Annotated in this window: 167 protein-coding genes and 3 tRNA genes (1 of these 170 cut by a window edge); 64 read left to right on the top strand and 106 right to left on the bottom strand. The window is 59.1% G+C overall.

What is annotated here, in order from left to right:
- Window positions 1–385 precede the first annotated feature (385 nt).
- From CFN46_RS06555 to CFN46_RS06595, 9 genes are all read right to left on the bottom strand, one after another.
- Window positions 386–2,290, bottom strand: coding sequence for a M48 family metalloprotease (locus CFN46_RS06555; protein WP_088743067.1), 1,905 nt, complete (start codon window positions 2,288–2,290; stop codon window positions 386–388).
- Window positions 2,291–2,330: 40 nt separating this feature from the next.
- A complete protein-coding gene (locus tag CFN46_RS06560) occupies window positions 2,331–2,924 on the bottom strand; it encodes a LemA family protein (protein ID WP_024952388.1) in 594 nt (197 codons plus the stop codon).
- Window positions 2,925–3,051: 127 nt separating this feature from the next.
- Window positions 3,052–4,626, bottom strand: a complete 1,575-nt coding sequence (locus CFN46_RS06565; RefSeq protein ID WP_088743068.1) for a bifunctional 2-methylcitrate dehydratase/aconitate hydratase — start codon at window positions 4,624–4,626, stop codon at window positions 3,052–3,054.
- Between the two features lie 151 nt (window positions 4,627–4,777).
- Complete coding sequence (prpF, locus tag CFN46_RS06570; RefSeq protein ID WP_088743069.1) at window positions 4,778–6,007, bottom strand: 2-methylaconitate cis-trans isomerase PrpF; 1,230 nt, start codon at window positions 6,005–6,007, stop codon at window positions 4,778–4,780.
- Complete coding sequence (gene acnD, locus CFN46_RS06575) at window positions 6,004–8,664, bottom strand: Fe/S-dependent 2-methylisocitrate dehydratase AcnD (RefSeq protein WP_024952391.1); 2,661 nt, start codon at window positions 8,662–8,664, stop codon at window positions 6,004–6,006. The genes prpF and acnD overlap by 4 nt, the downstream gene beginning before the upstream one ends.
- 125 nt (window positions 8,665–8,789) lie before the next feature.
- Window positions 8,790–9,929: a 2-methylcitrate synthase gene (gene prpC / locus CFN46_RS06580; RefSeq protein ID WP_024952392.1), complete on the bottom strand. Its 1,140-nt coding sequence runs from the start codon at window positions 9,927–9,929 to the stop codon at window positions 8,790–8,792.
- Between the two features lie 134 nt (window positions 9,930–10,063).
- Window positions 10,064–10,975 carry a methylisocitrate lyase gene (prpB, locus tag CFN46_RS06585; protein WP_024952393.1) on the bottom strand — a complete coding sequence of 304 codons (912 nt, stop codon included), beginning with the start codon at window positions 10,973–10,975 and terminating at the stop codon, window positions 10,064–10,066.
- A 65-nt stretch (window positions 10,976–11,040) separates the two neighbouring features.
- Entirely contained in the window at window positions 11,041–11,835 is a 795-nt protein-coding gene (locus tag CFN46_RS06590; RefSeq protein WP_024952394.1) for a GntR family transcriptional regulator, read from the bottom strand.
- 400 nt (window positions 11,836–12,235) lie between these two features.
- Complete coding sequence (locus tag CFN46_RS06595; RefSeq protein WP_088743070.1) at window positions 12,236–13,108, bottom strand: alpha/beta fold hydrolase; 873 nt, start codon at window positions 13,106–13,108, stop codon at window positions 12,236–12,238.
- 179 nt (window positions 13,109–13,287) lie between these two features.
- Between CFN46_RS06595 and pabB the strand changes: the two genes are divergently transcribed.
- Both pabB and CFN46_RS06605 read left to right on the top strand, forming a co-directional pair.
- Complete coding sequence (gene pabB, locus CFN46_RS06600; RefSeq protein ID WP_088743071.1) at window positions 13,288–14,739, top strand: aminodeoxychorismate synthase component I; 1,452 nt, start codon at window positions 13,288–13,290, stop codon at window positions 14,737–14,739.
- Window positions 14,740–14,965: 226 nt separating this feature from the next.
- Entirely contained in the window at window positions 14,966–15,592 is a 627-nt protein-coding gene (locus CFN46_RS06605; RefSeq protein WP_024952395.1) for a phosphoadenosine phosphosulfate reductase family protein, read from the top strand.
- A 139-nt stretch (window positions 15,593–15,731) separates the two neighbouring features.
- On the opposite strand, the gene cysB is transcribed toward CFN46_RS06605, so the two are convergent.
- Window positions 15,732–16,712, bottom strand: coding sequence for an HTH-type transcriptional regulator CysB (gene cysB, locus CFN46_RS06610; protein ID WP_088743072.1), 981 nt, complete (start codon window positions 16,710–16,712; stop codon window positions 15,732–15,734).
- Window positions 16,713–16,888: 176 nt separating this feature from the next.
- On the opposite strand from cysB, the gene CFN46_RS06615 reads away from it, so the two are divergent.
- On the top strand, window positions 16,889–17,665 hold the full coding sequence (locus tag CFN46_RS06615) for a sulfite exporter TauE/SafE family protein (RefSeq protein WP_035159999.1): 777 nt from the start codon (window positions 16,889–16,891) through the stop codon (window positions 17,663–17,665).
- Between the two features lie 261 nt (window positions 17,666–17,926).
- A complete protein-coding gene (gene trxA, locus CFN46_RS06620; protein ID WP_024952398.1) occupies window positions 17,927–18,250 on the top strand; it encodes a thioredoxin in 324 nt (107 codons plus the stop codon).
- A gap of 180 nt (window positions 18,251–18,430) precedes the next feature.
- Here trxA and CFN46_RS06625 read toward each other — a convergent pair whose 3' ends face one another.
- The 5 genes from CFN46_RS06625 to CFN46_RS06645 form a co-directional block, all read right to left on the bottom strand.
- The gene (locus CFN46_RS06625) at window positions 18,431–19,699 is read right to left on the bottom strand and encodes an AI-2E family transporter (protein WP_246116432.1); all 1,269 of its coding nucleotides are present in this window, start codon (window positions 19,697–19,699) and stop codon (window positions 18,431–18,433) included.
- 318 nt (window positions 19,700–20,017) lie between these two features.
- On the bottom strand, window positions 20,018–21,829 hold the full coding sequence (locus CFN46_RS06630) for an acyl-CoA dehydrogenase C-terminal domain-containing protein (protein ID WP_088743073.1): 1,812 nt from the start codon (window positions 21,827–21,829) through the stop codon (window positions 20,018–20,020).
- A 387-nt stretch (window positions 21,830–22,216) separates the two neighbouring features.
- Window positions 22,217–22,981 carry an SDR family NAD(P)-dependent oxidoreductase gene (locus CFN46_RS06635; protein WP_024952401.1) on the bottom strand — a complete coding sequence of 255 codons (765 nt, stop codon included), beginning with the start codon at window positions 22,979–22,981 and terminating at the stop codon, window positions 22,217–22,219.
- 58 nt (window positions 22,982–23,039) lie between these two features.
- On the bottom strand, window positions 23,040–24,788 hold the full coding sequence (locus CFN46_RS06640; RefSeq protein ID WP_088743074.1) for an AMP-binding protein: 1,749 nt from the start codon (window positions 24,786–24,788) through the stop codon (window positions 23,040–23,042).
- A gap of 196 nt (window positions 24,789–24,984) precedes the next feature.
- On the bottom strand, window positions 24,985–25,587 hold the full coding sequence (locus CFN46_RS06645; RefSeq protein WP_024952403.1) for a TetR/AcrR family transcriptional regulator: 603 nt from the start codon (window positions 25,585–25,587) through the stop codon (window positions 24,985–24,987).
- A 209-nt stretch (window positions 25,588–25,796) separates the two neighbouring features.
- Between CFN46_RS06645 and CFN46_RS06650 the strand changes: the two genes are divergently transcribed.
- Entirely contained in the window at window positions 25,797–27,002 is a 1,206-nt protein-coding gene (locus tag CFN46_RS06650) for an acetyl-CoA C-acyltransferase (protein ID WP_024952404.1), read from the top strand.
- A 149-nt stretch (window positions 27,003–27,151) separates the two neighbouring features.
- On the opposite strand, the gene pstB is transcribed toward CFN46_RS06650, so the two are convergent.
- The 5 genes from pstB to CFN46_RS06675 all read right to left on the bottom strand — a co-directional run bounded on the left by pstB (window position 27,152) and on the right by CFN46_RS06675 (window position 33,013).
- Entirely contained in the window at window positions 27,152–27,934 is a 783-nt protein-coding gene (pstB, locus tag CFN46_RS06655) for a phosphate ABC transporter ATP-binding protein PstB (RefSeq protein WP_024952405.1), read from the bottom strand.
- A gap of 132 nt (window positions 27,935–28,066) precedes the next feature.
- A complete protein-coding gene (gene pstA / locus CFN46_RS06660) occupies window positions 28,067–29,233 on the bottom strand; it encodes a phosphate ABC transporter permease PstA (RefSeq protein ID WP_024952406.1) in 1,167 nt (388 codons plus the stop codon).
- Window positions 29,234–29,247: 14 nt separating this feature from the next.
- Complete coding sequence (gene pstC, locus CFN46_RS06665; protein WP_024952407.1) at window positions 29,248–30,504, bottom strand: phosphate ABC transporter permease subunit PstC; 1,257 nt, start codon at window positions 30,502–30,504, stop codon at window positions 29,248–29,250.
- Window positions 30,505–30,632: 128 nt separating this feature from the next.
- Complete coding sequence (locus CFN46_RS06670) at window positions 30,633–31,649, bottom strand: substrate-binding domain-containing protein (RefSeq protein ID WP_024952408.1); 1,017 nt, start codon at window positions 31,647–31,649, stop codon at window positions 30,633–30,635.
- 146 nt (window positions 31,650–31,795) lie between these two features.
- Window positions 31,796–33,013 carry a Bcr/CflA family multidrug efflux MFS transporter gene (locus CFN46_RS06675; RefSeq protein ID WP_246116433.1) on the bottom strand — a complete coding sequence of 406 codons (1,218 nt, stop codon included), beginning with the start codon at window positions 33,011–33,013 and terminating at the stop codon, window positions 31,796–31,798.
- 300 nt (window positions 33,014–33,313) lie between these two features.
- Between CFN46_RS06675 and tal the strand changes: the two genes are divergently transcribed.
- A complete protein-coding gene (gene tal / locus CFN46_RS06680) occupies window positions 33,314–34,252 on the top strand; it encodes a transaldolase (RefSeq protein ID WP_088743076.1) in 939 nt (312 codons plus the stop codon).
- Between the two features lie 155 nt (window positions 34,253–34,407).
- Here tal and CFN46_RS06685 read toward each other — a convergent pair whose 3' ends face one another.
- From CFN46_RS06685 to CFN46_RS06710, 6 genes are all read right to left on the bottom strand, one after another.
- Window positions 34,408–34,950, bottom strand: a complete 543-nt coding sequence (locus CFN46_RS06685) for an STAS domain-containing protein (protein ID WP_088743077.1) — start codon at window positions 34,948–34,950, stop codon at window positions 34,408–34,410.
- On the bottom strand, window positions 34,943–36,094 hold the full coding sequence (locus CFN46_RS06690) for a PP2C family protein-serine/threonine phosphatase (RefSeq protein WP_088743078.1): 1,152 nt from the start codon (window positions 36,092–36,094) through the stop codon (window positions 34,943–34,945). The genes CFN46_RS06685 and CFN46_RS06690 overlap by 8 nt, the downstream gene beginning before the upstream one ends.
- Before the next feature lie 142 nt (window positions 36,095–36,236).
- The gene (locus CFN46_RS06695) at window positions 36,237–36,998 is read right to left on the bottom strand and encodes a VacJ family lipoprotein (RefSeq protein ID WP_088743079.1); all 762 of its coding nucleotides are present in this window, start codon (window positions 36,996–36,998) and stop codon (window positions 36,237–36,239) included.
- Window positions 36,999–37,179: 181 nt separating this feature from the next.
- Complete coding sequence (locus CFN46_RS06700; protein WP_088743080.1) at window positions 37,180–38,373, bottom strand: beta-ketoacyl-ACP synthase III; 1,194 nt, start codon at window positions 38,371–38,373, stop codon at window positions 37,180–37,182.
- Between the two features lie 376 nt (window positions 38,374–38,749).
- Window positions 38,750–42,934: an ATP-dependent RNA helicase HrpA gene (gene hrpA / locus CFN46_RS06705; RefSeq protein WP_088743081.1), complete on the bottom strand. Its 4,185-nt coding sequence runs from the start codon at window positions 42,932–42,934 to the stop codon at window positions 38,750–38,752.
- Between the two features lie 212 nt (window positions 42,935–43,146).
- Window positions 43,147–44,901, bottom strand: a complete 1,755-nt coding sequence (locus CFN46_RS06710) for an AMP-binding protein (protein WP_088743229.1) — start codon at window positions 44,899–44,901, stop codon at window positions 43,147–43,149.
- 503 nt (window positions 44,902–45,404) lie between these two features.
- Here CFN46_RS06710 and cysK point away from each other — a divergent pair.
- A complete protein-coding gene (cysK, locus tag CFN46_RS06715) occupies window positions 45,405–46,370 on the top strand; it encodes a cysteine synthase A (RefSeq protein ID WP_088743082.1) in 966 nt (321 codons plus the stop codon).
- Between the two features lie 123 nt (window positions 46,371–46,493).
- On the opposite strand, the gene CFN46_RS06720 is transcribed toward cysK, so the two are convergent.
- The 3 genes from CFN46_RS06720 to CFN46_RS06730 are packed head-to-tail and all read right to left on the bottom strand — an operon-like array spanning window position 46,494 to window position 49,977.
- The gene (locus CFN46_RS06720) at window positions 46,494–47,360 is read right to left on the bottom strand and encodes a class II glutamine amidotransferase (protein ID WP_088743083.1); all 867 of its coding nucleotides are present in this window, start codon (window positions 47,358–47,360) and stop codon (window positions 46,494–46,496) included.
- A complete protein-coding gene (locus CFN46_RS06725) occupies window positions 47,353–49,419 on the bottom strand; it encodes a vWA domain-containing protein (RefSeq protein WP_088743084.1) in 2,067 nt (688 codons plus the stop codon). The genes CFN46_RS06720 and CFN46_RS06725 overlap by 8 nt, the downstream gene beginning before the upstream one ends.
- Window positions 49,420–49,464: 45 nt before the next feature.
- Window positions 49,465–49,977: a hypothetical protein gene (locus tag CFN46_RS06730; protein WP_088743085.1), complete on the bottom strand. Its 513-nt coding sequence runs from the start codon at window positions 49,975–49,977 to the stop codon at window positions 49,465–49,467.
- Between the two features lie 328 nt (window positions 49,978–50,305).
- Here CFN46_RS06730 and CFN46_RS06735 point away from each other — a divergent pair, with 328 nt between their 5' ends.
- Entirely contained in the window at window positions 50,306–52,399 is a 2,094-nt protein-coding gene (locus tag CFN46_RS06735; protein WP_088743086.1) for a S9 family peptidase, read from the top strand.
- 195 nt (window positions 52,400–52,594) lie between these two features.
- Here CFN46_RS06735 and CFN46_RS06740 read toward each other — a convergent pair whose 3' ends face one another.
- From CFN46_RS06740 to CFN46_RS06755, 4 genes are all read right to left on the bottom strand, one after another.
- Window positions 52,595–54,121: a catalase gene (locus tag CFN46_RS06740; RefSeq protein WP_088743087.1), complete on the bottom strand. Its 1,527-nt coding sequence runs from the start codon at window positions 54,119–54,121 to the stop codon at window positions 52,595–52,597.
- 458 nt (window positions 54,122–54,579) lie between these two features.
- On the bottom strand, window positions 54,580–56,826 hold the full coding sequence (gene katE / locus CFN46_RS06745) for a catalase HPII (protein ID WP_088743088.1): 2,247 nt from the start codon (window positions 56,824–56,826) through the stop codon (window positions 54,580–54,582).
- A gap of 197 nt (window positions 56,827–57,023) precedes the next feature.
- Complete coding sequence (locus tag CFN46_RS06750) at window positions 57,024–57,269, bottom strand: GlsB/YeaQ/YmgE family stress response membrane protein (protein WP_088743089.1); 246 nt, start codon at window positions 57,267–57,269, stop codon at window positions 57,024–57,026.
- 97 nt (window positions 57,270–57,366) lie between these two features.
- On the bottom strand, window positions 57,367–57,990 hold the full coding sequence (locus tag CFN46_RS06755; RefSeq protein WP_339378982.1) for a DUF924 family protein: 624 nt from the start codon (window positions 57,988–57,990) through the stop codon (window positions 57,367–57,369).
- A gap of 248 nt (window positions 57,991–58,238) precedes the next feature.
- On the opposite strand from CFN46_RS06755, the gene CFN46_RS06760 reads away from it, so the two are divergent.
- The 7 genes from CFN46_RS06760 to CFN46_RS06790 all read left to right on the top strand — a co-directional run bounded on the left by CFN46_RS06760 (window position 58,239) and on the right by CFN46_RS06790 (window position 68,907).
- Window positions 58,239–59,921, top strand: coding sequence for an alkaline phosphatase (locus tag CFN46_RS06760; protein ID WP_369597141.1), 1,683 nt, complete (start codon window positions 58,239–58,241; stop codon window positions 59,919–59,921).
- Window positions 59,922–60,276: 355 nt separating this feature from the next.
- The gene (locus CFN46_RS06765; protein WP_088743091.1) at window positions 60,277–61,872 is read left to right on the top strand and encodes a solute:sodium symporter family transporter; all 1,596 of its coding nucleotides are present in this window, start codon (window positions 60,277–60,279) and stop codon (window positions 61,870–61,872) included.
- Window positions 61,873–62,310: 438 nt separating this feature from the next.
- A complete protein-coding gene (locus tag CFN46_RS06770) occupies window positions 62,311–63,903 on the top strand; it encodes a solute:sodium symporter family transporter (protein WP_088743092.1) in 1,593 nt (530 codons plus the stop codon).
- A 154-nt stretch (window positions 63,904–64,057) separates the two neighbouring features.
- Window positions 64,058–64,894 (top strand): DUF2927 domain-containing protein, encoded by an 837-nt coding sequence (locus CFN46_RS06775; protein WP_088743093.1) that lies wholly within the window; start codon window positions 64,058–64,060, stop codon window positions 64,892–64,894.
- Window positions 64,895–65,024: 130 nt separating this feature from the next.
- A complete protein-coding gene (locus CFN46_RS06780; RefSeq protein ID WP_088743231.1) occupies window positions 65,025–66,212 on the top strand; it encodes an MFS transporter in 1,188 nt (395 codons plus the stop codon).
- A 119-nt stretch (window positions 66,213–66,331) separates the two neighbouring features.
- Window positions 66,332–67,774, top strand: a complete 1,443-nt coding sequence (locus CFN46_RS06785) for a YcjX family protein (protein ID WP_088743232.1) — start codon at window positions 66,332–66,334, stop codon at window positions 67,772–67,774.
- The gene (locus CFN46_RS06790) at window positions 67,771–68,907 is read left to right on the top strand and encodes a TIGR01620 family protein (RefSeq protein WP_088743094.1); all 1,137 of its coding nucleotides are present in this window, start codon (window positions 67,771–67,773) and stop codon (window positions 68,905–68,907) included. Before CFN46_RS06785 ends, CFN46_RS06790 begins: the two co-directional genes overlap by 4 nt.
- A gap of 124 nt (window positions 68,908–69,031) precedes the next feature.
- Here CFN46_RS06790 and CFN46_RS06795 read toward each other — a convergent pair whose 3' ends face one another.
- Complete coding sequence (locus tag CFN46_RS06795) at window positions 69,032–70,192, bottom strand: oxidoreductase (protein ID WP_088743095.1); 1,161 nt, start codon at window positions 70,190–70,192, stop codon at window positions 69,032–69,034.
- A 299-nt stretch (window positions 70,193–70,491) separates the two neighbouring features.
- On the opposite strand from CFN46_RS06795, the gene CFN46_RS06800 reads away from it, so the two are divergent.
- The 7 genes from CFN46_RS06800 (at window position 70,492) to glpQ (ending at window position 78,737) form a co-directional block, all read left to right on the top strand.
- The gene (locus CFN46_RS06800) at window positions 70,492–71,157 is read left to right on the top strand and encodes an NAD(P)H-binding protein (protein WP_088743096.1); all 666 of its coding nucleotides are present in this window, start codon (window positions 70,492–70,494) and stop codon (window positions 71,155–71,157) included.
- A gap of 149 nt (window positions 71,158–71,306) precedes the next feature.
- Entirely contained in the window at window positions 71,307–73,253 is a 1,947-nt protein-coding gene (locus CFN46_RS06805; RefSeq protein WP_024952432.1) for an exoribonuclease II, read from the top strand.
- 335 nt (window positions 73,254–73,588) lie between these two features.
- Window positions 73,589–73,963, top strand: a complete 375-nt coding sequence (locus tag CFN46_RS06810; protein WP_024952433.1) for a hypothetical protein — start codon at window positions 73,589–73,591, stop codon at window positions 73,961–73,963.
- A 481-nt stretch (window positions 73,964–74,444) separates the two neighbouring features.
- Entirely contained in the window at window positions 74,445–75,569 is a 1,125-nt protein-coding gene (locus tag CFN46_RS06815; protein ID WP_024952434.1) for a glycosyltransferase family 1 protein, read from the top strand.
- On the top strand, window positions 75,562–76,398 hold the full coding sequence (locus CFN46_RS06820; protein ID WP_088743097.1) for a DUF2334 domain-containing protein: 837 nt from the start codon (window positions 75,562–75,564) through the stop codon (window positions 76,396–76,398). The genes CFN46_RS06815 and CFN46_RS06820 overlap by 8 nt, the downstream gene beginning before the upstream one ends.
- Before the next feature lie 54 nt (window positions 76,399–76,452).
- A complete protein-coding gene (locus tag CFN46_RS06825; RefSeq protein ID WP_088743098.1) occupies window positions 76,453–77,457 on the top strand; it encodes a lysylphosphatidylglycerol synthase transmembrane domain-containing protein in 1,005 nt (334 codons plus the stop codon).
- 134 nt (window positions 77,458–77,591) lie between these two features.
- Complete coding sequence (glpQ, locus tag CFN46_RS06830) at window positions 77,592–78,737, top strand: glycerophosphodiester phosphodiesterase (protein WP_217897788.1); 1,146 nt, start codon at window positions 77,592–77,594, stop codon at window positions 78,735–78,737.
- A 111-nt stretch (window positions 78,738–78,848) separates the two neighbouring features.
- On the opposite strand, the gene CFN46_RS06835 is transcribed toward glpQ, so the two are convergent.
- From CFN46_RS06835 to sdhC, 10 genes are all read right to left on the bottom strand, one after another.
- Complete coding sequence (locus CFN46_RS06835; RefSeq protein WP_024952438.1) at window positions 78,849–79,391, bottom strand: DUF302 domain-containing protein; 543 nt, start codon at window positions 79,389–79,391, stop codon at window positions 78,849–78,851.
- 219 nt (window positions 79,392–79,610) lie between these two features.
- Window positions 79,611–80,483, bottom strand: coding sequence for a succinate--CoA ligase subunit alpha (gene sucD, locus CFN46_RS06840; RefSeq protein WP_088743099.1), 873 nt, complete (start codon window positions 80,481–80,483; stop codon window positions 79,611–79,613).
- Entirely contained in the window at window positions 80,483–81,649 is a 1,167-nt protein-coding gene (gene sucC, locus CFN46_RS06845) for an ADP-forming succinate--CoA ligase subunit beta (RefSeq protein WP_088743100.1), read from the bottom strand. Before sucC ends, sucD begins: the two co-directional genes overlap by 1 nt.
- Window positions 81,650–81,756: 107 nt before the next feature.
- Window positions 81,757–83,196 (bottom strand): dihydrolipoyl dehydrogenase, encoded by a 1,440-nt coding sequence (gene lpdA / locus CFN46_RS06850; RefSeq protein ID WP_024952440.1) that lies wholly within the window; start codon window positions 83,194–83,196, stop codon window positions 81,757–81,759.
- Window positions 83,197–83,310: 114 nt separating this feature from the next.
- Complete coding sequence (gene odhB, locus CFN46_RS06855; protein ID WP_024952441.1) at window positions 83,311–84,894, bottom strand: 2-oxoglutarate dehydrogenase complex dihydrolipoyllysine-residue succinyltransferase; 1,584 nt, start codon at window positions 84,892–84,894, stop codon at window positions 83,311–83,313.
- Window positions 84,895–84,944: 50 nt separating this feature from the next.
- Window positions 84,945–87,779, bottom strand: coding sequence for a 2-oxoglutarate dehydrogenase E1 component (locus CFN46_RS06860; RefSeq protein ID WP_024952442.1), 2,835 nt, complete (start codon window positions 87,777–87,779; stop codon window positions 84,945–84,947).
- A gap of 228 nt (window positions 87,780–88,007) precedes the next feature.
- A complete protein-coding gene (locus tag CFN46_RS06865) occupies window positions 88,008–88,712 on the bottom strand; it encodes a succinate dehydrogenase iron-sulfur subunit (RefSeq protein WP_024952443.1) in 705 nt (234 codons plus the stop codon).
- A gap of 82 nt (window positions 88,713–88,794) precedes the next feature.
- Window positions 88,795–90,567: a succinate dehydrogenase flavoprotein subunit gene (gene sdhA, locus CFN46_RS06870; RefSeq protein WP_024952444.1), complete on the bottom strand. Its 1,773-nt coding sequence runs from the start codon at window positions 90,565–90,567 to the stop codon at window positions 88,795–88,797.
- A 3-nt stretch (window positions 90,568–90,570) separates the two neighbouring features.
- Window positions 90,571–90,918: a succinate dehydrogenase, hydrophobic membrane anchor protein gene (gene sdhD, locus CFN46_RS06875; protein ID WP_024952445.1), complete on the bottom strand. Its 348-nt coding sequence runs from the start codon at window positions 90,916–90,918 to the stop codon at window positions 90,571–90,573.
- Entirely contained in the window at window positions 90,912–91,289 is a 378-nt protein-coding gene (gene sdhC, locus CFN46_RS06880) for a succinate dehydrogenase, cytochrome b556 subunit (RefSeq protein WP_024952446.1), read from the bottom strand. Before sdhC ends, sdhD begins: the two co-directional genes overlap by 7 nt.
- 391 nt (window positions 91,290–91,680) lie before the next feature.
- Here sdhC and gltA point away from each other — a divergent pair, with 391 nt between their 5' ends.
- Both gltA and CFN46_RS06890 read left to right on the top strand, forming a co-directional pair.
- Entirely contained in the window at window positions 91,681–92,967 is a 1,287-nt protein-coding gene (gene gltA, locus CFN46_RS06885; RefSeq protein ID WP_024952447.1) for a citrate synthase, read from the top strand.
- Between the two features lie 194 nt (window positions 92,968–93,161).
- Window positions 93,162–94,049, top strand: coding sequence for an NAD(P)-dependent oxidoreductase (locus tag CFN46_RS06890; RefSeq protein WP_088743101.1), 888 nt, complete (start codon window positions 93,162–93,164; stop codon window positions 94,047–94,049).
- Between the two features lie 574 nt (window positions 94,050–94,623).
- On the opposite strand, the gene CFN46_RS06895 is transcribed toward CFN46_RS06890, so the two are convergent.
- From CFN46_RS06895 to gltX, 3 genes are all read right to left on the bottom strand, one after another.
- Window positions 94,624–94,699, bottom strand: a tRNA-Glu gene (locus tag CFN46_RS06895).
- An 18-nt stretch (window positions 94,700–94,717) separates the two neighbouring features.
- Window positions 94,718–94,793 (bottom strand) — tRNA-Ala (locus CFN46_RS06900).
- Window positions 94,794–94,931: 138 nt separating this feature from the next.
- Window positions 94,932–96,407 (bottom strand): glutamate--tRNA ligase, encoded by a 1,476-nt coding sequence (gene gltX, locus CFN46_RS06905; protein WP_024951905.1) that lies wholly within the window; start codon window positions 96,405–96,407, stop codon window positions 94,932–94,934.
- Window positions 96,408–96,659: 252 nt separating this feature from the next.
- Here gltX and cydD point away from each other — a divergent pair, with 252 nt between their 5' ends.
- The 3 genes from cydD to CFN46_RS06920 are packed head-to-tail and all read left to right on the top strand — an operon-like array spanning window position 96,660 to window position 101,275.
- Window positions 96,660–98,555 (top strand): thiol reductant ABC exporter subunit CydD, encoded by a 1,896-nt coding sequence (cydD, locus tag CFN46_RS06910; protein ID WP_088743102.1) that lies wholly within the window; start codon window positions 96,660–96,662, stop codon window positions 98,553–98,555.
- Window positions 98,552–100,399 (top strand): thiol reductant ABC exporter subunit CydC, encoded by a 1,848-nt coding sequence (gene cydC, locus CFN46_RS06915; RefSeq protein ID WP_088743103.1) that lies wholly within the window; start codon window positions 98,552–98,554, stop codon window positions 100,397–100,399. Before cydD ends, cydC begins: the two co-directional genes overlap by 4 nt.
- A 30-nt stretch (window positions 100,400–100,429) precedes the next feature.
- On the top strand, window positions 100,430–101,275 hold the full coding sequence (locus tag CFN46_RS06920) for an SDR family NAD(P)-dependent oxidoreductase (RefSeq protein WP_088743104.1): 846 nt from the start codon (window positions 100,430–100,432) through the stop codon (window positions 101,273–101,275).
- 37 nt (window positions 101,276–101,312) lie between these two features.
- Here the strand turns inward: CFN46_RS06920 and CFN46_RS06925 are convergent, their stop codons facing one another.
- The 3 genes from CFN46_RS06925 to CFN46_RS06935 form a co-directional block, all read right to left on the bottom strand.
- Complete coding sequence (locus CFN46_RS06925; RefSeq protein ID WP_024951909.1) at window positions 101,313–102,212, bottom strand: LysR family transcriptional regulator; 900 nt, start codon at window positions 102,210–102,212, stop codon at window positions 101,313–101,315.
- A gap of 475 nt (window positions 102,213–102,687) precedes the next feature.
- Entirely contained in the window at window positions 102,688–103,749 is a 1,062-nt protein-coding gene (corA, locus tag CFN46_RS06930; RefSeq protein WP_024951910.1) for a magnesium/cobalt transporter CorA, read from the bottom strand.
- Between the two features lie 830 nt (window positions 103,750–104,579).
- Window positions 104,580–105,134, bottom strand: a complete 555-nt coding sequence (locus tag CFN46_RS06935; protein ID WP_024951911.1) for a carboxymuconolactone decarboxylase family protein — start codon at window positions 105,132–105,134, stop codon at window positions 104,580–104,582.
- Window positions 105,135–105,521: 387 nt separating this feature from the next.
- On the opposite strand from CFN46_RS06935, the gene CFN46_RS06940 reads away from it, so the two are divergent.
- The 4 genes from CFN46_RS06940 to CFN46_RS06950 all read left to right on the top strand — a co-directional run bounded on the left by CFN46_RS06940 (window position 105,522) and on the right by CFN46_RS06950 (window position 109,097).
- Complete coding sequence (locus CFN46_RS06940) at window positions 105,522–106,130, top strand: TetR/AcrR family transcriptional regulator (RefSeq protein ID WP_088743106.1); 609 nt, start codon at window positions 105,522–105,524, stop codon at window positions 106,128–106,130.
- A gap of 95 nt (window positions 106,131–106,225) precedes the next feature.
- On the top strand, window positions 106,226–107,248 hold the full coding sequence (gene dusA, locus CFN46_RS06945) for a tRNA dihydrouridine(20/20a) synthase DusA (RefSeq protein ID WP_024951914.1): 1,023 nt from the start codon (window positions 106,226–106,228) through the stop codon (window positions 107,246–107,248).
- 455 nt (window positions 107,249–107,703) lie between these two features.
- The gene (locus tag CFN46_RS17645) at window positions 107,704–108,000 is read left to right on the top strand and encodes a hypothetical protein (protein ID WP_217897789.1); all 297 of its coding nucleotides are present in this window, start codon (window positions 107,704–107,706) and stop codon (window positions 107,998–108,000) included.
- Between the two features lie 2 nt (window positions 108,001–108,002).
- Window positions 108,003–109,097: a peptide MFS transporter gene (locus tag CFN46_RS06950; RefSeq protein WP_217897790.1), complete on the top strand. Its 1,095-nt coding sequence runs from the start codon at window positions 108,003–108,005 to the stop codon at window positions 109,095–109,097.
- An 85-nt stretch (window positions 109,098–109,182) separates the two neighbouring features.
- On the opposite strand, the gene CFN46_RS06955 is transcribed toward CFN46_RS06950, so the two are convergent.
- Window positions 109,183–110,208: a succinylglutamate desuccinylase/aspartoacylase family protein gene (locus CFN46_RS06955; RefSeq protein WP_024951916.1), complete on the bottom strand. Its 1,026-nt coding sequence runs from the start codon at window positions 110,206–110,208 to the stop codon at window positions 109,183–109,185.
- A 339-nt stretch (window positions 110,209–110,547) separates the two neighbouring features.
- Between CFN46_RS06955 and CFN46_RS06960 the strand changes: the two genes are divergently transcribed.
- The 4 genes from CFN46_RS06960 to CFN46_RS06975 all read left to right on the top strand — a co-directional run bounded on the left by CFN46_RS06960 (window position 110,548) and on the right by CFN46_RS06975 (window position 112,934).
- Window positions 110,548–111,318, top strand: coding sequence for a sulfite exporter TauE/SafE family protein (locus CFN46_RS06960; RefSeq protein WP_339378984.1), 771 nt, complete (start codon window positions 110,548–110,550; stop codon window positions 111,316–111,318).
- 53 nt (window positions 111,319–111,371) lie between these two features.
- Window positions 111,372–111,713, top strand: coding sequence for a DOPA 4,5-dioxygenase family protein (locus CFN46_RS06965; RefSeq protein ID WP_088743107.1), 342 nt, complete (start codon window positions 111,372–111,374; stop codon window positions 111,711–111,713).
- A gap of 87 nt (window positions 111,714–111,800) precedes the next feature.
- Window positions 111,801–112,316 carry a CreA family protein gene (locus CFN46_RS06970; protein WP_088743108.1) on the top strand — a complete coding sequence of 172 codons (516 nt, stop codon included), beginning with the start codon at window positions 111,801–111,803 and terminating at the stop codon, window positions 112,314–112,316.
- 126 nt (window positions 112,317–112,442) lie between these two features.
- The gene (locus CFN46_RS06975) at window positions 112,443–112,934 is read left to right on the top strand and encodes a pyridoxamine 5'-phosphate oxidase family protein (protein ID WP_024951920.1); all 492 of its coding nucleotides are present in this window, start codon (window positions 112,443–112,445) and stop codon (window positions 112,932–112,934) included.
- Window positions 112,935–113,035: 101 nt separating this feature from the next.
- Here the strand turns inward: CFN46_RS06975 and adhP are convergent, their stop codons facing one another.
- Both adhP and CFN46_RS06985 read right to left on the bottom strand, forming a co-directional pair.
- Window positions 113,036–114,064, bottom strand: a complete 1,029-nt coding sequence (gene adhP, locus CFN46_RS06980; protein ID WP_024950729.1) for an alcohol dehydrogenase AdhP — start codon at window positions 114,062–114,064, stop codon at window positions 113,036–113,038.
- A 149-nt stretch (window positions 114,065–114,213) separates the two neighbouring features.
- Window positions 114,214–115,734: an aldehyde dehydrogenase family protein gene (locus CFN46_RS06985; RefSeq protein WP_088743109.1), complete on the bottom strand. Its 1,521-nt coding sequence runs from the start codon at window positions 115,732–115,734 to the stop codon at window positions 114,214–114,216.
- A gap of 391 nt (window positions 115,735–116,125) precedes the next feature.
- On the opposite strand from CFN46_RS06985, the gene CFN46_RS06990 reads away from it, so the two are divergent.
- Window positions 116,126–116,941: a response regulator transcription factor gene (locus CFN46_RS06990; RefSeq protein WP_088743110.1), complete on the top strand. Its 816-nt coding sequence runs from the start codon at window positions 116,126–116,128 to the stop codon at window positions 116,939–116,941.
- 63 nt (window positions 116,942–117,004) lie between these two features.
- On the opposite strand, the gene CFN46_RS06995 is transcribed toward CFN46_RS06990, so the two are convergent.
- The 8 genes from CFN46_RS06995 to CFN46_RS07030 form a co-directional block, all read right to left on the bottom strand.
- Window positions 117,005–118,324, bottom strand: coding sequence for an Nramp family divalent metal transporter (locus CFN46_RS06995; RefSeq protein WP_246116435.1), 1,320 nt, complete (start codon window positions 118,322–118,324; stop codon window positions 117,005–117,007).
- Between the two features lie 157 nt (window positions 118,325–118,481).
- Window positions 118,482–119,975, bottom strand: coding sequence for a hybrid sensor histidine kinase/response regulator (locus CFN46_RS07000; RefSeq protein ID WP_088743111.1), 1,494 nt, complete (start codon window positions 119,973–119,975; stop codon window positions 118,482–118,484).
- On the bottom strand, window positions 119,968–121,194 hold the full coding sequence (nosP, locus tag CFN46_RS07005) for a nitric oxide-sensing protein NosP (RefSeq protein ID WP_024950734.1): 1,227 nt from the start codon (window positions 121,192–121,194) through the stop codon (window positions 119,968–119,970). The genes CFN46_RS07000 and nosP overlap by 8 nt, the downstream gene beginning before the upstream one ends.
- A gap of 106 nt (window positions 121,195–121,300) precedes the next feature.
- A complete protein-coding gene (gene recD, locus CFN46_RS07010) occupies window positions 121,301–123,463 on the bottom strand; it encodes an exodeoxyribonuclease V subunit alpha (protein ID WP_217897791.1) in 2,163 nt (720 codons plus the stop codon).
- Window positions 123,456–127,667 (bottom strand): exodeoxyribonuclease V subunit beta, encoded by a 4,212-nt coding sequence (recB, locus tag CFN46_RS07015; RefSeq protein WP_088743112.1) that lies wholly within the window; start codon window positions 127,665–127,667, stop codon window positions 123,456–123,458. Before recB ends, recD begins: the two co-directional genes overlap by 8 nt.
- Complete coding sequence (gene recC / locus CFN46_RS07020; protein ID WP_088743113.1) at window positions 127,664–131,758, bottom strand: exodeoxyribonuclease V subunit gamma; 4,095 nt, start codon at window positions 131,756–131,758, stop codon at window positions 127,664–127,666. The genes recB and recC overlap by 4 nt, the downstream gene beginning before the upstream one ends.
- 235 nt (window positions 131,759–131,993) lie before the next feature.
- A complete protein-coding gene (locus CFN46_RS07025) occupies window positions 131,994–133,337 on the bottom strand; it encodes an MFS transporter (protein ID WP_024950737.1) in 1,344 nt (447 codons plus the stop codon).
- 496 nt (window positions 133,338–133,833) lie between these two features.
- Window positions 133,834–134,253 carry a DUF1499 domain-containing protein gene (locus tag CFN46_RS07030; protein ID WP_024950738.1) on the bottom strand — a complete coding sequence of 140 codons (420 nt, stop codon included), beginning with the start codon at window positions 134,251–134,253 and terminating at the stop codon, window positions 133,834–133,836.
- Between the two features lie 346 nt (window positions 134,254–134,599).
- Here CFN46_RS07030 and CFN46_RS07035 point away from each other — a divergent pair, with 346 nt between their 5' ends.
- Together CFN46_RS07035 and CFN46_RS07040 are read left to right on the top strand one after the other, a co-directional pair.
- A complete protein-coding gene (locus CFN46_RS07035) occupies window positions 134,600–135,973 on the top strand; it encodes an exonuclease SbcCD subunit D C-terminal domain-containing protein (protein WP_024950739.1) in 1,374 nt (457 codons plus the stop codon).
- On the top strand, window positions 135,970–139,521 hold the full coding sequence (locus CFN46_RS07040; protein ID WP_088743114.1) for an AAA family ATPase: 3,552 nt from the start codon (window positions 135,970–135,972) through the stop codon (window positions 139,519–139,521). The genes CFN46_RS07035 and CFN46_RS07040 overlap by 4 nt, the downstream gene beginning before the upstream one ends.
- 43 nt (window positions 139,522–139,564) lie before the next feature.
- On the opposite strand, the gene nfi is transcribed toward CFN46_RS07040, so the two are convergent.
- The 3 genes from nfi to CFN46_RS07055 form a co-directional block, all read right to left on the bottom strand.
- The gene (nfi, locus tag CFN46_RS07045; protein WP_024950742.1) at window positions 139,565–140,320 is read right to left on the bottom strand and encodes a deoxyribonuclease V; all 756 of its coding nucleotides are present in this window, start codon (window positions 140,318–140,320) and stop codon (window positions 139,565–139,567) included.
- A gap of 5 nt (window positions 140,321–140,325) precedes the next feature.
- Window positions 140,326–140,895 (bottom strand): hypothetical protein, encoded by a 570-nt coding sequence (locus CFN46_RS07050; protein ID WP_088743115.1) that lies wholly within the window; start codon window positions 140,893–140,895, stop codon window positions 140,326–140,328.
- A 189-nt stretch (window positions 140,896–141,084) separates the two neighbouring features.
- On the bottom strand, window positions 141,085–142,803 hold the full coding sequence (locus CFN46_RS07055) for a DEAD/DEAH box helicase (RefSeq protein ID WP_088743116.1): 1,719 nt from the start codon (window positions 142,801–142,803) through the stop codon (window positions 141,085–141,087).
- 573 nt (window positions 142,804–143,376) lie between these two features.
- On the opposite strand from CFN46_RS07055, the gene CFN46_RS07060 reads away from it, so the two are divergent.
- Window positions 143,377–143,898, top strand: a complete 522-nt coding sequence (locus CFN46_RS07060) for a YaiI/YqxD family protein (protein ID WP_084487921.1) — start codon at window positions 143,377–143,379, stop codon at window positions 143,896–143,898.
- Window positions 143,899–143,938: 40 nt separating this feature from the next.
- On the opposite strand, the gene CFN46_RS07065 is transcribed toward CFN46_RS07060, so the two are convergent.
- Window positions 143,939–144,949, bottom strand: coding sequence for a glutathione S-transferase family protein (locus tag CFN46_RS07065; RefSeq protein WP_088743117.1), 1,011 nt, complete (start codon window positions 144,947–144,949; stop codon window positions 143,939–143,941).
- Window positions 144,950–145,013: 64 nt separating this feature from the next.
- A complete protein-coding gene (locus tag CFN46_RS07070) occupies window positions 145,014–145,916 on the bottom strand; it encodes a LysR family transcriptional regulator (protein ID WP_024950746.1) in 903 nt (300 codons plus the stop codon).
- Window positions 145,917–146,558: 642 nt separating this feature from the next.
- Here CFN46_RS07070 and CFN46_RS07075 point away from each other — a divergent pair.
- Window positions 146,559–148,061, top strand: coding sequence for a peptidoglycan DD-metalloendopeptidase family protein (locus tag CFN46_RS07075; protein WP_246116436.1), 1,503 nt, complete (start codon window positions 146,559–146,561; stop codon window positions 148,059–148,061).
- Between the two features lie 168 nt (window positions 148,062–148,229).
- Here the strand turns inward: CFN46_RS07075 and CFN46_RS07080 are convergent, their stop codons facing one another.
- From CFN46_RS07080 to CFN46_RS07090, 3 genes are all read right to left on the bottom strand, one after another.
- On the bottom strand, window positions 148,230–148,457 hold the full coding sequence (locus tag CFN46_RS07080) for a hypothetical protein (protein ID WP_024952013.1): 228 nt from the start codon (window positions 148,455–148,457) through the stop codon (window positions 148,230–148,232).
- A gap of 272 nt (window positions 148,458–148,729) precedes the next feature.
- The gene (locus CFN46_RS07085; RefSeq protein WP_024952014.1) at window positions 148,730–149,050 is read right to left on the bottom strand and encodes a hypothetical protein; all 321 of its coding nucleotides are present in this window, start codon (window positions 149,048–149,050) and stop codon (window positions 148,730–148,732) included.
- A gap of 512 nt (window positions 149,051–149,562) precedes the next feature.
- Window positions 149,563–149,793, bottom strand: a complete 231-nt coding sequence (locus tag CFN46_RS07090; RefSeq protein WP_141103641.1) for a hypothetical protein — start codon at window positions 149,791–149,793, stop codon at window positions 149,563–149,565.
- A gap of 523 nt (window positions 149,794–150,316) precedes the next feature.
- Between CFN46_RS07090 and CFN46_RS07095 the strand changes: the two genes are divergently transcribed.
- A complete protein-coding gene (locus tag CFN46_RS07095; RefSeq protein WP_024952016.1) occupies window positions 150,317–150,874 on the top strand; it encodes a PRC-barrel domain-containing protein in 558 nt (185 codons plus the stop codon).
- A 157-nt stretch (window positions 150,875–151,031) separates the two neighbouring features.
- Here CFN46_RS07095 and CFN46_RS07100 read toward each other — a convergent pair.
- A tRNA-Ile gene (locus CFN46_RS07100) sits at window positions 151,032–151,108 on the bottom strand.
- Window positions 151,109–151,450: 342 nt separating this feature from the next.
- Here CFN46_RS07100 and CFN46_RS07105 point away from each other — a divergent pair.
- From CFN46_RS07105 to fhuB, 9 genes are all read left to right on the top strand, one after another.
- Window positions 151,451–152,146, top strand: coding sequence for a hypothetical protein (locus CFN46_RS07105; RefSeq protein WP_024952017.1), 696 nt, complete (start codon window positions 151,451–151,453; stop codon window positions 152,144–152,146).
- Between the two features lie 211 nt (window positions 152,147–152,357).
- Window positions 152,358–154,490 carry a TonB-dependent siderophore receptor gene (locus CFN46_RS07110; protein ID WP_051510888.1) on the top strand — a complete coding sequence of 711 codons (2,133 nt, stop codon included), beginning with the start codon at window positions 152,358–152,360 and terminating at the stop codon, window positions 154,488–154,490.
- 361 nt (window positions 154,491–154,851) lie between these two features.
- The gene (locus CFN46_RS07120; RefSeq protein ID WP_254918427.1) at window positions 154,852–156,540 is read left to right on the top strand and encodes an aspartate aminotransferase family protein; all 1,689 of its coding nucleotides are present in this window, start codon (window positions 154,852–154,854) and stop codon (window positions 156,538–156,540) included.
- Window positions 156,533–158,089, top strand: a complete 1,557-nt coding sequence (locus tag CFN46_RS07125) for a lysine N(6)-hydroxylase/L-ornithine N(5)-oxygenase family protein (RefSeq protein ID WP_088743118.1) — start codon at window positions 156,533–156,535, stop codon at window positions 158,087–158,089. The genes CFN46_RS07120 and CFN46_RS07125 overlap by 8 nt, the downstream gene beginning before the upstream one ends.
- Window positions 158,086–160,779 carry a GNAT family N-acetyltransferase gene (locus CFN46_RS07130; RefSeq protein ID WP_217897792.1) on the top strand — a complete coding sequence of 898 codons (2,694 nt, stop codon included), beginning with the start codon at window positions 158,086–158,088 and terminating at the stop codon, window positions 160,777–160,779. The genes CFN46_RS07125 and CFN46_RS07130 overlap by 4 nt, the downstream gene beginning before the upstream one ends.
- 225 nt (window positions 160,780–161,004) lie before the next feature.
- A complete protein-coding gene (locus tag CFN46_RS07135) occupies window positions 161,005–161,577 on the top strand; it encodes an RNA polymerase sigma factor (RefSeq protein ID WP_024952022.1) in 573 nt (190 codons plus the stop codon).
- 85 nt (window positions 161,578–161,662) lie between these two features.
- Window positions 161,663–162,430 (top strand): ABC transporter ATP-binding protein, encoded by a 768-nt coding sequence (locus tag CFN46_RS07140; protein ID WP_088743119.1) that lies wholly within the window; start codon window positions 161,663–161,665, stop codon window positions 162,428–162,430.
- A complete protein-coding gene (locus CFN46_RS07145) occupies window positions 162,427–163,452 on the top strand; it encodes an iron-siderophore ABC transporter substrate-binding protein (protein ID WP_088743120.1) in 1,026 nt (341 codons plus the stop codon). The genes CFN46_RS07140 and CFN46_RS07145 overlap by 4 nt, the downstream gene beginning before the upstream one ends.
- On the top strand, window positions 163,439–165,577 hold the full coding sequence (fhuB, locus tag CFN46_RS07150; RefSeq protein WP_084488051.1) for a Fe(3+)-hydroxamate ABC transporter permease FhuB: 2,139 nt from the start codon (window positions 163,439–163,441) through the stop codon (window positions 165,575–165,577). The genes CFN46_RS07145 and fhuB overlap by 14 nt, the downstream gene beginning before the upstream one ends.
- Window positions 165,578–165,704: 127 nt before the next feature.
- Here the strand turns inward: fhuB and purU are convergent, their stop codons facing one another.
- The 6 genes from purU to glyA all read right to left on the bottom strand — a co-directional run bounded on the left by purU (window position 165,705) and on the right by glyA (window position 173,634).
- The gene (gene purU, locus CFN46_RS07155) at window positions 165,705–166,580 is read right to left on the bottom strand and encodes a formyltetrahydrofolate deformylase (RefSeq protein ID WP_035159734.1); all 876 of its coding nucleotides are present in this window, start codon (window positions 166,578–166,580) and stop codon (window positions 165,705–165,707) included.
- A 219-nt stretch (window positions 166,581–166,799) separates the two neighbouring features.
- Window positions 166,800–167,501, bottom strand: coding sequence for a sarcosine oxidase subunit gamma (locus CFN46_RS07160; protein ID WP_051510890.1), 702 nt, complete (start codon window positions 167,499–167,501; stop codon window positions 166,800–166,802).
- Window positions 167,494–170,589: a sarcosine oxidase subunit alpha family protein gene (locus CFN46_RS07165; RefSeq protein ID WP_088743121.1), complete on the bottom strand. Its 3,096-nt coding sequence runs from the start codon at window positions 170,587–170,589 to the stop codon at window positions 167,494–167,496. Before CFN46_RS07165 ends, CFN46_RS07160 begins: the two co-directional genes overlap by 8 nt.
- Window positions 170,586–170,954, bottom strand: coding sequence for a sarcosine oxidase subunit delta (locus CFN46_RS07170; RefSeq protein ID WP_024952028.1), 369 nt, complete (start codon window positions 170,952–170,954; stop codon window positions 170,586–170,588). Before CFN46_RS07170 ends, CFN46_RS07165 begins: the two co-directional genes overlap by 4 nt.
- A 25-nt stretch (window positions 170,955–170,979) precedes the next feature.
- Window positions 170,980–172,230, bottom strand: a complete 1,251-nt coding sequence (locus tag CFN46_RS07175) for a sarcosine oxidase subunit beta family protein (protein ID WP_088743122.1) — start codon at window positions 172,228–172,230, stop codon at window positions 170,980–170,982.
- A gap of 93 nt (window positions 172,231–172,323) precedes the next feature.
- Window positions 172,324–173,634 carry a serine hydroxymethyltransferase gene (glyA, locus tag CFN46_RS07180; RefSeq protein WP_024952030.1) on the bottom strand — a complete coding sequence of 437 codons (1,311 nt, stop codon included), beginning with the start codon at window positions 173,632–173,634 and terminating at the stop codon, window positions 172,324–172,326.
- Window positions 173,635–173,961: 327 nt separating this feature from the next.
- Here glyA and CFN46_RS07185 point away from each other — a divergent pair, with 327 nt between their 5' ends.
- Entirely contained in the window at window positions 173,962–174,852 is an 891-nt protein-coding gene (locus CFN46_RS07185) for an AEC family transporter (RefSeq protein ID WP_024952031.1), read from the top strand.
- A 564-nt stretch (window positions 174,853–175,416) separates the two neighbouring features.
- Here the strand turns inward: CFN46_RS07185 and nhaC are convergent.
- Window positions 175,417–176,946 (bottom strand): Na+/H+ antiporter NhaC, encoded by a 1,530-nt coding sequence (gene nhaC, locus CFN46_RS07190; RefSeq protein ID WP_254918428.1) that lies wholly within the window; start codon window positions 176,944–176,946, stop codon window positions 175,417–175,419.
- Between the two features lie 204 nt (window positions 176,947–177,150).
- Entirely contained in the window at window positions 177,151–178,251 is a 1,101-nt protein-coding gene (locus tag CFN46_RS07195; protein ID WP_088743238.1) for a hybrid-cluster NAD(P)-dependent oxidoreductase, read from the bottom strand.
- Between the two features lie 392 nt (window positions 178,252–178,643).
- Between CFN46_RS07195 and CFN46_RS07200 the strand changes: the two genes are divergently transcribed.
- On the top strand, window positions 178,644–179,927 hold the full coding sequence (locus CFN46_RS07200) for an aromatic ring-hydroxylating dioxygenase subunit alpha (RefSeq protein WP_024952033.1): 1,284 nt from the start codon (window positions 178,644–178,646) through the stop codon (window positions 179,925–179,927).
- A 92-nt stretch (window positions 179,928–180,019) separates the two neighbouring features.
- Here CFN46_RS07200 and cyoE read toward each other — a convergent pair whose 3' ends face one another.
- From cyoE to cyoA, 5 genes are read right to left on the bottom strand one after another with little or no spacing between them, the layout of a single operon-like run.
- Window positions 180,020–180,874, bottom strand: a complete 855-nt coding sequence (gene cyoE, locus CFN46_RS07205; RefSeq protein ID WP_035159735.1) for a heme o synthase — start codon at window positions 180,872–180,874, stop codon at window positions 180,020–180,022.
- Between the two features lie 13 nt (window positions 180,875–180,887).
- Entirely contained in the window at window positions 180,888–181,217 is a 330-nt protein-coding gene (cyoD, locus tag CFN46_RS07210; protein ID WP_024952034.1) for a cytochrome o ubiquinol oxidase subunit IV, read from the bottom strand.
- Window positions 181,214–181,840: a cytochrome o ubiquinol oxidase subunit III gene (gene cyoC, locus CFN46_RS07215; protein WP_024952035.1), complete on the bottom strand. Its 627-nt coding sequence runs from the start codon at window positions 181,838–181,840 to the stop codon at window positions 181,214–181,216. The genes cyoD and cyoC overlap by 4 nt, the downstream gene beginning before the upstream one ends.
- A 2-nt stretch (window positions 181,841–181,842) precedes the next feature.
- A complete protein-coding gene (cyoB, locus tag CFN46_RS07220) occupies window positions 181,843–183,852 on the bottom strand; it encodes a cytochrome o ubiquinol oxidase subunit I (protein WP_024952036.1) in 2,010 nt (669 codons plus the stop codon).
- 3 nt (window positions 183,853–183,855) lie between these two features.
- On the bottom strand, window positions 183,856–184,854 hold the full coding sequence (gene cyoA / locus CFN46_RS07225; RefSeq protein ID WP_024952037.1) for a ubiquinol oxidase subunit II: 999 nt from the start codon (window positions 184,852–184,854) through the stop codon (window positions 183,856–183,858).
- Between the two features lie 1,368 nt (window positions 184,855–186,222).
- Here cyoA and CFN46_RS07235 point away from each other — a divergent pair.
- On the top strand, window positions 186,223–186,858 hold the full coding sequence (locus CFN46_RS07235; protein WP_024952039.1) for a flavin reductase family protein: 636 nt from the start codon (window positions 186,223–186,225) through the stop codon (window positions 186,856–186,858).
- 180 nt (window positions 186,859–187,038) lie between these two features.
- Here the strand turns inward: CFN46_RS07235 and CFN46_RS07240 are convergent, their stop codons facing one another.
- From CFN46_RS07240 to CFN46_RS07250, 3 genes are all read right to left on the bottom strand, one after another.
- Window positions 187,039–187,278 carry a hypothetical protein gene (locus tag CFN46_RS07240; protein ID WP_024952040.1) on the bottom strand — a complete coding sequence of 80 codons (240 nt, stop codon included), beginning with the start codon at window positions 187,276–187,278 and terminating at the stop codon, window positions 187,039–187,041.
- A gap of 137 nt (window positions 187,279–187,415) precedes the next feature.
- The gene (locus CFN46_RS07245) at window positions 187,416–190,433 is read right to left on the bottom strand and encodes a molybdopterin-dependent oxidoreductase (RefSeq protein WP_088743239.1); all 3,018 of its coding nucleotides are present in this window, start codon (window positions 190,431–190,433) and stop codon (window positions 187,416–187,418) included.
- A gap of 2 nt (window positions 190,434–190,435) precedes the next feature.
- The gene (locus tag CFN46_RS07250; protein ID WP_088743124.1) at window positions 190,436–192,199 is read right to left on the bottom strand and encodes an NADH-ubiquinone oxidoreductase-F iron-sulfur binding region domain-containing protein; all 1,764 of its coding nucleotides are present in this window, start codon (window positions 192,197–192,199) and stop codon (window positions 190,436–190,438) included.
- Between the two features lie 392 nt (window positions 192,200–192,591).
- Between CFN46_RS07250 and CFN46_RS07255 the strand changes: the two genes are divergently transcribed.
- Window positions 192,592–194,166, top strand: coding sequence for a BCCT family transporter (locus CFN46_RS07255; RefSeq protein WP_088743125.1), 1,575 nt, complete (start codon window positions 192,592–192,594; stop codon window positions 194,164–194,166).
- A gap of 125 nt (window positions 194,167–194,291) precedes the next feature.
- Here CFN46_RS07255 and CFN46_RS07260 read toward each other — a convergent pair whose 3' ends face one another.
- Window positions 194,292–194,684: a DUF4168 domain-containing protein gene (locus CFN46_RS07260; protein ID WP_024952042.1), complete on the bottom strand. Its 393-nt coding sequence runs from the start codon at window positions 194,682–194,684 to the stop codon at window positions 194,292–194,294.
- Window positions 194,685–195,142: 458 nt separating this feature from the next.
- Here CFN46_RS07260 and CFN46_RS07265 point away from each other — a divergent pair, with 458 nt between their 5' ends.
- Entirely contained in the window at window positions 195,143–195,877 is a 735-nt protein-coding gene (locus CFN46_RS07265) for a DUF4174 domain-containing protein (protein WP_088743126.1), read from the top strand.
- Between the two features lie 139 nt (window positions 195,878–196,016).
- On the opposite strand, the gene CFN46_RS07270 is transcribed toward CFN46_RS07265, so the two are convergent.
- The 10 genes from CFN46_RS07270 to CFN46_RS07315 form a co-directional block, all read right to left on the bottom strand.
- Complete coding sequence (locus CFN46_RS07270; protein ID WP_088743127.1) at window positions 196,017–196,892, bottom strand: electron transfer flavoprotein subunit beta; 876 nt, start codon at window positions 196,890–196,892, stop codon at window positions 196,017–196,019.
- A gap of 47 nt (window positions 196,893–196,939) precedes the next feature.
- Window positions 196,940–198,406, bottom strand: coding sequence for an electron transfer flavoprotein subunit alpha/FixB family protein (locus CFN46_RS07275; RefSeq protein ID WP_088743128.1), 1,467 nt, complete (start codon window positions 198,404–198,406; stop codon window positions 196,940–196,942).
- Window positions 198,403–200,610: a (Fe-S)-binding protein gene (locus tag CFN46_RS07280; RefSeq protein WP_088743129.1), complete on the bottom strand. Its 2,208-nt coding sequence runs from the start codon at window positions 200,608–200,610 to the stop codon at window positions 198,403–198,405. Before CFN46_RS07280 ends, CFN46_RS07275 begins: the two co-directional genes overlap by 4 nt.
- Before the next feature lie 35 nt (window positions 200,611–200,645).
- Entirely contained in the window at window positions 200,646–202,724 is a 2,079-nt protein-coding gene (gene dgcA / locus CFN46_RS07285; protein WP_088743130.1) for a dimethylglycine demethylation protein DgcA, read from the bottom strand.
- A gap of 221 nt (window positions 202,725–202,945) precedes the next feature.
- The gene (locus tag CFN46_RS07290; RefSeq protein WP_024952047.1) at window positions 202,946–203,482 is read right to left on the bottom strand and encodes a DUF5943 domain-containing protein; all 537 of its coding nucleotides are present in this window, start codon (window positions 203,480–203,482) and stop codon (window positions 202,946–202,948) included.
- 94 nt (window positions 203,483–203,576) lie between these two features.
- Entirely contained in the window at window positions 203,577–204,590 is a 1,014-nt protein-coding gene (locus CFN46_RS07295; protein WP_051510892.1) for a dipeptidase, read from the bottom strand.
- 393 nt (window positions 204,591–204,983) lie between these two features.
- Entirely contained in the window at window positions 204,984–205,754 is a 771-nt protein-coding gene (gene mtgA, locus CFN46_RS07300) for a monofunctional biosynthetic peptidoglycan transglycosylase (protein WP_051510894.1), read from the bottom strand.
- A 373-nt stretch (window positions 205,755–206,127) separates the two neighbouring features.
- A complete protein-coding gene (locus CFN46_RS07305; RefSeq protein ID WP_088743240.1) occupies window positions 206,128–207,288 on the bottom strand; it encodes a GlxA family transcriptional regulator in 1,161 nt (386 codons plus the stop codon).
- 584 nt (window positions 207,289–207,872) lie between these two features.
- Window positions 207,873–208,736, bottom strand: coding sequence for an S-formylglutathione hydrolase (fghA, locus tag CFN46_RS07310; RefSeq protein ID WP_088743131.1), 864 nt, complete (start codon window positions 208,734–208,736; stop codon window positions 207,873–207,875).
- 59 nt (window positions 208,737–208,795) lie between these two features.
- The gene (locus CFN46_RS07315) at window positions 208,796–209,905 is read right to left on the bottom strand and encodes an S-(hydroxymethyl)glutathione dehydrogenase/class III alcohol dehydrogenase (protein ID WP_088743132.1); all 1,110 of its coding nucleotides are present in this window, start codon (window positions 209,903–209,905) and stop codon (window positions 208,796–208,798) included.
- A 169-nt stretch (window positions 209,906–210,074) separates the two neighbouring features.
- On the opposite strand from CFN46_RS07315, the gene CFN46_RS07320 reads away from it, so the two are divergent.
- The gene (locus CFN46_RS07320) at window positions 210,075–210,968 is read left to right on the top strand and encodes a LysR family transcriptional regulator (protein WP_024952053.1); all 894 of its coding nucleotides are present in this window, start codon (window positions 210,075–210,077) and stop codon (window positions 210,966–210,968) included.
- Window positions 210,969–211,090: 122 nt separating this feature from the next.
- Here CFN46_RS07320 and CFN46_RS07325 read toward each other — a convergent pair whose 3' ends face one another.
- The gene (locus CFN46_RS07325; protein ID WP_246116454.1) at window positions 211,091–212,560 is read right to left on the bottom strand and encodes an NCS1 family nucleobase:cation symporter-1; all 1,470 of its coding nucleotides are present in this window, start codon (window positions 212,558–212,560) and stop codon (window positions 211,091–211,093) included.
- Between the two features lie 760 nt (window positions 212,561–213,320).
- Between CFN46_RS07325 and CFN46_RS07330 the strand changes: the two genes are divergently transcribed.
- From CFN46_RS07330 to preA, 4 genes are all read left to right on the top strand, one after another.
- Complete coding sequence (locus CFN46_RS07330; RefSeq protein ID WP_024952055.1) at window positions 213,321–214,223, top strand: nitrilase-related carbon-nitrogen hydrolase; 903 nt, start codon at window positions 213,321–213,323, stop codon at window positions 214,221–214,223.
- Window positions 214,224–214,355: 132 nt separating this feature from the next.
- Complete coding sequence (hydA, locus tag CFN46_RS07335; RefSeq protein WP_088743133.1) at window positions 214,356–215,798, top strand: dihydropyrimidinase; 1,443 nt, start codon at window positions 214,356–214,358, stop codon at window positions 215,796–215,798.
- A 148-nt stretch (window positions 215,799–215,946) separates the two neighbouring features.
- A complete protein-coding gene (locus tag CFN46_RS07340) occupies window positions 215,947–217,320 on the top strand; it encodes an NAD(P)-dependent oxidoreductase (protein ID WP_254918429.1) in 1,374 nt (457 codons plus the stop codon).
- Window positions 217,320–218,684 (top strand): NAD-dependent dihydropyrimidine dehydrogenase subunit PreA, encoded by a 1,365-nt coding sequence (gene preA, locus CFN46_RS07345; protein ID WP_088743134.1) that lies wholly within the window; start codon window positions 217,320–217,322, stop codon window positions 218,682–218,684. The genes CFN46_RS07340 and preA overlap by 1 nt, the downstream gene beginning before the upstream one ends.
- A 142-nt stretch (window positions 218,685–218,826) precedes the next feature.
- Here the strand turns inward: preA and CFN46_RS07350 are convergent, their stop codons facing one another.
- The 3 genes from CFN46_RS07350 to CFN46_RS07360 all read right to left on the bottom strand — a co-directional run bounded on the left by CFN46_RS07350 (window position 218,827) and on the right by CFN46_RS07360 (window position 221,475).
- Window positions 218,827–219,447, bottom strand: a complete 621-nt coding sequence (locus CFN46_RS07350; protein WP_024952059.1) for a TetR/AcrR family transcriptional regulator — start codon at window positions 219,445–219,447, stop codon at window positions 218,827–218,829.
- A gap of 140 nt (window positions 219,448–219,587) precedes the next feature.
- Window positions 219,588–220,796 carry a CmpA/NrtA family ABC transporter substrate-binding protein gene (locus tag CFN46_RS07355; protein ID WP_088743135.1) on the bottom strand — a complete coding sequence of 403 codons (1,209 nt, stop codon included), beginning with the start codon at window positions 220,794–220,796 and terminating at the stop codon, window positions 219,588–219,590.
- A gap of 55 nt (window positions 220,797–220,851) precedes the next feature.
- The gene (locus CFN46_RS07360) at window positions 220,852–221,475 is read right to left on the bottom strand and encodes an ANTAR domain-containing response regulator (RefSeq protein WP_088743136.1); all 624 of its coding nucleotides are present in this window, start codon (window positions 221,473–221,475) and stop codon (window positions 220,852–220,854) included.
- 529 nt (window positions 221,476–222,004) lie between these two features.
- Here CFN46_RS07360 and CFN46_RS07365 point away from each other — a divergent pair.
- Entirely contained in the window at window positions 222,005–223,363 is a 1,359-nt protein-coding gene (locus tag CFN46_RS07365) for an MFS transporter (RefSeq protein ID WP_088743137.1), read from the top strand.
- A gap of 258 nt (window positions 223,364–223,621) precedes the next feature.
- Here the strand turns inward: CFN46_RS07365 and CFN46_RS17560 are convergent, their stop codons facing one another.
- From CFN46_RS17560 to CFN46_RS07380, 4 genes are all read right to left on the bottom strand, one after another.
- Window positions 223,622–223,789, bottom strand: a complete 168-nt coding sequence (locus tag CFN46_RS17560) for a hypothetical protein (RefSeq protein ID WP_169734518.1) — start codon at window positions 223,787–223,789, stop codon at window positions 223,622–223,624.
- 202 nt (window positions 223,790–223,991) lie between these two features.
- Complete coding sequence (locus tag CFN46_RS07370) at window positions 223,992–224,564, bottom strand: GNAT family N-acetyltransferase (protein WP_088743138.1); 573 nt, start codon at window positions 224,562–224,564, stop codon at window positions 223,992–223,994.
- 203 nt (window positions 224,565–224,767) lie between these two features.
- Window positions 224,768–226,168: an ATP-dependent RNA helicase DbpA gene (dbpA, locus tag CFN46_RS07375; protein WP_088743139.1), complete on the bottom strand. Its 1,401-nt coding sequence runs from the start codon at window positions 226,166–226,168 to the stop codon at window positions 224,768–224,770.
- Between the two features lie 263 nt (window positions 226,169–226,431).
- Complete coding sequence (locus CFN46_RS07380; protein WP_141103642.1) at window positions 226,432–226,644, bottom strand: hypothetical protein; 213 nt, start codon at window positions 226,642–226,644, stop codon at window positions 226,432–226,434.
- 465 nt (window positions 226,645–227,109) lie between these two features.
- On the opposite strand from CFN46_RS07380, the gene CFN46_RS07385 reads away from it, so the two are divergent.
- Window positions 227,110–228,597, top strand: coding sequence for a pyridine nucleotide-disulfide oxidoreductase (locus tag CFN46_RS07385; protein ID WP_176426431.1), 1,488 nt, complete (start codon window positions 227,110–227,112; stop codon window positions 228,595–228,597).
- Window positions 228,598–228,954: 357 nt separating this feature from the next.
- On the opposite strand, the gene CFN46_RS07390 is transcribed toward CFN46_RS07385, so the two are convergent.
- Window positions 228,955–229,395, bottom strand: coding sequence for a hypothetical protein (locus CFN46_RS07390; RefSeq protein ID WP_024952065.1), 441 nt, complete (start codon window positions 229,393–229,395; stop codon window positions 228,955–228,957).
- Between the two features lie 326 nt (window positions 229,396–229,721).
- Between CFN46_RS07390 and CFN46_RS07395 the strand changes: the two genes are divergently transcribed.
- Both CFN46_RS07395 and CFN46_RS07405 read left to right on the top strand, forming a co-directional pair.
- Window positions 229,722–230,144 (top strand): hypothetical protein, encoded by a 423-nt coding sequence (locus CFN46_RS07395; RefSeq protein ID WP_088743141.1) that lies wholly within the window; start codon window positions 229,722–229,724, stop codon window positions 230,142–230,144.
- 492 nt (window positions 230,145–230,636) lie between these two features.
- Window positions 230,637–230,686, top strand: partial view of a hypothetical protein gene (locus CFN46_RS07405; protein WP_024952067.1) — the 5' end (the start) only. It continues 265 nt past the right edge of the window; 50 of the gene's 315 nt are visible here — the first part of the coding sequence; its start codon is at window positions 230,637–230,639; its stop codon lies beyond the right edge, outside the window.

Below are 230,686 nucleotides of genomic sequence, written 5' to 3' on the forward strand. Positions count from 1 at the left end.
TGATCAAATTTTTAAAGAGCGTCGCTGTTAAGCGAGGAGGCATATTCTACCGGGAACGCTTGAGAAGTCAAGCACTTGGTGATGAGTCAGTCGACTGCCTCTAAGCATCATCAAGCAGTGAGGGGCGATGCCCGCTCACGTGTTCCGTAAGGTGTGCGGCGCATTCTAGCGAATCTACCGGGATTGTCAAGCGATGCATTTCGAAGAGACTTGAAAAACATCAATCAAAACAATCACCTGCACACCTCTTTCACCGCTGGTAACGCCATGCGTCCCCGGCAGCGGATGCGTACTTTACGCACCGGACCGGTTCAGCGCAAGGCCTTTTGAGAAGAAATGCCCTTTTACTTCAAGGCCTAATGACAACCAGCGCCTCAAGCGTCCATCAGACCTGTTTGCTGTCCACCGAATGCGGCACTGGCTGGGCATGCCAGCCGCCCCGTGAACGTGGCCTGATCACCAACGCAGCTTCCAGACGCGTTTCAGGCAGCTGCATCACCCGCGCCAGCAATGTCAACAAGGCTATCTCCTCATCCTCCACCTGCAGGTCGGCATGCACGACCTGAACAAGTGCTGCAAACCAGCGCTGCTTGTCCATAGGCCGCAGATGCGCAAGATGAGTGAGATAGCGGCAACGTAATGCTGGGTTAGCAATACCCGCTGCTGTGACCGAACACTCCAGTACCATGCCAAGCTCAGCCGTCGCCTCTTCAAAGGCTTCTTGCCGTAACGTCTCGTCATCCATCAGACCTACCATCAATCCAAGCCAATGCTGGCATGCTTCCCGACATTGATTCAGCCCCAGCGAATCGCTCTTGCGGTCTACCCTTGGGTCCAGCGATTCCATCAATAGCTGCCATAAGCACCAGCTAAAGAGATCATTGGGAGGTATTAGTGCCTTGAGCATTCGGTGCGCACGCTCATCCGCTTCGCGCCAACGTGGTAATAGCCGATTGAGCAAGGCGATCCACTCTCTTCTCGGCAAGGCCTCGAGGCGTACTCGGATTTCGCGTATCCGTTTGCCATCCAGCCACTCATGTTGACGCTCAAGTTCGGAAAACCACACGCCGCGTTGCTTAAGCTCCATCGGTGCGATCATGGCAACCACCAGCTGTGGACACAGAAAACGTGACAAAGTCAGATTCTCGAGCTCTCCACGAGTTTGCGCGAGCTTATCCATGAATGCCGCGCCGGCAACGCCTGCCAAGACACCGCCGAGCATCTCGGCCCCGATAGGGGCCTGCTGCTCGAAGGTATGTACCGGCTGTTGGCGCGCTGGTAGATAGTGGCTATCCCAGCGCGGCTCTAGTCGTCGAATACGCTCGTCCAGCGGCGGATGCGAATCAAACCAGCCCGTCAGCCAGGGAGGGCGTGTCTCGACAAAGAACAGGTGATTATAGGTCATGGCACGCGGGTGCTGGATTCGCCCCTGCCAGCCCATGCCGCCAATCCGCTTGAGCGCAGAGGCAATGCCATCCGGCAAGCGCGTCAAACGCACTGCACTCGCATCGGCGAGATATTCACGCGAACGGGCTACGCCTCGCTGCAGCAAGCGTCCAGCGAGCCCTCCCAAGCTGCCGAGCAGCCACAATGCTACGCCGAGTAGCATCAGCTTGCCCATGCCACCTTTCTTGTCTGAGCGAGAAGACCCCACACCCCCGACCAATATACCGATCCGGCCAGCCCCCATCAGGAAGCGACCCGCCTCGGAGAGAAACACCAACCCATGTACGGCACTCGCCAAGCGCAGATTAAGCCGGATGTCACCATTGGCAATATGCGCAAACTCGTGTGCGACCACACCTTGCAACTCATTGCGACTCAACTGCTCCAACGCACCGCGACTGAGTGCAATCACCGCATCATGCGGGCGATAACCTGCCGCGAAGGCATTGATCATTGCCTCATGAGGCAATACGAACAATTGAGGCGGCGGCAGATTGGCCGCAATCGCCATCTCCTCGACCACGTTCAAGGCGCGCCGCTGGGCAGCATCCTGTGTCTCAACATCTACCCGCTGACCACCAAGGCGCGCAGCGACTATTGCCCCACCCTGCTGCAAGCGGCGTAACTCACGCGCTGCGACAAAGGCGTTGCACAGAAAGATGACGCACGCGACTGGCAATACATATCCGTACGATGCTTCTGGTGGTTTACCGAGAAAGAGGCTGATGAAGTAATGCACAGCAGCACCAGCCCCAAGTGATACCGCCAGCGACATGATGACAAAGGCCAGCAGCAGTAACCGCGTTCGCCGTCGGGCACTGTCCTGCTCATGATAGAAGTTCATCCGTAATGGCTATCCGCTACGTCATGGAGTTGAGGCTGACTCATCCGAAACTGACGTCCGGTGCCTGACGAATCTTCACACTGTCATCAAAAGCCAGTAGTCCCGCATCAGTGCGATGCCCAAAGGTCGGCGCGAGAACGACTTGCGGAAAGCTTTGACGATAGACGTTGTAGTCAGTCACGGCATCGTTATAGGCCTGACGAGCAAAAGCCACGCGATTTTCAGTCGCAGTCAGCTCTTCCATCAAGTCACTCATGGTCTGATCCGCCTTGAGCTCAGGATAGGCCTCGACCACCACATCAAGCTTCCCGAGGCTAGCTGCCAGTCCTTGCTCAGCACCGGCAAGGCTCGCCAATTTATCCATGCTGCCAGGATGTGCGGCAGCAGCGTTCAGTGCTGCCATGGCTTTATTACGCGCATTGATAACGCCTTCGAGCGTCTCGCGTTCATGACTCAAATAGCCCTTTGCTGTCTCGACCAAGTTGGGAATCAGGTCATAACGACGCTTGAGCTGGACTTCAATCTGGGCAAAGGCATTTTCGAAACGCGCACGTAGACTGACCAGTTTGTTGTAGATGGCGATCACGTAAATGACGATCAGTGCGATACCGCCGAGCAGCAGGAATGTCTTCATGAGGAGTCCTTTATGTAATCCCTTGCATAGATGCCTTTCAGTGTACCCATGCCACGCCTTGGTACCAGCAGATTACATCGGAGAGCTCCAACGCAGCATCCTCACGAGCGCACTGATAGAGACAACCTCAACGTATCCAGTGATGCATGAAAAGATGCACTGGCATCGACTCTAGAGCAGCCTGATCACTGAAAAGTGTCTGCAGAAAATCGCAGCGCGCGGTAGGGAAACAGGTGGTCAGATTGGCTCGATATTTGGCTTCCAGCGGCGCCAGTGCTTCATCACGGCGCCGACGATGACCGAGTGGATATTCAACCACCACCTCATCGGTAGCAGTACCGTCAGAGAAGACTACCCGTAGAGCATTGGCGATTGAGCGCTTGTCAGGCTCCAGGTACTCGCGGCTATAACGTGGCGACTCACGGACTACCATTTTGTCTCGTAGCTGATCAATCTCTGGATGTGCGACATGAAAGTCATCTTCGTAGTGCTCAGCCGTCAGGGCACCAAAGATCAACGGCACGGCCACCATATATTGTAGACAGTGATCACGGTCTGCCGCATTGGCCAGTGCGCCCTGCTTGGAAATGATACGAATCGCTGACTCATGTGTGGTGATCTCGATACGCTCAATCTCATCGATCCGCTCACCCACCTCGGGGTGCAAGAGCACTGCTGCCTCGGCAGCTGTCTGAGCATGAAATTCAGCGGGGAAACTGACCTTGAACAGCACATTCTCCATCACGTAGCAGCCAAGGGGATGTGACAGACGCAAACGACGCTCACCTTCAGACTTGAGTGACAGATCGTGGTTGAGATGACTGAAGGATACGTCGTTGAAGCCCCACTGCGAGGCACTCAACGCTGCAGGAATCCCCATCTCACCGCGCAGAGCAATATCCGCCAGCCGCACACCGCGCGAGGTAGCATCACCCGCCGCCCAGCTCTTGCGCGACCCGGCATTCGGCGCATGACGATAAGTGCGCAAGCTCTGGCCATCGACGAAGGCATGCGAAAGCGCCGATAAAAGTTGCTCGCGATTGGCTCCCATCAAGCGAGCTGTTACGGCCGCCGTGGCAACCTTGACCAACAGTACGTGATCGAGCCCGACGCGATTGAAACTATTATCCAGCGCCAGCACGCCTTGAATCTCGTGCGCCATCACCATGCTTTCCAATACATCTTGCATCACCAGCGGCGGCTCACCTTCGGCGACACGTTGCTGAGACAAATGGTCGGCCACTGCCAGAATACCGCCTAGATTGTCAGACGGATGCCCCCACTCCGCCGCCAGCCAGGTATCGTTATAATCGAGCCAACGAATCAGGCAGCCGATATCCCACGCTGCCTTGACCGGGTCGAGACTCAGATTGGTGCCCGGAACACGCGCTCCATGCGGTACCTGCGTGCCAACGACCAACGGGCCTAGATGCTTGGTGCACTCGGGGAAACGCAATGCCAGAATGCCGCAACCCAGCGTATCCATTAGGCACAGTCGGGCAGTATCCATCGCTTCACGACTGGGCTTACCTTCCGTATCACCATTGCAGTAACTCAGCACGTAATCGGCGATCTGCTGCAGCTCAGGATCATAGCCCGGACGCTGGTTATCACTGGCCTGCGTACTATCGGAAGGAATCGTAGCATCGGAAGAAATCTTGGAAGGTGCATCAGAATGCGTGTCTGCCGATTTATTGCTCATGTCGGTGCTCTCCTATCGAGAATCGATCCATGTTTCTAACGCAGTATCGTTAGGAATATCTGTCTGATACAAAGACAAAAGACCGGCTCAGCTGCATATCCCATGCAGGGCCGGTCTTTTATTGTCACGCAGCGACCGCTAGCGCCGCAGACTAAAGCACCAGCGTTTCTGACGGCACCCGTATCCAACCTTCCATCAGAATGCGCGCGCTGCGGCTCATCACTGCTTCGCTTACCTGCCACTCACCCCGCTTACCCTCTCCTGGCATCCACTCGGCACTGGCACCTACCCGTAGAGTGCCGGAAGGATGGCCGAAGCACACCGAATCACGCGGTGCTCCTTCACTTCTTTCATGAGCATTGGCAGCCAGATTGACCAATGTTCCAGGTACAGCGGCAGCAGCTGCGATTGCGACCGCAGCAGTCCCCATCATGGCGTGGTGCAGCTTGCCCATCGACATAGCGCGGATCAGCACATCAATCTCACCTGACTTGATCTCACGGCCACTGGAGACCATGTGATCCGCCGGTGCTGCGACGAAGGCCACCTTAGGTGTGTGCTGACGAGTCGCGGCTTCCGCCAGATCATTGATGAGCCCCATATGGAGCGCACCATAGGCACGTAGCATTTCAAGGCGGGCCAATGCAGCAGCATCACCATTGATCGCGTCTTGAAGCTCAGTACCGCTGTAACCGAGATCTTCCGCACGCACGAAGATGGTCGGAATACCGGCGTTGATCAATGTTGCCTCGATACGGCCGCCAGCCACGACTGACTCCGGCACCTCCAGCACATCGATCACATTACCAGTGGGGAACATGCTGCCCTCACCCGCCGCAGGGTCACGGAAGGCGACTGCGACTTCTGCTGCGGGAAAGGTCACGCCGTCGAGTTCAAAATCACCCGTTTCCTGCACACACCCCTCATGCATCGGTACGCGTGCAATGATCGTCTTGCTGATATTGGCCTGCCAAATGCGGACTTCAGCGATACCGTCTTGCGGCAGCCGCTCAGCCGACACCAATCCCTTCTCGATGGCAAAGGGACCGACGGCAGCAGACAGGTTGCCGCAGTTGCCACTCCAATCGACAAAGGGCGAGTCGATGGAGACCTGTCCGAATAGATAGTCGACGTCGTGTCCAGGCTGCTCGCTCTTGCTGATGATGACCGTCTTGCTGGTACTGGAGGTAGCTCCCCCCATGCCATCAATCTGCTTGGCGTAAGGGTCAGGGCTGCCGATCACTCGCAGTAACAAGGCATCACGTACCGGGCCTGGCACTTGGGCGGCTTCTGGTAGCTCATCACGCAGGAAGAACACGCCCTTGCTCGTGCCGCCACGCAGGTAGGTCGCGGGGATTTTCAGTTGTGGCTGGCGACTCATGCGGAGACCTCCTCAGCATTTGTGCCCGTTGCCTCCGAGCTCAAGAAATCCTCCGCGAAACGCTGCAATACACCACCGGCAGAATAGATGGAGAGCTCCTCACGAGTATCGAGACGACAAGTGACCGGCACGCGCTCGACCTGACCTGCCTGCTCGCCCTGCGTACGCTCAATCAGCAGCGTCAGTGTCGCGCCGGGTATCGCCTCACCCTCGACGGCGTAAATCTCGCTACCGTCGAGCGCTAGCGTCTTACGGTTGGTATCCGCTTCAAACTGCAATGGCATCACACCCATACCCACGAGATTAGTACGGTGGATACGCTCAAACCCTTCAGCAACGATGGCCTCGACGCCCGCCAGTCGCACCCCCTTGGCTGCCCAGTCACGCGACGACCCCTGACCATAATCAGCACCAGCGACGATGATCAGTGGCTGTTTACGCTGCATGTAAGTTTCGATGGCCTCCCACATGCGCACAACCTTGCCTTCCGGCTCCAGGCGCGTCAGCGAGCCCTGCTGGATCTCGCGCTTGCCACCCCCGCCTTCCACCACGGCCATCTCATTGATTAGCTTGGGATTGGCAAAGGTCGCACGCTGGGCGGTGAGGTGATCACCACGGTGAGTCGCGTAGGAGTTGAAGTCTTCTTCCGGCAGTCCCATCGAGGTGAGGTACTCCCCCGCGGCACTACTGGCCATGATGGCGTTGGAGGGTGACAGGTGATCGGTGGTGATGTTGTCCCCCAACACCGCCAGCGCACGCATTCCCTTGAGAGTGGGCGCCGTTGCCAAATCACCTTCCCAATACGGCGGGCGGCGAATGTAGGTGCTCTGCGCACGCCAATCGTATAGAGGGCTGATGCCGGTTTCGCGATCGTCCTTGACCTCAAACATCGGGATATAGACCTGACGGAAGTGGTCCGGCTTGACGCTGGAACCGACGATGGCATCGATCTCTTCATCGCTGGGCCATAGATCCTTGAGCATGATCGGCGAGCCATCTGGCGCATATCCCAACGTATCTTTCTCGATATCGAAGCGGATAGTACCGGCGATGGCGTAGGCGACCACCAATGGCGGCGAGGCCAGGAAGGCCTGCTTGGCATACGGGTGAATACGGCCATCGAAGTTACGATTACCGGACAGCACTGCGGTCGTATAAAGATCACGCGCGACAACCTCTTTCTGGATGGCAGGGTCCAGCGCACCACTCATGCCGTTGCAGGTTGTGCAGGCGAAGCCGACGATGCCGAAGCCGAGTTGCTCGAGTTCCGTCAGCAGTTCCGCCTCTTCCAGATACAGCTGTACGGTTTTGGAGCCAGGTGCCAGCGAGGTCTTGACCCACGGCTTGCGTGTCAGACCCAGCGCATTGGCACGCCGCGCCAACAGCCCTGCGGCAATCACGTTGCGCGGATTGGAGGTATTGGTGCAGCTAGTGATAGCCGCGATGATCACGGCGCCATCCGGCATCAGATCGCGCCCCTCCTCATCCTGCTCATGCTCGATCACGCCCGAGATGCCACGCGCCGCCAGCTCGCTGGTCGGTACGCGACTATGCGGATTGGACGGACCCGCCAGCGTGCGCACCACCGAGGAGAGATCAAAACTCAGTTCGCGCTCATATTGAGCGTTGGTCAGCGCATCTGCCCACAGACCCGTTTCACGCGCATAACGCTCGACCAGTGCGATGTTTTCTGGCTCGCGGCCGGTCAACGTGAGGTAGTCCAGCGTCTGTTGATCGATATGGAACATCGCCGCTGTCGCGCCATACTCCGGCGTCATGTTGGAAATGGTGGCACGATCGCCCAAGGTCAGGTGTGCGGCCCCCTCACCGAAGAATTCCAGATAGGCGGAGACAACCTTCTCGGCGCGCAGGAATTCCGTCAATGCCAGCACGATATCGGTCGCGGTGATACCCGGCTGCGGGCGGCCCGTCAGACGCACACCGATGATATCCGGCAAGCGCATGTAGGAGGCACGCCCCAGCATCACGCTCTCGGCTTCCAGCCCACCCACTCCGACAGCTAATACACCCAATGCATCGACATGCGGCGTATGACTGTCGGTACCGACCAGCGTATCCGGGAAGGCCACCCCGTCGCGCGATTCGATTACCGGTGACATCCGCTCCAGATTGATTTGATGCATGATGCCGTTACCCGGCGGAATGATGTCGATGTTCTCAAAGGCCTGTCGCGTCCAATTGATGAAATGGAAACGATCCTCGTTGCGGCGATCTTCAATAGTACGGTTCTTCTCGAAGGCATCCGGATCAAAACCGGCATGTTCGACCGCCAGCGAGTGATCGACGATCAACTGGGTCGGCACCACCGGGTTGACCTTGGCAGGATCACCGCCCCGCTCAGCGATGGCGTCACGCAGACCAGCGAGATCGACCAGCGCGGTCTGTCCCAGGATGTCGTGACATACCACGCGGGCGGGATACCAAGGGAAGTCGAGATCTCGGCGGCGCTCGATGATCTGGATCAGGCTGTCACGCAGCTGCTCAGGCGGGCAACGACGCACCAGATTCTCGGCCAGCACACGCGAGGTGTAAGGCAGACCGTCATAGGCGCCAGGGGCAATATCTTCTACCGCGGCGCGCGTATCGAAATAGTCCAGCGCGGTGCCGGGCAGGGGCTTGCGATAGTCGGTATTCATGGGCATCCGGACTCATCAATCAGGCAATCGGTAGAAATCCTGTGCCCGCTACGGTCATGGCATCGGTCGAGATATCAATCGAACGCGGGCACAGGCAGGGCCAGGCAGTATGGGTAGACGATAAATCAGTCGCGCTGATCGATGGGCTGCCAATCACAATGCTCGGGGCCGGTATAATCGGCACTAGGGCGAATGATGCGATTGTTGGCACGCTGCTCGAAGACATGCGCCGCCCACCCTGTCAGGCGCGAGCAGACGAAGATCGGCGTGAACAACTTGGTGGGAATGCCCATGAAGTGATAGGCGCTGGCGTGGAAGAAATCGGCGTTGCAGAACAGCTTCTTCTCGCGCCACATCACAGACTCGACGCGCTCGGAGACGGCGTAGAGCTGCGTATCTCCTACATCATCCGCCAGCTTGCGTGACCACTCCTTGATGATGGCATTGCGCGGATCACGTTCACGATAGATGGCATGGCCAAAGCCCATGATCTTCTCGCGGCGCTCCAGCATGCCAAGAATCTCGCGCTCGGCCTCTTCCGGTGACCGCCAGGATTCAATCATCGCCATCGCTGCTTCGTTGGCACCGCCATGCAGCGGCCCACGCAACGAGCCGATCGCGGCTGTGACACAGGAATGCAGATCGGAAAGCGTCGAGGCGCAGACACGAGCGGTGAAAGTCGAGGCATTGAATTCATGCTCTGCGTAGAGAATCAGCGAGGTATTCATCACTGCGGCATGCAGCTCACTCGGCGCTTCCCCATGCAGTAGATGCAGGAAGTGCGCGCCGATGGAGTCATCATCAGTCTCGGTCTCAATGCGCACGCCATCGTGACTGAAGCGATACCAGTAATTGATGATCGACGGGAACACCGCCAACATCCGGTCCGCTTGATCCGCCTGCTCATCGAAGCTGGCCTCTGTTTCCAGGTTGCCGAGCATCGAACATCCGGTGCGCATCACATCCATCGGATGAGCGCTGGCCGGAATCTGCTCAAGCACCGCCTTCAGAGCATCCGGCAGGCCACGCAGACTCTTGAGACGCGCGATATAGGCAGCGAGCTCCTCACGATTGGGCAGCTTGCCCTTGAGCAGCAGATAGGCAACTTCTTCGAAGGCGGCGTTGTCCGCGAGGTCTTCCAGATCATAACCGCGATAACGCAGGCCAGATCCTGTCTGGCCCACGGTGCACAGAGCTGTCTCGCCGGCACTCTGGCCGCGCAGGCCAGCAGCAGCGGCGGAAGGCGTAGAGGTGTGATCAGACATGGCGTGATCTCCTTGGCAGTGACGTCATTGAGTTGTTCTTTTTCTTGTAGGGCATAAAGCGTTGCCCCCTGAGAGCAACATCAGGTAGCTCTGAGGGTAAGTAGCGTGGTGCAGCCGCGTGGAGCGAACGATAACTAGTCCTTGCGACTCTCGGCATCGAAGAGCGAATCCAATTTCTGCTCGAAGGTGTGGTAATCGAGAAAGTCATAAAGCTCCATGCGCGTCTGCATGGTCTCGACCACATCCTGCTGATCGCCCTTGTCGTGAATGTTCTGATATACCTTGAGCGCAGCGGCATTCATGGCACGGAAGGCAGACAGCGGATAAAGCACCATCCGGCAGCCGACATCGCCCAGCTCACGCTGATTGAATAGCGGTGTCGCACCGAATTCGGTGATGTTGGCCAGAATCGGCGCATCAACACCGTCACAGAAGGCGCGGTAATCCTCCAAGGTATGTACCGCCTCGGCGAAAATGGCGTCTGCCCCCGCTTCGACACAGGCATTGGCGCGTGCAACCGCAGCCTCAAGCCCTTCCTTCTGGAAGGCATCGGTACGCGCGATCAGATAGAAGTCGTCATCACGACGGGCATCGGCGGCAGCCTTGATGCGATCGACCATCTCCTGGCAGGAGACGATGGCCTTGTTGGGACGATGACCACAGCGCTTCTGAGCGACCTGGTCTTCCAGGTGTACTGCCGCGACACCCGCACGCTCCATCTCCTGGACCGTGCGGGCGATGTTGAAAGCGCCGCCCCACCCAGTATCGATATCGACCAGCAGCGGCAGCTCGCTGGCCGCAGTGATACGGCGCGCATCCTCCAGCACGTCATTCATGCTGGTCATGCCAAGATCCGGCAGACCATAGGAGGCATTGGCCACGCCACCACCAGACAAATAGATCGCCTTGTGGCCAACGCGCTCCGCCATGATCGCGGTATAAGCATTGATAGTGCCAACGATAGGCAGCGGACGATTAGCCTCAAGCGCGGCGCGAAAACGTGCGCCGGGGCTCTGCAAGGCGGTGGAACTCAGGTGGCGTGACATGACATCTCCCGGGCTAGGCCCATGTAAGTAGTGAAAGTGTTGGAATTATTAGCGCTAGAACCGGACTACTCTTCGCCCTGCTCTTCCTTGAGCGTGGCTGCATAACGCCGCGCCACGTTCTCGCGTGAAGCGCTGACATGGCGACGCATCAGCAGCTCCGCCAGTTCTTCATCGCCTGACTCGATGGCATCGACGATCCGATGGTGTTCGACGAATGCCTTGTGAGGACGTGAGCCACTGGCACTGAACTGGGTGCGATACATGCGCACCAGGTAGTAGAGGTCATCGCACAGAATCGTCATCAGCATGTGGTTATGGCTGCCGAGCACGATCTGATAGTGAAAATCGAGGTCCCCTTCCTTCTGGAAGTAGGCGGTGCCGGTCTTCAGGTCCGACTGCTGTTCGTGACTTTTGAGCACACTACGCAGGCGAGCAACTTCCTCCGTGGTCATATGCTTCGCAGCCAGTCGTGCGGCCATGCTTTCCAGCGCCTCGCGTACATCGAAGAGCTCCAACAGCTCGGTCATCGATAGCTTGACCACCCGCGCACCGACATGCGGCACACGCTCAATCAGCCGATGCACTTCCAGGCGGCGCATGGCTTCACGCAAGGGGCCACGCGAGATGCCATAGGCCTGCGCCAGCCCTGGCTCAGTGATCTTGCTGCCCGGTGCCAGCTCGCCTCGCACGATAGCGTCTTGCAGCTGATGAAAGACTCGCTCGGCTAGCGTGCGTACTTCCGGGGTCACTGCTGCCGGCAAGGGGGCTCCGCTGGCAGCGGCGCTACCGGCCAGTTCGGCAGTGGCGCCACGCGCCAAGCTTCGGGCTGCAGTGGCGTTGTGAAAAGCATCGGTGGTCATGGCAGTCAGGCAATCCGGCTAAGCAAGGGACAGGAATTAGCACAAGGATGTGTGAATCGTGACGACACACCATTGTCGACAATCATTCAATGACTGCCAGACTAGCCAGCCAGCTGAGATGGGTCAAGATACAATCCACCTTCACGTCTACACCTTTGGCGGTAGACGTGGATAACCACGTTCAATAAAACCTGATAAAACAACCCTCATACGCCTAACAGCGCAAAGACTTCATTCTTTCACCCTTTCCAGAAGCAGCGATATACCGTGGAATTACAGGCGAGAAAAAGCCCTGTCAGTGGACACTGACAGGGCTTTTTCAATAACGGTCTATGATGAGATATTCGATGACTTGTCGACAATCGTTCAGCACTGACTCACACAACCTCGCCGACGGCCTTCATTCAAAGCTAAGCTCAGCGCCGATGCGCCGCGGCTTCTGGAAAGGCAGAGAGTGATCAGTGCCAGGAATTTCCAGTGACTGCCAACCTGCATGACGTTCTGCCAACAGGCCGTGATACTCACGCAGGGTCTCGGGACTCTTGCCACCCACCATGCTGCGCACCTCGCCTCCTGCCGCCATGACATCTGCCAACAGGACATCGCGATCGATCTCGCGCACGGCATGGGTGACGCAATCCAGCGCATTGGCAAAGCCGAGGTGACGGTGCGCCAGCCGTGTCACCATCATGCGTTCAGCACGCGGATTGCGTGTGCGATGCGGTGAGATCAGGTCGAGGAACGCGGTGATACCCGCCTCGGGGCTAGCGGCTTCACGCATGGCATGCGCGGCCTCGGCATAACCTTCACGTACCTTGAGCATGGTGGAGTGGCATTCGCGTTCCAGCAGCGCAGGTTCCAGCAGACTGATATCGCCGATGCGCACGTCCGGGCGTTCATGACGCAGACGCTGGGCAAGGCGCATCGCCACCAGTCCACCGAAGCTATAACCGATCAGATCGAAGTGCGTGATGCGCTGTGTCTCAATCAGTGCCATCACGTCCTCTACCACCTGTTCGAGCGTGAAGGAAGGCTCTCCCCCTTCGAGCGCAACGGTCTGTCCCATGCCACGCAGATCAGGAATGATCAGCTCATCATGGGCAGTGAGATGTCCGATCAGCGGCGCCCAGGTCAGAGTGCCCGCTACGCCAGCGCCGTGCAGCATCAACAGCCGCCGCCCGCTCTGACTATCGCGACGTGTCAGACGCTGCCAGAAGATTTGCTGATCGGGGCGCGCGAGCAAATGTTGGTCATGTGAAAAATCAGGATGCATGCGATGACTCCAGCAATGCGGCGGACACGTTGAAGGGCAACGTGGCTCGGGAAACGGGCACCTTAATCAGCTGTCGCGCCCACGACAAGTCCGATGACTCCATACGAGCGAATCACACGCATGGGCGGACAAATGACGCCGGGATGCCTAGAATGCCCTGTCCGCCAACGGAAGCTGTCATGACCATCACGCTCGAAATCGTCGCCCTGCCTTACTCCATCGTCCCGGAGGATGAGGCCTCTACCCTTTCACGCTTTGCGCGCCTGCGCGCGCGGCCAGAAGCTGTGCTGCTTGATAGTGGCCAGCCTTCCAGTGCCGGAGGGCGTTTCGACATCATCAGTACTGACCCGATCGCCCTGCTGGAACAGGCCGAGCACGGCAGCAAGCTCAGTGGACCGCTACGCGCCTCGCTGAGCGATCTGGACAGGTTCAGTGCAGCGCTTGATCGTCTCGAGACCCTGCCGGTAATTGATGCCCAGCGCCAGCTGCTGTCGCTGTTGCCCCACTCGCTTTCCGGCGAGCAACTTGCGGCGCATGACCTCGCCTCGAGTGATCTGCCGTTCATCGCGGGCCTACTCGGTTATTGGAGCTACGATTTCGGGCGTGCATTGGAGCAGCTGCCGGTGGCGGCACAGGACGACATCCCACTACCCTGGGCCCGACTCGGGCTGTATGACTGGGCACTGATCTGTGACCACAAGCGCCAGCAAAGCTGGCTGGTTGCCACGCCACAGCGACGCAAGCAGGTGCTTGAATGGCTTGAGCATCCAGCGCCGAGCACAGAAGTCTTCGTGCTCAACACCCCCTTTACGCCGCGACTTGATCGCGAGGGCTATGGCGAACGCTTCCGTCAGGTCATGGACTATCTTCACGCGGGTGATTGCTACCAGATCAATCTGACGCAGCGTTTCACGGCGGCCTGTCACGGTGACAGCTGGGAGGCTTACTGCAAGCTGCGCCGCGCGACGCCGACGCCCTATGCCGGCTACCTGAGCTGGAAGGATACCCTAGGCGAGGAAATGGCCATCGTCTCCGTCTCGCCGGAACGCTTCGTTGAGGTAAATCATCGCGCCGTCGAGACCAAGCCCATCAAGGGCACGCGTCCGCGCGGCATGACGCCGGAAGAAGATGCGCACTTGGCGGCTGAACTGATGGCTAGCCCCAAGGACCGTGCTGAAAACGTGATGATCGTCGATCTGCTACGCAATGACCTCGGGCGTGTCTCCGCTCCCGGCAGTGTCAAGGTCCCCTCACTGTGTGCACTGGAAAGCTACGCCAACGTGCATCACTCGGTGAGCACCGTCACCAGCGAGCTGGCCGAAGGCTACGACGCTCTGGATCTGCTCGGTGCCGCCTTCCCCGGTGGCTCCATCACCGGTGCTCCCAAGGTACGCGCGATGCAGATCATCGAAGAACTGGAGCCAGTACGCCGTAGCGGCTACTGCGGTAGCCTCGGCTATCTGGATATCCGCGGCCATATGGATACCTCCATCGCGATCCGCACCGCCGTGATCGCCGAGGGCCACGTACACCTGTGGGGCGGCGGCGGCCTGGTCGCGGATTCCGAGGAAGAAGCCGAATATCGCGAGAGCCTGGCCAAGATCCAACGCCTGATGGATGTACTGGCATGATACCCACCAGTATCGGGAAGTTGTTATAAGTCTTATCCTCGGCCATAACTCAATGGCATATAACGATCGAACCAATTCGTATTGGGGAAGTGGTGCCTGCCTTTGATAGGGTAGGCGCATTCCCGCACGTCTCCTTGAGCGATATTCGCCTGCTGATGGTCGTCATGCACGCTGATCAGCCCTGCGTCCCGCTCCTTCGGACGTGCCTTCGTTCTGGAGCCTCATCATGTCCGATACTTTCGATCTTTCCCGTATCAATGCCGAGTTTGGCAATGATCCCGAAGCCCTAGCACGCTGGGCACTGTCATTGGACAAGCGCGCCATCTGCACCACCAACTTCCGTCCATTCGAGGCGGTGATCCTGCACATGGTCACGCGCTTTCGTCCCGACATTCCCATCGTGTGGATGGACAACGGCTACAACACCGATGCCACCTATCGTTTCGCCGATGAGGTGACGCGCAAGCTGAACTTGAACCGCATCATCTATCTGCCGCAGCGCACTCGCGCTCACCGTGAAGCCGTCGATGGCCTCACGCCGCATATCGATGATCCGCGTCACGAAGCCTTCACTCGTGAAGTGAAGCTCGAGCCCTTCGAACGTGCCCTGCGCGAACTGAATCCCGAGATGTGGTTCACCGCCGTACGTGCCAGCGATACTGCCTTCCGTGCTGGAATGCAGCCGGCCTCATTGAATGGCGATGGCCTGATCAAGGTCGCGCCAGTGCTCAACTGGTCTTCCAAGCAGATGCATGAGTATCTGGTCGCCCACGACCTGCCCAACGAGTTCGACTACGTTGATCCGACCAAGGCGGAAGATAACCGCGAATGTGGCCTGCACCTGGCACACTGATAGCGCTCATCAAACCCAGCTTGCGGCCTTCGTTGGAAACAAAAAGCCCGCCTCTTTCAGAGGCGGGCTTTTTCATGTGCGACTCACTCAGCAGGGATTTCACTTTCCATGCAGGCATGTTGATCCTCGGTCACGAGAATCAGCGTATCGGCAGCTCGATATCATGGAAAATCTCGTGCTCATGACGCGGGCCTGCTGCCAGTGCCGCCTCGACACGGTCACGCGTCAGGTGCGGTGCGAAGCGCTCGACGAACTCGAACATGTAGCTGCGCATGAAGGTACCGCGACGAATGCCGATCTTGGTGGTGGAGCTATCAAACAGATGCGTGGCATCCAACGCGACCAGGTCTTGATCAGCCACTTCATCCACCGCCATGTGCGCCACGATACCGATGCCCATGCCCAGACGAACATAGGTCTTGATCACATCGGCATCCGAGGCCGTCAGCACCACATTCGGGGTCAACCCTTGCGTCTTGAAGGCATCATCCAGCTGGCTACGCCCGGTGAAGCCGAAGGTGTAGGTGACCAACGGGTAATCCGCCAGGCACTCAAGCGTCAGGCCGCTGCCTTCAGAGACAGCCACCAGCGGATGGTCCTTCGGCACCAGAATACAGCGATTCCAGCGATAGCACGGCAGCAGGATGAGGTCGTTGAATAGCTCCAGCGACTCGGTGCAGATGGCGAAGTCCGCCTGCCCCTCGCTCACCATGCTGGCGATCTGCTTGGGCGTGCCCTGCTGCATGTGCAACGCAACATCTGGGTACTTGCGCGTGAAATCGGCGATCACCGGCGGCAAGGCATAACGCGCTTGGGTATGTGTCGTGGCAATCGACAGGCTACCGCGGCGGTCATCACTGTGCTCCTGCGCGACATGCTTGATGTTTTCCACTGTCCGCAACACCTGGCTTGCCAGCTCAACGATCGACTCACCCGCCGAGGTCACGCGCGTCAGATGCTTGCCGCTGCGTGCAAAGATCTCGACACCCAGCTCATCTTCCAGCAGGCGGATCTGTTTGGAGATCCCCGGCTGGGAGGTATAGAGGCTTTGCGCCGTGGCCGACACATTCAGATTGTGTCGGGTCACTTCCCAGATATAACGCAACTGCTGGAGTTTCATGCGGCATCACTCTCCTGAGAAGCCCCGTCGACGCAAGGCAGCGTGACAGTGGCCCAGACATGGCCGGCCACCTTGCTAAGATGATCGGGCGATAAAATCATGAATAATGATTCCTTTCGGGAATATACGCTCAAGAGTAGATTGGCGACAGTAACCTGACAAGGGGGTAGGTAGGGATGGAAGTCACACAACTGCTGCTATACGTGCTAGCAGGCGCCGGAGTAGGGTTCGCGGTCGGTGTCACTGGCGTTGGCGGCGGCTCGCTGATGACGCCTCTGCTACTGATGTTCGGCTTCCCGCCGCATGTCGCCGTCGGTACTGATTTGCTGTACGCCGCCATCACCAAGGCCGGTGGTGCCTGGGCACATCATCGCCAGGGCCACGTGGATTGGACCATCGCGCGGCGTCTGGCGATCGGCTCACTGCCGGCGGCGCTGTTGACCATCGCTGTGCTGCATACTTTCTTCACGGACCCGACCGCCTACGCCGGACTGATCAAAGGCATGTTGGGTGTGATGCTGATCTTGACGGCGACTGTCTTGCTGTTCAAGAAGCGACTGCTGGGTTTGATCAGCCCGGAAAGCTTCATCGTGCGTCATGCCGCGCCGCTGACCGTACTCTCCGGCATCGTGCTCGGCGTTTGCGTCACATTGTCGTCCGTCGGCGCAGGCGCCTTTGGTGCGGCCGTGTTGATCATGCTGTTCCCGCTGCTGACCACCGCCCGTATCGTCGGCACCGATATCGCGCATGCCGTGCCGTTGACGCTGGTCGCGGGTCTCGGGCACCTGTGGCTGGGCAATGTCGACTTCATATTGCTCGGCGCGTTGCTGATAGGCTCACTGCCGGCCATCAGCCTCGGTGCACGTTTGACACGTCATATGCCGGGCGGGCTGCTGCAAGGGCTGCTGACCACCCTGCTGCTGGTATTGGGGATTCGTTATGCCTTCTTCTGATCGCCCTGAGATGTTGCTCACTTAAGCGTTTGAGCGTGACGGCGCTGGCCTTTTATCACTGGCCAGCGCCGTTTTCGTTAGGTGGGATATTCCCTCAAACCAAGAAAACAGCTATAAAAACACATACGACCATAACCCTCTGCTATTGAGCCGATGGACAATGCCCATTTGTCAGTGATGGAAAGTGGCGCTACCATCGGGCACAGCCTGCATGTCCCGGCCTTGCCGCAGACAGCGAAACGAATCCCCTGGAGAAACAAGATGTCCAATCACGTCGATGTCACCGGCGCTAACTTCGAACAGGAAGTTCTTAACGCTGAAGCCCCGGTACTGCTGAAGTTCTGGGCACCGTGGTGTGGCCCGTGCAAGATGATGGCCCCGGTTGTCGAAGAAGTGGCCAACGAGCGAGGCGAAGGCCTGAAGATCGTCAACGTCAATGTCGATGACGCACCGGAAATTGCTGCCGAGCAAGGCGTGCGCGGCGTTCCGACCGTCATTCTCTTCAAGTCTGGCGCCAAGGTAGCATCACTGGTCGGCGCGCAGTCCAAGGGTCAGCTGAGCCAGTTCATCGAGCAGAACCTCTGATCAAATCTACTTGAATGCTTGAGGCTCGATCGAGCGATCAGGCTCAATAGATTGCGTGATGCAGGGCGTATTGACACACATGCTCCATCACGAAAAACCCCTGTCACGTACCACGTGACAGGGGTTTTTGCATGGTCGGCCGTAAACTGTCGACCCAGGCCTTCACTTCACTGCCTCATATCATTCCGTCATGTGCTGGCGCCGCCGGATACGTCTCACCGATGGCCCGAGTAGACGAGATACCCAGCGAGTACCGGGGTGGGAGTCGAACGCAATTTTCAACGTCATGGTAATCGGCACCGATAGCAGCATACCGACCGGCCCGAACACCCAACCCCACACGACCAGCGACAGAAAGGCTGCCAGTGTCGAAAGACCCAACGTGCGCCCCATCACTCGCGGTTCAATCATGTTGCCAAGAATGAAGTTGATTGCCATGTAGCAGCCCCCAAGCATCAGTGCCGTAACGGGCCCGCCTTCCGGCATCACTAGTGTCAGCAGCACGGCAGGAATGGCAGCCAATGCCGAGCCGATATTGGGGATATAGTTGAGACAGAACGCCAGCGTGGCCCACAGGAAAGCGAATTCGACCCCGAGCACCAGACAGCTGATGCCGACCAAGGCACCCGTGATCAGACTGATCAAGGTCTTGACCGCCAGGTAGCGGCGCAATGTCAGCGAGAACAATGTGAAACGTCTCAGGCTGACATGCGGGCTACGCAGCGTACTGACCAGCTTGTCACGCAACGACAATGCTTCGTAAAGCAGGAAGGTCGCTGTCAGCACAATAATGACGCTGGACGAAAGCAGCCCTCCCAACCCTGTCAGCAGATTCGGCACCCACTGGGTCAGTGACGCAGGGTCGATCAACTCACTGAAATGCGCCGGAGCGATGGAGAGACCATTGCTCGCCAACCATTCCAGAAAGCTCTGGTAGTGCGTGCGCAGGCTTTCCTCCAGCTTGGGCATTTCATCACTGAAGGCAGTAAAGCGGGACACCAGCAACGCCGCCAGAGAGGAAAACAGCACACAGACAGTCAGAATGACGATCGGCACCCCAAAACGCTGACCGATGCCATGCCGCGCAAGCCAGCGTACGGGGGCATCGCACACTGCCGCCACGAACACGGCCAGCAGCAGCGGTACAACAAGGTCCGCCGCCAGTTTCATGCCCCCAATGATGATGATCAGCGCGGCCAAACCAACCAATAGCGGATGAATTTCCAGTGCTTGTCGTACCGTCGGCCGGGCGATGGTTCGGCCAGAAAGCACGCGCGCTTCCTGCTGGCGCTCGTCCCTCGGCACCTCCATTCGCGTGGTTGCCTCCTCACTGGTCGTCCCCGCACTCAGCGCAGCCTGATCATTTGGCATCTGCCAGCTTTCCTCGCCATGAGAAGCCGTCGCCTCCCCTGCCACCTGCGGCGTCTCATGGATATCGTTCCTATGCATCCTGCCACCTGTGCTGTCATGCCCTGCTGCTCACTGCCCAATGCAGTACTGCGATGCGCTCATATTGGCCGCCTACGCGAGCCAAGCCAAGCCTTGTCACTCAATGATTGGTCAATGTCGCAGATAAAAAAAGGGAGACCGAAGTCTCCCCGAGAATACCGAGTCAGAGCGCACTGACTGGAGGCATGCATTCCGTAAAAACAGCGATTTCCTGCAACCTACTGTTTCTAATAAATAATAAATTCTTGCGAGCACCGATTCCCACCACAAGACATTTGACGATAGGCTCAGCGAACCTCTACAGCGTCTACGGAAAATCTATAGCTCGAAACCGCTGCCAAAACCTTCAACGGTTGGCGCCATCAGCGTCTCTCCACCAGCGCGAATCATGGCAGCATGGCCCTGAGTACGTGGCAGGATACGCTGGAAGTAGAAACGTGCAGTATCCAGCTTGGCCTGATAGAAAGTGGCATCACCTTCCCCAGCGGCAAGCGCAGCACTGGCTGTCGCTGCAGCACGCGCCCACAGATAACCCAGTGTCACGTAGCCTGCATACATCAGGTAATCGACACTTGCAGCACCGACCGCCTCACGATCTTGCATCGCACTCATGCCTACCGTCATGGTCAATTCGCCCCACTCGCGATTCAGTTCAGACAGCGGGCCAGCAAACTCGCTGCCTTCGCTGGCCTGGCAGAACTTGTGGATCTCTTTGGTGAAGACCTTCAGCGACTCGCCCTGACTCATCAGCACCTTGCGCCCGAGCAGATCCAACGCCTGAATACCGGTAGTGCCTTCATAGAGCAGTGTGATACGTGCATCACGCACGAACTGTTCCATCCCCCACTCTTGAATGAAGCCGTGCCCCCCGAAGACCTGCACACCGTGATTGGTGGCTTCGAAACCCGTTTCGGTCAGGAAGGCTTTGACGATGGGCGTCAGCAACCCCAACACGGTATCGGCTCGCGTCTTTTCTTCGCCATCCTCGAAGCTCTCGACGATGTCATTGAGCTGGGCGGCATACATCACCAGCATGCGACCACCTTCGGCAATCGACTTCTGGGTCAACAGCATACGGCGGACATCCGGATGCACGATGATCGGATCGGCGGCCTTTTCCGGTGCCTTGGCACCCGATAGCGCACGCATCTGCAGCCGGTCACGTGCATAAGCCAAGGCGTTCTGAAAACTGGCCTGTGCCAGTGCAACACCCTGAATACCCACGCCGAGACGCGCAGCATTCATCATGGTAAACATGCAGACCAGCCCCTTGTGAGGCGGGCCCACCAGATAGCCGGTTGCCGAATCAAAGTTCATCACGCAGGTAGAGTTACCGTGAATGCCCATCTTGTGCTCGATGGAACCACAGCTGACGCCATTACGTTCGCCCGCTTCACCACTGGCGTCCGGCAAGAACTTGGGTACCACGAATAATGAGATACCGCGCGAACCTTCCGGTGCATCCGGCAACTTGGCCAGCACCAGATGGACGATGTTTTCGGAAAGATCATGTTCACCGGCAGAGATGAATATTTTGGTGCCACTGATGGCGTAGCCACCGTTGTCATCCGTCTCATCCAGCGGCACGGCGCGGGTCTTGATCAGGCCAAGATCCGTGCCACAGTGAGGTTCCGTCAGACACATCGTACCGGTCCAGCGGCCCTCTACCAGCTTGGTGAGATAGGTGTTTTTGAGCGTCTCGCTACCATGATGCTTGAGCGCATCCATCGCGCCATGCGACAGACCCGGATACATGCCCCAGGACAGATTGGCTGACGCGACCATCTCAGACAGCACCATTGCCAGCGACGGTGGCAAGCCTTGTCCACCGTGCTCAGGCGCCGCCGCCAGACTCGGCCAGCCGCCCTCGACATATTGCTGGTAGGCCTCCTTGAAGCCGCTCGGCACCTTGACCTCACCACCTTCGAAGGTGCAGCCCTCACGATCACCGGACTGGTTAAGCGGTGTTAGCACTTCATTGGCGAAGCGTGCGCCCTCTTCGAGAATGGCGCTGACGATATCGTCACTCGCATCCTCACCGCCCGGCAGACGCGCGTAGTGAGACGGATAGTCGAGCAGTTCATTCATCACGAAGCGAATGTCGCGCAAGGGCGCCTGATAGTCCGGCATGCTGTTCTCCTTGAGCCGTCGCGACGCGGCGGCGCTGACCTGACGCAGACACTCATGTACACGTGAAGAATGCAGACGTGAATGGTGCGTATTTGAATGAGAGGGGCTGAACGGGATAGCAGCCATCATGTTCGCGCTGGGAAAGCATGACGCACCGCTATCAAACATGTGTTTGAAATTAGCCTCTCACTGAGTATCCAGTCAAGCAATCGTTTGATTCAAAGCCTGATACATTGGTGGCAGAAGCCGCTAGATGCGACAAACGGCAGACGAAAAAAAGCCCGACCGCAGTCGCGGTCGAGCAATATCTCCCCCAGAGATAAACCGTCCATCAATTCATCAATTCGGTGTCTTGCCTCTGTGCTTCTCGCACGACAGTGTCTGACATCAAGCCATGCGGATGCTGCCATCGAGGCGAATCACTTCACCATTGAGCATGGTATTGGTGATGATGTGTTCGGCCAGTTTGGCAAACTCATCGGGCCGTCCAAGGCGCTTGGGAAACGGTACCGCTTCACATAGCGCTTCGCGGGCCGGCTCTGGAATACCCGCCATCATCGGCGTCTCAAACACGCCTGGGGCAATGGCCATCACGCGAATACCGTGGCGTGCCAACTCACGTGCCATCGGCAATGTCATACCCACCACACCCGCTTTGGAGGCGCTGTAAGCACACTGACCCACCTGACCATCAAACGCCGCCACCGAAGCGGTATTGATGATCACCCCGCGCTCATTGTCTTCGCCTTCGGCCGCGTTACGCGCCATGCGGGCGGCAGCCAGACGCGCCACATTGAAGGTACCGATCAGGTTAATCGTGAGCGTGCGCTCAAAGCCTTCCAACGGTGCCGGCTCCCCCTCACGGTCGACTAGCTTGGCAACGCTGACCACTCCTGCACAATGAATGACGCCCTGCAGGCTGCCGAAGGTTTGCTCAGCGACATCTAGCGCTGCATCGACACTGGTACTGTCAGTAATATCGCAATGGCAGAATCGAGCGGAATCGCCAAGCGCATCAGCTTGGTCGCGTGCAGCCTCAGAGACATCTGCCAGCACCACCCGACCACCTGCCTCGACAAGACGAGCGGCGGTTGCAGCGCCAAGGCCAGACGCCGCGCCGGTGATCAAGAAGCAGTGATTGGCAATCTTCATGCAAAACTCTCCAAAACAAGGGATAAACAGTCAGTCCATTGACGAACATGAACCAGACTCAATCTTCACGTGCCTCGGCACGTAACAAGAAACGCTGAATCTTGCCCGAGGGTGTCTTGGGAAGACTATCGACGAAGGCCACTTCACGTGGGTAGCTGTGACCGGAAAGCCGTTGACGCACACTCTGACGAATTTCGTCAGCCAGTGTCTCACTGCCGACATGACCATCACGCAGCACCACGTAGGCTTTGATGATCTCGCCGCGGATATCATCCGGCTTGCCTACGGCTGCAGATTCAGCGACCGCAGGGTGTGCCAGAATCGCGTTCTCGACATCGGCTGGTCCAACGCGATAGCCCGCCGTCGTGATGATGTCATCATCACGCCCTGCAAAGGTGAAGCGGCCATCGGGCTCAGCCACCACTACGTCGCCGGTCAGGTAATAACCCTCGACGCAAGGCTGCTTCTCCTGCCAGGTGTAACCCGCGAAGAAGTGGGCGGGAGAACGTGCGATGTCTACCGCCAGCACACCAGGTTCACCCGGCGGCAGCTCACGATACTCGGCATCCAACACCGCCAGGCGATAGCCGGGCAGCGGGAAGCCGACGCTACCAACGACGATCTCATGTGCCAGTGCGTGATGATTACAGCAGGTCATGCCTGTCTCGGTCTGACCGTAATGATCCATCACCGTACAGCCCAGTTCGCGTTCGACCCACCCCACGACCTCGGTATTCAGCGGCTCGCCGGCAGAGCTAGCCACACGCAGATTCAGTCGTTCAAAAGCGCCTTCGCAGACGCCTGATGCCTTGAGCATGCGATAAGCCGTCGGCGCTGCGGCAAAGTTATCGATACGGTGGCGCTCCATGAAGGCCAGGCCGCCTTCTGCAGTAAACGGCGACTGCATAAAATAGGTCGTCGCACCAAGGAGTAACGGCCCAGTAATCGCGTAATAGAGCCCGTAAGCCCAGCCGGGGTCTGCCATGTTCCAGAAACGCTCATCGGGCCGCAGGTCAATCGCCAATCGCTGATAGAGCCAGAAGGCTGGCAGCGCATTCAGCGCGACGGCCACACCCTTGGGTTTGCCGACCGTGCCAGAGGTAAACATCTGCAGGAAAGGTGCATCGCTCGATAGCGGTACCGGCGGCTGCACCAGCGGCTCGCTTTGCACCAGGACCTGCCAGTCGAGATCGCCATCCTGCAGCGATTCATCTCTCCGACGCACACAGATAATCGACGGGTGACGCTCCAGCTCATTGAATTTGAACCGCTGAGCCGTCTCGGTAATCACCACTCTCGTCTCGGCACGCGCCAGACGATATTCAAGCGCGTCAGGTCCAAAGGCCGTGAATAGTGGCTGATAGACCGCCCCCAATCGCCAGGTCGCCGCCAGCGCTACCAGCAGCTCCGGCGTGCGTGACAACATGCAAGCCACTCGATCTCCCGGGACTACTCCTTGCGCCGCCAGCGCCGTGGCCATCCTGGCACTCAGGTCATCCAGTGCTGCATAACTCATCTCGCTGACGTTGCCCTGCTCGTCTTCGTGTACCAATGCAATCGACTCGCCCCGACCAGCACGCAGATGACGCCCGACACACGCCTCGAAGGCATTGCCGGTGAAGCGCTCAGGTTCTGGTTCAGACTCAAGTCCTGACGCCAACAGTTCACTGCGCAAGGCATCGATATCAAAGCTGGCCAGATACTCTTGCAGCGATTGATGAGGCGTCGGCTCGAAGGTAGCGTCTGTTGCAGAGGTAACATTGGCAGCGCGTGACGTGCGGTTTGTTGTTGTATCGCGTGTCGTCATGGCGGGACTGGCTCCTGGGTTGAACTCCTGGATTATGCATGGGAGATGAGCAGTACGAATGGTGTCACATGAATGTGTGGATATTGCTATCAGGACATATTTACAGTTAACGTAAACGTCAACTTAGCGACAAGCCAGACGCACGGCAAGCACTGGTTGACCTCACTGACCGAAAGTTGAAGGCGACGAGAAACACTCACTGCGGATGACACACGCTATCGATCAAGGCTTCAGCCAGTTCATCCGGCGAGCGTTCACCGTCTGCACGGTACCAACGCACGCTCCAGTTGAGCGCGCCCAGTACAAACTGCCGCAGTAACGAGGCATCACCACGCAGTAACCCGGTCGCGACGCCGTCTTCGATAGCGCTACGCCACAAGGCTTCATACTCATCGCGCTGCTGGACAAGATGCTCACGCGCCGGACCTTCAATGCGGCGCCATTCGTAAAGCGCGACGACATGCGCGTTACGGTCCGTCAGCAACGTGTCCAAGTGGGCACGCGCCAGCGCCAGCAGACGCAGATGCGCCTGTGCACGGGGAGTATCAGCGGCCAGGGAGTTATCGAGATTCGCCAGATGCTCATGGGCAATGGCCAGCGCGCTGAACATGCCCTCTTCGATCACGGCACACAGGATTTCTTGCTTGTCAGCGAAGTGATGAAACAGGCTGCCTGATTTGATGCCCATTTCCTGGGCCAACATACGCACGGTGGTGCGGTCGTATCCCTCCTCCACAAACAGGCGGGCGGCGATACGGACCAGCTCCTTGCGACGGGGTGAGGTGGTGGCTACATTCATCGTATAACTAGCGCTTGCTTGGTTTATGGGATTGAATGGATCAAAGCACAGCCGCGCAGTGATCACAACGCCATCACTGCCCACGCAACCGCTGCCGCCGCTCCTCTCGGGCTGGCCAGACAGCGTTGCATCAGTCATCCAATAACGGCTGCATCAGCCACAGACCCTTCTTCTGACAACCGCTTTGACAACAACAAATGGAGACCGCCATGTCTACTCTTTCTCCGGCCGTCAGCGCCGATGACATCGTCATTCTTGCGGGTGCCCGCACGCCAATGGGCGGCCTCAAGGGCTCACTCTCGAGCATGAGCGCCCCCGAGCTTGCCGCCGTGGCCATCAAGGCCGCCATCGAACGCGCCGGCTTGACGCCTGCCGATATCGACGAAGGCATCTTTGGGTGCGTGCTCCCCGCTGGCGTCAAGCAAGGGCCGGCACGACAGGCGATGCGCCAGGCCGGGGTGCCGGACAGCATCGGCGCCACCACCATCAACAAACTGTGCGGTTCCGGCATGAAAGCCACCATGCTGGCCCACGACCTGATCCGTGCCGGCACCAACCGCATCATGCTGGCTGGTGGTATGGAGTCGATGTCGAATGCTCCCCACCTACTGACGCAGGCACGTGGTGGCTATCGTCTCGGCCACGGCGAGCTGAAAGACCACATGTTCCTCGACGGCCTGGAAGATGCCGAGACCGGCAAGCTGATGGGCGTGTTCGCTCAGGAAGTGGCCGATGCGCGTCACTATGACCGCCAGCGCATGGACGACTTCGCGATTGAATCCCTCAAGCGTGCCATGGCCGCCATCGAGTCCGGTGACATCACGCCCGAAATCGCGCCGGTCACTGTCACCAGCCGCAAGGGCGATACTGTCGTCGAACGCGATGAGCAGCCCTTCCAGGCCAATATCGACAAGATCCCGACACTGCGCCCGGTATTTGCCAAGGACGGCACCATCACTGCCGCCAACGCCAGCTCCATCTCCGATGGCGCCTCAGCGCTGGTATTGACCAGCCGAGGCGAAGCAGACAGCCGTGGCCTGGCCATCAAGGCGCGTATTCTCGGCCACAGCACTCACTCCCAGCATCCCAGCGAGTTCACGCTGGCGCCCATCGGCGCCATCGATAGTCTGATGAAGAAACTCGACTGGACCACCGATGATGTCGACCTGTTCGAGATCAATGAAGCCTTCGCCGTCGTCACGCTGCTGGCGATGGATGCTCACAAGATTCCTCACGATAAGGTCAACGTCTTCGGCGGCGCCTGTGCCCAGGGGCATCCGGTCGGCTCGACTGGCTCACGTATCATCGTCACGCTGATCAATGCACTGGAACGTCGCGGCAAGACGCGCGGCATCGCGGCACTGTGTATCGGAGGCGGCGAGGCGACTGCCATTGCGGTCGAGCTGGTCAACTGAGTCTGGCCAACTGAGCCTGATTCGCTCCATCGCCCGAAAACACAGAAAGCCCGGATCATGGATCCGGGCTTTCTGGTTCATACCTAGCTGTTCATGCCTGACAGCTCATGCCTGGCGATGCATCACTCAAACAACAGACAAGCCACGGCTTAACCGTAACGGCCGGTGATGTAATCCTCGGCCTTCTTGGTATGCGGATTGGAGAACATCGTCTTGGTGTCGTTGTACTCGATCAGCTCCCCCATGTGGAAGAAGGCGGTGTAGTCGGCGACACGCGCCGCCTGCTGCATGTTATGCGTCACGGTGACAATCGAGAACTGAGACTTGAGCTTGTCCATCAGATCTTCAATGGTCGCGGTGGAAATCGGGTCAAGTGCCGAGGTCGGCTCATCCATCAGGATGACGTCCGGCTTGACCGCGATGGCGCGCGCGATGCAAAGACGCTGCTGCTGACCACCGGATAGCGAGGTGCCTGGCTGATCCAGAATATCCTTCACTTCTTCCCACAGGCCCGCATCACGCAGCGCGCTCTCGACCAGATCATCCTTGTCAGCGCGACGGCTGACCAGGTCATGCATGGTCGGTGCATAGGCGATGTTGTCATAGATGGACTTGGGGAACGGGTTCGGCTTCTGGAACACCATGCCCACACGACGACGTAGTGCCACCTCATCCATCTTGCGGGCGTTGACATCACGACCGTCCATCTCGACCAGACCCTCGATACGCACGCTGCGAATCAGGTCATTCATGCGGTTCAGGCAGCGCAGGAAGGTAGACTTTCCGCAGCCTGACGGGCCGATCAATGCGGTGACATTCTTCTGGAAGATATCGATATTGATATCTTTGAGTGCCTTCTTCTCGCCGTACCAAAGATTGAGGTTTTCGACGCGAATGGCCAGTTCGTGATTGGCATCTTCGTTGGTGCTGATCGGGGTGCCCAGACGCTGAATTGCGGCAGGCTGCTTGGCGACAGTAATGCTCATGATCTCGTATTCCTTATTCAGTCGTGGGCCAGGACGTGCACGGTGCGACCTGCTTGCAACAGGTCGCCAGACGCTTGCCTACCAACGACGCTCAAATTTCTTGCGCAGCATGACTGCTGCCGCGTTGAGAAAGATCAGCACTGACAGTAGCACCAGGATGCCCGCCGCAGTACGTTCAACATAGGCCTGCTCCGGCTCGCCCGCCCAAGTGAAAATCTGGGCCGGAAGCACGGTAGCTGCCTGAGTAATAGACTCCGGCGCATCCGGGATAAAGGCCACCATGCCGATGATGATCAACGGTGCCGTCTCACCCATCGCCTGTGCCAGGCCGATGATCGAACCCGTCAGAATACCCGGCAGTGACAAGGGCAATACGTGATCACGCACTACCTGCCATTGCGAGCACCCCACGCCGAAGGCCGCCTGTCGGATGGTATCTGGCACGCTGCGCAGGGCCGAACGTGTGGTGATGATGATCACCGGTAGTGTCATCAAACCCAGCGTCAGACCACCGACCAGCGGTGAGGAGCGCGGCATACCGAAGAAGTTGATGAAGATTGCCAAGCCCAGTAGACCGAACAGGATCGACGGCACGGCAGCCAGGTTGTTGATGTTGATCTCGATGGCCTGCGTCAGACGGTTGTCCGGTGCAAACTCTTCCAGATAGACCGCTGTCATCACGCCGACCGGGAAGGCAAAGGCCAAGGTGACCAGCAGTGTCAGGATCGTCCCCATCGCAGCAGACCAGATACCGGCATATTCCGGCAGCTTCGAATCACCCGTGGTGAAGAAGTTGACGTTGAACTTGAGCTCGGCGGTACCGTTTTCGATCATGCGGTCCAGCACCTGCTGCTCTTTCGGCTTCAGGTGTGACTTGTGACCCTTGAGGTACTGATCGACCTGGTCATCCGAGATTACCCAGCTGTCGATCGTCTGCCCCATCAATGTCGGATCAGCTTTCATCGCGCGAGGCAGCTGACGCAGCCAGCCACGGCTGACCAGACTACGGACATCTTCTTCTACCGCCGCCAGCGGGATCTCGCGTGACTGTTCACTGTAGGTGACCGGCACGTTCAGCTCTGCCTGCTGAAAAGCAGGATAGCCGCGCATGACCATGTCGCCGATGAACACCAATAGGAAGCTGGCCGCCAGGGCCAAAGCGCCCATGGACATCATCTTCAGGCGCCGCGTGCGGCGATGACGGCCCTTCAGCTGGGCCGAGATGTCGTCGAATGAATGGCTCATGTCTTGTCTCGGCCTCACAGGTTATTGGCGCTGTACTTCTCACGGAAGCGGCGAATCAAGATCACCGACACCATGTTGAGCAGCAGAGTGACCACGAACAGCACCAGCCCCAGCGCGAAGGCTGACAGCGTTTCGGCGCTGGCGAATTCTTGATCGCCAGTCAATGCAGCGACGATACGCACCGTAACGGTCGTCATGTCTTCCAGCGGGTTGGCCGTCAGATTCGGACGCATACCAGCTGCCATGACCACGATCATCGTCTCACCCAACGCACGCGATACCGCCAGCAATGAAGCCGAGATGATGCCCGGCAGTGCAGCCGGCAGAATGACATTGCGAATGGTCTCTCCATGCGTCATGCCCAGTGCCAGCGACCCCTGACGCATGGTGTCAGGCACTGACGTGATGACGTCATCGGAGAGTGAAGAGATGAAAGGAATGATCATGATGCCCATGACCAGACCGGGCGCCAGCGCATTGTTGTAAGACGCATCAAAGCCCAGCGGCGAGAAGATATCCACGACGAGCGGCGCAACGCTGATGGCAGCAAAAAAGCCATAGACCACGGTCGGGATACCCGCGAGCACTTCCAATACCGGCTTGGCAATGGTGCGCACATTGGCGGGAGCGAATTCTGCCATGTAGACCGCTGCCAGCAGGCCAATGGGAATGGCGACCAGCATCGCGATCAAGGTGATCATGAAGGTGCCGGCAAACAGCGGTACTGCACCGAAGTTGGCAGTACTCTCGACACCCTCGCCACGACCCGCGGACAGCTGGAAGCTGTTACCCGGATCCCAGGTGGTGCCCGTAATGAAGGTCCAGAAACTTTCCATCTGGAAGAAGCGAATGGCCTCGAAGACGATGGAGATCAGAATGCCGAACGTAGTGACGATGGAAATCATCGCCGCCCCGATCAGAACATAACGAATCAGCGTCTCGATGGCGGTGCGCGCATGAAAGTCGGGTTTGACCAGATACAGTCCCAGCATCAGACCAAGCCCCGCCACGACCAGGCAGGTCGCCAGCAGCGTGAAGCCTTCGATGTCGATGCCCGTGGTCGCGATGGCGATCACCGCCGCCAGACCTACCAGAATGGCGGGGCCAGCACTGGAGATCACCGTAAACCAGCCGTATTGATCAGGCTGGGCATACATCTCGGCACCGCCGGCACGCACTTTCTGTGCCTTGCCGCGGCCGATGAAGAAGGCTGCGAGGCCAAACAACGCCACGATGCCTATAAAGAAGAGAAAGATCTGCTGGGTCTGCATCTTTCGGGTCCCGGAGTCGCGCTGTCCGCGGGCTTGAGGCCAATGGCCTTCAAGCAGGCCCGCGGGCAATCATGCAAACGGGCCGGCCACCATTGGCAGCCGGCCGCGTCGAGGGTCAGCTGCGTCAATTACTTCTTGAGGTCAGCCAAGGTCAGCTGGGTGCGGCTCTCGACCTGCTGACGCAGGGCTTCACGCTCTGCCTTCGGCAGCGGGATCAAGCCGATCCCCTTGAGGTAGCCCAGTTCACCGATCATCTTCTCGCTCATGAACAGCGTGTTGTAGGCTTCCTGCGCAGGAACGTCATCCTTGTGCTGGTTCTTGACGTAGTAGAACAAGGAGCGGGAGACCGGGTACTCACCAGAGGAGATGGCATCAGCTTCCGGCTCAACACCGTCGATGGAAGCTCCCACTACCTTGTCAGCATTCTCTTCGAGGAAGGAGTAGCCGAAGATCCCGAAGGCTGCCGTGTTTTCCGTCAGCTTCTGGATGATCAGGTTATCGTTCTCGCCGGAAGCGATGTAGTGACCATCCTGGCGGATATTGGTATAGCCTTCGCCGCCGTAACCTTCCATGTCTTCAGTGGCAACTTCCATCACCAGCTCTTCGAACGCATCACGCGTACCGGAGGTAGAAGGCGGCCCGTAGACAGTGATCTTGCGATCCGGCAGCGACTTGTCGATGTCAGACCACTTCATGTACGGGTTATCGACCAACTTGCCATCGACCGGTACCTGAGCGGCCACGGCCATGGCGATCTGCTCGCGGGTCAGGTTGATGTCGCCGTTGTCGACAGACTGAGCGAAGGCGATACCATCAAAGCCGATCTTGGCTTCGGTGATGTCGGTCACACCGTTGTCTGCGCAGCGCTCAAACTCGGAAACCTTCATGCGACGAGAAGCGTTGCTGATGTCCGGCGTATTGTCACCGACACCTTCGCAGAAGAGCTTCATGCCGCCACCAGACCCGGTGGACTCGATGACCGGCGTCGGGAAATCACTGGTCGCGCCCAGCTCTTCAGCTACGTAGCTGGAGAACGGGTACACCGTGGAAGATCCAACAATGCGTAGCTGCTCACGCGCTTGTGCTGCACTGATTGAAGCGGCCATGACCGCGACTGCAATACCCGTCTTGAGGAACGCCTGCATGCCTGAAACTCCTTGCGATAAGAATGAGCCACTGAAGGTTGGCTTCTTGTCTACAGGGAGTACCTTGCCAAGCATTCATGACAACTGTGTGACAGTCGCGTCGGCATGAGGCCATGACAAGGGTTTATTCGCTCATAACGAAGTACTTATGCTTGTGATCGTTCATGGCGCGCCAGTGCACGTCGCCCTGCCAGCACACGCAGCAGAATATTGCTCACCAGCGCCGTGGCCAGCATGCCTAGGATCATCGGCCACAGGCTATTCAGTGCCAAACCCGCGATCAGCATGCCAATCAACGCACCGCTGGCAAATTGCAGGCTCCCGATCAGTGCATTGGCCGTGGCACTGATACGTGGGAAATATTCAAGCGCAGACGAGATCGCATTGGGCGCAACCATGCCATTGGCCCCAACGAACAGCATCAGCAATGGAGCAATGATGGACAGACGATCCAGTCCCAGTGCCAACATCATGACCAGCAGCACTGCCGCTGCCAGCTGAATGCCGATACCGAAGCGCAACAGACGTGGCGGTGAAAAACGTGACAGCAGGCGCACGTTGAGGCGATTGGCGGTGAACATGAACAGGATGTTGGCACCAAACAGCACCGGATACCACGAGGCGGTGACGTCAAAGTGCTCCATGTACACGTAAGGTGAGGCCGTAATGAAGGCAAACATGCCACCGAAGCCCATCGCTTGCGTCAGGGCATAGCCCATCGCCGGACCATGCCGCAGTACGCTGACATAGTCACGGGCGACCTGAGCGATGCTGGCAGGTGACTCTCCTTCCTCGCGGCGACGCAAGGTTTCCGGCAGGTACAGTGGCAGCACCACCAACAAAAAGGCCGCATAGGCCGCGAGGAAGGCAAAGATCAACCACCAACCCGCGATCCCCAGTAACAGACTGCCAATCGCAGGCGCTATCAACGGCGCCAGCATCATGATCACCGCCACGGTCGATAACACCTTGGCTGCCTCACGACCGCTAAAACAGTCACGCACGATCGCTGAGGAGTTGACGACCGAGGCGCCACCGCCGAGAGCCTGCACAAAGCGCAGTGCCCACAAGCCCTCGAGGCTATCGACTTGGGTGATCGCCAGACTCGCCAACAGGAAGATGGCAATCCCTGACAGCAACACTGGCTTGCGACCGAGGCGGTCCGATAGTGGGCCAAAGATCAGCTGCCCCAGCGAGAAGCCGAGCAGAAAGATCGATAGCGACAACTCGGTATGGTGCACCGTGGTGTCGAGATCTTCCGCCATCGCCGGCAATGCCGGCAGATAGGCATCAATGGCCAACGGAGCCAGTGCAGTATTGGCAGCGACCAACAAGGCCAGCTGACGAGTTTGACGCTTGTCCACATCTCCTCCCGGAATATTCATGACGACGGCACCAATAGTGAGACACTAGTCGCGACTGCTTAAAGATAGACAGTCCTGCCGCCAGATAACGACAGTGGGCGTGCCGCCGCACAATTGGTACAGTTGATAGCACTCACGTGATGGATGTCACATGAGTGTGATAAATTTCACATCAATCATCACATTGTCCATTTTCGACATCTGCTGGCAGGCGGCGGTACGACTGCCCTGCCCTTCACGTCTTGCCTCTTCATGCGGGCCGCCATCAGGCGGTTCGCGCTCAGCACAGGAAAATCTTGCATGGCTCAGGACAAGCTCTCCCAGCTCAAGGAAATGACCACAGTGGTCGCCGATACCGGTGATCTCGATGCTATCCGCCGTTTCTCCCCTACCGATGCTACCACTAACCCGTCGCTGATCCTGCAGGCTGCACAGGACCCATCACGCCGTGAGCGTTTGACCGAAGTGGCTCGCACAGCGACTGATATCGATGACGCTGTCGATGCCGTGGCCGTGGATATCGGCACTGAAATCGCGGGCCTGGTACCGGGCTACGTCTCTACCGAGGTCAGCGCGCGCCTGTCTTTCGATACTGACGAAACCATTCGCCGCGCACATCGCATCATCGAACGCTACGCAGCCAACGGCGTCGGTCAGGAACGTATCCTGATCAAGACCGCCTCTACCTGGGAAGGTATCCGCGCTGCCGAGAAGCTCGAGCGCGATGGCATTCGTACCAACCTGACACTGCTGTTCAACTTTGCGCAGGCTCAGGCATGTGCCGACGCTGGCGTGACACTGATCTCGCCCTTCGTTGGCCGTATCCTCGACTGGCATAAGGCCCAGCAGCCCAACGCCGACTTCAGTGGCGACAATGACCCCGGCGTGGAGTCAGTCAAGTCGATCTACGACTACTACAAGGGCCATGGCTACAAGACTATCGTGATGGGCGCCAGCTTCCGTAATACCGGTGAGATCGAAGCGTTGGCCGGTTGCGATCGCCTGACCATCTCTCCCGCACTGCTGGGTGAACTGGCCGAAACCAGTGGTCCGCTGACGCGTCGTCTGATCCCGTCCGATGCCGAGCGCAACGTGCAGGAAGCACTTAGCGAAGCCGACTTCCGCTGGGCCATGAATGAAGATGCCATGGCGACCGAAAAGCTGGGTGAAGGCATCCGCAAGTTCATGGCTGACCAGCGCAAGCTGGAAACGCTACTGGCTGAACTGCGTAGTCACTAAGTGCATCAGTACGAATCGAGCTGATACGTATCGCACTGACGCAAAAAAGCGCCTGCCGTGACTCACGGCAGGCGCTTTTCATTGGGATGAACTCGAGAGGAGATGATCACCCTTACGCCACGCGAGCCTGACGGTACAGGCCGACACAGCGTGGCTCAGTGCGACTGGCGCTGCTCCTCGCTCTCCAACAGCTCGATCAGTGGCTGGAACTGGAGACGATTATGCCCGTTCAGACACATCAACAGACGATGCGCCTCAATAATACGGCCACGCAATTCGCCTTCTTCCGGCATTTCAGACGGTAGCTCAGCCAACGGTGCCTCATCACAGCAGCCGGTAGAGTCGAGCCCCGCCTGTTCTGCCGCTGGCAGGCTATTGGCATCCACGACACTGGCGACTTCATCAAACCCCATCACCTTGAGCATGGTCAACACGTCAGGATGTGTGGCGACGACCTGCGCTGGCAGCACTAAACGATCACGTACCGCCAGCGCCAGCTTGGCCAGAAAGCCCAGCGCCGTGGAGTCGACATTGGTTGCTTCGCGCAGGTCGATGATCACGCTTTCCAGCCCATCGACTGCCGCCACACGCTGCACCTGCAGGTCCAGCGTGGCGCACAGTGTCAGGCGCACATCACCGGACAGCTTGAGCACGAACAGGCCATCGTCAAACACGGCCTGGATACGTCCTTCATCCATCATGGAATCCTGTCAGCGTCATCAGGGTAAGGTCATCCGGCAACTCGCCATCCAGCGCCAGTCCGCGGCGCAGTCCCTGCACATCATCACTGCTCAGTATCCGTTGATGCAGTGCTCGTGTTCTATCTTCCAGCGACTCTCCGGGCAGGCACTCCAGTACACCATCACTGGCCAGCCACAGGCGAAAGCGCGCAGGAAGCGCCACACGATACGCCGGATAGTGGGTGCCTGGGAAGAGGCCAACCGGCCGACCACCGCCCTCCAGTACCTGCAGCGTACCTTCCGGTGTCACCAGCACTGGCATCGGTAGCTGAGCACCCAGCGTGTAGTGCAGCGTACGCGTCTCGCGATCAATCACACCACACAGCACGGTGGCATGCTTGCCGATACCACTGTCGAGCAGCTCACGATTGAGCAGTGCCAGCCACTCAGGGCCAAAAGACTCCGGAGTGTGCTCGTCCCAGTGGCGTATCGCACGCGAGAACAACAGTTTGAGCAGCACCGTCACAAAAGCTGATGATGCTCCATGCCCGGAGACATCCGCGAAATAGAACAGACTGAAGCGCTCATCAATCGCCTGGTACTCGAGAAAATCTCCCGACAGATACAGTGAGGGCGACAGACAGTATTCATAGCAGATGCCATTGATACGTTGACCACTCTCGGGCAATAGCCGCTGCTGAATCTGACCGCCGGCCTGCTGGTCCTGACGTAATAACGCCAGGTGAGTCTCCAGATGTTCGTTCAGCTCTTCAAGACGCGCACGTGCCTTGGCATGCTCATGCGCCAGCTGGTGATGCTCCGCGGCCCGTTTGAGCAGACTGCGCAGTACAGAGCCATGCTCGCGCGGCGATATCAGGTAGTCCACCAGCCCTGCTTCCACTGCTGGTAGCAGACATTCGTCCCCACGTGTCTCGGCGACCACCACGGTCGGCAATCGCTCGGCCAGTCGCGCCCAATCATGGCTTGCGACTGCCCCGACATGCGCCACCACCACCGCGACACCGCTAGGCAGTGCCGCAATGCTATCGCAGGCAGCGACAGCACAGTGGTCATCTGTCAGTACTGTCGCCAGTGAATCACGCCGCATACCGGGCAGATCAATCAGACCGATCAACAGACGCTTGCCTTGCTCATCCGTCATGCCAGCCTCTCGTGCCAGTCAATCGAAACACTCGTGAGCCCCATCTTAGGGGCAGTCTTTAGCCCCGGTCTCGAGATGATCTTGAATCCCGACGGTCCGATAGGGCCTCATGACAGCGCTGTCGCATCGCGGCAGACACTGCCTACTGACTATCATCTTCCGGTGCAAAGGCACCGTCGAGGTCCGTATCATCGAAGCTGTCGCTGGCAAAGGGATCATCACCCAACTTGCCATCGTTGATCTCGAAGTCACGACGCTGCAGATAGGCATCACGAATGAAGCTGTAGCGATCGCCCTGAATCAGCTTTTCCTGCTCAAGGAATCCGGCACGGGTATCAACCAGATCGAGCGCCTTGAGGCCGTAACGCACCTTGTCTTCTTCGATGTAGGTGGTCGGGTTGCTATACATGTCCACCGGCAAGCCTGCAGTATCACGTACGGTACTCGGGCCCAGCAGCGGCAGCATCAGATACGGACCCTGGCCCGTACCCCAGACCGCGAGGGTCTGGCCAAAATCTTCCTTGTCGACACTCCAGCCAAGCTCGGTCGCGGGATCAAACAGCCCACCGATACCCACGGTAGAGTTGAGCAGCAGACGCCCGGTAGAGACACCCGCATTCGCCCACTTCCACTGCAACACCGAGTTGAGCATGGTGCGCACCTCTCCCAGATTGGAGAAGAAGTTGCCTACACCGTCCTGCACCAACTCAGGCGTTACATAGTCATAACCCTGTGCCACCGGCTTGAGTGCATAACGATCGAGGGTGTCATTGAAGGTATAGACGTTGCGATTGAAGCCCTCCCACGGGTCTTGGGGATTCGGCTCACTGTTGCCCGGACTGGCGCACCCGGCCAGTAGGGACATGGCCAGCAACGCCGGCAGGGAAGTCTTGATCGTGTGCATCTCGTCACCTGTAAGTCTGTTGAACGCCTGCAGCGCCCTCACTGCCCGCTTATTGTGTCGCACATACCCTGCGCCTCACATCGGACAAAAAGTCGCCTTGGCTATCAGATCCGGCTTTCTTTATACGTTTCGCGCCGACCAAGAGCCAGCGCAGGATCCCTGCCCTAAGCAATAATCTGCTTCACCCACAGCGTTTTAGCAGCACGCTACCCGCGCTGTAGCCTGCACCGAACGAACACAGCACACCGAGACTGCCCGCAGCCAGATCATCATGATGCAGATGAAAGGCAATCACGGAGCCTGCTGAACTGGTATTGGCGTAGCGATCCAGAATGATTGGCGCTTCCTGCTCAGAAGGATCACGGCCCAGTACGCGCCGCGCAATCATGTCGTTCATATGGCGGTTGGCCTGATGCAACCACATGCGATCGAGATCACTGCCAGTGGCATCGATATCGCCCAGATGCGTGGTGATCAGTTCAGCCACCAACGGGCAAACCTCGCGGAACACACGACGGCCTTCCTGGATGAACAACTTGTCATCAGCGGACTCGACAGCGCCATCCTCACGCGCAGCAGTGCGATTGAGGAAGCCGAAGTTGTTACGGATGGCATTGGAGAAACGAGTAACCAGCCGCGACCCCAGCACTTCGAAACCATCAGTGCGTGTGGCGACATCGGCGGCCTCCAACACGACAGCAGTGCAGGCATCGCCGAAGATGAAGTGACTGTCGCGATCACGGAAATTGAGGTGTGCGCTACAGATTTCCGGATTGACCATCAGCACACGCTTGGCGCTACCACTGCGGATCGCATTGGCCGCCGTCTCGATACCGAAGGTGGCGGAGCTACACGCCACATTCATGTCAAAGGCATAACCGCCGGCCGAAAGCGCAGCCTGCAATTCGACTGCCACCGCCGGATACGGGCGCTCGAGATTCGAGCAGGCCACGATCACCAGGTCAAGATCCTCGGCCTTGACACCAGCAGCGGCCAGCGCCTCGTGCGCTGCTGCCACGCCCATCTCACATTGCACGGAGGACTGATCATTATCACGAGCAGGCAAACGCGGGCGCATGCGTTCAGGGTCGAGGATGCCGTCAGCGTCCAGCACGTAACGGCTGTGAATGCCCGATGCCTTGACGATGAACTCGGCACTCGATTCGGTACGTGCCGTCAGCTCACCGCGTGCGATGGCATCACTGTTAGCAGCATTGTCCGCTGCCACCCAGGCATTGAAAGAGGCGACCAGCGCTTCATTGCTGATGGCATTTTTCGGAGTATAGAGCCCGGTACCGGTGATCAGTACCCGGTGATTGCCGTTAGCAGTCTTGCCTTGATTGCCAGTGGCACGCAGATTGTCATTGCTGGGCATGCATCCACTCCTGACGGCGGCGCCCTGCCGGGCACGGCCTATGTAATAGTGTGATGGTGATAGCGTGGCCGACGCAGGCCTCTCTTCGTACATCGTCTGGGAGAGATCAAGATCCTCTGGCCATGTCACCAGAATCATGTCACCCCTATCGCACCTGCATCACGCCTTCAGAATCATTATCTTCAGTGTACGTTGTATCGCCAGTCACAGACGCCTGAGCGCAGCGCTTCGTGACTTGTTCAGGCGAATCTTAAACAGCAATCTCTGCATGCAGCTTGGGCCATCCGACACAATCTCGCCTCCACGCAGGAGTCACGCAAGCAGCATACGTCGCGAGTAGCCTCGACAATGTCCAGACAGCATTCTCAAACAGCCTTCAGCGACGTGCCATCAGCTCTTGCCAGCGTTTGTCGAGACGCTTGGTGGACACTGTCTCCAGCGTGCCAAGTTGCTGGGCAAAGAGCGACACGCGCAACTCCTGCAGCCACCAGCCAAAATCCTCCAATTCAGCGTCCGGCAGGCCCTGCTCACGGGCCTTGTTCAGTCGCGTATCGAGGCGTGACTCAAAGCCCTTGACCTCTTCCATGTCGCGCTGATCACGCATGCGCTCACGCGGCGCCTTGTCGAGACGAATCAACATCGCTTCGACATAACGCGGCAGCTGATGGAGCCATGCGCCCGCTTCACGGATGAAGCCGGGATGTATCAAGCGTGTCTGCTGCACTTTGAGGTCTGCCACTACCAGCGCCATCGAGAAATCGATCTTGCCCTTGAGGCGTTTGGAGAGCTCAAGATGCTGCTTCAGTGCCGCCTCAAGCGGCTTGATCAGCGCTTCAGCATGCGGCACCAGCTCGGCACGCCGATCATCCAGGCGCGCCTGCAACTCACCGCGTGAGCGCGGCAGCGGCTCAACCGCCATCACCTGCTCGAATACGCTGTAGATGAAGTCATCTGCCAGCTGACGGCGCGTGCCAACCTTGGCGAACAGCAGCGCACAGCGCTCCAGCGCTTTCATGTCCTTGTCCAGATAGCGGACCTGGTCCGGCAGACGCGCCATCGCCAACCGTGTGATGCCATCACGATGCGCCGCGAGCGCCTTGGCAGGATGATCGAAAAGCTCCACCGCCAGACTCGGCTCGCCTTGTTGTTGAGAGGAAGACGGTACAGTGGCGTGACTGGAAGGCGCACTGTTCTTGCCCGTCTTGCGCGCCAGCTTGCGTTGCTTGGCACTCATGCCAGCGCCCGGACCATCACTCTCTTCCTGCATCGCACGCACGACCAGCGCCGGATAGGCCTCGACACGAATGCCCGCCTGGGTGGTGCTGTGCGAGGTAGCCATCGGCGTCTCGGGCAGGTCTTCCAGCACTTCACTGGTGGCATCACGGCTGCGATTGGCCATGGCACGCGCCGCAGCGGCGGCAGAATCCTTGAAGCGTGCTTCCAATGCTTCGAGATCACGCCCCTCACCCAGCACCTTGCCGTCTTGATCGACGATACGCAGGTTCATGAACAGGTGCGGCTCAAGCGCTGCGGGCTGCCAGGCATCTTCCGGCAGACGCAGGCCTGTCTTGACGCGCATGAACTCACCCAGCGCACTGGTCAGCGGTACATCGTCCGGTGTCAGCGCTTCAAGCGCGGCATCGACCCAATTGGGGATTGGCACCACCTGCTTGCGATACTGTTTGGGCAGTGACTTCATCAGCGCGATCGCCTTGTCACGCAACAGGCCAGGCACCAGCCATTCGATACGGTAGCGTGGCAGCTGAGAAAGCATCGCCGCCGGCACTATCATGGTCACGCCATCATCGATCGCGCCCGGCGAGAAGTGGTAACTGAGCGGATAGGCCACGCTGTTGTGATTGAGCTGCTCCGGATAACGCGCCGCCGTCACCTCGCCGGCATCACGCGCCATCAGGTCATCGAGATTCAGATGCAGGACGTTGGGATTATCCTGTTCGGCATCCTTGCGCCACTTGTCGAAGCTACGGCCGTTATAGATACCGGCAGGGATACGCTCGGCATAGAAGCTGAAGAGCGTTTCTTCATCGACGAGGATATCGCGCTTGCGGGCACGCGCTTCCAGCTCGCCGACTTCCTCCATCAGCGCACGATTGTGGGAAAAGAACGGTGCACGGGTCTGGAATTCACCCTCTACCAACGCGCGACGGATGAATAGCTCTCGTGATTCTTCCGGCGCCAACGGGCCATAATGCACCTTGCGCGCGGTCACGATCGGCAGACCAAATAACGTGACCTGCTCGCTGGCGACCACCTGAGCACGTTTCATCTCCCAATGCGGCTCGCTGTAGCTGCGCTTGACTAGATGCTCGGCTAGCGGCTCGACCCACTCCGGCTTGATCGCCGCTGCCTGACGCGCATAGAGCTTGGTCGTCTCGACCATCTCAGCCGCCATCAGCCACTTGGGTGCCTTCTTGGACACGCCAGACCCCGGGTGCACGAAGAAGCGTCGATTACGCGCGCCCAGGTACTCGCGATTCTCCTGCTTGAGGCCAAGATTGGAGAGCAGTCCCGTCAGCAATGCGCGATGCAGTGATTCACTGTCGATCGCCACCGAGGGTCGCCGCCCTTGGCCGTGCCCAGCCAACACCTTGGCGACGACCTCGGCCTGAACCTCTTCCTCACGCGGATGCTGACTGCTGGTGAGTTCGAGCCCCAGATCACGCGTGACCTGCTTGAGCTGACGATAGGTGTCATGCCACTCACGCAGGCGCAGATAGTTGAGGAAGCGCGCCTTGCACCAGCGACGCAGCGGGTTGGCACCCAGTGCGTCACGGGCGATTTCGAAGCCATCCCACAGATTGAGCCAGCTGATGAAATCAGAACTGTCATCATCCCACTCGTGATGTGCCTGATCAGCCGCCTGACGCTTCTCGGCAGGGCGTTCACGCGGGTCTTGAATCGACAGCGCACTGACGATGATCAGTACTTCACGCAGGCAGCCACGGCTCGCACCTTCCAGCACCATGCGCGACAGACGTGGATCAATCGGCAAGCGTGCCAACGTGCGGCCATCGCGCGTCAGGCGGTTGTGCTCATCCACCGCGCCCAGTTCACGCAGTAAACGGAAGCCATCGCTGACAAAGCGCGAATCCGGCGCATCGACGAAGGGGAATTTCTCGATATCGCCCAGCTTGAGCGACAGCATCGAGAGAATGACGGCGGCCAGATTGGTGCGCTGAATCTCGGGCTCGGTGTACTCCGGCCGCGCCAGGAAGTCTTCTTCGCTGTAAAGGCGAATGCACAGCCCCTCGGCAATACGCCCACAACGCCCCTTGCGTTGATTGGCACTGGCCTGACTGACCGGCTCTACCGGCAGGCGCTGAATCTTGGAGCGATAGCTGTAACGACTGATGCGCACCAGACCAGGATCGATGACATAGCGAATGCCCGGCACAGTCAGCGAGGTTTCGGCCACGTTGGTGGCCAGCACGATGCGACGCCCGCGATGCGGTTGGAAGACGCGATTCTGCTCCTCGTTCGAGAGCCGCGCGTACAGCGGCAACACCTCAGTATCGCGTAGCTGGGCCCGGCGTAACGTATCAGCAGTGGCGCGAATCTCGCGCTCGCCGGGCAGGAAGATCAGTACGTCACGTGGCCCCTGTAGCCAGCCCTTCTCGTTTTCGATCGCGGAGAGATCTTCCACCGCGCGCAGTATGCCTTCCTGCAGGCTCAAGTCTTCCTCGCCCTCAGCATCGCGTACCAGCGGCAGATAATAGGTATCCACTGGATAATTGCGCCCAGTCACCGAGACGATAGGTGCAGGCGTACCATCAGGCGCGGCAAAATGCTGACTGAAGCGCTCCACATCGATGGTGGCAGAGGTAATGATGACCTTGAGATCAGGTCGACGTGCGGTGAGACGCTTGAGATAGCCGAGCAAGAAGTCGATGTTCAAGCTGCGCTCGTGGGCCTCATCAATGATGATGGCCTCATAGCGGCTAAGATCCGGGTCATGCTGGGTTTCCGCCAGCAGAATGCCGTCGGTCATCAGTTTGACCAGCGTCTCCGGCCCTGTGGTGTCGTTGAAGCGCACCTGATAACCGATCGTCTCACCGAGCGTCGTCTCCAGCTCTTCCGCCAGACGCGCAGCGACTGAACGCGCTGCCAGACGACGTGGCTGGGTATGGCCGATCAGACCATTGCGACCTAGCCCCATTTCCAGACATAGCTTGGGGAGCTGGGTGGTCTTGCCCGAGCCAGTCTCACCCGCCACCACGACGATCTGATGCTCTCTCAGCGCGGCAAGAATATCCTCGCGGCGCTCCACCACTGGCAGTGTCGGCGGATAATTGAGTGCAGCAGGCGTCTGCCAGCGCGACAGCGCCGTCTCGCGAGCCGCACGCTGGGCAATGCTGGCCTCAAGCCGTGTCTCGACATCATTGATAGCGCGATCAACGGGCTTGCTCTCCTTGAGGCGCCGACGCAGCCCCGCCAGACGCTTACCCAGTTCACGCTGATCGCGGATCAGGGCACGTTCGAGCCGGGCCGCAAGGGCCTCAAGACGCGCATGTTCGGACGGTGCGGTAGCGGTGTCGCTCAAGGACTGCCTCTTCTCAACCAGAGGCCGCACGCCTGAGCGCACAGCCGAAAACTCTCGGAATTCGGTCACCCACGCACAACCTGTCGCAGAGACCTGAATGACAAAACGGCCCGTCACCAAGTGACGGGCCGTACATTGTAGCCTTGCCAGCAGCCGCGCCCAACCTTGGGCGGCTCAGGCATGACATCTGTGCCCCTCGCGGGACACCATCCTCAGGCTTCGCGCGTCGTGACGTTCTCGCTATCACGCAGCTCACGGCGCAGCACCTTGCCGACATTGCTCTTGGGGAGCTCGTCACGAAATTCGACGAAACGCGGCACCTTATAGCCAGCCAACTGCTCCTTGCACCAGGCGCGCAAGGTATCGCGATCAAGGTCGGGATTGCGCGACACGACAAACAGCTTGATTGCCTCACCGCTCTGCTCATCGGATATCCCAACGACAGCCGCTTCCGCCACATCAGGATGACCACTGACCACATCCTCGATCTCGTTCGGATACACATTGAAGCCGGAGACGATGATCATGTCTTTCTTGCGATCGACAATACGCACGAATCCGTCCGACTGAATGACGGCGATATCACCAGTGCGAATGAAATTCTCATCATCCATCGCTTCACGCGTGGCGTCGTCACGCTGCCAGTAACCCTTCATCACCTGCGGACCACGTACGCACAATTCTCCGGGTTGATCACGACCCAATGTCACGCCATCAACATCCACCACCTTGAGTTCCGTGCCCGGGACGGGGCGGCCGATGGTACCGAGCTGCAGTTCACGCGGTGGATTGAAGCTGACGATGGGCGAGGTCTCAGTCATGCCATACCCCTCGGCAATGGCACAGCCAGTGATGGCTTCCCAGCGCTCAGCGGCCGTACGAGTCAGCGCCATGCCACCAGAAATGGTCAGCTTGAGCTTCGAGAAGTCCAGCGCCTTGAAATCATCGCGCTGACACAGTGCCGAGAACAGCGTATTGAGGCCGACAAAGGCGGTAAACGGCGTGGTGCGTAGTGTCTTGATGAAGCCATCAATATCACGCGGATTGGTGATCAGTACGCTGTGGTTGCCACTCTCCATGCTATAGAGGCAATTCACCGTGAAGGTATAGATGTGATAGACCGGCAGCGGTGCAATCAGCACTTCCTGACCTTCCTTGAGCACATCACTGATCACACCACGCGCCTGCAGCATGTTCGCCACAAGATTGCGATGCGTCAGCATGGTGCCCTTGGCCACGCCCGTGGTGCCGCCGGTGTACTGCAGTGCCGCCACGTCGTCCGGCTGACGGTTGACACGGGTATGAGAAAGGCCTGCACCGCGCTTGAGCACATCGCGCAGACCATGTGCCGCGGGAAGTGTGTAGGCCGGCACCATCTTCTTGATATAGCGCACCGCTAAATTGATCAGCGGGCGCTTGGGGAAATCATGCAGATCGCCGATCTCGGTGATGATGACTTCTTCAATCGAGGTGCGGTCGAGTACCTTCTCAAGCTTGTCGGCCATATTGGCCAGAATCACGATCGCGCGGGCACCGGAATCATAAAACTGGTGCTGCATCTCGCGTTCGGTATAAAGCGGATTGGTGTTGACCACGACCAGCCCCGCCCGCAGCGCGCCAAAGACAGCCACCGGAAACTGCAGCAGATTTGGCAGTTGGATGGCGATCCTGTCGCCGGGCTCAAGCTCGGTATCATGCTCGAGCCAGGCCGCGAAGTTACGCGACAGACGATCCACATCAGCATAACTCAGCGTCTTGCCCATGCAACTGAACGCCGGACGGTCGGCATAGTTGGCACAGCTGGCCTCGAAGACCTCGAGAATAGAGGGATAGTCCTCAAGCCCGTTCAGCGGCTCACCGCATAGAATCAGACTGTCACTGTCTGGTGCGCATGTATTCGTACTATCAGCGCTCGTACTATCAGCGCTATCAGCTGTCGCAGAAGCGGCAGAATTGGCATCACGCATGGCAATGGGCTCCATGGCTACGTTCATCGGGTGCAATATCGATGGGCTCACACCCTTTGTTGTTATCGGGCCGTCACGCCCGCATGTAAATGGATGGCACGAATGATAGGCGTATCATCGTTGTTATACGCTACCTTAACCAGCACACCTTGCATTGTAAAACGATCGATTGAAACCATCGTTCACATTCCTGAATCCTTCACCATATCAATGGATTGCAGGCATTCGACCTTGGTCCGATGGCTAACGACTGGCTGATGAAAAGCAGAGCAGGAGTACACACAGCGAAAGCCGAACGACGTGCGCGCCTTCCTCTCCCTCTACCTGCACCATTTATCATCCCTGCCATGTCGTTATGCGCTCCAGGCCTTTGAGTCGCAGCGTGCTTACCCTTACTCTGAAGCTCATCAGGCGATAACGCCAGTGAAGGAGATGGGCTCCACCTCCTGCATATTCATTCTGACGGCGCTTTCGTTCATCGCTCATCTGTAGAGGAATCTCGCATGGCACAGATCTATCAGGACAACTCACTGGCCATCGGCAACACGCCACTGGTCAAGATCAACCGCCTGAGCAGCCACCCACGCCTTTACGCCAAGGTGGAAGCACGTAATCCAGCGTTTTCCGTCAAATGCCGTATCGGTTCCAGCATGGTGTGGGATGCCGAAGAGCGTGGCGCGCTCAAACCGGGTATGGAAATCGTCGAGCCAACCTCCGGTAACACCGGCATTGCACTGGCCTTTGTCGGCGCTGCACGTGGTTATCCGGTGACACTGACGATGCCGTCTTCAATGAGCATGGAGCGTCGCAAGGTGCTCAAGGCACTGGGTGCCAATCTGGTACTGACGGATCCGGCTCTCGGGATGCAGGGCGCCATCGACAAAGCCTGCGAGCTACAGAAAGCAGAACCGGAGCGTTACTTCCTGCCGCAACAGTTCTCGAACCCTGCCAATCCGCGCATCCACGAAGAAACCACTGGCCCGGAGATCTGGGACGCGCTGGATGGGGATATGGATGTGCTGGTGGCCGGTGTCGGCACCGGCGGCACCATCAGCGGCATCGCGCGTTACTTCAAGACGATTCGCGGCCAGACGCTTGAAGCGGTAGCAGTGGAACCGGCAGAATCCGCCATCATCACTCAGCGTCTCAAGGGCGAGTCCATCACACCTGCCCCGCACAAGATTCAAGGCATTGGCGCCAACTTCATCCCTGACAACCTGGACCTGACGCTGATCGATCGCGTAGAGCCGGTCGCCAGCGATGAGGCGATGGCCATGGCACGCCGCATCATGAAAGAGGAAGGCATCATGTGCGGTATCTCTTGTGGCGCGGCAATGATCGCGGCACTGCGACTGGCCGATGATCCGGCGTACGCTGACAAATCCATCGTCGTCATCCTGCCGGACAGCGGCGAGCGCTACCTTTCCTCACCGATGTTTGCTGGCATGTTCGATGAAGTTGAAGACTGATATGCCGCATTCCAGCACTTGGTCGAACAGTCGTTAGGCATAGTTGTTAGACATGGAAAGGGCCGCATTCGCGGCCCTTTCTGATTTCCAGACATCAAAGAATGTCTTCTCACTGAAGCGTACTCAGCAACTCACATCGGTGGCCAACCAATCCGGCTTGAGACGCGCCGTCGCCTGCCTATCCGCCCCCTCGCCTTCTTCAATCGGCAGTTCACCGCCAAGACTCGCCACCAACTCGCCTTCGCGGAAGACCACCAACTGCCCCGGCAACAGGCGCACCCACTGCTCATTATCTGTTAGCGGGTCTGTCGCAATCACTGACACCACATCATTGCAGGTAGTGTGCTGCTGGAAATCGACGCTCATCTCGAAGTCGGTCAGGCTCGCCTTGCCAAACGGCGCACGGCGGGTGATGTGCGCCAACTTCGTCGAGCAGTAGGCATACAGATGAATGCCGTCTGATAACAGCAGGTTGAAGACGCCCATACCGCGGAGCCGCTCACACTGCACATGTAGGTGTCGCCACAGCTCGACGCACTGTTCTGGCGGTTCAGTAAAGGCGCGACGAATCTCGCCGAGCAAGAAACAGGCGGCATGCTCGCTGTCAGTGCTGCCCACTGGCCGGTAGTACGGCAACGGCAGTGCCTGCCACTCCGCCAGCTGCCCATTGTGGGCATAGCACCACTGACGCCCCCATAGCTCACGCGTGAACGGGTGAGTGTTGGCCAGAGTGATCTGCCCCACGTTCGCTTGCCGGATATGGCTGATCACCATCTGCGACTTGATCGGGTACTCCAGGATCATGCGCGCGATAGGCGAGTCGACCGACGGATGAGGATCACGAAACTCGCGATACCCTCCCTCTTCATAGAAGGCGATGCCCCAGCCGTCACGATGCGGCCCCGTGCCACCACCACGCTGCAGAAAGCCCGCGAAACTGAAGCAGATATCGGTCGGCACATTGGCACTCATGCCGAGCAGTTCACACATGGGGTTCCTCCCGGTGATGCGTTTTACGCGTCAGGCGACGCACCAGCATGATAAGGGCAAGCAGACCAATCACACCGGCCACTGCGTAGGCAATCATGCGACTCTGCGGTGATTCTGCCTCCCGCTGGGCAAAGCCCGAAGCACCTTCGAACCACTGATTGATCAACGCCGGCACCTTATCAATCGGCAGACGGCCCTTCAGCAGCAGTGCATTGAGATCTTCCTTCTCATTACCTGCCTGATCCAGCCCTTGAACCTCACCGAAGGCCTCGCCCTCGATCGGTGTGCGATCCAGATTGGCAGCACGCCGTGCCGCGCGCTCGTTGAGGGTGAAGGGAGCGAGATCAATGAAGCGCGCCTCACCTTCCAACTCGACACGAGCGCTGATCTGCACGTCGGCACTGACATCACGCTCAAGTGGTGGCAGGTCGATACGCCATTGACGCTCGCCTTGCTCACTGACCGCCAGCCTTTCGCCGCGCAGCGTGGCCACCAGGCGCGTATTCGCGGTATTGAGCAATGGATGACGCGCAGTGACTTCCAGCGCCTTGGGCGGATGACCAGAGCTGCCGGATGCACCTGACGTTGCGACCGGCTCGACTAGCAGCGGGTCCACCACACTGGTGCGCTGACTGAGCTGGCGCGCAAAGGACGCGTTATCACGATAACCGGCCACGGTCAGCGTCAGGCGCGCACCGCCCAGCTGCCGGGGAGCTGGCATGTCGACATTGAAGTCAGCGCCGTCTCGCTCAAGACCTCGCTGCTGCGCCGTAGTCACCGCGTCCATTGACGCTTCCAGCGAGGCATCCTTCGAACCACCGCCGCTAGCCGCCTCCGCATCAGCGTCCTGTTCTGGCACCAGCCGTGCATTACCGTCGAGCGTGGCCAGGAATTCCTCATCACTGACATCACGTGCGCCATTGGCCAGTGTCGCTTGCAGCGAATAGCCAAATCCGCGATACAACGTGGCAGGCAGCGGACGCGCGACCAGCGCCAAATCCGAGACCACCGTGATACGGCTATCGGCACCCACCTGCCCCTCGATACGCCACTCACCCGCCTGCGGCGTGGTCACGGTAATCAGGTCATAGCGGGATTGATGCTCCCAGCGCACACCGTCCGGCAGAGAACTTGCCTCCTTTGATGAGGGCAATTGATAACGCTGTCCATCTGGCGCGATCAATACTGGCGCACTGTCAGCTGGGCCATGGAAGACCAGCGCAGTGAATTCATCCACGCTGCCATCAATGACAAAGCGCTTGTTCTCCAGCGGTACCTGCTCACCGGGCACGATGCGATCCAGTGCAGCGAGGAAGGTCCGCAGCAGGTCTTCCGGAGTTTCGGCAACACTGGCCAGGCCGCCAGTGGCATCAGCAATTCGCTGTAGCAAATCGATATCCGCGTTACGCGACAGTGCCACGGTGTGCACCGTGATGTTGTGACTGGCTAGCGCCGGGGCAAGCTGATCAATGATGCGCTGACGTGATTCAGTATCGCGCGCTGCCTTCTGCCCAGCAGGTTCACGCAAATCCACCATGCCATCGGAGAGCAGAATTATCTGGCGTGGCGTATCGCCACCGACTTGCGTTTGAGCGCCTTCGGCAGCCGCACGCAGACCAGCTTCCAGATCGGTGTACTGCTCGTAATCGTCAAGACGGCCCTCAAGACTGCGCGCCGCCTGCTTCCAATCGCTATTGACCGGCCCCAGAGCCAGCAAGGGTTGTACTTGCTCACCGAAGCCCCACAGTCCCGCGCGTGAACGTTCTGGTAGCAGCGTGACGAGAAGATCCAACGCACTGGCGCGCAGATTGGCAGGATCGTTGTGCTTCATGCTGCCAGACACATCGATCGCCATGCGCAGATCAGGAGCGGACTCCTGTTGCGTGGCAGATGCCGTCACTTCTGTCTCTTCAGACTGTGCCAGTGGGCTGAACAGCATACCCACCAGCAACGGACCTGTTAGCCACGCACCTGTCAGCAATGGCGCTAGCAGTGTCTTGCTCAAGCATCGCAACCACAGACGCGAGAAAGATAACGGGACGTTCACATCACGAGGCATCACAGATCCTTAGTCCACGCACGGACAATGCACAGATAGCGCTGATCAGAGGGAAGGTTCCTGACGATCACGCGCCGTACGGCGTGCTGCGGCGGTGCGCGCTGGCGCATCACGGCTTTCGGCACGCAGGCCATTATCAACAGCACCCTCTTGGCCTTCATCATCGTGTGCTGCACGACGTGACGGTCGCTGCGCTTCACGACGGCGCTGTTCACGACCACGTCCCAGCCACCAGATACCCAAACCTGCCGCCAAGCCCAATCCGATACCGAGCACCAGCATGGCGAAAGATGAGGCCACACCACCGCCATCCTTCTGTATCAGACTAATCGCAAAAGCCACAATCGCCGGCGCGGTGCCGGAATAGCTATCCGCAGGTACCGTGGCAGTCACATGAAAGCCAGCAGGAACCGCGATCATGCCAGTGACACCACCTACCACTAGCCAGCGCATGAAGCGCGGCAATATCCGTACCGCCATATATCCGGTAAATACCACCACCACTGCCAGCCCGAAATAGATCAGCCACATCTGCGGCAGGGAATCAGAAATCAACATGCCCTTCACTCCTGTCAGAACTTTCTATCAGAACTTTCTATCAACACGCTCTACCAACATGTTTCATCAACACGTTCTATCAATATTTCCTACAAAGAACTGCCGGATAAAACTGACGAGCAATGCCTTCAGACGGTACTTCCCGCCGACACTTCAATTTCCTACAAACACGTCCCGCGAATGATGCCCTGCCACTGCACGTTCGTGACCCGCGATTCCAACGCCCTTTTCCTACTGGGCAAGGGCTTGTGAACGCTGTGGGACACGCCCAATGTTACACTCCATGCCCGCCCGACACACTCGAGCCCCCGACTTTCACGAGGTAGCCATGTCCGACAGTCCTGTCCAGCGTCATTATCGTGCCAATGACCCAGAATGGCACTGGCTTGAGACACGAGACGCGCCTGAGGTAGAGGCGTTTCTCACCGCAGCCAATGCCGAGAGCGACAATTGGTTCACGCCGCTGATGCCGCTAGCCGATGCGCTCTATACCGGCCATCTGGCACGCCGTGAACTGGCCGTCTCCAGCCTACCGGAAGCACTGGACTATTACGTCTATTGGAGCAAGACCGCAGACGATGCCGATTATCCCGTGTGGTGGCGCCATCCTCTAGCAGCCGATCCCGCTGATACCACGCGTCATGAATGCCTGCTCGATATGCAAACCCTGTCGCGCCATCACGACTTCGTTGAGCTAGGCGACATGTCCATCTCACCGAACGAACAGCAACTGGCGTGGACTCTGGACACCAGCGGTGACGAGGTGTTCAGCCTCATGCTCGGAATTCTGGATGCCAATGACAGCGACGCTCGTCAAAAGGGACAGAAAGACGAGTGCTTGCTGGACAATATCGGTCCGGATCTGTCTTGGGCCGAGGATGGTCAGCATCTACTTTTCACACGCTATGACAGCACCCAGCGTCCGTTCGAGATCTGGTGTCTCAACGTCGAAAGCCGTCACGAGACCCTGCTGTATCGCGAGGAAGATAGCGAATTCTGGGTCGGTATGGGCAAGACTCGCTCACGCGAATATATAGTGTTGGAAACAGCCTCCAAGGATACCAGCGAGTCTTGGCTATTACCGGCAGCGACACCACTGGGCGAGATGACATTGGTGCGTGGTCGCGAAACCGGCGTCGAATACGGCGTCGATCACCGCCCCGGCCACTTCTATGTGCTGCATAACCATAACGCACCGCACTTCCAGCTCGATGTGGCACCGGAAAGTGCACCAGGCGACTGGCAGCCACTGATTCCCACCCGCGAAGAGGTGACGCTGGAAGGGGTCGATGCCTTCAGCTGGGGATTGATGGTCGATGAGCGTGATCATCGCCAGGCGCAAGCCTGGTTGCGTGTCATCGAGTTCGATGGAGCAGCATCAGGGTCAGATGCCATCACGCGTGACGAGCGCCTGGCGATGCCGGAGCAACCGCTGAGCCAGGGGCTGGGCGACTGCCCGCACTTCGACTCACGTCGTCTGCGTATCCGGGAGGAAAGCTTCACGACACCGCCGAGCTGGATCGAGATCGATCTGGATACCGGCACTCGTCATCTGCTCAAACGCCAGACCGTGCATGGCGACCTGGCACCGGATGAGCTGATCAGCCGTCGTCTGTGGGCCACCTCCGCTGATGGCGAACAGGTGCCTGTCTCGGTCGTGATGCGTCGTGATCTGTGTGACACAGAAGGGCGACCGCTCGCGCCATTGCCGGTACTGCTGTATGGCTATGGTGCCTATGGCGAGACGCTGGACCCGTGGTTCTCGATTGGACGCCTTGAATTGCTGACACGTGGCGTGGCCTTTGCGGTCGCACATGTACGCGGCGGCGGTGATCGCGGTGAACCCTGGTACCTGGCGGGCAAGCTTGAGCACAAGGAAAACAGTTTCCACGATTTCCTCGCGGCGCGTGATGCACTGGTTGAACAGGGTGTCGGTGCGGCCGATCGCATTGCAGCCTACGGTGCTAGTGCCGGTGGTCTGCTCGTCGGGGCTAGCCTCAACAAGCGCCCAGATGCCTTCTGTGCCGCGGTGCTCGACGTACCTTTTGTCGACGTGCTGCGCACCATGGAAAACCCTGAACTGCCGCTGACCACTGCCGAGTACACCGAGTGGGGCAATCCGCACGAGAGTGAGGCACGTCGCCGCATTCGCGCCTACTCGCCGCTGGACAACCTGACGGCAGCACCTTATCCGCCGCTATTCCTGCAGGGTAGCTGGCACGATACGCGTGTGCCCTACTGGGAGCCGGCCAAGCTGTATGCGCGCCTGCGCCAGATGGACTGCACGCCACACCCGGTGCTATTGCGCACTGACATGAGCTCTGGGCACGGTGGGGCCTCGGGGCGCTTCAAAGCCTGGCGCGACAATGCCCGTCAGGATGCCTTCCTGCTATGGGCACTGGGTGTAAGCGATGACGGCTAATTTCGCACTACAACGCTGATTCAAGACCTCCTCAGAACAGGTTGGCATCGCAAATACGACAAGGCCCCGCCGGGTAACCGGCGGGGCCTTGATGTTTCCGTCAGATAAATGAGCTGACGGACAGTTCCTTGCGAATAGCGTTTTCCAGATGATTCAGTACCGGGCACTCATCGCAAAGAGTTCATCGTGATGAACTTAGCGCGGGTCGAGCTTGGCCAGCTTGGTCGCGACACGATCACCGTAGTCGGCATCGGCCTGACGAAGGTGCGCGATCATCTTGTCCTGCACGACGTGGCTCACGCCAACCATGGTGCCTGAGATGACGTCAGTAATGCGCGTCTTCTGACCCTCATCAAACATGCGGTAAAGATTACCCGCCTGGCTGTAGTTATCCTCATCGCTGTTGTCGTAGTAGCCAACCCAAGCGTCCTGCTCCAGCGGCATGGCCGGCTCGGCAGCCGTGGCGCCCGGCACCGGTGCACCTTGTTCAGCACGCTCGTTGGGGTAGAAGTTGGTGCGGGAATACTGGCCGCCTTCCTTCGTTTCTCCCGGCATGCCCTGCGTTGCCTGGCCACCCTGCGGGCCACCACCGTGCCCGGTGACCGGACACATGCCTGCCATCGCACCATCGCGCTGATAGTTGTTGACCGGGCAGACCGGACGGTTGACCGGCAGCTGCTCGCCGTTGACGCCAACACGATAGCGGTGTGCATCGGCATAGGCCCACAGACGCGACTGCAATACGCGGTCCGGTGAGGCACCGATACCCGGCACGAAGTTGGACGGCGAGAAGGTGGACTGCTCAACCTCGGCGAAGTAGTTCTCCGGGTTACGGTTCAACTCCATCTTGCCGACTTCGATCAGCGGGAAGTCACCATGCGGCCAGACCTTGGTCAGATCGAACGGATTGATGTGATAGCTACGCGCCTGCTCTTCGGTCATTACCTGAAGGTTGACAGTCCAGCTCGGACGCTCACCACGATCAAGACGTGTATGCATATCATTCTGGTGGAAGTCAGGTGCCACCTGGCTTGCTTCTGCATCGGTCAGAGTTTCGTGACCCTGATCAGTCTTGAAGTGCCACTTGACCCAGACTCGCTCACCCTTGTCATTCCACAGGCTCAGCGTATGCGAGCTATAACCGTTCATGGTGGTCAACGACTTCGGAATACCGCGATCTGACATCAGGATGGTGACCTGATGCAACGCCTGCGGATGGTTGGCCCAGAACTCCCAGCGATTCTGCCAGCTCACCATGTTGGTGTGCGGGTCTTTCTTCTGGGTATGGATGAAATCAGGGAACTTGGACGGCTCGCGAATGAAGAACACTGGCGTGTTGTTGCCGACCATGTCCCAGTTGCCCTCTTCGGTGTAGAACTTGAGAGCAAAACCACGGACATCACGAGTGTTGTCACCACTATCCTGGCCACCGGCCACGGTAGAGAAACGTGCCAACATCGGGGTCTGCTTACCGACGCCCTGCAGGAAACGTGCAATGGTCAGGTCAGACAGGTCACGCGTCAAAGTAAAGGTACCGAAAGCTGCGATACCACGAGCATGCACGACACGCTCCGGAATACGCTCACGATTGAAGTGAGCCAGCTTTTCGAACATACGCCAGTTATCAAACGTCAGGGAGCCATTCGGGCCAGCTGTCTGACTGATGTCGTCATGTGGAACCGGCGCACCATTAGCGGTGGTATAGCGGGGAGTCTGTGACATGCGGACGTTCTCCTGTCAGGTAGAAAGATGCTCCATCAGGCTTGCTTGGCCGCGGCCAGAGACTGCTGATGTCATGATGTCATGCGCTGCTTGCCGTGACGGCCGACAGACCAGCGTCGAAATGGGGTGTGGGGGCGATGCCTGCCCGGCAATGTGCTGGCGTTCCAACCCCCTTGATGCCCTCTTACCTTACGTAGACAACGGCTGAAGAGATAATCAATTACCAGCATGCCGTTGATAACCGTGACCTATCGCCCCCCCCCCCCACTTGCGGGGGCACGCCAGCACTATACTCCGCCGAGAGGAACACGACCCTGGCATCGCCAACCCTGTTTACACCTTTGCTGGTGACATCGTCGCGGTGAAGGATGACGCCTTCATGACCAGAAAAAGCCCCCTGGTTCCGAAGAACCAAGGGGCTTGGTGGGTCACATCATACCTCGTGGGGCGCTAGCGCCTCATGCTGGCATCTGATTGGCGCGTGAATCACGCGACCACACACGGTGAGCCAGCAAGGCATCTCGCAGTGGCAGGCTGGCCGCCAGGACGTCATCCACCAGGATGACCCCCTCCTCGACCGGTACGCGCGCGGCGGCCAGCAATTCCTTGCCTTCACCGATCGCCACGATGGGCTTGAGGTGCTTGTAAGCCTCCTGCACGTAGTAGAGGCCGAGCCCTGATGCGGCCAGCGTCTTGACGCTGCCCTCGCCACCGGCCACGACCACGCCATCCACCGCCACGGACGGCAGACCATTGAGCATCGCGTCCGGTGCCAGCATGCTGCCGTCGCTGGCCTTGATCGGCGCCATGCTCGGCGCGATCAGCAGCCCTTCGGCGCCTTCATCGCTGAGCTGCTTCTGGATGGAGCGCACATCTTCCATCGTCACGCCATCGGCTGCCAGAATCGCCACCTTGCGGGTCGCGATGCTGTCGGGCATGCGCGCCATCAGGCTGAGCGCCGGGTCGCTCTCGACCTGGCTGGTGCCCAGCTCCCCTTTCGGCGCCGGCTGGGTGGTGGGAGCCTCGATACCGTGGTTCTCACCGACACGACGCGCCAGCTCCAGATCGATGTTGGGCAGAATCTCAGTGATCACTCGCTCACGGATCCACGGGCGTTCGACCTTGGAGAGCTCGAAGGTGTAGGCCGCGATGATGTGCTCCTTCTCCACCTCGGTCTGGCTGTTCCAGAACAGGGTGGCCTGGGAGTAGTGATCCCCAAAGGAGGCGCTGCGCGCGCGCACCTTGTGCGCTTCGACGCGCTCGTGATGCGGCTCGAATCCACCGTGCGGATCATCAGAGGGCGGCGTTTCCGACGGCCAGCCACCATCAATGGAGTTCGGCTCGTAGGACGCCTGCCCAGTGTTGATGGTCTGACGATGCTGTGCATCGCGCTGGTTGTTGTGGAACGGACACACCGGCTGATTGATGGGGATCTCGTGGAAGTTCGGTCCACCAAGACGCAGCATCTGGGTATCCAGATAGGAGAACAGACGCCCCTGCAGCAGCGGGTCATTGGAGAAGTCGATACCCGGCACGATATTGGCCGGATTGAAGGCCACCTGCTCGGTCTCGGCGAAGTAGTTGTCCGGATTGCGATCCAGCACCATCTTGCCGATCGGGACCACCGGCACCAGCGACTCCGGAATCAGTTTGGTGGGATCGAGGATGTCGAAATCGAAGCTGTGCTCATCCTTCTCTTCCACCACCTGAATGCCCAGCTCCCATTCCAGCGCGGCGCCATTCTTGATGTCGTCCCACATCATGCGACGATTGAAGTCCGGGTCACGCCCCCACAGCTTCTGGGCTTCATCCCAGATCAGCGAGCAGGTACCCGCTACCGGCTTCCAGTGAAACTTCACGAAGCGTGAAGTGCCCTCACGATCAATCAGCCGGAAGGTATGCACGCCAAAGCCTTCCATGTTGCGAAAATGACGCGGGAAGGCGCGGTCCGACATGGTCCACAGCACAGTATGCGTGGTTTCCGGCATCAAGGAGACGAAGTCCCAGAAGGTATCGTGCGCCGACTGCCCCTGGGGAATCTCATTGTGCGGCTCCGGCTTCACAGCATGCACGAAGTCGGGGAACTTCATCGCGTCCTGAATGAAGAAGACCGGAATGTCGTTGCCGACCAGATCCCAGTTGCCTTCATCGGTATAGAATTTGGTCGCGAAACCACGCACATCGCGCACGGTGTCGTTGGAGCCGCGCGAGCCCTGCACGGTGGAAAAACGCACGAAGACGGGTGTCTTCTTGGTGGGGGTCTGGAATACGCCGGCCTTGGAATACTGCGAAGCGTTGTCGTAGGCCTGAAAATACCCATGCGCGGCAGCGCCACGCGCGTGCACGATACGTTCAGGGATACGCTCGTTATCGAAGTGATTCATCTTCTCGCGAAAGATGAAGTCCTCCATCAGGGTCGGACCGCGTTCCCCCGCCTTCAGCGAGTTGTGGTTGTCCGCGATGCGCAATCCCTGATTGGTACGCAGGTCATGCCCCTCGGCATCCGCGCGATAGGTCTCCAGCGCCTCGTCCTTGGCCTTGCCATCACCGGCATTGGGCTGGGTGTCATGTGGCCCGTTGCGATTGGAATGGGTATAGGGATTCTCCGCGTCTGCCGAGCGGTTCTGGCCCTCGTGGTACGGGCACTTGGCGCTGTCGGCATTTGACCGGGAAGAGGATGCTGAATCGTGCTCATTGCTCGCCATGCTCAAACACTCCTGTTTTCGCTAGATCTGCAACCCGCCGCGCTGATGGCGACGGAATTTCCAACAGGCGAAACGACAGGGACATGGCCTGAGCCCTGCGCCGTCTGGTGGGACTTCACCCCACTGCGTCGATGTGGTCCATCCGTCAGGTCGGCAGTGGGCATGAATCTGTTACACGGTGAACGAGTTCACGAATTTCAGGCCTTGGATTTGACCTTGGAAACGATCCAGAGCAACACCACCGCCCCGACGACCGAGACCACCAGTGAGCCGATGATGCCGGTGGACGCCAGCCCCAACAGCTTGAACAGGATGCTACCGAGGAAACCGCCGACCACACCGACAACGATATTACCGAGGATGCCGAAGCTGCCGCCGCGCATGATGTTGCTGGCAATCCAGCCTGCCAGACCACCGATGATCAAACCGAGAATGATACCCATGAGGTGACTCCTTGTGATGATAAAAACGTGCTAATAAAGCGTTAACCATGTCTTGGAGACGATGTTCCCTGATTAAAAGGGGGAACATCACAACTCTTCAAAACGAGGAGCCCGGTTGGCGCAGGAAGGCGACCTCCTCAGCACTGGACGTCCGCCCTAGAATGGCGTTGCGATGCGGATAGCGGCCGAATCTACGCACGATGTCCGCATGATGGCGCTCAAAGCGCAATGTTTTTTCAAGCCCGGGCCGATCGAACAAGGCTTCTGCCCGATCATGGATCGCCACCGATTCGCTATGCATCCACGGCATGATCACGAAGGGCTGCCAGGCCACCGGCAGTTGCTCAAGATCCCCCTCGATTACCGCCTGCTGAGAGAGCGCCAAGGCCAGCGTATCTCCCTCAAAGGCGCCGGGCGTATCACGATGAATATTGCGCGAGAACTGATCCAGCACGAGGATCTCCGCCAGACGCCCACCGGGTGTCACGCGCCACTCCCATAACTCACATGCCAGCGCACGCTGCAGACACTCCTCAAAGCGCTGGCGAATCGTGGCATCCAACGCTTCACTCTTGCGAAACCAATCTCTGGCCGCCAGTTCGACGAACCAGAATTCCAATATGCCGCGTGCTTCTTCGTGACACTCCGCCATCAACTGCACGCTCTGTGCCGACGCTGCAACTGAAACGGCAGATGTGGGGGTAACTCGGGATTTCGACATGCAGCCTCCTGCAGGCTCATCAGCACGTTCATCAACACTCACGGGATCATCAACAGCATGGAAAAGAAGATAGCCCACAGGGCTATCTGCAACGACAGACGACACTCTGCTGGTGTCGCTCGGCCTACTTCAACTACACATCATCATGGCGCTGACACCTTCTCGTCATCTTGAGCAGCGACAGTAGCGACTCTCAAGAGCACCGCCCGCTGCTCTCCTGACGTCTGGTTGAAAACAAGGAAGCTTACATGTCCCGCCGCCTGTCTGACTTACTCCTACCGCGCAGCCGCAATGCGTCACACTCGTCCGAAACCTCCACGTCCTCGGCTGCTATTGCGGGTGAGCCCTCGCGCATGGATCGCCGCAAACTACTGGGCCGTGGCCTGCAAGGCGCGGGGTTCGGACTGATGGCTACGACAGGCCTGCTGGGCGCGCCGTCCATCGTGATGGCGGAAGGCCGTCGCCCCAAGATGCCGTCAGGAGTGATGAGCGGTGATGTCACCGCCAGCCGCGCGATGCTGTGGAGCCAGACCGACAAGCCCGCACGCATGCTGATCGAACTGGCCGATAACGCCGAGATGCGCGGTGCCTTCCAGATGCAGGGGCCTGTCGCTCTGCCTGCTGATGGCCTGACCTCAAAGCTCGATCTGACCCGTATCGGTACGCGCGCCAATGCCAGCGGCGAAGTGTTCTACCGGGTCCGCTACGCGGCGCTTGACGATCACAAGGCCATCAGTGAGGCCACCGCTGGCCGCTTGGTCCTGCCGCCGAGTGCTCAGAAACCGCGTGCGCTGCGCTTCGTATGGTCTGGCGATACGGTCGGTCAAGGCTGGGGCATCAATCCCGATTTTGGTGGCCTGCGTCTCTACGAGACCATGCGTCAGGCCAAACCGGACTTCTTCCTGCACTCCGGCGACACCATCTATGCCGATGGCCCGCTGGAAGAACGCGTCACCCAACATGACGGCAGTGAGTGGCGCAATATTGTCACGCCGGCCAAGTCCAAGGTCGCCGAGACACTCGAGGAATACCGCGGTCAGTACGCCTACAACCTGATGGACGACAACCTGCGCCGCTTCAATGCCGAAGTGCCGATGTTTGCCCAATGGGATGACCACGAAACCACCAACAACTGGTACCCCGGCGAAATTCTCGAGGATGACCGCTACACCGAGAAGAATGTCGATGTACTGTCTGCCAATGCGCGCCGCGCCTTTCTCGAGAACATGCCACTGCGCACTGGTCCCAGCGCACCGGAGCGCATCTATCGCAACTTCGGTTTCGGCCCCGAGCTTGAGATGTTCATGCTCGACATGCGTAGCTTCCGTGGCGCCAATTCAGCCAACCGTCAGTCGGGCCGCGGGCCGGAAACCGACTTCCTCGGTCGTGATCAGCTGGCCTGGCTCAAGCAGTCACTCAAAGCCAGCACCGCCACCTGGAAGATCATCGCCTCTGACATGCCGATTGGCCTGCTGGTACGTGATGGCGATAACTTCGAGAACGGCGCCAATGGCGATGGCGAGGTGCTGGGGCGTGAACAGGATATCGCCGAACTGTTGAAATTCGTGCGTGATCACGACATCCAGAATCTAGTATGGCTGACCGCAGACGTGCACTACACCGCCGCCCATCACTACTCGCCAGAGCGCGCGGTGTTCAAGGACTTCACACCGTTCTGGGAATTCGTCAGCGGCCCGATTCATGCCGGCACCTACGGCCCGGGAGAGCTGGACAACACCTTCGGCCCCAAGCTTGAATTCGTGAAGGCACCGCCAGAGGGCCGCGCCAACATGTCACCCAGCGAAGGCTTCCAGTTCTTCGGTCAGGTCGATCTCGACCCTGAGAGCAAGGCGCTCACCGTGACTCTGAAAGATATTCACGGCGCGTCGCTGTATCAGAAAGTACTGACACCGACAGACGTCACGGCTTGATCATCAGCGCGACTCCCGTCAGCTGACCTGACACCGAATGTCTGAATGCTGTGCAATGCCCCATGCCTCCTCTCACCGCCAATGCGGTTCGTAGAGACATGGGGCATTCGTGTCTTGGCACGATCGACAGGCCTTATCTTCATCTTCAAGCGCTATCGTCAGGGGCTATGTCTGCACGATTCAGACAATTAGCGAAAAATGTCAGACAAATTATCAATGGTGAGAATGCCATGAATCCTGAAGACTGACTGGCAAGCTTCCTGACCTGTTCTTCCAACATAGCGTGCGCCAACGCTGGGAGAGGCGGGTTAGAGAAGATGCAGGCCTTTGCGCCCATGCCAACAAGGATAATTCCATGAACACCCTCACTCTGAGCTCCTTCGTGTTCTTCACCGGGCTGGTTGCCGTGATCACCTGGTGGCTGACCCGCCGTGACGACACCCAGCACTCTACCGGCTATTTTCTGGCCGGACGCAGCCTGACCTTCCCGATCATCGCGGGCTCCCTGCTGATGACCAATCTCTCCACCGAGCAGATGGTCGGACTCAACGGTGCCGCCTTCACCGATGGCCTCTCGGTGATGGCCTGGGAAGTGGTTGCCGTCGTATCACTGGTCGCGATGGCGATGTTCTTCCTGCCACGCTTCTTGAAGAGCGGCATTACTACCCTACCGGAGCTGCTGGCACTGCGCTTTGATCGCACGACCCAGCTACTCGCCAATCTTATTTTCATGCTGGCCTATGCCATCATCCTGCTGCCCAGCATTCTTTATTCAGGCGCTTTGGGGCTGATGGGCGTGCTTGATCTTCACGCGCTGACCGGTATCGACTCGCAGATGGTGCTACTGACCGGCACCGTGATCGTGGTCGGCATTGCCGGCGCCATCTATGCCCTGTTCGGCGGTCTGCGCTCCATCGCCATCTCCGATACCTTGAACGGCATCGGGCTGTTGATCGGCGGCATGATCATCGTCTACTTCGGGCTGGATCGCGTCAGTGATGGCAACGGTATCGCCGCTGGCTGGGAGATCATCCAGCAGAGTCATCCGGAGAAACTCAACTCACTGGGCAGCGACGACCAGTCAGTCCCTGTCTCGACCCTCTTCACCGGGGTACTACTGCTCAACATGTTCTACTGGTGCACCAACCAGCAGATCATTCAGCGCACCTTTGCCGCCAAGACGCTCGCCGAAGGTCAGAAAGGCGTGCTGCTGACCGGCGCGCTCAAGTTGCTCGGCCCGCTATATCTGGTACTGCCAGGCATCATCGCCTTCCAGCTGTATTCAGGTGATGACATCAAGGCTGATGCCGCTTATGGCCGCTTGGTCTTCGATGTACTGCCAGCACCATTGACCGGCTTCTTCGCCGCAGCGATGGTCGGCGCTATCCTGTCGTCCTTCAACTCGGCGCTCAACTCTACCGCCACACTGTTCAGCCTCGATGTCTACAAGGCGCGCATCAATCGCGATGCCACGGATGCACAGGTCGTGAAGATATCCAAGTGGGCCGGTTGGATCATGGCAGCATCAGCGATGGTCATCGCGCCCCTGCTGGCGACCCAGGAGAGCCTGTTCGTCTATGTGCAGAAAGTGAACTCCATCTACTACATCCCGCTGCTGTCGGTGATCGTGGTTGGCCTGATCTCCAAGCGCGTACCAGCGATCGCCGCCAATCTGGCGTTGGTGCTGGGCTGTTTGATCATCGGCCTGTTCTACTTCGTGCCATCTCTGGCCGACATGGTGGAAGCGGTACACAACTTCCACTTCATCGCTATCGTGCTGGTCGTGCTGATAGCGATGATGATGGTGATCGGCAAGCTGGCACCGCGCGCCGAGCCGTGGATTCAAAAGGATGTCGGTGCCATCGACATGACACCTTGGGCGGGCACCCGTGTTGCCAGTGTCGTTCTGTTGATACTGGTCATGACCATCTATCTGGCGTTCGCTGGCTAACGGAGCGAGTACAGCCACTCCATCGACATGAACACCACCTTCAGCGCCCCGCCATCTTTACCGATGGCGGGGCGCTGTCGTTAGTCACATGATGGTTATCCACTATTGAGTCCGCGATGCAGGCGCGTTTTTCCGTAAACATCCGTAGCTTCGTCACCCACCACACCCCAAAAGTCTTATAAGAAAGCGCAGCAGGAGCGCTTCAAACGCTGATCTCGCGGGAAATATCAGTATGAAACCAACGTATTATCTACAAATGGTGGATAGCGAGATCACAGCAGATGCCTACACTATCGCCAGACTTACCGTAAATGTTACCGGTGAGTCTCTTCAAGGACGATGGCACAGCCTGCTGTGTGCATTGCATAGACACTGCCTAGCTGGCGATGATTTCAACGCATTGCGTTGTAACAGCCTGGCATCAAGGAACCCTCTCTCATGCATGCCCTGACACTCATATCATTCGTGTTCTTTACTGGCCTGGTCGCACTTCTGACCTGGTGGTGGACGCACCGCGATGATACCTCGCACTCCACCGGTTACTTTCTAGCCGGGCGCAGCCTGACCTTCCCGCTGATTGCGGGCTCCTTGCTGATGACCAACCTTTCTACCGAGCAGATGGTCGGCTTGAACGGTGCCGCCTTTACCGATGGCCTTTCTGTCATGGCGTGGGAAGTCATGGCCGTCATCGCAATGGTCGTGATGGCGATGTTCTTCCTGCCTCGCTTCCTGAAGAGTGGTATCACCACCCTGCCAGAACTGCTCGCCTTGCGTTATGGCCGTAGCACCGAACTGATCACCAACCTGATCTTCCTGTTCGCCTATGCCGTGATTCTGCTGCCGATCATTCTCTATTCCGGCGCCATCGGCCTGAAGGGCATGCTCGACCTCCCCACTCTGACGGGGATTACCTCACCCAATGCACTGCTATGGATCACCATCTGGGTCGTTGGCATCATCGGTTCTATCTACGCTCTATTCGGCGGCATGCGCTCGATCGCCATCTCCGACACCCTGAACGGTGTGGGTCTGCTGATCGGCGGTATGTTGATCGTCTATTTCGGCCTGAATGCCGTCAGCGACGGCCAGGGTGTCATGGCCGGCTGGGACACCCTGACCGCTGCCAACCCGGAGAAATTCAACTCCATGGGTAGCGATGACCAATCCGTACCCTTCTCGACCCTGTTTACCGGCGTGATGATCATCAACTTCTTCTACTGGTGTACCAACCAGCAGATCATCCAGCGCACCTTCGCGGCCAAGACACTCGCCGAAGGCCAGAAAGGCGTCTTGCTGACCGGGGCCCTCAAACTGCTAGGCCCATTGTATCTAGTGATTCCAGGCATCATCGCCTACCACCTGTACGCTTCTTCCGGCGTCAAGGCCGATAGCGCTTACGGTCAATTGGTATTTGACGTGCTGCCAGCGCCGTTGACCGGCTTCTTCGCGGCCGCCATGGTCGGTGCCATCCTGTCGTCCTTCAACTCGGCACTGAACGCGACTACCACACTGTTCTCGACCGGCATCTACAAGGCACACCTGCGCCCCAATGCCACCGACGCAGAAGTGGTCAAGATCTCCAAGGGCTTCGGCTGGGTGCTGGCGATCGCCTCCATGACCCTCGCGCCACTGCTGGCTGGCCAGGAAAGCTTGTTCGGTTACCTGCAGAAAATGAACGCCATCTACTTTATCCCGATCTTTGCCGTCGTCCTGATGGGCCTGCTGACACGTCGCGTGCCGACGGTTGCTGCCAATCTGGCGCTGTTCATCGGTTGCATCGTGATTGGCGTGGTTTACTTCGTACCGGCATTCTCGGGCGTATTGGAGAATATTCACGAATTCCACTTCGTCGGACTGGTGTTTGTACTGCTGATCGCGATGATGTTGATCATCGGCAAGCTGGCGCCGCGTGATGAACCGTGGGTTCAGCAGGATGTGGGGGCCATCGACATGACACCGTGGAAAGGTGCCAAGGCCTGTGCGTTGATCCTCGTCGTGCTGGTGATCGCCATCTATCTGGCCTTTATCTAACGCTGAGACCCGCTTCATACTGACGCTTCTCACGACATCGTCAGCTAATGCGTCAATGCCCCGCATTGTCTCTTCAGACATGCGGGGCATCGTGTTTCAGGAGTCCGTTTGAGGCATGCTGCAAGCTCCCCCAAACAGCAAATAGAGTCTGTTCATGCCCTTTCTGTCACGCCTCGCCCTCTTTCCGCTCTACATGCGCTGGCAACTATGGCTCGTGCTATTGGCCATCTTGCTGACAACAACCAACAGTCAAGCCGCTGAACGCTGGCAACGTTCGGATGTACTGACCCAGAGCTTCATGGAAGTGGCACTCAAGCGTGAATATCGTCCCGGCAAGTCGGAGCCCTTGGTCCGCTGGCAGGGCCCCCTCAGAGTGAAAATAGACTCCCAGCTTGGGAATACGCGCCTGCAACATCAGCTTGCTCGCGTACAACTGAAACACCTGGCATCGATCACCGGCCAGCCACTGATCTTCGTTGACTCCTCGCAGAAAGCCAATCTACGCGTCGCATTTATCAGCCATGACCATATGTCTCGTGAAGCTGCCAAGTATGTGGGTAAAAAACAGGTCAGTACTGCGGGCATGCGCAAGGCGCTGCGTGAAGGGGTCTGTCTGACGCTGTTCAAGACGGCCGCGGATCACAGCATCAATAGCGGCCTGATCCTGATACCCGCTGACTACGCGCGCCAGAAGGCACGCCTGGTGGACTGCATCATCGAGGAAACAGCACAGGTCATGGGACTGCCCAATGACTCGGGCGAGGTGTACCCCTCGGTCTTCAATGACCTGAGCACCGATACCTGGCTAAGCCCGTTGGATTATCTTTTGCTCAAGATGCTCTATGCGCCAGAGCTTGCGCCCGGCATGTCAGTTGATGAGGTTCGTCAGGCACTGCCCGGCATCATCTCGCGACTGACTGCCAAGGGTGAGCTGAAAAATGCCGTGCATCGAGTACGCAGCGGCAGTCTGCGCGACTGGTTGGATGAATAACCTGTCTGGTCAGCACCATGGTGTGCGACAGGCTAGCGCTGGCATAATCCGTGCAGGCGCATGAGGCGCCTGATATCGCTGGAGCTCTCCTGTCATGCTGCCCACCCCTTTCCCTGCTGGCCGTACCCGCATGCCGCTGGCCGTCACTCTACTGTCACTGTGTCAGGCGCTACTGGTCAGCGGTAATATCCTGCTGATCGCGGTATCCCCGCTGATAGGGGCACAGCTTGCCTCCAGCACCTGGTCCACCGCCCCTGTCGCCACCCAGTGGCTGGGGCTGATGTGCGCCACCATTCCCGCCTCACTGATCACTGCACGCTTGGGGCGCCGACGCGGCTTCGTGCTCGGCAATCTGTGTGGCCTGGCGGGAGCGGGACTCGCAGTGTTGGCGCTATCACTTCAGCACTTTGGGCTATTCCTGTTTTCGACCTGGTTGGTGGGGATCGGGATTGGCTTCGGTCAGCTTTATCGCTTCGCCGCGATGGAAGCTGCACCGCCCGAGCATCGTGAACGCGCCATCGGGCTCGTCATGGGCGGCGGCGTGCTAGCTGCCTTCTTCGGCCCTTGGCTTGCGCGCACCAGCCATGCATTGGCCGATACGCCCTTCCTCGGTAGCTTCATTGGTTTGGCTGCACTCTATTTACTGGCACTGATACTACTGGCCTTCATTCGCCTGCCCCGCGAAGCTGAAGCGAGTAACAAGAATAACGAAGTACCTGCACGCCCGCTGGGCGTGATCCTGCGTCAGCCGACCTTCCTGCTGGCCGTGCTCAGCGCCATGGTCGGTTATGGGGTGATGAATCTGGCGATGACGGCAACGCCACTGGCGATGGCGACCGCCGGGCATGGCTTTGATCATGTCGCCACCACCATTCAATGGCACGTCGTGGCCATGTTCCTGCCGTCGTTCTTTACCGGACGACTGACCGCGCGCTTCGGCGCGGGAACGATGATCGTCAGTGGCTGTGTCTTTCTGCTTGCCAGCCTGATCACAGCACAATATCTCAGCGGCACCACCGGCTTCTTTCTGGGCCTCATCCTGTTGGGCATTGGGTGGAATTTCACCTTCCTGCCTGCCACCAGCTTACTCACCACGTGCTATCAGCCGAGCGAAAAAGCCCGTACCCAGGCCGCCAATGAATTTCTCGTCTTCACTACCGGTGCCATCACCGCATTGCTGGCGGGACCACTGGTCAGCAGTATCGGTTGGGCGCTGCTCAATCAGTGGCTGATGCCACTCTGCCTGCTACCCATCGGCCTGTTGGCATGGCGTCAGCTTGCCTTGCGTGTCCGTCGCCCGCAGATAGAAGAGAGTTGATAGAAGAAAGATGACGGCCGTCGATGCTGTTCTTGGCTCAATGATCATCTTGAGCGCCGACGCCTTTACCGATAGGGAAGCCCCTGATGTTCAACTCCATCACCCGCAACGCCCGCCAGCTGGCGCGCGATGTGGGTCGCGAAGCACATGACCTGCTGGAGCGTGGCCTTGACCGCCAGCTGCGCTTGGCCGTCACTGGCTTGTCCGGTGCCGGCAAGACCGCCTTTCTCGTCTCGTTGATCGAGCAACTGCGTCACGCAGGTCTCGGCGCGCGTCTAGAGCTATTGCCCGCTGCACGCGATGGGCGACTGCTGGGCGCTGAGCGTGTCAGCCAGCCGGATCTTTCCATCCCCCGATTTCCGCTGGAAGCCGGATTGCGCTCGCTCTCTGCCCAGCACACCCCACACGGCCCCGAATGGCCGACGCCAACACGCAGCATCAGTGAGCTGCGCCTCAAGATCGGCTTTCGTCCGACCTCACGTGCCGCCCGAGTGCTCGACAGCAAACGCGCCACGCTGACACTGGATCTGATCGACTACCCCGGTGAGTGGCTACTGGATCTGCCGATGCTGGAGCAGGATTTCAGCACCTGGAGTGCCGAGTGTGAAACGCAACTGAACGATGGCCGCGCGCACTGGGCCGCTGACTGGCTGGCGGCAGTGGCACCTCTGACACCCGACAGCGAGGTTGATGAAGACCGCCTGGCCGAGATCGCCACGTATTACACCGACTATCTGCACGCCGCCCGTCGCAAAGGGGGCTTTGTCGATCTCACGCCCGGTCGCTTTCTGCTACCGGGAGAACTTGATGAAGCACCAGTGCTGCAATTCTTCCCGCTCACAGGGCTGACCGACTGGACACCCGAGGCGCTGACCGCGTTACCGGAGGCAAGCCTTTACCGCACGCTGGCACGCCGTTTCGATCACTATCGTCGTCACGTGGTGCAGCCCTTCTATCATGATCACTTCCGACGCTTTGATCGCCAGATCGTGCTGATCGATGTCCTGGGCGCACTGAATGCTGGTCCCGCGCCGTTCAGAGACCTGAGCCGCGCACTCGACAAGTTGTTCGACAGCTTCGCCTATGGTCGCCGTCATCTATTGGCGCGCCTGATGGACCGACGCATCGATCGCCTGGCCATCGCCGCCACCAAGGCCGATCACGTCACACCAGAGCAGCATGGTGCGATGCGTGACCTGCTCGAGCAGCTGTTGGCGGATCCGCTCAAGCGCTTGCGCTACCGAGATGTACCGCTCAAGGCCTTCACAATTGCTGCCATTCGCTCAAGCGAGGCACGCGAAGTGGTCGAGAATGGTGAGCGTCATCCGGCGCTTGCCGGTCAACTACTAGCGATGGATGAGGCGGATCCGGCAGTTTCGCCGCGCGAATCCGTGCTGTTATTTCCTGGCGAAGTGCCTTCGCGTCTACCGGAAGCCACCTTCTGGAACGAAGGCAACTTCCAGTTCCCGAATTTTGCGCCGCCACGCATTGATGGCACAGCCCCCCCTCACATTCGTATGGACGCCGTGCTCGACTGGCTGCTGGGAGATCATCTGAAATGACACAGACCTCACGTGATGCTCATCACCCACGCCCCGGCAAGCGCTTTTCCACTGCCACTCCCGAGCGCGAGACGACAACACAGGACCCGGACACTGCCAGTGCAGCTGAGGCACTACGCGGTGCGCGTCACTTCTCGCCCCACACCAGCAGCCAGCCGCTGGCCATCAGTGAGCCGGAACCCGCCACTCCAGGTTTGGATGCCACGCTGAACGCCAGACCGCGCCATCGTGGACTCAAATGGCTGTTGCTGGGCACCTTGACGATTGGAGGCGTAGAGGCGGGGCATTCACTCTATCAAGCGGCGATGGGCGGTGACCTGATTGCCGGTGCCTGGGGGCTACTCGGCCTCGGCGCCATCGGACTAGGCGCACGTGCCGTGACCCGCGAACTCTTCAAGCTGCGCCATCTGCGCCAACATGTCGCTCTGCGCGAGCAACTTGAAGAGCATCAACAGGACGACTTCGGCCAGCGCGGAGAATCACTGACATCTGAGGATGCCTCTACAGACAAGTCGACAACCCAGCAGGACAGCCTGCTGGAGCAACTGCGTCGTCAGATGGGCCTCAGCAATGATGATGCCGGCATTCGCGCCTGGCGGGCTGCCTGCGAAGCGCACCACTCCCAATCGGAACGGCGCGAGCTATTCGCCTTTCATGTGTTGGGCCCGCGTGACCGCGAAGCACGCCGCCTGATTTCGCGCATGAGTGGCGAGACAGCCGTGATGGTGGCGGTATCGCCACTCACCTGGGTCGACATGAGTCTGGTGGCGTGGCGCGGCCTGCGCATGATGGAGCGCCTCTCACAGCTCTATGGCCTGGAGCTGGGCTACGCCAGTCGTCTGCGCTTGTTCAAGGAAGTGCTGGCCTCGATGGCCTTTGCTGGCGCCAGTGAATTGGCCGCCGAAGCGAGCATGGATCTGCTGTCGATGAATCTGGCAGGGCGACTGTCGACTCGCGCGGGACAGGGATTGGGCAGCGGCTTGATGAACGCACGTCTGGGCCTGCGTGCCATGCGATTGTTACGACCAATCCCCTTCCATGCTGATGAGGTACCGCGTATCGGCGAGCTGCGCTCCGAGCTCTTTTCGCGCTTGCGCAAAGCGGATAAGGGCGAGGACGATGGTGGCGCATGAAGAGGGGTAGAGCTTAAAGAAAGCAACCGTGAAGAAAGGTGGCCTGAAGAACGATCACCCTGCAAAACGAAAAGCGCGCCTCGAGTAATCGAGGCGCGCTTTTCATTGGTTGTCATTCAAGAGCTCATGCTTCGCTTGCGATGCCTGCTTCCAGCCACTTCATGACCCGCAGCGCTTCAGTCGCTGACGTCGGATTGGCACCGCTGCCGCGGATACACTCCCGAAGCTGTGCGTACCAGGCCGGGTAGTCTCCATCACGGCCTTGATGAGAGCGCCCTACCAATATCTCATCATCGTTTTCGACGGTATCGGTGCCGCGTCGATTCTGGTGCTCCCCTTCTATCTCCGAGACGCGCTCCAGCACCGTTAGCATGCCCGGATGCGGATCACGTCCCCATTGGCGTGCAGCACGAACAGAGAGATCACGCGCAGGATAATCACCAACCTTGAGACACTCTTCCTGAGGATCAAGTCCGAAAGTGACATAGCTGCCACGTGTACCATGAGCCGCAAAGCGCGCGGTTGGTGCTGCGGTCAGCGCACTGGCATGCAGCTCAACCATCAGTCCGGGGTGGCGGGCATGCCCGGCGTAATCCAGCACAGCATGGAAGAAGTCGTCGGTCACCGCACCGTCGCGCTGGGTACGGCGGAGTAGATGAATACCTGCAGGCTCGCCAAACAGGCATAGCGCCTGATCCAGCAGATGTGGCCCGAGGTCATACCATAAGCCACTGCCGGGTAACGCCTGCTCACGCCACCGATTAGGGACTGTTGGGCGGAAGCGATCGAAATGCGATTCAAGATGCGTGATATGCCCTAGCGTATCGTTCTCGACCAGCTCAGCCAGCGTCAGAAAATCAGCATCGAAGCGACGATTATGAAATACCGCCAGCACGCGACCTGCCTGCTCAGCCTGACGCGCCAACGCTTCACCCTCAGCCAAGGTAACAGTGAAAGGCTTGTCGACTACTACATGCTTGCCAGCCGCCAAGGCTGCGCTCGCCAACGGCGCATGAGTCTCATTGGGCGTGGCGATGATGATCAGGTCGATATCGTTACGCGCCATCAGCGCCTCGGGCGTCGCTTCAACCGCCAGCCGCGATCGCTCTCTCTTGGCGACTTCTGGGCGCGACGTTGACAGTGCGACAAGTTCAAAACCCTCGGTCGCCTCAATCAGTGGCGCATGAAAAGTGCGCACTGCCATGCCATAGCCGATCAAACCTACACGAATGGGGCCAGCGTGATCATGGGGTTGCGTATCATCACAGGAGATTGCTGAGCTCATCGGGCGTCCTTGTCATCAGTGCTGTCATTTATCCTTATCCGGGCATATGAGACCCGATGCATATCCGCCATCCTAGCAGGCTGTGCGACGGGAGATAGCCTCGGCGTCCGTGTTTAATGCTTACTCCTGAGGCTTGTTAACACCTGCATCGATGGCAATGCCAGCACGCTCATGAGCACATACGCCCCTTGAAGTTCATCAGTGGTGGCCGCAGGAATATAGCTATCAACGTGGTCAACAGGAGATAATTACATCCCTCGCCGGCCACACTTCGAGAATACGCGACAGGAGCAGATAGCATGCGCAAGACGCTTATCATCGGTGCCAATGGCCAGATCGGTCGTCAGCTATGTGAGAAGGCTCAAGCCGCTGGCGAACCCGTGGTCGCCATGATCCGTTCAAGTGACCAGCAAGGCTGGTTCCGCGAGCGCGGCATCAAGACAGTACTCGGGGATCTCGAAGGTGAGATGCGCCAAGCTTTCTATGGCTGTGATCAGGCAGTATTCGTGGCGGGTTCTGGTCCGCACACTGGCCCAGACAAGACGCTGACGATTGACCTCCATGGCGCCATGCGCACCGCGGATCTGGCCAGCGAGTTCGGCCTGTCACGCGTGATCCAGGTCAGCTCGATCCGCGCCGAGACACCGCTGGCCGGCCCGAAAGCGATGCGCGCTTACTTCGCCGCCAAGAAGGCCGCAGATCTGTGTCTCGCCGAAAGTGGCCTGCGTCACGTCATCGTCAAGCCTGGCCGCCTGACAGACGCGACCGGTAGCGGCATGCTGACTGAAGATGCCGACGCCTCCGACGAGATGCAGGTGTCGCGCGCCAATGTCGCCGACTTCCTGCTGGGATTGATGCAGGCACGCGAGATAGGTGGCCGCCACCGCAAGGCGCCGATATTCACCCTGTTCGACGGTGATCAACACGTAGAGCACCTACTCACCCAGCACAACGCCACGTCGTAAGCAGGCCTTTACGTGCTGGATTCGTGACTAAAGACCCCATTGACAACGCCCACAGATACACCACGTGGGCGTTGCCGCGTCTGGTGGCTTTCCCCCCATGCCCCATGTCCGTATAGTGAGCCACTGACCCCGCCAACAGAACTTCCGAAATGCTGCAGAACAATTCGCTGCTGGCGCAGCTGAAAGATCAAATCCGCCAGGAAATTCCCCGTGTCACGGGGGTGATCAAAGGCACCGACAAGGGCTTCGGCTTCCTCGAATGTGAGGATGGCGAGTCTTTCTTCGTGCCACCACCCGCCATGAAGCAAGTATTGCACGGCGATATTGTCGAAGCTTCCGTCAAGGTGGAAGGCGAGAAGAAGTCCGTACAGCCGGAAGTGCTGATTGAGACGGGTGTCGACCGCTTCGTCGCTCGTGTCGGCAAGCGTGATGGCCGCCTGAACGTGATGCCGGACCATCCCTCCATCAACACGCGCATGAAAGCGCGCGTGAAGCGTGGCATCAATGAGGAAACCCTCAATGATGGCGATTGGGTCGTGGCGCGTCTGCTGCGTCACCCGATGCGCAAGGATGACCGCAGCTTCTTCGCTCAAATTGAAGAAGTCATCGCCACCGCGGACAACCCGCGTGTGCCGTGGCGTGTCACTCTGGCGCGTCATGCGCTGGAACAGGCCTCTCCAGAAGGCGGCACTGACTGGCCGTTGATGGAAGAAGGCCTGACTCGCGAAGACATGACTCACGTGCCCTTCTTCACCATCGATGGTGAAAAGACACGCGATATGGATGATGCGCTGCACATCGTCGAGCGCCCTGAAGGCGGCTGGACACTGAGCATTGCCATCGCTGATCCGACGGCCTACGTGCCGGAAGGCAGCCGGATAGACGAAGAAGCGCGCACGCGCTCCTTCACGGTCTACCTGCCGAGTCAGAACGTCACGATGCTGCCGGAAATTCTGTCCGATGATCTGTGCTCGCTGAAGGAAGGTGAAGACCGTCCCACGCTGATGTGCGTCGTCGACATTGATACCGATGGCGTCATCGCTGAGCCGAAGTTCTTCGCAGCCACCATGCGCTCCCACTACCGCCTGACCTACGACAACGTCTCAGACTGGATCGAGGGCAAGGAAGGTAGCTGGACGCCGGCCAACGACGAACTGGCCGAAGGTCTTCGCCAGCTGGAAGCCTTTACTCAGGCACGTATCGCCTGGCGTGCACGCAACTCCCAGATCTTCCGCGAGCGTCCGGACTTCGAGTTCGAATTGGATGAGGAAGGTAACGTGCTCAACGTACGTGCCGACCATCGTCGCATCAGTAATCGCATGATCGAAGAATCCATGATCACTGCGAATCTGAGCTGCGCACGCCTGCTCTCCAAGCATATCGGTCACGGTATCTTCAATGTTCACCAGGGCTTTGCTCCGGAGAAATACGACGACACCATCGAATTCCTCGCTGGGCAGGATATTACTGCCACGCCGGAACAGCTTGGCAGCCTGGAAGGCTATCGCCTGATTCGTCAGGAACTGGACAGCCGCGAAGATACCTGGCTTGACGTGCGCATGCGTCGCTTCCAGGGCTATACCGTGATGTCTGCTCAGCCGGGCCCGCACTTTGGCCTTGGCCTTGAAGCCTATGCCACCTGGACTTCGCCGATCCGCAAGTATGGCGACATGGTCAACCACCGCTTGATCAAGCGCGTGATTCTTGGCCAGGAAGTTCCGGCAGAAGCCACCGAGCAGCTGACCGAGCACCTCAGCGAGCGTCGTCGTCTCAACCGTATGGCGGAGCGTGACGTGAAAGACTGGCTGTACGTGCGCTACCTGACCAAGGCCGCTGAAGAGCAGCAGATCTTCCTGGGTGAGATCATCGATATCCGTCGCGGTGGTATGCGTGTGCGCCTGGAAGAGAATGGCGCTAGCGTCTTCATTCCGGCACCGCTGATCCACAGCGATCGCAAGAAGGTCGCGATCGATGACAAGGAAGGCCGCGTGAACATCGAGGATGTACTGCGTTACTCTCTCGGTGACATCATCAAGGTCTCTCTGACAGAAGCCCGCGAAGAACGTCGTTCGTTGGTGGGGCGTCCGGCCGAATAAGCCGAAGCCCCCCTTGTCCGCCAGCAACATGGTGGACTATCTACGCCCCGGAGCGCCTTGCGCCCGGGGCGTTTTACGTTCTGAAACTCTGAAACGATAGATCTCTTCAGGTCCGCAAACAGAAACGTGTACCAATCGTGAGATATTGTAATTTTGTGAAACATATTATTGATGTATGCTTACTAGACAGAAACACGGAGCAGCCAAAATAACCACAGCTGCTTTCTCTTGATTATGAGAGACGTCATACCATACGCTGCAATGACACCATATCAGACAGTCTGCGATCACTGACCGCCATGATGGCGGGATCATGTCCCCGGGAGGACTCCAGGATGAAGATGCACCGCCTACCCGCATCATCCTCGCTACGTCACATGGCTGACCATGCCGCCATTGTGCGCCAGCCGGCCATGACCTATGCCCGTATCGACGATCAGTCATCATTGGAAAGCACAGCATCCACACATGATGCGATACACCCGGAGCGTCAACGTGAAATTCAGCGTGAGGCAATGGAGCATGTTGCCCAACTGCTTGAGCGCGATCGTCGTCGCACGCGTAACCGCTTGTTACTCGCTGCTGGCCTGCTGCTAAGTCTTGTACTACTCGCGAGTCAACGTCCTGTCGAACCCAATACCGCCTCCTATCCCGAAGGCATTGGCCAAACGGCACCGTCCACGCAACATGTGCTTCAAGGCGTCGTGTAAACACGCTGCCTGACATCATGAGAGACACTTGGCGAGGCATCATGCCCGCCTGATCAGGCTTCTCTCATGCCTCTTCGAATTCCTGTAGTGCACGCGCCTTGCCCTGCCCGGTGACCCCGGACAGGGTCTTTTTGTGTCTGTAATTCGTCGTTTTGCTAGCCAGATCGATAGGTCCTCTCGCACCTATTGCATCGCAGTATCTGCTGATCGCACAAGTGTCGTATCTCGCTGTCACATTGATCAGCATCGCCCGACATGCTGAGCGGTAAGGCGGCCCGCTACTCGCGACGCAGTGAGTCACAAATGTCCCCTTGGTTTCAGACCTTATCCCCCCCATGAAAAAAAGCAGGACACCGATGCTTGCCAGTCGGCTCTGCGCTATCGTCGCAGTGGGGACTATAGTGACAGGCAGTGACTGGCAAGCATGTCGGGAATCATCTTCTATCGCGCACGACCGCCAAGCCGGTCATGAGGAGCCCGTGTGCATATCGCTGACATGACCATGTTTCATGCCCCTTCCAGTGGTGGTGTTAGGACGTATCTGGAAGCCAAGCGACGACGACTGAGAACTCGGCCGGATATTCGCCACAGCCTACTGGTACCGGGCGAGTCCAGCAGCGTCAGCGACGACCTGTATAACGTGCCGGCACCACCGATTCCGTTCGGTAATGGCTATCGCTTTCCACTGCGACGCACTGGCTGGGTCAGCACCCTGCTGGCGTTATCACCCGACATCATCGAAGCGGGCGATCCCTATGTCACAGCGTGGGCAGCATTGGACGCCGGGCGCAAGCTGGACGTACCTGTCTTGGGCTTCTACCACTCTGACTTGCCACGCTTGATCACCAATCGTCTCGGCGAGTGGTCAGGTCACAATGTCGATCGCTATGTTCAACGTCTCTATCGTCACTTCGATCGAGTGCTTGCTCCTAGTCAGGTGATGGCTGAACGTCTTGATCGTCTAGGGATTGGTAATGTGCATATCCAGCCACTAGGTGTCGATCTCACCACCTTTCATCCAGATCGCTGCGACATGCAACTGCGGCAAAAACTTGGGTTGCCTGATCATGTGCGACTACTCGCTTTTGCTGGCCGTGGCTCGCGCGAGAAGAACCTCGATGAATTGCTCGCTGTTGCACGTCTGCTCGGTCCTGATTACCACCTGCTCTTGATTGGCTCAGGCATGCCGCGTCATCTGCCGGATAACGTCAGCGTGACGGGGCATTTCTGTAGCGGTGACGAGGTGGCACGCATGGTGGCATCGGTTGATGTGTTATTACATGCCGGCACTCAGGAGACCTTCGGGCTGGTCGTGCTTGAAGCCATGGCCTGCGGTACTCCTGTCGTGGCAGCACGTGCCGGGGCATTGGCCGAAAATGTGCCACTGGGTTGTGGGCAGCTGTGTGAGCCACACTCGCCACGCGACATGGTGCGCGCAGTACAGGAAGTATTTGCCAATGATCCTTCCGCACTAGGGCGTCAGGCTCGCCGTCATGTCGAAAAAAATCACGACTGGGACCACGTGGTGAATGGCCTGATGGGCCACTACCGCGCCGTGACCGGTACCCGATTGCATCCCCTGCTGGAGGAAGTGACGCATGGTTGAACAACCCGATTCCTCGCGCCATTTCCTGCTGGTACTGCACGATGTCGCCCCTGAAACCTGGCCCGACTATCGCGACTTCGTGACCGAGCTGGACGCGCTCTGCCAATCACATCTGGATCGTCCCTGCCCTATTACCTGGCTAGTCGTGCCTGACTTCCATCATCGTAGCGCGCTGGAGGACTCCCCTGAATTCATCACGTGCCTGGAAGCGCGCCGTCAACAGGGCGATGAGCTAGCGTTGCATGGCTTTCATCATTGCGATGACGCCCCACCACCACGCACGCCACGTGATTACCTGATGCGACGCGTACTGACTTGGGAAGGTGAGTTCTATCCGCTCAACGAGCAAGAGGCCAACCGACGTTTGACCGCTGGTGCGGCAATTTTCACACGCCTTGGCTGGCCACTTGATGGTTTCATCGCGCCGGCATGGCTGATGAGCGAAGGCACGCGGCGTGCCCTGAAGTCGCTCGACTTTCGCTATACCAGTGACACCCAACACCTTTACCGCCTGCCAGACTTCAATGTCATCGATGCGCCAGGACTGGTGTGGAGCGCGCGCTCGGCACCGCGCCGCCTGATGTCACGCTGGGTCAGTGAACGCAAGCTGGCGCGCGCGCAAGATGCTCCGGTGCTCCGATTGGGCCTGCATCCGGTTGATATGCGGCATGCAAGCTCGCGAGGCTATTGGTTACAGCTCGTCGCGCGCCTGCTCGATGATGGCCGCCTACCGATGACCAAGATTGACTGGCTGACGCAACAAGGCCTGTTGAATGTTCCCGTCAATCATCAACATTCTGGCCATCAACCTACTGGTAAAACGGCCTGACATGTCCCTTCTCCGCTTCTCTCATCGATGTGCGACTGCCCTGTGGAGCCCTGAATGAATCGTGCAGCATGGATGCTGGCCGCTGGCCTGATACTCGTTATCGCGATTCCGTTGACGCTGGGGGGCAGCGGACTAGGTGCTCAGCTGCGCCAGTTCCCGCTCGATACCTTCTTGTTGATGCTGGGCATGATTGTGGTGTGCTGGAACCTGAATGCGGGACGCTTACGTCTGCTACTGGCCGGTCGCGGTGGCCATCTCGGTCAACGCCGAGCATTGGGCATGGTGATGGCGACTGAATTCGCGATCAGCGCTACGCCCGGTGGCAGCGGCGGCCCACTGACGCTGATGGGACTCCTGTCACGCCAGGGAGTACGCCCAGCACAGGCGACAGCCGTCTTCGCGGTCGATCAGATCACTGACATGCTGTTCTTTCTTTCTGCGCTGGCCAGCATCGGCCTGTATACGCTCTCTCACACCATCGATCTACGCCTCGGCTGGATGCTTGCCGTGCCCGCGCTACTGTTGATCATCGGCTTCGGATTGCTGATCGCCCTCGGGCAGCACCATCGTGGACTGCTCAGATCGAGTGGCCACCTACTGCGCTGGCTTAAAGTCCACCACCGTTCACGCATCAGGCTGACGCGAGCCGTTATTCACTTCCGTCACGCGTTGGTCGAGACATTGGCCCTGCCGCGTCTGACCCTGAGCCTGATATTTCTACTCTGCTGTGCGCACTGGCTGCTACGCTACTCGATTCTTTATCTGGCGGTCTCCGGGCTAGGTCGCGATATTGATTGGAGCTGGACCTTCATCGTACAGATGCTGTCACTGGCTGCCGGTCAGCTGACGCTATTGCCGGGAGGAGCAGGCGGTGCCGAACTATCATCTACCGCCCTGCTTACGCCGATGATTGGTGCCTCCAGTGCAGCGGCAGCCGTCGTCATCTGGCGTGCCGTCACCTTCTATTTCTACTTGATCGCTGGCGCACCGGTATTCTTCATCATGGCGGGAGGCAGCATGCTCGATCTCCTACTGAACCGCCGCGCAAAGGTCTCTTGACGACTCCAGAACGTCTGAGGGCCTAACCACATCATGAATCTCTATTCGTTATCGCCACATGGATAAGGATTTGTTATGGTCATGCACAGTTATTGAACACCCATACAATAAACCACTACTCAAGGTGACCTCGTATGTCAGACTTTTCTCCTTCACGCGTCATCCGTCCACTTCACGTCATGGGGGTTGTGGGTACACTACTCACTGCCACGACGGCTTCAGCTTTCGCCGATGACGCTGCACTGCGCAGCGTCGATCCCAGTCACGGGACTGACAGGGTCGTCGTGGCTCACCGCGGTGCATCGGGCTACCTGCCAGAACACACTCTCGCGGCCAAATCGATGGCCTACGCCCAGGGTGCTGACTTTCTCGAACAAGATGTCGTGATGACTAAAGACGACAAGCTGGTCGTGTTGCACGATCGCTTTCTGGATCGTGTGACCGATGTCGCCGACGTCTTCCCGGAACGCGCACGCGAGGATGGCCGTTACTATGCCATCGACTTCACGCTGGAAGAGCTGCGCAAGCTGTCCTTCAGCGAAGGGTTCACTGTCGATGATGGCAAGAAAGTGGCTGACTATCCTGAGCGCTTCCCGCTCGGCAAGTCGCACTTCGGGCTGCATACCTTGAGTGAAGAGATCGAGATGATTCAGGGCCTGAACCACTCCACGGGGCGTAATGTCGGCCTGTATGTTGAGGTCAAGGCGCCCTGGTTCCACCAGTCAGAAGGCAAGGAAGTCTCCAAGGCCGTTCTCGAGACACTCAAGCATTACGGCTACGTCGATCATGACGACAACGCCATCGTGCAGGTCTTTGACCCGCGCGGCCTGAAGCGTATTCATGATGAGCTGCAGCCAGAATTGGGCATGGACCTGCGCCTGGTACAGCTGATGGGTGAGACGAGTTGGGACATGACTTTCCAACCGGGCACTGACGGCAAGCTTGAGCCCTACAGCTACGACTGGATGTACCAGAAAGGCGCGATGGAGCGTATCGCAGGCTATGCAGATGGCGTCGGCCCGTGGAAGCCGATGGTAATCGAAGATAGCTCCACCAAGGGCAATATCAAGGTCACTGAGCTGGTCGACAAGGCCCATGATGCCGGGCTTGTCGTGATGCCCTATACCTTCCGTCTTGATGAAGGTCGCATCCCTGCCTGGGCCAATGACTATGACGACATGCTGCGCGTGTTCTTTGAAGAAGCCGGTGTCGATGGCATCTTCACTGACTATCCGGACCGTGCGGTACAGTGGCTGAAGCAGAACGGCGACGCGCTGTAAGCCAAGCTCACGTTATTGATTAAATGGCGATGAACAAAAGCCGGGCTCCTCAGGGAGCCCGGCTTTTTGATTATATCGAAGCAACTTGTTCAGTTTTGAATACAGCGGTTGTCACTGCCCAGCCGCTTCAGCGGCCAATCCCTTGAGCAAGCCCGCAATCTTGTCCAGCGGCAGGCTGCAATCCTTGGACCCATGGCGATCGGCCATGTATTGCGGATCGTTCCATTCGATCACGCTGCCACCCTCTACCGCACGAATCAGCATTTTCTGAGGCAGATCCAGCGCCGCAGACCCATTGCACTGCATCAACAGCGTACCCACCTTGGGATTGCCAAAGATGACGGTATGCGTTGCCGGTAGCTCAAGCCCTACCTTTTGCGCGCCTGCTTCATGGTCAATCACGGTGAACAGAGTCAGTCCTTTGGCAGACAGCGCCTTCTCCAGACGCGCCTGCACGGCAGACACATCATCACGACTGGTCAATGACTCGATTCCCTTGGAGGAAACCTGCATGTCAGCAGCCGCCTCAGGTGCAGAGGCAGCTGCCGCACCGGAATCAGCATTGGCTGACAGGGACATGCCCGCCATCAGAGGCAGAGACAACAGTGCCAGCATTCGAGCAGAGCGTGATACAGCCGGGAACGTCTTGAGCATGGAACATCCTTATCAGTGATTCGTGGGGCAGTACAAACGCATCGCTTATTCAGGTGTCACAAGTACATCATCAGATTAGCAAGTAGCTGAAGCAAGCGCACCTGTCGTCTGGCCGAGTCGCCAGAAACAAAAGACAAAAAAAGGGCAGGCCCTATGGGCCTGCCCTTTTGGTGACATGCTGCACGCCTCAAAGGCTTGCGGCTGTCAGGAGATCACGGCTTACCAGCCAGTGACTTCCTTGATGGCATCGCCGATCTGCGCGAGTGAACGCACAGTCTTGACGCCAGCAGCTTCCAGTGCCGCGAACTTCTCGTCAGCAGTACCCTTGCCGCCAGAGATGATGGCGCCAGCATGGCCCATGCGCTTGCCCGGAGGCGCAGTCACACCAGCGATGTAGGACACGACCGGCTTGGTGACGTTCGCCTTGATATAGGCAGCTGCTTCTTCTTCAGCAGAACCGCCGATCTCGCCGATCATGACGATGGCTTCGGTCTTCGGGTCCTTCTCGAACATCTCGAGGATGTCGATGAAGTTGGAACCCGGTATCGGGTCGCCACCGATACCGACACAGCTGGACTGGCCGAAACCGTGATCAGTAGTCTGCTTGACGGCTTCATAGGTCAGGGTGCCAGAACGCGACACGATACCGACCTTGCCCGGCAGGTGGATGTGGCCCGGCATGATACCGATCTTGCACTCACCCGGAGTGATGACACCCGGGCAGTTCGGACCAATGACGCGCACGCCCAGCTCGTCGCACTTGACCTTGACGTCCAGCATGTCGAGAGTTGGCACGCCTTCAGTGATGCAGACGATCAGCTTGATACCTGCATTGGCCGCTTCAAGGATGGAATCCTTGCAGAACGGTGCTGGCACGTAGATGACGGACGCTTCAGCGCCAGTTTCAGCCACGGCTTCAGCCACGGTGTTGAACACCGGCAGACCCAGGTGAGTCTGGCCACCCTTGCCCGGCGTTACACCACCGACCATCTTCGTACCATAGGCGATGGCTTGCTCAGAGTGGAAAGTCCCCTGGCCGCCGGTGAAGCCCTGGCAGATCACCTTGGTGTTCTTGTCGATCAAAATGCTCATTACTTGCCCTCCGCAGCTTTGACAACCTGCTGCGCCGCGTCAGTCAGGCTGGTAGCAGCGATGATATTCAGACCGCTTTCGGCCAGCTTCTTGGCGCCGAGTTCAGCGTTGTTACCTTCCAGACGCACCACGACCGGCACGTTGACACCGACCTGCTCGACGGCACCGATAATGCCCTCGGCGATCATGTCGCAACGTACGATACCGCCGAAGATGTTCACGAGAACAGCTTTGACGTTATGGTCAGAGAGAATGATCTTGAATGCTTCAGCAACGCGTTCTTTGGTAGCACCGCCACCCACGTCGAGGAAGTTGGCCGGCTTGCCGCCGTTCAGGTTGACGATGTCCATGGTGCCCATCGCCAAGCCTGCGCCGTTGACCATGCAGCCGATGTTGCCGTCGAGGGCAACGTAGTTCAGTTCGAACTTGGCAGCATGCGCTTCACGCTCGTCTTCCTGAGACGGATCGTGCATCGCCTGCAGGTCCGGGTGACGGTAGACGGCGTTGGCATCAATGTTGATCTTGCCGTCGAGGCAGTGGAGATTGCCTTCTTCGGTGATGACCAGCGGGTTGATTTCCAGCAGCGCGAAATCCTTGTCAGCGAACATCTTCGCCAGACCGAGGAAGATCTTGGTGAACTGCTTGATCTGGACTGCGTTCAGACCCAGCTTGAAGGCCAGTTCACGCGCCTGGTACGGCTGAGCGCCGACCAGCGGATCGATCTCTGCTTTCAGGATCTTTTCCGGAGTCTCTTCAGCAACCTGCTCGATTTCCACGCCACCTTCAGTCGATGCCATGAAGACGATACGACGAGTGGTGCGGTCAACGACAGCGCCGAGGTACAGCTCTTCGGCGATGTCGGTGCAGTTCTCGACCAAGATCTTGGTGACCGGCTGACCATCTGCATCAGTCTGGTAAGTCACCAGGTTCTTGCCGAGCCACTGGGTCGCAAAATCAGCAGCAGCTTGGGCGCTTTCGATCAGCTTGACGCCACCAGCCTTACCGCGGCCACCAGCGTGGACCTGTGCCTTGACGACCCACTTATCGCCGCCAATCTTCTTGCACGCTTCAGCAGCGTCTTCCGGGGTGTCAACGGCAAAGCCCTTGGACACCGGCAGGCCATAGTCGGCAAACAGTTGTTTTGCCTGATATTCATGAAGGTTCATCGTGTCATGCCATTGGTTGCATTAGACTCGAACGACAGCCACAGGTGTGGCTGCCACCGTTCGCCCCGGCCTGGCCGGGGCGAGGCGCCTCTTGTTCGGAAGGACGCTTACTTGCGCTTCTTGCGGTTTGCGATATGAATCGCATGCCCGTCAACGGCCAGCGCGGCTTCGTGTACGGCTTCCGACAGCGTCGGGTGAGCCGTGCAGATCAGCGCGAGGTCTTCGGCGCTTGCACCGAATTCGAGGGCGGTCACGCCCTGGGCAATCAGCTCACCGGCGTGTTGGCCGATGATGTGGACACCCAGTACGCGATCGGTCTCAGCGTCGGCAATGATCTTGGCTAGACCTTCAGTCGCATTGTTAGCCATGGCACGACCGCTTGCCGCGAACGGGAAGCTGCCGGTCTTGACTTCGATGCCTTCGGCCTTGGCCTGCTGCTCGGTCTTGCCGACCCAAGCCACCTCCGGGAAGGTGTAGATGATGCTCGGGATGGCGTCGTAGTTCATCTCGGCCTTATGGCCAGCGATGATATCAGCCACCATCACGCCCTCTTCGGAGGCCTTGTGAGCCAGCATCGGGCCACGCACCACGTCACCAATGGCGTAAACGCCCGGCACGCTAGTGCTGCAATGGTCATCAACATAGATGAAGCCACGCTCGTCCAACTTCACGCCGGCGTCGTCATCCAGAAGGCTCTGGGTGTACGGACGACGGCCGACAGCGACGATAATCTTGTCGAAAGTCTGTTCTTGCTCGCCGTTGGCGTCGGTATACTTGACGACAACTTCGTTTTCCTTGATATCGGAACCCGTCACGCGTGCACCGAGCTTGATGTCCATGCCCTGCTTCTTGAGCAGTTTCTGAGCTTCCTTGGCGACGGCAGCGTCCACCATCGGCAAGAAGCTATCAACGGCTTCCAGCACGGTCACTTCAGAGCCGCAACGGCTCCATACGCTACCCAGTTCCAGACCGATGACACCGGCACCAATCACGCCCAGACGCTTCGGCGCCTCACTGAACTCGAGCGCGCCAGTGGAATCGACGATCAGACCTTCGGTCAGCGGCGTCGGCGGAATCTCGACCGGCACGGAGCCAGACGCGATGACGATGTTCTCGGCGTCGTAGGTCGCCTTCTCGCCGTCGTGACCGGTGACTTCGACCTGCTTGTTGGGCAGCACCTTGCCGGTACCTTCCAGCGCGGTCACGCCATTGGCCTTGAACAGACCAGAAATGCCGCCGGTCAGGTTCTTGACGATCTCGGCCTTGCGCTCGACCATCTTGGCCACGTCGATCTCGACACCGTCGGCCTTGATACCCAGCTCAGCGAAGTGGTCACGCGCTTCAACATACTTGTGCGACGTTTCCAGTAGCGCCTTGGACGGGATACAGCCAACGTTCAGGCAGGTGCCGCCGTGAACTACCTTGCCTTCCTTGTTCACCCACTTCTCGACGCAGGCGGTCTTCAGACCCAGCTGAGCAGCGCGGATAGCGGCAACATAGCCACCAGGGCCAGCGCCAATGACGATTACATCAAATTTATCGGCCATGTCTCTTCCTGTTGGTGCAGTTCGATTCGGGTTGGCGGCGCCAGCGGAGGGTGATGCTTTCCACTGGCGCCGCTCACGCCTCCAAAAGTGTCAGAGGCGTAAGGCGTTACAGTCTCAGACGTCGAGCAGGAAGCGTGCTGGATCTTCCAGCAGGTCCTTGATGGCGACGAGGAACTGGACTGCATCCTTGCCGTCGATCATGCGGTGGTCGTAGGACAGTGCCAGATACATCATCGGACGGATGACAACCTGACCGTTCACGGCCATCGGACGTTCCTGAATCTTGTGCATGCCCAGGATAGCGGTCTGCGGCGGATTCAGGATCGGCGTGGACATCAGAGAACCGAAGGTACCGCCATTGGTAATGGTGAAGGTACCGCCCTGCATCTCATCGATACCCAGCTTGCCGGCGCGTGCACGCTGGCCGTAGCCAACGATGGTCTTTTCGACATCGGCGAGCTTCATGCTGTCGGTATCACGCAGCACCGGCACGACCAGGCCACGGTCAGAGGAGACGGCGATGCCGATATCCTGGTAACCGTGATAGACGATGTCGGTGCCGTCGATGGAGGCATTGACGTCCGGGAAACGCTTGAGCGCTTCGGTACATGCCTTGACGAAGAAGCCCATGAAGCCAAGCTTGGTGTCGTGCACCTTCTGGAAGGTGTCCTTGTACTGCTTGCGCAGCTCCATGACAGCCGTCATGTCCACTTCGTTATACGTGGTCAGCATCGCAGCGGTCTGCTGAGCCGTGACCAGACGCTTGGCGATGGTCTGACGCATGCGGCTCATCGGCACACGCTTCTCGGGACGCTCGCCTTCAAAGGCTGGAGCAGCCTTCGGTGCAGCGGCCTTCGGTGCGGCAGCAGGCTTGGCAGCAGACTTGGCTGCAGTGCCTTCCTTGACCGCCTTGGCCACGTCTTCTTTCGAGACACGACCGCCCTTGCCAGTACCGACCAGCTTGTTGATGTCCAGATCGTGCTCGGCAACCATCTTGCGAGCGGCCGGCGCGAGGATCTTGTCACCGACCTTCTCGTCCTTGCCTTCATCAGACGCGGAGTCGTTGTCACTGCTGTCAGTTTCCGGAGCAGCGGCACCGGAAGCACCAGCGCTGAACAGTGCCAGCACAGCTTCTGATTCGCAGGTATCGCCTTCCTGAACCTTGATCTCGCTCAGGGTGCCAGCAGCCGGAGCCACGACTTCCAGCACGACCTTGTCAGTCTCGATCTCGACGATCAACTCGTCGCGCTCGCAGGCTTCACCGACCTTCTTGTGCCAGGTCGCCACGGTGCCTTCAGCAACAGATTCCGGGAAGCTCGGCGCCTTGACTTCAAGCGTCTCGCCTTTACCACCAGCGGCCGGCTTGCTTTCGGCCTTGCTGTCAGCGGTAGGCTTGCTCTCGGACTTGCTGTCAGCGGCAGGCGCTTCCTTGCTGTCTTTCTTGCTCTCGGAAGATGCAGCGGCATCACCGATGGAGCCCAGCACCTGTTCAGATTCGCAGGTATCGCCTTCCTGAACCTTGATCTCGCCCAAGGTACCGGCCTGCGGTGCCACGACTTCCAGCACGACCTTGTCAGTTTCGATCTCGACGATCAGCTCGTCACGCTCGACGCTGTCGCCGGGCTGCTTGTGCCAGGTCGCCACAGTGCCTTCGGCGACAGATTCCGGAAAAGACGGCGCTTTGATATCGATAGCCATTGGAGTTCCTTAACTCAATTCTCTCTCGGTGCCCTTGCGGGTCGAATGCCTTACTTGTTGAAGGCGTCGTCGACCAGCTGGCGCTGCTGCTCGTTATGAACGGACATGTAGCCCGCGGCAGGTGCCGCAGAGGCCGGGCGTCCGGCAAAGGCCAGGCTCATGCCGAGCCCCTGATGATGCTGGTCAGCGACCTGACGCATGTGGTGCTGACTCTGATACCAAGCGCCCTGGTTAAGCGGTTCTTCCTGACACCACATCACCTGCTCGAGATTTTCATAGTCGGCGATGGCGGCCTGTAGCTCTTCCTTCGGGAAGGGATACAGCTGCTCAACGCGGATGACGGCGACATCTTCACGGCCCTGCTCGGCACGGTAGCCAGCCAGGTCGTAATAGACCTTGCCTGCACACAGTACGACGCGCTTGACCTTGGAAGCTTCAAGATTGCCCTTGTCGGCCAGTACCATTTCGAAGCGGCCACCGGCCAGCTCGTCAAGGGTAGAGGTCGCTTCTTTATGACGCAGTAGCGACTTGGGTGTCAGCACGACCAGCGGCTTGCGCAGCGGGCGAATCACCTGACGACGTAGCAGATGATAGATCTGCGCCGGTGTGGTCGGCATGCAGACCTGCATGTTGTGCTCAGCGCACAACTGGAGGTAGCGCTCGAGACGTGCGGAGCTGTGCTCCGGTCCCTGACCTTCATAGCCATGCGGCAGCAGCATCGTCAGACCGCACAGGCGGCCCCACTTGCTCTCACCGGAGGAGATGAATTGGTCCATCACCACCTGTGCGCCGTTGGCGAAGTCACCGAACTGGGCTTCCCAGATCACCAGTGCCGTCGGCATGGTGGTGGAGTAGCCATATTCGAAGGCCAGCACCGCTTCCTCGGAGAGGTAGGAGTCATGGATGGTGAATGTCGCCTGACCATCCTTGATGTGCTGCAGCGGAACCCAGATGTTGCCATCTTTCTGGTTGTGAATGACGGCATGACGGTGTGAGAAGGTACCGCGTCCCACATCCTGACCCGTAATCCGTACCGGGTTATCGCCATCGACCAGCGTCGCGTAGGACAGTGTTTCAGCAAAGCCCCAGTTGATCGGCATTCCACCGGCAGCCATCTTGCGGCGGTCTTCGTAGATCTTGTTGACCTGACGCTGAACCGAAATACCATCTGGCACTTCACACATCTTCTGTGCAAGCGCCTGCAGGTGCTTCATGTCCATCGAGGTATCAGCATCGCCGGTCCATTCGTGGCCAAGATACGGTGCCCAGTCAACAAACAGCCCTGTGTTCGGCTGCTTCACCAGCGCATTGGCAACGTGATTGCCTGCATCAAGATCAGCACGATACTGATCAACCAGATGCTGAGTCTCTTCCGCCGTCAACACGCCTTCTTCTACCAGCCGTGCAGCATACAGCTCGCGGGCAGTCTTCTGGGTCTTGATCTTGGCGTACATCAGCGGCTGAGTGCCGGAGGGCTCATCAGCTTCGTTGTGGCCACGCTTGCGGTAGCAGACGAGATCAAGCACGACATCGCGCTTGAACTGCTGACGGTAGTCGATAGCGACCTGAGCCGCATGCAGCACCGCGTCCGGATCATCACCATTGACGTGAATAATCGGCGCTTGAACCATCTTGGCGATGTCAGTGCAGTATTCGCTGGAGCGCGCATCATCTTCACGCGAGGTGGTGAAGCCCACCTGGTTGTTGATGACGAGATGTAGCGTTCCGCCTGTCTTGTAGGCGCGAGTCTGAGACATCTGGAAGGTTTCCATCACCACGCCCTGGCCCGCAAACGCTGCGTCACCGTGGATGGAAATCGGCAATACGGTATCGCCTTCGGTGTCTTCACGACGATCCTGACGCGCCCGCACGGAACCTTCGACCACCGGAGAGACGATCTCCAGGTGAGACGGGTTGAATGCCAGCGCCAGGTGGACTTCGCCGCCCGGTGTCATGACATTCGAGCTGAAGCCCTGGTGATACTTGACGTCGCCGGAGCCCTTGGCAATCTGCTTCTTGCCGTCGAATTCCTCGATCAGCTCGGACGGGCTCTTGCCCAGCAGGTTGATCAAGAGATTGAGGCGACCGCGGTGGGCCATGCCAATCACGACTTCCTTGGTACCGTACTTGCCACTGCGCTGGATCAGCTCATCCATCATCGGAATGAAGGACTCACCCCCTTCCAGACCAAAGCGCTTGGTACCCGGATACTTGCTCGCCAAATAGGTCTCGAGGCCTTCTGCTGCTGTCAGACGCTCAAGGACATGGTGACGGACATCGCGTGAGAAGTTCGGCTTGGAGCGCACGGATTCGAAACGCTGTTGCAGCCAACGCTTCTCTTCCGTGTTGACGATGTGCATGAATTCGGCGCCGATGCTGCGGCAGTATGTCTGCTCCAGCGCGGCGTGAATTTCCTTGAGCGGTGCGACTTCCTTGCCCAGAAACAGCGAACCGGTCTGGAACTCGACATCCATGTCAGCTGCGGACAGCTGATGGAAGGAAAGCTCAAGATCGGGGATCGGTGCCGGCTTACGTAGACCAAGGGGATCGATATCCGCCTTCTGATGGCCACGGAAACGGTAGGCATTGATCAGCTGGAGAACACGAACCTGTTTCTTGTTCTCATTGCTTTCGCCCGCCGCGACAGTCGCCGGGCGGCGACTGGTGCGACCCATCTCGTAAAATTGCTCACGGATAGGCGCTAGCGGAACATCCTGGGAGGGGCTGCCGTCATGACGCGGCAGAGTGTCAAAGTAGTTGCGCCACTCGTCGGTCACCGCATTGGGATCGACAAGATAACGCTCGTAGAGATCTTCTACGTAGTGGACATTCCCCCCGCTCATATGGGAAGTGCGCCACATCAACTCCATTGTGCCTTCTTGCATCTCTCGGTCACCCTGACTGATGGGGTGGGGTAGGCGCCTGACATACGCTGTCGGCGTCACTCGATTATGCCCTGTATGACGAAGCCATCGTGGCCTTCACCATCTGAGTCTTCTTTTATCGTCAAAAGCCGGTGCACAAGGCACCGGCTCCAGCAAGCTGTGCGCCATGACAAGGTGTGACACCTCGCCGCAGCTGACGTGCAATCATAACAAGCTAACGCTCAGCTTTTAAGTGGCGTTTGCCAGCAAAAGCTCACGAATCTTGCCGATGGCACGTGTCGGGTTCAGTCCTTTCGGGCAAACCGCGACACAGTTCATGATTCCACGGCAACGGAATACGGAGAACGGATCGTCAAGTTCCGATAGACGCTCCTCTGTCGCCGTGTCACGAGAGTCGGCCAGGAAGCGATAGGCCTGCAACAAACCACTCGGCCCCACGAACTTGTCCGGATTCCACCAGAAAGACGGGCAGGCAGTCGAGCAGCATGCACACAGAATGCACTCGTAAAGACCGTCGAGCTTGTCACGGTCTTCCGGAGACTGCAGACGCTCAATGGCTGGCGCCGGCGTATCATTGAGCAGGTACGGCTGAATACGCTCGTACTGCTTGTAGAACAGGCTCATATCAACGACGAGGTCACGCACGACCGGCAGACCCGGCAACGGGCGTAGCACCAGCTTGTTGTCCTTGACCACTTCAGACAATGCGGTGACACAGGTCAGACCGTTCTTGCCATTCATGTTCATACCGTCAGAACCGCAGACGCCTTCACGGCAGCTGCGACGATAGGCCAGCGAGCTGTCCTGTTCCTTGAGCATTTCCATCACATTCAACACCATCAGGTCACGACCTTGGGTGTCTACCTGAAACTCCTGCATGTACGGCGCAGAATCGGTTTCAGGGTTGTAGCGGTATATGGATACCTGAAGCATGGTTTCCCCTCCGGGCAAACTGTATCGGTACGGGCATTAGCCGGTACGTACCTGATGAACACGAACTCAGCAGGCACTGAACTCAGTAGGTACGAATCTTCGGCTCGAAACGCTCGACGGTCTTCGGTGCGAAGTTCACGTCACGCTTGCCGACGCGCTTATCACGCGGGAAGAACATGGAGTGCTTCAGCCAGTTCACGTCATCACGATCCGGGAAGTCATAACGGGAGTGAGCACCACGACTTTCCTTGCGGGCCAGGGCCGCAATCGCAGTGGCTTCGGCCACTTCCATCAGGTTGTCCAGTTCCAGTGCTTCGATACGCGCGGTATTGAAGACCTGAGACTTGTCGGACAGGCCTGCCTTGGCGATACGTTCACGTAGCTCAGACAGCTGCTGGACGCCTTCTTCCATCTTGTCTTCCTGACGGAAGACGCCGAAGGAGTTCTGCATGATCTGCTGCAGTTCACGCTTGAGTTCCGGCACGGACTCGCCACTGTCAGACTCATTCCAGCGGTTCAGACGCACCAGCGCAGTATCGATGTCAGCCTGAGTCGGCTCGAGATACTCGATGCCTTCGTTCAGGGCGCTTTCGATGTACTTGCCTGCTGCGCGACCGAAGACCACCAGATCCAACAGCGAGTTGCCACCCAGACGGTTAGCACCGTGAACGGACACACAGGCCACTTCGCCGACGGCATAAAGGCCGTTGACGATGTGATCATTGCCGCTGTCATCCTGCGCGATGGCCTGACCATGCACGTTGGTGGCGATGCCACCCATCATGTAGTGGCAGGTCGGCACGACAGGAATCGGGGCGTTGGTCGGGTCGACGTGCGCGAAGGTCTTGGACAGCTCGGAGATACCCGGCAGGCGCTTGTTCAGCACTTCCTCACCGAGGTGATCCAGCTTCAGGAAGACGTGATCGCCATTCTCACCACAACCACGGCCTTCAAGGATCTCAAGCACCATGGAGCGCGCGACGACGTCACGACCCGCAAGGTCCTTGGCATTCGGCGCGTAACGCTCCATGAAGCGCTCGCCATCCTTGTTGACCAGATAGCCGCCTTCACCACGACAGCCTTCAGTGACCAGCACGCCCGCACCGTGAATACCGGTCGGGTGGAACTGCCACATTTCCATGTCCTGAACCGGCAGGCCAGCACGCAGTGCCATGCCAATACCGTCACCAGTATTGATCAAGGCGTTGGTGGTGGAAGCGTAGATACGACCTGCGCCACCGGTGGCCAGTACAGTGGCCTTGGATTTGACGATCACGGTCTCGCCAGTCTCGATGCACAACGCAATCACGCCGACGACGTCATCGTTGGCATTCTTGACCAGATCGATGGCGTACCACTCGTCGAGGAAGACGGTGCCGTTTTTCAGGTTGGCCTGATACAGGGTGTGCAACAGTGCGTGACCGGTACGGTCAGCTGCAGCGCACGTCCGTGCTGCCTGGCCGCCCTTGCCGAAGTCCTTGGACTGGCCACCGAACGGACGCTGATAGATGCGGCCGTTGTCGAAACGGGAAAACGGCAGGCCCATGTGCTCAAGCTCGAAGACCGCTTTCGGGCCTTCGGTGCACATATATTCAGCGGCATCCTGGTCAGCGATATAATCGCCGCCCTTGACGGTGTCATACATGTGCCAGCGCCAATCATCGTTCGGATCAGCAGAGCCGATGGCACAGGTGATACCGCCCTGAGCAGAAACAGTGTGCGAGCGGGTCGGGAAGACCTTTGACAGCACGGCAGTCTTCTTGCCGGACTGGGAAAGTTCGAGACCGGCACGCAGGCCAGCGCCGCCGCCGCCGATGATGATCGCGTCGAATGTCAGGCTACGCATGGTGGACATGTATCAGGCTCCCCAAAGGACTTGAACGCCCCAGACCAAGAAGATAAACAGCGCAAGGATGACGAAAATCTGGAAACCAAGACGCAGTGCTGTCGGCTTCATGTAATCAGTCGCCACGGTCCACAGACCGATCCAGGCGTGTGCGGCAATCGCAATGAATGCCATCAGAGAGAAGACGCGCATTGCCGTATTCTCGAACAGACCACTCCAGGTGGTGTAGTCGAGGTTCGGGTGCAGCAATAGATAGCCGACCATGAACACGGAATAGACCGCCAGAATAACGGCGGATACGCGCTGCAGCACCCAGTCGGACAAGCCGCTGCGGCTGAAGTTAGTGATGTTGTTTACCATACCCAGACTCCCGCCAGGACCACGAGAACAGCACTGATCACGACAGTGACCTGCGCTTTGCGATTAGCACTTTCCAGTTCGACACCAATATCCATGTCCATCAGCAGATGCTTGATGCCTGCCACGAAGTGGAAACCAAGGGCGGACAGCAGGCCCCAAGCCACAATCTTGGCCAGGAAATTGGTTGCCAGGGTCTCGCGCACTGCCTCAAACCCTTGCGGGGAGGACAGCGAGGCATCAAGTGCCCACAGCGCGAACACCAGGCCGACAAACAGGATCACACCGGTAATACGGTGAGCGATCGAGGTAAGCGCAGGGAGAGGGAACTTTATCGTCGTCAGATCGAGATTTACGGGTCGTTTGCTATTCACGGCTCTTACACACTCTCTTGGCCCAACACGGACGCAAGCCCGTAGGGGCGGTGGTTTGAGGAAGGGTCTCGGGCGCAGGCCATCCACGGTACCGAGCCGAATATCCCGCCAGTCGCGCGACGGTAGATTATAGGGGTTGGTCATTGGCATGACAAATGACGCTGCGTCGCAGCACCGCAACTACGGATTGCGCAAAATGCAGTGATCAGGTCGCGACCTGTCGCCATGCAGTCGGTAAACGTCGGAAATCTGATGCACAGCGTAGCACCGCACGTCTCTACGCCGTGTGGTGAATTGACAATCTTTCGAGGGCTTCTATAGTGGGCGGGATTGATGCAAGCCCGGCATGGCAAGCAAGTCAAAGAGTTACGCGAAAAATGAGGAGGTCGGCATGACTGACAAGAAAGCACATTTGACAGTAGATGGCATAGACAAGGTCATCGAATTTCCGGTCTATTCCGGCACGCTCGGCCAGGACGTCATCGATGTCCGTAGCCTGACAGCCGAAGGCATGTTTACCTACGACCCGGGCTTCGTCTCTACAGCTGCCTGTGAATCATCCATCACGTTCATTGATGGACAGAATGGCATCCTGCTGCACCGCGGCTATCCCATCGACCAGCTGGCCGCCAGCTCCAACTATATCGAGCTGTGCTACCTGCTACTGTTCGGAGAGCTTCCGAATACGCAAGAATATGACAAGTTTGCTCAGCTGATCAGTAACCACACCATGGTGCACGAGCAGATCGTCAACTTCTTCAAGGGCTTCCGTCGTGACGCTCACCCGATGGCGATCCTGTGTGGTGTTGTCGGTGGCCTGGCCGCCTTCTATCACGACAACCTGAACATCAATAACGAGAAAGAACGTTACGTCAGCGCCGTGCGCTTGATCGCCAAGATGCCGACCCTTGCGGCCATGTGCCACAAGTACAACATCGGCCAACCATTCATGTACCCGCGCAATGATCTCTCCTACGGCGAGAACTTCCTGTACATGATGTTCGGCAATCCGTGCGAGGAGTACAAGATCAACCCGGTGTTCGCAGAAGCCATGGACACGATCTTCATGCTCCACGCCGATCACGAACAGAACGCCTCGACCTCGACCGTACGTCTGGCCGGTTCCACCGGCGCCAATCCGTTCGCCTGCATCAGCGCCGGTATCGCTGCACTGTGGGGCCCGGCACACGGTGGTGCCAATGAAGCCGTGCTGACCATGCTCGACGAGATCGGTGACGACTCCGAAGAGAACATCCAGCGCTTCATCGACAAGGCCAAGGACAAGGAAGACCCGTTCAAGCTGATGGGCTTCGGTCACCGCGTCTATCGCAACTTCGATCCGCGCGCCAAGGTCATGAAAGCAACCTGCGATCAGGTGCTAGAGCAACTGGGCATGGCGGATGATCCGCAACTCAAGATTGCCAAGCGCCTGGAGCAGATCGCACTGGAAGACGAGTACTTCATCAAGCGCAAGCTGTACCCGAACGTCGACTTCTATTCCGGCATCATCCTCAAGGCGATCGGCATCCCGACCAACATGTTCACGGTCATCTTCGCGATGTCCCGCACCATTGGCTGGATTTCGCATTGGAACGAGATGATTGCTGGCGGTCATCGCATCGGCCGTCCGCGCCAGCTCTATACCGGCCACCCGAAGCGCGACTATCCGACGAAGTAAGACCCGCGAGCGCCACTCCAGAAACCGTCTCTCACGAGGCGGTTTTTTTGTGCCTGATAATCGGGACCCGCCCCTCGCATTCGAGACCGATAGACTATCCATGAACACTGCGGGACGTGCTAGCGTAGCTCTACGTCATCGATTTTGGCCTTGCTTGTCATAGCTGTACTCACCCTAGCCTGGAGCCCTTTCACATGTCAGCTGATACAAAAACACCACACACAGCCGCCTTCATCGGTCTCGGCGTCATGGGCAACCCCATGGCCGGACACCTTGCCGCCGCAGGTCTCGACGTCCGTGTCTACAACCGTACTCGCGCCCGTGCCGAGCAGTGGTGCGAAACGCATGGCGGCAGCCATCACGCGACCCCACGGGAGGCTGCTCAGGGCGCTGACATCGTGCTGATGTGCGTAGGCAATGACGATGACGTGCGCAGCGTCACTCTCGGTGCTGATGGCGTACTGGCAGGCATGTCTGCCGGCAGCCTGCTGGTAGATCACACCACCGCCAGCGCTGATCTCGCCCGCGAGCTCGCCGTAGCGGCACGCGATCACTCGGTCGGCTTCGTGGACGCACCCGTCTCTGGTGGCCAGCAGGGCGCCATCAACGGCGTGCTGACCATCATGTGTGGCGGCGATCAGGACGATTACGCGAAAGCAGAGCCTGTGCTGGCGCATTACGGCCGCATGATAAAGCGCATCGGCGAAACCGGTGCTGGCCAGACCACCAAGATGGTCAATCAGATCTGTATCGCCGGACTGGTGCAGGCACTCTCCGAAGGTCTGCATTTTGCTGAACAGGCCGGACTGGATCGCGAAGCCGTCATCGAGGTGATATCCAAGGGTGCAGCAGGCTCCTGGCAGATGGATAATCGCCACGCCACCATGATCAAGGGTGAGTACGCGCACGGCTTTGCCGTCGACTGGATGCGCAAGGACCTGGGCATCTGCCTGGAAGAAGCACGTCGTATCGATGCCACTCTGCCTGTCACTGCACTGGTCGATCAGTTCTATGCCGATGTACAGAAGATGGAAGGCGGTCGCTGGGATACTTCTTCGCTACTCAAGCGCCTGGACAAGTGACTTGTGACTGATGCCCCACCTGCACTTCTAGCCACTTGAGTGCACCTCAATTTTATCGCTAAAGGCAGCAGCATCCACGGACGAAATTACAGACACAAAAAAACGCCCTGTCCAACGTCAAATTGACGGTCAGACAGGGCGTTTTTTTATGCGGCATTGCAACAACACTGATAGAAGCTGGACCCGTCATGTTTTTCCACACTATCTGTGGATAACCTCGTTGATAACCCTTAGACAATCACGCTAAACCTGCATGACAGCAGGCTTACCAACAGATTGCACAATTTTTAACCACCTCATAACTTGTTGATATAAAAGAAAATTTTGGCAACGCAACGTAAGTACAAGCCATGACGGCTGCACTTTGAAGAACAATGACAGAGGTTTTAACGCAACGCCCGAACAGTGGACAAGACACAAGGTCTGTCAAGGGCGACTTGGGGATAACATGCCTTTTCGCCCACACACCGAGTGTGTATAAGCGAGAATCAGGGACAAAAAAAACACACCCCGCAAGGTGTGCTTTTTTATTGACTTCACGAGACCAGAAAGGTGACTCGCAATGTCTGAAGAGTGGCGTCCCATAGGGGGTTCGAACCCCTGTTACCGCCGTGAAAGGGCGGTGTCCTAGACCACTAGACGAATGGGACGCAGTTGCTTGAGAAACTTGGTGGAGCCTAGCGGGATCGAACCGCTGACCTCAACACTGCCAGTGTTGCGCTCTCCCAGCTGAGCTAAGGCCCCGTCTCTCAAGAACGAGGCGTATCTTACTGACTAGCCTCGTTCTCGTCAATCGTTCTCGCCAATACTTTTATCGCACTACCCGCAGCCCGTGAATGAGCGATCCATCTCGATGGCGTGATGCATGATCACGCCTGTCCATTACAGGTCGCGATATTCCTTTTCGAAGCGCTTGGCCGCTTTCTTCGAGACACCACCCAGCACCGCCACGGCGTGACGCAGACGTGCACGCGTCATGTCAGAGCCCAGAATGACCATCGCATCCATGACTGAGGTAGAAGTCGCGGAGCCTGTCACGGCGACGAAGACCGGTGCCAGGAAGTCCTTCATCTTGAGCTCGAAGTGAGTCGATAGCAGCTTCACTTCCGCCAGCAGATGTTCCTTGTCCCAGGTGGACAGGTTCTCGAGCTTCCAAGTCAGGAACTGCATCTGACGCACGAGATCTTCACCTTCCAGCTTGGACTTGACGAAGTCTTGTGGCGTGATGGCCGGCAAGCCAGAGAAGAAGTGACCGGCCAATGGAATCGCCTCGGACAGCGTCTCGATACGCGGCTTCACTTCCGGCAGAATCTGCTTGACGTAACTCTCATTGAACGCCCACTGACGCAGTTCGCTCAGCAGCTCGTCTTCCGTGAGATCACGAATGTACAGACCGTTGAGCCAGCTGAGCTTCTCGACATCAAATACCGGGCCGCCAAGGGAGACACGCTGGATATCGAAGTGCTCCTGCATTTCGCTCAACGTGAACTTTTCGCGCTCATCCGGCATGGACCAGCCAAGACGACCGAGGTAGTTGATCACGGCTGCCGGCAGATACCCCATGCGACGGTAGTAAAGAATAGACGTCGGATTCTTGCGCTTGGACAGCTTGGTCTTGTCCGGATTACGCAGCAGCGGCATGTGACACAGTTCCGGCATCTGCCAACCGAAGTACTCATACAGCAGCTGATGCTTGGGGGCGGAGTTGATCCACTCCTCACCGCGCATCACGTGGGTGATCTCCATCAGGTGATCATCCACCACGTTGGCCAGGTGGTAGGTCGGCATGCCATCGGACTTGAGCAGAATCTGCGCATCCACCTGCGCCCATTCCACTTCAATCTCACCGCGCAGCATGTCCTTGACCACGCAGGTACCGGTTTCCGGCACATTCATGCGGATGACGAAGGGCGCGCCCGCCGCTTCACGTCGTGCGACCTCTTCTGCCGGCAAGGCGAGATCAGACGGCTTGAGCGCCATGTGCAGACCTTCGGCCTTGCGGGAGTCACGCAGCTCATCCAGCTCTTCGCTGGTGCGGTAACACTTGAAGGCGTGGCCGGCATCCAGTAGCTGCTGGCAATGCTTGGCATAGATATCGCCACGCTCGCTTTGACGGTACGGGCCATGCGGACCGCCGACATCGGGACCTTCAGACCACTCAATGCCCAACCAGCGCAAGGAGTCGAGAATCATCTGCTCGGATTCGCCGGTAGAGCGCGTTTGATCGGTATCTTCGATACGCAGGATGAACTCGCCGCCGTGCTGACGGGCGAAGCACTGGTTGAACAGGGCGATGTAGGCGGTGCCGACATGGGGATCGCCAGTCGGAGACGGCGCGATGCGCGTACGAACAGTCATGTGGAGTCCAGTAATTCGAGAAGAGTATCGGGAAGCGTTCCGGGATGATCAACGGTACTGCCGTAGGCAGTACGCACTGGGGCCATATTATACGCAAGGTGAAGATGTGCGACAGTGCGTCACCGTGTACCGCCACCCTCACGGCGGTAAGCTGAGGGTGCCTCAGCTGACACCTGGCTCATCAACACCGGTGACAGCCTGGTATCGTGCTCTCCCGATTCCCCTCTGCCCCTTTCCTCGGCAGGAGCCAGAATGACTCGATCCGCCGCTTCTCCTGACAACACCTTGAACCCTTCAGTCACGCCCACCTCGGACATGACTCAATCAGCCTCGACACTACGTCCACAGGTTGAAGTCCACCATCAAGCCACTACGCCTCCAGCAGACTTCGTTGCGCGCCGCTGGCTAGAAACGCTGGCCAAGGGCGGTGGTCGCTGGCCACAGCTCGCCATTCTGTGTGCGCTACTCTCGACGCTCGTGCTATTGGCACAGGCGTGGGCTATCGCGCATCTGGCGCAAGGTGTGGCTATCGACAAGGCCGGACTCGAAGCATTGTGGCCCGCGATTGGCGTACTCGTGGTCAGTCTTTCACTGCGCGGCGCACTGAGCGGCTTGCGTGGTTATGCCGGTACGCGCGCCAGCCAGAGCATTCGCCGACGCCTGCGTGAGCGTCTACTGGAGCGCTTCGCTGAGCTCGGCCCTCTCTGGGTGCGCCGTCAGCATCGTGCCAGCCTTGCCAATCGTGTCTGGGATCAAGTCGAATCCCTGCACAGCTATTACGCCGATTTCCGGCCGCAGACGCGCTTGGCAGGCCTGATACCGCTATTGCTGCTGCTGGTGGTCTTCCCGCTCAACTGGGCGGCAGGTCTGATTCTGGCCGTCACTGCCCCACTGGTGCCGATCTTCATGATTCTGGTCGGTATCGCGGCCCGCAAGCGCTCCGAGGAGCAATTTCAGGAGATGGACCGCATGGGTCGCCACTTCATGGATCTGCTCACCGGCCTCAAGACATTGAAGCTGTTCGGCGCCGCGCGGCGCGGCCCACAGGTCGAAGCGGTCAGCCACGCCTTCCGCAAGCGCACCATGCGGGTATTGCGCCTCGCCTTCCTGTCCTCGACGGTGTTGGAGTTCTTCACGGCGGTATCGATTGCGCTGCTGGCGGTCTATCTGGGCTTCCACTTCCTCGGCCACTTGCAGTTCGGCACCTGGGGCGATTCGCCGCTTGATCTGGAAACGGCGTTGTTCATTCTGGTGTTGGCCCCCGAGTTCTATCAGCCATTGCGCGAGCTTGGCGTGCACTATCACGCCAAGGCCGAGGCAGAAGCGGCGGCGACGGATCTCGCGCCCATCCTGGGCAACTCGCCACTCGCGGATCGGGAGAACACTGAGATCGACGGCACTGTCGCGGCAACCCATCAGGAGACGAGCGTCGCCTCAAGCCATCTTGGCCTGCAACACCTGACGCTGGAAGACATCGCCGTGCGCTACCCGAGCCAGTATCCTGATAGCACTCCCGCACTCGGCCCGCTGTCGCTGCACATCAACGCCGGAGAGCACATCGCCATTACCGGGGCTTCCGGCTCGGGAAAGTCGACGCTACTCAATCTGCTGCTGGGGTTCGTCAGCGCCAATGATGGCCTGCTGTATCTCAATGGCCATCCGCTCAGTCATGGCTTGCCTGCCGGCATGATCACCTGGGTCGGGCAGGACACCGTCATCCTGTCAGGGACGCTGGCTGACAATCTACGCATCGCGCATCCTCACGCCAATGACTGCGAGCTTGAAGACGCGCTAGGCAATGCTGATCTGCTGGAATGGCTGCACAGCCTGCCTGACGGGCTGGCGACACGATTGGGCGAAGGTGGCCAGCCACTGTCCGGTGGACAGGCACGCCGCCTTTCGCTGGCACGCGCCTTCCTCCATGACGCTCCGTTGGTGCTGCTGGACGAGCCAACGGCCAGTCTTGATGCCGAGAGTGAAGCGCGCGTCATCACAGCGCTGAAGCGTCTGGGCGAGAACCGCACCCTGCTACTGTTGACCCATCGACCAGAGCTATTGCCGCTGTGCCAACGCCTGCTCAGACTCGATGACGGTCGGCTGGTCGAAGACCGTCCGCTGGACGATACCGCGACACGAGGTGAGTCATGAAGCCCTCATCAGACTCCCTCCGTTCAGAACCTCATGCAGGGTCTCATGCGGGGCCTCAAGCAGTACCTCGCGTAGAAAAGCGCCCCGCCCTGCGTGAGCTGCGCCCCTACCTTGCACTGATGCGTGAGCACCGTGGCTGGCTAGGGGTTGGTGCCCTGCTGGCGCTGATCACCCTATTGGCGGCCACCGGACTACTTGCGCTCTCCGGCTGGTTCCTGTCGGCTACGGCCGTGGCCGGCTTGAGCGTTGCCGCGACTCAGGCATTCAACTTCTTCACGCCTGCCGCGGGTGTGCGTGGCTTGGCACTGGCACGCACCGCCGGGCGTTACGGTGAACGCCTCACCACACACGAAGGCACGCTACGTCTGCTGGCCAGTCTGCGTCGGCGCCTGTTCGAGGCCATCGAACCGCTATCACCGGCCGCGCTGCAACACGCTGGGCAAGGAGAGCTGATGACGCGTCTGGGTGCGGATGTCGATGCGCTCGACAGCCTCTATGTGCGCGTCTTGATCCCCTCGCTGGTCGCACTGTGTGCCGTATTGGCGGCGGGAACGCTGATTGGCATCTTTGCACCGCTACTGGCAGCGGTCGCGATCATCGGACTGACACTGACCGGCGGACTGGTGCCCTGGCTTGCCTGGTGGCGCGGCAGCGGTGACGCCATGCGCCATCAGGCGTCTGCCAGCCAGCTGCGAGCGCGCCTACTGGAACGCCTGCATGGCCTGGGTGAGCTGGTCATCTATGGCCGCTGGGCAAGTGAGCTGAGCGGACTAGCCGAGCAACAAGCCACGCGAGACCACATCGAGCTGGCGCAGGCACGACGTCAGGCATTCGCCAACTGGCTGAGCCACACACTGCTCGGCCTGACACTGGCCGCCATCGCGTTGCTCGGCGTGATGCAAATGTCTCCCTCAGCCAGTGCCGTGACAGCGGGTGAATCTGCCCTCGACGGACGCCTGCTGGCACTGTTTCTGCTCGCGGTGCTGGGCGCTTTCGAGGCGCTCGCTCCGTTGCCACTTGCCTGGCAAGGGCTGGGCCGCTGCCTGTCGGCGGCGTCGCGCCTCAATCGCGTGCAAGCCAATACGCCAGCGCCACAATTTCCTGTCGGGCAGAGCGTACAGACACCTGACGGGCATGACCTTGCACTCCAACAGCTCAGCGTTCGCCACGGCGAGACTACGGTACTCGACAGTGTCTCGCTGTCCCTCGCCTCAGGCGAGCATCTGGCGCTGCTCGGCCCCTCCGGCAGCGGCAAGAGCACCCTGCTGGATGTGCTGAGTCGTTTTCATGCCCCGGCATCCGGCAGCATCACACTCGGCGGCGTCCCGCTGGAATCGCTGGAAGAAAGCACCTTGCGCGCAAGCTTTGCCGTTTGCCCGCAGGACACGCATCTGTTCTGTGCCAGCTTCGCCGACAATCTACGCCTGGCCGATCCTACGGCCAGCGACGCCACCTTGATCGCGCTGCTCGAAAGCCTCGGCCTTGGGGAGTGGTTGGCTCGACAGCCGAAAGGTCTTGCCAGCTTCCCTGATGAAGGGGGGCGTTCGCTGTCCGGTGGGCAGCTCAGACGCTTTGGGGTAGCGCGTGCGCTGCTTTCTCCCGCCCCTATCGTGCTACTGGATGAGCCGTGCGAAGGACTGGACCGCGCCAGCGCCGAGCAAGTAATGACGGCGATTCTCGCCGCCTGTGATGGGCGCAGCCTGATCATGATTACCCATCAACCGCTGGGGCTTGAACGCTTTGCGCGTCTGGCACTGCTGGAAGAAGGCCACTTGAAAGAGGATGCCACGCCGACCACGTTGACGGCAGACTCTCGATTGGCGCGCCTGATGGCACGTGCCTAACCCCCTTCCTTGCGTCACAGGAGCCCAGGCATGGCGACGACAGAACTGGCGACAGCGTCAACAACAGACAACAGCGCGCGTGAAGACCAGCCGTTAGCACAGGATGTTTTCGCGCGTCTGCCTGCGGGCTTCAGCGCACTGGTGATCGGTGCCAGCGGCGGTATCGGGCAGGCGATGGTAGAGGAACTACTGGCGCACTCGCGTTGCGCGCGCGTGCTAGCGGTAGGCCGCGACACATCACGCCTGCCACGTCATCCTGCGCTGATGACATTGGACGTCGACCTCACCACCGATGACGGCATGGCGGCGCTTGGCAAGTGGTTGGCAGCAACGCTGGATGATGAGCAGCAACAGGGGCAGCCACCTGCCCTGACGCTCAATGCGATGGGCCTGCTACACGATGAAGAGAGCGAGCTGTGGCCAGAAAAGCGGCTGGAAGATCTCGACATGTCAGCGCTGATACGCGTGCATCAAGTCAATGCCTTCGTGCCAGCGCTGTTGTTGAGCCTGCTCGCACCACGCCTGCGCCGCCGGACGCCGCTGATCTTCGCATCGTTATCGGCCCGTGTCGGCTCGATTTCCGACAACCGCAGCGGTGGCTGGTATGCCTATCGCGCCAGCAAGGCCAGCCACAACATGCTGCTGCACACCGCTGCCATCGAGATCGCCCGGCGCAATCCCGAGGCCTTGTTGGTAGCGCTGCATCCGGGCACGACCGACACCGGACTTTCCGCGCCCTTTCAGGCACGCGTACCAGCCGGAAAGTTGTTCAGCGCAGGTTTCGTGGCACGGCGTCTACTGACGGTCGCCGGTGAGCTGTCGCCAGAGGTTAGTGGCGGTTTCCATGACTGGGCCGGCAAGCCAATCGCGTGGTAATTACACTGATGGGCCGCTTTGATGGGCCCCTTTAGCGCTAGAGCTGAAGATGCTCGCGGAACCAGTCAGTGATGAAATCGAGATAGATACGCGTCTTGTCAGGCAGGTACTTGCGCGAGCGAAACAGCACCACCATCGAGCCGTGCTCATTCCAGTAGGGCTGCAGCAGCGGTACCAGTTCGCCGCTCGCAACGGCAGAGCGAGCAGCAAAGGTCGGCAGATAAGCCAATCCGAAACCAGCCTTGGCGGCTTCCACCACGCCGAGCAGGTTGTTGATCACCAGCCGCGATTCCGGCTCGACATCGAAAGGCTGACCATTGAGCGTGAAACGCCAGTGCGCGCCCAGGTCATAGTTGCCGTAGAAGATGGTATCAAAGGCGCGAATGTCCTGCGGCTGTACCGGCGGTGCATTGACGCGCGCCAGATAATCCGGTGCGGCAAACAGTCCGTAGACCACCTTGCACAGCGGCCGCGACACCATCGAAGAATCCGGTAACGGCCCCATGCGAATCGCCAGATCAACCGATTCATCAATCGGCTCGAAACGCTGATCCTCGAGCAGAATCTCGACACTGACATCAGGATAGCGGCGCATGAAGGCCGTCGTTGGTTCGGCCAGATACATGAAGCCAAACGACACCTGCGCCGACACCTTCAGCTGACCCATCGGCTGCGAAGTGACTGACTGCACTCGCGCTTCAGCGGACTCCAGCTCCTCACGGATGCGCAGACCGTGCTCGTAATAAATCCGCCCCGCTTCGGTGAGGTGCAGCTTGCGAGTGGAGCGGTTGATCAGACTCACACCCAATTCCGCCTCCAGCGCCGCGACTCGCTTGGAGGCCAGCGACTTGGAAATCCCCAGTCGTCGTGCCGCCGCCGTAAAACTGGACACGCGCACTACCTCAACAAATACACGCAAGGCATCAAGAGTTGCCATTCAATCTCCATCACCGAATTCAGAATTATCATGGGCACTTAGCGAATGGGCGTGTCGCACGGACGTCAATGCCAAAAGTTTCCATATTGGAAACCCTAGTTTTCGATTGTACGCGCTTATTCTCCAAAGCGAAGACCTCTATAATGAGGCCTCGAACATGCGGGAGCAGGTATGTCGCGGCATCGATTACCTGCTTCCGGACTAAACCGTGGATGACCTGACCTGCGTGGCGCAGTCAGGTCGTTCAGGTTCGCGCTCAGGTAGTTGCACTGCTCATCCCACCGGGTCTCGGTGACTGGCCAGCATGGCGACGCCCCCACGCGCGGTTTCGCTGTCGGCCCATCCCGGGCCTCGGTGGCGATCTTCAGTGTTGTAATGCACGTTTATTGCGCGTCTGGCGGTCACTCGACTCCAGGCGCTTTTTTATACGCCACCGTTTTATGCGTCACCCTAGCCCATCGTGATCATCTTGTGCCTACAGCCACTTCTTCCACTTGAAGAACAGATAGGTCGACAGCGCAGACGCTGCCATCAAGACCAGCGCAAAAGGATAGCCCCAGTCTTTATCCAACTCCGGCATCCACTGGAAGTTCATCCCGTAAATACTGGCGATCAGTGTCGGCGGCATGAAGACGACGGCCGCGACCGAGAAGATCTTGATGATGCGACTCTGATCGAGATTGGTGAAACCGATCGAGGCATCGAGCAGGAAGTTGACCTTCTCGAAGATGAAGGTGGTGTGCGGATTGAGTGAGTCGATATCGCGCAGCATGTCGCGAATCTCCTGCCGACGACCCTTGTGGCGCGGTGAAGCTGGCAGATGGCGCGTCAGCTGACGCAGCAGACGCTGACTGTCGAGCAATGACTGGCGCACCTTGTCGTTATAGCGCTCCTGCAACAGGATGCCATGCAACGTGTCTTCCAGTGCTTGCGGCCGCACAGCCTGCTGACCCAGCACTTCCAGCGCACGGTAGATGTCCTCCACCTCATCCGCCAGGTAGTCGACCTTCATTGCCAGCAGCGCCAATAGCACTTCCCAACCATCTTCAGGACTCAAGCGCTGGCGACGCAGATGATTGCGGAACAACCGCAACAGGCCGATATCTTCATAGCGCATGCTGATCAGCTGGCGACCGTGTAAATGGAAGGCGATATTGACGGTCTTCGGCTCGCGCCCGCGACGATGCGGAAACAACGACACCAGATGAATTCCATCGCCAGCCAGATAGAAGCGCGATGAGGATTCAATCTCTTCAATCTCCTCAAGCTCAGGCAACGCAACGGTGAACTGCTCGCTTACCCAGGCTTGCTCCTGCTCATCAGGCTGACAGAGGTCAATCCACAGCACATCGCTGCGCACCAGTATTGGCGGTGCCAAGTCATCATTGAGCAACTGCGTCGCATGCAACTCACTGGCTTCTTCATGGCTATCAGCAAGCCGCGGGGCAGTGCTTACCTGCCCGGCCTCTCGCTCAGGCAGCACAATGTGCTCTCCCCGCAGGCGGCCATCGTCGTGGAGGCGATAAAGCGTAATCATGATGGCATCCTGTATAAAAAGCAGACGGAAATACCGAACTGGCATGAAAGCGTATCGACAGGCAGTCGCTGTCAGCTCACGCATACGATGAGGCCATTCTAAACGAGAAGTATGCGAATACGGATGCGCTGGACGAATGAACGTGGCGTGTGAAAAACGCACACGAAAAAGGCGACTCAAAGAGTCGCCCAAAGACCGTGACTAGCTTGATGAGGAGAAACCTGAACAGGGGCCTGACTCCGCTGTTCTGGCTACCGCATTCCATGGCGGGAAGCGATGAATTGAGAGTATGCCTTCCCTGCCGAGCCGTCAATACTAATGAGAAATATTTTCATTAGCATTGATGTAGCGTTTACCTGTTTACCAGCGCTGGCCTCTCTCGGCAGGCTGACGTATCATGCCGCCACAGAATATCAGGGTCGTGACTGGCCTGATGAGATACCCGCCACGGACCTGACATCCAACTTTGGCGGGGCACGAAGCATCACTCAGCAATGATGTCTTAACGCAGTACGAGACATTGTTGGTGGACGGTGCTTCCAGACGCCTCCTTCGCTTACGCGTGGGAGGCGTCTTTTTTATGTGCATAAAAAAACGGCCCCCAATGGGAGCCGCTAGCAAGGACCGTAAATAGTCTGATGAGAAGCCTCCCGGAAAGGGGCCTGACTCCGCTGACCGGGACACCGCTACCCATGGCGGGGAAGCGATGACCCCAGAGTAGGACGCGTCGCCACGTCCGTCAATACTAATGAGAAATATTTTCATTAGCATCAATGACGCAGATCAAGTCTTGCCCCTTTCAGATACTCAGGCGCTTATCACGCCGGTTCTCAGCCCTGCTTGTGCCATTCGAAGTTCTTGAACGGCGCATCGATCGGCGTATTGGCCAGGTGATTGGTGTAGTTGCTCATCACCTTCTGGGACAGACCCAGAATCACTTCCAACACATTGCGCTTGGTGTAGCCAGCATCGAGGAAGGTTTGCACGGTGGCATCTTCGACGAAGCCGCGTTCACGCACGACGGCCAATGTAAACGTCCGCAGGGCTTCCAGACGCTCGGTCGGCAGCGGAGTCTCGTTACGCAGCGCTTCAGTGATGGCGTCATCAACCTTCATGGCCTTGGCGATGCCGGTGTGTGCCGGTACGCAATAGTGGCAGTTGTGCTCGACGTTGATGGTCTGCCACACAACGGTGGTTTCTTCATCATCGAAGCTGCTGTCGAGGAATAGCTGATGCAGTACCTGATAGCCTTCCAGCAGGCCCGGCGCTTCAGCCATCACGGCGTGCAGACCCGGAATCATGCCGAATTCCTTGACGGAATTGTCGAGCAGCGGCTTGCTATCCTGCGGGGCGTTGTCAGCGGTATACAGTGTGAAATCAGTCATGGTGACTCCTTCTTATGTAAACAGTCGGCGCTATGCAGTTGGCAAATGCGCCACGGAATAATGCTGTCATGATCAGGTCACGCTTCAGCCATTCAAGCTTCAGTCGCTGAAAATTCAGTGCCTGCGGTGAGCAGAAATGTCATGTAAAACCGTACTCTCGACGTAGCAACCAGATGAATCGTCGATATATTTGAGCATTCACTCATTTTAATTGCTGAATTTGCCGCATCACCGTGTGGTCAAGGAGTACACTAACTGGATTTGAGCGCTCATTCAAGTTAAAATTGAGTATTCACTCAATACCTTCTCGAACGAGTAATGTACAGACCTCTCATCCACCAGCACGGTTGATGAGACACTCGCCGAGCCTAAACGTTCAGGACTGCCATGCCACGCGCCACCTTGCACAACCGTCAGGACTCTCTCGACCGAGCGCTGAATCTCTTCTGGCAGAAGGGCTTTCATGCCACCTCGCTGAAAGACATCGAGCGCACGCTGGATATGCGTCCCGGCAGCATCTACGCCGCGTTTGGCAGCAAGGATGGTCTCTTCCAGGAAGCGCTGGATTGTTATGCCACCCGTAGCCTGCGTGAGATGGAAATCATCATGGCCAGCCACGACTCGCCACTGGATGCCCTCGCGGCCTATATCCGTCAACTCGGCTGTCTGCGTGATAAAGAAGTGCCCTCGCGCGCCTGCATGCTCGCCAAGAGCCTGCTGGAACTCGGTGAGCGAGAACAGGCCGCACGCGACAAGGTCGAGACACTGCTCGCCGGCATGGAAGCCCGCTTCCGCCAGGCCTTCGCCGATGCCCGCGACGCCGGTGAACTCGTCGACCCCGAGCGCCCCGCTCACCAGCCGGAACGCCTCGGCCGCCGCCTGCAAGCTGAAGTCATGGGCCTGCGCGCCTACGCCCAGCGTGAAGGCGACAGTGAGATCGTGCATCAACTTGCCGAAGACATCGCCCAGGATATTGAAGCGCTACGCGTATCGTGACATCACCTTTTGCTCTATTGCTTGAGACGGCATCCCACCTCACAAGCTGCTAGAATCGCTGTCCTCTTTCATCCCCTGCTCCCTCAACAGCCGATATGACTGCCATGCCGATGACACCGATTGACCGCACCTTCTCCGTTGCGCCGATGATGGAATGGACGACCCGTGACTACCGCGCCTTCGCGCGCGTGTTGAGCCGTCGTACGCTGCTGTATACGGAGATGGTGACCACTGGCGCATTGCTGTTCAATCCAGACAGCGAGCGCTTTCTCGGCCATGACGAGACGGAGCATCCGCTGGCGTTGCAGCTGGGTGGCAGTGACCCGCAGGCGTTGGCGGAGTGCGCGGCGATGGCGGAGAGCTGGGGCTATGACGAGGTGAACCTGAATGTGGGCTGCCCGAGTGATCGCGTGCAGAACAACATGATCGGTGCTTGTCTGATGGAGCATCCAGAGCTGGTCGCCAAGTGCGTGAAGGAAATGCAGGCGCAGGTGAAGATTCCAGTGACGGTGAAGTGCCGCATCGGCATCGACGATCAGGATGAGGATGCCGATCTCGAGCGCTTTATCACTACCGTTGCCGATGCTGGCTGCGACACCTTCAGCGTGCATGCCCGCAAGGCATGGTTGCAGGGGCTGTCACCGAAGGAGAATCGTGATGTGCCGCCGCTGAACTATGGGCGCGTGCATCGTCTGAAGCAGGCGCATCCGTCACTGCATATCGGTATCAATGGCGGCCTGAAGTTGATGGGCGAGCTGCATGAGCAGCTTCAGCATGTTGATAGCGTGATGGTCGGTCGCGAGGCGTATCACAATCCCTGGCTGCTGGCGACGGTGGATAGCGAGCTGTACGGCGAGGCCAAGAACCCGCACACCAGCCGTCATGATGCGCTGCGGGCCTTCCGCCCCTATATCGAGAAGCGTCTCGCTGAGGGCGTGCGTCTCAACCACATCAGCCGTCACCTGTTGGGACTCTTCCAGGGGCAGCCGGGCGGACGCCAGTTCCGTCGTCATGTATCAGAGAATGCCCACAAGCCCGGTGCGGGTATTGAAGTGATTGACGCTGCCATGGCCCGCGTACCGGAGCACAGCGAGCAGACCGAAAAAGCGAGCGCCTGAGAGGCAAGACAACGTACCTCTTTCGCCATTCGTCATGCTCATCTTGGCAATAGGCAATATCCCGACACCCAGCCCCGTGCTGGGTGTCGGCGTTTTAACACGACGATATGCCGCCCTGCTTCAAGACCTCCTCTCTTTTCCCTTCCGCTGGCGAACGTGGCTTCCTCGTTAGACTTTTGAGCGATAACAGATATACGCAACACACCATTCGCACATCAACACCAGTAACTACTATTAAAACAAGGACATGCATGACTTTTGTGTGATTGTCTGACAAACGTAATCAAAGGCAAAATACTGAGCATCGCTCCATAACACGTCGATGTCGTCGTATCTGGCCCACGCAGTCCGCCAGTACGAGACTTGCCATACAACAACGCCATGACCGCCCAGCGTACTCTTGTACGCGGGTAAGTTGAGGCACGCTATTCCTGCTGACACTCCTCTGAGGTTCCATGTCCAAATCGTCATCTGCTGATGCCAACAGCCGCGAGCTGTTCGGGCATCCAGCCGGACTCTACCTGCTGTTTTCCACTGAATTGTGGGAACGCTTCTCTTACTACGCCATGCGCGCCCTGCTGGTGCTCTATCTCACGGATACCGTCACCAGTGGCGGACTCGGATGGAGCCAGGGCGAGGCCTTGCAGCTGTATGGCATCTTCACGGGACTGGTCTTCATCACGCCGATATTCGGTGGCGCGCTGGCTGACAACTGGCTGGGGGCACGCCGTGCAATCTTGATCGGCGACTGATCATGGCGGCAGGTCAATTCGTACTGGCCGTGCCGCCAGCCATGAGCGGACTCGACGCCGAAATGCTGCTCTATGTGGGTCTTGGGCTGCTGGTCATCGGCAATGGGCTGTTCAAGCCCAACATCTCGACGATGGTCGGCGGACTCTATCCACAGGGCGATCATCGCCGCGACGGCGCCTTCACCATCTTCTACATGGGCATCAATATCGGGGCACTGATTTCCGGTATCGTCGCGGGTTCGATGGCTGAGGGCTATGGCTGGAATGCTGGCTTCCTGGTCGCCGGTATCGGCATGCTGCTGGCGGTGGCGATTCAGCTTATCTTCGCACCACGTCATCTGGGCGATCTCGGCGTAGAGCCGATCGCCAGACGTGAAGCGCGCCTGAGCAAGGGCGCGACATCCAGGACACCGCTGACCCGAGAAGAGCGAGACCGCATCAAGGTCATCATGGTGCTGGGCTTGTTCACCATCCTGTTCTGGGCCGGTTTCGAGCAAGGCGGTGGCCTGATGGCACTCTACGCACAGGATTACACCGACCGCATGCTGATGGGCTTTGAAGTCCCGGCGGCCTGGTTCCAGTCGCTCAATCCGCTGTTCATCATCATCCTGTCGCCACTGCTTGCCGGGCTCTGGTCACGCATGAAAGACCGCGAGCCCAGCTCGCCGGTCAAGTTCGCCTTCGGATTGATCTTCCTGGGCGTCGGCTTCGTCTGCATGATCGGTGCTGTGCTGGAACAGCAGACCGCCGGCAGTGCCTCGATGATGTGGCTGGTGGGAGCCTTCTTCTTCCATACGCTGGGTGAGCTGTGTCTGTCACCGGTGGGCCTGTCGATGGTCACCAAGCTGTCACCGGTGCGCATGGGCGCGTTGATGATGGGTGCCTGGTTCGCCTTCATCGCACTGGCCAATTATCTGGCGGGGATGATCGGCTCATTGGTTGGCGAAGCCGGTGCCATGAGTGTCTTCGGCGGCATCGCCATCACAGGCGTGCTGGGCGGCCTGCTGCTGCTCATCTTCGCGGGCAAGCTGGTGGACTGGATGCATGGTGCCGAATCAAGGCATGCGCCCCTCAATACACAGCTCAACGAGGGCTGAGCACATCCTTGCACTACCAGAACGGCATGCCAGAAAGACAAAAGCCCCGCTCAGTGAGCGGGGCTTTTTATTTGCCACTGGGCCGTTAGATCGAATCAGGCACGAATAACTGCTGGAAATTATCCACTGCGTTCTCGGCGTCATCAATCGCATGGAAACGTGCCACGTGATAGAGCGCCTCACCCTCATTGGCCAGCGGCAGATTGGCCATACCGATGATAATACCGTCGGCGGGCGATAGCACTTCGCTCTCGCTGTTGCCGAAGGGGTCGGCCACAATCCCCAGCACCTGGCCCTTCTCGACACGGTCGCCCAGTCCCACGCGACTCTGCACGATGCCATCGGTAGAGGCACGTGCCCAGCTGGAACCGTTGGACATCTCTACCGCACGTTTGGTGGTGCTGCGATCACGGTCCTTGGCCAGCATGCCGATGGCGCGCATCACGCGCTTCACACCACTGACACCGGGCCGAATCGCCCACTCATCGAAGCGTAGCGCTTCGCCGGCCTCATAGGTGATGACAGGGACACCGCGCTCGCTGGCGTAGGCACGCAGGCTGCCCTCGCGCAGCTCGGCATTCAGCAGTACTGGTGCCCCGAAGGCATCCGCCATTTCACGTGTGGCGTCATTGCCCTTCATGGTGGCGCGAATCTGCGGCAGGTTGGTACGGTGAATCGCCCCCGTATGCAGATCGATGATGTGGGTGGCCTGATCGGCGATCTGCTCGCGAAATAGCGCTGCTACACGCGACCCCAGTGAACCGCTCTCGCTGCCGGGGAAGCAGCGATTTAGGTCACGGCGGTCTGGCAGATAACGGGTGTGCTGCACGAAGCCGAAGATATTGACGATGGGTACCGCAATCAGCGTGCCACGCAGTCGAGACAGGCTGGTGCTTCTCAGCAGACGGCGCACGATCTCGACGCCATTGATCTCATCACCGTGAATCGCGCCACACACCAGCAACACCGGGCCGGGCTGGCGACCATGCACCACCTCGACCGGAATATGCAGCGGTGCATGCGTGTATAGCTTGGCTACCGGCACATCGACCTGTGCCCGTGTCCCCGGTGCGATCCGGGCACCACTGATTTCAAACGGAGCGCGTGACATCGCCACCTCATGACCAGGCTCTTTGCAGAGCAAACGACAGGAAAATCATAACTACCCAACTACAGACTACCGATGCGGCGCTTGGAGCATCTCACCAAGCCGTGCAGCAGGCGTCAGGAATTACTGCCTATCATGCCTGCACGGCAGGCCAGGCGAAATGCCTACATCAGCATGCGCCTTTTAGCGCATTGATGCTGTCAGGGAAAGACTTCTTTGTGCTCAGCGGGGATGATGCGCGCCAGCTTTTGTTGAACAATACCTGACAGAAACAATGGACTGGCATCTGCTTCAGCCATATCCCCTCGACATTCAACCGCCTTTCTCCAACACGAGACGCCTGTGACCGATCTTCTCGATTCTCTGCTGAATCTGCCCGATTACTCCGCGATGGCGTGGGTACTTATCATTGCCGCCACCTATCTGACCGGTATTTCCAAGGGCGGTTTCGCCGGTGGGTTCGGCTCGTTATCGGTACCGCTGATGGCACTGGCGATCGGCCCGCTAGAGGCAGCGGGCCTGTTGCTGCCACTGCTGCTGGTGATGGATGCATTGAGCATCAAGGCGTGGTGGGGCAAGCAGCTGTGGTCGGAATTACGCCTGATCCTGCCCGGCGCAGCGATAGGCATCGCCTGCGGCACCCTGCTGTTCGGTGAGCTGAACGAGAACATGATTCGCGGCCTGTTGGGCATCATCTCGCTATTGTTTGCCGCCTACATGCTATTCAAGCCGACCACGCAACGCCCACTGCCGCAATGGCTGGCATTGCCAGCTGGCACCGCTGCCGGTTTCACCAGTTTCTTCGCACATGCCGGCGCACCGCCTTACAACCTGTACATGATTCCCCGTCAGCATCCCAAGGCAGCGTTCATCGCCACTACCGTAGTCGCCTTCGGCGGTATCAATTTGATGAAGCTGGGACCGTATCTGGCCCTCGGCGAGATCAACGTCACCAGCTTCTCGGCCTCACTGCTACTGGTACCCGTCGCCTGGGCCGGCGTGAAAAGCGGCCTGTGGTTGCAGTCACGCGTCAACGAGACACTGTTCTTCCGCCTGATCATCATTGCGATGGCCATTGTGGGCGTGCAGTTGCTCTACAAGGCGTGGGGCTAACCCGCTAGCCAGACGACTTGCCCAGACCTTTGTGAACACCTCGGAGTCTTGCCATGCCGCACCGCATCAGCTACTACCACGCCCATCTCTACTATGACGACGAGCAGGGGCTGGCCGCGGCTCAAGCACTTGCTGCCAAGGCTGAGCAACACTTCACGCTACGCGTCGGCCGCTTCCATGAGAAACCTGTCGGTCCGCACCCGCTGTGGAGCTGTCAGTTGTCGTTTGCCGCAGAAGACTTTGCCGATATCGTACCGTGGCTGGCGCTGAATCGCGGCGCGCTGGATATCTTCGTACATGTCGGCACCGACGATGATCTGTTCGACCACACCCAAGGCGTGATGTGGCTAGGCAATTCTCACCCCCTCAATCTGGCCACCTTCGACGCCGCCTGATAGATACGCATTCATGCGGGTGCCCACCACGCGGTAAGATGACTCGAACAAGAAGCTTCATCACCTGGCTGTCAAAGGATATGCACCATGACACGACTGCGCCGCACGAACTCACGCACTGTTTCACGCACAGCCTCACGCACTGCTCTGCTTGGTGTGATCGCCTCGGGACTGCTGCTGGCGGGCTGCGATGACAATGAGGTCGGTGATGTCTCGCTGGGCCTGTTCACCACCAAGGACATCAAGATCGAGAGCCTGATCGACCCCCAGGTACCGGGCGTCACCTGCCACCTGAGCAATATCGAGGCGAACCTCGACTTCTCCGATCCTTCCGACATGAGTATCGCTTGCCGTCAGACCGGCCCGATCACCGCCGAGATGATCGCCGATATCGACACTTCCAAGAGTGGCGAAGAGGTCTACCGCAAGTCGAAGAGCATTCTGCTCAAGAGCCTCAAGATTCGCCGGATTCTCGATCGCAACTCCCAGAGCCTGCTCTATATCGCCTACAGCACCAAGGAAACCAGTGGCAGCTTCAAGCACGCTCTCAGCAGCGTTCCGCTGTGGGGCAGCAATGCCTGGCAGGCACCTGCTGCACGCTGAACGAAGGCAGGGAGGGATGATCAAGGCACATGCGACAGACCTTGAAGTTGTGACGCTCTGCTCCAAGGTCATGGGTAACGGCCGCTAGCCGGATTCTCATTCGAATAGCGCAAGGAGTGACCTACGATGTCGAGCCAAGAGCATAAGCAAAAGGTCTGGAAGCTGATCAAGGATGTGAAAGTCGGCATGCTGGTTACGCAGGATGATAGCGTGCCACGTGCCCGCCCGATGCATCTGGTGCAGGACGAATACGATGGCACCCTGTGGTTCTTCACGCGGGCCAGTGCCGAAAAAGTATTCGAAACCAAACAGGACAGCGAGGTTTGTCTGAGCTTCTCGGATCAGGGCAATGGCACTTACGTCTCACTGTCGGGCCATGCCAATCTGCACCGCGACCAAGGCTTGATCGACAAGTATTGGAATCCGTTTGTGGCGGCCTGGTTCCCCGAAGGCAAGGATGACCCTGATGTCACCCTGCTGGAGATCAAGGTTCAATTTGGCGAGTACTGGAAGGCCAAGGACAGCAAGGCGTACCAGCTTTACGAGATCGCGCGTGCCAACCTCGACAAGCACCACACGCCAGACATGGGCGAAAACGAGAAATTCGGTAACGGCTGAGCACTGCTCACTGATTGAGTATTCATATGCCAGCCAGATACGACAACGCCAGCCCTCGGGCTGGCGTTGTCGTATCTGGCTTATTCATGTCTGGCGGTAGGTTATGCCTTCATGTCGAGCACGATGCGCCCTTCAATCTTGCCCTCGATCATCTTGCCGAATATCTCGTTGATATCTTCAAGCTTGCCCGTCTGCACTGTCGCTGCGACCTTGCCTTCGGCGGCGAAATCGAGCGCCTCCTGCAGGTCTTGACGCGTCCCGACGATGGAGCCACGCACCGTGATGCCATTGAGTACGGTCGAGAAGATCGGCAGCGGGAAGTCGCCCGGCGGCAGGCCGTTGAGCACCAGGGTGCCGCCACGCCGCAGCATGTTCTGCGCCTGATCGAAGGCCTTGGGTGAGACCGCCGTGACCAGTGCACCGTGTGCGCCGCCAATTTCACGTTTGATGACGGTCGCGGGGTCTTCCTTCATCGCATTGACGGTGACGGTCGCGCCCAGGCGGCGTGCCAGCGCCAGCTTGCCATCATCGACATCGACCGCCGCCACGTTCAATCCCATGGCGCGTGCGTACTGCACCGCCATATGCCCTAGCCCACCGATACCGGAAATGACAACCCACTGCCCGGGGCGGGTATCGGTCATCTTCAAGCCCTTGTAGACCGTCACCCCGGCACACAGTATCGGCGCGATCTCGACGAAGCCGACACTATCTGGCAGGCGCCCGACATACCCCGCGTCCGCCAGCGTGTACTGCGCGAAGCCGCCGTTGACCGAATAACCGGTGTTCTGCTGGCTTTCACACAGCGTCTCCCAGCCGCCCAGGCAATGCTCGCAATGACCACATGCCGAATAGAGCCACGGCACTCCGACACGATCCCCTTCCTTGACGTGGGTGACACCTTCGCCGATGGCGGCAATGACCCCGACACCCTCATGACCGGGAATGAACGGCGGATTGGGCCGAACCGGCCAGTCGCCGTGGGCGGCGTGCAGATCGGTATGACAGACCCCAGAGGCCGCGACCTCAACCAGAATCTCGCCACGTCCAGGTCGTGGTACCGCCACTTCCTCGATGACCAGCGGTGCTCCGAATTCACGTACCACGGCGGCTTTCATGCTGCTATCCATGACGTACTCCTTTCTCTTTCAGGAAAACACGAATAAAGATCGATCAGAGATATCGAGACATGTTGCGTCAGACGACTCATTGAAACTGAATGCGATGCCTGCTGTTCTGCGCCAGATCATGAAAGCGACCTGCCGCCAGCATACGTCGTCTAGAAGAAACCGAGCGGATTGATGTCGTAGCTGATGAGCAGGTTCTTGGTCTGCTGATAGTGCTCCAGTGCCATCTTGTGGGTTTCGCGGCCGACACCGGACTTCTTGTAGCCACCGAAGGCAGCATGGGCGGGATATTGGTGATAACAGTTGGTCCAGACGCGACCGGCCTGAATGCCACGCCCCATGCGGAAGGCGACATTGATGTCGCGGCTCCATACGCCAGCCCCGAGACCAAACTCGGTATCATTGGCGATGGCCAGTGCCTCGGCCTCATCGCGGAAGGTGGTCACGGCCACGACCGGCCCGAAGATCTCTTCCTGGAAGACGCGCATCTTGTTGTGGCCCTTGAGCAGCGTCGGCTGGATGTAATAGCCGTTGGCCAGCTCGTTCTCCAGTGACTCGCTGCCACCACCGATCAGTACTTCAGCGCCCTCCTCGCGGGCGACATCCATGTAGGACATGATCTTGTCGTATTGCTCACGAGAGGCCTGCGCCCCGACCTGAACCTCGGTATCCAGTGGATTGCCACGCTTGATGGTCTTCACACGCTCCATCACGCGGGCCATGAAGGCGTCGTACATGCTTTCCTGAATCAGTGCCCGTGACGGACAGGTACAGACTTCGCCCTGATTGAAAAATGCCAGCACCAGGCCTTCAGCAGCCTTGTCGATGAAGGCAGGCTCGGCATTCATGATGTCGGCGAAGTAGATGTTGGGCGACTTGCCGCCCAGCTCGACCGTGGAGGGAATGATGTTCTCGGCGGCGCACTTGAGAATGTGCGAACCGACCGGCGTGGAGCCAGTAAAAGCGATCTTGGCGATACGCTTGCTGGAGGCCAGTGCCTGTCCGGCCTCGGCGCCATAGCCGTTGACGATGTTGAGCACGCCCGCCGGCAGCAGGTCATTGATCAGCTCTGCCAGTACCAGGATCGAGGCCGGGGTCTGCTCGGCAGGCTTGAGCACCACACAGTTGCCGGCCGCCAGCGCAGGCGCCAGCTTCCAGGTCGCCATCAGGATCGGGAAGTTCCACGGGATGATCTGCCCGACCACGCCCAGCGGCTCATGAAAGTGATAGGAAACAGTATTGGCATCGATATCGGCAGCTGTACCTTCCTGAGAGCGCAGGCAGCCCGCAAAGTAGCGGAAGTGATCAATCGCTAGGGGAATGTCGGCATTGAGCGTCTCGCGCACCGCCTTGCCGTTGTCCCATGTCTCGGCAACTGACAGCAATTCAAGGTTCTGCTCCATGCGATCCGCGATCTTGAGCAGTATATTGGAACGCTCCTGAGCAGAGGTCTTGCCCCAGGCAGCAGCGGCGGCGTGGGCGGCATCCAGCGCGAGATCAATATCTTCTGCACTTGAGCGTGGGATACGGCAGAACACCTCGCCCGTGACCGGGCTGATGTTGTCGAAGTACTGGCCTTTGACCGGCTCGACGAAGCGACCACCGATAAAGTTGCCGTAGGTATCCTTGAAGGTGACGAGCGCATCTGCGCTGCCCGGGGAGGCATAGATCATGGCTAACTCCTGTTGGCCGGATGCTCGCGATACGCTGTCGACTCTGGCGTGAGGCGATCAAGCGGCGAGATCAGCGACCTGTTGTTATGGGACTGACTCTGAATGCTTGGATGCAAGTGTTCGGCACGAGCCTTGAGGTGTGACAGCCAAGTGGAAAATGTTGATCTGTGCTGGTGCCTGCAAACATGCACATTCAGTGTTGTTCATGTGCAGCGATGACGACATGCTGCCATGGAGGGAGGAAACCTCATCCCTTGGGAGGAGGTAGCTGCCATTCGTGACCACAACGCATACCGCGAAGGCCGCAAGGCGCCTCCCGCGTCTTGACGTTAAGCTTCAGCACTGGGCCATCAGCGGTAATGAAGCCCCTCTCCACCGGTAAGGAGCCACCATGTACCGTCTGCTGATCGCGGATGACCATCCGCTGTTTCGTGATGCCATCAGCCGTACGCTGAGCGCACAGACGTCGCCATTGGCTGCGCAGAAAGAAGCCGTGCTTGCATGTGAACTACTGGAAGCCGCCAGCCTTGGTGAAGCGCTGGCAGTGATCGAAGCGAACGCCGACACTCTCGATCTGGTACTGCTGGATCTTGACCTTCCCGACAGTCATGGCCTGGACGGCCTGACTCGTCTGCGGGCCGAGGCAGACTGGCTGCCAGTAGCGATTCTCTCTGCCCATGAGGAGCGCGCCACGGTGCTGGAAGCGCTGACGCTTGGCGCGGTCGGCTATCTCTCCAAGTCCACCTCGGCGGAGGCGCTGCGTGAAGCATTGACACGCATGCTGGCGGGCGAGATTCATGTACCTGCCAGTCTGATGCGTACCAGCATGCCGCGCCCTCCCATGCGTGATGACGCTGCTGACTCGGCATCCAGGTCAGCAAGCCCCAGGCCAACAAGCCCCAGGCCAACAAGCCCACCTCTCATTCCCGCCATGAGCGACACGGACTTTCTGGTGCATTGGCAGGCACTGACCGGCAAGCAACGCGGCGTGCTGCAGCGCATGGTGCTGGGGGAATCCAACAAGATGATTGCCTGGCAGCTGGGCGTGGCGGAAACCACCGTCAAGACGCATGTGTCCGCCATCCTGCGCAAACTGGGCGTCTCCAGTCGCGTGCAAGCGATTCTGATCGCCAGTCGTGCATTGGGTTCAGCACCGCCTTCACCTTCTTCATCATGCAAAACGCCCCAACCGACTCCTCACGAGTGAGAAGCAGATTGGGGCGTTCGTGGGTGAGCCGCAGGGGCGTGAGCGGCCGACGCGACATGCGAGTTACAGCAACTCTCCCACCAGCACATAGCCGTTGAGCATGATGATGATGGCAGCGACCAGAATCCCCATTGCCGTCACCCAATGACGGTTGACCAGATCACCCATCAGCTTGCGATTGGCGGTGAACATCAACAGCGGCACCAGCGCGAAGGGAATCCCGAAACTCAGCACCACCTGACTGGCGACCAGCACCTGCTGTTCCGGCAGGCCAATCAGAATGATGGCAATCGCGGGGGCCATGGTGATCACACGACGCAGCCACATCGGGATACGGAAGTTGACGAAGCCCTGCATCACTACCTGCCCGGACAGCGTCCCGACGATGGACGATGACAGGCCCGCCAACAGCAACGTGAAGCCGAAAATCAGGCTGGCAGCGTCATGACCCATCAGCGGCGACAACAGCTTGTAACTCTCGGTGATGGAGGCCACGCCCGTTTCGCCGTTACCATGAAAGACCTTGGCCGCTAGCACCAGCATCGCCAGATTGATCAGCCCTGCCAACGCCATGCCAATGATGACATCGAGACGGTAGTAGCCCATCACACGACGACGCTCACCGCTGTCACGAACCCGAATACGATTCTGCGATAGGGCTGAATGCAGGTAGATCACGTGCGGCATCACGGTCGCGCCGAGAATGCCGGCAGCGAGAAAGATGGCATGACTGTCGGGGAAGCTGGGGGTCAGCAGGCCATAGATGATCGGCTCGACTGGCGGACGACTGAGAATGATCTCGAGCAGGAAACCCGCCGAGACAGCCAGAATCATCGCCCCGATGATCATCTCCATCATGCGGAAGCCGTAACGCTGCATCACCAGCACACCATAGGTGATGGCGCCGGTCAGCAGCGCGCCTTCCAGCATGCTGAGGCCGAACAATAGATTGAAGGCCAGCGCCGCGCCGAGAAACTCGGCCAGATCAGTGGCGATGGCAACGATTTCAGCTTGCACCCAGAAGGCCCACACCAGTGGCCGCGGAAAGCGCGCCCGAATCACTTCGGCCAGATTCTGACCGGTGGCAAGCCCCAGCCGTGCTGACAGCGTCTGGATCAACATCGCCATCAGGTTGGCCCACAGCACTACCCACAGCAGGGTATAGCCGTAGCGTGAACCCGCTTCGATATTGGTCGCGAAGTTACCGGGATCGATGTAGGCCACGGCGGCAATCATCGCCGGCCCCATGAAAGGCAAGGCGCGCCGGATGCGACCCGATGCCGGGCCAGACGTCCCGGGCCGAGATGAAGAGTCGGATGAAGACGCTTCACCTGCACTGCTCAGTGACAGGCTGGCGGCATGACGTACGGTACTATCAGACATGACATTAAACATGGGGGGATAAACCTGTCAGATCAATGGTCCGCAAGACAATACAAGAAACGATTCAATACGATATGCGGAAGGTTATGCCATGAGCATACACCCAAGATACGATCAATTCTCATTATAATTAAGCATGCTGCTCAATAGTCATCTGCTATGCCTGATCTTGACGCCCCGCCTTTCCGTTTTCCGTGTGGCCTAACTGATTCACCAACAGTTGGCGTAGCCGTAATGGTTTGACTGGCTTGAGCAGAAAACCAAAACCGAGTGCTCTGGCCTGCGCTTTCAGCGCTGCCGCATGATCAGCGCTGATCACCACCACGGGCAGCGTGGGACATCGCTCACACAACGCCTGCGCCTGCACAAGACCATCCGGCTGATCGTCACCCAGCTGATAGTCGACGATCAGGAGATCAGGTGATACCGCGTCCTGTTGCGCCAGCAATGCCTCACGCGACACCGCGCAGTGAACGCTCGCGCCCCAGCCCGCCAACAGTGACTGCATGCCGGCGAGCACATCGCGGTCATCGTCGATTACCCAGATAACGGTATTTTCAAGCGGCCGTGTCAGCGGGACTGACAGGTTCGCCGGTAAAGCGGACGACGCCATGACGTCAACACATGGCGATGCCACGATCGGTACGCGAATCGCAAAGGCCGCTCCGCGACCGGCAATCGAATCGAGCGACAGCGGATGCTCCAGCAGGCCCGTGATGCGCTTGACGATCGCCAGCCCCAATCCCAGCCCACGTTGCTCGGGATCATGACCGCGCGCCGCACGGCGGAATTCAAGGAAGATCGCCTCGCGCTGACAGTCCTCGACGCCGGGCCCGTTGTCAGCGACCGTGATTTCCAGCCAATCACCACGCCGCCGACATCCCAACAGCACCCGCCCGCCCTGGGCGCTATCACCCCGGTCCGATTCATCAGCATGTGATTCAGGGACATGTGCTTCAGGAACATAGCGCAGCGCATTGCTCAAGAAGTTGCGCACCACGCGCGCCAACAGCTGGAGATCAGAAGCCACCATGACCTCGCTTGCTACATAGTGAAGCTCAAGCCCACGCGCGGCCCCCAGCTGGCGATATTCCTCGGCCAGTACATCCAGCAGTTCACGGGCACGGAAGGTGGTGATATCTGGCGTGAGCACGCCGGCATCCAATCGCGAGATGTCCACCAGCGTACCGAGCAACCCTTCGACGTCATTCAATGAACGACTCAAGCGCTGGATCAACTCACGCGGTTCCGCATCGCTGGTGGAATGGCTTGCAGTGCCAGCAAGCGACAGCCGCTCCTCGAGCGCACTGGCAAACAGCCGCGCTGCATTCAGCGGCTGCAACAAGTCATGGCTGATGGCGGCCAGAAAGCGCGTCTTGGAATGATTGGCCGCTTCGGCTTCTGCCTTGGCGGCTGTCAGGCGGCGATTGAGTGCTCCCAGTTCATCCAGCGTGCGGTGCAAGGTATCAGTGCGTTCGCGCACCTGCTCCGCCAGCAATACCGCGTGCTCAAAGGCCGCGTAGGGTGCACTCGGCGACAGATTGCTCGACTCGACGCGCTCGATCAGCGCAGCGTTGATCTTCTCCAAGCGCTGATTGCGCACCTGCATCGCAGCCATTGCTTCATGGAGCGCCTCCGTCGAGTTATTCATCCCGCGTACCGTCGCCAGCGGGTGGCTGACCGATCACCACACCCGTGAAGGTCTGGTTGATGTGCATGCCGTGATGTTGTTCGCCGTAGGTATTGAAGCCGATCACGCGATGACGACGCAGCAGCTGCGAGGCTTCATCGCTGATGCCCAGTGCATCGATCTCCATGCGGCGCAGAAAACAATCACAGCCGATCGTGATCAGCGGTGCGCCTAGCCGCGCCTCGATCTCGGCCAGCTGATGCTCCAGCTGCGCAAGAATCGGCGTGGCTTGCATCGCGGTCAGTACGATGCCGGTCTCGACGGCGCAGTAGAAGGTCAGACTGGCATCGGCGTTCACGCGCTGGATGGAGCGCACGTAATGCGCTTCGCCAATGCGCACCGCGAGAGGACAACGCGCGAATACCGCCTCCTCCAGCGCATCAGACGTCACACCGGCCAGACGCGCATATTCCTCGGCGGCAGGCGCAGCATTCAGCTCCAATACACGGCGGGTATCGCGGTCCACCGCCGTCACCACCAACTTGTCTGCCAAGGGGGCCAGATGGTGCGTGCTGATGACTTCGAACGGCAGATGCGTGTTGATCAACACCACCACCGCCGCCTGATCATGAAAACGACCGTCGGCGTAGACGTAGGTATGCGCAAGGCGATTGTCGTCACCAGCCGAACCGCCAAAGCCGGGAATGCTGCCCAGAGCGGCGTCCAATGTCGCCAGCACCTGCTCTTCACTGCTCGACAGCCCGTCAAGCAGCGTCAACGCAAAGCTGTGGCCCGTCACGGGCGCGACCGCCTGGGCACGACAATGTGCCAAGAGATCGTCGGTCAGCGACTGGGCCCGCGGCAGATCAAAGCCGCACAGATCTTCGATCAACACCTGCGCGAGGGCAAAGTCACCACATGCAAAGCCGATGGCGACGATGGAGCCACGCGCATAGCCTTGCGGAGTGATCTCGCCTGCCGTGGTACAGCCACTCACGGTGACCGCCCCGAAGGTGGCGGCCAACGCCTGCCCCAGCTCCGCAAGCGGATAATCCGCCGAGCAGAAGAACAGCACGCCCCCGAGACGACCACGATCACCAAGCTGCTCATCAAGCTGAAGCGCCAGCTCCTCCACCGCTGTCACGGGGTCACTCTGATGGCTGAACGCCGTGGCCAATGGTGCCGCATGACGATCATCCCGCGCCTGTGCGTCCTGCCCTGGTCTGCTACGACATGTCATCTAGCCTCTCCGTGTTTGGATGCGCTCCTGCTGAAGGTACGTCTGCTGAAGGTACGTCTGCTGAAGGTACGTCTGCTGAAGGTACGTCTGCCGGAGCCAGTACGGCTTACAGCACCAGTCCACTGGCGCGCACCACGCGGCGCTCGATCGCCCCTTCCAGCGTCTCGCGGCGCGTGCCGGCCAGCGTGACTCGCGACTTGGCGCGCGTGATGCCGGTATAGACCAGCTCACGGGTCAGGATCGGATTGGCCCCCTCTGGTAGCACGAATAACACATGCCGGAACTCGGAACCCTGCGACTTGTGGACCGTCATCGCGAAGACCGTCTCCACCGCCTCGAGTCGCGAAGGCAATACCGCACGTACACCACGGTGGAAGCTGGGCACCTCCAACGCAGATGCCTCCCCTGCTGTCTCTTCCTCGATCGGGAAGAACACCCGCAGACGCCCGCCAGCGGCAGGATCAGGCAACGTGATGCCGACATCACCGTTGTAGAGGCCAAGCGCGCGGTCGTTGCGCGTGACCATCACCGGCCTGCCCGCATACCAGCCACGCTCATCACCGATCAGCCCGCGGCGCATCAGTACCCGCGCCACGCGTGCATTGAGGCCATCCACGCCATACGGCCCCTTGCGCAATGCGCACAGCAACTGGAACTCCAGCAGCAGGTCGATCACCTCACGTGCAGGCCGCCTGTCGCGCACGGCTTCCAACGCGGGCCGATAACCGTTCACGATCAACTGTTCCAGCGCACGATCTTCCGGGCCATTGAGACTCAACCAGGCGATGTCGCTGAAACCGGTTTTCCATGCCGCACGTAGCGCCTGACGATCACCGTCATTGCTGGCGCGCGCCAATGCACCAATGCCACTGTCAGCCGCGAAGCGATAACTCTTCTGCAACACGACGACATGATCGCCCAGTCGACCCTGAGCAGCCGCCGACTCGTCTTGCGAGGATTCGAGCGAAGACACAAGTGACGCGTCTGAATTCGCCATCACCGCCTGCAGAGACTCCCCCGTCAGGCGTGTCAGATCAGCGCACAGCGCCGGTGAATATCGCGGCGGCAAGGCATGCTCACAGAGATCTCCGAGCACTGCCCCCGCCTCCACCGAGGCCAGCTGGTCCTTGTCGCCGAGCAGAATCAGGCGCGCATGCGCTGGCAAGGCGCCCAGCAGCGCCGCCATCAGATCGAGATCGACCATCGAAACTTCATCAACCACCAGCAGATCGAGCGCGAGAGGATTGCCGGCATGATGGCGGAAGTGACGCGAGTCCGGTCGTGCGCCCAGCAGGCGATGCACGGTACTGGCCTCACGCGGGATGGCAGCACGAACGGTCTCTGACACGCCCAACTTGGCGACCGCACCGCGGATGGACTCTGACAATCGCGCCGCGGCCTTGCCGGTCGGGGCGACCAGCCGGATCTCCAGCGGTCGTCTCTCGCCTTGGTCAGCACTCTCACCCTTGTCGTCATCACCGCCGTGATGACTGGCACCGTCATTGTCATCAGCCCCCTCACCCAATGCCTGCGCCTGCAACAACGCCAGCAAGCGCGTCACGGTGGTGGTCTTGCCAGTGCCGGGGCCACCGGAAATCACCGTCAACCGCTGACGCAACGCCAACGCACAGGCCAGTTTCTGCCAGTCAGGTTCGCCGTGCGGATCTGGCTGGTTGGTGGCAAACAATTCACGCAAACGCGCGCCCAATGCGTCACTGACGACATGCTTGCCCTCTGGCGATGACTCTGATTCTGGCCCCATGCGGGCGCGCAGACCTGCTGCCACCGCACGCTCCGCCTGCCAGTAGCGACGCAGATAGAGTCGCTCACCAACCAATACCAGCGGTCGCAGCGGCAGATGGCCCGCGGGAGCATCCGCCTGCGCCAACACCGTGACCAGCGAGGAGGCCGCCAGTGCTTCGCCCCAACTCTCGACCGTCACGTCAGCCAGAAATGCCTCGGGCAGCGTCACGCTGGCCTCATTGATCTGCGCCTGGGTGTGTTCCAGTGGCGGCAGTGACAGCGTGGCGCGTGGTTCAGCCAGCGCACGCGAGAGCGAGAGGCACACATGGCCACGCCCCAGCTGATGGCTGGCCAGCGCTGCCGCCAGCAATACACTGGCCGGGGCATCAGCGACGTGCCGTGCCATGAAGCGCACCAGGTGGGCATCGACGCGCCGCAGCCAGCCCAGTTCGACCCAGAAGCCGAGCGTGGTGAGCAAGGCATCACGCGGTGTCATCGTCGATAGTCGTGTGTTGGCGTCAGACATCGAGCGCTCCCTGCAGGAAAGTGTCGCTTTCATCTGGTGCCAGCGGCGCACGGGCCGCAGCGTCCAGCAATGTGTCGAGTGCCGCGCTATCACCGCCCAGCCAGGCATCCAATGCCTCGATCAAGGCTTGCGAGGGTCTGCGCTGAAAGACGCCAGGCGTCGCTGCGTCGGGCGTCGTCAGGCCTTCGCGCGTAGCGCCACCGGCATCCAATCCACGCAGGAAGACATACAGCACGCCGCCCATGTCGCGTGCATAGTCGTATTCGCCGAGACGCGCCTTGAGCAGACGATGCAGCGCCAAGGTGTAGAGCACGTATTGCAGGTCGTAGCGATGTTCGACCATCGCGCGGGCCAACGACTCGCCCAGATAATCTTCCGGACGCTCGCCCAGATAGTTCGACTTCCAGTCCAGCACGTACCAACGACCACCCGACTGGAAGGTGAGATCGATGAAGCCCTTGAGCATGCCATGCATACGACGCGGTGCGAGTCTGGGCCGCGAGCGCGGCAGCGGCTCAAGCGCCGTGACCAGCGCATCTAGCGGCACGCTGCGCGCATGGACTGCCGGGAGCCAGAATTCCAGCTCCGGCTGCCAGGCCTCCAGCCGATTGAGCAGGATGGGCTCGCCCTCAAAGCCGCTCAGCGGACGCGTCAAGGCGTGTTCGAGCCAGTCGAGCAGCCGTGGCTGCCAGCTGGCATCGAAGCCGCCAAAGTGCAGGCGAGACCCCACCAGGTGTGCCAGCTCCGCGTGGTAGTCCTCATCGCCGAGACGATCGAGATCAACCGCTTCCAACAAACCATGCAGGAAGGTGCCGGGCCGTGGCCCGCGCGGGAAGTCATGCAGGTTTATCTCGCCGACCGTCATCGGCAGACCGCCCGACAGCAGCGGGCCCGACTGACCCACTACCTCACGGTCTGGCCGTGTCAGGCCGCGCTCACCCTCTTCCAGGGCAAGCTCGGTTGCCCCTTCGGGGGCACGCTCACTGTCGAGTCTCTGCTCGCTAGTCTCGGCGTGGGTCTTGTCATGGGCCTGGTCATGAAGTGCATCATCGACCGGCAGTGCAGTCACCTGGCGTGCATCCGTCAGCAACGCGGTATAGGAGGCGATCCACCAGTCATCCTCGATACCGCCCGCGAAGTGACGCGCCCCCGAGAAATGCTGGTCACGCTCAGCCGGCGCGCGATAGGTGTGACGTGGCACCTCGGGCAAGGCAGACAACTGCGCAAGCTCTACCCCTTGCTGATCACACCAGCCACGTAGCGCCGCTTCGACACCGCTGGCGTTGACCTCTGGCGTCTCGTTCAAGCCCAGCAGATAGCCGATGGCGGTGAATGGCAGACTGAGCTGCTTGCTGAAACCGCCCTTGCCGATCGGCGCCAGCCCCAGCCAGCAGGCAAATTTGGGACGCGTCAACGCCACATACAGCAGCCGGACGTCTTCCATCAAGCGTGCGTTGTCGGCAGCGGCAATGGCTTCCTTGGAAGGCTTCTTGACCAGAATGCTGTCGTCGAGCGCCTCGTCCTGATCCCGTCTCTGCGCTGCTGATGGCGGCTGATCATCATCGTCAGCACTAGTGCCTGACGGCGTCAGCCAGCGTTGCTTGAGGTTCAGCAGCCCGAAATTCCTGTCGGGCTCGGCTGCGCGGAAGCTGGCCATGAACGGCAGCATCACGATCGGGTACTCAAGTCCCTTGGACTTGTGGATGGTGACGACACGCACCAGCCCCTCGTCGCTTTCCAGCCGCTGACTGAGGCTGTCGCTATCGAGTGCTTCATGACCGGATTCCAGCGCCTGATGCCACCAGCGCAGCAGCGCCTGTTCACCATCAAGTCGCTGGGCGGCATTCTGCGCCAGCTCACCCAGATGCAGCACATCGGTCAGTGCACGCTCCCCGCCCGCTCGTGCGGCCAGTCGCTCGCCGACTCGAAAATCACGCATCACGCCACGCAACATCGGCAGCACCCCGCGCCGCTGCCAGTCACGGTGATAGCCGTCAAAGCGCTCGACCTCGCGCTCCCAGGCCAGCTCATCGACGGCGAGATGCTCGACCAATGACAGGTCATCTGCCAGCAGACGGGTCGCCAGTGCCGCGCGCAGACGGCGATCATCACGCGGATGCGCTACGGCCTCGAACAACTGCAGCAACTCGAAGGCTTCCGGCGTATCGAATACCGAGCTTTTCTCACTCAGATAGACGCTGCGGATACCGCCCTCGGCCAGTGCGCCACGAATGGCAGCGGCCTCGCGACCATTACGCACCAGCACGGCGATATCGCTGGCCGCCACGCCGCGTGGGGCATCACCCTGTCCATTGACGAACACCAGCCCCGGCTCCCCGCGCTCAAGGGAAGACGCACCTTCCAGCAATGCCTGAATCTGGGTGCGACAGGCGCGGCTCATGTCACGACGGTGATTCTCGGCACTGAGTCGCTCGCCACCGGCCCACCAGAGCGTGAGCGCACTGGCCGCGTCTTCACGGCCATCAGGGTGACGCATTACCAGTCGCGTGCGCGTGCCCTGGGCCTCGACCGACTGAAAGGGAATGTCCTCGCTGCCAAAGGGCGCGACATGCTGAGCGAACAGCGCATTGACCGCCGCCACCATCGCCGCACTGGAGCGGAAGTTGCGTGGCAGCGTGAAGCGCGAGGTCGTGGCCCGCCGCGCCGCCAGATAGGTATCGATATCGGCACCCCGGAAGGCGTAGATGGCCTGCTTGGGGTCCCCGATCATCATCAGGGTGCTTGGCGGCGTCTCGCTATCGCCCAAGCCCTTATCCAACCCCTCGCCCAAGCCCTCATCAGACTCGCTACCGGCGGCCTGCGGATAGATGCGACGGAAGATGCGGTACTGGACAGGGTCGGTGTCCTGGAACTCATCGATCATCGCCACCGGCAACTCCTGACGAATTTGACTGGCCAACCGCTGGCTGGCAGCGCCGTTGAGTGCGGGGTCCAACGCATGATCGAGATCATTGAGCAGGTCCGAGAACTCCCATAGCCCCAACCGTCGCTTCTCGCGTACCAGCGATTCCGCCACCCGATCACGTGCATGCACGGCGACCTGGTCCAACAGCATGGTGTCGGGCTCCGGCACCTCCGCCAGCACGTCGAGTGCAGTGAAGAAATCATGACGCGGTGTCTGGCAGCCTTTCTTGGTGCCCTTCTCCAGCTTGGCCTGGCTCAGCCAGCAGAGCTTCTTGCTGTCGAGCATCTCTTCATGAAAGTCCTGCTCACCACTGGCCAGCCAGGTCGCCGTCGCATCGATGCGCGCGTCAAGTTCGATGGCCTTGTAACTGTTGCCGTTCAGCGCCTTGTGGGCAAACGCCTGCTGCATGACGTCGCGGATGCTCTGCTCATCAAAACTGCCTTCAACCGCGCGACGGGCAGCCTGCTGTTGCTGACGCCAGCCTTCGGCACTGCCCAGCAGCTCGCTCAGTACGGCCGGTGCTTCCAGACGCTCGCCATCACGATAGAGCGGACGCGGCATGCCATCGCGCAACAGGCCACGCACTTCATCACCCAATGCTTCAGGGCCTGCCCAGCGACCCCGAATCAGCGCCTGCCATTCGCGCGCCAGCGGATAAAATTCGCAACGCCAGTAATCCTCGACGCAGCGTGCCAGCAGCGACTGGCCATCCTGCAATAGTTCAGCGCCGAAACGCCCACCGGCATCGAAGGCATGGCGGCTGAGCATGCGCTGGCAGAAGCCGTGAATCGTGAAGATGGCGGCTTCATCCATCAGACGTGCGGCCTGATCGAGACGACGAGCCGCACCCGCCCGAAGGCTGGCCACCTGATCAGGAGCAACATTCGCCAGCGGCGCCAGCAACTGCGCCAGAATCGGATCTGGACTCGCGCGCCCCAGCAACACTTCACGCGCCTGCTTGAGGCGGGCACGAATGCGGTCTCGCAGCTCAGCGGTGGCGGCCTCGGTAAAGGTCACCACCAGAATCTCCGCCGGTGTCAGCGCACGCGGATAGCTGACGCCGGCCTCTTGTCCGGGCAGCGGGCCAAGCACCAGCCGCACGTAAAGCGCGGCAAGTGTGAAGGTCTTGCCAGTACCGGCACTGGCCTCGATCAGATGCTGCCCCACCAGCGGTAGCGCAGGAATGTCGAGGGCCTGACCCTGTACTGCCTCCATGATGTTTCCCTTTCCGTTTAGCTGTTCGTTCATGGCGGCCCGTTCGACTGTTCGCTCGCTCATGACGACTCACCTTGTGTGCTGGCAGCAGCGTCTTGTGCCGAGAGGTCTACCGCGCGCTCGCCGAGTACTCCCTGGCGCGCCGAGATCATGGTCTCGATCAGTGGCTGATAGAGACGCAGGCTGCGCACCATGCCATCAGCGCGAGAAAAGTGGCTGAATTCAGGCCACAGTTCGCCAAGCGCGCCTTCCTGACGACGCAAGGCTTGCGGACCCTTGAAGGTATCTTCCATGAAGCGCGTTTCCATCGCGCGCTCAAGCGTGGTACCAAGCCACGGCTTGCCGATGGCCGCTGCCGCCTCTTCAAGGCGGACGTCAGCCTCAGGATCAGCGAACCTCAGCGCACTGAAGAGCGCTGTGCGGTCTTCGCCCTCCAGTACCTGCCACGCCGTTACCGCCAGCTCGAGGGCCGCCGCCTGGGGCGCCTGCCAGCCCTGGGCATAGCCACTGACCAGCTGACGCAGCACTGCTTCGGCCTGCTCGATACGTAGCGCAGGGAATAGCAGCCAACGGTCTTCAAAGACAGCCAGCCACTGATAGCCGCCACTGCGCGTGTCAGTCGCCTCGCTGATGGTCTTTCCAAGGCCGGGCCGTGCATTGGCCATCAGCCAGTCAAGATATCCGGACAGCAGTCGATGCGGCTTGCCGAGTCGCTTGTAACGGCCCTCCTTGCCTTCCTTGAGCGTGCCGAAGTGGGTAGCCTCCAGCGTCGCCAGCAGATGGCTTTCACCGTCAGCATCATCCGGCAATTGCTGACAGCTGGTCAGACGCGTGGTCAGCGTCACGCGCTGGCGCACGCCGGCAGTATCGTGAACCACCAGCGGTACCTCGAGCGTACGCGGTGGCAGCGAGATGGCATCGCCCAGCTGATCACGCCAGCTGGTGAGCTGCTGCTCCAATCGCTTGAGACGCGGTTCAATCAGTGCATCTGCAAAGCCGAGTGCCGGCAGGCGGCCGGCACGACGCAGCCGCTCAGCCGCCAGCGGCAATGATTGACCGGCGAGCGCAGAATCAAGCAGCTCACGGGTCAGCGTGAAGTTTTCCAGCCCATCCGGAGTGAAGGGTTCATTATCTTCATCCGGCACTTCGGCATTCTTGAAGCGCACGCCGAGGCGGTCCAGCCCCAGCTGCCAAGGACGACGCAAGAAACGCGTTAGTGCATCAGCACCGAGCTTCACATGCTGATCAGCCGCCTGTTCAGCCAGCTGGGCCAGAGCCGAAGGCAGTGTAGAGACAGCGGCGGATGACGTATCTGTCGCTGATGGAGCTGACGGCGCTGATGGCTCTGATACCGATGCGGCATGCAGACTCGCCCAGCTGGATTCATAGGTAGACAAGCTAGCCGCGCCTGAACTGTCCGTACCAGGGCTGTCCACATCTGAACCGCCGTGGCCCTGACGGGATATGCCATCAGTGGTATTGAAGAAATAGCGCCGCGAGAATGGCTGCAGAGGATGCTCGGTCACCAGGCGTGCACGCAGTGTAACCTCGCGCGAGATATCCTGAGTGGCATTCTCCGGCGTCCAGCCCAGCTCTATATAGTCGAGCAGTTCACCGACCAGCACCGAGGGGGGCCGCTCGCCGTTGTCACGCTGGTCACGCCCGACCCATGACACTGACAACCGATCACGCGCTGACAGCAACGCCTCGAGGAACAGGTAGCGATCATCGTCACGCCGCGAGCGATCGCCCGGCTGCGGCCGACTGGCCATCAAGTCGAAATCCTGTGGCATGCGCACACGCGGATAGTCACCGTCGTTCATGCCCAGCAGGTGCACTTCCCGGAAGGGGATCGCGCGCATCGGCATCAGCGTGGCGAAGTTGACGCGCCCAGCCAGGAAACGCTGCGCCAGGCCGCCGTTGTCCAGTTCGCTCCGCAGTGCCTCACGCACGACCTTGAGTGATAGCGGCGCGTGGTAATCGGCTTGCTGCCATCCCTTGTCGAGACGCGATAACGCGGCCTGCAAGCGCGCGAGAATGTCGAATTCCTCGGCACTGTCAGCGCTCAGACTCTCGTCCCACAGTTGCTGCAGTGTGGTTGCCCATTCGGCAGGCGCACGCGCGGTATCAAGCAGCTGCCGCCAGTGGTCCAGACGCTCGATCAGCTCCGCCAGCTTGCCTGCCAGCTCTGCCTCAAGCCCTGCCACTTCATCAAAGGGCACGACGCCGTCAAAGCTCAGGCCATCCATATCCATAAGACCGTCGATCTGGCCGTCGATCTGCTCATCACCCAGCTCACCATAAGCCGGCCCGCCGGACGCCACCGCGCCCGTGGCGTAGCCCAGCAGCATGCGTTCCAGCCCGAAGCGCCAGCTGTTCTCGTCCAGTGGCATAAAGCCGAGACGCTCACGGTGCTCACCGGAAAGCCCCCAGCGCACACCACTGTCCGCCAGCCAACGACGCAGGCGCTCAAGCTCGCCTTCTTCGATGTCAAAACGGCGACGGAAGGCAGCGACATCGAGAGCATCCAACACCTCACTGACACCAAGACGGCGCTCGGGTAGCTCCAACAGCATCAATACCAAACCGAGTAACGGATTGGCCTGACTGGCGACGCGGTCGGCAATCGTGAAGGGTATATGACGCGGATTGCCCGGTGCCAGCTGGCCGAATACCGCCTCGATATAGGGTGCGTACTTATCGATATCCGGCACCATCACCAGGATGTCACGTGGGCGCAATAGCTCACCCTCTCCACGCTGCTGTGCCTCACGCGCTCGCTCAAAGGCCGCCAGTAGGCGGTCATGCAGAATCTCGACCTCGCGGAGCGCCGAGTGAGCGCTGACCAGACTGATGGAGTCATCATCACTATCGAGCAGGCGCGGCTCGCCTTCCTCCAGCGCTCGTTCACCGGGATGGACCAGCTCCAGAATCTCGTCCTGAATCTGATGCAGCAGCGGCGCATGCGAGGGCAACATGTCTTCTGCAATCCGCGGCACGAAGACATCCAGCTCAAGATCAAAGCCGCTGTCACGCCCCGACAGCGCACTCTCGAATTCATACAGGCTGACGATGAAGTCACGTCCTTGAGCGCCAAGGCCTGCCAGCAGCGGATTGGCCTTGAGGTGCAATTCTTCATCTGCCAGCCCGATCAACGCTGGCGCCTCGGGATGGCGTGCACGTTGCTGGGCGATGCGCTCGTTGTTCGCGTCGGCGCGCAGACTGCGGCGTACCGCCTCACGATCAGAGACGATATCGCCCCAGTAATGGCGACAGGGATTGGTGATCATCAGATAGATGTCCATCACCCCAGACAACGCATGGAGTGCATCCAACGTCTGGCCCGGCAGCGCCGAAATACCGAACACGAACAGCCGCGGTGGCAAGGGGTGGCGGCGCGTCGAGGGCAATGTCTCGAGCGCTCGCGCCGCTGCCACGAAACGACCATGCAACGAGGCACGGTGATGTTGGCGACTGCTCTGCGGGGCATCAGCCAGCACTGCTCGCCATAGCGCAGGCTGCCAGTGCTGGCTGGCGGGCAGATTGTCGGGCAGCAGACCAGCAGGCAACTGACCCGCCGCTTGCTGGCGTGCGAAAGCATCGCGGAAGCCGTCATCCTCCAGCCCGCTTTCCCAGCTGCGCACCCACTCGGGACGATAGTTGAGATATTGATCAAACAGATCAGCCAGCTGACAGGCCAGCTGCCACTGCTGACGCTCTGCCTCTGGCCCTTCGGGCAGCGCAGGCAACAGGTCTTCTCCTATCGCGGCGATCAGCTGGCCACGCTCGTCACGACAGAGATAATCCCGCAGTGGTGCGTAGCAATCGGCCTGGGCCTCATCAGCGAGCAGACTGGGCAGCAGTCTCAGCAATCGCCAGGCCAGTGGCCCCTTGTCGAAGGGCGATAACTCCGGAATATCGTCGCCAAGCACGCCACGATACGCACGCCAGACGAAGCTTGAGGGCAACGGAAAATCCACCGAAGCAGCGATGCCATCGGCCTCGGCCAACGACAGTCTGAGCCACTGCGCCATGCCATTGGACTGGACGAGAAAGGTTTCCGGCACCAGCGGTGGCTGGGGAGCGGCCTTGATCACCTTGAGTGCCAGGTCGCGCAGGTCTTCAAGATGATTGGCGTGGAGAACGGTAAACATGCGGGCATCCTGCTGGGAGAGACAACCCGGCCATCGTGGCCGTGGCAAGCCGCTGCGCGGAAATGAAAAAGGATGGATCTATCCTAGCGTCGCAGGCCCGACACCCCAAACGAAAACGCGCACCACCCGTGAAGGTGATGCGCGTTTTCAGGCAGAGAGGCCACTCTGCCTGAATCCTGAACCAGTGATGCGAGACACGTGATCTGGACGCCAGCGGCCTGATTCAGTAAAGCGTCTAGTGAGATACGTTCATCATCTCACGTCCGCGCGGATTGACCGCCAACCACAGCCCCAGCACGACACCCATCACCGACAATGCGCCCACATACCAGATAGGCGACAGCGGTGAACTCTCCATCATGGCTGCCACCATGATGGGTGTGAAGCCGCCGAAGATAGCGTAGGCAACGTTGTAGGAGAACGACAGGCCCGTGAAGCGCACCACCGGCGGGAAGCCACGAATCGCGATGCTAGGTACGACACCGACGATGCCAACACTGAAGCCAGTCAGGCAGTAAAGCGGGATCAGCAGACTCGGATCACTGTGCATCGTGGTCAAGAAGACCCAGTAGGTCACGCCGAGCAGCCCGCTCCACAACGCCATGGTCACACCGGCTCCGATGCGATCCACCATGTAACCGGAGATGACACAGCCGAAACAGACAGCCACGATCGCCAGGCTATTGGCCGACGCCACTGTCGCGCGACTCAGGCCTTCCAGCCCGCTGATCAGGTTGGGCGTCATCAGAATGACCACCACAATGGCGGCGGTCAGCACCCAGGTGGCCGCCATGGCCACCGCGATCGCCGGACGCTGCTCACGCAGGATCATCTTCATCGGCAGCTCGGCCGCCAGCGTCTTCTTCTGCTGCATCTCGGCGAAGACGGGAGTCTCGTGCAGCCAGCGGCGTAGATAGACCGACACTAGCCCCAGTACACCACCAACGATGAACGGGATCCGCCAGCCAAAGTCACTGATTTCCTCGACCGAATAGGCATGATTGATGGCGCTGGACATCAGCGACCCGAGCAAGATGCCGCCGACGAGTCCCATCGACAGCGTCCCGCAGGCCAGACCATTGTGGCGCGGTGCGACATGCTCGCTGACGAAGACCCAGGCACCTGGCACTTCGCCGCCGACCGCAGCGCCCTGGAAGATGCGCAGGATGACCAGCAGCAGCGGAGCCCACAGACCGATCACGGCATAGGTCGGCAACAGGCCCATCAACAGGGTCGGCAACGACATCAGGAAAATGGACAGCGTGAACATCTTCTTGCGGCCCAGGGTGTCACCAAAGTGAGCCATGATGATGCCGCCCAGCGGACGCGCCAGATATCCGGCGGCAAAAATGCCATAGGTCTGAACCTGACGCAGCCATTCGGGAATGTCCGGTGGAAAGAACAGCTGGCCGATGACACTCGCGAAGAACACGAAGATGACGAAGTCATAGAACTCCAGCGCGCCGCCGAGGGCAGACAGGCCGAGTACCTTGATGTCACCACGCTTGAGCGTGTTTTCGGGCGATGCAGAAGCACTGGCAGCAGACGGGGAAGACGCTGCGGGGACGGAATCGTTCATGGGTCTCTGATTGGCGGGGGCTGGTGTTCAGCGGTGATCAAGGATGATTCACGCGTCGTGCCTGTTGTTATATGGGCGTTCCTGCGGTCTGGCTAACGACGGAGACGCCAGAAAGCGAGCGAAAAGACCGAGGGGCTCTGATGTTGGCGACGACGATGGTGCGGAATCCTGCCTGCGTCTGGCGCACTACAATATTGCGTATAACGCAATACATGACAGTACAACCATGCGTTTCATGTAACGCCACCAGAGTAGCAAAGGCTGCCTGGGCTGGGTAGCACCCCCCTGTGCCAATTTCATATATTAATGAATCAAAATAGACAGATACAAGAACCCCGAAGCCCCTGATGAATGCTCGCGCCAACATGATTCATGCGAACTCATCAGGGACTTCGGGGCTCAGTAATATCAGGTCAACACAGTGATTCAACGACAGTGGTTCAACGACAGTGGTTCAACCACCGCCGCTCAGCAGCAGCGGAGCAACAATCGATGATCAACAACAGTACCCCCACCCCTCAAGGCGCTTGCGGATGTCTTCGACGCGCTGACGATTCTTGCCCAGGTCAGAATGCCCCATGCGCGAGACACTGCGCACGTGACAGACGCCTTCCTGCTCGTTGCAGACGATTTCCACATCATCGACAAAGCCCAGCAAGGGTGTATGGAACTCAGCGTGCAGGTATCCATCGTCTGCACTGATGATCTCGGCATGGCCGAGGGATTCGATGATGCCGTGCAGTTTCTCCATGGCACTGACACAGCAGTCCGTCGGCATGGGAAGTGGGGCAACGAAATGCTTGCTGTCGGTGGCCTGGGAACTGACCCCATTAGGGGTGCTGGGCGCAGGTGCCAGCAGACCATCGTGCAATCCGAGATTGTCGGGACGGGGTGAGGCAAAAAGTCCTGGGCGCATTGCGAATCCTTCCTGTCATCTCTGGGCCATGTACAACGTCTATCGCGCTGCTGGCCTGATTATTGATGAAACGCGGTGAGAGCTTCTCGTGAGGCCTCGTGCCAATGCACCTGCCAGTGCACGTTCGAGGATGACGACAAATTACAAAGGCCTCGACTTTCAGCGTAGCGACTTTTGTCGACTTTGCTCGTGATATGAACGGATAAAGCATGATCCACATCAACTGCCTGAAAATGCACACCGCATGAAGCACGTTCAGCGTGACAGCGCTTCGTCCTCACCGATGCAATCCGTACACTGATGACATTTCGCCTCGTTCCAAAGCTATCTACATAAGGACAGCGTCGTGAGCTTCCGCTTTCTGCACACCTCCGATTGGCATCTCGGTCAGAGCTTTCATGGCCAGAGCCGTCACGTCGAGCATGCGGCCTTCCTTGACTGGTTGCTCAGCCAGCTTGCGCAACACGCACCGGATGCCCTGCTGATCGCGGGGGATCTCTTCGACGTGGTCAACCCCAGCCTTGCCGCCCAGGAGCTGCTGTACGACTTCATCGTGCGGGCCCATGAGCAGGATGCCGCCCTCGAGATCGTGATGATTGCCGGCAATCATGACTCCGGCTCGCGCATCGAACTGCCAGCCGCCCTGCTCGCACGCCTCAAGACCCATGCCCTGGGCCGCGTACGCTGGGTAGATGAATCTTCACACGGTGGAGAGGCTCACACTCTCGATAGCCAACATCTTCTGGTGCCGCTACACGATCGTGACGGAACCCGCCGTGCCCTATGTTTGGCGGTGCCCTTCCTGCGTCCTGCCGAAGTCACCGGCTTGAGCGCTGCGCGTCACGATGAAGACGAAAGCAAGGCAGAGCGCACACGTAGCGAGTCCTATCGTGATGGCGTGGCACACGTGCACGAAGCGCTGGTACGCGCCGCCCGAGCAGAGCGACAGCCTGGCGAGGCATTGATCGCCATGGGCCATGCACACATGCGCGATGGCGAAGTGTCAGAGAACAGCGAGCGTCCGATTCTGATGGGCGGCGAAGAGGCGTTACCGACGAGCCTGTTTCCCACTGATATCGCTTATGTAGCGCTCGGCCATCTACATCGTCCGCAGCGGGTTGGCGGTGAGGAGCGCATCCGCTATTGCGGCACGCCGCTGGCGATGGATTTCTCTGAGGTCGATTACGGGCATCGCGTGCTGGAGGTGGTGCTCGAGGGTGAGCAGCTCGAGAAGGTGTACGAGCATCGCGTGCCTTGTCATGTCGAGCTTTTACGTCTCGGGCCGGCACCACTCGCCGCGATCACCGCGCAGCTCACTCAGACAGCAGCCAACGCTGACAAGCATCTCGAACAGGCACGTTGGCCGTGGCTTGAGGTGACCGTGGAGCTTGAGTCTCCGGTGATAGACCTGCGCGCGCGCATCGAGGAGCTGCTCGAAGAAGCGCCCCTGCGGTTGATCAAGCTGGCCACTCGCTACCCTCGACCGAGTGCGGAGCATCGCCAACCAGACAACGTGAAGCTCGATGAACTTGGCCCGCTGGGACTACTTGATCGCCACTACCGCGCGATCTATGACAGCCCACCTGATGCGACGCTGATCGAGGACTTTGCCCAGCTGCTCGAGGAAGTCGAGGCCGCGCGTGAGGCACGCCTCGAAGGTGAGCCAATGAAAGGCACATCGCTGGCCAACGACACTCTCCCGTCAGGAGACAAGGCATGAAGATTCTCGCATTGCGTCTTGAAAACCTGGCGTCGCTGGCAGGCCCACAGACAATCGACTTCGAGAGTGGTGCGCTCGCAGATGCCGGTCTGTTCGCCATCACCGGCCCGACGGGCGCCGGCAAGAGCACGTTGCTCGATGCCTTGTGCCTCGCGCTTTATGGCACCACGCCCCGCCTGCGTCAGACACCTGGCGGCGGCCAGCTGGACGATGTCAGTGATCAAAGCCTGACCCTCAAGGACCCGCGCAGTCTGTTGCGTCGTGGTTGTGGCGAAGGCATGGCAGAGGTGGACTTCATTGGCCGTGATGGCCTGCGCTACTGCGCCGGCTGGAGCGTCAGCCGTGCGCGCGGCAAGCCCGGTGGCCGTCTGCAACAGGCCAGGCAACATCTGCAGTTGTTACCTGCGCCCGGTGATGAGTCGTCAGCACAGACCCTCAATACCACCAGCAATGATGCGAAAGCGCTGATCATCGACAAGCTCGGCCTCAACTTCGATCAGTTCACGCGCGCGGTATTGCTGGCCCAGAGCGAATTCAGCGCCTTTCTGCGCGCCCACGACAAGGAACGCTCGGAGCTGCTCGAGAAGCTCACCGATACCGGTCACTATTCCGAGATATCCAAGGCAGCCTACGAGCGCGAACGCCGTGCGCGCGAGGCAGTCAACGAGATAGAGCGCACGCTGGAGGGGCAGCTTCCGGCAAGCCCGGAAGCACGCGCAGCCCTCGAGAATGAGGTCAGTCAGCGCCAGTCTGCCCTGTCACGGCTCAGCGAGCAGCACGATGCGCTGACGGCATACCATCAGTGGACTACCACGGCCCTGGCACTCAAGCAGTCATTGAGCCAAGCCCAGCAGGGACAACGCGATGCCCACGCAGCCAGTGATGCACTGGCCAGTGAGCGCGAGCAACTCAGTGCACTGGAAGCCATCGCACCGGTTCGCCCTGCTCTGCTACGCCTCAGGACGATTGGTCCTCAGCACACACAACTGGCTACGCAGCTGACGCAGGTTCAACAGCAACTCAGTCTCCTGACACCACAGCGTGAGCAGGCCCATGTCGACAAGAAGACCGCCGATGAAAAGATGGCACGCTGCGAGGGCTGGCGCACCGAGCAATTGCCACAGCGCGACGAAGCGCAACGCGTAGCCTCACGATTGGAGCAGCAGCGCGAAGCACATGCCAGTAAGCTGAGCGAGTTTGGGCAATTCCGCGAAATACTGAACCGACATCAGCATGACCTAGAGGTACAGAATCGACAGCGCCAGCAACTCGATCAGCAACTCCAGCAGCTGCAGGCGGCGCTGGTCGACGAGTCAGGTCAACCGCTTGAGGATGCAGAAAGCTATCGCGATCATCTGCAACGTCAGCGCGATGCGCTCCTCCAGCTGACCCCCTTGCTACGCGAGCAGATTAGCTGTCTGGCGCGTCACGATGAGGTCCACAAGCGTCTGGTCGAGCTTGAACAGCTGCTACCACGACAGCAGCAAGCGCTGAACGATGTCACAAGCCAGAAGCAGCGCGCACAACAGGCGCGCGAGCAGGCACTGAACGAAGAAGAGGCCAAGCGTCGCCAGCAAGAACGTGAGCGACTGGCACGCAGTGACAACGTGATGGCACTGCGCCGTGGGCTGGTGACTGGAGAAGAATGCCCGGTATGTGGCGGTCATGATCACCCCGCCGCTGGCAAGGCAGCACCGGCTGAGGCGCTGATCGCGCAGCTGGAGCAACAGGCAGATGAGCGTCTTGAGCTACGCCGCCAGGCGACAGCCTCCGCCCAGCAAGCCGTGGATGCTGCCAATCATGAGCATACTCGTCTCGAACAGCAGCTTGGCTATCAAGGCCAGGAACAGACACAGCTGCAATCGGAGCTGTGCGCCTTGCAGCAACAGGCACAGCAGACCCAAGCGAATATCGCTCAGGCAAACAGCGCTCCCGCGTTGGCCCAGCAAGCGTTGGCCGAGTCGCTGACGCAGCTGCCAGCAGCTGATGCCCTGACAGTAGTCGAACAACGTCTTGAAGCCCTGGAAGCCCGCCAGACCCAGCTAGTCGCGACTCTGCGCCAGCTGACACCATTGCACGAGCAACAGCAGGCTTTGACAACGCAACATGCGACGCTGGTGACGCAGTGTCAGCATGGCGAAACGCAGATTCAACAGCATGAGACGCAGCTCGCAGCGCTATCGAAGGAGATCGACCAGCTGAGCAACACGCTGGCCCAGCAGCTGAACGCAGACTCCAGGCGACAGCATGCAAGCGTGAGTGACTGGTCAGCATGGATCGAGAAGCACACGGCCAATACTCGCAATGCGCAGGACACGGCGCGCCAGACACTGCAGGAACTCAACGACCAGCATCAGCAACTGACACAGCAACAGGCCAATCTGGCGCAACGCCAGACTGAGTTGAGCGAGGAGCAAGCCGCTCTCACGGCAGAGCGTGCGCGCTGGCAGGCAGCGAATCCGACACTGGATGATGCTCGCATCAATGCCCTTCTCGCCGTCGAGGATCATGATCTGCAGGCACTGCGACACCAGCTGCGAAGTGTTCATGAGCGTGTCGCTCGTGCGGACACCTTGTGCGAGGAGCGCCACGCTCGTCATCAGCACCACTGGCAAGCCGCACAGACACCCGCATGGCAAGCAGTACTCGAGCGCCTGGCAATGCCGGTAAAGGAAGAGACTGAAATCGTGGTGGGTGAAGAGGTGGCCAGCAGCGATGTTGCCATTCGCACACAGGCCGAGCAGGCACTGACATGGACGCTGAGACTGGCGCTGACATCAGGCTCTCAGTCTGCGGCGATATCCGACAAGGAGGGAGCTTCCACGCATGAGCTTGTCGATCATCAAAATGCTCACTGCAGCGATCATCACGACAGCCTGAGCGAGCTTGCTGCGGTGCTAGTCAGCCTGAGCGACGTGCTGAAGACACCACTTGCTCGTATACGCGAGATGTATCAAGCGGCTCAGGCTGCGGTACTCAATGACGACCAGCGCCGCACGGGAAGCGATGCGTTACGTGACTCTCTCGAGGCCGCCCGCGCGCAACATGAACGCTGGGGCGCACTGTCAGAGCTGATTGGCAGTGCCAGTGGCGCCAAATTCCGTGGTATCGCCCAGGCCTTCAATCTGGAGCGCCTGATCGAACATGCCAATCTGCATCTGGCCAATCTGGTGCGCCGCTATCGTCTGGCACGTGGCGCCAGCCCGCTGGGGTTGGTGGTGGTGGATACCGAGATGGGCGACGAGCTGCGCAGCGTACATTCACTGTCCGGCGGCGAGACCTTCCTCGTCTCGCTGGCATTGGCATTAGGGCTCGCAGGCATGGCGTCTGGCGAACTGAAGATCGAATCGCTGTTCATCGACGAAGGCTTCGGCAGCCTCGACCCAGATTCACTGGCACTGGCGATGGAGGCGCTGGATGGCCTGCAGGCCAGTGGTCGCCGTGTCGGTGTCATCTCGCATGTCGCCGAGATGCATGAACGCATTCCGGTGCGCATCGCCGTCAAGCCGGCCGGCAATGGCCAGAGTCGACTGGAGATCGAGAGCTGACACGAGGAATGTCCACCATTCGAGAAACGCTCTTCAGCTCCGTTCAGCGCAGCTGCTTGAGGCGTCGACTCGCAAGCTGATCCGCCAGCCGCGTGGGCTCTGGCAGCTTGGTCTTGCCCAGGCAGTGCCGCGTCAGCGCCAACGCGGTCTCGAGATCCATGCGATGGCCCGGTGAGACGAATACCGGTTTGACGTTGATGCGTGAGCGCAGCACGGCACCCAGTCGGCTGCGCTGCTCGCGCTTGGCACGTGTCGGATCATCGATCAAACCAAGTGCTGCATCAGGCTCGCGAACACGATCCATCAGTGCCACCCAGTCACCGCGCTCCTCTCCTGGCTCATCATGCTTGCCACACAGACGCTTCTTGGCGACGCCAAGTGCTGGCAGATCGCACCATAGCCCCAGGTGTGCTGCCACGCCTAGGCGGCGTGGATGCGCGATACCGTGACCATCGACCATCAGGCACTCGGGTGGCTGCTGAAGCAATTCCAGTGCGGCGATGGCAGCCGGCAGTTCTCGAAAGGACAGTAGACCAGGAATGTACGCCATGCGCGTTGGCTGGCGTACCAGCCGCTGCTCGAGTGGCTCCAGCGTGGCCAGGTCCAGCGTCACCACGGCGGCACGCGTGATCGCCCCCTCTTCCTCGAAGCCAATATCGACACCGGTGATGGTGGCAGGCCATGCGTCTGGCGATGTCCAACCGGCTGGAGGTATCAGGCTCAGCCGAGTGGCCAGTTCACGCTGTAGCGCTACGGCAACCGTCGGCGTGAGGCTCCAATCATGCAGTGCGGACATCATGCCTCCTACTTGTCGGATTCACCTTCCAGCTGCTTGCCGAGCGAGCGCAGCACGTCAGCCGCCTGATCGCGGAAGCTATCCAGTCCATTTTCCACCTCCCCCATACTGCGCTCCAGCTGACGCGAGAGTCGGCTGGAGAGCGGCTGGTCCGCGCGGGCCGTCAGCTGTTCAGGCGTCATGTCCAATACCAGTCGATAACGTATATCTCCCGGCGCCTGTGCCTGGGTCGGGTCGCTCACAGCCTCACGCGTGAAGCGCGCGAAGTCGATGCTAGCTGCCATCTGCTTATCTTCAGGATGAATCAACAGGCGATGAATCTGGCCATTTGCATCGCTCAATACATCCTCGACCTGCCCTAACGGGCTGCCATCCGGCATCACCACCGGCGCCAGACGCAATGACTCCAGTGAAATCAGCGAAATCGTGATTTCTGGCGTGGCGCTGCTTGCCACTCCTTGCGCGTTAACCGGTGTCCCGATCAATAACAGGGGAGTTGCCAGCATCGCGCACAGTAATAGGCGACCAGCAGTCGATACCTGCCAACGGGGTGAGTGACCGTCAAGTGCGAGCGTCATGTAAAAATCCTCGTGAAGATGGGGAATGGCATGATTCAGACGTGGCATAACCAAAGCGGCCAGCCCGCCATGACGACAGGATACCAGTCTGACCTACCCTGTCGTTCAGGCACAAAAAAACCGGCACCTCTTTTCGAGGTGCCGGTTCTATCAGCACTATCACTCCGTGAGCGACAGGCTCATGCCTTATCAGGCGCGACGACGGTCGTCGCCACCTTCACGGCGCTGCGGACGTGCGCCACCAGCGGCAGCACCATCTTCGGCCAGTTCCAGCGGGCGACCAGCGACGCGAGCACGCGCCATCTTGGACACGACGCTGGTCGGCAGACCACTCGGCAATTCCACGACACTGTGCGTGTTGCGAATGTCGATGCGACCGATGCGTGCACCTTCGATGCCGCCTTCGTTGGCAAGTGCGCCAACCAGCTGACCCGGCTTGACGCCGTCACGGTGACCAACAGCCACACGATAGAGCTTCATGCCTTCACGGGCGACCGGGGCAGAAGTGCGACGCTCGCCACGTTCTGCACGCTCACCGCCACGTTCCGGACGCTCATTGCGCTGCTCAGGACGACGTGCACCCGGCTTCGGCAGAGACTGAATCGGCGTTTCTTCAGCACGTGCCATCTTGACGAAGACAGCAGCCAGTTCGACCGGATCGTGACCTTCGTCGACCAGGCTCTGCACCAGGGCGCGATGGCCGTTGGAGCTGCTACCCAGTGCTTCGACGACGCGTGAACGGAACGCAGCGTCACGGTGACCGCGGATTTCTTCTTCGCTCGGCAGCTGGCGTTCGGTGATGCGCTGGCCCAAGGCCTGCTCGATCCAACGAACCTTGCGCATTTCACGACCGCTGACGAAGGTAATGGCGCGACCTTCACGACCGGCACGGCCAGTACGACCAGTACGGTGCACGAAGGATTCGCTGTCACCCGGCAGGTCATAGTTGAAGACGTGGGTGATACGCGCCACATCCAGACCACGAGCGGCGACATCGGTAGCGACCAGCACGTCGACCTTGCCACGCTTGAGGCGTGTCACGGTACGCTCGCGCAGGGACTGATCCAGATCACCGGACAGGGCCGCCGCGGAGATACCGCGTGCGATCAGCTGCTCGACAACAGTGGTACAGGCAGCACGGGTCCGCACGAAGACGATAGCAGCATCGACTGTCTCGACTTCCAGCAGACGAGACAACGCTTCCAGCTTGGCACCGCCTTCGACACGCACCATCATCTGCTCGATGGTAGATGCCATGCCGGATTCGGACTTGATGGCGACCTTGACCGGATCAACCAGGTAACGGTTGACGATACGCTCGATTTCGGTCGGCAGAGTCGCGGAGAAGAAGACGCGCTGCGCTTCCTTCGGTGTATCAGCCACGACGCGCTTGACGTCATCGATGAAGCCCATACGCAGCATTTCATCGGCTTCATCAAGCACAAGGGCTTTCAGGCCGTTGAGGTTGAGGCTCTTGCGATCCAGGTGATCGATGACACGACCCGGGGTACCAACGACGACGTGGGCGCCGCTCTTCAGGCTGCGCATCTGCTCGCGGTAATCCTGACCACCGCACAGAGTCGCCACTTCCAGGCCACGCATGAACTGACCGTAACGAGTGAAGTTGACAGCGACCTGCTGAGCCAGCTCGCGGGTCGGAGCCAGCACGAGAACCTGCGGCTCACGGCGGTCAAGATCAAGACGGGTCAACAGCGGCAAAGCAAAGGCAGCGGTCTTGCCGGTACCGGTCTGCGCCTGGCCGATCATGTCACGCCCTTCAAGCAGACTCGGGATGGTCTGAGCTTGAATGGGGGACGGAGTTTCGTAGCCCAGCTTCTCGAGAGAGGTCAGGACGGCAGGCAGCAGGGCAAGATCGCTAAAGCGATCGACGACGGAAGTCGTGGTCATGTATATCTCACACCTAAATGGCCACAAGTAAAGCTTGCGGCTGAAGAATGGGTCGGCTTGAACCGACACGAAGCGTAAGGGCTCCGTCTGGCGATGCCGTCAGGCACAAGGCACTGGCATCATCAGAAAAAACGTACGAATACGTACTTGGACGTCTTGGCATGGACGGGCCCGGGTTGCACTGAAGGCGGACGCAATTCCACTTTCAGGCACAACGCTGCGGCGACCGTACAGCAACCAGAGGCTCTTTCTACATACGAGTCTCGGGACGCTCCATCATGCACACTGTGGACAGGGACGGGTCTTGCATCGTGGCGGCCGGACGTCGAAAATTCGAGGGGTCACGGATGGCTCGGGCAAGCTACGCCACGCGGTCCGGGAGGCACGAAATACCGGCTGATGGCCATATATAAAAGGCGATCGCGTCGGGTTCGGCTACTCAGGATGGTGGGTCACTACATGCGAGGAACTGGCATTCTAGCAGCCCCTCACGCATTCTGCATCTTTTCTTTTGACCTTGGTCGCAGACTGCCTGACATTCTGGCCTTCACAATCCCTCTGGGAGCTACCTGCATGACCGACACCATATCGCCGTCTGAACATGTCACGACAGCGCCTTCTGAACACCAAACAACACTGTGGGTGGATGCTGATGCCTGCCCGCGTGCCGCACGCGATATTCTGGTACGGGCAGCGGAGCGCACTGCCACGCCGACCTGGTTCGTGGCCAATCATCAGGTGCCGCTGCCGCGCTCCGTTCATGTCAAGGCGCTATCGGTGCCTGCGGGGGCTGATGCCGCTGACCAGCTGATCGTCGAGCGCGCTCATCCGGGGGACATGGTGATCACTTCTGACCTTCCGCTGGCACTGGAAGCTATCGAGAAAGGCGCCCACGTCATGACCACCCGTGGTGAGATTCTGGATGCAGACAATATCCGTGCGCGCGTGCAGATGCGCGACTTCATGGAAAGCATGCGCTCCAGCGGCGAGCATACCGGCGGCCCCTCGGCTTATGGCCAGCGCGAGCAACGCGACTTCGGCAATGCGCTGGATCGCTGGCTGGCGAAGGTCAGACGCCCCAGATCAGGCGCCTGACTCAGGCCGGATGCAACGACAGTGAGATAAAACCCTCTTGTCAGGCGTGGCGGCGGATGCCCTGCCCTTTCAGACGCTCGCGATCATGGGACGCCTCAAGGTCCAGCGCCGGGCCAATGGGGACGATGCCGGTCGGATTCACGGCAAGCTGGCTGCCGTAGTAGTGAGTCTTGATGTGATCGAAATGGCAGGTCTCGGCGATGCCCGGCCACTGGTACAGCTCGCGCAGGTAGTTCGAAAGATTGGGATAGTCGGTGATGCGGCGCTGATTGCACTTGAAATGGCCGTGATAGACGACATCGAAGCGCACCAGGCTAGTGAAGAGTCGGATATCCGCTTCGGTCAACCATTCACCGGCAAGGTAGCGTGAGCTGGCCAGACGGCTTTCCAGCGAGTCCAGACATTCGAACAAGGCTGTGAAATGGCGCTCGTAGGCTTCCTGACTCGTGGCAAAACCAGTCTTGTAGACGCCATTGTTGACCTTGTCGTAGACCTCGGCATTGATGGCGTCGATCTCGCCGTGCAGGCCTGGCGGATAGAAATCCAGATCATTGCCGGCCAGCGGATCGAAAGCATCATTGAAGATGCGCACCAGGTCGGCAGACTCGTTGTTGACGATACGCCCAGCTTGGCGATCCCAGAGTGCTGGCACGGTGACGCGGCCGGTGTAATCGGCATCGGTCATCGTGTAGAGCTGATGGTGGTAGCGCACGCCGTTGATTGGATCACCACTGGAGCCTTCTTCCTCGAGATAGCTCCAGCCATGCTCCAGCATGTAGGGGCTGGTGAAGGACATGCCCACGACCGATGTCAGTCCCTTGAGAGAACGCATCACCAGCGCACGGTGGGCCCACGGACAGGCCAGCGAGACATAGAGATGATAGCGCCCGTCTTCGGCGGGAACCGCCGCCTGCCCGTCAGGGCCCTGCTCGGTCGCACCGGGGGGCACGACCCAGTCACGCAGGCTGGCGCTCTCGCGCTTGAATTCTCCACCGGCACCCTTGGTGTCGTATCCGCGGTCCTGCCAGCATCCCTCGACCAGTAATCCCATGCTGTTTGCTCCTGTTGATGATCAACGACGGCTGCTGTCAAAAATGGCAGCCAACACGTTGAAGCTACATTGCTGACATCTTCGTCAGACCGGCTGCGACGCGCAGATGTTCCACCATCGCCTGAATGGCAGGGCCGGCACGGTCTTCATCTGGCAGATAGAGCACCAATGTGGCGTCACGCTCACTGCCATTCGCCAGCGATAGTCGTTTGAGACGCCCTGCAGCCAGTGAAGCTTCAATCCGCGTCTGGGGTAGCCAGGCAAAGCCCAGCCCGCGCTCGATAAGATCAACCGAGGTTGCCACATGACTAACAGTCCAGCGCGCCTCGGCCTTGAGCCACCCTGCATCCATGTCGGAGGTGGCCGCGCTATCACGCAATACCAGCTGGCGGTGCTGAACCAGATCTCTTAGATCCAGCGGGCGCTGCAATTGATGTAACGGGTGCTCAGGAGCCGCCACCGCGACAAAGGGCACGCGCACCAGAGGTACGCCGAGATGATCTCTCATAGCCAGACCGCTGATCAGGAGATCAACCTGCTTGCTATCGAACAGCTCACATCCTCCCGTCAGTACCGTCTCGTGCAACTGGACACGTACCTGAGGATAAGCAGCGGAAAAGGCTTCCAGCGCTCGCGCCAGCACGTCGGGAGGAAACAACTGATCCACGGCAAGCGTGATTTCGCTCTCCAGTCCGGCAGACAATGAGTCAGCCACCTCTTCCAGTGCCTGGGCGTTCTCTATCAACTGACGTGCGCGCCTGAGCAACAACTCTCCCGCTTCAGTCAGACGAACATTACGCCCAGCCGGCTCAAGCACCTTGACGCCAAGCAATGACTCCAACCGATGAACAGCATGATTGAGTGTTGAAGGACTCTTGTGAATGGCCTCGGCTGCACGGGCAAAGCTGCCGTGATCGATCACGGCGGCCAACATTTGCCACTGAGCCAGTGTCACGCGTGACGACATCGAGGGAACTCTCCAGAACGCGTGCGGTAATACACGTGAGTCAATCCTGACATGACGAAGATAAAAAATCAGACAACATATGCTGGGCACCATCGTGAATGACAGGACATCCAGCATTCACTGCTTGACGGCAACTGGTAGCAATCATCTTCCATCAGGTTGCCATCCTCTCAATGTGAGCGGGCAATTGCGGCCTTTTACTGCATTGTTACAAAATTTAACACCCAGCAGGATTTACTACTTGAACAGTGTTTCTTAAGCAAAAATGGCGCTATTTTCGTCCGACCTCATGCTACAGACACCTCTATTCGCACTAGCCATGATAAAAATAAGGTTGAATTACTCATACTGGATATGTGTCCACCCTATCGGTGGTGAAAATCCTTGGTTAAGGTTCGAATGCTAAATTTGTTGTCATCTTTTCACTTCACTTATTCATTATTGGTCACCTTAATGCTGCGAATCCTCCATTCGCTCCCACGCGTGCACAAGTATCTTCTTTTACCTGTTGCGACAATGGTCACCGTGCTGGGCGCTCACAAGCTTATCGAAACTCTTGATACTCAAGATGTTTCACCTATCTCGAAAAGCATTGCCATCGACCTGGCTGGCGCAGATATGCGCGCTACAGGCTCAATGACGATGCCTACTCCTGGCACCGACACCGCGCAAGCTCCTCTGTCTTCTGCCAGCCGGTCTGCTGCCAGCCTGGATGCCGAACAGCAGGCCATTCTAGCCACCGGTGATATTCCACTGGCCGCACTCAAGCCCAGCGAAATCGTCGATATCAATTTCGACATGCCCACGTTGCTGACAGATGAAACCTATCATCCCAAAGCAGACGCGGCCGGCCCTGTCGTGGCTCTGGCACCGGTTGCGGTGAAGACAGCCGAAGCGGTTATCGGGACAGCGACTGACGAGCAAGCGGGTGGCACCTCTTACGATGACCTGTCGGTTGATCCGGTCGAGCTGGGGGAGAGCCCTACGCTTCAAACCGAGCTGGCAGCCAAGGAAGTCTACGTTCCCGAGTGGCAGACCTATACCGTTCAGGCGGGTGATACCTTTGCCGTGATGGCTGAGCGCTCTCTAGGCCTGGGGTATAGCGAGACGACACGTATCATAAAGTCCCTGCCGGACAAGCGCGTGCTGACCCACTGGCGAATTGGCGACAGCTTCGACTACAAGCTGGACGAAGAGGGTAATCTGCTGGCACTGCGCATCATGAAAGATGCTCGTCGCGGCTTCATGGTCAAGCGTAATGCCGATGATACTGCCTTCAATGTCGCCAAGATTGAGAAAGCGACTCAAGCCACTCAGCGCATGTTCGCTGGCGAAGTGAGCGGCAGCTTCTCGCTGTCTGCCGAGTCCACTGGTCTTGGCGTCGCTGATGTCACCCAGCTGACACAGGTATTGGGCAAGAAGATCGATTTCCGTCGTGATACCCGCAAGGGCGACAAGTTCCAGGTATTGGTCGAGTCTGACATGATCGAAGGTACCAGTACCGATTCGCGCATTCTGGCCGCCCGCTATGAAGGTGCACGCAAGTCGTTGACGGTAGTGCGCAACAGTAGCGATGGCCGCTACTACACCCCAGATGGCAAGGGGCTTGATCCCGCATTCAATCGCTATCCACTGGCACACAAGGCGCGTATCAGTTCGCCATTCAACCTGAGCCGCCGTCACCCCGTCACCGGTCGTATCAGCCCGCATAAAGGCACCGATTTCGCAGTACGTGTCGGCACGCCGGTACTATCGACTGCTGATGGTGTGGTCGAACTGGTCGGCAATCACCCGCTTGCCGGACGCTATCTGGTACTGCGCATGGATAACGGCTACAAGACACGCTATCTGCACCTCTCCCAGCCGCTCGTCAAGAAAGGTGAGCGTGTAACGATGGGGGAGAAGATTGCACTATCTGGCAATACCGGGCGTTCCACTGGCCCACACTTGCACTATGAAGTGATGGTCAACAATCGTCAGGTCAATGCGATGCGCGTTCAGTTGCCAAACAACAATTCACTGTCTGGCAAGGCGCTGGCCTCCTTCAAGCGTGAATCTCAAAACATGCTGGCCAAGCTTGAAGCCGCTGACAACACCGGTGCCATCGCCAAGACTTCTACCGCATCACACGGCGACGAAAGCTAGCGATATGGCAGGTCGGCGAGTCGTTTGACTATCCTGTTCGCCCGCCCTGCATTGCATACCTTGTCCCACAAAAAAGCCCCGCCAAATGGCGGGGCTTTTTTGTGGGACAAGGTCAGTCAACCAAGGTGGCTGGCTAACCTCGGGGACAGATAGCGCCAAAAGGAGGCGTTACTTCTTCATACCTCTATTCGCTGCCTGCTCCAGCAGCTCTTCCGCCTCACTGCCTGCTCCCTCCTCTCGCATCTTTGCTACATCGGCATATAAGCAAACATAAGTACCACAGGACACACAGAAGACCTTGTCATCCGGATTGTGTACCTGCGAGACCCTTACACGCTGGCTGCCACAGCTGGGGCAAGGCTTGGGAATACGTAGTTCCTCGGAAATATCTGGCATGAAACGTTCTCCTGTACAGTGCCTGGACTACTCTGACAACACGACGACCATCGGCCTATCGCCAGTCATTGATCACCTGTCATTCATTGAACATCATGACGTCTGCCAAAGACATGGGGGCAGCCCATTGGCTTGCAACCCTTCAGCTCCTATCCCGTGACTTTACTCATAAGTTATGAGCGACATGGCTCACCCATCTCCATGACGCAAAGACCCCGGCACGTGTGCCGGGGTCTTTCAGAATGTTCCATCATTCCAGGGGAAGTACACCATCAGGCAGCACTGATACTTTCAGTAGATGAGTCGCTCGTCTGGTTCATGCATGGGCTGTTCATACTGGGCACACGTGTGGCTGGGCAATCCACCGCACGACGCTGTGCATGAGACCTGGCACCATCACGCGTGAGGCGAAACTCTTCCTGAAGCGCCATCTCACGTGCGGCGAGCCGAAAATCTCCCATCGAGCATAATGCATGCCCATTCGGACACTTCAAGATGTGCTCCTCGGGAAGATCACGAGCCGGCCAATCCAATGCTTCATTGCATTCCGGGCACTGGGGACCACTACGGGTCGGAACTGAAGGGGAAAACATGCGCGAACTCCTTTTCGGCGCAAGATATAACGATGTCATGACCAGATTCTCGACGCAGAAAACATGAAGGCATGGATCAGGTTGCGTGCGCATAATGGAGACACAAGGCCACAGACTCCATTGCACTTTATGTTAGATATTGCAGGTAATTGATAAATCGCCATATAAACACCTAATTACCGAAGCTCAAGACAGGCATGATATTGACAGCGCAATCTTACAATTAGATAACACTCCACCTAATGACAAGGATCAAACGGCAGCCAGATATCTCGCCGGAATTTCTGCTTTCCAGCACCACACCATGCGATAAGCCAAAAAAATCCCGACCACAAGGGACGGGAAAACACTCTCAGGCAGAGTGGGACCATAAACGGGAGCCAGTGCTCACCGCGGGTCAACCAGGACGCTGAACAGTCGTCAGCGGTATCACGAAGTTCTATCTGGGCCTTGGCATCTACCATCGTCAGTGCTCGCCTGAGCACCGAGCATCATGTTCTTCCTGCATAGCTCTATTTAGCATCCAGCTGCTTCATCACCTTGTCCGCCATCAGCGCAGGATCAATCATGGCACGTTTGCGAGCATTGGCCTCAAGGCGATCACGCAGCATGAACCACACGCCAAGAAACTCGCCACATTCCGCGCAACTTACGGTGTCGTCATCAGCGGGGCTATCGTCGAGGTGAACTCGGTTACTGCCACAGCGCGAACACTCCATGGGAACCTTGCGTAGTGTATTCATCTCGATGCCCTCCGTTGGATCCTTGATGAAACCCTTGATGACCATTACTGCTAAAGGCTTGTGCATCCCTGCCAGTGCCCTCACCAAGTGACATGGTGAGGAAAGTGCTTTTACATTGATGATAACGGCACTCCGACATCGACAAAGTTAGACACTTTCCCACTCATGTACAAGTTTTTGTGCGTTGCAGAACGTAACGACAGCGTCATGGTGCGCCCAATGACTCATCACGACATGCCTGTCGGTCACGCTCAGACCATGCCATGCAAGATCATCATCAGTATCGCTGCTGTTTAATCCTGTGTTTGCGTCGATAGGGATGCTTACCAGGGCGTGCCATCAGCGGCCTCATCACTGCCTTTTCTGCACCACTGCCGTATAACTTTTTTTGCCATCCCTTGAAACTTGTCGGCTACGACGGAATCTTAGTCTGCATGGTCGTGATTCATGGCGACCCACCCACGCCAGACAGAAAAGCGTCCGGCAAGGGAACACCGATTCACAAGTACGCAAGGAGTACGGCATGAGCAAGATGAACCGCAAACAGATACTGGGTGCGATCACCGCGACCACGCTGCTGTCCACTTCCGGCTTGGCCATGGCCAGCCCGCAGGGACTCTACTCCGCAGATGAGCTGATGGATGCAGAGGTCTATCTACAGAATGATGACAGCAAGATCATCGGGGAAGTCGAAGACATTCTGCTGGATGACAACATGCAGGTTGCAGCGCTGGTCGTCGAAAGCGATGAAGCGTTAGGCCTGAATGAGCAACAATACGTGGTACAAGCTGGCAAGTTCACGCTTCAAACAGAGCAGGGTGATAACCCCGAGACTCTGGAATATCGCATCCACGTCAGCATGGATGAGTCACAATTCAAAGAGCAGCCGCAGTACACGACGGACTGGTGGCAGGACACCCGAAAGAGCGCAGCCGCCGCGTGGGACGAGACCAAAAACACGGCCTCCAGCGCATGGCAGGATACTCGCGCAGCAACAGCCAATGCGCTGACTACTGCCGGTAACGCCATCAGTGGCTCAGCCAATGACGCTGAAGACAAGATGACCGACGATGCTCAGTAACCCACTTCATTCTTGAAATGAGCGTTTGCCGCCATACCAAGAAGCAGTGATTATCGAACGCCCCGACGCTTCTTGCGCGGGGCGTTTGTCATCGTACAGGTACAAAAAAAGCCGCCGTTGGCGACTTTTCTGGCTTATCGAGGTAAGCCGAAACACTTGGTGGGCCCAGCAGGACTTGAACCTGCGACCAATCGATTATGAGTCGAGTGCTCTAACCAACTGAGCTATGGGCCCGTACAGCGCGAATATGATAGCGAAAGCGAAAGCCTCAGGAAAGCCCGAAAACTCAACAACATAGCCAATTTCTTCATTAGGCCTCTTTTTTACCCTATCTCGATTTATCACTGTCTCTCACGAGACTGTCTGCCTCAGCCATTCCACAGGCCATCTTTCTGTCTCGTCTCTTGCACCACCCTCTACCCCGCCAATCACATGCGCCTTCCTTATCTATCTCGACACACCAAGGCCTTATCCATCCGCTTGATGCGCGAACCCTTGTCTTTCCTGCGTGTCCAATGTCTCAATGCGCACCTATGGGCTTTGCCCTCATCAGCGCTTGGCTATCAGGAGTCATCCATGTCATTTCCCTTTTCTCGTTGGACGTCATACTTCACCAAACGCCTTGCCCGACGTACGGCAGGGTTCTTCAGCATGAACGGTAATAGACATAGCAAGCTTAGCGCCCCCTTCAAGGCGGCCGCACTGGTCTTTGCCATGAGCAGTATCGGCATCAGCCTGCCAAGTCAGGCCGCCTGGCAACTAGTCCCTGCCACCAGCGGCGCCACCGCCACGCTGACTGAACAAGGCGCGCAAGGGAATGTGGAGCACATTCATCATCTGCGAGGCCTTAGTGGCACCGTGGGTGATGACGGAAAATTGACTATTCCGCTCAGTGTCAGCCAGACAGATCTGCTCGATAAGGTCGGTGAACTACCGCCGTGGCTATCGGGCGTCAGTCAAATGCGTCTAGCGACGCTTACCTTGAACCTCGACCCTGTGGCACTGGCTGCTCTTGAGACGGGTGAGTCGAACCGCATGCAAGTGCCTTTCACCGCCACCGATGGCAATCGCACCCATCGCGATACTCTACCGCTCGATGTGACGCGAATGGATGCGACTCACTTGAGCTTCGAGAATGCCGAGCCGCTGGCACTGGACAGTTCGGCGGTCGGCAAGAACCAGATTGGCAGCACTCTACTTGGGCTACTGGGCTACGGCACCTTGGTCGGTGATATCCCCGTCACTCTGCAGGGTGAAATGATTGATCAGTAAGCCTTGCTGTTGAAACACCTCTGATGGATATGCTGATAACGCACATTCATCACGCATCGAAAAGCCGCCCACAGGGCGGCTTTTTTCATAAAAACAAAAATAATTCTCATTCATGGTTCAGAAAGCGGCTGATCGTTCGTCTACCCACAGGAGCGAAGACCAAACAAGAAGCATTCGCATAAACGTCATTCACGATGGAACATCACACCTCATGACAAATTCCGCTGCGCGATATCCACATCGGTCTCCCTTGCTCTCTCTGCCTCGGCACCCGCTGACACTAGCGATTGCGCTGAGCCTACCTCTGGCAGGACAGGCCGTGGCAGCCGACCACCGAGATGCTCAGGATGAGCAGCTGGATACCATGACGGTCACCACCACGGCGGCGACCAAGACGGATACCAGCTATCTGGAAACGCCGCAGGCCGTCTCCACCATCACACGTGAAGACATGGACAAGCGCGCCGCCGAGACGGTGCAGCGTGCCGCTGACTATACGCCGGGCGTGTTCACCAATCAGATCGGTGCTTCCAACCGCTATGACTATCTGGTCCTGCGCGGCTTCTCCGATGGCAGTGTCAGCAACACCTTCCTGGATGGTCTGAAGCTGATGGGTGACTCGGGCTCCTACAGCTCGATGACCATCGACCCCTACTTCCTCGACAGCATCGAAGTCGTCAAGGGACCGTCCTCCGTCCTCTACGGCCGCTCCTCCCCGGGGGGGCTGGTCGCGATGCAGTCCAAGCGCCCCGAGTTCCAGGACTCCGGCCAGGTACGCTTCACCGTCGGTGACGACAACGAGCGCAGCGCCGCCTTTGACCTCACCGGCCCGCTGGATGACGAGAAGCGCATCGCCTATCGCCTGACCGGCCTTGCCAGCGCCGAAGACACCCAGGTCGACTCCGTCAGCGAAGAGCGTTATGCCTTCTCGCCGCAGATCACCATGGATGTCACCGACGACACCACCGTCACCCTGATGGGCTACTTCCAGAAGGACCCGGAAGGCGGCTACCACTCAGGCCTCCCCTACGAAGGCACGGTGGTGAGCCACGACGGCATCAAGCTCGGCAACGACTTCTACGAAGGCGACGAGGACTACGAGGAATTCGATCGCACCGAACGCATGCTCGGATATGACTTCGAGCACCGCTTCAATGACGATGTCACCGCGCGCCAGAAATTCCGCTACCTGAGATCCGACGTGGATCTCGAGCAGGTCTACGCCTACGGCTGGGCCTCGGATACCGAGCTGACCCGCTACTACTCCGGTGGCGAGGAAAGCCTGCGTGCCTGGACAGTCGACAACCAGCTGGAGTCCCGCTTCTCCACCGGCGACATCGATCACACCCTGCTGTTCGGTGCCGATTATCAGACCCGTACCAACGACGTGGACTGGGAATACGGGACCGCCAGCTCGCTGGATGTCACTAGCAGCAGTGATGCCGATGTCTCCATCTATGCCACCGAGAACCAGAAGCGTGAACTGGATCAGACCGGTGTCTACCTGCAGGATCAGCTCAGCTGGGGCCGCTGGAACCTGGCCGCCGGTCTGCGTCAGGACTGGGTCAACATCAAGAATACCGATCGCGACTACAACACCACCAGTGAGCTGAACGACAACGAGATGAGTGGCCGTATCGGCTTGATCTACGGCTTCGACAACGGCATCTCGCCCTACATCAGCTACTCCACCTCCTTCTCGCCGAACTCCTACGCCGACGAAGACGGTGACCTGCTCGACCCGACCACCGGCAAGCAGGTGGAAGTCGGCATGAAGTACCAGCCCAACGGCACGCGCGATCAGTACAGCGTCTCGCTGTTCCGCATCAACCAGGAGAATGTGGCCTCCAAGGACCCGGAAGACGACTACTACACGTCCTACGGTGAAATCGAGTCCCAGGGTCTCGAACTGGAAGCCCGCACCCAGCTGACCCGCAACTTCGCGCTGCAGGCCGGTTACAGCTACACCGACGTGACCTACGCCAAGGCCGAAGATGGCACCGAAGGCAACGATGCCAACCAGGTACCGAAGCATCAGGTCAGCGTCTGGGGTGACTACGCCTTCAACGAAGGCCCACTGACCGGCCTGAATGCGGGTCTCGGCGTTCGCTACTACGCCGACATGTGGGCGGATTCCGAAAATACCGAAAAGGTACCGGACTACGCGCTGGTCGATGCCGTGCTCGGCTATGACCTGAGTCAGGTCGGCTGGACCGGCACCAGCGTACAACTCAATGTCAGTAATCTACTCGACAAGGAATATATCGCTTCCTGCTACAACACCGACTTCTGCTACTACGGTGCCGAGCGCAGCGTGACCGCGACCCTGACCTATGATTTCTGATTCCGACACGTCCGCAGTCCGTCGATTCTGAATCGACCCGCACGACCCGCCGGCGGCAAGGATGTCGCCGGCACCATCGCCCTGAATCACTCATCGTCTGATACCTCTGGCGTGTACCGCACATGACACCGAGATTGCCCGACACAGGGGCGCTCGGTGACGACTCACTCTCTGCCGATGCCCACGGCAGGCGTGACTGACCGCGCCAACCGCTTTATCAACTGCTTTATCAACAACAATGACCGCATCACGCGGCACTTGATGAATGTCCTGACTGGTCCTCGCACCTGTGCCACCTGCCCTGGCTGGCTGCGAGTCTCTTCCAAGTCTTTATCTGCGAACATTCGCATAAGGTTATGTAATGCACAGCCTTCATGATTCCGCCGCCACCTATGGCGCGGCTGCAGGATCCCCCGCGTCTGGCCCCCAGGCCGCTGCCGCCGCGAGCTCCCTGTCCCGCTCACCCAGCGCCGCCCTGTTCTCACCTGCCAACATGGATGCTTGGCAGGCCGGCATGCAACGCATCAGCAGTCTGGTCGCCGAACAGCTCGAGAACGTTCAGCAACCCTTCAGCGGCATCACCCCGGAAGCCCTGCGCCCGGCCTTTGCCGAGCTGGATCTCGAGACGCCCCTCGAGAATCTGGAAGCGGGCCTGGAGGAGCTCCAGTCGCTCTACCTGAAGGATGCCGTCTATTTCCATCACCCGCGCTACATCGCACACCTCAACTGCCCGGTCGTGCTGCCGGGTGTCTGGGCGGAAAGCCTGCTCGGCGCGATCAATTCCTCCCTCGATACCTGGGATCAGAGCGCCGGCGGCACCCTGATCGAGCAGCGTCTGATCGACTGGACCACCGAACGTCTGGGCCTGGGTCCGACCGCCGACGGCATCTTCACCAGCGGCGGCACCCAATCCAACCTGATGGCGCTGCTGCTGGCGCGTGACGCGGTCTGCGAGAAGCTGCCCAACCACCCCGGCAACCAGACCCACGGCCTGCCGCCGGAAGCCGGGCGCCTGCGCGTCTTCGCCTCCGGCATCAGCCATTTCAGCCTGCAGAAGGCCTGTGCCCTGCTCGGCCTCGGCCACAACGCCGTCGTGCCGGTCGCCGTGGATGAGCGTCGCCGCATGGACCCGATAGCCCTGCGTGAGGCACTGGACAAGGCGCGCGCGGAAGGCCTGATTCCAATGGCCGTGGTCGGGACAGCCGGTACCACCGACTTCGGCAGCATCGACCCGCTGCAGGCCATCGGCCGTGAATGTCATGCACGTGGCATCTGGTTCCACGTCGATGGCGCCTACGGCGGCGGTCTGATCACCTCGCGTCGCCACGGTCACTGGCTCAAGGGCGTCGAGATGGCGGACTCCGTCACCATCGATTACCACAAGACCTTCTTCCAGCCGGTCAGCTGCAGTGCCTGTGTGGTGCGTGATCGCACCCAGCTGCGCCATGTCACCTACCACGCCGACTACCTCAACCCGGAGCTTCAGGCCCGCGAAGGCACGCCGGATCAGGTCAACAAGAGCCTGCAGACCACGCGCCGCTTCGATGCGCTCAAGCTGTGGCTGACACTGCGCCTGATGGGCGCCGATGCCCTCGGCGACATGCTCGATTGCGTGATCGACCTCACTCGCGAGGGCCATCAGCTGCTCGCGGCGGCACCGGACATCGATGTCGTTCAGGCCCCGGAGCTCAGCACCCTGGTGTTCCGCTTCCATGACGCCAACGAAGACACCCTCAGCGATGCACAGTGGGACGCCCTGAATCGCGAGATCCGCAAGCGCCTGTCGCGCAGCGGGGAAGCCATCGTCGCCGCCACCAAGGTCTCCGGCCGTCAGTATCTGAAGTTCACGCTGCTCAACCCGGACACCACCCGCGACGACATCGCCGCGGTAGTCGAGCTGATCCGCCAGCATGGTCAGGCCTTGGTCAAGGCGCATCACCTCGCCGTCAGCACTACCGCCCAAGCAGGCCATGGCGCACCACTGGCCGACATTCCGGCCGCCAGCCGTCGCAGCCACACCACAGAAGCAAAGGAAAGCCGTCATGCATGACACCTCGACTCCTCACGTCACCGACACAGCTGAAACGCGCAATGAGGTGCTCGACTTCGTCGCCATCGGCATCGGCCCCTTCAACCTGAGCCTCGCCTGTCTGAGCGAGCCGCTGGAGGACGTGAACGGTGTCTTCCTGGAGCGCAAGGCCGAATTCGACTGGCACCCGGGCATGCTGCTGGAAGACGCCAGCATGCAGACGCCCTTCATGGCGGACATGGTCTCGCTGGCCGACCCGACCAGCCACTTCAGCTTCCTCAATTACCTGAAGCTGCATGACAAGCTCTACAACTTCTACATCCGCGAAGACTTCTTCCTGCTGCGCCGCGAGTACAACCAGTACTGCCAGTGGGCGGCGCGCGAGCTGACCAGCCTGCGCTTCGATCACGACGTCCAGGACATCCAGCATGTCGGCGACATCTACGTGGTACGCGGCATTCGCCCCAGCACCCAGGAAGCCTTCGTCTATCGTGCTCGCAAGCTGGTGCTGGGCACCGGCACCCAGCCGTATCTGCCCAGCGCTGCCGATGCGGTACACAGCGAGGTGCCGGTGACGGGCAGTCGCGTGTGCCACAACGCCCACTACCTGGCGCGCAAGGACGAACTGACGTCTCAGCCGGCCATCACCATCATCGGCTCCGGTCAGAGCGCCGCCGAGATCTATCTCGACCTGCTGCGCGAGATCGACCAGCACGCCTACCAGCTCAACTGGATCACGCGCTCGCCGCGCTTCTTCCCGCTGGAATACGGCAAGCTGACGCTGGAGATGACGTCACCGGATTACATCGACTACTTCCATGCCCTGCCGCGCGAACAGCGCAACACCCTGCTGGCGACCCAGAAGGGCCTCTACAAGGGTATCAATCTCGAGCTGATCGACGAGATCTACAACACCCTCTACGCCAAGCAGCTGCAAGGCGTGGTGCCCACCACCCTGATGACCAACACCGAGCTGACCTCGCTGACTCGCGAGAGCGCCGATGGCGACTTCAGCCTGGGGCTCTATCAGCGCGAACAGCAGCAAGCCTGGCGTCATGACACCAGCACCGTGGTACTGGCCACCGGCTACCACTACGTCGCCCCGCCCTTCTTGAAGAGCATCGAATCACGCATCCGTCGTGACGCCGAAGGCCGCTACGCCGTCGGGCGCTTCTACGCCGTCGACGCGCAGAGCACCGCAGACGCCGAAGGCAATGAAGGTGACCAGTCGCCCTTTGCCGGCGAGATCTTCGTCCAGAACGCCGAGCTGCATACCCACTCGCTGGCCGCCCCGGACCTGGGCATGGCCTGCTATCGCAACAGCTGCATCCTGCGCGCCATCACCGGTCGTGAGGTGTATGCCATCGAACGTCGCATCGCCTTCCAGAGTTTCGGCGCACCCGGCAGCGGCAATGGCTTTACGCCGCTTTCAGCGTCACATCTGCCCTATGGCGAGACGGACCTCCAAACCGCCACCTCCGTTCCTGATTCTTCTGACACATCCGCTTCCACTGCCTCCATCACTGCTGGAAGCACCGCCGCACCGCAGCACCGGGAGACCACCGCATGAACATGCCTGTTGATATCACCACGACTCGTGGCACGACTTCCCATAGCGCGGCAGAACCGGCTCAGCAGATTTTCGGCGCGCATGCGTCGGTCACGCCTCCCCATATTGATCTGCTGATGCCTGCCGCGACGACCTGCTTTTCACGCCGCTCGGTGGAGCTCGAACAGGCCCAGGCGCGCCTGCGCAAGCCGCAGGATGACAGCACGCCGGAGCGAGCGGAATTCGCGCTGCGCCCACTGAATCTCGCCGACGACATGGCGCTGGTGGATGAATGGACCAGCGGCGCACGTGCCAGCTTCTGGGGCATGAGTGATGACCTGCTGACCACCAAGCATGACTTCTATCAAGATCTTGAGAACAGCGCCCACGCACAGGGCTGGATGGGCTATTACAACGATCAACCGGCATTTCTGGTCGAGCTGTATGATCCGGCACATGACCCGCTCGGCAAGCATTACGCCGTGCAACCCGGTGACTTCGGCATGCACTTCCTCGTCGCACCGCGTAACGATGACCAACCCGCCATCAGTGGCTTTTCACGTGCGGTGATCGAATCGATCATGGCGATGATCTTCGCCGGCCAGTTCCGTGACGAGCACGCCGCGGATACCGGTGAGGCAGTCCGCCCGGTCACTCGCGTGGCGGTCGAACCCGACAGCCGCAATACCGCCATTCATCCGCTGAATGCCGCAGTCGGCTTTGTCGATCACGGCCCGCTGGATCTCGATGGCAAGCCGGCACGTCTGTGCTTCTGCACCGCAGAAGATTTCCGCGCGGCACTGGCTAGCCGTAGCCCGCGACTGGACGTCACTCTGGCGGCACGCCCCACTGCCGCCAGTAGCCACCTGGCTAGCGACGACTGGCAGCATGCCAATCGCCTGCTGGTGCGCAAGGCGCTGGCCGAATTCAGCCACGAGCGGCTGATTCATCCGCAGTGTGCCGATGATGGCAGTTCTCGCAACGCTTCACGCACTACCGACGGCTGGCATCACTTCCGCCTGCCGATCGCCGTGGAGCAAGGAAAGACTCCCGTCAGCCGTCGCGCCGTGGAATATCGCTTCGTGGCACGTCGCTTTCAGCTCGATCATTGGCTGATCGATGCCGCCTCGATCCAACGTCTGGATGCTGAAGGCGAATCATTGCCACTGGATGCCCGTGAACTGATTCTGGAGCTCAACGAGGTGCTGGAGATTCCGCCGCGTCTGCTGCCGGTCTATCTCGAAGAAGTCAGTGCGACGCTGTCCTCCAGCGCCTGGAAGCGTGATCGCGCTCGTCGCGAGAATCAGTCAGCACGTGTGCTGGCCGGTGCCTCCTTCCAGACACTCGAATCCGCAATGAGCGAAGGCCATCCGTGCTTCGTGGCCAACAATGGCCGCATGGGCTTCGATGCCCTCGACTACCGCGCTTACGCGCCGGAAGCCGCCCAACCGCTGTCACTGGTCTGGCTGGCCGTACATCGCGATAACGCGCATTACTCCGCCATCGACGACCTCGACCCGCGTCGCCTGCTGGAAGAAGAGTTGGGTGCAGCAGAGCTAGCGCGTATGGAAGGACTACTAAGCGCTCAGGGACTGGCGGCCGAAGATTACCTGCTGATGCCGGTACATCCGTGGCAGTGGAGCCACAAGCTAGCCATCACCTTCGCCAGTGAGCTCGCCAGCCAGCGCATTGTCTGTCTGGGGCTTGGCGAAGACCGCTATCAGGCTCAGCAATCGATTCGCACGCTCTACAACCGCAACCAGCCGAGCCGCCGCTACGTGAAGGTCGCGCTGTCGATTCTCAACATGGGCTTCATGCGTGGCCTGTCGCCGTATTACATGCGCGCTACGCCGGTCATCAATCAGTGGTTACAGGGGCTGGTCGATGCTGACCCGGCCTTTGAACGCTGGGGCTTCCGCCTGATGCGTGAAGTCGCCGCCATCGGTTATCGGGATGATGTACTGGAAGATGCTGATCCTGCCGCCGTGGGCTATCGCAAGATGCTGGCCAGCCTGTGGCGCGAAAGTCCGGAAGATGTCAGGGAAGACGGCGAGCGCCTGATGACCATGGCCGCGCTGCTGCATGTCGACAACGACGAGAAGGCACTGCTGCCAGCACTGATCGAGCGTTCCGGCATCGGTGCCGACGCATGGATAGACGCTTGGCTTACGGCCTACATGACGCCGCTGCTGCACTGCTACTTCACGCATGATCTGGTGTTCATGCCGCATGGTGAGAACCTGATTCTACGCCTGCGCAATGGTGTGCCCTGTGGTGCGCTGATGAAGGATATCGCGGAAGAAGCTGCGCTGTTCGCCACTGACGAGACTCGTGCGCTGGAATTGCCAGCAGGCGTCGAGCGCCTGATCGTCGAGGTGCCGGAAGACATCCGCATCCTGTCGCTGCTCACCGATGTCTTCGACTGCATCTTCCGTTTTGCGGTGCCGCTATTGGTCCGTGAGCAGGTGATGACGGAAGACGCCTTCTGGTCACGCGTGGCAGCCTGCATCCATGACTACCAGGATGCGCACCCGGAGATGGCCGACAAGTTCGCCCGCCACGACATGTTCGCGCCGCGCTTCACGCTGTCATGCCTCAATCGTCTCCAGCTGCGCAACAACCAGCAGATGGTTGACCTCACCGATCCGTCGGGCGCGCTGCAGCTCAAGGGTGAACTGGACAATCCCATCGCGGCTTTCGCTCGCCGCTAGACAGTGACGCGATGCGCTAAATAGTGACGTGCCTGCGGCTGACCGCGATATCTGCCTCGATATCGCGGTCAGCAGAGCACGGCCTTCACCTTCCAACACACCTTTGACCGCCCCTGTCTCGCATGGGGGCGGTCAAAGGTGTGCCTGACATCTACATATTGATAATGATTCGCAACATCAATACTATTATGGCCCCGTCACGATAGTTCTCATTGCGAGTCGTGGATGTTCCCTTCCCCGCCAATTCAAGAATTCTGGCCTCAAGATCGGCCTCAAGAGCGATCTCTCGACCAGCTGTTCTCCGAGCATCGCCAGGAGCTTATCGGCTTTCTGACGCGCCAACTGGCGTCGCGTGAATTGGCGGAAGACCTCTGTCAGGACATCTACTTGCGTCTGCGCGCCACGCGTGACTGGCCAGCAAGCCCACGTGCGTGGCTATACCGTATTGCGCGCAATCTGATCATCGATCATCACCGACGCCAGTCGCGTGCGCCCGTCTTCGAGGAGCTTGATATCGAAGGAGAACCCGTGGCGGCAGCACATCTTGACCCAGAGGACTGTCTCGAACACCGCCAGCAGCTGCAAGTCATCAACGGGGCGCTGGCCGAGTTGCCTGTGCATGTTCGGCAGGCACTGACCTGGTACCGGATAGACGGCATGACCCAGCGCGAGATCAGCGAGCGCCTGTCAGTGTCAGAGCGCATGGCCGGCCGCTATGTACAGCAAGCACAGCAACACTGTGCAACACGACTGGCCGCCGCCAGCATCTATCACAGTGAATGGCCGGAGCGTACCTGATGCGCGATACCACCGACTCAGTCACTGGCCAGCTCATGGTATTTACCTTCAAGCACTGCCTCGGATACGGACGACGGACGCCCTAATGTTCACTCTCGATCACCTCCGCTTTGCACTCGGCCAACGCTGCCTGCTGGAGACCCAAGCACTCGACTTCATTCCGGGACAGGTTCACGGGCTGATCGGCCACAATGGCTCCGGCAAGTCGACGCTGCTCAAACTGCTGGCCCGCCAGATGACGCCGACCTCCGGCAGCCTGTCACTGGATGATCGTCCACTGGCGGACTTTGGCAATCGTGAATTTGCCCGCACCGTGGCCTATCTACCACAGCACCTTCCGGCTGCTGACACACTGACAGGTCGTGAGTTGGTCGGCTTCGGGCGCTACCCGTGGCATGGCCTGCTCGGCCGTCCGGGCGCAGAGGATGAAGCCGCCATTGACCGCGCCATTGCGCTGACCCATACCGAAGCCTTCGCTGATCAGCAGGTCGATACCCTGTCTGGCGGCGAGCGCCAGCGCGTATGGCTGGCGATGCTGCTGGCGCAGGGCAGTCGCTATCTGCTGTTGGATGAACCGCTCGCCGCACTGGATATCGCGCATCAGATCGAGGTAATGGAATTGGTCTCACATCTGAGCCATACGCTCGGGCTGGGCATCGTCATCGTACTGCACGATATCAATCTGGCGGCCCGCTACTGCGACAGACTGGTGGCCCTGCATGGCGGACGCGTACTGGCAGAGGGGCCACCCAGCGAGATGATGAATCCCACCACGCTCAAGGCCATCTATGGCGTCGAGATGCAGATCATCGCGCCACCGCAAAGTGCCCACCAGATTGCGGTGCCGATATGATGCAGCGTTGGCTTTCACCGCTGAAAGTGTTCCGGCCCTTGATGACAAGCCTGCTCACGAGCCTGGTGGCCTTGAGCCTATTGGGCGTGGCAGGCACCGCTACGGCAACGGCCACGGAAGCAATGGCGGCGACACCTCTCACTCCGACGCCAGAAGGCTTCGTCGATCGTCCTGTCGTGGTACTGGACTGGACGCTGGCCGAAACGCTCACTGGCCTTGGTGTACGCGCCATCGGCGTCGGTCAGGTAGAGACCTACCGCAGCTGGGTCGATCAACCCGAGCTGCCCACCGGCACACGTGATCTGGGCCTGCGTACCCAGCCGAATCTGGAGCAACTCGCGCGCCTTGCACCCGACGACATCCTGATCAGCCCGATGCTCGCAAGTCTGACTCCACGCCTGTCATCCATCGCGCCCGTCACCAGCATTCCTCTCTACACGCCCGACACCGACACCTGGCAGACGCTGGTGGAGGCGACCCGCCAGCTAGGCAAGATGACCCATCGTGAGTCACAGGCCGAACAGCTGATTCGCGCCAGCGAGACTTACATGGCTGGCGTGAATGCGGCGCTGCATCAGCAGGCTGCCCAGAATCAACAGGCTCAGATGCCACTCTTGATGGTGCAATTCATGGATGATCGCCACGTGCGCGTCTTTGGCAACAATAGCCTGTTTCAGGCCGTCACTGAGCGACTGGGCATCGCCAATGCCTGGCAAGGTGATACCAATGCCTGGGGCTTTGCCACCGTCAGCCTCGAGAAGCTGGTGACACTCAAGGGCCGCATGGTCGTGGTCGAACCGCTGCCGCCCGGTGGGCGTGAAGGCTTGGCGCGCAATGATCTCTGGCAGGCACTGCCCGGCGTACGTGAAAACAGTGGCGCGTCTGCCCCACTATTTTTGCCGCCCGTGTGGAGCTTCGGTGCCCTGCCCTCGGCCAGTCGCTTTGCCCATATGCTGGCTGAGCGCCTCCTGACCCGCCCTGATACCGCGATCACTCAAGGACAGACAGATGGCGATCACTGATCACGCGACGAACGGCTCTCCCTCTGATCACACCGCCCTCACTCACGCGAGTGCGCGCCGCCTGACTCCTGGGGTCGCGTGCAGCCTGCTGGGCCTGGCCCTGCTGATACTGGGCAGCCATGCGCTGACCCGCGATGGCTTGAGCCTGTTGCAGGGACTGACTGCACTGTGGTCTGCCCCTCAGTTTGACCAGACCGCCAACCTCTCTCAGGCGAACAGCGCCCTGCTTTCCGCTCAGCTGGTGGCACATGTCAGCTGGTGGCCACGCATGATCTGCGCGCTGTTGGCAGGCGGTGCGCTAGGCATGGCGGGCGTCTTGATGCAGCAGGTGTTGCGTAATCCGCTTGCCGCGCCGACCACACTGGGGGTGGCCAGCGGTGCAAGCCTTGCGATGATGCTGGCGACGCTGTTTGCGCCAGCACTGATGACCGGTACCGGCGTGGCTGAGAACGGAATGACAGACGGCGGCTTCCAGCTGGGCCGTGAATGGGTTGCGCTGATCGGCGGCATGGTCGCGATGGGACTGGTATTCGCACTGGCCTGGGCGCGCGGCATGACGCCGACGATAGTCGTGCTGGCGGGACTGGTCATCAATCTCTATATCGGCGCGCTGGGCATGGTGCTGTTGCTGTTCAATCAGGAAGCACTGCACGGCACCCTGGTATGGGGCGCAGGCTCATTGGCACAGAACAGCTGGGACGGCGTCATTACGCTGGTCACTCGGCTGGTGCCGGGCATGCTGCTCGCACTGCTGCTGATGCGCCCGCTGGCAGTGCTGGATCTCGACGAGGCCAACGCCAGAAGCCTGGGCGTCTCGCTGCGCAAGCTGCGTCTGATGAGCCTGGGGCTGGCGGTGTTCCTGAGCGCCTGCGTGGTCAGCGTGCTGGGCATCATTGGCTTCATAGGTCTGGCCGCCCCGGCCTGTGTGCGCCTGATGGGCGCGCGACGTCTTGGTCAGCGCCTGTTGTGGGCACCGTTGTTTGGGGCACTGCTATTGGCCGTGACCGATCTGGTTGTCGCCAGTCTCGATGGCCTGCTGCCGAACCTGATTCCGACCGGTGCGATGACCGCGGCGCTCGGCGCACCGCTGCTGCTGTGGTTGATTCCGCGATTGAAGATGACGCAGGGGGCAGGGCCAATCAGTGGAGGACTATCGCTTGTCCGACGTCATCCGCAGCCCACCAGACTGCACGCCTTGCTGGCTATCGGGGTGCTACTGGCGTTGTTGCTGGCACTGATCAGTGGCAATACGGCGGAGGGCTGGACACTCGACGGTGCCTGGTTGCACGGGAATGTGTCGATACTCGACTGGCGCCTGCCCCGCGTACTGGCGGCCGCAGGGGCGGGAATATTGCTGGCACTGTCCGGCACGCTACTGCAGCGCCTGACCAACAACCCGATGGCCAGTCCCGAGATTCTCGGCATCAGCGGCGGCACCGCCATCGCACTGATGCTGACGCTGTTACTGGTACCAGGTGCCAGCCAGCTGACGCTGCTGGGCGCGGGCGTCGGCGGCGCGGCATTGTGTCTGATACTGCTGGTGCTGCTCAATCACAGGAGTGGTTTCATCCCAGAGCGCGTACTGCTGTGTGGCGTAGCGATCACCGCGCTTTATGAGGCAGTACGCGGCATCATCCTCGCTGACGGTGATCCGCGCGGGCAACAGATTCTGGCCTGGCTATCTGGCTCTACTTACTACGTGGGGCTATCTGCCGCCGTCACGGTACTGGCACTGGCCATCATCAGCGTACTGATGCTGCGTCCGCTGGCGCGCTGGCTCGACATCCTGCCGCTAGGGGCTGCCAGCGCCAGTGCGCTGGGCATCGGTGTCTTGCGGGCACGCCTGAGCCTGCTGGGTATCGTGGCCTTGCTGACGGCACTCGCGACATTGATCGTCGGCCCACTGTCCTTCGTCGGCCTGTTGGCGCCGCATCTGGCGCGACTACTGGGGCTTAGCCGTGCACGTGATCACATGCTGGGTGCGGTACTCTGCGGCGCACTATTGATGGTGCTGGCCGATTGGCTAGGACGTCAGCTGCTGTTCCCGTATGAAATTCCGGCTGGCTTGATGGCCTCGCTGATCGGCGGGAGTTACTTCCTGTGGAGTCTGAGAAAGCCCAGCTGATAGCGCTACGCTACGAACAAGCACTCTGACACACGAAAGCCCGCGACCTCATGGTCGCGGGCTTTCGTGTGTCAGAGTGAACGGTCCAACGGCAAGACGCTCAATTTCCGTCTTTCAGTTACCGCTCTCAATTGCCGAACACCACCGTGCGCCTGTCATGCAGGAAGACACGGCGCTCCAGGTGATAACGCACGCCTCGTGACAGCGTCAGACACTCGATATCACGGCCCTTGGCGATCAGGTCTTCCGGATAATGAGCATGATCTACCGTCTCGACCCCCTGGGTGATGATCGGCCCTTCATCGAGGTCGTCATTGATATAGTGAGCCGTCGCACCGACCAGCTTCACACCCTTGTCGTAGGCCTGATGGTAGGGCCGTGCGCCCTTGAAGCCCGGTAGCAGCGAGTGATGGATGTTGATCGCACGACCCGAGAGCTTCTCACACATGTCGCTGGAGAGTACCTGCATGTAACGCGCCAGAATCACCAGTTCTGCGCCCGTCTCCTGCACCACCTGCCATATCTGCGCTTCTTGCTCAGCCTTGGTATCCGGCGTGATCGGGAAGTGGTGATACGGCAGGCCGTGCCATTCGGCCAGCGGCGCCATATCCGGGTGGTTGGAAACCACCGCCGTGATGTCCATCGGCAGCTGACCGATGCGATGGCGGTAGAGAAGATCATTCAGACAATGATCGGAACGCGACACCATGATGACGACCTTCATGCGCTCATCCGGCGCACTCAGGCTAACGTCCATATCAAAATCAGCAGCGCGCGTGATCAAGTTTTCCTCGAAGGCACTGGCATCAAAATCTTCGCTTAGCGCACCCTGCTCGGTTTGCGGACGAAACTCGGCGCGAATGAAGAAGCGCCCGGAGAGACGATCATCAAAGGAGCTTAGTTCGGTGATATAGCAGCCCTGCTCACGCAGGTAACGCGTCACCACATCGACGGTACCGATGCGACTCGGGCATTGAGCGGTCAGAATCCAGGTATCACGCATGCGCAGGCGCCTGTTGTCATCAGTGTTATTGGAGTGTCGTCAGTTCCAGGCCGTATCACGTTCCAGCGAAATGGTAGCTGAGATAGCAGCTGAAACAACAGCGTTACAGCTGACACGGAAAGTGACAAACCAGTATTCATGAGGCGGGCTTCAGTATTTCTGAAGCCCGCCTCATAGGTTGATCATGCGTGCATCTCACACCCGTGGTGGGCTTGGCATTCAGGCCTTGATACAGACCCCGAATTCTTCGCTGGCATCCAGCAACCAACGGCCGAGGTAATCAGCGAAGCTTCTGCGAATCACCAGCTCGAATTCACTCTCGCCCTCCTTCGCACTGACATGTCGGAGGATCAGAGTCGCCTTGGCGAACACTGCCGGCACACCACGTCCGACCGGGAAGGCACGCGGATGAACATCCGTCGGCGTCGACTTCATCAGCACCTGACGCGCCTGAGCACCGCTCAGCGAAACCACCGTCTGGCCACCACTGACATTGACGACCTGATAGCGGCCGGAAAGCTGCTCATGCAGCGCCTGCTCAAAAGCAAATGCCTCTTCTCCCGGTACAATGATCAGCCACTCATCCGGCGCCAACCACTGGATCGAAACACCGGCATCATTGAGGTTGAGCGTTGACGACGTGAGTGGCAGTGCCAGTCCCAGCGCTACCTCGACAGCCTCGGCGAAGCCTGACTGTGCGGGGTCACCGCGCAGCATCAGGTGGCCAAGAAAGGCCTTCTCTTCCAGTACGACACCCGCATTGGCATCAGCACGGGCTGTGAATAGATGCGCCAGCGGCGAGCGCGCGGTCTGTAAATGAACGTCCAACGCAGGACGCTGATCAATCACTGACGTCTGTGAGCGAGTAGCGGCATCGGCATCAGTGACCGCCTGAGGATCGAGTGTGGTGGCATCAGACATTCTGGCGCGCTCCCTTCTTGTCGTAGAACACAGGTGCGGTAATTTCAGCTTCCAGCGTGCTGCCATCCGCCTGCGGCAGGAACACCGTCTCACCGATACGTGCCGAACCGCCTTTCACCACTGCCAGTGCAAAGCCATGACCCAGCGTCGGGCTGTAATAGCTGGACGTGACATGGCCGACCATCGGCATCGGGATGGCGTGATCAGGATCAAAGACGATCTGCGCGCCTTCCTGCAGCACGATGCGCTCATCACCGGCCTTCTTGCGACGGGGAATGAGGCCAATCATCTGTTTACGATCATCACGACGCGTGTCCGGACGCGTCAGTGCGCGCTTGCCGATCCACGAGTACGGCTTGTTGTAGCCGACACACCACTGCATGCCCAGATCTTCCGGTGTCATCGAACCATCCGTGTCCTGGCCGACGATGATGAAGCCCTTCTCGGCACGCAGCACGTGCATGGTTTCAGTGCCGTAAGGCGTCAAACCGTACTTCTCGCCCTTGGCAAACAGCGTCTCCCACACGTACTGGCCATAGTTGGCCGGCACGTTGAGCTCGTAGGACAGCTCGCCAGTGAAGGAGATACGGAAGATACGGCCCGGAATATCAGCGATCATCCCTTCGCGAACTTCCATGAACTTGAAGTTGTCACGATCGAGATCGATGTCCGTCAGCTCACCAACCAGCGCACGTGCTTCAGGGCCCGTCACGGTCAGAGTCGCCCAGTGATCGGTGACACTGGTCATCTGCACGTCCAGCTCCGGCCATTCGGTCTGGTGCCACAACTCCATCCACTCGAGGATCGCGGCCGCACCACCGGTGGTGGTGGTCATCAGGAAGTGGTCTTCCGCCAGGCAGGTGGTAACCCCATCATCCATCACCATGCCGTCGTCGTGGCACATCAGGCCATAGCGCGCCTTGCCCACCGCTAGCTTGGCCCAGGCATTGGTGTAGATACGATTGAGGAACTCACGGGCATCACGACCCGTGATATCGATCTTGCCCAAGGTCGATGCATCCAGTACACCCACCTTCTCACGCACGGCCAGGCACTCACGCTCAACCGCAGCGTGCATGTCTTCGCTGCCCTGCGGGTAGTACCACGGGCGCTTCCACTGACCGACATCCTCGAATTTCGCGCCCTGTGCCACGTGCCACTCTTGCATGGCGGTGTAGCGCATCGGATCAAACAGCGCACCACAGTGACGGCCGACGATGGCGCCGAAAGTCACTGGCGTGTAGTTGGGACGGAACACGGTAGTGCCGGTATCAGGGATGGTTTGGCCGAGACAACGGGCAGCGACCGCCATGCCATTGACGTTACCCAGCTTGCCCTGATCGGTGCCGAAGCCCATCGCAGTGTAGCGCTTGACGTGCTCGATGGACTCGAACCCTTCTCGAGTCGCAAGTTCGATACCGGCCGCCGTGACATCGTTCTGCAGGTCAACAAACTGCTTGGGCGCACGTGCGGTCGGCTTGTCATGCGGCACCTGATACAACGGCAACATCGGCGCTTCGACCAATGCTGATACCGCCGGCACTATGGTGTCTGCCACGGGGTACTCACAGGCCTCTACCGCCGCGACACCACTGGCATAGGCCGCCACCAGCACGTCTTCGAGCGAAAAGCTGCCATTGGCTGCACCACAGGCATCAAAGCCCTTGAGCATCGGCGCGCCGAGTGCTGGCAGGAAGCCATGCACTTCGTCGCTCCACACCGGTCGTGCGCCGGTATGCGCCGCCAGGTGAACCACCGGGCTGTAGCCGCCGGAACTGGCGATGGTGTCACAGACCAACTCTTCCACTTCACCAGTGACCTTGAAACCATCGATATCGATGGCAGCCACACGGGCGCCAGTGACGCGACGATCCCCCTGGGCCTCAATCACTGCAGCACCTGTGATGATGCGAATCCCCGCCGCGCGTGCCGCCTCGACCAGAGCACCGCTCGGGGCAGAGCGTGCATCAGCGATGGCGACCACGTCACGACCAGCCGCCTTCCAAGCCAGCGCCGCGCGGTAGGCGTGGTCGTTGTTGACCGACAGCACCAGCTTGTCGCCCGCCGCCACACCGAAACGAGTGAGGTAGGTGGTGACAGCGCCGGCAATCATGTTGCCCGGCACATCGTTGTGGGAATAGACCAACGGCCGCTCATGCGCGCCGGTCGCCATGATGACGCGATGCGCACGTACACGGTGCAGACGCGAACGTGCCTGGCGTGCGCCGCGTGAATTGACGGGTGCGATATCAGCCTGATGCTCGGTACGGCGCTCGTGCAGCGTCACGAAGTTGTGATCGTGATAGCCATTGGCGGTGGTGCGCGGCAGTAGCAGTACGTCGTCACAGGCCGCAAGTTCCGCCAGCACGGCATCACGCCACTCGCTGGCCGGCTGGCCATCGAGTGTCTGATCGAGGCAGTCACCTGACATGGAGAGCAGCGAACCACCCAGCTCTTCCTGCTCATCACACAGAATGACGCGGGCGCCACTACGTGCAGCGACCAGCGCCGCCATCAGACCCGCCGGGCCGGAGCCAATCACCAGCACATCAGTATGCTGGTGCAGGTGATCATAGATGTCAGGATCATTCTCCAGCGGTGAACGTCCAAGGCCAGCGGCCTTGCGGATGTACTTCTCGTAGGTCATCCACAATGACGCGGGAGCCATGAAGGTCTTGTAATAAAAGCCTGGCGGCATGAACTTGCCACCCAACTTGCCAACCTGCGGCAGGAAGCGGCTCATCAGATCTTTCTGAGACTTGACCCAGCCACTGACAGCATGCGCTTCAAGCCCGTCATACAGCGCCTGCTGAGTGGCACGCACGTTAGGCACCTGGCCCGACTCCGTGCTACCCAGTTGCAGAATGGCATTGGGCTCTTCAGCACCGGCCGCGACCAGACCACGCGGGCGGGCATACTTGAAGCTGGCATTGAGTACATCGAGGCCATTGGCCATCAAGGCCGAGGCCAGCGTATCGCCTGCCAGACCCTGATAACGCTTGCCATTGAAGGTAAAGCTCAGCGACGTCTCACGATTGATGCGACCACCGGAGGAGGTGCGGCGTGAGGGTGTACGTGTCTCGGTCATGGCCGCGCGTCTCCTGTCTGTTGAGTCGTCGAGCTGGCAGCGGATGCTGCAGCTGACTGTGCTAGCTGCTCAGCGGCGAGTGTCTCGGCCGTAATGCCAGGCTGCTCGCCCATGCGATAGGTCTCGAGAATCTCGTAGGTCACGGTGTGGCGCGTAATGTTGAAATACTTGCGGCAGCCCACTGCGTGAATCCATAACTCATGGTGGATACCGCGCGGGTTGTTGCGGAAGAACAGATAATCGCCCCACTCGGCATCCGAACAGGCTTCCGGCTCTATCGGGCGCTCGATATGCGCCTGACCTTTGGCGTGGAATTCCTCTTCCTCGCGCAGCTCGCCGCAGTAGGGACAGAAGATATGCATCATGGTCGGTCGTCTCCTGACGGCAGGTTCAGTGCGCGACGCCAGCGGCGCCATGTTCATCGATCAGCTTGCCGCTATTGAAGCGGTCGTAGGCAAACGGCTCAGCCAACGGGTGAGCGCGGCCCTTGGCCAGTGTCCAGGCAAAGATGTTGCCGGACCCCGGCGTGGCCTTGAAGCCACCCGTCCCCCAACCGCAGTTGAAGAACAGTCCCTTGACCGGTGTCTTGGAGATGATCGGACAAGCATCCGGACAGGTATCGACGATACCGCCCCACTGACGATTCATGCGCACGCGCGAGAAGATCGGGAACAACTCGATGATCGCCTGCACGGTATGCTCGATGGTCGGATAGCTACCACGCTGGCCGTAGCCTACATAGCCATCGATACCGGCCCCAATCACGAGATCGCCTTTATCAGACTGGCTGACATAGCCGTGCACGTGGTTGGACATCACCACGGTATCGAGAATCGGCTTGAGCGGTTCGGAGACCAACGCCTGTAACGGATGAGATTCCAGCGGCAAGCGGAAGCCCGCCTTTTCGGCCATCACACCAGAGTTACCGGCAGTGACGACGCCAACGCGCTTGGCACCAATGAAGCCACGCGAGGTTTCCACGCCAACGATGGCGCCATCCTGCTTGCGGAAGCCGGTGACTTCCGTCTGCTGGATCAGATCAACACCGAGGCTATCGGCACCACGTGCGAAGCCCCAGGCCACCGCGTCATGACGCGCGACACCACCACGCGGCTGCCATGAGGCACCGAGCACCGGATAGCGTGTGCTAGCGGAGCAATCCATTGCCGGCACCAGGTCCTGCACCTGCTGGGCATCCAGCACTTCGCCATCAATGCCCTGAAGGCGGTTAGCATTCACACGACGCTGGATGTCACGCATGTCTTGCAGGGTGTGGCCCAGATTGAGCACGCCGCGCTGGGAGAACATGACGTTGTAGTTCAGGTCCTGTGACAGGCCTTCCCATAGCTTCATGGAGTGTTCGTAGAGCGCTGCAGACTCGTCCCACAGATAGTTGGAACGCACGATGGTGGTATTACGCGCAGTATTACCGCCACCCAGCCATCCCTTCTCGATCACCGCAATGTTGGTGATGCCATGTTCCTTGGCTAGATAGTAAGCCGTGGCCAGGCCATGCCCACCGCCACCGACGATGATGACGTCGTATTCCTTCTTGGGTTCTGGGCTACGCCAGACTTTCTGCCAATGCTCATGGTGGCTGAGCGCATGCTTGACCAGCCCGAATCCCGAGTAACGCTGCATTTGCCACCCCTCCTGAAACTTTATATCGGCGCACGTGGTGATGATGGGTCACGTGCGCCGCTTGTCGTTTTTATAAATGACGGTATATCGCTATCAGGCCAGGGCGGCCGTTTCAGCCACAGATGCTCCGGAATAGACCGGGAAGCGTGCGCAGACGGCTTCGACCTTAGCGCGAACGTCGGCCTCGACCTTGTCGCTCTCGCCAGTCGACAGTGCATCCAGCAGGTCACAGATCCAGCCGGCCAGCGCCTCACATTCCTCTTCCCCGAAGCCACGCGTGGTCGCTGCCGGTGTGCCGATGCGCAGGCCGGAGGTGACGAACGGGCTCTGCGGATCATTCGGCACGCTGTTCTTGTTGACGGTGATATGCGCGCGACCTAGTGAGGCATCGGCATCCTTACCAGTCAGGCCCTGACGGATCAGAGAAACGAGGAACAGGTGGTCATCGGTGCCACCGGAGACGACGTCATAGCCGCGGTCCATGAAGACACCGGCCATCACGCGGGCGTTGTCGATCACGCGGGCCTGATAACTGACGAAGTCCTGGCTCATCGCTTCCTTGAAGGCCGCGGCCTTGGCGGCGATGACATGCATCAACGGACCACCCTGCTGGCCCGGGAAAACGGCGCTATTGAGCTTCTTGTACAGCGTCTCGTCGCCGTTGGCGGAGAGAATCAAGCCGCCACGTGGTCCGCGCAGCGTCTTGTGTGTCGTCGTGGTGACGACGTGGGCATGCGGGATCGGACTCGGGTAGTGACCCGCCGCGACCAGGCCGGCTACGTGCGCCATGTCGACCATCAGCCAGGCACCGATCTCATCCGCCATGTCGCGGAAACGACGCCAGTTGACGACGCGGGAATAGGCCGAGAAGCCCGCGATGATCATCTTCGGCTTGTGCTCGCGTGCCAGGCGTTCCATCTCCTCATAGTCCAGCTCGCCGCTCTCGGTGAGGCCATACTGGATGGCGTTGTAATGCTTGCCGGAGAAGTTGGGCGCCGCGCCATGAGTCAGGTGGCCGCCGTGGGCGAGACTCATGCCGAGAATGGTATCGCCCGGCGACACCAGCGCCATGAAGACAGCGGCGTTGGCCTGGGCGCCGGAGTGCGGCTGCACGTTGGCGTAATCACACCCGAACAAGGCACAGGCGCGATCGATGGCGAGCGTCTCGACCTTGTCGACGAACTCGCAACCACCGTAGTAGCGCTTGCCCGGATAGCCTTCGGCGTACTTGTTGGTCAACTGGCTGCCCTGGGCTTCCATCACCAGCGGACTTGCGTAGTTTTCGGAGGCGATGAGCTCGATATGCGCTTCCTGACGCGCGGTCTCTTCGAGAATGGCCTCGGCCAGTGCAGGGTCGAGTCTGGCCAGTCGGTCATCACGGGTGTAGCCATGTTGCTGAGACATTACGCGCCTCCGGTTATCGGGCGTTGTTGTTGGAATGCATGCTGTTGATCGCGATCTGTTGGATCATGAGCTTGCCCCGATACTAGCCCTGCCCACTCACCACTAACTGCTTGTCAGCGTCACGACGCAGTGCGAATGCGACATGCGTGCGCAGATGCGACATTGGCTCGCGCTGAAGCGTGTCCTCTGGCAGTCATGCGGGCCGTAGAGCGCTACACCCCGAGCCATGCACGCAGGTATGCTAGGACGGCATATGCGAAAATACGCAGGCGCGCGTGACGGCTGGCAGGGTCAGGCCAGATACCAAAATGGACGGGAGATGAGTTGATGCTGATGGAACTGCTAGCGGTGATGGCACCGGTGCTGTGTGGCGCAGCCATCGGTTTCTTCTGGGTGCGTCTAGGCCATGACTATCCGATGGCCTTCGTCACCAAGCTAGTGCTGTACATCGGTACCCCTGCGCTGATCCTGAATGCACTGGGCAGCGCAGAGATCGACAACACCAGCTTCCTGCGCACCGGACTGGCCACACTTGCCGTGATGGGACTATTGCTGGCGCTCAGCTGGCCCTTTGCGCGCCTGATCGGCAAGCCATGGAAGGTGGCTGTCGCCCCGCTACTGTTCTCCAACGTTGGCAATATGGGTCTGCCGGTCTCGTTGTATGCCTTCGGCGAGGCCGGCTTTGCCTACGCCATCACCATCATGGTCACCATGTCACTGCTGCAATTCAGTCTTGGGGCCTGGCTCGCCAGTACCGGAGGCAATCCGTTACGCAGCATTACTCGCTCGCCGACCATCTGGGCCAGTATCGTCGCTACCGTCATGCTGCTCAGCGATGTCCACATGCCACGCTTCATCGGCAACAGCCTGGAATTGATATCCGGCTTCACCGTACCGCTGATGCTGATCACCCTTGGCGTCTCGCTGGCCAATATCCGTGTCAGAAACCTGGCCGCTGGCGTGGGCTTCAGCCTACTGCGCATCCCCTTTGCTGCTGCCAGCGCCTGGGCCATCGGTAGCCTGATAGGGCTGCCGCCGCTAGCGCTGAACGTGCTGATCATGCAGATGGCCATGCCAGTCGCGGTCTACAACTACATGTTTGCGCAGAAGGCAGGCCGCGAGCCTGAATACGTCGCCACGCTGGTGTTTTGCTCAACACTCGCTGCGTTCATCTATCTGCCGGCGTTACTCGCTACGCTTGGTGCGATGGCCAACTGAATGGTGCTGACACACTGAATCACTGCCCACCAACACGCGCACATAAAAAAACCACGCAAGCTTGAGGCTTGCGTGGTCGTGGGACGTTTTCCTGCCAGAAACTACGGCGATGCAAGGGTGACGTGATGAAGCCGTTGTCACGCTTGAACAGCGCGGTACCTCCTGATATTGCAGATAGCCTTGTTATTGTCTGGCGTCGTCCCCCGGCCTGGAGATGACACACCGTTCCCTTGTCTTGATATCGCCCATTTCTGACAAATTCGGGCCTGTAGTGGCAGACCCTAACCTGACGAGGAAGTCCCTCGCTCTCAAGATGCAGCTGAGGGGTGTGCAGGTAGAAGACTTTCAGCCATGGCGCCGGATACTGGTACCCGTGCCGCTATTCGGGATCCCCCGAGGCGATCTCCTTCCCTGCACGTAGCCTTCCCTGTGGCAACACATGAAGCGTAGCCTTGAGACTACCGATCGCTCCACATGGTTTGCACCGTCATCTGGCGCGAGTTGATTCACCTATAGGCCTGAGCATAAAACACCATAATACTGATGCCACGCTGACCACATTCATCAGGCCTCAGGCCGCACAGGCGCCACGCCTCCTGCCTTCACCGACGCCTGATCTCTCAGCTGCTGAAGCGAAATGACAGCATGTCCCTTGTCAGCCCACTCGGCCCGCTCAGCATCATCGGCACGCAAAATGAAGCGTCCGAACAGGGTGTAAAGCAGACCCAGCAATGGCGACAGCCAGCAGGCAAACGCCAACGGGATATACAGCAGCCCTTCCAGACTGCCACCGCTGACCACCAATCCCAGCGAGCTGATCACCACTGCGCCACCCGCATTCCAGGGAATCAACGGCGAGATCAGCGTGCCGCCTTCCTCAAGAGAGCGCGACAGGTTGAGCGTCGAATAGCCCTCGCCACGGAAGACCGGCGCATACATGCGACCTGGTAAGGCGATGGAGAGATAGGGATCTCCCGCGATGACGTTGGTCAGTGCCGCCGTCGAGCTAGCCGCCAACTGCAAACCAAAGATGCCGCGCACCTTGACGAGTACCGCAGCACACAACGATTCAAGGCAGCCGATCACTTCCAGCAGGCCACCAAACGCCAGCGCGATCATCACCAACAGAATGACCCACGCCATCGACATGATGCCGCCACGATTGAGCAGGGTATCGATCTCGCTGACACCGGTAGTCAAGGTGTAGCCACTCTGCATATAGCCGAACAACGCCTTGACCGCCTCACCCTGCACGCCAAAGGCCACGACGGCACCCGCCGCGACTCCGACAAACAACGCTGGCAATGCCGGCATGCGTGCAATCGCCAGTCCCATCACCAGCAGCGGCGGCATCAGCACCCAGAAATTGAATTCAAAGTTACCGGCCAGGCCTTCGGTAATGGCCGTGATGCGCTCGAGATCAAGCGTCTGACCAGCGGCCAGCAGGTTGCCCGCCACCAGATAGATCACCAGCGCAATCAGCATCGCAGGAATGGTGGTTGGCATCATGTTGCGGATATGCGCAAACAGGTTAACGCCGGTGACGGCAGGCGCCAGATTGGTGGTATCAGATAACGGCGAGACCTTGTCACCGAAGAAGGCTCCGGAGACCACGGCACCGGCGGTCCACCACGGCGGAATGCCGAAACCTGCACCAATCCCCATCAGGGCGAGACCGACCGTACCGACCGTCCCCCAGCTGGTACCCAATGCCACGGAGACTACCGCGCACAACAGCATCGCCGCCGCGAGGAAGTACTCCGGTGAGATCAGTTTGAGGCCGTAGTAGATGATCATCGGCACACTGCCGGAGGCGATCCAGATACCCACCGTCATGCCGACAAGGATGAGGATGGCGATGGAAGGTAGTCCAACGCGCACGATGCGCATCATGCCCTCTTCCATCGCTGACCAGCCGTGTCCCAGCTTCCAACCGATGATTGCCGTCATTGCCACGCCACAGACCAGCGGTACATGAGGTGTGAATTCACCAAACACGAACAGCTGCAGTGCCAATACGGCTAGCGTGGCCACAATCGGTAGGCAGGCCATCACGAGGGACGGCCGCTGAGGGGTCATCAAATCCCGAGTCATTATGTTCTCCATCGGTGAGTTGTACTTGTTGTACGCCCACGCTATGTCGACTCGGGTATTGAAAAGTGATTGCCTGCGTCATTCAGCCGCCTGAATACGACACGCAAGGACAGTTCTGAGAATAAGAGCGCGAGCAGAGTCCGACACTCAATGCCATTAGTCTGATGTTGATCATCATTTGAGCTATCACCGAGCAGGGATAGCTCAGTAATCAATCACCACATCGCCATTGGGAACGCTGCAACAGGACAGGATAAAGCCTTCGGCGACGTCCTCATCCGTGATGCCACCGTTATGCTCCATCGCAACCTCACCGGAGATTTTCTGCACGCGACAGGTACCGCAGATACCCATGCCGCAGGCCTTGGGGATGTGCAGGCCGAGCTTGGCAGCCGCCGCGTGGACAGTTTCACCCGGTGCGATCTGCACCGACTTGCCGGTGGCGGAAAACTCGACGCGGGTCAGATCGGAGCGGTCCATCTCCTCAGCCAGCACCTCGGCCTGTTCCGCCTGCTCGATAGCGTCTTCTTCTACCTCGACCGGCGTCGCTCCGAAGGACTCTTCGTGATAGCGGCTCATGTCGAAGCCACGCTGGCGCAGCAGATTCTTGATCGCGTTCATGTAGGGCGTCGGGCCACAACAGAAGATTTCACGCTCCATGAAGTCTGGCGTGATCATCTCCAGCATCGGTTCGGTCAGATAGCCGCGATAGCCAGACCAGGTCTGGCCGGTCTCGAAGCGCTCGCAGATGATGTGCATGTTGAATTCCGGCACACGGGAATCCATGAACTCGAGTTGGCGCCAGAAGATGATGTCGCGCGGGCTGCGCGCACTGTGCACAAAGGAGATGTCGACATTGGCATTGGTATCGAAGTACCAGCGCGCCATCGACATCAGCGGCGTGATGCCGACCCCACCGGACAGCATCAGGAAGCGCTCGGCCGGATAGTCGATGCAGTTGAAGTTGCCGACCGGGCCATGTACTGCCAGCTCGTCGCCTTCATTGAGGTTGTCATGCAACCAGTTGGATACCAGACCGCCCGGCACACGCTTGATGGTGATCGAGAAACTGTAGGGCACCGAAGGTGAGCTTGAGATGGTGTAGGAGCGCATGATCTGCTGGGCGTCTATCTCCAGCTCCAGGGTCACGAACTGCCCTGGCTTGAAGAAGAACATCACCGGTTGTTCGGCCATGAAGCAGAAGGTACGGACGTCCCAGGTTTCCTGAATGACCTTCACGCAGCGTACACGGTGACGACCATTGCTCCAGGTCTGGGTCGTTACCGGATTGAAATTGCTAGGGATCACGCTCATGAAGGCCTCGCTTGTTCTTGGGCTTATCGATTCTTGAAGTAGTGCGCCGTACGCGCGGCCAACGGCGGGACATGCAGCAGATTGTCGAATCACGCCCGCCAGACCGTTTATCCCTCCACGACAAAAACATGCCTGTGGTCTCCGCTAGCGGCAGAAAAAACCCTCTTTATCGAATACCTCATCAATGCGTCGGAAATACGTCATTGAGAGTCGTCGGCAGGCATTGGACAAATGCCGCCCTCAGCCACACTCCACCAATGTGCGGCGAATCGTCCCAAAGACCCTGCGGCTGCCCCACAAACAACCAGTCTGCTCCAGACTCTTTCCTGACTTCTTGATGGCAGCGACACGTCGCCGCCTATCGACCGTGCGAGGACAACGCGATGAGCGATCTATTGGAACACGCTCAGGACCAGCAACAGCAGGCAGTACGTGAGGCCGCCGCGCGGTTGCTGAGTGAACGGCGAGCCGGCTTCAGCCTGCCGCAGCCCTTCTATAACGACGAACGGCTGTTCGCACTCGACATGAAAGAGATCTTCGCCAAGGAATGGCTGTTTGTCGGGGTCAGTAGTGAAATACCCGCCAAGGGCAGTTTCATGACGCTGGACGTGGCTGCCAATCCGATCATCATCGTGCGCGGTGATGGCGACAGTATTCATGCCTTCCACAACGTCTGCCGTCATCGTGGCTCACGCCTGTGTACCAGCGAGCGCGGCAAGGTGGCCAAGCTGGTCTGCGGCTACCATCAGTGGACCTATGAGCTGGACGGTCGCCTGCTGTTTGCCGGCTCCGATATGGGAACGGACTTCGACACCAAGGAGTTCGGTCTGCATCCGGTCCATGTGCGCTGTGCAGGTGGCATGCTGTTCATCAATCTCTCCCAGCAACCTGCCAATGCCGAGCCGTTCTTCAAGACACTCGAATTCTATTTGAAGCCTTATGACATGGAGAACACCAAGGTGGCGTGCACCTCCTCCATCGTCGAGGATGCCAACTGGAAGTTGGTCGTGGAAAACAACCGCGAGTGCTATCACTGCAATGGCGCGCACCCGGAGCTGCTGAACTCGCTACAGGAATTCGATGATACTGATGACCCGCGCGCCACTCTGGCCTACAAAGAGCTAGTCGCACGCAAGCAAGCCGACTGGGATGCCGAGAAGGTGCCATATCAGTTGGTACGCTTCGGTCGCCGTAACCGCATGACACGTACACCGCTGCTGGAAGGCACGTTCTCGATGACCCAGGATGGTCGCGTCGCCAGCCAGAAGCTGATGGGGCGTTTGCAGAGTGCTGACATGGGCTCGCTACGTATCCTCAATCTGCCCAACTCCTGGAATCACTTCATGGGCGATCACGCAGTAGTTTTCCGCGTCGAACCGATCAGCGCTCAGAAGACCCGCGTGACCACCAAGTGGCTGGTACATCGTGACGCTGTCGAAGGCGTGGATTACGACCTCGATACCCTGCGTAAGGTGTGGGATGCCACCAACGACCAGGATCGTCGTCTTGCAGAGGAGAACCAGCGCGGCATCAACTCTCAGGCCTATCAACCCGGCCCCTACTCCTCAACCTACGAGTTCGGTGTGGTGGACTTCGTGGACTGGTACTCCGAGCAGATAGAAGCGGCTCTGAGCGATGCACAGCCGCAACACCTGCAACTGGCGTGACGGCTGGCCTGACTTGGACACAAAAATAGCGACATAAAAAAGCCCGCCACCGGTTATCCGGTGGCGGGCTTTTTCGTACATCTATCACTGGATTATAACTGGGTATCCAGGCTCATCATCAGACTGAGTGCCATCACGATAATGATGGAAAATCCGAACAACTTGCGGGCCCAGGAAGCATCAGACTGCCCCTTGAGCCGCCACACTGCCAGATACAACCACCAACCACATGCGATGGTTACCACTACCAGGTACCACATGCCGGTATAGCCCCACAGTGTCAGCAGCAGCGACACTGGGAGAAAGCCGGCGATGTAGCCAATCACCACACGCTTGGCATACTCCATGCCACGCGCGACCGGCAGAACCGGAATATTGGCAGCCCGATAGTCATCGACACGAAACATGGCAATCGCATAGGAATGCGGCATCTGCCACATGCTGAAGATAATCAGCAACAGCAGCGCCCCCATGTCCACCTGGCCGGTAACAGCCAGGTAGCCGACCACTGGCGGCGCAGCGCCGGACAGTGAGCCGATGAGGGTGCCATACACCGAACCACGCTTCAGCCACATGCTGTAGGCGCCGACATAGATCACGAAGCCCAATCCCACGGCAATCATTGCCATGAGATTGGTCATCGCGGCCAGCAACCAGAAGCCGGCCAACCCGAGCACACCCCCGAAGGTCAATGCGCCCTTGAACGAGACAGTGCCCTGTACCAGAGCACGGCCCTGGGTACGCGCCATGTGACGGTCGATATCACGGTCGATGCAATTGTTGAACACACAGCCCGAGGCCACGATCAACGCCACCCCTATCAGGGTGGCGAGGAACAGCGCCCAGTCCACCTCACCACCAGAGGCGAGGAAGAACCCACCACTGACGGTGATGAGGTTGCCGAAGATGATGCCCGGCTTGGTGGTACGCAGGTAGTCCTTGATCATCAGGCTCACGCTATCAGATGGGCATCATGTTCTGATTCAGCTCAACCATGATCCACAGGGAACCGCCAACGACGATACCCACGATCACCAGGGTGAACAGCAGTGCCTGCACATTCCAGCTCTGCTCTTTGGAGCCGTCCAGATGCAGGAAGAAATACAGCTGCACGAATACCTGAGCAATGGCGAAGCCAAAGATGGCCCAGATCACGCCAACACCCGGATCATCCATCAGCATGACCATGCCGAAAGGAATGATCGTCAGGATAATGGACAGAATCAGGCCAATCACATACTGCTTGACGCTGCCATGGCTGTCGTTGTGATGGTCATTGGAATGGCTCATAGCATCACTCCCGTGAGGTAGACGACGGTAAAGACACAGATCCAGATAACATCCAGGAAGTGCCAGAACAGGCTCAGCATCATCAGGCGACCACGATGGGCTTCTGTCAGGCCTTTCTGCTTGACCTGGATAATCAGCAGCGCCATCCAGATCAGACCGACAGTCACGTGCAACCCGTGGGTACCGACCAGCGCGAAGAAGGCAGACAGGAACGCAGAGCGATCCGGGCCCATGTCATTCACGATCAAGTGATGGAATTCATAGATTTCCATCGCGATGAAGCCCGCACCACAGACAAAGGTGATCATCAGCCACTTGATCACCGCGGAGCTGTCTCCGCGGTTCATGCCCAGCATTGCCAGGCCATAGGTGAAGCTCGATGCCAGCAGCAGCGCGGTCTCGACCAGCACGAAATCAAGCTCGAAGATCTCGGCACCCGTCGGGCCACCGGCATACGCCTGGCTCAGCACCACATAGGCTGCGAATAGCATCGAGAACAAGATGCAATCGCTGAGCAGATAGAGCCAGAAACCGAAGACCTTCAGGCCGTTGGCATCGTGATGCTCGTGATCGTCATGGGCGTCGTGCGCCCCGTCATGAGATGTCATTGCATTATTCGCCATGATTACCCCTGAACCACTGTGTCAGTCGGTGTACGGGCGCCGGGCAGGCTGCGACGTTCGCGGCCCTCACGCTCGACACGCTCGACTTCCTCGACAGACACGTAGTAGTCGGTGTCGTAGTTGAAGGAACGCACGATGAAGCTGGCGATCATGCCGACCAGACCCACAATGGCCAGCCACCAGATGTGCCAGATCAGTGCGAAGCCAAAGATCAGGCTGAAGCCAGAAATGATGACACCGGCAGCAGCATTGCGCGGCATGTGGATCGGGGCATACGGCTTCTTCGCCGCTTCCTCGTGTCCACGTTCCTTCATTTCCCAGAACTCATCGAGTTCCTTGACCTGCGGCTCGTGAGCGAAGTTGTAGAACGGTGCCGGAGAAGTGGTGCTCCACTCCAGAGTACGACCGCCCCAGATATCGCCCGTGGTGTCCTGCAGCTGATCACGATTCTTGATGCTGACCACGATCTGAATCACGGTGCAGACAATACCGATCAGGATCAGGACGGCACCGATGAAGGCGACGACCAGATACGGAACCCACAGCGGATTGTCGACGTGCTGCAGACGACGGGTCATGCCCATGAAGCCGAGGATGTACAGCGGCATGAAGGCGAGATAGAAGCCGACGATCCAGAACCAGAAGGAACGCTTGCCCCACTTCTCACACAGCATGAAGCCGGTCGCTTTCGGGAACCAGTAGGTGATACCAGCCATCGCGCCGAAGACCACACCGCCGATGATGACGTTATGGAAGTGGGCGATCAGGAACAGCGAGTTATGCAGGACATAGTTCGCGCCCGGCACGGCCAGCAGAACACCGGTCATGCCACCGATGGTGAAGGTGACCATGAAGCCGAGAGTCCACAGCACCGGAGAGGTCATTTCGATACGACCGCGGTACATGGTGAACAGCCAGTTGAAGATCTTCACGCCTGTCGGAATCGAGATGATCATCGTCGCGATACCGAAGAAGGCGTTCACATCCGCGCCAGCACCCATGGTGAAGAAGTGGTGCAGCCAGACGACGAACGACAGGATCGTGATGACGATGGTCGCCCACACCAGCGAGGTGTAACCGAACAGCTTCTTCTTGGAGAAGGTGGCGATGACTTCGGAGAACACACCGAAGACCGGCAGCACCAGGATGTACACCTCAGGATGGCCCCAGGCCCAGATGAGGTTGACGTACATCATCATGTTTCCACCAAGATCATTGGTGAAGAAGTGGAAATCAAGATAACGGTCAAGCGTCAGCATCGCGATGGTCGCGGTCAGGATCGGGAACGCTGCGATGATCAGGACGTTGGCGCACAGTGCAGTCCAGGTAAAGACCGGCATCTTCATCAGGCTCATGCCCGGTGCACGCATCTTGAGGATGGTAGCGACGAAGTTGACACCCGTCAGCAGGGTACCGACACCCGATATCTGCAACGACCATATCCAGTAATCCACGCCTACGCCGGGACTGTAATTGGCCCCCGACAATGGCGGATAGGCCAACCAACCTGTCTTGGCAAACTCACCCAGACCCAGTGAGATGTTGACCAATATGACACCGACCACGAACAGCCAGAAGCTCAGCGAGTTCAGGAACGGGAACGCCACATCACGCGCGCCAATCTGCAGCGGCACGACCACGTTGATCAGGCCAATGACGAACGGCATCGCCACGAAGAAGATCATGATCACGCCATGGGCAGTGAAGATCTGGTCGTAGTGCTCTGGCGGCAGATAACCTTCACCACCGGTAGAGGCCAGCATCTGCTGGGAGCGCATCATGATAGCGTCAGAGAAGCCACGTAACAGCATCACCAGCGCCACGATGATGTACATCATGCCGATTTTCTTGTGGTCGACAGACGTCAGCCACTCGGTCCACAGGTAAGTCCACTTGCGCATATAGGTGATGAGGCCGGCAAGGGCTGCACCACCGAGGATTACCGCCGCGAGCACGATCACGATGATCGGCTCGTGATACGGAATCGCCTCTAATGTGAGTTTTCCAAGCATTGCTTATTCCTCGGTTGCCATCGCAGGTTCGGCGTGGCCGGACATATCGTCACCAGACATCTCGTCGCCGGACATCTTGTGGGCTGAGTGGTCCATCTTCTTGCCACTCATCTTCATGTCGCCCATCTGCTTATCACTCATGCCCAGTTCCATGCCGTCCATGTAAGGCGCCATGATCTGCTGGTAGAGGTGCGGCTTGACCTGGCCGTAGAAGGTCGGGGCAACGTTCTCGCTCGGCTCATTGAGCGCGGTATAGCCCGCGTCATCGAGAACCTTGCTGCTGCCACGTGCCTTCTCGATCCACGCATCGAAATCGCCTTCGCTCATGACATGCGTCTTGAAGTGCATGTCGGCGAAGCCGGCGCCACTGTAGCTCGCGGAGATACCGTCATAGGTACCCACTTCGCTACCGATCAGGTGCAGACGGTTTTCCATCCCCGCCATTGCATAGATCTGGCTGCCGAGGCGTGGAATGAAGAACGAATTCATCACGGTCTCGGAAGTGATGTGGAAGCGCACCTGGCGATCCACCGGCATGGCCAGTTCATTGACCGTAGCGATGCCCTGCTCCGGATAGATGAACAACCACTTCCAATCCATCGCAATCACCTGAACCTCGATCGGCTCACCGCCGTCGACGATTTCGGCACGCGGGTCCAGCTCATGCGTGCTCTTCCAGGTCAGGATGCCCAAGGCGAGGATGATCAGGCAGGGAATGCCCCACACCACAGCCTCAATCTTGGTGGAATGCGCCCAGTTGGGCGTATAGGTCGCCTTGCTCTGCTTGGTATCGCGATAGCGCCAGGCGAACCACAGCGTCATGAAGATGACCGGGATCACGACCACGAGCATCAGGTAGGTAGCTGTCAGAATCAGCGACTTTTCGGATTCACCGATAGGCCCCTTGGGATCGAAGAGTACGGCGTCACAGCCGGACAACATCAATAATCCCGCGAGGATAGGGAGTCCCCGCAGAGCCCCCCGCATTAGGCTTTTTCTCATCTCACGACCTCGTTGGAACACGCCATGACGTCATGACGAGCCCACATGTGGAACACAGCGTTCGAAGAAATGACCAACAGGAAGTCGTCGATCGTTCGAACGAAATCAGAAGATTTCCCGCAGGCGGGGCACAGGATAGTGAAAAGGCAGGGGGGATGACTACGGGGCAGGATGACGCAGTCAGGCGCAGCAGCAAACGAATGACTTCCTGCTGCGCGGATCAATCATGGATAGCCAAACATGGCAGCCGCCTCTCTCACCGCGGGTTAAAGTCAGAAGATTGCCTTCTGATCCCGTCGGCAGCACAAATGATGTTGGCTAGCGCCCGTTTCTCACCTGACCGGCAGATCGCCAATCCTTTTTTTTATCTTTTCTGACGATCACTCCACTCACCTACTTGATGACCAGAAGAATCACCATATTGCGGACGAACAATTCAAGATAACGCCCTTCCGCACACCCTTTATCATGATCGCCACCCAGTAGACGAAAAATCCAATAAATCCATAAATAAAGGAGCTTGCAGCCAACAAAAAGCCTATTTTAGAAATATTATGCTAGTTATTCGCACTTTCATATTTCCAGCATCAGCTTCATCACGTAACAATCAACACGTTAGACCACCCTTCTAGAAGCATGATAGCAGAGTGAAATCGTCGTTCATTTTTCTGACATTCATCATCATCATTCACAGAAATACTCCACATGCACTCCTATCAACATGAGGTATCGATGTGCACAAAAACACCTCAAATCATTCACAATTACGCAACCCTACCATTTATATTTAACGTATCAGACGAGGACAACCTGACAATAGAAGACCATTTTTTGTTCTTCACTTATGGATATCTGCCACCTTTCCATCAGATGAATCAAAAAATTAAAGAATCAAAAATACACAAATAAAAACCATCTGATTACTAAAAAAATACCGTAATGCAACAAAAGTACGACTCAGTGCCTCTCTAGACCAGCTTTATACTCATGGGAGGCATACTCGATAGAGGTACCGAAAATCACATCTTGGGAAAAGATCAATACCTGCGACAATTGACCACACCAAGAATCTTGCTGATGATCTTCGCGATTTTCTGAAATCCTTTTATATACCATAAGCCTCAGACCACCGATGAACCTGATCAGCATGATCTCCCTGCAAGATACGTCTTTGCAGTGCAATATCTTTATTTCATCGTGCAGCAGCCACGTCCTGACACAGGCATCTCGCATTGATCGCGAGGAAAAATGTCCACATGGTGCTATAGAAGCTACCTGACAGCCTTAGCTGGCATGGCTCTCACCGTATGTCGACGATGCACGCTGCTAACCCCCGGGACATAACCTTTCACGCAAGAGACACTGCCCATGACTGATCACTCTCCCCTCGCTGCGGATTCACTTCTCGATGCCGCCCAGCTGCCCGCTGGGTCTCTCTACCGCCTCTTCTCCGGCAGTGTTGCGCCTCGTCCTATCGCGTGGGTCTCGACGATAGACGCCACCGGCAATGCCAATCTAGCGCCCTTCTCATTTTTCACCATCGCCAGCGTCAATCCGCCAGTGTTGGCCTTTAGTCCGCTACGTAACGGCGATGGCCAGACCAAGGACACGCTGAACAACCTTCGTGAGGTCGGTGAATGCATCGTGCATATCGGGGGTGAGGCATTGAGCGAAGCACTCAACGCCACCAGCGCGAGCCTGGCACCGGAAGGTGACGAATTCAGCCACGCGGGGCTCAATAAGATCGCCATGCCGCCATTGCAGGTGCCGCGCGTCGCTGAGGCCCCCATTGCCTTCGGTTGCCATCTTCGCGACATCATCTCGTTTGGCGATCAACCACTGGCAGGAAGCCTTGTGCTGGCAGAGGTCATCGTCATACACGTAGATCCCAGCGTCTGGGACGGACGTCACGTCGACAACGAGGTATTAAAGGCTGTGGGACGCATGGCAGGTAGTGACTATGCGCGCACCGATAGCCTATTCAGTCTGGAGCGCCCAGAGTAAAGCAGCATCAGAGACCAGTAGCATCAGAGACAGTAATCCAAGCCTCAGCAACATGAACACCAGTGCCACCGTGGTAAAAAACCAAAAGAGGGCCTGTCAGCTGACAGGCCCTCTTTTCTCATGCAGGGATGCTCTACCTTCATGCCTGCTTTTCTTCATCACATCGCCAGCGTCTAACGACTAGCGCAGCCCGGGTAGCAGGTACTTGTCCAATGCCTGACGTACCGACGGCAACATCACATCCGATTTCAGCACCAACTCGCGCACCAACTCCTGCAGACCAGGCACGCCAACCTCCACATGTTTGGTCAGCGCCATACGCGCGCAGGTATCTGGGCATGCGTTTTCTGGCACTCGAACGCCCAATGCCACCAGCCGCTCACGGAAGTCATGCTGATCGATCAGGTCCACTATCATCATCGTCTTTCCTCCTCCGTGGAGACTGCGGGCGCTTCTGCATGAAGTCCCGCTGTCTGAGCATAGCTGATGCTGCTGCCTTCATTGTGGACAGACACTCACGCAACTTGCGTATCACACAGCGTCAGTGACATGTGAATTCACGCCGTTGCGACCGGCGGTGACTCCGGCATCGCAGAGGCTTTCGGCTTTGTCAGATAGCAGGCGGCATACTTGAACTCGGGAATCTTGCCAACCGGGTCCAGTGCGGGATTGGTCAACAGATTGGCCGCCGCTTCGGCGTAGCAGAATGGTACGAATACCATCCCCGCTGGCGTCAGCGGATCAGCACGCGTCGCAAGCGTGATCTGACCGCGCCGCGTAGTGATGCTAAGCGGCTCACCGGCAGCAATGCCCAACCGCTCAAGCTCAACCGGATTGAGCGTCGCGACCGCAGATGGCTCAAGGTTGTCCAGCACCCGTGCACGACGCGTCATAGAGCCGGTATGCCAATGCTCCAACTGACGGCCCGTCGTCAACACTGTTGGATAGTCGGCATCCAGTGTTTCATCCGGCGGCGTGGGCCAGGTCGGCACGAAGCGGGCCCGACCGCTGGCGCGCGGGAAGCCCTCGCCGAACACCACATCCTCCCCTTCTCCATCCGGCGTCAGACAGGGATAGGTCACCGACCCTTCGTGAGAAATACGTGCCCAGTCGATGTTATCGAGCGAATCCATGCCCTGCTGCATCTCGGCATAGATCTCTTCAGGCCCAGCGTAATGCCACTCAAGTCCCATGTGACACGCAATCTGCTGCGTGATCCACCAGTCCGGTTTCGCCTCACCCGGTGCCTGCAACGCCGCACGCCCTCGCTGTACCTGGCGATTGGTATTGGTAACGCTGCCGTCCTTCTCCGGCCAGGCATACGACGGCAGGATGACATCGGCGAATTGGGCTGTCTCGGTGACGAAGATGTCCTGCACCACGAGGTGCTCAAGCTGTGCCAGTGCACTGCGCGCGTGATCAAGATCAGGATCCGACATCGCCGGATTCTCACCAAGAATGTACATGCCGCGAATCTGACCGGCATGAATGGCGTGCATGATTTCCACCACCGTCAGGCCTGGCGTAGCGGATAGCGGCGCCTCCCACAGCGCTTCCAGTCGCTCGCGCGCTGCCACATCGCCGACCGGCTGATAATCAGGGAAGACCATCGGAATCATGCCGGCATCCGAAGCGCCCTGAACGTTGTTCTGACCGCGCAACGGGTGCAGGCCAGTACCCTCGCGACCGACATGACCACAGGCCAGCGCCAGTGCAATCAGGCAACGTGCGTTGTCAGTGCCGTGAGTGTGCTGCGAGATACCCATGCCCCAGAAGATCATCGCGCGCTTGGCCGTTGCATACTCGCGGGCCACGGCGCGAATTTCTTCGGGAGCCACACCGCACAATGGTGACATTGCCTCGGGTGTCAGTGCGTCAACATGCTCGGCCAGCGCCGCGAAGTCCTCGGTGTGGGCCGCGATATAGTCCTGATCCGCCAGCCCTTCACTGACGATGACATTGAGCATCGCATTGAACAACGCCACGTCAGCCCCCGGCGTGAACTGTACCGAGCGATGCGCATGGTGACGCAGTGCCAGCCCACGCGGATCGATCACCACGATACGGGTTCCGCGCTTGGCGGCGCGCTTGAAAAAGGTTGCCGCGACCGGATGGTTGACGCCGGGATTGCAGCCGGTCAGTACGATCAGATCCGATTGTTCAGCCTGCATGAAGGAGGCGCTGACGCCACCGGAACCGACACCTTCCATCAGCGCTGCCACCGAGCTTGCATGGCACAGCCGTGTGCAGTGATCGACATGGTTGGAGCCAAAGCCAGTACGTACCAGCTTCTGGAACAGCCACGCCTCTTCATTGGTGCACTTGGCGCTGCCGAAGCCCGCCAGGCTATCGGGGCCATGCGCTCGCTTGAGGCTCATGAGTCCCTGGGCCGCGACTTCGAGGGCCTCATCCCAGCTGGCCTCACGGAAGTGGCTCAGCGGATGCGCGGGATCAAAAGTCGGGTCCAGCCCCTTGGGCACGCCAGCGCGTCGAATCAGCGGCCGGATCAGACGCTCCGGATGGCGCGGATAATCGAAGCCGAAACGACCCTTGACGCATAGCCGCCCGCGGTTGGACGGCCCATCGCGACCACTGACGGCGATGATGTTGTCCAATCGCGGGTCTTGCGACGCAGCGCCATGATGTTGCTTGACTTGCCCCGAGGCTAGCGATTGAGACTGCGCATCCGCCAACGTCGCACCCGACTGCCCTTCTTCGAACAGCACCTCGCCAGTACCACGACTGACCTGGTATTCCAGCTGGCAGCCCACACCGCAATAGGGACAGACCGAGGCGATCTTGTCATCCACGGCGGCGCTATCGCCATGCCCCTGCGCATCGACCTGCACCGCTGGCATCAATGCCCCCGTCGGACATGCCTGAACGCACTCGCCGCAGGCCACGCAGGTGCTGTCGCCCATCGGATCTTCGAGGTCGAACACGATACGGGTGTTGCTGCCGCGTCCCGCCAGGCCGATCACATCATTGACCTGCACCTCACGACAGGCGCGTACGCACAGGCCACAGCTGATGCAGGCGTCATGATTGACCGCCATCGCGGTATGCGAGTGGTCATGAGCATTGACGGTCGACGGCAACCATTCCTCTGCCGTTGCTCCCAGCAATGTGCTGACCTTCTCGCGTGCGCCTCCCAGAGTCTCGCGGGCACGCCCGACATCGACACCCAGCTGCGCGGCAGTCGCCATGAAGTGACTGCTGACATCAGGGTTCACCTGCTCTGCCGGCATGTCCGCGGCCAACATCTCGACCACCATCGCGCGGGCCGCACCGGCTCGCTCAGAGCTGGCGCTGCGCACCACCATGCCTGGGCGCGCTTCTCGAATGCAGCTGGCCGCCAGCGTACGCTCGCCTTCTATCTCGACCATGCAGGCGCGGCAGTTGCCATCAGCGCGATAGTCCAGCGCCTCGCTGTAGCACAGGTGCGGGATGATCTCGCCGCTGCGCTGAGCGATCTTCCATAGCGTTTCACCGGGCCAGACGGTGATGTCCACGCCATCCAGTGTGATCGTGAAGCCGTCATCACGTGCCTGATCGGCGCAGTCTTTCGCTGGCATGTTCATGCGTCACCTCTCATCGCAGCAGGCGCACCGGTTGAGGCGATCAGCTGTACGCCGCGCGCCGCAAGCTCCCCTCGGAAATCCTTGAGTAGTCCCAACACCGGATTCGGTGCCGCTTGCCCCAGCCCACAGATGGAGGCGTCTACCATCACCTGCGAGAGCCGCGTCAAGAGCGTCTCGTCCCACTGATCGCTGCTGAGCGCTGCCAGCATCTGCTGAGTGCCGACCCGACACGGTGTGCACTGGCCGCAGGACTCATCCATGAAGAAGGTCATCAGATTGCGTGCCGCCGCGACCAGATCGTCCTGATCCGACAGCACCATCACCGCCGCCGAGCCGATGAAGCAGCCATGCGCCTGCAAGGTGTCGAAATCCAGCGGAATATCGGCCTTGCTGGCCGGCAGAATTCCGCCGGAAGCCCCGCCGGGCAGATACGCCAACAGACGGTGTCCTGCTGCCATGCCGCCACCGTATTCCTCGACCAACTCATTGAGCGTGATACCGGCCGGTGCCAGATACATGCCCGGCCGCATGACGCGACCTGACAGCGAAAAGCTTCTCAGCCCCTGGCGTCCATGCCGGCCAACATTGACGTAGCTCTCGATGCCTTCGCGATGCAGCCGCGCGATCCAGTAGACCGTCTCGACGTTGTTGACCAGCGTCGGCCGTCCGAACAGACCGCACTGCGCCACGAAGGGCGGACGCTGCCGAGGCTTGCCCGGCTTGCCTTCCAGCGACTCGATCAGTGCCGATTCCTCGCCACAGATATAGGCGCCAGCGCCGCGGCGTAGATGGATGAAACCGGACGCGACGACGCCTGCCACTTCCAGCTCCGTAATGCATTCACGCAGCGCAAGACCCAGCGTCGGATACTCATCACGCAGATAAATGTAGAGCCCTTCGGCGTCGATGACGTGTGCGCTGGCCAGTGCACCTTCCAGGAAGGTGTGCGGTTCTCGCTCCAGATGGTAGCGGTCCTTGAAGGTGCCAGGCTCGCCTTCATCCGCATTGATCACGCAGTAGCGCGGCCCCGCCTCGGCACGCACGAAGCCCCACTTGCGGAAGGTCGGAAAGCCAGCACCTCCGAGTCCACGCAGCCCCGCCTGCTCGATCATCTTCGCCAGATCATCAATGGCCACCTCGCCCGCCCTGAGCGCGTCGAGCAGGCCATAGCCCCCCATCGCGCGATACGCCTCCAGACTTGGATAGTCGAGGCTCGTGGCGGGATCTGCATGTACATGTCCTGCTGCAATCGCGGCCTTGACGCCCGCGACGCTTGCCTGACCAAGATGGTAATGGCCGACCTCAGCCACCGGCGCACTATCACAACGCCCCATGCAGGGTGCACGCACCACACGCACTTCAGCAGGATCGAGTCCCTCGGCAAGCCCGGCACGGAGTGTCTCGGCACCTGCCAGCTGACAGGACAACGAATCACAGACACGTACCGTCAGCGCCGCCGGCGGCGTTTCGCCATCCCGCACCAACGTGAAGTGGGCATAGAAGGTTGCCGTCTCGTAGACCTCTGCCATCGGCAGACGCATCCACTCGGCAAGTGCACGCAAATGACGCAGCGCCAGATAGCCCACATGGTCATTGAGGTCATGTAGATATTCGAGCAACAGGTCACGCTGCGGCGGGCTATCGGCCAGCAGTTGCTGTATCTCGGCCAGCGCCTCGGATTCAACAGGGCGACCGCGCAGCTGACTGCGCGAACGGCGACGACCGGCTACAGCCGGCGGGGGAGTGATCACTGACGTCATGGCGGCACCGCATCGTTGTTTTAATAGTGGTGATGCAAGGAGGCTGCAGTCGTGGCGACTGCATTAGTCACGTAAGCGTCGATTGGCTCGGGCATGCAAGGCCACTGTCCAGCAGGACCGTGGCCTGTCAGGTAACAGACCCGAAAGCGTAGTAACGCCGACATTCCTCACTGTAGATTGCAATTTACAAAGCACACACTGATGCAGCAACCGCATCAAAGCCTGAAAGCGCTTCTGTGTCAGCCACGACTACGCAGGTGTCGTACCCAGCTAACTTGCCACAGGAAATGACTCTCACAATCAGACTGCCAGACTCTTCGCCTGATGGCGGCCGACCCTGTCGGAACCCCTCCAGGATGACAGCGCGACCAATAACAACATGAGGTATCCACATGTCATCGAATCCGTATGACACGGACTACGAGATCGGCCAGGACAATGTCCAGGTCATGGGTCTTGATGTTCACAACCCTGTCTTCGCGATCAGTGCCGTACTGATTGTCGGCTTCATCCTGTTTGCCATTCTCTTTCCGGGACAGGCAGAAACGGCACTTGGCGGCGCCAAGGCATGGTCGATCAACTACGGTGATTGGCTGTTCATGATCGCAGGCAACCTCTTCGTGCTGTTCTGCCTGCTGCTGGTCATCCATCCGGTCGGCAAGCTGCGCCTCGGGGGTCAGAAAGCCAAACCGGAGTTCTCCACTCACTCATGGTTCGCGATGCTGTTCGCCGCGGGCATGGGGATCGGGCTGATGTTCTGGAGCGTCGCCGAACCGGTGGCCTATTACACCGATTGGTACGGCACACCACTAAACGTCGCGCCCCGTACCCCAGAAGGGGCACGCGCTGCCCTTGGCGCCACCATGTATCACTGGGGCCTGCATCCGTGGGCAATCTATGCCGTGGTCGGACTATCGCTGGCGTTCTTCACCTACAACAAGGGCCTGCCGCTGACCATCCGCTCGGCGTTCTATCCGATTCTGGGTGAGCGCACCTGGGGATGGATGGGGCATATCATCGATATCCTGGCCGTGCTGGCGACCATCTTCGGCCTGGCAACGTCCCTGGGGCTAGGGTCGGCGCAGGCGGCTTCCGGACTGGATTATCTATTCGGCATCGGCGACGGCCTGCCGACCCAGATCGCGATCATCATTCTGGTCACATTGATCGCGATCTACTCGGTGAGTCGCGGACTGGACGGCGGCGTGAAGTTACTTTCCAACATCAACATGGTCATTGCTGCCGTGTTGATCGCCTTTGTCATCGCGGTAGGCCCGACACTCGCCATCTTCAAGGGCATCGGCACCACGGCACTCAGCTATGTCGAGTACATCCTGCCACTCTCCAACTGGATCGATCGTCCTGACGAAAGCTGGTTCCACGGCTGGACCGTCTTCTATTGGGCCTGGTGGATATCCTGGTCTCCGTTCGTCGGCATGTTCATCGCACGCGTCTCGCGCGGCCGTACCGTGCGTGAATTCGTGATCGCGGTTCTGCTGGTGCCCACCCTTGTCACCATCCTGTGGATGTCAGTGTTCGGGGGTACCGCACTTGAGCAGGCGGTCAATGGCGTCGGTTCACTGGCTGGTGGCATCGATTCCGTGTCGCTTGCGATGTTCCAGATGCTCGACAACCTACCGCTCTCGGGCGTGACCTCCTTCATCGCCATCATTCTGGTACTGGTGTTCTTCGTCACCTCTTCAGATTCCGGATCATTGGTGATCGACTCCATCACCGCCGGTGGCAAGGTAGATGCTCCCATTAGTCAGCGCGTGTTCTGGGCTGCGATGGAAGGTCTGATTGCCGGTGCACTGCTCTATGGTGGCGGTAGTGCTGCCCTCGGATCACTGCAGGCAGGTGCCATCGCGACCGGATTACCCTTCACGCTGGTACTACTGGTGATGTGCTACTCACTGTTCCGTGGTCTGCTGTGGGAGAAGCAGGAGCTAAGCCTCAACGCCAATTGAGGCGTGAACGCGCAAGTCTCATGCCTTTATAAATAACGTTTCATAAAGCACGGACAAAAAAATGCCGCCCCCGGTAACCGGGGGCGGCATTTTCAGTAGGTGACCCGAACGTCACCCCTACTGGATCAGGAGTTTTCCTGAGCCAGCTTCTGCACCTTCTTCATCAGCGTCGGATCGTTCTGAACCGCCTGGCCGATGGAATTGAAGGTGGCAACTTCCAGACCGGAGTCTTCTACCGCACCGACCATCTCATCATTGGCTTCCTGACGGACGCTCTGCTTGGCAGTTTCGTCGTCGGCCTTCTGAAGCTTGCCGGCGAAGTCTTGAGAGATGCGAGCGATTTCCTGAGAGGCAGCAGCGAACTGTTCCAGCTGCGCATCAGAGAAGTCACTGGCCTGAGCCTGTGTTGCCTGTGCAGGTGCCTGACCCTGAGCCGGTGCGTCAGCAGCGAACGCCGGTGCCGACATCATGCCCGCAGAAATCAGGGCAGCCGTCATGTATGCAGTCATCCGTTTCATTGCAGCCTCCAGTCATTGATCGTCAATAAGTGATTACCCTAACTCAGACGGAAGCCTCGGCCGGATGTTCAATTTTTCATGTAAAGCTTTGAAATCACTTTGAATCATTCGCGATACATTCGTCGCATTAAAGCAACGCAAAATACGCGAGGCCGCTCATGGCAGGGGTTTCAAAACCTGTATACCCATACAAAGACATTCGTTTTTCTGCCGAACTTTCTGCCAAATTTTCTTCATGCCGCTCGTGAAACTGCTGCAAAACGACGCTGATATCTCTCCACGCCTTCACTTTCACATGATATATAGCCCAGCCAAGTACCACACAAACCGCGCACTGATGGGCAGCAAACTCCCGCAGACTGACATAGGCTTACGATAGACCCATGCCACACGACACCTCGTATCCTTGTGCACCTGAATGCATCTCCTAACAACATCGCCGCTGTCGGAGGACTGATATGTCCGCACACACTCTTTCCTCACCACTCTCTTTGCTCGGCTTCTCATCTTTCCTGTCATCTCCGCCAGCATCGCGGCATGCAGGAACACTGCTCTTCTCCAGCCTGCTGGCCATGCTGCTGCTCATCAGTCCTCAGGCCCACGCGATCAGCTTGCTGGATTCAGACGCTGACCTGAATGCCCCCACCGAAACCTCAGCCGGCGCGCCGCCACCGCCGTCACCTCCCGAGACGGTAGTGACGACCACTACGGCTGCCAATGTCGATCCGGCCGCCAACCCTCTGCTCGGTGAAACCTGGAACCGCCGCTCACTGGTGCTGGTCGCGCCAGACGAGCAGGACCGTGATCTGCAGCGCCAGAGAGATGAGCTACGCGCCACGCGCGGCGAGTTGCAGCAACGTGATGTAATGCTCTATAGCCTGATGGGCACACGCGTTATCCACGATGGCGTGCCGATGAGCTTCGAGGAGGTTCGCGCCCTGCGTGATGCCATGCAGCTGCGCGAAGGCGCGCCCTTTACCGTCATCCTGATGGGCAAGGACGGCGGCAAGAAGATGCAGCAGGAGGGTTTCGTCTCACCGGACCAGATCTACCAGGTGATCGATAACATGCCGATGCGCCAGCGGGAATCCAGCCAGAACTCTCGCGCTGCATCACCGTCACAAGCTACGGAAGAACACAGCGCGCCCGAGCCATTGAGCGATGAAGACTGGCAGTGGCAGAAAAGCGAGTAGACAGAGCCGGTAGATCAAGCGGAAATCAATGGCACCTTAAACAAAAAGCCCCTGACAGCGAAGATGCTGTCAGGGGCTTTCTATCTTCTGCAGATATGCCTTGCTGTAGCGCAGCGAGCGCTGAAAGTTGCCCAGCGCCTTAACGTACAACGCCTTCCTCACGGAGCAACTTGAGAATCTCGCCAGCCCCTTCTTCGGCACTCACGCCTTCCAGACGCTTGCCACCGCCACCTTCGGCTTTAGCAGCGGCGGCCTTGAAACGGTCACGCGCATTGGTGGCCTTGATGCGCTTGAGGCGCTTGGGTCGTTTACGCGCTGGTGTTATGGCGAAAGCTTCGGCCACGCTATCGTGCGCAGCGCCCCCAGTCTCGACCCTGACCAGTGACCCGCGCCGTGCCTGCCCGAAGGCCGATTGACGCGCAGCCGGCGCGGCGCTATCCACACTGACCAGCGCAGGTAGCCGCACTCTGAGTCGACGGCGCTGGCCACGCGGCAATGCCTGCAACGCTGTCAGATGCTCACCATCACAACTCTCGATCTCGACCAGTCCTTCGACCAGCGGCCAGCCGAGACTCTCCGCCAACAGATGTGGGAGTAAACCGCTCCCCTCACCTGTCTCGCTCTGGCCACCGCACACCACCAGCTGCGGGGCCCCCTCACGCAGTCGTGCCGCGAGCAACGGCCACACGTCGACGACTCGCTCGGCGGCTTTATCTTGCAAGGCGCGAGGCGTGACCAGCGTCAGCGCCTCCAGCCCCATGCCCAGATAACCACGCAGTGCCACGTCCTGCTCGCTCCCCGTCATGATCTCTTCGCCACTGGCGTGCCAGGCACTTACGCTCACCTGCCCCTCGGGCTGTTGACGTGACAGGGTCAAGCACAGCTCCAGCGCGCGCGCATCCTGCTCGGCACGCCGCAGGCGCCCTGACACCGGATGCTGACCCAGTGACACCAGACTGACGACCTTGAGCGCAGCAGACTGACCGAGTGCAGCAGACTGATTGACTGAATTCATGCGTTTCTCCTTACCCTCCTGACCACCTCAGGCAGTCCCGGGCAATATCAGGCTGCGTTGGCCGCAAGCGATGCCGATGTGACGGAAGAAGCCGCTGATGCGGTACCTGACGCCAGTGCATCAACCTGATCAGCATCCGACAATGGTCCGCGTGCTGCCTCAAGCTGCTGACACAGGCTTGCCAGAATCGCCTCGGCATCCCCGATCACCGATAGGTCGGCGCGTTTGACCATGTCACAGCCACCGTCGAGATTGATCGCCACCACCTTGTCGCAGCGCTGAATGCCCTGCAGATGCTGGATGGCGCCTGAGATACCCACCGCCACATAGACACGTGCCGTTACCCAGGTACCGGTCGCGCCCACCTGACGTACGCGCGGCATGAAGCCGTCATCGACTGCCACGCGCGAGGCGCCTTCGGTCGCGCCGAGCACCTGCGCGGCATGATGGAAGCCATCCCAGTCACGAATACCGTTGCCCGCCGAGAGAATGAATTCGGCCTCGCCTAGCGCGATGGCGGAAGGATCGACCGCTACCGGCCCCAGGTCTTCGATCAATGGCGACGATATGACGGCGCTGCCATCGTTGGCCGCTGTGCGTTCTTCATCCTCCAGCATCAGCGGCATTGCCGCATGGCGCACATCCTCGACCGGTTCGGCGCATTCAGCCTCACAGAGCAGAATACGCGTCAGCGGGCGCGTCAGATCCTGTTGACCATTGCCGCTACGGCCAGTGACGGAGAGCTGTTCACACTCACCACGTCCCACCGCTGCCAGATCACCATCGAGCTGATAGACATTGCCGCTGGGGCGCGCCGAAGCATCACCCTTGCACAGCAGCCGCGCACCGAGTCGACGTCCCCGCTCACCACCGCCAGTACGCGACTCCGGCAACAGCCATAGCCGTGGTGACAGCTCACCATCAATGGCTTCCAGTTCCGCCAGCTGCGTGAGCGGCGCGTAGCCGTCATGCAGCGTGTCACTGAAGTGCATCCAGCGATCAACCCCTGCCGCGCCGAGTCCTGCTGAATCAGACTCATCCCCACCATCGCGCAGCGTGCCGAAGGTAACGGCAAGTACCGCGCCCTGATGGGCGGGGTCGGCATCGGCAATCTGGCGCGCCAGGCCAAGCACATCGCGGTCGTGGCTCGAAATCCGACCACTGGTCATGTCCGGCACCACCGCGATCAGGAAGGCGGGAGATTCGATCTCGATCAGCGGCAGGACGATTGCCTTGACCGCAACCGCTGAATTTCCAGCGCCCGCCGCGGCAGGCCCGGTGCGCCCACTGCGATCGAAACGCTTGCGCCCATTGGTGGCGATGAAGTGCCCGACATGCGGATTGCGGCGCATCACGCCCTTCGGTCCAAGCCAGCGCTCCTGAGGGCCAACGGCTCCCTTGCCGAGCGCCATCAAGGCAGTGAGATGCTCAGGATGCAGGCGATTGCGCGCCTGCTGCTCCAGGCGCGGATTACGCCGCGGTAGAGCTGAGTGTTCGTCACGATGAGTGGTCATGCCGCCACCTCCGTATCCGCCTGAGGTATCATCGATGCCTTGGGGTCACTGGACGAAGGTCCCGTCAGCACCAGTGCACGCGCCATCAGTTCCGCCAGATCCAGCACCTGGGGTTCGGCTTCACCAGCCGGCGCCACCACACCTTCCAGCATCGCGGTGCACTGCGGGCAGCCCACCGCAACCACCTCGGCGCCCGTCTCACGTACATCGCCCATGCGCATGTCCGGAATCCGCTGCTTGCCGGGAATGTCCGTCACCGGTGCCCCGCCGCCGCCGCCGCAACAGCGTGAACGAGACCCGGAACGCTCCATCTCGCGCACTTCCAGCCCCAATGCTGCCAGCAGTGTGCGCGGTGCTTCGAATTCGCCGTTGTAACGCCCTAGATAACAGGGATCGTGCCAGGTGACGGAACCTAGGTGGGTCAGCTTGCCGCCATCCAGATTCAGACGGCCGGCCGCCAGTAGCTCGTTCATGTAGCTGGTGTGGTGATTGACGAGATAGTCGCCCCCGAAGGCCGCGTATTCGCGCCCCAGCACGTGGAAGCTGTGCGGATCACAAGTGATGATGCGCGCGAAGCGATAGTGCGACAGTGTCTCGATGTTGCGCTTGGCCAGCGACTGGAAAGTGGCCTCATCACCCAGACGGCGTGCGACATCTCCGCTGTCACGCTCCTCGGCACCGAGGATGGCGAAGTCGACCTTGGCCGCGCGCAGTACTTGCACGAAGGTACGCAGCGTGCGCTGATTGCGCATGTCGAAGGCACCATCGCCCAGCCACAGCAGCGCTTCCACCGGACGCGGATCACGCGCCGCTTCCCGTGCCGCCTGCACCTCGGCGATACGCGGCAGGTTCAGGTCTGCCGCCCAATGCAGACGCGCCTCGAGCGCGAAGCCGCCCGGGTTGTCAGTGGCGATCAGATTGTCGAGCACCTCGACGCCCTTGCCCGGTGTCGCGCCGTGCTCCAGCGTCATGTGACGACGCATGTCGACGATGGCATCGACGTGCTCGATCATCATCGGGCACTCCTCGACACAGGCACGACAGGTGGTGCAGGCCCACAGGGTTTCTGGCTCGACCAGCACCTTGAATTCGTGGATCAGCTTGTCAGAGTCACTTTTCGCCCCAGAAGCATCCTGCGCCGCCTTGATCTGGATCGGTCCGGAAGACGCTGCCTGACCTGCCGGCCGAGCATACGGCGATGCCCCGACGATCTCCTGCTGCGGGCCGCCGCCATGCTGACCGACAGCGCGCTTCGGCTCGTCGCCCGGATAGGGAGAACCGGCGTAGGCGGCGTCACTGCCCCCCGCCATGCCGACCACCATGTCCTGGATCAGCTTCTTGGGATTGAGTGGCTGACCGGCCGCGAAGGCCGGGCATACCGCTTCACAACGCCCGCACTGCACACAGGCATCGAAGCCCAGCAGCTGACGCCAGTTGAAGTCGGAAGGCTTGCCGACGCCCAGCGGTGCCTCGGGATTGGAAAGATCCAGCGGCAGCAGGGCGCTGTCGCGAATGCCGGCGCTGTCACGGGTGCTGAAACGTGCCGGGCGCCGGTGGAAGGCCAGATGCAATGCACCAGCGAAGGCATGCTTCATCGGGCCAGCCGTGCGTGAACCGCCACCGGTCATGCTGACGACCATCTCCCACAGCCCCCAGGCAATGCCGGCAATCAGCACCAGCCCGACGATGCCACCGGAGATCATGCCGCCGACACCTTCCGGCAGCACCAGTGACAGACTCATCACGAACAGGCTGGCCGAAAACACCAACAGGCTCTTGGGCAGACGCATCCACGGGCCACGCGACAGGCGTGCCGGTGGATCGAGGCGACGGCGACGCACGAACAGCGCGCCACCGAACATCGCGCCGCTGGCCAGCAGCAACAGCCCCCCCAGCCAGGCGGAGTCGATGCCGAAGCCGTAGACCACTACCATCAGCAGCGCCGCCGCCACGAAGCCACCGCCAGTGGCGACATGAGTGTTGGCCATGTAGCGATCCCGCGCGACCACGTGGTGCAGATCCACCCCATAGCGGCGCGGTATCTTCGCAAGGCTTGCGATCAGCTCACCCACACTCATCGACGTGGCATCCGCCCGCCCCTGCCGCCACATGCCGATACGCTTGACCGCGCCGATGGCGGCCAGCGCCAAGGCGGCAAAGATCAACACCGACAAGACGGTTTCTCTCAAGACTGTTTCATTCATGGTCAAACCTCCCACCTACGTGTCAGACGACGCGATCAAAAATCCTTGCACAGGCGTAGGGCGTCGTAGATGGCGGCGTGGGTGTTGCGCGGTGCATTGCAGTCGCCGAGACGGAACAGCAGGTAGTCGTCACCGTCAGTGGCTTGGCTCAAGCACGGCTGCGGGGTGATCGCGTAAAGCGCCTCAACGTCGATCTGGCCCTTGTTGAGCGCGCCTTCCTTGAAGGCGTAGTACAGCGCTTCATCGGGGCGCACGCCGTTCTCGACCACAATCTGATCGACGACGCGTTCTTCCAAGGTGCCGGTGTATTCGTTCTCGAGTACCGCCACCAGCCCATCGCCTTCGCGGTAGACCTCATGCAGCACCATGTCGGAGGTCATCACCACTTCCTTGGCGTACAGGCTGCGGTAATAGGTCGGGAAGGTCGTGCCACCCACGGCGGCGCCAGGCTTGATGTCGTCAGTGACGATCTCGACCTTGGCGCCCTTGTCAGATAGATAGTCGGCTACCGACACGCCAGAGAATTCGCAGATGCTGTCGTAGATCAGCACATTGCTGCCCGGTGCGACATTTCCATCGAGGACATCCCACGAGGAGACGATCAGGCTCTTGGCCGGATCTTCGTCATAGCCCCAGGACGCGAACTGGTCCATGAACGGACGTCCGCCGACCGAGAGAATCACCACGTCAGCGCGCAGGTCGCGGATGGTCGCTTCATCGGCACGCGTGCCGAGACGCAAATCGACCTTCAGGCGTGCAAGTTCCAGCTGATACCAGCGCGTAATGCCAGCGATCTGATCCCGCTGCGGTGCCTTGGACGCTGTGGTGATCTGGCCACCCAGCTCTTCCTTCGCCTCGAACAGCGTCACAGCATGGCCACGCTCGGCACATACGCGGGCCGCTTCCATGCCTGCTGGGCCACCGCCGACGATGACGACCTTGCGCGTGGCACCGGTGGTCTTCTCTATCTCGTGCGGCAGGCCCATGTATTCCCGCGAGGTGGCGGCATTCTGGATGCACAGCACGTCGAGGCCCTGATACTGACGATCGATGCAGTAGTTGGCACCGACGCACTGCTTGATCTGGTCGAGCTGGCCCATCTTGATCTTGGCGATGATATGCGGATCAGCGATGTGTGCGCGGGTCATGCCGACCATGTCGACATAGCCGCCTTCCAGGATGCGCTCGGCCTGATTGGGGTCCTTGATGTTCTGGGCGTGGATCACCGGAATCGACACGACTTCCTTGATGCCAGAGGCCAGATGCAGGAAGGGTTCCGGCGGGTAGGACATGTTGGGAATGACGTTGGCGAGGCTGTTGTGGGTATCACAGCCGGAGCCGATCACGCCGAAGAAATCGAGCAGGCCCGTGGCGTCGTAATAGGCTGCGATCTGCTTCATGTCATCGTGAGACAGGCCATCAGGATGGAATTCATCGCCACAGATGCGCATGCCGACCACGAAGTCGTCACCGACCTCGGCACGCACCGCCTTGAGCACTTCGATACCGAATTTCATGCGGCCCTCAAACGTACCGCCCCACTCATCGGTGCGCTTGTTGACGCGCGGGCTCCAGAACTGGTCGATCAGGTGCTGGTGCACGGCGGACAGCTCGACGCCGTCCAGGCCGCCTTCTTTCGCGCGGCGGGCGGCCTGAGCGAAATCGGCGATGATACGCTGGATCTCTTCCACTTCTATAGTCTTGCAAGTGGAGCGGTGAACTGGCTCACGGATGCCGGACGGCGACACCAGCGAGGTCCAATCAAAACCGTCCCAACGTGAGCGACGGCCCATATGGGTGATCTGGATCATGATCTTGCCACCATGCTTGTGCACGGCATCGGCCAGATTCTGGAAATGCGGAATGATGCGGTCAGTCGACAGATTGACGGAGCTCCACCAGCCCTGCGGGCTATCGATGGAGACCACCGAGGAGCCGCCACAGATGCACAGGCCACAGCCCCCCTTGGCCTTCTCTTCGTAGTAGCGCACGTAGCGCTCGGTGGTCATGCCGCCATCGGTGGCATACACCTCGGCATGGGCGGTACTGACGACGCGGTTGCGGATGGTCAGCTTGCCGATCTCGATCGGCTGGAAGAGTGCGTCGAATGCCATGGTGAAAGCTCCTCGCCGGGGGGAATGCCGCCTTCTGCAAGGACGCCTGACTCTCCATCAGCAAGGAATGAGTCAGGCGTCATGCCTGTCAGGGAAGGCGACACTCAGGCGTTACGTTATCGTTATGGATGATGTCCGCGAATAGCCGTGCAGAAGCGGATGATGCGAGATGTCGTGATGAAACGTGATGAGATGCCGCAAGAGTGGCTGATGTGAAAACGTCACACTGTTCCGGGAGCGACCTCGAAATACCCGACATCACAGCCTTCCTCACCACCGCTCTGGGTCTGGACGGCGACGGTGCGCCGCTCACTGCCGCGTGCGGCCAGAATCTGGTCCATCGCACCCGCAAACCAGCCGGTGAACATGTACTCAAGCTTGGTGCCGGTCTTGCCCTGCTGATAGACGAAGCAGGAGTGTTCAAGACGCACCTTGCAGGTCCCTGACTCGAGATCGATCTCTTCAGTGATGAACAGGCCCCAGCCGCGCTGCGACAGACGCTTCATGTAATGCTCGAAGACTTCCACGCCGACCAGGCCATGCAGTTCGGCTTCCTTCTCGCACCAGTGCCAGGCGCTCTTGTAGCCGGCGTGGTAGAGAATCTCGGCATACTTCTCTGCGCCCAGCGCCTCTTCCACCGCGACATGATTGTTGATAAAGAAGTGGCGCGGCACATACAGCATCGGCAGTGCATCGGACGTCCAGACGCCAGTCTCGCTATCCACTTCGATCGGCAGTTCAGGGGCCATCTTGCTCATATCGGTATCCTCACTAGGGGTCAGAAAAGGGGGATGTAAAAGGAAGCACTGAAAGAGAGAAAGAGAGAAAGAGAAAAAGAAGAGGGAATAAGGCTCAGCCGCCCCAGACGTTTTCCAACGTACGCAGCCAGTTCTCACCCATGATCTTGCGCACCTGCTGCTCGCTCATGCCGCGACGCAGGAGTGCCTCAGTCAGGTTGGGGAACTCACCGATGGTGCGGATACCTTCCGGATTGACGATCTTGCCGAAGCTGGTAAGACGACGGGCATAACCCTTGTCGTGCGTCAGCCACTCAAAGAAGTCCTGACCGTGGCCCTGGGTGAAATCGGTACCGATACCAATGGCATCTTCACCGACCAGGTTCATCACGTACTCGATGGCCTCGACGTAGTCGTCGACCGTGGCGTTGACGCCGGCCTTGAGGAAGGGAGTGAACATGGTGACGCCGACAAACCCGCCGTGCTCGGCGATGAAGCGCAGTTCGGCATCGGACTTGTTGCGCGGGTGATCCTTGAGACCGGAGGGCGCGCAATGGGAATAGCAGACAGGGACTTTCGATTCGAGGATGACTTCCTCGGAGGTCTTGGAGCCGACGTGGGAAAGGTCACACATCACGCCGACGCGATTCATCTCGGCGACCATCTCGCGCCCGAAGCCGGACAGGCCGCCATCACGCTCGTAACAGCCGGTACCGACCAGATTCTGGGTGTTGTAGCACATCTGCACGATGCCTACGCCGAGCTGCTTGAAGACATCGACATAGCCGATCTGGTCTTCATAGGCATTGGCATTCTGGAAGCCATAGATGATGCCGGTCTTGCCTTCGGCCTTGGCGGTACGAATGTCCGCGGCCGTGCGCACCGGAATCACCAGATCACTGCTCTCTGCAATCAGCTGGTTGCTCTTGACGATGTTGTTGACGGTCGCCTGGAAGCCTTCCCATACCGAGACGGTGCAGTTGGCTGCGGTTAGGCCACCCTTGCGCATGTCCTCGAACAGCTCGCGCTGCCACTTGGCAATCACCAGACCGTCGATGACGATACTGTCATCGTGAATGGCGCGGGCCGCATCGGACCCGCCGAAGGGAGAAGTGGTTAAGTCAGACATCGTGGCACTCCGGCGCTGGGCAGGCGGATCAGAAAGTCAGGTCACTGCCCGTACCCGGCGGACAGGGCCTCCGGAATCACACGATGACCGGCAGACTCCGCCAGCATAGTCCTGCCCTCTTCACCTCCTGACGCCAGATGCGACGCGCGGCTGTCGGATCACGTCACGACTGTCGTTCTTGTCTCGTGTTTGTCTAGTTTCCCCTCATACCGACGCATTCATCACCGCCTCACCCTGGCTCCAGAAGCGACAACGCCCTGCCCTCGGTGACTCGCAGGAATGCGAGAACGAAGGCAGGGCGTTGTCGTTGTTCGATCAGGGCTTTCAGATCAACCCTTCACGTCAGCGCTTCATGTGAAGTCATCAATTCAACGTTTCAGGCTAGATCATGGGCTAGCGCGCAGGCGACAGCTCCTTGAGAGATGGCAGCAGTTCCCAGCTCAACCAGCCACGCGGCTGGTCCAGGCGCTTGAGATAGCCCATGCCGAGGTTGTTCATCTGACGACGTGTCCAGCTGGCGCGACGCTGGATATAGGCCGACGGCTTACCGGCATTGAAACGGATCGGGTTAGGTAGCACCGCCGCCAGCAGACTGGCCTGATAGGCCGAAAGACTCGCCGCATCGGTATTGAAATGATGCTGAGCAGCTGCCTCGACCCCGAACACGCCCGGCCCCCATTCCGCGACATTCAGATAGACCTCAAGGATGCGTTCCTTGGGCCAGATCACTTCGATCAGAATGGTGAACCATACCTCCAACCCCTTGCGTACCCAGCTACGCCCGTTCCATAGAAAAACGTTCTTGGCTGTCTGCTGGCTGATGGTGCTGGCACCACGCAGCCGCTCCCCCGCCAGACGCGCATCAATCGCCTTGACGATCTGGTCGACATCGAAGCCATAGTGATCAGGGAATTTCTGGTCTTCCGACGCAATCACCGCCAGCCGCGCATTATTGGAGATATGACTGGCTGACACCCAGTCATGCTGCAAGGCCACAGGCTGGCCCGAGAACATGGCATAGCTCCACTTCTCGACCATCACCATCGACAGCGGCAACGGCATGAAACGCAGCAATACGACGATGCCGACACAGGCCACCATCCAGCAGCCCGTGATCTTGAGCACCCATAGCATCAGCCAGCGCAGGCGTTCCATGGGTCGCATGGATATGGCCGCCGGCGTCCGACGTATTGCCCCGCGCCGTGCACCTGCCGATTGGTCGCTGTTGTTTGTCTGTCCTCGAGCCATCCCTCGCCATCCCCTGTCGCGCGTGTCATCACGCGTCCTTGTCATTAACACTTGCCGAGATCAACGCCTGCCATCATCAGCACTTGTCGTCGTGAATGCTCAGTATGGCGTACGACGAGCCGAGCGAGTGTACCAGAGGCAGACCCATCATCTGGAAACGACAACGCCCCGACCACAAAGGGACGAGGCGTTGGGATTACGATTCAGCCTGCGCGGCTGGTCTTCACGACTGGTCTTCACGACTTAGCCTGCACAGCTCAGTTTGCGTAGTGCGGCCAGCTGCGCATGATCAGATCCGCACGCTGGCGTAGGTCGGCTCTCCGCGCGCATTGGCCAGCGCCAGGATGGCTGACGAGACCGGCGCCTCGTTGGCGACATGCAGTGAAGACTTGCCAATCGCAGAGTGCAGCAGCCCCTCAAGGCTGGTAATACCTGACAGACGATGATCACCATCGGCACGGCATGCCGTTTCCATGACGCTCGTGCCGCGCTCACTACCCAGTCGCTCGTCGCGTGGCGGCATCCCGAAGTACTCGCGGTAGCATTTGGAGAAGTGCGGCGTAGAGACGAAACCACAGGCTGAGGCCACCTCGATGATCGACAGCGCCGTCTGCTTGAGCAGCTGGCGGGCGCGCGTCAGGCGCAGCTTGAGGTAGTAGCGCGACGGCGAGCAGTGCAGATAGCGCTGAAAGAGGCGTTCCAGTTGGCGGCGCGAAACATCCACATAGTGGGCCAGTTCATCGAGACCAATCGGCTCTTCCAGATTGGCCTCCATCAGCGCGACGATTTCCAGCAACTTGGGCTGGGTCGTGCCCAGCACATGCTTGAGCGGCACGCGCTGCTGGTCCTGCTCACCACGTACGCGATCACAGATGAACATTTCGGAGATACCGGCAGCCAGTTCACGGCCATGCTCACGCCCGATCATGGTCAGCATCATGTCCATTGGTGCAGTTCCCCCAGAGGCGGTGGCACGCTCCTGGTCTATGGAGAACAGCCGCGTGGTCAGCGGCACGCGCGGGAAGGCCTCCTGCATGGCCGCCAGACACTCCCAGTGGATGCTGGTCTCATGGCCTTCGAGCAGTCCCGCCTGTGCCAGTGCCCAACTGCCGGTGCACACCGCACCGAGACGGCGACCGCTACGTGCCTGCGCCTGCAGCCAGCTGATGTGCGGACGCTGCACCGCACGCTGAATGCCGACACCGCCACAGACGATTGCCATGTCCAGCGGTGGGCAGAACTCGGTGGAGATATCCGGGGTCACCTGCAACCCATCGCTGGCACGCACGGGCGCACCTTCGAGCGTCAAGGTGTACCAGCGATACAGCTCACGCCCCGCCAACTGATTGGCCATGCGCAGTGGCTCGACCGCCGACGCCAGCGAAATGAGTGTAAAGCTGTCGAGCAACAAGAAGCCGATGGTCTGAGGCTGACGGGCGTCCGATGCCATGCCGGACTGAGAACGGTTATATGCGCTGTCGAAGCGGCCACTGGTCAGTGCCATGGGGGGAACTCCTTCTTCTAATCTGCCTGAGTTGCAGACCGGAGCATCAAGTGCTCTCGCCCAAACTACTGGTGCCTTCGGGGGTCTGCGATATTGTCATTATTGGCACTCAGCAGGGAACTGACTTGATGACGGGGCAGTTCCAGCAGCGGCGACGATCATTATCAGAACGCACTCTCGAGATTAAGATACGACCTCAAGCGATTCGATAACGTCAGGGGTGTCGCAATTCACTGCTTGGACGTCGTGCGTTGTCCACCTCTCGACAGTAAACCATCGGCTATCCGACACGCAGTCTTTAAATCGCCGCTGTGCAGCAAATCATCGTTGCCGTACAGCACAGAATAACGGTGTGATTGGCTACTGTTCTCGCAGCATAAATTTTGCTCGTGATTAGGCTATTTCACGCCTTCCTGTCACAAAAAAGTGACAGGCCCCTCTCCGGTGATACCGAAGCGGGGCCTGTCGTTTTCATCTTTCACGCATTTTCTATCGTAGTGCTCTCTCGCTCTCTACTCACGCAGCATCTCTTACAGGAGATGCTTGGCATGGTAGGCCAGATGCTCCTCGATGAAGCTGGCCATGAAGAAGTAGCTGTGGTCGTAGCCGGGATGGCGACGCAGGATCAGCGGATGACCGTGCTCAGCACATACGGCTTCGAGACGCTCAGGCATCAGCTCATTGTCGAGGAACTGATCATTCTCGCCCTGATCAATGAAGAGCTCCTGACGTGAAGCGCCGCTCTCACGCGACCGCTTCACCAGCTCACAACTATCCCACTGTGCCCACTGGGCGCGGTCATCGCCCAGATAGCCCGAAAAGGCCTTCTCGCCCCACGGGCAGGCGGACGGATTGACGATCGGTGCAAAGGCCGACACCGAGCGATAACGGCCCGGGTTCTTCAGTGCACAGATCAGCGCCCCGTGACCGCCCATCGAGTGACCGGAGATGGACTCGCGTTCACCATCCACCGGGAAGTGACGCTTGACCAGCGCGGGCAGCTCCTCGGTAACGTAGTCGTACATGCGATAATGGCGCGCCCACGGTTCACGGGTGGCATTGACGTAGAAGCCGGCACCGCTGCCGAAGTCATAACTCTCGTCTTCGCCGGGCAGGTCCACGCCACGCGGACTGGTGTCCGGACAGATCAGCGTAATGCCCAGCTCGGCGGCCATGCGCTGAGCACCGGCCTTCTGCATGAAGTTCTCGTCGGTGCAGGTCAGCCCCGACAGCCACCACAGCATCGGCACCGGGCCTTGTTCGGCCTGCGGCGGCAGATAGATGGCAAACACCATATCGCAGTCCAGGCTGCCACTACGGTGACGGTAACGCTTGAGCCAGCCGCCATGCACCTTGTTGGCACTGACCAGCTCGAGTTGTTCGGTCGCGGTCATCGTACTCTCCTTTCTGATAGCGCCGTTTTCATGGTTCACAGCACGAGAAACGTCAAAAATCAGAAGCTGAGGACGGTACGGATCGACTTGCCTTCATGCAGCAGGTCGAAGGCATCATTGATCTTCTCGAACGGCATCTGGTGCGTGACGAAGTCGTCCAGATTGATCGCGCCATTCATGTAACGATCGACATAACCCGGAAGCTCGGTGCGGCCCTTGACGCCACCGAAGGCGGAGCCTTTCCAGACTCGCCCGGTCACCAGCTGGAACGGACGGGTGGATATCTCTTCGCCAGCACCGGCCACGCCGATGATGATGGATTCACCCCAGCCCTTGTGAGCGCACTCAAGCGCGGCGCGCATGACGTTGACGTTACCGATGCACTCGAAGGAGTAGTCGACGCCGCCATCAGTCATCTCGACGATGGCTTCCTGCACCGGCACGGACAGCTTGCTCGGGTTGACGAAGTCGGTGGCACCGAACTTGCGCGCCAGATCGAACTTGTCTTCGTTGAGGTCGATGGCAATGATGCGTGAGGCCTTGGCCATCACCGCGCCCTGAATCGCAGCCAGGCCAATGGCACCGAGGCCGAAGATGGCGACAGTCGCGCCCGGCTCGACCTTGGCGGTATTCATGACCGCGCCGATACCCGTAGTGACACCACAGCCCAGCAGGCAGATCTTGTCCAGCGGTGCTTGCTTGGAGACCTTGGCCAGTGAGACTTCCGACACCACGGTGTATTCAGAGAAGGTAGAAGTGCCCATGTAGTGGTGCAGCATCTTGCCGTCCAGCGAGAAGCGCGAGGTTCCGTCCGGCATCAGGCCACGGCCCTGAGTCGCACGCACGGCGCTGCACAGGTTGGTCTTGCCGGAGAGGCAGAACTTGCACTTGCCGCACTCAGCGGTATAGAGCGGAATGACATGGTCGCCCGGCACCAGGCTCGTCACACCCTCACCCACTTCCTCGACAATGCCCGCACCTTCGTGACCTAGCACGGAAGGAAACAGACCTTCGGGATCCGCACCCGACAGGGTGAAGGCATCAGTGTGGCAAACGGCAGTATTGACGATGCGCACCAATACTTCGCCAGCCTTCGGCCCATCGACATCAATCTCGACCAGTTCCAGCGGCTTGCCGGCTTCCAGCGCAATCGCAGCACGTGATTTCATCAATATCTCCTAGAGAGCAACAATAACGGTAAACTGACCGTCATCAGCTCAGGACAATAGAGTGTGACGGCTTGGCATGGCCCACAGTCTACGCTGTCAGCATGGCCGGATTAAGTCGCCAACACTCAGATGATTATTGCCATACAACAACAGTGACCAAGGAGCGGGCATGCAGCGCTGGGACCGAATCGAAGCCTTTGTGGAAGTCGTCAGAATCGGTTCATTTTCCGGTGCGGCCCGTCATCTCGGGGTCTCCAGCTCACATGTCAGTCGACTTATCAGCCAGCTGGAAGCTCAGCTCGACACTCAGCTGCTCTATCGGACGACGCGCCAGACGCGCCTGACCGATGCTGGACAGGTCTATTACGAGCACTGCCACCATCTCTTTGACGGTTTTCGCGCCGCAGAACAAGCCATCGGTGACTTCCATGCTCGCCCCAGCGGGGTGCTTAAACTGACCAGCGCCACCACCTTTGGTGAGCGTTATGTGGCACCACTGGTCAATGACTTTCAGCTCAAGCATCCCCAGCTTGAGGTACAGATGCACTTCACCAACCGTCCGGTGGAGCTGATCGATGAAGGCTACGATGTCGCCATTCGCATGGGCGTGCTCAAGGATTCCTCGCTGATCGCGCGGCGGCTGGTCGATCGGCGCGAGTACGTGATCGCCTCGCATGACTATTTCCAGCGCGCGCCGCGCCCGCATACGCTGGCCGAGCTTTCCAGCCATCGTTGCCTGGCGGGCTCCAAGCGTGAGTGGCTGTTCGAGGTCGAGGGACAACGTCGCGAGGTACGTATCAGTGGCAGCTGGCAGGCCAATTCAGGGCCAGCGCTACTGGATGCGGCGCTCAAGGGCCTCGGCCTGGCCCAGCTGCCTGATTACTATGTGGCCCCTCATCTCGCGAGTGGCGAGCTGATTGCAGTGCTCGACGACTATCAGGTACGCGACACTGGCGTGTGGATCGTTTATCCCCGCCATCGCCATCTGTCGCCCAAGGTGCGTCAGTTCGTCGACTTCATGGTCGAGCGCTTTGAAGGCCGTACCTCTGCGCTGCCGAGCTGACTGAACAGAGCTGAGCCTGACCTGCCAGCAAAGATACGGGGCTGCCAAATCGGCAGCCCCGTATCTTCTTTTACCGCCTCCACCTGGTCATGACTTCGATTCAATACGCCCTCGGCCTCGAGTCAATATGCCCTTGGACTACCGGCTGCCGGCAGCACCACCGATGGCGCCTTGTCCAACAGCTTGCTGGAAACAAAATAGACCAGCGCGCCCAGCAACGACCCCGTGAACCAGCCGTAGTCGTAGAACCAGGACAGCGCAGGTTGCGAGAAGCTGATCATCGTCAGGCCCACCGGTACGAAGAAGGCGATGAAACCCGCCGGATTGAAGGCCGGATAGGTACCGCCATCCAGATACAACGCCGGCAAATCAAAGGATTGGCGACGGATCACGAAGTAGTCGACGATCATGATGCCGGCGATGGGGCCCAGCAGACTCGAATAGCCCAGCAACCAGTTGGAATAGAGACTCTCGAGACTGACATCCGACTCGATCCAGCCCATCTTCTTGATCAGCTCGAAGCCCATCAGCAGTACGCCGACCAGACCGGTGAGCAGCACGCCACGCGTCTGATTGATGAACTTGGGGGCGATGTTCTGGAAGTCATTGGTCGGCGAGACGATATTGGCGGCGGTGTTGGTCGATAGCGTCGCGATGATGATCAGCACCATGGCGATAGCGACCCAGCCCGGACTATCGATACGTCCGATCAGGTTGACCGGATCCGAGATGGTTTCGCCAACCAGCGAACTGGAAGCCGCCGTCAGCACCACACCCAAGGCCGCGAAGAAGAACATCGTCAGTGGCAGACCGATGATCTGACCGACGATCTGGTCCTTCTGGCTCTTGGCATAGCGACTGAAGTCAGGAATGTTGAGTGACAACGTGGCCCAGAAACCGACCATCGCGGTCAGACCGGCCATGAAGTAACTCGCCACACCATCGCCCTCAGGACGATTGGGCGGCTGAGCCAGCAGCTCGCTGATCGAAGTATGCGGCAGTGCCCACACCATCAGGCCCACCCCCACCGCCAGCAGCAGAGGTGCGGAAAGTGTCTCCAACCACTTGATGGATTCCGCGCCACGAATCACCACGAACAGGTTGAGCGCCCAGAACACGAAGAAGCCGATCACCTCACCGACACCACCCAGTGCCTTCCAGTCTGCCGAGAGACTCGAGAGCAGCAGATGAATCGCCAGCCCGCCGAACATCGTCTGGATACCGAACCAACCACACGCGACCACCGCACGAATCATGCATGGCACGTTGGAGCCGATGATGCCGAACGATGAGCGCAGCACCACGGGGAAGGGAATACCGAAGCGGGTACCGGGAAAGGCGTTGAGGGTCAGCGGAATCAACACCACGATATTGGCGACCAGAATTGTCACTAGCGCCTCGCTGACACTCAGCCCGAAGTAGGCCGTCAGCACGCCACCGAGCGTATAGGTCGGTACGCAGATCGACATGCCGACCCACAGGGCAGCGATATTCCAGCGCGACCAGGTTCGCTCGGCACTCTTGGTCGGCGCGATATCTTCGTTATAACGCGGACTGGCGGCAACATCTTCTGCCACTACCAGCTCGATCATCTCCTCGTTGCTCCGCACCATGTGCGAGCGCGTCTGTGTCGGGGCCATGAGTCCTCACCTGTTTCAGCTGTTGTTATTGTTGGTAACGCGTGACAGTGCTTCGTGATGCCCTCTGCATGCCTCCCTACTTTCCCTACTTTCTCTACTTTCCTTACTTTCCTCAATTGCCCTCACTGCCGCTTTCATCACTTTAGTCAGGCAAATGTCATGCCGCAGCATTGATTAACGCCCATAAATCAATCCTGTCCAGACAGACAGCTTGTGAGATTTATCCAAGGTTACGACCATTGGATGGGCTTGTGATGTCATGTTGTTAGTCAGGCAACACTCGTCAGTATGGTCAGGTTCTATTGCGGTGCAAGGCGCGTTATTTATACACCTCAATAAACCAACTCAACTCATTGAAAATAGAGTGATTTTTATTAATACCACATGAGGTGCATGCTTTTAAAAATGGCACCATAATGGTGAAAACAAGCGTCACAAAAATAAAAACACTTTTATATTCAACTAGTTAACTATCATTAAATTTAATTCCTTTATCGTCTTGCCGTTCCTCTAAACACTGACTAATGTTCAGTAAGCTGACTGACAAGACAGGATTATTAATCGAGAATCATTCCTGAAAAGTGCGTGGATATTTCCTGTACGTTGCGCCAGATCAACCCACGAATATGTCCGTTATCTTCTGAGTAAAAGACTCATGGAAGTGAAGTAAATACAACAACAACCCGGCGCTTGAGCGCCCGATGAGGAAGACATGTCAAACGACTCCCGCATCACCTACACCGAAGATGCTGGCAAATTACGCTGTGCCGTCATCCAGATGGGGCTCAATGTTTCCACTGATCTCGAGCCGGCTCAGATTCGCGATGCCATGAACGAGGCCCACCTGCCGCTGATTGACCAGGCCGGTGAGGCAGGCGTCAAGATCCTGTGCTTCCAGGAAGTCTTCAATCAGCCCTATTTCTGCCCAAGCCAGGATGCCAAGTGGTACGCCGCCGCCGAACGTGTACCGGAAGGCCCGACCACCACCCTGATGCAGCAGTACGCCAAGAAGCACCAGATGGTGATCATCGTGCCCATCTATGAAGAGGTGCAGACCGGCGTGTACTACAACACCGCCGCCGTGATCGACGCCGATGGCAGTTACCTGGGCAAGTACCACAAGACACATATTCCGCAGGTGGCAGGCTTCTGGGAGAAGTTCTTCTTCAAGCCCGGCAAGTCTGACTGGCCGGTCTTTAACACCGCCTACGGACGCATCGGCGTCTATATCTGTTACGACCGCCACTTCCCGGAAGGCTGGCGAGCACTCGCACTCAACGGCGCAGAAATCATCTTCAATCCCTCCGCCACCGTCGCGGGGCTATCGCAATACCTGTGGGAGCTTGAGCAGCCCGCCTCCGCTGCCGCCAATGGCTGTTACATCGCCGCCATCAACCGCGTTGGCCGCGAACAACCGTGGGACATCGGCGAATTCTACGGCTCCTCCTACTTCGTCAATCCGCGCGGCCAGATCGAAGCCCAGGCCAGCGCCACTGACGACGAATTGTTGATCCACGATCTCGACATGTCGATGGTGCGCGAAGTGCGCAACAACTGGCAGTTCTTCCGTGATCGTCGTCCGGATGCCTACACCCGCCTCACCGATGGCGAGTAATGAGCTGAGCAAGTCCGGGCTGAGCTGAATGGAAAGACCAGAGCTGGAAAGACCAGAACTGGAAAGACCAGAACAACAATCGACCTGACATCCAAAGCTTTGAAGGCCGCTCAGCGCGGCCGGGAGAGACCCATGGCAATCCTGATCAAGGGCGGCAGCATCCAGACCCACGAAGAACGCTATGTCGCCGACATCCTGTGTGAAGGCGAGACCATCAGCGCCATCGGCACTGACCTCGACGTCCCTGCTGACTGCGAGGTGATCGACGCCGGCGGCTGCCTGGTGATGCCGGGCGGCATCGACCCACACACTCACATGCAGCTGCCCTTCATGGGTACCGTGGCCAGCGAGGATTTCCAGAGCGGTACCGCTGCGGCACTGGCCGGCGGCACCACCATGATCATCGATTTCGTGATCCCCTCCCCCCAGCAACCGCTGATGGAGGCCTATCACACCTGGCGCGAGTGGGCCGAGAAGTCGTGCTGCGACTACAGCTTCCACGTCGCCGTCACCTGGTGGGACGAGAGCGTCAGCCAGGACATGCAGACGCTGGTCTCCGATTACGGGGTCAACAGCTTCAAGCACTTCATGGCCTACAAGAACGCCATCATGGCGCCGGACGACACCCTCGTCTCGAGCTTCGCGCGTTGTCTGGAGCTGGGCGCGATTCCCACCGTGCATGCCGAGAACGGCGAGCTGGTCTATCACCTGCAGCAGAAGCTGCTGGCCGATGGCATCACCGGCCCAGAAGCGCATCCGCTGTCACGTCCACCGCAGGTCGAGGGTGAAGCCGCCAGCCGCGCCATCCGCATCGCTGGCACCCTGGGTACACCGGTGTATCTGGTACACGTCTCCACCGCCGATGCACTGGAAGAGATCCGCTACGCGCGCGAGCACGGCCAGCCCGTCTACGGCGAAGTATTGGCCGGCCATCTGTTGATCGATGAAGAGGTCTATCAGAACAAGAGCTGGGAATTCGCGGCAGGCCACGTGATGAGCCCGCCATTCCGCTCGCTCGAGCACCGTCAGGCACTGTGGGGCGGCATCCAATCGGGCGATCTGCAGACTACCGCCACCGACCACTGCTGCTTCTGCGCTGAGCAGAAGGAGATGGGCAAGGACGATTTCACGAAGATTCCCAACGGCACCGCCGGGGTCGAAGACCGCATGGCGATGCTGTGGCATGAAGGCGTCAACACGGGGCGATTCTCCGCTGAGAACTTCGTCGCGCTGACCTCTACCAACGCCGCCAAGATCTTCAACGTTTTCCCGCGCAAGGGCGCGATTCGCATCGGCAGTGACGCTGACCTGGTGGTATGGGACCCGAACGGCGAGCGCACCATTTCCGCCAAGACGCACCACCAGAACATCGACTTCAACATCTTCGAGGGTCGCACCGTCAAAGGCATCCCGCGCCACACCGTCAGCCGTGGCTACTGGGCCTGGCGCGATGGTGAACTGCACGCGACCCGCGGCCACGGCCAGTATGTCGAACGCCCGCCCTACCCCAGCGTCTTCGATCAGCTCAAGGCGCGGGCCGAGCAGAATGCCGTCACTGCCGTTGATCGCAGCTAATTCTCCTAATCTGGCAGCGCTCCTGACGCGCTGTGCTCTTTCTCAGCCCGAACTGAAGCAACAACCTTCAACACGCTCAATGACGTACCGCCTGATAACAACTAACAACAATCATCCCGCGCGCCTGAGCGCGGGCAGGAGCCACACCGTGACGACATCCTCATCTCCTTCCCATTGGCCCCCCGCGGGGTTCGAGGAAGAGGCGCTGAGTGCGCGCTTCACCGATCTTCATCCGGCGCTGGGCAAGCGCCAGGCCATCATCGAGAGCGCACGCTGCCTGTATTGCTATGACGCGCCCTGCATCAAGGCTTGCCCGACCAGCATCGACATCCCGACCTTCATTCGCCGTATTCACGACGACAACCTCGAAGGCGCCGCCAGCGAGATTCTCGATGCCAACATTCTCGGCGGTAGCTGTGCACGTGTCTGCCCGACCGAGATTCTCTGCGAGCAGTCCTGTGTACGTAATCAGGGGGATGAGTGCCAGCCGGTACTGATCGGCCTGCTGCAACGTCATGCGCTGGATAATGCCAAGTTTGAATCACACCCCTTCACGCGGGCAGCCCACACTGGGCGCCGCATCGCCGTGGTCGGCGCCGGCCCTGCTGGCCTTTCCTGCGCGCATCGTCTGGCGCGCTTCGGTCATGACGTGGTGATCTTCGAGGCTGAAGAGAAAGCCGGCGGCCTGAACGAATACGGTATCGCCCGCTACAAGCTGACCGATGATTTCGCCGCCCGTGAAGTCGAGTTCCTGCTCGAAATCGGTGGCATCGAGATTCGCCATGGCCAGCGCCTGGGTGACAATCTCGCCATTGCCGAGCTGACACGTGAATTTGACAGCGTCTTCCTCGGCCTTGGCCTCGGTACCAGCCACTCACTGGGCCTGACGGGCGAAGACGCCCCCGGTCTGATGGCGGCGACGGACTACATCAAGGTATTGCGTCAGAGCAGCGAGTTGAACGTACTGGCGGTGCCAAAACACGCGGTGGTGATCGGCGCAGGCAACACTGCCATCGATATTGCGGTGCAGGTAAAACGCCTCGGTGCCGAGAGCGTAGACCTCGTCTATCGTCGCGGTGAAGCACAGATGTCCGCCACCCCGCACGAGCAGGACATCGCGCGTGCCAATGGCGTGATGATTCACACTTGGGCGCGCCCGCTGGCCATCGACAGCAATACCGACGGTCAACTCAGCGCCATGCAGTTCGCGCGCACCCGTGTAGAAGATGGCCGTCTGATCGACAGCGGCGAGACCTTCTCACTTGCCTGCGATGGCGTATTTACCGCGATCGGGCAAGGCTTTGACGACGCCAGCCTGAGCGACGTGCATGCCGCAGGGATGGCGCGCAGCGGGGCAAAGATTGAAGTTGACACCATGCTGCGCACCAGTCTGCCGGGCGTTTACGCCGGCGGTGACTGCATCGCGCGCGGGCAAGACCTCACCGTTCAAGCCGTCGCTCACGGCAAATTGGCCGCCGAGGCCATCCATCACGATCTGATGCTCAAGGTGGAGGCCGCCTGATGACTATTCATACCCCGCTCAATGAAGATAACGCCCGCCCTGCAGGCGCTGGCGAAAACGATGCCGCCAGCAATGATCATGTCGCCAGCTACAAGGCTGACCTCTCTATCAACTTCGCCGGTATCCGCTCGCCGAATCCCTTCTGGCTAGCCAGTGCGCCGCCGACTGACAAGGCCTACAACGTGGTACGTGCCTTCGAGGCCGGTTGGGGCGGCGTGGTCTGGAAGACGCTCGGTGAAGACCCGGCGGCGGTGAACGTCTCCTCACGCTACTCCGCGCACTATGGCCCGAATGGTGAGGTCAGCGGCTTCAACAACATTGAGCTGATCACTGACCGTTCGCTGGAAATCAACCTGCGCGAGATTACTCAGGTCAAGAAGGACTGGCCGGATCGCGCACTGATCGTCTCGCTGATGGTGCCGTGCGAAGAAGAGGCCTGGAAGACCATCCTGCCGCAGGTCGAGGCCACGGGCTGTGATGGCATCGAGCTCAATTTCGGCTGCCCACACGGCATGCCGGAACGCGGCATGGGCGCCGCAGTCGGTCAGGTACCGGAGTATGTCGAAAAGGTCACGCGTTGGTGCAAGACGTACAGCTCACTGCCGGTCATCGTCAAACTGACACCCAACATCACCGATGTGCGTCTGCCGGCTCAGGCTGCGCTACGTGGCGGTGCTGACGCCGTCTCGCTGATCAACACCATCAACTCCATCACCCATCTGGATCTCGACCGCATGGTTGCGCATCCGGTCGTCGGCGGGCGCAGCACCCACGGTGGTTACTGCGGTAGCGCAGTCAAACCTATCGCGCTCAACATGGTGTCAGAGATTGCCCGCACGCCAGAGACGGCCAATCTACCCATTTCAGGCATCGGCGGCATTTCCAACTGGGAAGACGCCGCGGAATTCATCGCGCTAGGGGCCGGCAGCGTGCAGGTGTGTACGGCGGCCATGCTGCACGGCTTCCGGATCGTCGAAGAGATGAAGGACGGGTTGGGCCGCTGGATGGACAGCAAGGGGTATCAGAAGATCGATGACTTCACGCGCGCCGCGATACCCAACACTACCGACTGGAAGCACCTGGACATGAACTATCAGGTGATCGCGCGTATCGATCAGGACAAATGCATTGGCTGTGGACGCTGCTATATCGCCTGCGAGGACACCTCGCATCAGGCGATCATGCATCTGGCCAAGGACAACGGCACCGCACGCTATGAGGTGAAGGACGCTGACTGCGTGGGCTGTAATCTGTGTGAAATCACCTGCCCGGTGGACAACTGCATCACCATGGAAGAGCAGGATACCGGCAAGCCGTACATGAACTGGATGGAAGACCCGCGCAACCCGCATCGCGCTGCCTGATAAGGCACTGAGAGAGCGTCAAAAGACCGGAAACCAAAAAGGGCTGCCAGCAATGGCAGCCCTTTCTTGTGAGTGATCACAAACAACATGAAATACACTTCGTTATCTTTACGCTAAACACAAGGAGTAATCATCGTCCGCCTCAGGCAGAAAGCCCTACGCCTTTCAGCAACACGCGTGTGACATTCTGCACCGCTTGCTCAAACTCGCGATCACTCAGCGCGCACCCCCGATTGAGTACGGCAATCTGATGATCGAAGTCGGCGTAGTGCTGGGTACTCGCCCATATCATGTACAGATAGGCGGAGGCATCGACGTTGTCGATACGGCCTTCAGCGATCCAGCTACGCAGCCGCGACTTCTTCATCTCGGCCCACTCGTCGAGCCAGATCGTCAGCTCCTCACCCAGCACCGGCGCCCCCTGCATGATTTCGCTGGCCCATACCTTGGAGCCGTAAGGACGCTGGCGCGAGTGCATCATCTTGGCGCGAATGTAGGTGGAGAGCACCAGCTGCGGGTCGTCGTAGGCCTCGAAGCACAGTGCATCTTCCTTCCACAGCGCCAACAGGCCATCGAGCACGGCACGATAGAGCGCTTCCTTGGTACTGAAGTAATAATGCAGATTCGACTTGGGCAGCTCTACCTCGGCGGCAATATCCACCATGCTAGCGCCAACATAGCCCTTGAGTGCGAATACCTTCTCGGCGGCGAGCAGAATACGCCCGACATTATCCTTGCGAATCTGAGACTTGCGAGTGGCCATGCGATCCCCTGACGCAGTACTGACAGTGGCCTCAGAATATCACACCCATATGGCCACATGTCTGGGCAGTCAGGTTTCACATGGCCTCTTCTTGTGAAATCCTGCCAATCACGCACCCTGCGATTCAATGATGAGCCCTGTCATTCAAAGACAGCACCGTCGATAAAGCCATCTGCCGGCATCGGTATCTGCCCCGCCTCACCGCTCAGCCACCAGGGCGCGGGATGATTGCCTTCGCTACGCTCATCGACTGCTGGCACGACCAGACCCAGACTGCGCGCTGCGATCCGATAGAGATCCGGCCTTACACAGCGTGTCAGTGTCGCGGCGATATCATGCTCACTGATGCCATGCAGGTGCCCCCAGCGCCGCATCTGGGAAACATACCAGCGGGTATGCGAACGCCACGGGAAATTGGCGGCGTAGCGGTGGAATATCGTCCAGCCTGCGTTGGCCTGCTGATAGTCCTCGACCGACTGCTCGACATCGACATCCTCGAGCCCATGCGCGATGACCGACAGTGGCACCTCGGGCAGGCCTTCGTCATGTAGCCAACTGGCGGCTTGCTGGCGATTGCCGGGGCGGTCCAGCCATGCGCAAGCCCTGAGCAGTGAACGTATCAGCGCCTGATGAGCCAGCGGATGTTGCTGCGCCCAGTCCTCGCGCACCCCCAGCACCTTCTCCTGCCCGAAGCGCCAGATGTCATGACTACCCGCGACCACCTGCCCCATGCCCTGCGCGCTGGCCAGGCTATTCCACGGCTCACCGACACAAAAACCATCCAGAATTCCGGAGGCGAGTTGCGCCGCCATCAGTGGCGGGGCAACAGCGCGCATATCGACCTGTGAATCGGGATCAATCCCGCCCGCCGCCAGCCAATAGCGCAGCAGGTAACGGTGCGAGGAGAACGGATGCACACTCGCGAGCCTTAACGGTGCCTCACCGCGTTGGCGGCGCTGCCTGACGTGCTCGCCCAGCGCGCAGGCAATGCCAAGTGAGCTATCAAGCACATGCCCTTCCTCGGCCAGCCGCGTCATCAACGCGCGTGACAGAGTGATGGCATTGCCACCCAGATTGAGGGTCATGGCACTGATGACGGGAGTCGCACGCCCGTCCAGCCCCAGTGTTGACGTCAGCGGCATCAAGGCCAGCATCTGCGCGCCCTGCAAGACACCGGTCTGCAGGTCATCACGTAGCGCTGCCCACGATGGCTGCCACTTGAGCGTCACCGACAGCCCCTCCTCCTGGAAGAACCCTAGCTGCTCAGCCACCACAAAGGGCGCAGCATCATTGAGCGGCATCAATCCCAGCGTCAGCTGGTGATCATTCAGGGGTGCATCACTGAGCATCACAGACACCTCATGAAAAGACGTAATAAAAGACAATGGCGCAAGCAGTGATCAATCAATGCCGGCCCGAACCAGCGCTTGAACCAGCACTAGAGCGGCCACCCTCGGTACGACGCGTGGCTTTCAGCATCTCATCCGCCAGCTCGTGCAGTGCCAGGCGGCGATTCATCGCGGTCTTGCGCAGATACTGATAAGCCGCGTCTTCACCCAGCCCGCGGCTCTCCATCACCAACGCCTTGGCGCGATCGACACTGCGCCGTTGCACCAGGGTCGTCTGGGTGCGGTTGAGCTCACCTTTCAAGGCACGATGCGCCTCGAAACTGGTGATCGCGACCTCGACCATCGTGCGCACCATCGCTGGCATCACATGATCGACCACATACGCCGACACCCCCGCCCCTGCTGCCTCGCGCACCAGATCCGGCGCATCCTCACTGGCCAGCATGATCATCGGCTTGGGATAGCGGCGTCCTAGCTGGCCAAGATGCTCCAATGTATCGCGACTGGGCAGGTCGGCATCGATGATCACGGCATCTGGTTGATGCAGCTCAACCAGTGCATGCAGGTCTTCGCGTTCATCAACACGCAGCGCCACCTCGAAGCCAGCACTCAATAGTGCCTGCTCCAGCGCGGCGGAACGCTCGCTGCGGACATCGACGATCAGCACAGTCACGGGCATGTCAGGGTTTCCTCGGCAGAACGTGTCAGGCAACTTTTCCACATGGCCTGAACGTTGCAGGAATCGTGCCGCATGCTGGTGCAACCATGCCGTAGCGCGCTTTGCGCGCACCTACCCTGCACAGCAATGACGCAAGCCAGCTAGATCACCATCATCGTGCGCCAGACTGGTACGCCATCGCACCGTCACGCACCGCAGACGAGCACGCCGCTTGGCTCATGCCGGCTGCCCCTGCGGTGAACACAGCAATGACTCAGCATCAACTCATTGATATTGCTGGCCTTACCCCGTCACTACCGGCACAAGTGGCGCGGTCCTTGCTTTGTTAAACACAGTGTCACGCGAGTGCTGTCATCTGGCTCTCGAATCGTGACGCCCATGACGTAGACCAGGCTCCCATGAGTACGAGTGCGTCGAACCCGGCACCTCAACGACGAGGCAGCCCTGCTGTTCTCAACAGCCGTTCGACCATTCTCTGAACGCACTCACCGTGTGTTCGGTATCGACGCTGCATCAGGAGCCCGCACTCATGGATATTCGCAACAAGGCCAACCGCATCCGGCTGTTCAGCCTGAAAACCCCGCAAATGCGTGCCTTTCACATGTCGTGGTTCGCCTTTCATGTCTGCTTCTTCGGCTGGTTCGGCATTGCACCGCTGATGGCGGTCGTGCGTGACGACCTCGGCCTGACCAAGACCCAGATCGGCAATACCATCATCGCCTCGGTCGCGATCACCGTGATCGTACGTCTCGCCATCGGCGTGTTATGTGATCGCATCGGGCCACGCAAGGCCTACACCTGGCTGCTGTGCCTCGGTTCACTGCCAGTGATGAGCATCGGCTTCGCCGACAGCTTCGAATCCTTCTTCCTCGCCCGCCTGGCGATTGGTGCCATTGGCGCCTCCTTCGTCATCACCCAGTACCACACCTCAGTGATGTTCGGCCCGAATGTCGTCGGCACCGCCAATGCCACTACCGCGGGCTGGGGTAACCTCGGCGGTGGTACCACCCAGATTCTGATGCCGCTGGTCATGGCGGGCCTCTTGATGCTGGGCGTTGAGCAAACCCTCGGCTGGCGTTTGGCGATGGTGGTGCCGGGCATCGTGCTGTTCCTGACTGGTATCGCGTACTACTTCTTCACTCAGGATGCCCCGGACGGCAACTTCAGTGATCTGCGAGAACGTGGCGAGCTACCCAAGGCGGAGAAGGAATACAGCATGCGCGCCACCTTCGGCGCGGCCGCACGCGACATCCGTGTCTGGGCCCTGTTCCTCGTCTATGGCGCTTGCTTCGGGGTCGAGCTGACCATCAACAACGTCGCCGCCATCTACTTCTTCGATCACTTCGATCTCGATCTCGCCACCGCCGGCCTCATCGCGGGCCTGTTCGGCTTGATGAACCTGTTCGCGCGCACCCTGGGCGGCGTGTTCTCTGATCTGTTCGCACGTCAATCAGGCCTCAAGGGCCGCGTGCGCTGGCTGTTCATCGCGCTGCTATGTGAGGGCGTGGCATTGGTCGGCTTCGCGCAGATGGAAACCCTCGCCGTGGCGATTGGCATCATGCTGGTGTTCAGCCTGTTCGTGCAGATGGCGGAAGGCGCCACCTTCGGCATCGTGCCGTTCATCAACCGCAAGGCACTGGGCGCGGTGGCTGGTATCGTTGGTGCGGGTGGCAACGCCGGTGCTGTCGCCGCTGGCTTCCTGTTCCGCAGTGAGGAGCTGAGCTATCAAGAAGGCCTGATGTATCTGGGCATGGCCGTGATCGTGATCTCGCTGTTCGCGCTATTGGTACGCTTCAGCGCCGCCACTGAGGCCGAGGAAGACCGCGCCTATCAGGCGGCGGTCTCTGAGCGCGAACAAGACTCTACGCAGCAGCCCGCCTCTGCGTAAAACGTCCTCCTCTGCGTAGAACGTCCACCTGATCAAACGCTGCCGGATAAACATCTGCCTTCCAGATACGACAAAGCCCCCGCCTCGCAAGAGACGGAGGCTTTGTCGTACTGAACGCAGTGCACCGTCAATCATCACCAGAGGCACGTCAGGAGGACTCAGGAGAGCAGGCACAAAAAAACCGAGCCCCCATGGGGAGACTCGGTTTCTGATGCTGCCTGACGTGCCCACTATCTGAGCAACATCATGCCACGCATCTTAACTATCGGTGGCGTTCTCGACGCTATCACCCGCTTCTTCCACGGTGTTATCCATCTTCTCACCGGCCTTCTCCATCGGGCCTTCATCTTCACAACCCGCGAGTGACAGTCCGCCAATGCCGAGCATGGCAATCATCAGTGTGCTACCCAGTGTCTTGATCTTCATGATCTCTCCCTCGAGTCGTCGGCCAATGCCTGGCCCTCTCCGTGACATTCACCACGGCCTTTACTGCGACCTTCACAGCAATGGGTAAAATGGATGCGACGGCGTCGTGTTGTCGCCGTCCTCTCAGTGATATGGAGCGAACAGGTTATGATTTCAAGTCTTGTGCAACACCGAGTTGCACATGCCTGCATCCATCATGCCGCTATACATCAGAACCCATGAAATTGTGATGAAACAGCACTTCACCACCCAGCCCCTGCAGATACCCCGACACTAGCTCGAAGGCGACGAAGGCACCGGGCACATCATGATGATTGCAGTACAAGCCATAGTGGCGCGCAGGATGGAATCCAAGGTGAGCGTAGAAATCGGCATGACCGGCCGCGACCACGGCACCAGCACCCAACAGACGACAACGCTTGACCGCAGAGATCACCAGCCGCTTGCCGATGCCGTGCCGCTGATGCTGTGGCAATACCGCCAGCGGTGCCAATGCCATCAACACGCGATCGGGATAACCAGATAGCGCAACACGTGAGGCCATCACATGTCCCAACAGACGACTCTCACCTTCACTGAGGTGCCGACCACTTTCAGGGTCTGTGACATGTTCGGCCACCAAAGAGATTTGCGCCTGCTCACCATGACGCAGCCGCTCTCCTAGCAATGCCTCGCGATGGCCGGCAAAAACTGATTCATGAATGCGATAAACCCGCTCATGATCAAAAGTGCGTTCTTCACGAATGCGAAGATTCTCGGCCGTGCTGTCACTCATCTGTCAGCTCCCTGTCAACGCCCTGCCAATCAAGGCGACTCCCCTTTAGATTAGCCAGCGGATGCATATGCAGCGAGGTGCAATCTACTGCTCAAAAAGCACGATGCCCGCCAAGAAGGCGGGCATCGATAAGCGTGATCTCAAGGTCGAAAGAGACATTAGATCTCTGAACAGTACCCGGCAGGTCTTTCGACCTCTGCGGGTTAGCTCTTGAGACGACGGGCGCGGAAGGAGCGACCCTTGAGCTTGCCATTCATCAGTTGAGCCAGCGCTGTCTTGGCAACATCGCGCTCTACCGCCAGGAAGGTCGTGTGCGCCAGCACCTTGATCTTGCCTATCTGGCTGCCGGACATGCCGCCGTCGCCAGTCAGTGCACCCAGAATGTCGCCAGGACGCAGCTTGTCCTTCTTGCCACCGTCAATCTGCAGCGTAGCCATGCGGGCATAGAAAGGCTCGCGCGTCAGCATGCTCTTGGACGGCAGCGGCTCCGGTGTCAGCGTCTGTTCCAGGAACTCACCGAGCTTGGTCAGGCGGTAATCTTCTTTCTCGGTATACAGCGTGCAGGCAATACCAGAGCTGCCAGCGCGACCGGTGCGGCCAACGCGATGGACGTGGGCATCGAGATCACGTGCGATCTCATAGTTGAACACCGCATCCAGCGCTTCGATATCGAGACCCCGTGCCGCCACATCGGTGGCGACCAGGATAGACGCACTCTTGTTGGCGAACATCACCAGCGTCTGGTCACGCTCACTCTGCTCCAGGTCACCGTGCAGTGACATCGCGCTGAAACCGTGCTCATTGAGCGCATCGCTGACCTCCTGCGCCTCACGCTTGGTATTGCAGAACACCACACTGGATTCCGGACGATACTTGAGCAGCAGAATGCGCAGCGCTTCAAAGCGCGCTTCATTGTCGGCCACACGGTGAAACAGCTGACGAATGCTGCTTTCATCATGGGTCGAGGCCACTTCGATGCTGGCCGGATCACGCAGCATGCGCTCGGCAATCGGACGCACGCTATCCGCGAAGGTCGCGCTGAATAGCAGGGTCTGACGATCTTCCGGCGCCTCGGCAACGATGGCATCCAGCACCTCAGCGAAGCCCATGTCCAGCATACGATCGGCTTCGTCCAGCACCAGCGTGTTGAGCTCGGCAAGGCTCAGACTACCCTTGCGCAGATGCTCGTCCACGCGTCCCGGCGTACCGACGATGATGTGAGCGCCATGCTCCAACGAACCCAACTGCGGGCCAAACGGTGCACCACCGCACAGTGCGAGCACCTTGACGTTGTGCATGCCGCGCGCCAGACGACGAATCTCTCCAGCGACCTGGTCCGCCAACTCACGCGTCGGACACAGCACCAGCGATTGCACGCGGAAGCGAGACACCTTGAGGCGCGACAGCAGGCCGAGGCCAAAGGCGGCTGTCTTGCCAGAGCCGGTCTGGCCCTGGGCGATCACATCTCGCCCTTCCAGCATCAGAGGCAGACTCTGCGCCTGGATAGGCGTCATCTCGTGATAACCCAGCGTTTCAAGATTGCTGAGCAGTTCGGGTGCCAGCGCCAAAGTGGCAAAGGCAGAAGTGGCGGTGGCATCAGTCACGGGGACATTCCTTCAGATCAATGAACGATCACGAGCCGAACAGGCAGGTGCGCGCGGGCGCAGAGCATAGCAGAGACAGCTCTCCAACGCCTGTTGCACCGTCGCGTTGCACTGATGAGAACATCTAGCGAGATAGGCGTATCCATGATGGAGAGAGATCAAACAACCATGCTTCAAACATAAGCCACTCGCATTAGATATAAATCCAGCGCTTCACTCCAAATAATGGTTTTAATCAAACTGTATTTTGTTTGTGACACAGGTCATTTATTAATCCTTATTAATTCATCAAAATAGTCACTGGCATCTTCAGTCATCACGTTCGCGCGCTCTCGTTCTAGCACCATGTCTGAACACCCCATCCAGACATCACGCTTGGGAATCACGTTAAGACAGCATGGCTGGATATGCCGATAGACTGACGTTTCTACCTCCATGCTCGCCATTTTTTGATGGTGGAAATACAGCGGCATCATGAGATTACTCGTCATAACATCACCTACTCATGTCGTGACACGCATGCATGATAGCGTTCATGGGCAATGATGAAAAATAACGATAAAAATGACAATGAAATAGTCTCACTATGTATTTTCTCATTAACAAACAAAGTGTTACGGAAATTATAATCTTTAACTCTAGCGACATGCCTGCTTGATTTACGGATAACGGTCGGCCGTGAAACAAGCCTCCATTGCAGAGCGGGTCATAAAAATCGATGTTGCTAATATCACTACTACGATAAAGACATCATCACCAATGACATGCATAGGGACCCATGACTGTCATTGTGTCGATGCGCTATTACCAACACGAAACACCTCATAGAGCGGAGCTATTCACTAACCGCCGGCTACCCATGCATCACAGTGAAAGCACCTTTTCATCTGCGCATCGGACAGCACACATGACGCAATATTCAACTCAGGGAGCTAAACGACATGCAGGATTTTTCCAACATAACGACATATGGTTGCGTCGTTGCCGGCGTAGGCCCTGCAGGGATGGGCTTTTTATTCAATGCGCTAAAAAACGGTCAACTGCCTGAGCTGGCCCAACGCGGACTACTGATTGTCGATGCCGGTGGCACGCCTGCCGGTGGACGTCTCGGAGCGGGGCGGCTCGGGGAATATCGCATTACCGCCAATTCGGTTGGCGACGTCTTTCTCGACTGCCTGAGAGATCCGGCACTGGCTGAATTCTTCGCTCCGCTTGAAGGTGACTCCCGCCTTGAAGGCATTCGCGCGCAGGCGTTCAGCGCTCCCGCGCTTGACGAAGTCGGCGCGCTATTGGAAGCCGCTTCTGCGTTGGTGCTGGACTACATCACCACATTGTCAGGCGCAGAGCTCTGGTGCGGCACCAGTCTCGATGCGCTGCAGCGTGTTGATGACTGCAACATCCTGACGTTGTCCCATATGCCGGGACATGACTCTCGCCCCCTGCGCGTGCGGACACGCAACCTGGTGCTCAATCTGGGTGGCCATCAGTCGCCAGAATACCTGATGGATAGCCTCAGCCGGCAGAGGCTCTCCCTCTCCTCACGCGCCCGCGTCTACAGCGGAGATGAACTACTGCGCATGCCAGAAGGGTTGCTGCGCAGCCTGTTGCTGCCGCGTCTGCGCCGCGGTGGACGTATCTGCGTAATAGGAGGCTCGCACAGCGCCTTCTCAATGCTGGATGTGCTGGCGACGGCACTGGGCAATACGCGCGTCACTGAAATCACGCTACTGCATCGCTCACCGATTCGGTTGTTCTTCGAGAATGCCGAGGAAGCACAGGCCGCTGGCTATACCTTTGACCCTGAACGCGATGTATGCCCAATCAGTGGGCGTATCAATCGTTCTGGCGGGCTGCGCTATCGCGCATTGGCGATCGGCCAGGAAGTTCTCGCCACCGGTCGTCTGGAAGACTGCGCGATGAATGTTCGCTTGATTCAGACAGGCCCAGGCCCGACTCAACGGCTGCTGGAGGCCAGTGAAGCGCTGGCAGATTCACCCATCGTGATTCAGTGCAACGGCTATCAGCCTATCTTGCCGCGCATGACGGATGCCGAGCACCAACCGCTAACGCTAAGCGAGGTAAAAGGCGGGCTGGATTCTGATGCCAACGGCAATCCGCGTGATCTTCACGGCAGACTTCTCACCGGCCTCTATCTGTTCGGGCTGGGCGCTGGCCTGGCGGTAGACCCGACGCTGGGTAGCGAAGCCGCCTTTGATGGTCGTATCTATGGCGTTTGGCAGTTCCACCACCACGCCAGCCTGCATGCGCTGAATGCCATCATGGAGCGCACTGCTGAACCTGACACTGTGTTGGCCATGCAGCCGCGCAGCGAAGATGCCGTCTCGAAGGCCGATGAAGACGCCACTGGCGGCGACCTGTCCTCGGCCCTCTCGGCGCTGAGTGGCACGCTGCGGCCAGCGATGATCTAGTCGATACTCTGTTCATCGTCGCTTACGTAATGCTTTTCCCGTCGTTACGCCTGGCGGATGAAACAGCATGAGATCAAGTAAAAAGGATATCATCAGGTGATTATTTTTTAGCCAAAAGATAACAATCATGAGTCATGGCATCTGATATCATTTTCACATGCCAACAAAAAACGCCGCCATCCATGATTCTTATGGATGGCGGCGTTTTCACCTTCAACTTTCATGACACTCAAAGCTAATTATTCTCAATTATGCAACGTGACATCAAATTCAGGTGCAACACACTGATAAAACCGGAGTGCCACTGATGAATCGACATCGATCAACACAGCCAAGCATGATCACGAGGCGTCAATATCACTTCGCGAGAGCAGTCTCTTCTGCCAAACGCGCCTGCTTGCCACCCAGCGTATAGCAGGTATCAATATCACGCAGCATGAACAGCGCGACACAGGCTGCCAGCATCGGCCATGCGGCGAAGAACAGCAGGTTGTCCCAAGGTGTGAAATACAGGCTGAACGCGGAAAGCGTGGAACCCGCATGCAGAATCAGCACGAGACCGTAGGTGATGGTCTTCTTCACACCCGCGAGGAACAACACCAGCAGCACCATCTCGATGGCGGCGAGCACATAGACGATACTGTGGCCAACACCCGCCACGGAATAGAATTTCTCAAAGATACCGACGGCATGACCAGGATCGATGAACTTGTCCAACGTCCACATCGTCATTACCAGAAACACGCCCAGACGCAGCAACAGCAGGGATAGTCGAATTCGTGAGGCATACTGATTCATGCAGTTTATCTCCAGTAGTAAAAAGGCGTGTTTTAGACAACAGGGAGTCATCGTGTACAGCACTTCCTTTCACCTACGCAGAGCATGTGACCTTGGTTTCACTTTCGCGGAGATTTCTTGAAAAAAGAGCCATTCAAGAGATTATTTGCGCGTTTTGCATGATTGGCGCAAGCCACTATTGATAAGAGCGACTTTACACCTCCTCTTGCGCTGCCCTTGTGGTACCTGCGCTAGCGACTGCTGCCAACACCTCATCAGAGGACGGTGTCAGCGATGTTCCATCTTCCACGGACATCTTCCACGGTCATCATCTACGGAGACTTTTCATGCCTGCGGACACACCTCCCAAACCGCTGATACGCTTTCATCCCGGGCACTCGCCAACGACTGACACGTGCGCCACATCACGCGATACACCCATCGAATCACGCTATCCACTACTGAACGAGCAATTGCAGGCGCACGCCACACGTATCATGGCGGAACGCGACAACGGCGATATCGTCGCGTATGCCTGTGCGGTAAGTGCAGTGCCAACGGTGGCACAGGAAATCTGGCTAGCCAGTGGGGAGCTGGAAGCCTTCGCCATCCACCACGGCATCACATTGAGCTGTGTTGAGGATGTGCTCGGCGAGCAACCACACGACCTGCCGACACCTGATGGCATGCCCGCCACCCACAGCCCTGACACCTTTGATTGGCTGCATATCGCGCTGGAATATCTAGTAAATGGCACAACAGCAGGCTGAGCAATACGCGGGATGCCAGCATGATGTAACACGACTTTTTATCAGCGCCTCCAAGGCATCACAGCCTTACACAGCACTAGAAATGTCATCAACCGGCTGTGGATAACGCGAGATATTGCTCAACCTTCTGAAATATCCCACCGTTCAGCCGACACCATCTATCGCCGCCTACGGCACACAAATCGCTATAAAAAGCAGAAAACCACGCCATTTTCGCCATTAAATGCTGATGAATGACGCAAGGCGACGCGTCGGGATACCTCACCATCGCCTCAAAATGATCGATATTCGCTGCGCTGATCAGACGTTTACTGGCCGGTGGGTGTATCTCAGCCGCAAAACTCGTATTCTGAAGTGACGCCATAGGGTGCGAGTCATCCTGTCAGGCGCGTCAGAAAGCACGAAATGCATCAGTTATCGCATGACACCAGTACAGCACGCGGAGCAGACATCACGATCGATCATTGAAAACGACCAGCCGAGGAGGTTTACATGAAGGTCTACAAACCTGAATGGCAGTGCACGCTCGACGTGACCGAAGG

The organism is Cobetia sp. QF-1, from assembly GCF_002213105.1.
In the GTDB taxonomy this organism is placed as follows: Bacteria; Pseudomonadota; Gammaproteobacteria; order Pseudomonadales; family Halomonadaceae; genus Cobetia; species Cobetia crustatorum.

Bases quoted from the DNA above. Each gene is read 5' to 3' on its own strand.
- CFN46_RS06730 (WP_088743085.1), bottom strand. From the start codon at position 49,977: ATGTTGATTTCTGATTCCCTGCCGCAGATGTGGCTGATCTATTTCGGG.
- recB (WP_088743112.1), bottom strand. From the start codon at position 127,667: ATGAGCGAGCGAACAGTCGAACGGGCCGCCATGAACGAACAGCTAAAC.
- pabB (WP_088743071.1), top strand. From the start codon at position 13,288: ATGACCATCACGCTCGAAATCGTCGCCCTGCCTTACTCCATCGTCCCG.
- CFN46_RS06695 (WP_088743079.1), bottom strand. From the start codon at position 36,998: ATGCACACGATCAAGACTTCCCTGCCGGCGTTGCTGGCCATGTCCCTA.
- CFN46_RS07065 (WP_088743117.1), bottom strand. From the start codon at position 144,949: ATGGGATTACTGGTCGAGGGATGCTGGCAGGACCGCGGATACGACACC.
- CFN46_RS06635 (WP_024952401.1), bottom strand. From the start codon at position 22,981: ATGAAGATTGCCAATCACTGCTTCTTGATCACCGGCGCGGCGTCTGGC.
- CFN46_RS07370 (WP_088743138.1), bottom strand. From the start codon at position 224,564: ATGAGTGACAGCACGGCCGAGAATCTTCGCATTCGTGAAGAACGCACT.
- acnD (WP_024952391.1), bottom strand. From the start codon at position 8,664: ATGAATACCGACTATCGCAAGCCCCTGCCCGGCACCGCGCTGGACTAT.
- CFN46_RS07245 (WP_088743239.1), bottom strand. From the start codon at position 190,433: ATGCCAGCGAAAGACTGCGCCGATCAGGCACGTGATGACGGCTTCACG.
- CFN46_RS07060 (WP_084487921.1), top strand. From the start codon at position 143,377: ATGACCGACACCATATCGCCGTCTGAACATGTCACGACAGCGCCTTCT.
- CFN46_RS07270 (WP_088743127.1), bottom strand. From the start codon at position 196,892: ATGAATTCAGTCAATCAGTCTGCTGCACTCGGTCAGTCTGCTGCGCTC.
- CFN46_RS07395 (WP_088743141.1), top strand. From the start codon at position 229,722: ATGCCTGCGGACACACCTCCCAAACCGCTGATACGCTTTCATCCCGGG.
- CFN46_RS06805 (WP_024952432.1), top strand. From the start codon at position 71,307: ATGCTGCAGAACAATTCGCTGCTGGCGCAGCTGAAAGATCAAATCCGC.
- CFN46_RS06965 (WP_088743107.1), top strand. From the start codon at position 111,372: ATGCCGCACCGCATCAGCTACTACCACGCCCATCTCTACTATGACGAC.
- gltA (WP_024952447.1), top strand. From the start codon at position 91,681: ATGACTGACAAGAAAGCACATTTGACAGTAGATGGCATAGACAAGGTC.
- CFN46_RS07075 (WP_246116436.1), top strand. From the start codon at position 146,559: ATGCCTACTCCTGGCACCGACACCGCGCAAGCTCCTCTGTCTTCTGCC.
- CFN46_RS07390 (WP_024952065.1), bottom strand. From the start codon at position 229,395: ATGAATCAGTATGCCTCACGAATTCGACTATCCCTGCTGTTGCTGCGT.
- prpB (WP_024952393.1), bottom strand. From the start codon at position 10,975: ATGTCACGCCACCTGAGTTCCACCGCCTTGCAGAGCCCCGGCGCACGT.
- hydA (WP_088743133.1), top strand. From the start codon at position 214,356: ATGGCAATCCTGATCAAGGGCGGCAGCATCCAGACCCACGAAGAACGC.
- CFN46_RS06670 (WP_024952408.1), bottom strand. From the start codon at position 31,649: ATGCAGGCGTTCCTCAAGACGGGTATTGCAGTCGCGGTCATGGCCGCT.
- CFN46_RS07255 (WP_088743125.1), top strand. From the start codon at position 192,592: ATGTCATCGAATCCGTATGACACGGACTACGAGATCGGCCAGGACAAT.
- dgcA (WP_088743130.1), bottom strand. From the start codon at position 202,724: ATGGCATTCGACGCACTCTTCCAGCCGATCGAGATCGGCAAGCTGACC.
- CFN46_RS07350 (WP_024952059.1), bottom strand. From the start codon at position 219,447: ATGGCCACTCGCAAGTCTCAGATTCGCAAGGATAATGTCGGGCGTATT.
- fhuB (WP_084488051.1), top strand. From the start codon at position 163,439: ATGGCGATCACTGATCACGCGACGAACGGCTCTCCCTCTGATCACACC.
- CFN46_RS07330 (WP_024952055.1), top strand. From the start codon at position 213,321: ATGTCAAACGACTCCCGCATCACCTACACCGAAGATGCTGGCAAATTA.
- CFN46_RS06740 (WP_088743087.1), bottom strand. From the start codon at position 54,121: ATGTCACAGACTCCCCGCTATACCACCGCTAATGGTGCGCCGGTTCCA.
- CFN46_RS06865 (WP_024952443.1), bottom strand. From the start codon at position 88,712: ATGCTTCAGGTATCCATATACCGCTACAACCCTGAAACCGATTCTGCG.
- CFN46_RS07260 (WP_024952042.1), bottom strand. From the start codon at position 194,684: ATGAAACGGATGACTGCATACATGACGGCTGCCCTGATTTCTGCGGGC.
- CFN46_RS06995 (WP_246116435.1), bottom strand. From the start codon at position 118,324: ATGTCTGATAGTACCGTACGTCATGCCGCCAGCCTGTCACTGAGCAGT.
- CFN46_RS06890 (WP_088743101.1), top strand. From the start codon at position 93,162: ATGTCAGCTGATACAAAAACACCACACACAGCCGCCTTCATCGGTCTC.
- CFN46_RS06970 (WP_088743108.1), top strand. From the start codon at position 111,801: ATGACACGACTGCGCCGCACGAACTCACGCACTGTTTCACGCACAGCC.
- CFN46_RS07095 (WP_024952016.1), top strand. From the start codon at position 150,317: ATGAGCAAGATGAACCGCAAACAGATACTGGGTGCGATCACCGCGACC.
- CFN46_RS07265 (WP_088743126.1), top strand. From the start codon at position 195,143: ATGTCCGCACACACTCTTTCCTCACCACTCTCTTTGCTCGGCTTCTCA.
- CFN46_RS07275 (WP_088743128.1), bottom strand. From the start codon at position 198,406: ATGACCACTCATCGTGACGAACACTCAGCTCTACCGCGGCGTAATCCG.
- CFN46_RS06720 (WP_088743083.1), bottom strand. From the start codon at position 47,360: ATGTGTGAACTGCTCGGCATGAGTGCCAATGTGCCGACCGATATCTGC.
- CFN46_RS07295 (WP_051510892.1), bottom strand. From the start codon at position 204,590: ATGTCTGACTTAACCACTTCTCCCTTCGGCGGGTCCGATGCGGCCCGC.
- CFN46_RS06630 (WP_088743073.1), bottom strand. From the start codon at position 21,829: ATGCCGGACTATCAGGCGCCCTTGCGCGACATTCGCTTCGTGATGAAT.
- CFN46_RS06735 (WP_088743086.1), top strand. From the start codon at position 50,306: ATGTCCGACAGTCCTGTCCAGCGTCATTATCGTGCCAATGACCCAGAA.
- CFN46_RS07360 (WP_088743136.1), bottom strand. From the start codon at position 221,475: ATGCCCGTGACTGTGCTGATCGTCGATGTCCGCAGCGAGCGTTCCGCC.
- katE (WP_088743088.1), bottom strand. From the start codon at position 56,826: ATGGCGAGCAATGAGCACGATTCAGCATCCTCTTCCCGGTCAAATGCC.
- cydD (WP_088743102.1), top strand. From the start codon at position 96,660: ATGACTCGATCCGCCGCTTCTCCTGACAACACCTTGAACCCTTCAGTC.
- CFN46_RS07200 (WP_024952033.1), top strand. From the start codon at position 178,644: ATGAGCGATCTATTGGAACACGCTCAGGACCAGCAACAGCAGGCAGTA.
- CFN46_RS07385 (WP_176426431.1), top strand. From the start codon at position 227,110: ATGCAGGATTTTTCCAACATAACGACATATGGTTGCGTCGTTGCCGGC.
- cyoB (WP_024952036.1), bottom strand. From the start codon at position 183,852: ATGCTTGGAAAACTCACATTAGAGGCGATTCCGTATCACGAGCCGATC.
- sucD (WP_088743099.1), bottom strand. From the start codon at position 80,483: ATGAGCATTTTGATCGACAAGAACACCAAGGTGATCTGCCAGGGCTTC.
- CFN46_RS06800 (WP_088743096.1), top strand. From the start codon at position 70,492: ATGCGCAAGACGCTTATCATCGGTGCCAATGGCCAGATCGGTCGTCAG.
- CFN46_RS07040 (WP_088743114.1), top strand. From the start codon at position 135,970: ATGAAGATTCTCGCATTGCGTCTTGAAAACCTGGCGTCGCTGGCAGGC.
- nhaC (WP_254918428.1), bottom strand. From the start codon at position 176,946: ATGACTCGGGATTTGATGACCCCTCAGCGGCCGTCCCTCGTGATGGCC.
- CFN46_RS07365 (WP_088743137.1), top strand. From the start codon at position 222,005: ATGGATATTCGCAACAAGGCCAACCGCATCCGGCTGTTCAGCCTGAAA.
- CFN46_RS07070 (WP_024950746.1), bottom strand. From the start codon at position 145,916: ATGTCGTCACGCGTGACACTGGCTCAGTGGCAAATGTTGGCCGCCGTG.
- CFN46_RS06920 (WP_088743104.1), top strand. From the start codon at position 100,430: ATGGCGACGACAGAACTGGCGACAGCGTCAACAACAGACAACAGCGCG.
- CFN46_RS06725 (WP_088743084.1), bottom strand. From the start codon at position 49,419: ATGCCTCGTGATGTGAACGTCCCGTTATCTTTCTCGCGTCTGTGGTTG.
- CFN46_RS07185 (WP_024952031.1), top strand. From the start codon at position 173,962: ATGCTGATGGAACTGCTAGCGGTGATGGCACCGGTGCTGTGTGGCGCA.
- CFN46_RS06650 (WP_024952404.1), top strand. From the start codon at position 25,797: ATGTCTACTCTTTCTCCGGCCGTCAGCGCCGATGACATCGTCATTCTT.
- CFN46_RS06625 (WP_246116432.1), bottom strand. From the start codon at position 19,699: ATGCATAGGAACGATATCCATGAGACGCCGCAGGTGGCAGGGGAGGCG.
- CFN46_RS06935 (WP_024951911.1), bottom strand. From the start codon at position 105,134: ATGACTGATTTCACACTGTATACCGCTGACAACGCCCCGCAGGATAGC.
- cydC (WP_088743103.1), top strand. From the start codon at position 98,552: ATGAAGCCCTCATCAGACTCCCTCCGTTCAGAACCTCATGCAGGGTCT.
- CFN46_RS06860 (WP_024952442.1), bottom strand. From the start codon at position 87,779: ATGCAAGAAGGCACAATGGAGTTGATGTGGCGCACTTCCCATATGAGC.
- CFN46_RS17560 (WP_169734518.1), bottom strand. From the start codon at position 223,789: ATGAAGATCAAGACACTGGGTAGCACACTGATGATTGCCATGCTCGGC.
- mtgA (WP_051510894.1), bottom strand. From the start codon at position 205,754: ATGCGACCCATGGAACGCCTGCGCTGGCTGATGCTATGGGTGCTCAAG.
- odhB (WP_024952441.1), bottom strand. From the start codon at position 84,894: ATGGCTATCGATATCAAAGCGCCGTCTTTTCCGGAATCTGTCGCCGAA.
- CFN46_RS07085 (WP_024952014.1), bottom strand. From the start codon at position 149,050: ATGTTTTCCCCTTCAGTTCCGACCCGTAGTGGTCCCCAGTGCCCGGAA.
- nfi (WP_024950742.1), bottom strand. From the start codon at position 140,320: ATGATGTCCGCACTGCATGATTGGAGCCTCACGCCGACGGTTGCCGTA.
- CFN46_RS06835 (WP_024952438.1), bottom strand. From the start codon at position 79,391: ATGCTCAAGACGTTCCCGGCTGTATCACGCTCTGCTCGAATGCTGGCA.
- CFN46_RS07315 (WP_088743132.1), bottom strand. From the start codon at position 209,905: ATGAAATCACGTGCTGCGATTGCGCTGGAAGCCGGCAAGCCGCTGGAA.
- pstA (WP_024952406.1), bottom strand. From the start codon at position 29,233: ATGAGCCATTCATTCGACGACATCTCGGCCCAGCTGAAGGGCCGTCAT.
- CFN46_RS07280 (WP_088743129.1), bottom strand. From the start codon at position 200,610: ATGAATGAAACAGTCTTGAGAGAAACCGTCTTGTCGGTGTTGATCTTT.
- CFN46_RS07320 (WP_024952053.1), top strand. From the start codon at position 210,075: ATGCAGCGCTGGGACCGAATCGAAGCCTTTGTGGAAGTCGTCAGAATC.
- CFN46_RS06820 (WP_088743097.1), top strand. From the start codon at position 75,562: ATGGTTGAACAACCCGATTCCTCGCGCCATTTCCTGCTGGTACTGCAC.
- trxA (WP_024952398.1), top strand. From the start codon at position 17,927: ATGTCCAATCACGTCGATGTCACCGGCGCTAACTTCGAACAGGAAGTT.
- CFN46_RS07355 (WP_088743135.1), bottom strand. From the start codon at position 220,796: ATGCTCAGTGATGCACCCCTGAATGATCACCAGCTGACGCTGGGATTG.
- CFN46_RS06950 (WP_217897790.1), top strand. From the start codon at position 108,003: ATGGCGGCAGGTCAATTCGTACTGGCCGTGCCGCCAGCCATGAGCGGA.
- CFN46_RS06795 (WP_088743095.1), bottom strand. From the start codon at position 70,192: ATGAGCTCAGCAATCTCCTGTGATGATACGCAACCCCATGATCACGCT.
- CFN46_RS06775 (WP_088743093.1), top strand. From the start codon at position 64,058: ATGCCCTTTCTGTCACGCCTCGCCCTCTTTCCGCTCTACATGCGCTGG.
- fghA (WP_088743131.1), bottom strand. From the start codon at position 208,736: ATGACCGCGACCGAACAACTCGAGCTGGTCAGTGCCAACAAGGTGCAT.
- tal (WP_088743076.1), top strand. From the start codon at position 33,314: ATGGCTCAGGACAAGCTCTCCCAGCTCAAGGAAATGACCACAGTGGTC.
- CFN46_RS07120 (WP_254918427.1), top strand. From the start codon at position 154,852: ATGCACAGCCTTCATGATTCCGCCGCCACCTATGGCGCGGCTGCAGGA.
- CFN46_RS06925 (WP_024951909.1), bottom strand. From the start codon at position 102,212: ATGGCAACTCTTGATGCCTTGCGTGTATTTGTTGAGGTAGTGCGCGTG.
- CFN46_RS17645 (WP_217897789.1), top strand. From the start codon at position 107,704: ATGTCCAAATCGTCATCTGCTGATGCCAACAGCCGCGAGCTGTTCGGG.
- recC (WP_088743113.1), bottom strand. From the start codon at position 131,758: ATGTTTACCGTTCTCCACGCCAATCATCTTGAAGACCTGCGCGACCTG.
- CFN46_RS07080 (WP_024952013.1), bottom strand. From the start codon at position 148,457: ATGCCAGATATTTCCGAGGAACTACGTATTCCCAAGCCTTGCCCCAGC.
- CFN46_RS06770 (WP_088743092.1), top strand. From the start codon at position 62,311: ATGCATGCCCTGACACTCATATCATTCGTGTTCTTTACTGGCCTGGTC.
- cysK (WP_088743082.1), top strand. From the start codon at position 45,405: ATGGCACAGATCTATCAGGACAACTCACTGGCCATCGGCAACACGCCA.
- CFN46_RS07105 (WP_024952017.1), top strand. From the start codon at position 151,451: ATGTCATTTCCCTTTTCTCGTTGGACGTCATACTTCACCAAACGCCTT.
- nosP (WP_024950734.1), bottom strand. From the start codon at position 121,194: ATGACATGTCGTAGCAGACCAGGGCAGGACGCACAGGCGCGGGATGAT.
- CFN46_RS07130 (WP_217897792.1), top strand. From the start codon at position 158,086: ATGAACATGCCTGTTGATATCACCACGACTCGTGGCACGACTTCCCAT.
- CFN46_RS07305 (WP_088743240.1), bottom strand. From the start codon at position 207,288: ATGGCATCGGACGCCCGTCAGCCTCAGACCATCGGCTTCTTGTTGCTC.
- CFN46_RS07235 (WP_024952039.1), top strand. From the start codon at position 186,223: ATGACTGATCACTCTCCCCTCGCTGCGGATTCACTTCTCGATGCCGCC.
- CFN46_RS06955 (WP_024951916.1), bottom strand. From the start codon at position 110,208: ATGTCACGCGCTCCGTTTGAAATCAGTGGTGCCCGGATCGCACCGGGG.
- CFN46_RS06825 (WP_088743098.1), top strand. From the start codon at position 76,453: ATGAATCGTGCAGCATGGATGCTGGCCGCTGGCCTGATACTCGTTATC.
- corA (WP_024951910.1), bottom strand. From the start codon at position 103,749: ATGATTACGCTTTATCGCCTCCACGACGATGGCCGCCTGCGGGGAGAG.
- CFN46_RS07250 (WP_088743124.1), bottom strand. From the start codon at position 192,199: ATGACGTCAGTGATCACTCCCCCGCCGGCTGTAGCCGGTCGTCGCCGT.
- CFN46_RS07055 (WP_088743116.1), bottom strand. From the start codon at position 142,803: ATGACCACGACTTCCGTCGTCGATCGCTTTAGCGATCTTGCCCTGCTG.
- sdhA (WP_024952444.1), bottom strand. From the start codon at position 90,567: ATGTCCACCATGCGTAGCCTGACATTCGACGCGATCATCATCGGCGGC.
- CFN46_RS07050 (WP_088743115.1), bottom strand. From the start codon at position 140,895: ATGACGCTCGCACTTGACGGTCACTCACCCCGTTGGCAGGTATCGACT.
- CFN46_RS07125 (WP_088743118.1), top strand. From the start codon at position 156,533: ATGCATGACACCTCGACTCCTCACGTCACCGACACAGCTGAAACGCGC.
- CFN46_RS07135 (WP_024952022.1), top strand. From the start codon at position 161,005: ATGTTCCCTTCCCCGCCAATTCAAGAATTCTGGCCTCAAGATCGGCCT.
- adhP (WP_024950729.1), bottom strand. From the start codon at position 114,064: ATGGATAGCAGCATGAAAGCCGCCGTGGTACGTGAATTCGGAGCACCG.
- CFN46_RS06810 (WP_024952433.1), top strand. From the start codon at position 73,589: ATGAAGATGCACCGCCTACCCGCATCATCCTCGCTACGTCACATGGCT.
- CFN46_RS07000 (WP_088743111.1), bottom strand. From the start codon at position 119,975: ATGAATAACTCGACGGAGGCGCTCCATGAAGCAATGGCTGCGATGCAG.
- CFN46_RS07290 (WP_024952047.1), bottom strand. From the start codon at position 203,482: ATGAGCAAGATGGCCCCTGAACTGCCGATCGAAGTGGATAGCGAGACT.
- CFN46_RS07325 (WP_246116454.1), bottom strand. From the start codon at position 212,560: ATGATCGAGCTGGTAGTGGCAGAAGATGTTGCCGCCAGTCCGCGTTAT.
- prpF (WP_088743069.1), bottom strand. From the start codon at position 6,007: ATGAGTCGCCAGCCACAACTGAAAATCCCCGCGACCTACCTGCGTGGC.
- gltX (WP_024951905.1), bottom strand. From the start codon at position 96,407: ATGACTGTTCGTACGCGCATCGCGCCGTCTCCGACTGGCGATCCCCAT.
- CFN46_RS07090 (WP_141103641.1), bottom strand. From the start codon at position 149,793: ATGAATACACTACGCAAGGTTCCCATGGAGTGTTCGCGCTGTGGCAGT.
- CFN46_RS07170 (WP_024952028.1), bottom strand. From the start codon at position 170,954: ATGATGCATATCTTCTGTCCCTACTGCGGCGAGCTGCGCGAGGAAGAG.
- CFN46_RS07175 (WP_088743122.1), bottom strand. From the start codon at position 172,230: ATGCAGCGTTACTCGGGATTCGGGCTGGTCAAGCATGCGCTCAGCCAC.
- CFN46_RS06780 (WP_088743231.1), top strand. From the start codon at position 65,025: ATGCCGCTGGCCGTCACTCTACTGTCACTGTGTCAGGCGCTACTGGTC.
- CFN46_RS06765 (WP_088743091.1), top strand. From the start codon at position 60,277: ATGAACACCCTCACTCTGAGCTCCTTCGTGTTCTTCACCGGGCTGGTT.
- dusA (WP_024951914.1), top strand. From the start codon at position 106,226: ATGACTGCCATGCCGATGACACCGATTGACCGCACCTTCTCCGTTGCG.
- CFN46_RS07165 (WP_088743121.1), bottom strand. From the start codon at position 170,589: ATGACCGAGACACGTACACCCTCACGCCGCACCTCCTCCGGTGGTCGC.
- CFN46_RS06615 (WP_035159999.1), top strand. From the start codon at position 16,889: ATGGAAGTCACACAACTGCTGCTATACGTGCTAGCAGGCGCCGGAGTA.
- recD (WP_217897791.1), bottom strand. From the start codon at position 123,463: ATGTCTGACGCCAACACACGACTATCGACGATGACACCGCGTGATGCC.
- CFN46_RS07030 (WP_024950738.1), bottom strand. From the start codon at position 134,253: ATGCGCCCAGGACTTTTTGCCTCACCCCGTCCCGACAATCTCGGATTG.
- sucC (WP_088743100.1), bottom strand. From the start codon at position 81,649: ATGAACCTTCATGAATATCAGGCAAAACAACTGTTTGCCGACTATGGC.
- CFN46_RS06975 (WP_024951920.1), top strand. From the start codon at position 112,443: ATGTCGAGCCAAGAGCATAAGCAAAAGGTCTGGAAGCTGATCAAGGAT.
- CFN46_RS07145 (WP_088743120.1), top strand. From the start codon at position 162,427: ATGATGCAGCGTTGGCTTTCACCGCTGAAAGTGTTCCGGCCCTTGATG.
- pstC (WP_024952407.1), bottom strand. From the start codon at position 30,504: ATGCAGACCCAGCAGATCTTTCTCTTCTTTATAGGCATCGTGGCGTTG.
- CFN46_RS06605 (WP_024952395.1), top strand. From the start codon at position 14,966: ATGTCCGATACTTTCGATCTTTCCCGTATCAATGCCGAGTTTGGCAAT.
- lpdA (WP_024952440.1), bottom strand. From the start codon at position 83,196: ATGGCCGATAAATTTGATGTAATCGTCATTGGCGCTGGCCCTGGTGGC.
- CFN46_RS06710 (WP_088743229.1), bottom strand. From the start codon at position 44,901: ATGCGTGATGCCAATTCTGCCGCTTCTGCGACAGCTGATAGCGCTGAT.
- CFN46_RS06990 (WP_088743110.1), top strand. From the start codon at position 116,126: ATGTACCGTCTGCTGATCGCGGATGACCATCCGCTGTTTCGTGATGCC.
- CFN46_RS06940 (WP_088743106.1), top strand. From the start codon at position 105,522: ATGCCACGCGCCACCTTGCACAACCGTCAGGACTCTCTCGACCGAGCG.
- CFN46_RS07025 (WP_024950737.1), bottom strand. From the start codon at position 133,337: ATGAACGATTCCGTCCCCGCAGCGTCTTCCCCGTCTGCTGCCAGTGCT.
- prpC (WP_024952392.1), bottom strand. From the start codon at position 9,929: ATGTCTGATCACACCTCTACGCCTTCCGCCGCTGCTGCTGGCCTGCGC.
- cyoC (WP_024952035.1), bottom strand. From the start codon at position 181,840: ATGGCGAATAATGCAATGACATCTCATGACGGGGCGCACGACGCCCAT.
- CFN46_RS06565 (WP_088743068.1), bottom strand. From the start codon at position 4,626: ATGAGCAATAAATCGGCAGACACGCATTCTGATGCACCTTCCAAGATT.
- sdhD (WP_024952445.1), bottom strand. From the start codon at position 90,918: ATGGTAAACAACATCACTAACTTCAGCCGCAGCGGCTTGTCCGACTGG.
- CFN46_RS06595 (WP_088743070.1), bottom strand. From the start codon at position 13,108: ATGCATCCTGATTTTTCACATGACCAACATTTGCTCGCGCGCCCCGAT.
- purU (WP_035159734.1), bottom strand. From the start codon at position 166,580: ATGCGTGATACCTGGATTCTGACCGCTCAATGCCCGAGTCGCATCGGT.
- CFN46_RS06640 (WP_088743074.1), bottom strand. From the start codon at position 24,788: ATGACGACACGCGATACAACAACAAACCGCACGTCACGCGCTGCCAAT.
- CFN46_RS06760 (WP_369597141.1), top strand. From the start codon at position 58,239: ATGTCCCGCCGCCTGTCTGACTTACTCCTACCGCGCAGCCGCAATGCG.
- glpQ (WP_217897788.1), top strand. From the start codon at position 77,592: ATGTCAGACTTTTCTCCTTCACGCGTCATCCGTCCACTTCACGTCATG.
- CFN46_RS07160 (WP_051510890.1), bottom strand. From the start codon at position 167,501: ATGTCTGATGCCACCACACTCGATCCTCAGGCGGTCACTGATGCCGAT.
- CFN46_RS06690 (WP_088743078.1), bottom strand. From the start codon at position 36,094: ATGACGGATGAGCAAGGCAAGCGTCTGTTGATCGGTCTGATTGATCTG.
- CFN46_RS06590 (WP_024952394.1), bottom strand. From the start codon at position 11,835: ATGACCACCGATGCTTTTCACAACGCCACTGCAGCCCGAAGCTTGGCG.
- CFN46_RS06790 (WP_088743094.1), top strand. From the start codon at position 67,771: ATGACACAGACCTCACGTGATGCTCATCACCCACGCCCCGGCAAGCGC.
- CFN46_RS06750 (WP_088743089.1), bottom strand. From the start codon at position 57,269: ATGGGTATCATTCTCGGTTTGATCATCGGTGGTCTGGCAGGCTGGATT.
- glyA (WP_024952030.1), bottom strand. From the start codon at position 173,634: ATGTCTCAGCAACATGGCTACACCCGTGATGACCGACTGGCCAGACTC.
- CFN46_RS06985 (WP_088743109.1), bottom strand. From the start codon at position 115,734: ATGATCTATGCCTCCCCGGGCAGCGCAGATGCGCTCGTCACCTTCAAG.
- CFN46_RS06755 (WP_339378982.1), bottom strand. From the start codon at position 57,990: ATGTCGAAATCCCGAGTTACCCCCACATCTGCCGTTTCAGTTGCAGCG.
- CFN46_RS06700 (WP_088743080.1), bottom strand. From the start codon at position 38,373: ATGCCCAGCAATGACAATCTGCGTGCCACTGGCAATCAAGGCAAGACT.
- CFN46_RS07140 (WP_088743119.1), top strand. From the start codon at position 161,663: ATGTTCACTCTCGATCACCTCCGCTTTGCACTCGGCCAACGCTGCCTG.
- cysB (WP_088743072.1), bottom strand. From the start codon at position 16,712: ATGAAACTCCAGCAGTTGCGTTATATCTGGGAAGTGACCCGACACAAT.
- CFN46_RS06645 (WP_024952403.1), bottom strand. From the start codon at position 25,587: ATGAATGTAGCCACCACCTCACCCCGTCGCAAGGAGCTGGTCCGTATC.
- cyoA (WP_024952037.1), bottom strand. From the start codon at position 184,854: ATGAGAAAAAGCCTAATGCGGGGGGCTCTGCGGGGACTCCCTATCCTC.
- CFN46_RS07240 (WP_024952040.1), bottom strand. From the start codon at position 187,278: ATGATGATAGTGGACCTGATCGATCAGCATGACTTCCGTGAGCGGCTG.
- CFN46_RS06685 (WP_088743077.1), bottom strand. From the start codon at position 34,950: ATGGATGAAGGACGTATCCAGGCCGTGTTTGACGATGGCCTGTTCGTG.
- CFN46_RS07380 (WP_141103642.1), bottom strand. From the start codon at position 226,644: ATGATGCCGCTGTATTTCCACCATCAAAAAATGGCGAGCATGGAGGTA.
- cyoD (WP_024952034.1), bottom strand. From the start codon at position 181,217: ATGAGCCATTCCAATGACCATCACAACGACAGCCATGGCAGCGTCAAG.
- cyoE (WP_035159735.1), bottom strand. From the start codon at position 180,874: ATGATCAAGGACTACCTGCGTACCACCAAGCCGGGCATCATCTTCGGC.
- CFN46_RS07110 (WP_051510888.1), top strand. From the start codon at position 152,358: ATGACAAATTCCGCTGCGCGATATCCACATCGGTCTCCCTTGCTCTCT.
- preA (WP_088743134.1), top strand. From the start codon at position 217,320: ATGACTATTCATACCCCGCTCAATGAAGATAACGCCCGCCCTGCAGGC.
- CFN46_RS06560 (WP_024952388.1), bottom strand. From the start codon at position 2,924: ATGAAGACATTCCTGCTGCTCGGCGGTATCGCACTGATCGTCATTTAC.
- CFN46_RS06555 (WP_088743067.1), bottom strand. From the start codon at position 2,290: ATGAACTTCTATCATGAGCAGGACAGTGCCCGACGGCGAACGCGGTTA.